The sequence below is a fragment of the Mycobacterium ulcerans subsp. shinshuense genome (genome assembly GCF_002355775.1).
GTDB classification, from domain to species: domain Bacteria; phylum Actinomycetota; class Actinomycetes; order Mycobacteriales; family Mycobacteriaceae; genus Mycobacterium; species Mycobacterium marinum.
Window position 1 is genome coordinate 4092782 of sequence record NZ_AP017624.1, and the last position, 230686, is coordinate 4323467.

At 64.8% G+C, this 230686-nt stretch carries 167 protein-coding genes, 6 tRNA genes, 2 rRNA genes and 25 pseudogenes (2 of these 200 cut by a window edge); 86 read left to right on the forward strand and 114 right to left on the reverse strand.

Annotated elements, in window-relative coordinates; translation table 11 throughout:
* From SHTP_RS30475 to SHTP_RS18365, 14 genes are all read right to left on the reverse strand, one after another.
* Nucleotides 1-602, reverse strand: partial view of a PE family protein gene (locus SHTP_RS30475; RefSeq protein ID WP_231991803.1) — the 5' portion only. The gene continues 994 nt to the left of window position 1, outside the view; the window shows 602 of its 1596 coding nt (coding positions 1-602); it begins with the start codon at nucleotides 600-602; its stop codon lies beyond the left edge, outside the window.
* Between the two features lie 443 nt (nucleotides 603-1045).
* On the reverse strand, nucleotides 1046-2152 hold the full coding sequence (proB, locus tag SHTP_RS18305; RefSeq protein WP_096371375.1) for a glutamate 5-kinase: 1107 nt from the start codon (nucleotides 2150-2152) through the stop codon (nucleotides 1046-1048).
* Entirely contained in the window at nucleotides 2152-3591 is a 1440-nt protein-coding gene (obgE, locus tag SHTP_RS18310; RefSeq protein WP_096371376.1) for a GTPase ObgE, read from the reverse strand. Before obgE ends, proB begins: the two co-directional genes overlap by 1 nt.
* A 103-nt stretch (nucleotides 3592-3694) precedes the next feature.
* Nucleotides 3695-3961, reverse strand: coding sequence for a 50S ribosomal protein L27 (gene rpmA, locus SHTP_RS18315; RefSeq protein WP_015356542.1), 267 nt, complete (start codon nucleotides 3959-3961; stop codon nucleotides 3695-3697).
* Between the two features lie 17 nt (nucleotides 3962-3978).
* Nucleotides 3979-4290 (reverse strand): 50S ribosomal protein L21, encoded by a 312-nt coding sequence (rplU, locus tag SHTP_RS18320; protein ID WP_011741441.1) that lies wholly within the window; start codon nucleotides 4288-4290, stop codon nucleotides 3979-3981.
* A gap of 272 nt (nucleotides 4291-4562) precedes the next feature.
* Nucleotides 4563-7610, reverse strand: a complete 3048-nt coding sequence (gene rne / locus SHTP_RS18325; protein WP_096371377.1) for a ribonuclease E — start codon at nucleotides 7608-7610, stop codon at nucleotides 4563-4565.
* Nucleotides 7611-7936: 326 nt separating this feature from the next.
* The gene (gene ndk, locus SHTP_RS18330; RefSeq protein WP_012395377.1) at nucleotides 7937-8347 is read right to left on the reverse strand and encodes a nucleoside-diphosphate kinase; all 411 of its coding nucleotides are present in this window, start codon (nucleotides 8345-8347) and stop codon (nucleotides 7937-7939) included.
* A gap of 63 nt (nucleotides 8348-8410) precedes the next feature.
* Complete coding sequence (locus SHTP_RS18335) at nucleotides 8411-8815, reverse strand: DUF4233 domain-containing protein (RefSeq protein WP_096371378.1); 405 nt, start codon at nucleotides 8813-8815, stop codon at nucleotides 8411-8413.
* Nucleotides 8812-10266: a bifunctional tetrahydrofolate synthase/dihydrofolate synthase gene (gene folC / locus SHTP_RS18340; protein ID WP_096371379.1), complete on the reverse strand. Its 1455-nt coding sequence runs from the start codon at nucleotides 10264-10266 to the stop codon at nucleotides 8812-8814. The genes SHTP_RS18335 and folC overlap by 4 nt, the downstream gene beginning before the upstream one ends.
* The gene (locus tag SHTP_RS18345; RefSeq protein ID WP_096371380.1) at nucleotides 10263-12923 is read right to left on the reverse strand and encodes a valine--tRNA ligase; all 2661 of its coding nucleotides are present in this window, start codon (nucleotides 12921-12923) and stop codon (nucleotides 10263-10265) included. Before SHTP_RS18345 ends, folC begins: the two co-directional genes overlap by 4 nt.
* Before the next feature lie 74 nt (nucleotides 12924-12997).
* Nucleotides 12998-13621 (reverse strand): LysM peptidoglycan-binding domain-containing protein, encoded by a 624-nt coding sequence (locus tag SHTP_RS18350; protein ID WP_096371381.1) that lies wholly within the window; start codon nucleotides 13619-13621, stop codon nucleotides 12998-13000.
* 83 nt (nucleotides 13622-13704) lie between these two features.
* Nucleotides 13705-14301, reverse strand: a complete 597-nt coding sequence (locus SHTP_RS18355; RefSeq protein ID WP_096371382.1) for a DUF937 domain-containing protein — start codon at nucleotides 14299-14301, stop codon at nucleotides 13705-13707.
* A 107-nt stretch (nucleotides 14302-14408) separates the two neighbouring features.
* On the reverse strand, nucleotides 14409-15665 hold the full coding sequence (locus SHTP_RS18360; protein ID WP_096371383.1) for a saccharopine dehydrogenase family protein: 1257 nt from the start codon (nucleotides 15663-15665) through the stop codon (nucleotides 14409-14411).
* A 166-nt stretch (nucleotides 15666-15831) separates the two neighbouring features.
* Nucleotides 15832-16314, reverse strand: coding sequence for a transglycosylase family protein (locus tag SHTP_RS18365; protein ID WP_420866674.1), 483 nt, complete (start codon nucleotides 16312-16314; stop codon nucleotides 15832-15834).
* A gap of 465 nt (nucleotides 16315-16779) precedes the next feature.
* Between SHTP_RS18365 and SHTP_RS27435 the strand changes: the two genes are divergently transcribed.
* Together SHTP_RS27435 and SHTP_RS27445 are read left to right on the forward strand one after the other, a co-directional pair.
* Nucleotides 16780-16941 (forward strand): hypothetical protein, encoded by a 162-nt coding sequence (locus tag SHTP_RS27435; RefSeq protein WP_157756288.1) that lies wholly within the window; start codon nucleotides 16780-16782, stop codon nucleotides 16939-16941.
* A gap of 123 nt (nucleotides 16942-17064) precedes the next feature.
* Complete coding sequence (locus SHTP_RS27445; RefSeq protein ID WP_420873024.1) at nucleotides 17065-18267, forward strand: ISAs1-like element IS2404/ISMul1 family transposase; 1203 nt, start codon at nucleotides 17065-17067, stop codon at nucleotides 18265-18267.
* Here SHTP_RS27445 and SHTP_RS28190 read toward each other — a convergent pair.
* Nucleotides 18264-18446 (reverse strand): hypothetical protein, encoded by a 183-nt coding sequence (locus tag SHTP_RS28190; RefSeq protein WP_197706995.1) that lies wholly within the window; start codon nucleotides 18444-18446, stop codon nucleotides 18264-18266. The genes SHTP_RS27445 and SHTP_RS28190 overlap by 4 nt on opposite strands.
* A gap of 157 nt (nucleotides 18447-18603) precedes the next feature.
* On the opposite strand from SHTP_RS28190, the pseudogene SHTP_RS18380 reads away from it, so the two are divergent.
* Nucleotides 18604-19444: pseudogene (locus SHTP_RS18380) on the forward strand (ISAs1 family transposase).
* Nucleotides 19445-19646: 202 nt separating this feature from the next.
* Here SHTP_RS18380 and mobA read toward each other — a convergent pair.
* From mobA to clpX, 5 genes are all read right to left on the reverse strand, one after another.
* Complete coding sequence (gene mobA / locus SHTP_RS18385; RefSeq protein WP_096371386.1) at nucleotides 19647-20252, reverse strand: molybdenum cofactor guanylyltransferase; 606 nt, start codon at nucleotides 20250-20252, stop codon at nucleotides 19647-19649.
* A gap of 1 nt (nucleotide 20253) precedes the next feature.
* Nucleotides 20254-21345 carry a 2-oxoacid:ferredoxin oxidoreductase subunit beta gene (locus SHTP_RS18390; RefSeq protein ID WP_096371387.1) on the reverse strand — a complete coding sequence of 364 codons (1092 nt, stop codon included), beginning with the start codon at nucleotides 21343-21345 and terminating at the stop codon, nucleotides 20254-20256.
* 48 nt (nucleotides 21346-21393) lie between these two features.
* Entirely contained in the window at nucleotides 21394-23355 is a 1962-nt protein-coding gene (locus SHTP_RS18395; protein WP_096371388.1) for a 2-oxoacid:acceptor oxidoreductase subunit alpha, read from the reverse strand.
* Between the two features lie 332 nt (nucleotides 23356-23687).
* On the reverse strand, nucleotides 23688-24917 hold the full coding sequence (locus tag SHTP_RS18400) for an MFS transporter (protein ID WP_096372542.1): 1230 nt from the start codon (nucleotides 24915-24917) through the stop codon (nucleotides 23688-23690).
* 78 nt (nucleotides 24918-24995) lie between these two features.
* The gene (gene clpX, locus SHTP_RS18405; protein ID WP_012395407.1) at nucleotides 24996-26276 is read right to left on the reverse strand and encodes an ATP-dependent Clp protease ATP-binding subunit ClpX; all 1281 of its coding nucleotides are present in this window, start codon (nucleotides 26274-26276) and stop codon (nucleotides 24996-24998) included.
* Nucleotides 26277-27002: 726 nt separating this feature from the next.
* On the opposite strand from clpX, the gene SHTP_RS18410 reads away from it, so the two are divergent.
* The gene (locus SHTP_RS18410; protein WP_096371389.1) at nucleotides 27003-28577 is read left to right on the forward strand and encodes an MFS transporter; all 1575 of its coding nucleotides are present in this window, start codon (nucleotides 27003-27005) and stop codon (nucleotides 28575-28577) included.
* A gap of 56 nt (nucleotides 28578-28633) precedes the next feature.
* Here SHTP_RS18410 and clpP2 read toward each other — a convergent pair whose 3' ends face one another.
* The 4 genes from clpP2 to SHTP_RS18430 form a co-directional block, all read right to left on the reverse strand.
* A complete protein-coding gene (gene clpP2, locus SHTP_RS18415) occupies nucleotides 28634-29269 on the reverse strand; it encodes an ATP-dependent CLP protease proteolytic subunit ClpP2 (RefSeq protein WP_096371390.1) in 636 nt (211 codons plus the stop codon).
* Nucleotides 29266-29853 (reverse strand): ATP-dependent CLP protease proteolytic subunit ClpP1, encoded by a 588-nt coding sequence (clpP1, locus tag SHTP_RS18420; RefSeq protein ID WP_036426435.1) that lies wholly within the window; start codon nucleotides 29851-29853, stop codon nucleotides 29266-29268. The genes clpP2 and clpP1 overlap by 4 nt, the downstream gene beginning before the upstream one ends.
* A gap of 130 nt (nucleotides 29854-29983) precedes the next feature.
* On the reverse strand, nucleotides 29984-31438 hold the full coding sequence (gene tig / locus SHTP_RS18425) for a trigger factor (protein ID WP_096371391.1): 1455 nt from the start codon (nucleotides 31436-31438) through the stop codon (nucleotides 29984-29986).
* Between the two features lie 36 nt (nucleotides 31439-31474).
* A tRNA-Pro gene (locus SHTP_RS18430) sits at nucleotides 31475-31551 on the reverse strand.
* A gap of 164 nt (nucleotides 31552-31715) precedes the next feature.
* Between SHTP_RS18430 and SHTP_RS18435 the strand changes: the two genes are divergently transcribed.
* Together SHTP_RS18435 and SHTP_RS18440 are read left to right on the forward strand one after the other, a co-directional pair.
* Nucleotides 31716-31789: transfer RNA gene (locus SHTP_RS18435), tRNA-Gly, on the forward strand.
* A gap of 30 nt (nucleotides 31790-31819) precedes the next feature.
* Nucleotides 31820-33004, forward strand: a complete 1185-nt coding sequence (locus SHTP_RS18440; protein ID WP_096371392.1) for a serine hydrolase domain-containing protein — start codon at nucleotides 31820-31822, stop codon at nucleotides 33002-33004.
* Nucleotides 33005-33070: 66 nt separating this feature from the next.
* Here the strand turns inward: SHTP_RS18440 and SHTP_RS30735 are convergent, their stop codons facing one another.
* The 6 genes from SHTP_RS30735 to SHTP_RS18470 all read right to left on the reverse strand — a co-directional run bounded on the left by SHTP_RS30735 (nucleotide 33071) and on the right by SHTP_RS18470 (nucleotide 38840).
* On the reverse strand, nucleotides 33071-33415 hold the full coding sequence (locus tag SHTP_RS30735) for an Mtp family mycobacterial-type pilin (protein ID WP_477505869.1): 345 nt from the start codon (nucleotides 33413-33415) through the stop codon (nucleotides 33071-33073).
* 127 nt (nucleotides 33416-33542) lie between these two features.
* Nucleotides 33543-34349: an Fpg/Nei family DNA glycosylase gene (locus tag SHTP_RS18450; RefSeq protein WP_096371394.1), complete on the reverse strand. Its 807-nt coding sequence runs from the start codon at nucleotides 34347-34349 to the stop codon at nucleotides 33543-33545.
* A gap of 8 nt (nucleotides 34350-34357) precedes the next feature.
* Nucleotides 34358-34837: a ribose-5-phosphate isomerase gene (locus SHTP_RS18455; protein WP_197706196.1), complete on the reverse strand. Its 480-nt coding sequence runs from the start codon at nucleotides 34835-34837 to the stop codon at nucleotides 34358-34360.
* Between the two features lie 85 nt (nucleotides 34838-34922).
* Nucleotides 34923-36293 (reverse strand): cation:dicarboxylate symporter family transporter, encoded by a 1371-nt coding sequence (locus tag SHTP_RS18460; protein WP_096371396.1) that lies wholly within the window; start codon nucleotides 36291-36293, stop codon nucleotides 34923-34925.
* Between the two features lie 131 nt (nucleotides 36294-36424).
* Nucleotides 36425-37048 carry an Rv2466c family mycothiol-dependent reductase gene (locus SHTP_RS18465; protein ID WP_096371397.1) on the reverse strand — a complete coding sequence of 208 codons (624 nt, stop codon included), beginning with the start codon at nucleotides 37046-37048 and terminating at the stop codon, nucleotides 36425-36427.
* 100 nt (nucleotides 37049-37148) lie between these two features.
* Complete coding sequence (locus tag SHTP_RS18470; protein ID WP_096371398.1) at nucleotides 37149-38840, reverse strand: PE family protein; 1692 nt, start codon at nucleotides 38838-38840, stop codon at nucleotides 37149-37151.
* A 275-nt stretch (nucleotides 38841-39115) separates the two neighbouring features.
* On the opposite strand from SHTP_RS18470, the gene pepN reads away from it, so the two are divergent.
* Nucleotides 39116-41695, forward strand: a complete 2580-nt coding sequence (pepN, locus tag SHTP_RS18475) for an aminopeptidase N (protein ID WP_096372543.1) — start codon at nucleotides 39116-39118, stop codon at nucleotides 41693-41695.
* A 94-nt stretch (nucleotides 41696-41789) separates the two neighbouring features.
* On the opposite strand, the gene SHTP_RS18480 is transcribed toward pepN, so the two are convergent.
* The 3 genes from SHTP_RS18480 to SHTP_RS18490 all read right to left on the reverse strand — a co-directional run bounded on the left by SHTP_RS18480 (nucleotide 41790) and on the right by SHTP_RS18490 (nucleotide 43220).
* Nucleotides 41790-42257 (reverse strand): DUF5130 domain-containing protein, encoded by a 468-nt coding sequence (locus SHTP_RS18480; protein WP_011741466.1) that lies wholly within the window; start codon nucleotides 42255-42257, stop codon nucleotides 41790-41792.
* Nucleotides 42244-42477 (reverse strand): aa3-type cytochrome oxidase subunit CtaJ, encoded by a 234-nt coding sequence (ctaJ, locus tag SHTP_RS18485; protein ID WP_011741467.1) that lies wholly within the window; start codon nucleotides 42475-42477, stop codon nucleotides 42244-42246. The genes SHTP_RS18480 and ctaJ overlap by 14 nt, the downstream gene beginning before the upstream one ends.
* A gap of 101 nt (nucleotides 42478-42578) precedes the next feature.
* Complete coding sequence (locus SHTP_RS18490; RefSeq protein WP_015356563.1) at nucleotides 42579-43220, reverse strand: HNH endonuclease; 642 nt, start codon at nucleotides 43218-43220, stop codon at nucleotides 42579-42581.
* A 153-nt stretch (nucleotides 43221-43373) separates the two neighbouring features.
* Between SHTP_RS18490 and SHTP_RS28045 the strand changes: the two are divergent.
* The 3 genes and pseudogenes from SHTP_RS28045 to SHTP_RS18500 all read left to right on the forward strand — a co-directional run.
* Nucleotides 43374-43676, forward strand: a pseudogene (locus tag SHTP_RS28045) (globin domain-containing protein); the annotation flags it as partial.
* A 48-nt stretch (nucleotides 43677-43724) separates the two neighbouring features.
* A complete protein-coding gene (locus SHTP_RS18495) occupies nucleotides 43725-45338 on the forward strand; it encodes a glycoside hydrolase family 13 protein (RefSeq protein ID WP_276527071.1) in 1614 nt (537 codons plus the stop codon).
* 236 nt (nucleotides 45339-45574) lie between these two features.
* Nucleotides 45575-47106, forward strand: a pseudogene (locus SHTP_RS18500) (phospholipase C).
* A gap of 27 nt (nucleotides 47107-47133) precedes the next feature.
* Here SHTP_RS18500 and SHTP_RS18505 read toward each other — a convergent pair.
* The 8 genes and pseudogenes from SHTP_RS18505 to SHTP_RS18540 form a co-directional block, all read right to left on the reverse strand.
* Nucleotides 47134-48873, reverse strand: a complete 1740-nt coding sequence (locus tag SHTP_RS18505; protein WP_096371400.1) for a GMC oxidoreductase — start codon at nucleotides 48871-48873, stop codon at nucleotides 47134-47136.
* A gap of 83 nt (nucleotides 48874-48956) precedes the next feature.
* Nucleotides 48957-50492 (reverse strand): annotated as a pseudogene (locus SHTP_RS18510) (MFS transporter).
* Nucleotides 50489-52498 (reverse strand): annotated as a pseudogene (locus SHTP_RS18515) (Rv1355c family protein); the annotation flags it as partial. The pseudogenes SHTP_RS18515 and SHTP_RS18510, both read right to left, overlap by 4 nt.
* Nucleotides 52499-52522: 24 nt before the next feature.
* A complete protein-coding gene (locus SHTP_RS18520) occupies nucleotides 52523-53185 on the reverse strand; it encodes a DUF8010 domain-containing protein (RefSeq protein WP_011741473.1) in 663 nt (220 codons plus the stop codon).
* Complete coding sequence (locus tag SHTP_RS18525; protein WP_012395428.1) at nucleotides 53182-53598, reverse strand: acyl-CoA thioesterase; 417 nt, start codon at nucleotides 53596-53598, stop codon at nucleotides 53182-53184. The genes SHTP_RS18520 and SHTP_RS18525 overlap by 4 nt, the downstream gene beginning before the upstream one ends.
* Nucleotides 53595-58433 carry an NAD-glutamate dehydrogenase gene (locus SHTP_RS18530; protein WP_096371402.1) on the reverse strand — a complete coding sequence of 1613 codons (4839 nt, stop codon included), beginning with the start codon at nucleotides 58431-58433 and terminating at the stop codon, nucleotides 53595-53597. The genes SHTP_RS18525 and SHTP_RS18530 overlap by 4 nt, the downstream gene beginning before the upstream one ends.
* A gap of 214 nt (nucleotides 58434-58647) precedes the next feature.
* Nucleotides 58648-60324, reverse strand: a complete 1677-nt coding sequence (gene ettA / locus SHTP_RS18535) for an energy-dependent translational throttle protein EttA (RefSeq protein ID WP_012395430.1) — start codon at nucleotides 60322-60324, stop codon at nucleotides 58648-58650.
* 67 nt (nucleotides 60325-60391) lie between these two features.
* The gene (locus SHTP_RS18540; RefSeq protein ID WP_012395431.1) at nucleotides 60392-60910 is read right to left on the reverse strand and encodes a single-stranded DNA-binding protein; all 519 of its coding nucleotides are present in this window, start codon (nucleotides 60908-60910) and stop codon (nucleotides 60392-60394) included.
* A gap of 316 nt (nucleotides 60911-61226) precedes the next feature.
* Between SHTP_RS18540 and SHTP_RS18545 the strand changes: the two genes are divergently transcribed.
* Both SHTP_RS18545 and SHTP_RS18550 read left to right on the forward strand, forming a co-directional pair.
* Complete coding sequence (locus tag SHTP_RS18545; protein ID WP_231991166.1) at nucleotides 61227-61445, forward strand: hypothetical protein; 219 nt, start codon at nucleotides 61227-61229, stop codon at nucleotides 61443-61445.
* A 78-nt stretch (nucleotides 61446-61523) separates the two neighbouring features.
* Nucleotides 61524-62453, forward strand: coding sequence for a sterol desaturase family protein (locus tag SHTP_RS18550; RefSeq protein ID WP_015356571.1), 930 nt, complete (start codon nucleotides 61524-61526; stop codon nucleotides 62451-62453).
* A gap of 57 nt (nucleotides 62454-62510) precedes the next feature.
* Here the strand turns inward: SHTP_RS18550 and SHTP_RS18555 are convergent.
* The 4 genes and pseudogenes from SHTP_RS18555 to lipQ all read right to left on the reverse strand — a co-directional run bounded on the left by SHTP_RS18555 (nucleotide 62511) and on the right by lipQ (nucleotide 69745).
* Nucleotides 62511-64877, reverse strand: a pseudogene (locus SHTP_RS18555) (glycerol-3-phosphate 1-O-acyltransferase).
* Complete coding sequence (locus SHTP_RS18560; protein ID WP_096371404.1) at nucleotides 64874-66799, reverse strand: HAD-IB family hydrolase/lysophospholipid acyltransferase family protein; 1926 nt, start codon at nucleotides 66797-66799, stop codon at nucleotides 64874-64876. The pseudogene SHTP_RS18555 and the gene SHTP_RS18560 overlap by 4 nt, the downstream one beginning before the upstream one ends.
* Nucleotides 66796-68259 carry a WS/DGAT/MGAT family O-acyltransferase gene (locus SHTP_RS18565; protein WP_096372544.1) on the reverse strand — a complete coding sequence of 488 codons (1464 nt, stop codon included), beginning with the start codon at nucleotides 68257-68259 and terminating at the stop codon, nucleotides 66796-66798. The genes SHTP_RS18560 and SHTP_RS18565 overlap by 4 nt, the downstream gene beginning before the upstream one ends.
* Before the next feature lie 232 nt (nucleotides 68260-68491).
* Nucleotides 68492-69745 (reverse strand): esterase LipQ, encoded by a 1254-nt coding sequence (lipQ, locus tag SHTP_RS18570; protein ID WP_096371405.1) that lies wholly within the window; start codon nucleotides 69743-69745, stop codon nucleotides 68492-68494.
* A 186-nt stretch (nucleotides 69746-69931) separates the two neighbouring features.
* On the opposite strand from lipQ, the gene SHTP_RS18575 reads away from it, so the two are divergent.
* From SHTP_RS18575 to SHTP_RS30480, 3 genes are all read left to right on the forward strand, one after another.
* Nucleotides 69932-70008, forward strand: a tRNA-Arg gene (locus SHTP_RS18575).
* 261 nt (nucleotides 70009-70269) lie between these two features.
* Nucleotides 70270-70806 (forward strand): cutinase family protein, encoded by a 537-nt coding sequence (locus SHTP_RS18580; RefSeq protein ID WP_420866611.1) that lies wholly within the window; start codon nucleotides 70270-70272, stop codon nucleotides 70804-70806.
* 10 nt (nucleotides 70807-70816) lie between these two features.
* Nucleotides 70817-70960: an alpha/beta hydrolase family protein gene (locus SHTP_RS30480; RefSeq protein ID WP_420866612.1), complete on the forward strand. Its 144-nt coding sequence runs from the start codon at nucleotides 70817-70819 to the stop codon at nucleotides 70958-70960.
* Nucleotides 70961-71605: 645 nt separating this feature from the next.
* Here the strand turns inward: SHTP_RS30480 and SHTP_RS18585 are convergent.
* Nucleotides 71606-73081: a cobyric acid synthase gene (locus tag SHTP_RS18585; RefSeq protein WP_096371406.1), complete on the reverse strand. Its 1476-nt coding sequence runs from the start codon at nucleotides 73079-73081 to the stop codon at nucleotides 71606-71608.
* 848 nt (nucleotides 73082-73929) lie between these two features.
* Nucleotides 73930-75132: an ISAs1-like element IS2404/ISMul1 family transposase gene (locus SHTP_RS18595; RefSeq protein ID WP_420872940.1), complete on the reverse strand. Its 1203-nt coding sequence runs from the start codon at nucleotides 75130-75132 to the stop codon at nucleotides 73930-73932.
* A gap of 148 nt (nucleotides 75133-75280) precedes the next feature.
* On the opposite strand from SHTP_RS18595, the gene SHTP_RS18600 reads away from it, so the two are divergent.
* Nucleotides 75281-75586 (forward strand): hypothetical protein, encoded by a 306-nt coding sequence (locus tag SHTP_RS18600; RefSeq protein ID WP_096371409.1) that lies wholly within the window; start codon nucleotides 75281-75283, stop codon nucleotides 75584-75586.
* Nucleotides 75587-75604: 18 nt separating this feature from the next.
* On the opposite strand, the gene mmaA2 is transcribed toward SHTP_RS18600, so the two are convergent.
* From mmaA2 to SHTP_RS18620, 4 genes are all read right to left on the reverse strand, one after another.
* Nucleotides 75605-76474, reverse strand: coding sequence for a cyclopropane mycolic acid synthase MmaA2 (mmaA2, locus tag SHTP_RS18605; protein WP_096371410.1), 870 nt, complete (start codon nucleotides 76472-76474; stop codon nucleotides 75605-75607).
* A 318-nt stretch (nucleotides 76475-76792) separates the two neighbouring features.
* Complete coding sequence (locus SHTP_RS18610) at nucleotides 76793-77962, reverse strand: dihydrolipoamide acetyltransferase family protein (RefSeq protein WP_096371411.1); 1170 nt, start codon at nucleotides 77960-77962, stop codon at nucleotides 76793-76795.
* On the reverse strand, nucleotides 77959-79005 hold the full coding sequence (gene bkdB / locus SHTP_RS18615; protein ID WP_096371412.1) for a 3-methyl-2-oxobutanoate dehydrogenase subunit beta: 1047 nt from the start codon (nucleotides 79003-79005) through the stop codon (nucleotides 77959-77961). Before bkdB ends, SHTP_RS18610 begins: the two co-directional genes overlap by 4 nt.
* Before the next feature lie 55 nt (nucleotides 79006-79060).
* Nucleotides 79061-80065 (reverse strand): thiamine pyrophosphate-dependent enzyme, encoded by a 1005-nt coding sequence (locus SHTP_RS18620; RefSeq protein WP_231991504.1) that lies wholly within the window; start codon nucleotides 80063-80065, stop codon nucleotides 79061-79063.
* Nucleotides 80066-80103: 38 nt separating this feature from the next.
* On the opposite strand from SHTP_RS18620, the gene SHTP_RS18625 reads away from it, so the two are divergent.
* A complete protein-coding gene (locus SHTP_RS18625) occupies nucleotides 80104-81306 on the forward strand; it encodes an ISAs1-like element IS2404/ISMul1 family transposase (protein WP_420873025.1) in 1203 nt (400 codons plus the stop codon).
* A 54-nt stretch (nucleotides 81307-81360) separates the two neighbouring features.
* Here the strand turns inward: SHTP_RS18625 and SHTP_RS18630 are convergent.
* The 9 genes and pseudogenes from SHTP_RS18630 to SHTP_RS18670 all read right to left on the reverse strand — a co-directional run.
* A pseudogene (locus SHTP_RS18630) lies at nucleotides 81361-81483 on the reverse strand (pyruvate dehydrogenase (acetyl-transferring) E1 component subunit alpha); the annotation flags it as partial.
* Nucleotides 81484-81823: 340 nt separating this feature from the next.
* Nucleotides 81824-82645: an HpcH/HpaI aldolase/citrate lyase family protein gene (locus SHTP_RS18635; protein ID WP_096371414.1), complete on the reverse strand. Its 822-nt coding sequence runs from the start codon at nucleotides 82643-82645 to the stop codon at nucleotides 81824-81826.
* A complete protein-coding gene (locus SHTP_RS18640; RefSeq protein ID WP_011741488.1) occupies nucleotides 82642-83148 on the reverse strand; it encodes a MaoC family dehydratase in 507 nt (168 codons plus the stop codon). Before SHTP_RS18640 ends, SHTP_RS18635 begins: the two co-directional genes overlap by 4 nt.
* A complete protein-coding gene (locus tag SHTP_RS18645) occupies nucleotides 83145-84311 on the reverse strand; it encodes an acyl-CoA dehydrogenase family protein (protein WP_096371415.1) in 1167 nt (388 codons plus the stop codon). Before SHTP_RS18645 ends, SHTP_RS18640 begins: the two co-directional genes overlap by 4 nt.
* Before the next feature lie 6 nt (nucleotides 84312-84317).
* Nucleotides 84318-86327 carry an acetyl-CoA carboxylase biotin carboxylase subunit gene (locus SHTP_RS18650; protein WP_096371416.1) on the reverse strand — a complete coding sequence of 670 codons (2010 nt, stop codon included), beginning with the start codon at nucleotides 86325-86327 and terminating at the stop codon, nucleotides 84318-84320.
* A gap of 3 nt (nucleotides 86328-86330) precedes the next feature.
* Entirely contained in the window at nucleotides 86331-87911 is a 1581-nt protein-coding gene (locus tag SHTP_RS18655; protein WP_096371417.1) for a carboxyl transferase domain-containing protein, read from the reverse strand.
* Nucleotides 87908-88555, reverse strand: a complete 648-nt coding sequence (locus tag SHTP_RS18660; RefSeq protein ID WP_096371418.1) for a CoA transferase subunit B — start codon at nucleotides 88553-88555, stop codon at nucleotides 87908-87910. Before SHTP_RS18660 ends, SHTP_RS18655 begins: the two co-directional genes overlap by 4 nt.
* A 49-nt stretch (nucleotides 88556-88604) precedes the next feature.
* Nucleotides 88605-89351 carry a CoA transferase subunit A gene (locus SHTP_RS18665; RefSeq protein WP_096371419.1) on the reverse strand — a complete coding sequence of 249 codons (747 nt, stop codon included), beginning with the start codon at nucleotides 89349-89351 and terminating at the stop codon, nucleotides 88605-88607.
* Between the two features lie 120 nt (nucleotides 89352-89471).
* Nucleotides 89472-91040 carry an AMP-binding protein gene (locus tag SHTP_RS18670; RefSeq protein ID WP_231991506.1) on the reverse strand — a complete coding sequence of 523 codons (1569 nt, stop codon included), beginning with the start codon at nucleotides 91038-91040 and terminating at the stop codon, nucleotides 89472-89474.
* 179 nt (nucleotides 91041-91219) lie between these two features.
* Here SHTP_RS18670 and SHTP_RS18675 point away from each other — a divergent pair, with 179 nt between their 5' ends.
* On the forward strand, nucleotides 91220-91855 hold the full coding sequence (locus tag SHTP_RS18675) for an SACE_7040 family transcriptional regulator (protein ID WP_096371421.1): 636 nt from the start codon (nucleotides 91220-91222) through the stop codon (nucleotides 91853-91855).
* Nucleotides 91856-92085: 230 nt separating this feature from the next.
* On the forward strand, nucleotides 92086-92877 hold the full coding sequence (locus tag SHTP_RS18680) for an MmpS family transport accessory protein (protein WP_012395454.1): 792 nt from the start codon (nucleotides 92086-92088) through the stop codon (nucleotides 92875-92877).
* On the opposite strand, the gene SHTP_RS18685 is transcribed toward SHTP_RS18680, so the two are convergent.
* Nucleotides 92874-94202: an MFS transporter gene (locus SHTP_RS18685; protein WP_096371422.1), complete on the reverse strand. Its 1329-nt coding sequence runs from the start codon at nucleotides 94200-94202 to the stop codon at nucleotides 92874-92876. The two genes, SHTP_RS18680 and SHTP_RS18685, sit on opposite strands and share 4 nt — an antisense overlap.
* A 95-nt stretch (nucleotides 94203-94297) precedes the next feature.
* Here SHTP_RS18685 and cmrA point away from each other — a divergent pair, with 95 nt between their 5' ends.
* On the forward strand, nucleotides 94298-95104 hold the full coding sequence (gene cmrA, locus SHTP_RS18690) for a mycolate reductase (protein WP_096371423.1): 807 nt from the start codon (nucleotides 94298-94300) through the stop codon (nucleotides 95102-95104).
* Nucleotides 95105-95107: 3 nt separating this feature from the next.
* Here the strand turns inward: cmrA and SHTP_RS18695 are convergent, their stop codons facing one another.
* On the reverse strand, nucleotides 95108-96715 hold the full coding sequence (locus tag SHTP_RS18695) for a helicase HerA-like domain-containing protein (protein ID WP_096371424.1): 1608 nt from the start codon (nucleotides 96713-96715) through the stop codon (nucleotides 95108-95110).
* A gap of 114 nt (nucleotides 96716-96829) precedes the next feature.
* On the opposite strand from SHTP_RS18695, the gene orn reads away from it, so the two are divergent.
* Together orn and SHTP_RS18705 are read left to right on the forward strand one after the other, a co-directional pair.
* Entirely contained in the window at nucleotides 96830-97477 is a 648-nt protein-coding gene (gene orn / locus SHTP_RS18700; RefSeq protein ID WP_096371425.1) for an oligoribonuclease, read from the forward strand.
* A gap of 49 nt (nucleotides 97478-97526) precedes the next feature.
* Nucleotides 97527-97602, forward strand: a tRNA-His gene (locus SHTP_RS18705).
* A gap of 60 nt (nucleotides 97603-97662) precedes the next feature.
* On the opposite strand, the gene SHTP_RS18710 is transcribed toward SHTP_RS18705, so the two are convergent.
* Nucleotides 97663-98364 (reverse strand): hypothetical protein, encoded by a 702-nt coding sequence (locus SHTP_RS18710; protein WP_086085613.1) that lies wholly within the window; start codon nucleotides 98362-98364, stop codon nucleotides 97663-97665.
* Nucleotides 98365-98496: 132 nt separating this feature from the next.
* The gene (locus SHTP_RS18715; RefSeq protein WP_096372545.1) at nucleotides 98497-99096 is read right to left on the reverse strand and encodes a TetR/AcrR family transcriptional regulator; all 600 of its coding nucleotides are present in this window, start codon (nucleotides 99094-99096) and stop codon (nucleotides 98497-98499) included.
* A 318-nt stretch (nucleotides 99097-99414) separates the two neighbouring features.
* On the opposite strand from SHTP_RS18715, the gene SHTP_RS18720 reads away from it, so the two are divergent.
* The 10 genes and pseudogenes from SHTP_RS18720 to SHTP_RS18765 all read left to right on the forward strand — a co-directional run bounded on the left by SHTP_RS18720 (nucleotide 99415) and on the right by SHTP_RS18765 (nucleotide 109886).
* Nucleotides 99415-100284 carry an MlaE family ABC transporter permease gene (locus SHTP_RS18720; protein ID WP_096371426.1) on the forward strand — a complete coding sequence of 290 codons (870 nt, stop codon included), beginning with the start codon at nucleotides 99415-99417 and terminating at the stop codon, nucleotides 100282-100284.
* A gap of 1 nt (nucleotide 100285) precedes the next feature.
* Entirely contained in the window at nucleotides 100286-101149 is an 864-nt protein-coding gene (locus tag SHTP_RS18725; protein WP_096371427.1) for an MlaE family ABC transporter permease, read from the forward strand.
* A 23-nt stretch (nucleotides 101150-101172) separates the two neighbouring features.
* Nucleotides 101173-102704 (forward strand): annotated as a pseudogene (locus tag SHTP_RS18730) (MlaD family protein).
* Nucleotides 102701-103756 carry an MCE family protein gene (locus tag SHTP_RS18735; RefSeq protein WP_096371428.1) on the forward strand — a complete coding sequence of 352 codons (1056 nt, stop codon included), beginning with the start codon at nucleotides 102701-102703 and terminating at the stop codon, nucleotides 103754-103756. Before SHTP_RS18730 ends, SHTP_RS18735 begins: the two are co-directional and overlap by 4 nt.
* Nucleotides 103749-104804 (forward strand): MCE family protein, encoded by a 1056-nt coding sequence (locus SHTP_RS18740; protein ID WP_096371429.1) that lies wholly within the window; start codon nucleotides 103749-103751, stop codon nucleotides 104802-104804. The genes SHTP_RS18735 and SHTP_RS18740 overlap by 8 nt, the downstream gene beginning before the upstream one ends.
* Nucleotides 104801-105916, forward strand: coding sequence for an MCE family protein (locus SHTP_RS18745; protein ID WP_096371430.1), 1116 nt, complete (start codon nucleotides 104801-104803; stop codon nucleotides 105914-105916). Before SHTP_RS18740 ends, SHTP_RS18745 begins: the two co-directional genes overlap by 4 nt.
* Nucleotides 105916-107121, forward strand: coding sequence for an MlaD family protein (locus SHTP_RS18750; protein ID WP_096371431.1), 1206 nt, complete (start codon nucleotides 105916-105918; stop codon nucleotides 107119-107121). Before SHTP_RS18745 ends, SHTP_RS18750 begins: the two co-directional genes overlap by 1 nt.
* Complete coding sequence (locus tag SHTP_RS18755) at nucleotides 107118-108368, forward strand: MlaD family protein (protein WP_015356604.1); 1251 nt, start codon at nucleotides 107118-107120, stop codon at nucleotides 108366-108368. Before SHTP_RS18750 ends, SHTP_RS18755 begins: the two co-directional genes overlap by 4 nt.
* A 27-nt stretch (nucleotides 108369-108395) precedes the next feature.
* Nucleotides 108396-109088 carry an Rv1363c family protein gene (locus SHTP_RS18760; protein ID WP_172900570.1) on the forward strand — a complete coding sequence of 231 codons (693 nt, stop codon included), beginning with the start codon at nucleotides 108396-108398 and terminating at the stop codon, nucleotides 109086-109088.
* 18 nt (nucleotides 109089-109106) lie between these two features.
* A complete protein-coding gene (locus SHTP_RS18765) occupies nucleotides 109107-109886 on the forward strand; it encodes a mannan-binding family protein (RefSeq protein ID WP_096371432.1) in 780 nt (259 codons plus the stop codon).
* A gap of 1 nt (nucleotide 109887) precedes the next feature.
* Here SHTP_RS18765 and SHTP_RS18770 read toward each other — a convergent pair whose 3' ends face one another.
* The gene (locus SHTP_RS18770) at nucleotides 109888-111087 is read right to left on the reverse strand and encodes a L,D-transpeptidase (protein ID WP_020786662.1); all 1200 of its coding nucleotides are present in this window, start codon (nucleotides 111085-111087) and stop codon (nucleotides 109888-109890) included.
* A gap of 205 nt (nucleotides 111088-111292) precedes the next feature.
* On the opposite strand from SHTP_RS18770, the gene SHTP_RS18775 reads away from it, so the two are divergent.
* A tRNA-Lys gene (locus SHTP_RS18775) sits at nucleotides 111293-111365 on the forward strand.
* A gap of 2 nt (nucleotides 111366-111367) precedes the next feature.
* Here the strand turns inward: SHTP_RS18775 and SHTP_RS18780 are convergent.
* Nucleotides 111368-111949, reverse strand: a complete 582-nt coding sequence (locus tag SHTP_RS18780; protein WP_015356608.1) for a TetR/AcrR family transcriptional regulator — start codon at nucleotides 111947-111949, stop codon at nucleotides 111368-111370.
* A 75-nt stretch (nucleotides 111950-112024) separates the two neighbouring features.
* Here SHTP_RS18780 and SHTP_RS18785 point away from each other — a divergent pair, with 75 nt between their 5' ends.
* Entirely contained in the window at nucleotides 112025-112909 is an 885-nt protein-coding gene (locus SHTP_RS18785) for a lysophospholipid acyltransferase family protein (RefSeq protein ID WP_096371433.1), read from the forward strand.
* A gap of 192 nt (nucleotides 112910-113101) precedes the next feature.
* Nucleotides 113102-114840, forward strand: a pseudogene (locus SHTP_RS18790) (DUF3556 domain-containing protein).
* Nucleotides 114841-114951: 111 nt separating this feature from the next.
* On the opposite strand, the gene SHTP_RS18795 reads toward SHTP_RS18790, so the two are convergent.
* Nucleotides 114952-115179, reverse strand: coding sequence for a DUF3618 domain-containing protein (locus SHTP_RS18795; protein ID WP_011741513.1), 228 nt, complete (start codon nucleotides 115177-115179; stop codon nucleotides 114952-114954).
* Between the two features lie 107 nt (nucleotides 115180-115286).
* On the opposite strand from SHTP_RS18795, the gene bcp reads away from it, so the two are divergent.
* On the forward strand, nucleotides 115287-115760 hold the full coding sequence (gene bcp, locus SHTP_RS18800; RefSeq protein WP_011741514.1) for a thioredoxin-dependent thiol peroxidase: 474 nt from the start codon (nucleotides 115287-115289) through the stop codon (nucleotides 115758-115760).
* Here bcp and SHTP_RS18805 read toward each other — a convergent pair whose 3' ends face one another.
* Nucleotides 115761-117086, reverse strand: a complete 1326-nt coding sequence (locus SHTP_RS18805; protein WP_096371434.1) for a dipeptidase — start codon at nucleotides 117084-117086, stop codon at nucleotides 115761-115763.
* A gap of 42 nt (nucleotides 117087-117128) precedes the next feature.
* On the opposite strand from SHTP_RS18805, the gene macS reads away from it, so the two are divergent.
* The 3 genes and pseudogenes from macS to SHTP_RS18820 all read left to right on the forward strand — a co-directional run bounded on the left by macS (nucleotide 117129) and on the right by SHTP_RS18820 (nucleotide 120893).
* On the forward strand, nucleotides 117129-118271 hold the full coding sequence (gene macS, locus SHTP_RS18810; protein ID WP_096371435.1) for a MacS family sensor histidine kinase: 1143 nt from the start codon (nucleotides 117129-117131) through the stop codon (nucleotides 118269-118271).
* The gene (locus tag SHTP_RS18815) at nucleotides 118268-118924 is read left to right on the forward strand and encodes a response regulator (RefSeq protein ID WP_096371436.1); all 657 of its coding nucleotides are present in this window, start codon (nucleotides 118268-118270) and stop codon (nucleotides 118922-118924) included. Before macS ends, SHTP_RS18815 begins: the two co-directional genes overlap by 4 nt.
* Nucleotides 118925-118985: 61 nt before the next feature.
* Nucleotides 118986-120893, forward strand: a pseudogene (locus SHTP_RS18820) (DUF2339 domain-containing protein).
* A gap of 73 nt (nucleotides 120894-120966) precedes the next feature.
* Here the strand turns inward: SHTP_RS18820 and acpS are convergent.
* The 3 genes from acpS to SHTP_RS18840 form a co-directional block, all read right to left on the reverse strand.
* Entirely contained in the window at nucleotides 120967-121359 is a 393-nt protein-coding gene (gene acpS / locus SHTP_RS18825) for a holo-ACP synthase AcpS (RefSeq protein WP_096371437.1), read from the reverse strand.
* 28 nt (nucleotides 121360-121387) lie between these two features.
* Nucleotides 121388-130600, reverse strand: coding sequence for a type I polyketide synthase (locus SHTP_RS18830; RefSeq protein WP_096371438.1), 9213 nt, complete (start codon nucleotides 130598-130600; stop codon nucleotides 121388-121390).
* A gap of 513 nt (nucleotides 130601-131113) precedes the next feature.
* Complete coding sequence (locus SHTP_RS18840) at nucleotides 131114-131836, reverse strand: DUF1906 domain-containing protein (protein ID WP_096371439.1); 723 nt, start codon at nucleotides 131834-131836, stop codon at nucleotides 131114-131116.
* 241 nt (nucleotides 131837-132077) lie between these two features.
* On the opposite strand from SHTP_RS18840, the gene SHTP_RS18845 reads away from it, so the two are divergent.
* Nucleotides 132078-133220: an SRPBCC family protein gene (locus tag SHTP_RS18845; protein WP_096371440.1), complete on the forward strand. Its 1143-nt coding sequence runs from the start codon at nucleotides 132078-132080 to the stop codon at nucleotides 133218-133220.
* 126 nt (nucleotides 133221-133346) lie between these two features.
* Nucleotides 133347-134837: an aldehyde dehydrogenase gene (locus SHTP_RS18850; protein WP_096371441.1), complete on the forward strand. Its 1491-nt coding sequence runs from the start codon at nucleotides 133347-133349 to the stop codon at nucleotides 134835-134837.
* On the opposite strand, the pseudogene SHTP_RS18855 reads toward SHTP_RS18850, so the two are convergent.
* From SHTP_RS18855 to SHTP_RS18875, 5 genes and pseudogenes are all read right to left on the reverse strand, one after another.
* A pseudogene (locus tag SHTP_RS18855) lies at nucleotides 134809-135099 on the reverse strand (hotdog family protein); the annotation flags it as partial. The gene SHTP_RS18850 and the pseudogene SHTP_RS18855 overlap by 29 nt on opposite strands.
* 22 nt (nucleotides 135100-135121) lie before the next feature.
* Nucleotides 135122-136324, reverse strand: coding sequence for an ISAs1-like element IS2404/ISMul1 family transposase (locus SHTP_RS18860; RefSeq protein WP_420873026.1), 1203 nt, complete (start codon nucleotides 136322-136324; stop codon nucleotides 135122-135124).
* Nucleotides 136325-136385: 61 nt separating this feature from the next.
* Nucleotides 136386-136631 (reverse strand): hotdog family protein, encoded by a 246-nt coding sequence (locus tag SHTP_RS18865; protein ID WP_096371443.1) that lies wholly within the window; start codon nucleotides 136629-136631, stop codon nucleotides 136386-136388.
* Nucleotides 136628-137101, reverse strand: a complete 474-nt coding sequence (locus SHTP_RS18870; protein WP_172900687.1) for an FAS1-like dehydratase domain-containing protein — start codon at nucleotides 137099-137101, stop codon at nucleotides 136628-136630. The genes SHTP_RS18865 and SHTP_RS18870 overlap by 4 nt, the downstream gene beginning before the upstream one ends.
* Nucleotides 137102-137169: 68 nt before the next feature.
* The gene (locus SHTP_RS18875; protein ID WP_096372547.1) at nucleotides 137170-137595 is read right to left on the reverse strand and encodes a nuclear transport factor 2 family protein; all 426 of its coding nucleotides are present in this window, start codon (nucleotides 137593-137595) and stop codon (nucleotides 137170-137172) included.
* A 727-nt stretch (nucleotides 137596-138322) separates the two neighbouring features.
* Here SHTP_RS18875 and SHTP_RS18880 point away from each other — a divergent pair.
* Together SHTP_RS18880 and SHTP_RS18885 are read left to right on the forward strand one after the other, a co-directional pair.
* Nucleotides 138323-139543, forward strand: a complete 1221-nt coding sequence (locus SHTP_RS18880; protein ID WP_231991167.1) for a cytochrome P450 — start codon at nucleotides 138323-138325, stop codon at nucleotides 139541-139543.
* 19 nt (nucleotides 139544-139562) lie between these two features.
* A pseudogene (locus tag SHTP_RS18885) lies at nucleotides 139563-141251 on the forward strand (MDR family MFS transporter).
* Nucleotides 141252-141737: 486 nt separating this feature from the next.
* Here the strand turns inward: SHTP_RS18885 and SHTP_RS18895 are convergent.
* The 3 genes from SHTP_RS18895 to SHTP_RS18905 form a co-directional block, all read right to left on the reverse strand.
* Complete coding sequence (locus SHTP_RS18895) at nucleotides 141738-142913, reverse strand: aromatic ring-hydroxylating oxygenase subunit alpha (protein ID WP_420866613.1); 1176 nt, start codon at nucleotides 142911-142913, stop codon at nucleotides 141738-141740.
* Between the two features lie 536 nt (nucleotides 142914-143449).
* Entirely contained in the window at nucleotides 143450-143641 is a 192-nt protein-coding gene (locus SHTP_RS18900) for a ferredoxin (RefSeq protein ID WP_011741528.1), read from the reverse strand.
* Nucleotides 143642-143658: 17 nt separating this feature from the next.
* Nucleotides 143659-146064, reverse strand: a complete 2406-nt coding sequence (locus tag SHTP_RS18905) for a CaiB/BaiF CoA-transferase family protein (RefSeq protein WP_096371445.1) — start codon at nucleotides 146062-146064, stop codon at nucleotides 143659-143661.
* Between the two features lie 97 nt (nucleotides 146065-146161).
* Here SHTP_RS18905 and SHTP_RS18910 point away from each other — a divergent pair, with 97 nt between their 5' ends.
* The 3 genes and pseudogenes from SHTP_RS18910 to SHTP_RS28195 form a co-directional block, all read left to right on the forward strand.
* Nucleotides 146162-146983 carry a FadR/GntR family transcriptional regulator gene (locus SHTP_RS18910; protein ID WP_096371446.1) on the forward strand — a complete coding sequence of 274 codons (822 nt, stop codon included), beginning with the start codon at nucleotides 146162-146164 and terminating at the stop codon, nucleotides 146981-146983.
* Between the two features lie 744 nt (nucleotides 146984-147727).
* A complete protein-coding gene (locus SHTP_RS18915) occupies nucleotides 147728-148993 on the forward strand; it encodes a cytochrome P450 (RefSeq protein WP_096371447.1) in 1266 nt (421 codons plus the stop codon).
* An 89-nt stretch (nucleotides 148994-149082) separates the two neighbouring features.
* Nucleotides 149083-149367 (forward strand): annotated as a pseudogene (locus tag SHTP_RS28195) (MFS transporter); the annotation flags it as partial.
* 16 nt (nucleotides 149368-149383) lie between these two features.
* Here the strand turns inward: SHTP_RS28195 and SHTP_RS18925 are convergent.
* Entirely contained in the window at nucleotides 149384-150586 is a 1203-nt protein-coding gene (locus SHTP_RS18925) for an ISAs1-like element IS2404/ISMul1 family transposase (RefSeq protein ID WP_420811895.1), read from the reverse strand.
* On the opposite strand from SHTP_RS18925, the gene SHTP_RS28200 reads away from it, so the two are divergent.
* The gene (locus tag SHTP_RS28200; protein ID WP_420872918.1) at nucleotides 150504-151490 is read left to right on the forward strand and encodes an MFS transporter; all 987 of its coding nucleotides are present in this window, start codon (nucleotides 150504-150506) and stop codon (nucleotides 151488-151490) included. The genes SHTP_RS18925 and SHTP_RS28200 overlap by 83 nt on opposite strands.
* Nucleotides 151491-151526: 36 nt before the next feature.
* A complete protein-coding gene (locus SHTP_RS28205) occupies nucleotides 151527-151958 on the forward strand; it encodes an MFS transporter (RefSeq protein ID WP_197706198.1) in 432 nt (143 codons plus the stop codon).
* Between the two features lie 122 nt (nucleotides 151959-152080).
* Here SHTP_RS28205 and SHTP_RS18935 read toward each other — a convergent pair.
* A pseudogene (locus SHTP_RS18935) lies at nucleotides 152081-152515 on the reverse strand (LLM class flavin-dependent oxidoreductase); the annotation flags it as partial.
* Between the two features lie 141 nt (nucleotides 152516-152656).
* Here SHTP_RS18935 and SHTP_RS18940 point away from each other — a divergent pair.
* Nucleotides 152657-153861 (forward strand): annotated as a pseudogene (locus tag SHTP_RS18940) (ISAs1-like element IS2404/ISMul1 family transposase).
* A 23-nt stretch (nucleotides 153862-153884) separates the two neighbouring features.
* Here SHTP_RS18940 and SHTP_RS18945 read toward each other — a convergent pair.
* Nucleotides 153885-154307, reverse strand: a pseudogene (locus SHTP_RS18945) (LLM class flavin-dependent oxidoreductase); the annotation flags it as partial.
* A gap of 83 nt (nucleotides 154308-154390) precedes the next feature.
* On the opposite strand from SHTP_RS18945, the gene SHTP_RS18950 reads away from it, so the two are divergent.
* From SHTP_RS18950 to SHTP_RS18975, 6 genes and pseudogenes are all read left to right on the forward strand, one after another.
* Nucleotides 154391-155446: an acyl-CoA dehydrogenase family protein gene (locus tag SHTP_RS18950; protein ID WP_172900571.1), complete on the forward strand. Its 1056-nt coding sequence runs from the start codon at nucleotides 154391-154393 to the stop codon at nucleotides 155444-155446.
* A pseudogene (locus SHTP_RS30740) lies at nucleotides 155443-156081 on the forward strand (acyl-CoA dehydrogenase family protein); the annotation flags it as partial. The gene SHTP_RS18950 and the pseudogene SHTP_RS30740, both read left to right, overlap by 4 nt.
* A gap of 60 nt (nucleotides 156082-156141) precedes the next feature.
* A pseudogene (locus SHTP_RS30745) lies at nucleotides 156142-156552 on the forward strand (acyl-CoA dehydrogenase family protein); the annotation flags it as partial.
* 3 nt (nucleotides 156553-156555) lie between these two features.
* Nucleotides 156556-157713: pseudogene (locus tag SHTP_RS18960) on the forward strand (acyl-CoA dehydrogenase family protein).
* A pseudogene (locus SHTP_RS18965) lies at nucleotides 157710-157925 on the forward strand (acyl-CoA dehydrogenase family protein); the annotation flags it as partial. The pseudogenes SHTP_RS18960 and SHTP_RS18965, both read left to right, overlap by 4 nt.
* Before the next feature lie 605 nt (nucleotides 157926-158530).
* The gene (locus SHTP_RS18975; RefSeq protein WP_036426419.1) at nucleotides 158531-159334 is read left to right on the forward strand and encodes a TetR/AcrR family transcriptional regulator; all 804 of its coding nucleotides are present in this window, start codon (nucleotides 158531-158533) and stop codon (nucleotides 159332-159334) included.
* Between the two features lie 12 nt (nucleotides 159335-159346).
* On the opposite strand, the gene SHTP_RS18980 is transcribed toward SHTP_RS18975, so the two are convergent.
* On the reverse strand, nucleotides 159347-160243 hold the full coding sequence (locus SHTP_RS18980) for an enoyl-CoA hydratase/isomerase family protein (RefSeq protein WP_096371448.1): 897 nt from the start codon (nucleotides 160241-160243) through the stop codon (nucleotides 159347-159349).
* The gene (locus SHTP_RS18985; RefSeq protein WP_096371449.1) at nucleotides 160240-160914 is read right to left on the reverse strand and encodes a hypothetical protein; all 675 of its coding nucleotides are present in this window, start codon (nucleotides 160912-160914) and stop codon (nucleotides 160240-160242) included. The genes SHTP_RS18980 and SHTP_RS18985 overlap by 4 nt, the downstream gene beginning before the upstream one ends.
* A gap of 119 nt (nucleotides 160915-161033) precedes the next feature.
* On the opposite strand from SHTP_RS18985, the gene SHTP_RS18990 reads away from it, so the two are divergent.
* From SHTP_RS18990 to SHTP_RS19015, 6 genes and pseudogenes are all read left to right on the forward strand, one after another.
* Nucleotides 161034-161852 carry an enoyl-CoA hydratase/isomerase family protein gene (locus tag SHTP_RS18990; RefSeq protein WP_096371450.1) on the forward strand — a complete coding sequence of 273 codons (819 nt, stop codon included), beginning with the start codon at nucleotides 161034-161036 and terminating at the stop codon, nucleotides 161850-161852.
* A gap of 2 nt (nucleotides 161853-161854) precedes the next feature.
* The gene (locus SHTP_RS18995) at nucleotides 161855-162667 is read left to right on the forward strand and encodes an enoyl-CoA hydratase/isomerase family protein (protein WP_096372550.1); all 813 of its coding nucleotides are present in this window, start codon (nucleotides 161855-161857) and stop codon (nucleotides 162665-162667) included.
* The gene (locus SHTP_RS19000) at nucleotides 162658-163473 is read left to right on the forward strand and encodes an enoyl-CoA hydratase/isomerase family protein (RefSeq protein ID WP_096371451.1); all 816 of its coding nucleotides are present in this window, start codon (nucleotides 162658-162660) and stop codon (nucleotides 163471-163473) included. The genes SHTP_RS18995 and SHTP_RS19000 overlap by 10 nt, the downstream gene beginning before the upstream one ends.
* Complete coding sequence (locus SHTP_RS19005; protein WP_096371452.1) at nucleotides 163473-164954, forward strand: class I adenylate-forming enzyme family protein; 1482 nt, start codon at nucleotides 163473-163475, stop codon at nucleotides 164952-164954. Before SHTP_RS19000 ends, SHTP_RS19005 begins: the two co-directional genes overlap by 1 nt.
* Nucleotides 164944-166542 carry a class I adenylate-forming enzyme family protein gene (locus SHTP_RS19010; RefSeq protein WP_096372551.1) on the forward strand — a complete coding sequence of 533 codons (1599 nt, stop codon included), beginning with the start codon at nucleotides 164944-164946 and terminating at the stop codon, nucleotides 166540-166542. The genes SHTP_RS19005 and SHTP_RS19010 overlap by 11 nt, the downstream gene beginning before the upstream one ends.
* A pseudogene (locus SHTP_RS19015) lies at nucleotides 166535-168061 on the forward strand (class I adenylate-forming enzyme family protein). The gene SHTP_RS19010 and the pseudogene SHTP_RS19015 overlap by 8 nt, the downstream one beginning before the upstream one ends.
* Before the next feature lie 316 nt (nucleotides 168062-168377).
* On the opposite strand, the gene SHTP_RS19020 reads toward SHTP_RS19015, so the two are convergent.
* The 6 genes and pseudogenes from SHTP_RS19020 to fabG all read right to left on the reverse strand — a co-directional run bounded on the left by SHTP_RS19020 (nucleotide 168378) and on the right by fabG (nucleotide 174058).
* Nucleotides 168378-168743, reverse strand: coding sequence for an Rv1352/Rv1906c domain-containing protein (locus tag SHTP_RS19020; RefSeq protein WP_015356655.1), 366 nt, complete (start codon nucleotides 168741-168743; stop codon nucleotides 168378-168380).
* A 200-nt stretch (nucleotides 168744-168943) separates the two neighbouring features.
* Nucleotides 168944-169657: a GntR family transcriptional regulator gene (locus SHTP_RS19025; protein WP_012395620.1), complete on the reverse strand. Its 714-nt coding sequence runs from the start codon at nucleotides 169655-169657 to the stop codon at nucleotides 168944-168946.
* A 13-nt stretch (nucleotides 169658-169670) separates the two neighbouring features.
* Nucleotides 169671-170864, reverse strand: coding sequence for an acyl-CoA dehydrogenase family protein (locus SHTP_RS19030; protein WP_096371453.1), 1194 nt, complete (start codon nucleotides 170862-170864; stop codon nucleotides 169671-169673).
* Nucleotides 170861-172089 (reverse strand): annotated as a pseudogene (locus tag SHTP_RS19035) (CoA transferase). The gene SHTP_RS19030 and the pseudogene SHTP_RS19035 overlap by 4 nt, the downstream one beginning before the upstream one ends.
* A gap of 2 nt (nucleotides 172090-172091) precedes the next feature.
* The gene (locus SHTP_RS19040) at nucleotides 172092-173315 is read right to left on the reverse strand and encodes an acetyl-CoA C-acetyltransferase (RefSeq protein WP_096371454.1); all 1224 of its coding nucleotides are present in this window, start codon (nucleotides 173313-173315) and stop codon (nucleotides 172092-172094) included.
* Nucleotides 173312-174058 (reverse strand): 3-oxoacyl-ACP reductase FabG, encoded by a 747-nt coding sequence (gene fabG, locus SHTP_RS19045; RefSeq protein WP_096372552.1) that lies wholly within the window; start codon nucleotides 174056-174058, stop codon nucleotides 173312-173314. The genes SHTP_RS19040 and fabG overlap by 4 nt, the downstream gene beginning before the upstream one ends.
* 118 nt (nucleotides 174059-174176) lie before the next feature.
* On the opposite strand from fabG, the gene SHTP_RS19050 reads away from it, so the two are divergent.
* On the forward strand, nucleotides 174177-175340 hold the full coding sequence (locus tag SHTP_RS19050) for an acyl-CoA dehydrogenase family protein (RefSeq protein WP_096371455.1): 1164 nt from the start codon (nucleotides 174177-174179) through the stop codon (nucleotides 175338-175340).
* A gap of 2 nt (nucleotides 175341-175342) precedes the next feature.
* On the opposite strand, the pseudogene SHTP_RS19055 reads toward SHTP_RS19050, so the two are convergent.
* The 4 genes and pseudogenes from SHTP_RS19055 to SHTP_RS19070 all read right to left on the reverse strand — a co-directional run bounded on the left by SHTP_RS19055 (nucleotide 175343) and on the right by SHTP_RS19070 (nucleotide 181412).
* Nucleotides 175343-176411 (reverse strand): annotated as a pseudogene (locus SHTP_RS19055) (phosphotransferase family protein).
* A 53-nt stretch (nucleotides 176412-176464) separates the two neighbouring features.
* Nucleotides 176465-178204, reverse strand: coding sequence for an ABC transporter ATP-binding protein (locus SHTP_RS19060; protein WP_096371456.1), 1740 nt, complete (start codon nucleotides 178202-178204; stop codon nucleotides 176465-176467).
* Complete coding sequence (locus SHTP_RS19065) at nucleotides 178201-180825, reverse strand: ABC transporter ATP-binding protein/permease (protein ID WP_096371457.1); 2625 nt, start codon at nucleotides 180823-180825, stop codon at nucleotides 178201-178203. Before SHTP_RS19065 ends, SHTP_RS19060 begins: the two co-directional genes overlap by 4 nt.
* Before the next feature lie 503 nt (nucleotides 180826-181328).
* Nucleotides 181329-181412: transfer RNA gene (locus SHTP_RS19070), tRNA-Leu, on the reverse strand.
* Nucleotides 181413-181561: 149 nt separating this feature from the next.
* On the opposite strand from SHTP_RS19070, the gene SHTP_RS19075 reads away from it, so the two are divergent.
* Together SHTP_RS19075 and SHTP_RS19080 are read left to right on the forward strand one after the other, a co-directional pair.
* Nucleotides 181562-181954, forward strand: a complete 393-nt coding sequence (locus tag SHTP_RS19075) for a hypothetical protein (protein WP_012395629.1) — start codon at nucleotides 181562-181564, stop codon at nucleotides 181952-181954.
* Nucleotides 181951-182313, forward strand: coding sequence for a DUF3817 domain-containing protein (locus SHTP_RS19080; protein WP_012395630.1), 363 nt, complete (start codon nucleotides 181951-181953; stop codon nucleotides 182311-182313). Before SHTP_RS19075 ends, SHTP_RS19080 begins: the two co-directional genes overlap by 4 nt.
* A 19-nt stretch (nucleotides 182314-182332) precedes the next feature.
* Here the strand turns inward: SHTP_RS19080 and rdgB are convergent, their stop codons facing one another.
* From rdgB to SHTP_RS19100, 4 genes are all read right to left on the reverse strand, one after another.
* On the reverse strand, nucleotides 182333-182947 hold the full coding sequence (rdgB, locus tag SHTP_RS19085; protein WP_011741582.1) for an RdgB/HAM1 family non-canonical purine NTP pyrophosphatase: 615 nt from the start codon (nucleotides 182945-182947) through the stop codon (nucleotides 182333-182335).
* Between the two features lie 152 nt (nucleotides 182948-183099).
* Nucleotides 183100-183624 (reverse strand): DUF4395 domain-containing protein, encoded by a 525-nt coding sequence (locus SHTP_RS19090; RefSeq protein ID WP_015356668.1) that lies wholly within the window; start codon nucleotides 183622-183624, stop codon nucleotides 183100-183102.
* A 295-nt stretch (nucleotides 183625-183919) separates the two neighbouring features.
* Nucleotides 183920-184699, reverse strand: coding sequence for a ribonuclease PH (rph, locus tag SHTP_RS19095; RefSeq protein ID WP_015356669.1), 780 nt, complete (start codon nucleotides 184697-184699; stop codon nucleotides 183920-183922).
* Nucleotides 184700-184800: 101 nt separating this feature from the next.
* Nucleotides 184801-185574, reverse strand: a complete 774-nt coding sequence (locus SHTP_RS19100) for a cyclic nucleotide-degrading phosphodiesterase (RefSeq protein WP_011741585.1) — start codon at nucleotides 185572-185574, stop codon at nucleotides 184801-184803.
* Between the two features lie 376 nt (nucleotides 185575-185950).
* Between SHTP_RS19100 and SHTP_RS19105 the strand changes: the two genes are divergently transcribed.
* Nucleotides 185951-186682: an Rv1363c family protein gene (locus tag SHTP_RS19105; protein ID WP_096371458.1), complete on the forward strand. Its 732-nt coding sequence runs from the start codon at nucleotides 185951-185953 to the stop codon at nucleotides 186680-186682.
* Nucleotides 186683-186948: 266 nt separating this feature from the next.
* On the opposite strand, the pseudogene SHTP_RS19110 reads toward SHTP_RS19105, so the two are convergent.
* Nucleotides 186949-189274 (reverse strand): annotated as a pseudogene (locus tag SHTP_RS19110) (transketolase-like TK C-terminal-containing protein).
* Nucleotides 189275-189412: 138 nt separating this feature from the next.
* On the opposite strand from SHTP_RS19110, the gene SHTP_RS19115 reads away from it, so the two are divergent.
* Together SHTP_RS19115 and SHTP_RS19125 are read left to right on the forward strand one after the other, a co-directional pair.
* Nucleotides 189413-189901, forward strand: coding sequence for an Lrp/AsnC family transcriptional regulator (locus SHTP_RS19115; RefSeq protein ID WP_096372553.1), 489 nt, complete (start codon nucleotides 189413-189415; stop codon nucleotides 189899-189901).
* 393 nt (nucleotides 189902-190294) lie between these two features.
* Nucleotides 190295-190768: a CAP domain-containing protein gene (locus SHTP_RS19125; RefSeq protein WP_036451040.1), complete on the forward strand. Its 474-nt coding sequence runs from the start codon at nucleotides 190295-190297 to the stop codon at nucleotides 190766-190768.
* A gap of 28 nt (nucleotides 190769-190796) precedes the next feature.
* Here the strand turns inward: SHTP_RS19125 and SHTP_RS19130 are convergent, their stop codons facing one another.
* Nucleotides 190797-191204 (reverse strand): hypothetical protein, encoded by a 408-nt coding sequence (locus SHTP_RS19130; protein ID WP_036450344.1) that lies wholly within the window; start codon nucleotides 191202-191204, stop codon nucleotides 190797-190799.
* A gap of 326 nt (nucleotides 191205-191530) precedes the next feature.
* On the opposite strand from SHTP_RS19130, the gene SHTP_RS19135 reads away from it, so the two are divergent.
* The 9 genes from SHTP_RS19135 (at nucleotide 191531) to SHTP_RS19175 (ending at nucleotide 201665) form a co-directional block, all read left to right on the forward strand.
* Nucleotides 191531-192298, forward strand: a complete 768-nt coding sequence (locus SHTP_RS19135; protein ID WP_012395639.1) for an MlaE family ABC transporter permease — start codon at nucleotides 191531-191533, stop codon at nucleotides 192296-192298.
* A gap of 32 nt (nucleotides 192299-192330) precedes the next feature.
* Nucleotides 192331-193149, forward strand: coding sequence for an ABC transporter permease (locus tag SHTP_RS19140; RefSeq protein WP_231991508.1), 819 nt, complete (start codon nucleotides 192331-192333; stop codon nucleotides 193147-193149).
* Nucleotides 193150-193153: 4 nt separating this feature from the next.
* The gene (locus SHTP_RS19145) at nucleotides 193154-194614 is read left to right on the forward strand and encodes an MCE family protein (protein ID WP_096371459.1); all 1461 of its coding nucleotides are present in this window, start codon (nucleotides 193154-193156) and stop codon (nucleotides 194612-194614) included.
* Nucleotides 194615-194693: 79 nt separating this feature from the next.
* The gene (locus SHTP_RS19150) at nucleotides 194694-195725 is read left to right on the forward strand and encodes a virulence factor Mce family protein (RefSeq protein WP_096371460.1); all 1032 of its coding nucleotides are present in this window, start codon (nucleotides 194694-194696) and stop codon (nucleotides 195723-195725) included.
* Nucleotides 195722-197038, forward strand: coding sequence for an MCE family protein (locus SHTP_RS19155; RefSeq protein ID WP_096372556.1), 1317 nt, complete (start codon nucleotides 195722-195724; stop codon nucleotides 197036-197038). Before SHTP_RS19150 ends, SHTP_RS19155 begins: the two co-directional genes overlap by 4 nt.
* Nucleotides 197035-198366, forward strand: coding sequence for a virulence factor Mce family protein (locus SHTP_RS19160; protein ID WP_096371461.1), 1332 nt, complete (start codon nucleotides 197035-197037; stop codon nucleotides 198364-198366). Before SHTP_RS19155 ends, SHTP_RS19160 begins: the two co-directional genes overlap by 4 nt.
* Nucleotides 198363-199508, forward strand: a complete 1146-nt coding sequence (locus SHTP_RS19165; protein ID WP_020788116.1) for a virulence factor Mce family protein — start codon at nucleotides 198363-198365, stop codon at nucleotides 199506-199508. Before SHTP_RS19160 ends, SHTP_RS19165 begins: the two co-directional genes overlap by 4 nt.
* A gap of 1 nt (nucleotide 199509) precedes the next feature.
* Entirely contained in the window at nucleotides 199510-200967 is a 1458-nt protein-coding gene (locus tag SHTP_RS19170; protein WP_096371462.1) for an MCE family protein, read from the forward strand.
* Nucleotides 200934-201665 carry an Rv1363c family protein gene (locus SHTP_RS19175; RefSeq protein WP_015356680.1) on the forward strand — a complete coding sequence of 244 codons (732 nt, stop codon included), beginning with the start codon at nucleotides 200934-200936 and terminating at the stop codon, nucleotides 201663-201665. Before SHTP_RS19170 ends, SHTP_RS19175 begins: the two co-directional genes overlap by 34 nt.
* A gap of 42 nt (nucleotides 201666-201707) precedes the next feature.
* Here the strand turns inward: SHTP_RS19175 and murI are convergent, their stop codons facing one another.
* The 7 genes from murI to clpS all read right to left on the reverse strand — a co-directional run bounded on the left by murI (nucleotide 201708) and on the right by clpS (nucleotide 206080).
* Entirely contained in the window at nucleotides 201708-202523 is an 816-nt protein-coding gene (gene murI / locus SHTP_RS19180) for a glutamate racemase (RefSeq protein WP_096371463.1), read from the reverse strand.
* Nucleotides 202520-203230, reverse strand: coding sequence for a rhomboid family intramembrane serine protease (locus tag SHTP_RS19185; RefSeq protein WP_085979921.1), 711 nt, complete (start codon nucleotides 203228-203230; stop codon nucleotides 202520-202522). The genes murI and SHTP_RS19185 overlap by 4 nt, the downstream gene beginning before the upstream one ends.
* 138 nt (nucleotides 203231-203368) lie before the next feature.
* Entirely contained in the window at nucleotides 203369-203641 is a 273-nt protein-coding gene (locus SHTP_RS19190) for a MoaD/ThiS family protein (protein WP_012395650.1), read from the reverse strand.
* A 21-nt stretch (nucleotides 203642-203662) separates the two neighbouring features.
* A complete protein-coding gene (locus SHTP_RS19195; protein WP_096371464.1) occupies nucleotides 203663-204124 on the reverse strand; it encodes a M67 family metallopeptidase in 462 nt (153 codons plus the stop codon).
* Nucleotides 204078-205166 carry a P1 family peptidase gene (locus SHTP_RS19200; RefSeq protein ID WP_096371465.1) on the reverse strand — a complete coding sequence of 363 codons (1089 nt, stop codon included), beginning with the start codon at nucleotides 205164-205166 and terminating at the stop codon, nucleotides 204078-204080. Before SHTP_RS19200 ends, SHTP_RS19195 begins: the two co-directional genes overlap by 47 nt.
* The gene (aosR, locus tag SHTP_RS19205; protein WP_096371466.1) at nucleotides 205163-205750 is read right to left on the reverse strand and encodes an oxidative stress transcriptional regulator AosR; all 588 of its coding nucleotides are present in this window, start codon (nucleotides 205748-205750) and stop codon (nucleotides 205163-205165) included. The genes SHTP_RS19200 and aosR overlap by 4 nt, the downstream gene beginning before the upstream one ends.
* A gap of 24 nt (nucleotides 205751-205774) precedes the next feature.
* Complete coding sequence (clpS, locus tag SHTP_RS19210) at nucleotides 205775-206080, reverse strand: ATP-dependent Clp protease adapter ClpS (RefSeq protein ID WP_012395653.1); 306 nt, start codon at nucleotides 206078-206080, stop codon at nucleotides 205775-205777.
* Nucleotides 206081-206109: 29 nt separating this feature from the next.
* Here clpS and SHTP_RS19215 point away from each other — a divergent pair, with 29 nt between their 5' ends.
* Nucleotides 206110-207462 (forward strand): nicotinate phosphoribosyltransferase, encoded by a 1353-nt coding sequence (locus SHTP_RS19215; protein ID WP_172900688.1) that lies wholly within the window; start codon nucleotides 206110-206112, stop codon nucleotides 207460-207462.
* A 35-nt stretch (nucleotides 207463-207497) separates the two neighbouring features.
* Nucleotides 207498-209519, forward strand: a complete 2022-nt coding sequence (locus tag SHTP_RS19220; RefSeq protein ID WP_096371468.1) for an ATP-dependent DNA helicase — start codon at nucleotides 207498-207500, stop codon at nucleotides 209517-209519.
* Here the strand turns inward: SHTP_RS19220 and SHTP_RS19225 are convergent.
* Complete coding sequence (locus SHTP_RS19225; protein ID WP_096371469.1) at nucleotides 209516-212107, reverse strand: glycosyltransferase family 1 protein; 2592 nt, start codon at nucleotides 212105-212107, stop codon at nucleotides 209516-209518. The genes SHTP_RS19220 and SHTP_RS19225 overlap by 4 nt on opposite strands.
* A 189-nt stretch (nucleotides 212108-212296) precedes the next feature.
* On the opposite strand from SHTP_RS19225, the gene SHTP_RS19230 reads away from it, so the two are divergent.
* The gene (locus tag SHTP_RS19230; RefSeq protein WP_096371470.1) at nucleotides 212297-214390 is read left to right on the forward strand and encodes an alpha-1,4-glucan--maltose-1-phosphate maltosyltransferase; all 2094 of its coding nucleotides are present in this window, start codon (nucleotides 212297-212299) and stop codon (nucleotides 214388-214390) included.
* Between the two features lie 6 nt (nucleotides 214391-214396).
* Nucleotides 214397-216592, forward strand: a complete 2196-nt coding sequence (gene glgB, locus SHTP_RS19235) for a 1,4-alpha-glucan branching protein GlgB (RefSeq protein ID WP_096371471.1) — start codon at nucleotides 214397-214399, stop codon at nucleotides 216590-216592.
* A 66-nt stretch (nucleotides 216593-216658) separates the two neighbouring features.
* Here the strand turns inward: glgB and SHTP_RS19240 are convergent, their stop codons facing one another.
* A complete protein-coding gene (locus tag SHTP_RS19240; RefSeq protein WP_096371472.1) occupies nucleotides 216659-217573 on the reverse strand; it encodes a tetratricopeptide repeat protein in 915 nt (304 codons plus the stop codon).
* A 177-nt stretch (nucleotides 217574-217750) separates the two neighbouring features.
* Nucleotides 217751-218932 carry an acetyl-CoA C-acetyltransferase gene (locus SHTP_RS19245; protein WP_015356688.1) on the reverse strand — a complete coding sequence of 394 codons (1182 nt, stop codon included), beginning with the start codon at nucleotides 218930-218932 and terminating at the stop codon, nucleotides 217751-217753.
* Between the two features lie 82 nt (nucleotides 218933-219014).
* On the opposite strand from SHTP_RS19245, the gene mce reads away from it, so the two are divergent.
* Nucleotides 219015-219482 (forward strand): methylmalonyl-CoA epimerase, encoded by a 468-nt coding sequence (gene mce, locus SHTP_RS19250; RefSeq protein WP_096371473.1) that lies wholly within the window; start codon nucleotides 219015-219017, stop codon nucleotides 219480-219482.
* On the opposite strand, the gene SHTP_RS19255 is transcribed toward mce, so the two are convergent.
* Complete coding sequence (locus SHTP_RS19255; RefSeq protein WP_081652186.1) at nucleotides 219479-219772, reverse strand: Rv1322 family protein; 294 nt, start codon at nucleotides 219770-219772, stop codon at nucleotides 219479-219481. The genes mce and SHTP_RS19255 overlap by 4 nt on opposite strands.
* 22 nt (nucleotides 219773-219794) lie before the next feature.
* Nucleotides 219795-220466, reverse strand: coding sequence for an endonuclease NucS (nucS, locus tag SHTP_RS19260; protein WP_096372557.1), 672 nt, complete (start codon nucleotides 220464-220466; stop codon nucleotides 219795-219797).
* A 45-nt stretch (nucleotides 220467-220511) separates the two neighbouring features.
* Here nucS and SHTP_RS19265 point away from each other — a divergent pair, with 45 nt between their 5' ends.
* The 5 genes and pseudogenes from SHTP_RS19265 (at nucleotide 220512) to SHTP_RS19285 (ending at nucleotide 227711) form a co-directional block, all read left to right on the forward strand.
* A complete protein-coding gene (locus SHTP_RS19265) occupies nucleotides 220512-222164 on the forward strand; it encodes an adenylate/guanylate cyclase domain-containing protein (protein ID WP_096371474.1) in 1653 nt (550 codons plus the stop codon).
* Between the two features lie 144 nt (nucleotides 222165-222308).
* A pseudogene (locus SHTP_RS19270) lies at nucleotides 222309-223876 on the forward strand (adenylate/guanylate cyclase domain-containing protein).
* Between the two features lie 130 nt (nucleotides 223877-224006).
* The gene (locus SHTP_RS19275; protein WP_096371475.1) at nucleotides 224007-225626 is read left to right on the forward strand and encodes an adenylate/guanylate cyclase domain-containing protein; all 1620 of its coding nucleotides are present in this window, start codon (nucleotides 224007-224009) and stop codon (nucleotides 225624-225626) included.
* A gap of 82 nt (nucleotides 225627-225708) precedes the next feature.
* A complete protein-coding gene (locus tag SHTP_RS19280) occupies nucleotides 225709-227196 on the forward strand; it encodes a DNA-3-methyladenine glycosylase 2 family protein (RefSeq protein WP_096371476.1) in 1488 nt (495 codons plus the stop codon).
* A complete protein-coding gene (locus SHTP_RS19285; RefSeq protein WP_096371477.1) occupies nucleotides 227193-227711 on the forward strand; it encodes a methylated-DNA--[protein]-cysteine S-methyltransferase in 519 nt (172 codons plus the stop codon). The genes SHTP_RS19280 and SHTP_RS19285 overlap by 4 nt, the downstream gene beginning before the upstream one ends.
* A 42-nt stretch (nucleotides 227712-227753) precedes the next feature.
* Here the strand turns inward: SHTP_RS19285 and rrf are convergent.
* Nucleotides 227754-227867, reverse strand: a 5S ribosomal RNA gene (gene rrf / locus SHTP_RS19290).
* Nucleotides 227868-227958: 91 nt separating this feature from the next.
* A 23S ribosomal RNA gene (locus SHTP_RS19295) occupies nucleotides 227959-230686 on the reverse strand (it continues 377 nt past the right edge of the window).

The window sequence follows — 230686 nt, forward strand, 5'->3', positions numbered from 1 at the left end:
CCGTTGCCGTACAGCCATCCGCCGGCGCCGCCGGCCCCACCGACACCGCCGGTACCGGAAGCCCCGGCCTGCCCCCCGGCCCCACCGGCACCGCCATGGCCGAACAACCCCGCCGACCCGCCGGCGCCACCGGATTGACCGACCGCGCCGGAGCCGCCGGCGCCGCCGTTACCCCACAGAATTCCGCCAGCCCCACCGGCTTGCCCGGTCCCCGCCACCCCATCGGCGCCATTGCCGATCAGCGGCCGCCCAAACCAGTTCTGGCTGGGTGCATTCACCAAACCCAGCACGTCTTGCTCCACGGCCTGCAACCACGAGACGCTGGCCGACTCGCTAGCCGCGTAGCTGTTGCTCCCCGCGGTCAACAGCGCGACAAAGCGCTCATTGAGGGCCGAGATCCGGGTGCTAATGGCCTGATATTCCTGGGCATGGGTGCCGAACAAGGCCGCGATCGCGACCGACACCTCATCGGCACCAGCGGCCAGCATCGTCGTCGTGGCGCCCGCCGCCGCTGCGTTGACCGCATCGATCAACGAACCAATGCGCGCCAAATCCGAAGCCGCCGTCGCCACTACCTCGGGCGCCACGCTCACGAATGACATCAAGACCTCCGTCATCTCCGACGAGGCCCCACGATAGCCGGACAGACCGAGCACCGCCGGTGCAGCGAAATCACCATAGAAAGTTGAAAACCTCACGGCCCCAAGCCCTCACACAAAAATCTCAGCGCAAGGCCTCTACCTGCGGACATAGGCCGATCACTCGGCGATAGTCGTCTCATCACTAAGAAGATTGGTCACAACGGCTCGGCGTCGCTTCCGAAGCGGAACCAACGATTCCCGCCGATTCGGCGAGCGAGCGGAGCGGCCATCGCCCGGGTTGAGTCGCTCGCAACGGACTTGCCGCTGGCGATCTGGCCGGAACCCGAATCCCGCGCCTTTCAAAGCCCTTGACGCCGAAACACCGTCGACATCAGCAACGGCCCGTCACGGAACCACTGGGGCGGTCGTCGAGCCTCCCGGCTCGGCGGCCGGCGCCACCTCGCTCACACCGCGACAAGGTCGTCGGCGTGGACCGCGGGCCGGCGCAGCTCACCGGGTAACTCTGAGGTGGACCGGCCCATCATGGCGGCCAACTCCGTCGCGTCATAGGCAACCACACCGCGGGCCACCATCGTCGCGTCGGGCCCACACAGATCAACGACATCGCCGCCAAAGAACTTGCCCGCCACTGCCGTGATGCCCGCCGGCAGCAACGAGCGCCGATGCCCGACGACGGCCCGCACAGCACCTTCGTCGAGGGTCAGCGATCCGGCGGACTCGGCCGCATAGCGTACCCAGAATCGGCGGGCCGACATGCGTTCGGACCGCGCGGCGAAGACGGTGCCCACCGACGCATCGGTGAGTGCGGCCGCCGCATCCGCCGCAGGAGCGAGCAACACCGGAACTCCGGCATCCGCGGCCAGCAGCGCCGACGACATTTTCGACGCCATGCCGCCGGTGCCCAGGTGGCTGCCTTGTCCGACGACTACTCCATCGAGGTCGGCCGGACCGGACACCTCGGGAATGAATCTGGCGTTCTGGAATTTTCGTGGATCGGCATCGTAGAGGCCGTCGATGTCGGACAGCAGCACCAAGGCGTCCGCACCTACTAGGTGCGCTACCAGCGCCGAAAGCCGATCGTTGTCGCCGAAGCGAATCTCGTTGGTAGCAACCGTATCGTTCTCGTTGACGATTCCCACCGCATGCAGTGCCCGCAGCCGGTCCAGTGTGCGCTGGGCATTGGTGTGCTGCACCCGCATCGCAATGTCGTGTGCCGTCAACAACACCTGCCCTACCGTGCGGCCGTAGCGGGCGAAGGCGGCACTCCAAGAGTTCACCAACGCCACCTGACCGACGCTGGCCGCCGCCTGCTTTGTCGCCAGGTCCTTTGGCCGACGTGATAGTCCGAGCGGTTCGATGCCGGCAGCGATCGCCCCCGAAGACACGATGACGACGTCGGTACCGGCCTTCATCCGCGACTCGATCGCGTCGGCCAGTTCAGCCAGCCTGCCGGCGTCGAACACCCCCGATGGCGTGGTCAGTGCCGTCGTCCCAACCTTGACCACGACACTGCGGGCGGTGCGAATGGCTTCGCGGTGCGGGCTGCCCATCAATCGTCATCGCGTTCACGACGTTGGCGGCGGGCAGCCTTGCGCTCGGCCGCACCGACGCGGTCGCTGCGTTCCAGTCGCACATCGGTACCCCGACCGGACATTGCGACGTGACCACCCGCGGGCGTTTGCGGCTCCCAGTCGAAAGTCATCTCACCGATGGTGACCGCGCACCCCGGCTTTGCCCCCAACCGCAGCAGCCCCTCCTCGACCCCCAGCCGCGCCAGGCGGTCGGCCAGGTAGCCGACGGCCTCGTCGTTGTCGAAGTTGGTCTGGCCGATCCAACGCTCGGGTCGAGCGCCGGTCACCACGAAGCCCCCGTGTCCGTCCGCCTGCACGTCGAAGCCGCTGTCATCGATCGGAACCGGGCGGATCACCGGCCGTCGCGGCGCGGCTTGCGGCCGAGCCGCGTTGTACTCCGAGACCATCTGCCACAGCCCGAAGATCAACGGCTGCAAGTTTTCCCGGGTGACCGTGGATACGAGAAATACCGGCCAGCCGCGTTGCGCGAGCTCGTCCTCAACGAACTCGGCAAGCACGCGGGCCTCGGGCACATCGATCTTGTTGAGCACCACCGCACGTGGCCGCTCGGCCAGGTCGTCGAGCACCGCACCGCCCTGCAGCGTGGGTTGGTAGGCCGCCAATTCGGCCTCCAGCGCGTCGATGTCGGAAATAGGGTCCCGGCCCGGTTCAGCGGTGGCGCAGTCCACGACATGTACCAGCACCGCGCAGCGCTCGATGTGCCGCAGAAATTCCAGCCCCAGCCCCCGGCCCTGTGAGGCGCCCGGAATCAGACCGGGAACGTCGGCGACGGTGAATGAGTGACCACCGGCAGCGACCACGCCAAGGTTGGGAACCAGGGTGGTGAAGGGATAGTCGGCGATCTTGGGCTTGGCCGCCGAGATGACCGACACCAGCGAGGATTTTCCGGCGGAGGGGAATCCAACCAGCCCCACATCGGCGACGGTCTTGAGTTCTAGGGTGAGGTCACGAGCCTGTCCCGGCTCACCAAGCAGGGCAAAGCCTGGCGCCTTGCGCGCCCGCGACGCCAGCGCTGCGTTGCCCAGCCCGCCGCGACCACCCGCGGCGGCTTCAAAGCGGGTGCCGGCTCCCACCAGGTCGGCAAGCAGCCGGCCGTTGTCGTCGAGTACGACGGTGCCGTCGGGAACTTTGACTTCCAAGTCTGCACCGGCGGCGCCGTCCCGGTTGCTGCCCATGCCCTGTTTGCCTGACGCCGCGGTGACGTGCGGGCGGAAATGGAAGTCGAGCAGGGTATGCACTTGTGGATCTACCACAAAGACGACGCTGCCGCCGCGCCCGCCGTTACCGCCGTCGGGACCACCGAGCGGCTTGAATTTCTCACGATGAACCGAGGCGCAGCCATTACCACCGGAACCCGCTCGGGTGTGAATGACGACCCGATCGACGAACCGAGGCATCGGGCTTCCTTACATATCCTTTCCCGGACGAAATCTACGTTTTGCAGACTTTGTGCGAGAACTCAGCTGCAAAACGTCGATCTCGACCTGGAGGCGGACGCGACTAGGCGTCCTGTGTGGCCGGCTCCACGATGTTGATTGTCTTGCGTCCACGCTTGATGCCGAACTCGACCGCACCGGCCGCCTTGGCGAACAACGTGTCATCACCGCCGCGTCCGACATTCACACCGGGGTGGAACTTGGTACCGCGCTGGCGAACCAGGATTTCGCCGGCCTTGACGACCTGGCCGCCGAACCGCTTGACCCCCAGCCGCTGTGCGGCGGAATCACGACCGTTGCGCGAGCTGGACGCGCCCTTTTTGTGTGCCATGTGTCTGGTCTCCGCTACTACTTGATGCCAGTGACTTTAAGGACCGTCAACTGCTGACGGTGACCCTGCCGCTTGTGGTAGCCGGTCTTGTTCTTGAACTTGTGGATCCGGATCTTGGGGCCCTTGACGTGCTCCAGCACCTCGCCGGTCACCGCGACCTTGGCAAGGGCGTCGGCATCGGAGGTGACGGCGGCACCGTCAACGACCAGGGCGACCGGCAGCGATACCTTCGCACCGGGCTCAGATTCGAGCTTCTCGACCTTGACCACGTCTCCCACGGCAACCTTGTACTGTTTGCCGCCGGTCTTGACGATTGCGTAGGTCGCCATCGTGGGTGCACCTCTACTCGTTGTTGTGCTTGCTTCTCGTGGGCACGCGCAAAGACTGCTTACGCGTGCTGGTCTGGTTTGGGGACTTCATCTGTCCCGCTGTCACCGGCCGAGACGTCAACGCTCGGCAAACGCCTGATGACAACTGTCCCAGGGTACGTGACCAGCGGCTACAGGGTCAAACTGGCTCCTGGCGTCCAGCGGGTTGGTGCGTTGAACCTGTCACCGGCCCTCCCATAGCCCTATCACCAGGTCTTTCACTCGCCCTGTCATCAGCCCAGATGGATGGGCGGACCGGCCGGCCGGCCGGCCGCACGCCGCCGGCGCGGGCGCTCGGCAATCGTGGTGACCTCGAAGGCTGCGGGACAGCCAGCAGCCGGCTCTGTGAGTTCGCTCTCACCATCCTCGTCGTCGCTATCCGAATCGTCGTCATCCAGCTCGTCATCCAGGTCGTCGTCGTCTTCGTCGAGGTCGTCGTCGTCGAGATCGTCCTCGTCGAGGTCGTCGTCGAGTTCGTCGTCGTCTTCGGTGTCTTCGTCCTCGTCGACGTCCTCGTCGGAGTCGTCGTCGGTGTCTTCGTCCTCATCGGCGTCAACGTCGGTGTCGTTGGTCTCGTCGGTGTCGTCGTCCTCGTCCGAGTCGTCCGAGTCGTCCGAGTCGTCATCAAAATCGTCGGTCTCGTCGGTCTCGTCGGTCTCGTCGGTCCCGTCGGTCTCTTCGGACTCTTCGGTCTCGCCGAGATCAAGGGCCACCTGAACCGCGGTTTGGTCGTCGACCGCGGCGGTCAACTCCTCGCCGGACTCCTCGACTTCCCCGTCACCGTGCTCGGCCTCCGATGACGAACTCGCGGCCATGGCTTTGAACATCGGGTGTTCGCCCGGGGCGTGGGTGGGAACCTTGGCCACGGCCTCCTTCTCGCTGGGCTCTTCGGCGCGGTTCTTCTTCGATCGGCGGTTCCGCCGACCACCCGAGTCAGCTTTACGTCCAGTCGTCGGCGCCGAATCCACCGGGTCGGCATGCAGTAGAATCCCACGGCCGCTGCAGTGCGGACAGGAGGTTGAGAAGGCTTCGATCAGCCCGGTCCCCAACCGCTTGCGAGTCAGTTGGACCAGACCCAGCGAAGTCACTTCCGACACCTGGTGACGGGACCGGTCGCGGGCCAACGCCTCGGTCAGCCGGCGCAGCACCAGGTCACGGTTGGACTCCAGCACCATATCGATGAAGTCGATCACCACGATGCCACCGATGTCGCGCAGCCGCAGCTGGCGCACGATCTCCTCGGCGGCCTCCAGGTTGTTCTTGGTCACCGTCTGCTCGAGGTTTCCGCCGGAACCGGTGAACTTGCCGGTATTGACGTCGACCACCGTCATCGCTTCGGTCCGGTCGATCACCAGAGTGCCGCCCGAGGGCAGCCACACCTTGCGATCCATTGCCTTGGCCAGGTGCTCGTCGATGCGATGCACCGCAAAGACATCCGGCCCGACCTGCCCCTCCGACCCGACGGCCGGTTCGTACTTGCTCAGCTTGGAAACCAAATCAGGGGCAACAGAGCTCACGTACTCGTTGATGGTGTCCCACGCGTCGTCCCCGGATACGACCAGCCCGGCGAAGTCTTCGTTGAACAGATCCCGGATGACCTTGACCAGCACGTCGGGCTCTTCGTAGAGCGCTACCGCGGCGCCCGCGGCATTCTGTTTGATCTCGACGGCCTTGGCCTCGATCTGGTTCCAGCGCTCCTGCAGCCGGGTGACGTCCGCACGGATGTCGTCCTCTTTGACACCCTCGGACGCGGTTCGAATGATCACGCCGGCGTCGGAGGGCACCACCTCACGCAGGATTTCCTTGAGCCGCTGACGTTCGGTGTCGGGCAGCTTGCGGCTGATCCCGGTCGATGACGCACCCGGCACGTACACCAGATAGCGGCCCGCCAGCGATACCTGTGTCGTCAGTCGGGCACCCTTGTGGCCGACCGGGTCCTTGCTGACCTGCACAACGATGTAGTCGCCTGGCTTGAGAGCCTGTTCGATCTTGCGGTCGGCCCCGCCGAGGCCCGCCGCGTCCCAGTTGACTTCACCGGCGTAGAGCACGCCGTTGCGGCCACGACCGATATCCACGAATGCCGCCTCCATCGAAGGCAGCACGTTCTGCACGATCCCCAGGTAGATGTTGCCCACCAGGGAGGCAGAAGCAGCCGAGGTCACAAAGTGCTCAACGACGATGCCGTCTTCAAGCACCGCGATCTGGGTGTAACGCGAGCCCGGGTGGGGCGGCTCGGTGCGAACCCGGTCGCGCACCACCATCACCCGCTCGACCGCCTCGCGACGAGCCAAGAACTCGGCCTCACTCAACACCGGTGGGCGGCGCCGTCCGGCGTCACGCCCGTCGCGGCGGCGCTGCCGCTTGGCTTCCAGCCGTGTCGAGCCGTCTATGCCCTTGATCTCGTTGCCACCGGAATCGTCACCGCTATCCGAGTTGCCCGACTTGCCGCCGGAGCGGGGGGCACGCTCGTGTACGACCGTGTTGGGCGGGTCATCCGGGGCCGGACCCTCGTCGCCGTCATCACCAGCACCCGACTTGCGGCGCCGGCGCCGGCGCCGACGCCGGCTGGCGTCGTCGGCCGAACCGTTGTCGTCGTCGCCGTTGTCCGACTCTTCGGAGTCAGCGCCGTCTTGCGCCTCGCTGTCGTCCGATGACGTGGAGTTGCCCCCCGCCTTCTGCGGGGCCTCGTCACCATCGTCGCCGGGTTGGTCCTGACCGTCGTTTGCGCCCTGCTCGCCGCGCCCGCGGCCGCGCCCGCGCCGACCCCGGCGGCGGCGCCGGTTGGCCGGCCGGTCGGCCTGCTCTTCGTCATCGTCACCTTCCTCGCCCGATTCGTCATCGGCATCGTCGCCAGCGACGGGCTCCGAAATCGGCTGGGGTGCGACAAACAGCGGCATGTAGTGCGGCCGCTCCACCCAGGTCTCGACGACCTGCACCGTCTCCTGGGTTTCCAGCATCAGGCGCGATTCGGGCTCGGCGGGTTCGCCGGGCGCATCGGGCACCTCAGCGGCCACGGCGTCAGGAGCTTGCTGGCCCTCCTCGGCCTGGCCCTCCTCGGCAGGTTGCTCGGCCAGCAGGTCGCGCACCCGGACCGCATCGACGCGGTCCACAATGGAATGGGCGCTGCGAATCCGCCCATCGAGCGCACTCAACGCATCCAGCACCCGACGGCTACTGGTTCCCAGCGTTCGCGCCAGTGAGTGAACTCTCAGGCGGTCCGGCAGGTCCTCACGCTGTGTCGGCTCGTTTTCCGGGTCTGAAGATGGGGCACCGTCTACCACGTATTCTCCTCAAGCCCCCGGGCGCGTCTAATCGACGCGGCCACGCGAGGGCTTCACTATGTGCCCGGGTCACTTCTCCCGGGCTTGTGATGGTCTCGCTCCGAGCAGCTCCGAACGAACCCACTCGGCGCCGTACTGAATGACGGCTTGACACGCCGCGCCGCATCACGGGAACGCGATCGTCGCGCTTGTCGAAGTCTTCATCCGGGTGTCCGACGCTGGTACAGCGACGTTCACCCGAAGTCAGTATCCCATACCACCGGAGCGAGTCACCCTCGCCTGAGCAACCCGGTCCAAAACCAGCCCGCAAGCCCCGCGTCGCGGAGCTAGGCGCTGGGAAACCAGAGTGCGATCTCGCGCTGCGCGGATTCGGCCGAATCCGAGCCGTGCACCAAGTTGAACTGGGTTTCCAGGCCGAAGTCACCCCGGATGGTGCCCGGCGTGGCCTTCTCGACCGGATCGGTACCACCGGCGAGTTGGCGAAACGCCGCGATGGCTCGCGGTCCCTCCACGATCGCCGCTACCACCGGCGCCGAGGTGATGAACTCCAGCAACGAGCCGAAGAACGGCTTGCCCTCATGTTCGGCGTAGTGCTGGCTGGCCAGCTCCTCGGTCACGTTCCTGAGCTCTAGCGCCGCGATAGCGAGGCCTTTGCGCTCGATGCGGCTGATGATCTCGCCCACCAGTTGGCGCTGCACACCGTCTGGCTTGATCAGTACGAGGGTCCGTTCGGTCACGGGGGCTAACAGTAGATGGCCCGATTCTGCGGCCTAAACCTGGATGCCCCTAGGCCGGTCAGATCAACGCAACGGCGGAGGCCCCTGGCGCTCTCGACGCCTGACCTCGGCACGGAAGTACGCCATCATGGCCCATACCGCGCCGAACACCACACCCAAAAACCCGACGGCCGGATACACGAAAACGCCGGCGATAGGCACCAGCTGAATGCCCAGGTTCGCCCAGATCGCCCACGGCCTGCGCTGCACGCCGGCCAGCAACACCAGCGTCACGGCAAGCCCAATGAGGTAACCCAGCGACGCCGGAGTCAGCCCGCCGCCGACCGCACCCACCACCGGGATGGCCAACAGCACCACGATCGCCTCGAGGATAAGTGTCGCTGCCATCACCGAGCCGAAACTCTTCCATGGGTCTGACTGTGGTGCCGGATCCCCGTGATTTGCCGGCTCTTGCGGCTGCCCGGTCATTGCGGATCACGACCGAACAAGGTGCGGGCGGCCCCGGCAGTGACCACCGAACCGGTAATGACGATCCCGGTTCCCGACAGTGAGCCCCCCTGCGCTTCCCAGTCGATCGCGGATTCATCGACCAGCGCGGTTGCCGCGTCGACGGCATCACGCAGGTTCTCTGCGGTGATCACCCGGTCGGGGCCGAAGTATTGCTCCGCCGCCAGGGCCAGTGACGCGACATCCAACGCCCGTGGCGAACCATTGTGGGTCACCACGATGGAGTCGAATGCGGGCTCGAGTGCGGCCAGAATGCCATTCACGTCCTTGTCTGCCATCACGGCGACCACCCCAACCAGGCTGCGGAAGTCGAACTCTGCGACCAGCGACTGCGCCAGCGCCGCCGCCCCGGCCGGATTGTGGGCGGCATCGATAAAGACCGTCGGTGAGCTGCGCAGGCGCTCCAACCTGCCGGGGCTGGTGACCGCGGCGAAACCAGCACGCACCGCGTCGACATCGAGCTGACGCTGGGCGCCGGCACCGAAGAACGCCTCCACTGCCGCCAGCGCCACCACCGCGTTATGCGCTTGATGTTCACCGTGCAGCGGCAGGTAGATGTCGGAGTAGACGCCACCGAGGCCCTGCAACTGAAGCAGCTGCCCGCCTACCGCCACCTGGCGGCCCAGCACGGCGAACTCGGAGTCCTCTCGCGCGACGGCGGCGTCGGCGCGAACCGCCTGGGCCAGCAGCACCTCCATGGCCTCAGGGAGCTGACGCCCGATGACAGCGACCGTGTCAGGGGAACCGTCGGCGGCTTTGTGGATGATGCCGGTCTTTTCACCGGCGATAGACGCGATGTCATCACCGAGGTAGTCGACGTGATCAATGCTGATCGGGGTGATCACCGCGACCGGCGCGTTGATCACGTTGGTGGCATCCCACCGCCCTCCCAGACCGACCTCGACCACCGCGACATCGACCGGCGCGTCCGCGAACGCGGCGAACGCCATCGCGGTGAGCACCTCGAATTTGCTCATTGCCGGCCCGCCTGCGGCCTGCGACTGTTGGTCGATCATTTGCACGAATGGCTCGATCTCGCGGTAGGTCTGGACGTATTGAGCCGGGGTGATCGGCTTTCCATCGATCGATATCCGTTCCACCGCCGACTGCAGATGTGGGCTGGTGGTCCTGCCGGTGCGTTGATGCAGCGCGGTGATTAGCGCGTCAACCATGCGCGCCACCGACGTCTTGCCGTTGGTGCCCCCGATGTGGATCGACGGGTAGCTCGGCTGTGGTGAACCAAGCAGGTCCATCAGCGCACTGATCCGCGTCAGGCTCGGCTCGATGCGGGTTTCCGGCCAGCGCTGGTCCAGCAGGTGCTCGACCTGCAGCAGAGACGCGAGTTCGTCCGGGGTCGGTTCGGCGTCACTCCCTTGAGCTAACCCTGTCCAGTCAGGTGGATCGAAACTCATTGCAGCGCTGCCAACCTGGTCGTGATCCGGTCGCTTTCCTCCTGCGCCAAACGTTGGCGATCGCGGATCTTGCCGACGACGGCCTCGGGCGCCTTGGCCAGGAAATCGGCGTTTGCCAATTTGGCCGCGGTCGATACCAATTCCTTTTCGGCTGCGGCCAAGTCCTTTTCGAGACGCCGCCTCTCGGCAGCCACGTCGATGGTGCCCGAGGTATCGAGCTCGACAACAACCGTGTGGTTCATGCTCGGGCCGAGCCGAACCTCCAGCGAGACCGACGGCGCAAAGCCTTCACCCGGCGCGGTAAGCCACGCCAGTGAGGTGACGGCAGCAACCTGAGCACCCAGATCGGATTCCTCGACACCGATCAGCCGAGCGGGCACCTTTTGCCGGTCGGCCAGCCCTTGGTCACTGCGGAAACGCCGGATCTCGGTGACCAGATTCTGCATATCACTGATCCGCTGCGCGGCAACCGGATCCAGGGTGATTCCGGAGGGCTGCGGCCAGTCGGCGATCACCAGCGATTCCTGCCCGGTCAGCGCCTGCCACAACGCCTCGGTGATGAACGGGATGCCGGGGTGCAACAACCGCAACAGTGTGTCCAGCCCCGCCGCCAGCACCGCGGTGGTAGCCGAAAGGCCCTCGGCGAGCTGGGTTTTGGCCAGCTCGACGTACCAGTCGCAGAATTCGTCCCACGCGAAGTGGTAGAGCGCCTCGCAGGCCCGGCTGAATTCGTAACTGTCGAAGGCCGAATCAACTTCGGCCCTAACCTCTTCGAGCCGCCCCAGGATCCAGCGGTCGGCATCGGTCAGCTCCCCCAGCGGGGGCAGCGGGGCCAGCGCGGCACCGTTGAGCAGCGCGTAACGGGTCGCGTTGAACAACTTGGTACCGAAGTTTCGTGACGCCCGGACAGCGTCCTCGCCCACTGCCAGGTCACTGCCGGGGCTCGCACCACGGGCCAGAGTGAAGCGCAATGCGTCGGCACCGAACGTGTCGATCCAATCCAGTGGGTCGATGACGTTGCCTTTGGACTTACTCATCTTCCGGCCGAACTCGTCGCGGATCAGGCCATGCAGAAAAACGTCGGTGAACGGCACCTGGGCGCCACGGCGGCCGTCCAGGGTGATCACCTCGTCTCCGCCGACGAAGGTGCCGAACATCATCATCCTGGCCACCCAGAAGAACAAGATGTCATATCCGGTGACCAAAACACTTGTGGGATAGAACTTTTCCAGCTCTGGAGTCAGTTCGGGCCAGCCCAGTGTGGAAAACGGCCACAGCGCCGAGGAGAACCAGGTGTCCAGGACATCGGAGTCCTGTTCCCACCCCTGCGGCGGCGTCTCGTCCGGACCGACGCACACCTTCTCCCCGTCGGGGCCGTACCAAATCGGAATGCGGTGACCCCACCACAATTGTCTCGAGATGCACCAGTCGTGCATGTCGTCGACCCAGGCGAACCAGCGTGGCTCCAGGCTTGCGGGGTGGATCACGGTGTCCCCATTGCGCACCGCATCACCCGCGGCCTTGGCCAGCGACTCCACCCGCACCCACCACTGCAACGAAAGCCGTGGCTCGATTGGCTCTCCACTGCGATCGGAATGCCCGACGCTGTGCAAGTAGGGACGTTTCTCCTCGACGACGCGCCCCTGGGCCGCGAGCGCCTCACGCACCGCGACCCGGGCTTCGAATCGGTCCATGCCGTCGAATTGCGTTCCGGTGTCCACGATCCGGCCCTTGGTATCCAGAATCGAAGGCATGGGCAATTGGTGGCGCATCCCGATCTCGAAGTCGTTCGGGTCGTGTGCCGGGGTGACTTTGACCGCACCCGTGCCGAATTCGGGATCCACGTGCCCATCGGCGACGATGATCAGCTGCCGGTCCACGAATGGGTGCGCCAAGGTGGTGCCGACCAGGTGGCGGTAGCGCTCATCGTCCGGGTGGACGGCGATCGCGGTATCGCCCAACATTGTTTCGACCCGGGTGGTGGCCACCACGATGTGGGGTTGGGAGTCCTCTAGTGAGCCGTACCGGAACGACACCAGCTCACCCTCCACCTCGAGGTAGTTCACCTCGAGGTCGGATATCGCCGTCTGCAGCACCGGCGACCAGTTGACCAACCGCTCGGCCTGATAGATCAGCCCGGCATCGTAGAGCCGCTTGAAGATCGTTCGCACCGCCCGCGACAGGCCCTCGTCCATGGTGAACCGGTCATGGCTCCAGTCCACCCCGTCACCGAGCCGGCGCATCTGGCCGCCGATCGCGCCGCCCGACTCGCGCTTCCAGTCCCAGACCTTGTCGACGAACAGCTCGCGACCGAAGTCTTCCTTGGTCTTACCGTCGGCCGCGAGCTGCTTTTCCACTACGGTCTGGGTCGCGATGCCGGCATGGTCCATTCCCGGCTGCCACAGCACCTCATAGCCCTGCATCCGCTTGCGGCGGGTCAGGGCATCCATCATGGTGTGTTCCAGCGCATGGCCCATGTGCAGGCTGCCGGTCACGTTGGGCGGCGGCAACACAATCGAGTACGGCGGTTTCGAGCTGGTCGGATCGGCGACGAAGTAGCCGGCATCCGCCCACTTCTGATAGATGTCGCCTTCCATCGCAGCTGGATCCCACGACTTGGGCAGCTGGTCGGCGGCAGAATCGGCGCTGGCGGTCACCGGTCAATTCTAGGAACCGCGCTCGGGCGGCCTGTAGGCACCCAAAACCTCAGGTGAACGCCGTTTAGCCGCGATCAGGGAATCGTGAGCACCTCGCCGGGGTGGATCAAGTCGGGATTGGCCACACCGCTGGCCTCGGCAATCACCTGATACTTGCTGCCGTCGCCGTAGAAGCGCTCCGCGATGGCCCACAGGGTGTCACCGGAGACCACGGTGTAGGTCCGCGGCGCGGGCTCGGCAGCAGGCTCCGGTGGCGCCGGTTCGGCGACCGCTGCCACGACGGCCTCCGGGGTGGTGTCGACGCGCTGAGCCGTATCCGAGGCAGTGGCTTCGGCCGCGGCGGTGGGCTCGGGCGGCGGCGGGGCGTCGGTCTCGGTATGCGTCGACCAGGCCGGTCCGTCAGCGGCATAGAGCACCAGATTGCGATCGTCTTGCAGCACCAGCCGGACGTTCTTCTTGCCTTTGGTGTCGGTGTGCCAGACCGGTTTGTCCGCCGTGTACACCACAAAGTTGCCGTCGCGCTGCACCTCGGCGCGCACCACCTGCTGGCCGTTGGTGGCGCTCGCCCACAGCGGGGTGCCGCGGGAGGCCAACACGAGATTGCCGTCGTCTTGCAAGGTCAGGGTGTAAGCCCCGTTCTTGGAAACCAGTGACTCCCCCGGCACCAGCTGCTGTCCTTCGGTCAGTGTGTCCGACATTGGCAATACCCCTCTCGTTACTTATCTTGAATCGGCTCGCGGTGGTCGAGCGAAACGGCACCTACGCCGGCCGCCGACTGGCGCTACTTCTTACCGCCCAGTAGGCCGCCCAGAATGTCACCCAGGGCGCCGCCTTTGCCTCCCAGCACACTGCCGAGAATGCTCCCCAGGGACTTGTCAACGGATCCGCCCCCGAGGATGCTGCCCAGCACCTCGCCTAGCCCTCCGCGGGAGGCTGACTCGGAGTTCTGCTGCGATCCTTCCCCCGAGCCTAGCTGATTTCCGATGTAGGCCAACACAATCGGGAGCACGATCGACAACAGCTGCTTGAGCAGATCGCGGTTGCCGGCGCCGCCCTTGGCCAACGCCGATGCGACTTGCTCGGCGTCGTTGCCACCGAAAAGTGTCGCAATCGTCTGATGTCCGTCGCCCCGGTCCGCCGCATCAAGGTTGTGATCCAGACCCCCGCCGGCGTCGAGCAGGCCCCGGGCCGCCTGACGGTTGGCGGCGGATTCGATCCTGCTGGCATGGTCGGGATCTTGCGAAGTCTGGTGCAGACCGCTGACCAGCACCGGCACCGGCACGTGAACCGCGCTGTCAACCTCGCCCTGGTCGACGCCTAGCCGACTGGCGATTTCCGAGGTAGGTATCCGAGCGTAAAGATCGTCGAGACCGGCCATCGATGCCACCTCTTTTGCGGCTCATTGGGTGCGCTGTGAACTTCTGTGGACCACTTTCGACACTAGACCGCCGCGCTCTTCACCGAAAGCCGTTGCGGCAGACCAGTTCAAGTTAACCGTTCGGTAGCCAGCGCGACACCCGCGGCCGGTAAGCGCGCTAGCAACGCGTCACCCATCGCGGCCGCCGGGGTGAGCACGCCATGCAGGCCCGAAAGCTGGTCACGATCGAAGGCCAGTGCCAGACCGCACTCCCCCAGCAACACCGACGTCGCTTTGTGCCCGGGATCACCGTCCTGCTCCATCCGTGCCACGTACCTGTCACCCGAGGTCGTCGTGGTGTAGGTCTCGATGCGGTAGTAGCCGCGCTCCCGAGTTGCGACGCTGGGGCCGGTGCCGGGTTTGGGAGCGATGCGCTCCACCAACCGTTGTGGCAGCAACCGGAAGTAGCGGCTGCCCAAGCCCGTCATCGCGTTGCCAACACCGCTGATCATGGCCGAGGCCACTGGCGCCACCGCCGACGAGCCCAGGCTCATGTGTTCGGTGTACTGGAACCGCTTGCCGTACGCCCAATCCAGCAGCGCGTTGCTGCGCCGCACGATGCGGGTGTTGGTGGGCGCCATCATGAATCCTGCCGTCCACAGCCCGGTCAGTTCTGGAGCGATTCGTCCACCACGACGCCAGGGCAGATCGGGCTGCGGTCCAAGTTCCGGCTCGGCGGCGCGGTCGGTGCTCAGCGTGTAGGGGTCGGTGAACTGGCGACGCAGATCGGGGTCGGCGGAGACGGCACGCAAAATTTCCAGCATCGACGCGACCGTGCCGCCCGATACCCCGCCGGCGAACGAACGGACGACGAAGTCGGTGCGACCCAGCTCACCGGCACCGTCGTCGCGGACGGCACGGTAGAGGGCGTACACGGTGAGGTCCGATGGAATCGAATCGAAGCCACAGGCGTGCACAATCCGGGCCCCGGTGTCGGCGGCGTGTTTGTGATACAGGTCGATGCTTTCGCGCACGAACGGCGGCTCGCCGGTCAGATCGGCATAGTCGGCGCCGGCAGCCGCGCACGCGGCCACCAGGGGCAGGCCATAGCGCATGTACGGCCCAACCGTGGTGACGACCACCCGGGTGCGGGCGGCCATCTCCTTGAGTGTCGCCGGTGCGCCGGCGTCGGCGCTGACCACGGGCCAGGACTGTGCGGCCTCTCCCAGCGTCTGACGGACCGCCAACAATCGGTCGGTCGACCGGCCGGCCAGCGCGATTCGCGCGTCGCCGCCGGCCCGGGCCAGGTATTGCGCGGTCAGCTTGCCGACGAAGCCGGTCGCTCCGTAGAGGATGATGTCGAATTCACGCGGCGTCTCGCTCACCGACCCGACGCTACCGCGCGGTCAGGGGTTAGTGAGCAGACGAGGGCCAGTGGCGCCCGGATTCACACCTGATAGGGCCGGGCTGGACCCGGTAAGACCCCAAACAAGGTGAGAGTGCCGGGCCCGAAGGCCCGACACTCTCATCAAAAGTCCAGCGTGGCGTCGGCTAGCCGCGTCGGCCGCAGACCGGCCACGCGCCGATGCCCTGGCTGCGCAGCACGTTCTCGGCCACTCGGATCTGCTCTTCACGGCTCGCACCGGCGGCCGATCCCGCGCCGCCGTTGGCCCGCCAGGTGCTCGCGGTGAACTGCAGGCCACCGGAGTAGCCGTTGCCGGTGTTGATGCCCCAGTTACCGCCGGATTCGCACTGTGCGATGGCGTCCCAGTTCACGGTGTAGACCTTGGGAGCGGGCGGCGGGGCAACGTCCGGCGCCGGCGGCTCGAAAGCGACTGGTTCCGGAGCTGGCGGAACATCCTCAGGGGCCGGCGGCGCGAAGGCGTCCGGGGCCGGCGGTGCATCGTCCGGAGCGGGACCGTCCGGCATGTCGACCGGCGCGATCATGGCCTCGGGCGCCGGCGGTGCGTCCTGCGGGGCCGGCGGTGCCTCCTCCGGAGCGGGGGCCTCCGGCATGTCGACCGGCGCGATCATGGCGTCCGGCGCCGGCGGCGGCAGGTCCGGGTCGGCATCGGCCAGCTCGGGGGCCGGCGGTGCGTCCTGCGGGGCGGGCGGCTCAAAGGCACCCGGGGCCGCAGGCACGTTGGGGTCAAAGCCCGTCGTGTCGGCACCGACCGCATTCGGGTCCAGGCCGTCGTCGGCGTTGGCGGTGGCGGCGGTGGGCACAGTCACGAGCGTCCCTGTGATCGCCGCGACGATGAGCGTCTTGCGGACGTTCTTCAAGATTGTTCCTTTCGCGGTGCGCGCGCCAAAGCCAGCCAGCCCACGAGACGTGGGTTGGTTGCGATGTCCAGTTAGGAATTGCTGCTTTGAGACGTGCCGTCTCGTTTCGGCACGACAGCGGAGGCCCTGATCTGCCCGGCGGGCCTTGCCCGACCGCACCGGCGGCTATACGCAGGGCTCCGGCGTTGTTGATTAGCAGGCTTGTGAGCTGGGTTGATGATCTTTGGTGCCGCGCTATTGGGGCCGGAGTGTAGGCACGGGCTATCTGGAGAACGATCGAGTTGGTTACTGTTCGTCGTTGGTCTGGAGTTGCCCGTGCCTACCGTTTCAGTATTGCCTGTGTCGTCGGTTCCAGAGGCAGGGCTCCGGCGTTGTTGATTAGCAGGCTTGTGAGCTGGGTTGATGATCTTTGGTGCCGCGCTATTGGGGCCGGAGTGTAGGCACGGGCTATCTGGAGAACGATCGAGTTGGTTACTGTTCGTCGTTGGTCTGGAGTTGCCCGTGCCTACCGTTTCAGTATTGCCTGTGTCGTCGGTTCCAGAGGTGTTCGACCGCTGGAGTCCTGGTGAGCGCAGCGAGCTCATCGGATCGGAGTTTCTCGATGTGTTGGCCTCGGTGCCAGACCCGAGGGACCCACGCGGTCGGAGGTATTCGCTGATGGCTTTGTTGGCGATCGCGGTTCTGGCCACTGCCGCGGGGATGCGCGGCTATGCTGGTTTTGCCACATGGGCGGCCACCGCTCCCGATGATGTGTTGGCCCAATTAGGGGTCCGGTTCCGGCGGCCCAGTGAGAATACCTTCCGCGCTGTTTTGTCTCGGCTAGACCCCGCCGACCTCAACGCCAGGATGGGCAGTTACTTCACTGCACACGTGGCCAGCAACGACCCCAGCGGATTGGTGCCGATCGCGTTGGACGGCAAGATGCTGCGTGGTGCTTTACGCGCCAAAGCGACAGCCACGCATCTCGTGTCGGTGTTCGCCCACCGTGCCCGATTGGTGCTCGGTCAACTCGCTGTCGCCGAGAAAAGCAATGAAATTCCCTGTGTACGTGCCCTGCTCACGCTGCTGCCGGGTAGCTTGCGGTGGCTGGTCACCGTGGATGCGATGCATACCCAGGTCGTCACCGCGAAGTTGATCTGCGCCACCTTGAAGTCGCACTACCTGATGATCGTCAAGTCCAACCAAGCCAAAATACTTGCGCGTATCACCGCGCTGCCCTGGGCCGAGGTGCCCGCAGCCGCTACCGACGACTCCCGCGGCCACGGCCGTGTCGAGACCCGCACCCTGCAAATCATCACCGCTGCACGAGGAATCGGCTTCCCCTACGCAAAACAAATCATCCGGATCACTCGTGAACGCTTGATCACCGCCACCGACCAGCGCAGCGTGGAGGTGGTCTATGCCATCTGCAGCCTGCCGTTCGAGCACGCCCGCCCTACCGCGATCATGACCTGGATGCGTCAACACTGGGGAATCGAGAACAGCCTGCACTGGATACGCGACGTCACCTTCGACGAAGACCGTCAAAGGGCACATACCGGAAACGGCGCACAGGTCCTAGCAACGCTACGCAACACCGCGATCAATCTGCACCGCCTCAACGGCGCCGACAACATCGCCGAAGCCTGCCGGATCACCGCTTTGACCGCCAACCGCCGCCTACACCTCCTCAATCCACAATTCCCCAGCTCACAAGCCTGCTAATCAACAACGCCGGAGCCCTGGGTTTGCGCCGGGTTTTCGTCGGCTTGGAAACCGGTTCTTATGATCAACTCCGCGCGTACCGCAAACAGATCATCAATCGCGGACAAGATGCCGCCGACACGATCAACGCACTGCAGCAGGTGGGCGTTGACGTAATACCGGGCACCATCATGTTTCATCCCACGGTGCAGCCCAGGGCTCCGGCGTTGTTGATTAGCAGGCTTGTGAGCTGGGTTGATGATCTTTGGTGCCGCGCTATTGGGGCCGGAGTGTAGGCACGGGCTATCTGGAGAACGATCGAGTTGGTTACTGTTCGTCGTTGGTCTGGAGTTGCCCGTGCCTACCGTTTCAGTATTGCCTGTGTCGTCGGTTCCAGAGGTGTTCGACCGCTGGAGTCCTGGTGAGCGCAGCGAGCTCATCGGATCGGAGTTTCTCGATGTGTTGGCCTCGGTGCCAGACCCGAGGGACCCACGCGGTCGGAGGTATTCGCTGATGGCTTTGTTGACGATCGCGGTTCTGGCCACCCCTGCTCACGCTGCTGCCGGGTAGCTTGCGGTGGCTGGTCACCGTGGATGCGATGCATACCCAGGTCGTCACCGCGAAGTTGATCTGCGCCACCTTGAAGTCGCACTACCTGATGATCGTCAAGTCCAACCAAGCCAAAATACTTGCGCGTATCACCGCGCTGCCCTGGGCCGAGGTGCCCGCAGCCGCTACCGACGACTCCCGCGGCCACGGCCGTGTCGAGACCCGCACCCTGCAAATCATCACCGCTGCACGAGGAATCGGCTTCCCCTACGCAAAACAAATCATCCGGATCACTCGTGAACGCTTGATCACCGCCACCGACCAGCGCAGCGTGGAGGTGGTCTATGCCATCTGCAGCCTGCCGTTCGAGCACGCCCGCCCTACCGCGATCATGACCTGGATGCGTCAACACTGGGGAATCGAGAACAGCCTGCACTGGATACGCGACGTCACCTTCGACGAAGACCGTCAAAGGGCACATACCGGAAACGGCGCACAGGTCCTAGCAACGCTACGCAACACCGCGATCAATCTGCACCGCCTCAACGGCGCCGACAACATCGCCGAAGCCTGCCGGATCACCGCTTTGACCGCCAACCGCCGCCTAGACCTCCTCAATCCACAATTCCCCAGCTCACAAGCCTGCTAATCAACAACGCCGGAGCCCTGGGGGGAAACCAATAACGGGATAGGCCGCGACAAATAACGATGCGAATTGACGAACACTAAAGAAGAGAAATATTCGGAGACCCATTCCAAATCGAACGGAAATGAAATCAGCGAGACAAATCTAGAAAAGCAGTCATAACCACCGGTGCACGCAGGCCACCCAGCGACCGATACGGCAAGGGTCAGTGTCCGGGCCGCACCGGTGCGGGCAGGTCCGCGGCAGTGTTGACATTGGCCAACGGCGCAGAGTCCGACATCACGATCCGTTGCGTATCCGAACTGTCGGCCAGAGCGCTCATCTTGCGCTCGCCCGCGGCGCCGAGCGCGTCGACCCGCTCGGCGAGATCGGTCCGGTATATCGCCGCCAGATAGTGGCTGCGGCCGTCCCACGGCAGCACCACCTCGGCGTCGGTCTCAATAGCGCTGCGCACCAGATCATCGATCAGATCCACCGTCAGCCCGGGCATGTCGACGGCACACACAAAGGCAAACCGAGCGCCGGCCTCCGCGGCCGCACGCAGGCCACGTCCGGTCGCCGGCAGCGGTCCCAACCCGCGCAATTCGTCGCGCAGCACAGGAACCTGCAGGGGCGGTAGTGGCTGCCCCTGGGCCGCCATCACAAAGACGGGCTCGCAGCGTTGCCCGACAATGCCGAGCACGTGCTCGACCATTGTCGTGCTGCCACCGGGCAGCACCAGTGTGGCTTTGTCACGTCCCATTCGCCGGGATTCTCCCCCGGCTAGGACGACCCCTGCCAACGACACGGCGTCCGACTCGCGTCCGGCCATTTCAGGAAACGGTCCAGGTGTCGCGGCCACGCAGCAGCGACTGCAGCGCCGCCGAATCCGAAGGCGTCGACTCCCGAGCGGCACTGATCTGGGAGCGAGCCGCGTCGTCGTAGGCCGGTCTGCTGATGCTTCGGAAGATACCCAACACCGTGTGTTCGAGGTTTTGATCGGACAGCCGCGACAGTGCGAAGGCGTAGGCCGCGTCATCGGCGTGGGCATCATGCACCACGATCTCGTCGACGGCGACGTCGGCGATCTTGGCCACGTCGAGGCCGAATCCGGATCGCACCACGCAGTATTCCCCGTTGGCGCCGAACAGGATTGGTTCGCCGTGGTGGACGTTGATGACCCGCTCTTCGGAACCCTCCTTGCGCAGCGCGTCGAAGGAGCCGTCGTTGAAAATCGGGCAATCCTGCAGGATCTCGACCAACGCAGCGCCACGATGCTCGGTGGCGGCGCGCAGCACGTCAGAAAGCCCCGCACGATCGGAGTCCAGCGCGCGGCCGACGAACGTGGCCTCGGCCCCCAACGCCAATGACACCGGGTTGAACGGGGTGTCCAGCGAACCCATCGGCGTCGACTTGGTCACTTTGCCGACCTCCGACGTCGGCGAGTACTGGCCCTTGGTCAGCCCGTAGATCCGATTATTGAACAGCAGGATCGTGATGTTGACATTGCGCCGCAGCGCGTGGATCAGGTGGTTGCCCCCGATCGAAAGGGCATCGCCGTCACCGGTGACCACCCAAACTGAGAGGTCTTCGCGGGCCAGCGCAAGACCGGTCGCAATTGCCGGAGCGCGCCCGTGGATCGAGTGGAAGCCATAGGTCTCGAGGTAGTACGGGAAGCGGCTAGAGCAGCCGATCCCGCTGATGAACACGATGTTCTCGCGACGCAACCCCAGCTCCGGCAGGAAATTGCGGATGGTGTTGAGAATGACGTAGTCGCCACAGCCGGGGCACCAGCGGACCTCCTGGTCGCTGGTGAAATCTTTGCCCTTCTGTGGCTGGTCGGTGGTGGGTACTCCGGTGTTCTTGGACAAAACAGGCGTTACACCCAGGTTTGTGCCAGCCAGATTGCCGATCACGCTAGTCATGAGCGCCGCTCCTCCTCATCGCCTCGCTCTGCGTCGTCGCGGCACGGGTCATGCGCCTACTCCCGCTTCAACCGTGGCCGCCGACAACTTGGCGACCATCATCTTGTCTTGCTCGAGTTCGCCCAGTCTGCCGGCCAGCGCGGCCCGGATGAGGCGCCCCACCTCGTCGGCCAGGAATGAGACACCCTTGACCTTGGTGATTGACTGCACGTCGACCAAATACTTCCCACGCAGCACCAACGCCAGCTGACCCAGGTTCATTTCCGGAGCCACCACCTGCGGGTAACGTCGCAACACCTCGCCCAGATTCGCCGGGAAGGGGTTGAGGTAGCGCAGATGAGCATGCGCCACTTTGGTCCCGCGCCGCCTCGCCCGCCGGCACGCTTCGCCGATGGGCCCGTAGGAACTGCCCCACCCGATGATCAGCAGCTCGGCATCACCGGTCGGATCGTCGACTTCGAGATCGGGAACACTGATCCCCTCGATCTTGGCCTGCCGCAACCGCACCATCAGGTCGTGGTTGGTCGGCTCATACGAGATGGCGCCCGTTCCATTGGCCGTCTCTAGTCCGCCGATACGGTGTTCCAGTCCGGGAGTGCCGGGCGCGGCAAACTGGCGCGCCAGGGTTTCCGGGTCGCGGGCGTAGGGCTGGAAGGGCTCGTCGGGCTTGGCGAAGGTGTGCTTGATCGGCGCCAGATCGGCGACGTTCGGGATGCGCCATGGTTCCGATCCGTTGGCGATCGCACCGTCGGACAACAGGATCACCGGCGTGTGATACGACACCGCAATCCGCACCGCCTCGAGAGCGGTCTCAAAGCAGTCGGCAGGCGACCGCGGCGCCAGCACCGCCAATGGCGACTCACCGTTGCGGCCGTATAGGGCCTGCAGCAGGTCAGCCTGCTCGGTCTTGGTGGGCAGACCGGTCGACGGCCCTCCCCGCTGCACATCGATGACGATCAGCGGCAGCTCGGTCATCACGCCGAGCCCGAGCGCCTCCGACTTGAGTGAAATGCCGGGTCCCGATGTGCTGGTGACGCCCAACGCGCCCCCATAAGCGGCGCCAAGTGCGGCACAGATGCCACCGATCTCATCTTCGGCCTGGAAGGTGGTCACGTTGAAGTTCTTGTGCTTGGACAGCTCGTGCAGGATGTCCGACGCCGGCGTGATGGGATAGCTGCCCAGCACCACGGGGAGGTCGGCCAGCTGCCCGGCCGCGACGATGCCGTAAGCCAGCGCGGTGTTCCCGGAGATCTGCCGGTAGTCGCCGGGCGGAAGCTTCGCCGGGGGTACTTCGTAGGTGGTGCCGAAAGCCTCGGTGGTTTCGCCGAAATTCCAGCCCGCCTTCAGGGCCAACACATTGGCTTCAGCGATCTCGGGCTTGCGGGCGAACTTCTCCCTGATGAACGTCTCGCTGGTCTGTATCGGCCGCCCATACATCCAGGACACCAGGCCCAGCGCGAACATGTTCTTGGCCCGCTGCCCGTCCTTCTTCGATGCGCCGATCGCTTCGACGGCTCCCAGCGTCAGCGTGGTCATCGGGACGGAGTGGACGACGTATTCCTCGAGCTCGTCAGACTCCAGCGGGTTCGTTACGTACCCCACCTTGGTCAGATTGCGCTTGGTGAACTCGTCCGAGTTGGCGATCACCATCCCGCCCAGCGGCAGGTCGCCGATATTGGCCTTCAGCGCGGCCGGATTCATCGCCACCAGCACGTCGGGCCGGTCACCGGCGGTCAGGATGTCGTAGTCGGCAATCTGAATCTGAAAAGACGAAACCCCGGGAAGCGTGCCTGCGGGGGCCCGGATCTCGGCGGGGTAGTTCGGCTGGGTCGCCAAGTCATTGCCGAAAAGCGCGGCCTCCGACGTGAATCGGTCGCCGGTCAGCTGCATGCCGTCGCCGGAGTCCCCGGCGAAACGGATAACCACATTCTCCAGGCGCTGCCGGTCAGGCCCGCCATGGGTCGCCGCGGTATGAGACTCTGGTCCGGCTTCGCTGCCGTTCGGATCCACGTCTCCGCCCTTCCGTCTAACTAGGGACAGGCACTCCGCGCCAAATCTCTAGATTACGCGTCGTCGGAGTGGCTCCCCGCCCTCACGATTTTGTGTCACTGGCAGTACCGATTATGGCACTTACATAAGGAGTGTATGGCAACCTCATGCCACCTCCCTAAGGGGACAATGACGCCGAAATGTCCCGTGTACAGGGGACATACATCGCAAACCCGACGTCAGAGGGGGCGATAACGGCGGCCGAAGAAAAGTGTGGTATTGGTCACTTCTTCCGCCCCGGCCGCGCCGAGCGTGGCGCACGACGCCAGCCCGCCGCGCACAGCCACCGCAACTCAACGCCCGGCAAGTCTTGCCGATGCCGTTTCCGGCATCGCAAGCAAGTACAAGATGAAGCCCGCGCCAGCGATCGCACCAAGGGACATGAAGGCCACGTTGTAGCCCGCAGTGACGACCACCCAGCCGGAAGCAAAGTTGGACAACGCCGCGCCGACCCCCACCGCCGTGGTGATGGCGCCAAGGCTGATGTTGAAGTGACCCGTTCCGTGGGTGAGGTCCTGGACGATAAGCGGAAACAGCGCTCCGAAGATGCCGGCGCCAATGCCGTCGAGCAACTGGACCCCAACCAGCCAGTACGAGTTGTCCGACAGCGTGTAGAGAAAGCCACGAGCGGTCAAGACGGCGAACGCCACCAGAAAGATCGGCTTTCGTCCCCAGGCATCGGCCCTGCTTCCGGTCACGTACGCCACGGGCACCATCACCACCTGGGCCGCCACGATGCACCACGACATCAACGCCGTGCCCTCGTCCCTGTTGTGCAGGGCCAGCACCTGGCCAACCAGCGGCAGCATGGCCGCGTTGGCGAAGTGGAAAGCGACAACGGCCGCCGCGAAGATCATCAATGTGCGGTTGTGCAGCAGCACCCCAAAGCCTGATGGCTGAGCATGCGGTTCCCCGGGCGCGTGATCCATACCGCGGGCGAGGTCATGATCGATCGCATCATGCGGAATACGCAGGGTTGCCACGACGCTCATCGCCGCCATGGTGGCAAGCACCCAGAACACCACCACCGGCCCGAAGAAGAAGGCCAACCCACCGGTGATGGCGGCGGCCGTGGCGTTGCCCGCGTGATTGAAGGATTCATTGCGCCCGATCCGCCTGGCGAACAGCTGCGGGCCGACGATGCCCAGCGTGATTGCAGCCAGCGCCGGAGCAAAGACCGAGCTGGCGATCCCGGTGAGCACCTGCAGCAACGAGATGGAGCGGAGTTCGGGAAACAGAGGCATCGCCAGCGCACTCGCGGTGACCGCCAAGGCGTCGGTGATGACCAACGCCCGCTTGGCCTTCGTCCGGTCCACGAACGCGCCCATCGGTGTCTGCGCCACGATGGCCGCGATGCCGCCGACAGCCATCACAAACCCGATCGAGGCTTGGTCCCAGTTGTTGGTCACCAACAGGTACACCGACAGGTACGGACCCAAGCCATCGCGGACGTCAGCCAGCGAGAAGTTCACCAGGTCCAGCGCATGGACCACTCGCCGCGGCAGCGCATCGTAGGCCGCCATCGAATCAGCGAAGCCGGCGTCACTCGACTCGGTCGATGACGCCGGCTTGCGACCGGAAGCGCCCGGCATCAGCGCCGGTTAAGCACTCTTGTCGCGGCGCTCACTACGTGACGGCTTGCGAGGCACGATCGTCGGCAACACGTTGTCTTGCACGGTCTCCTTGGTGACCACCACTTTGGCGACGTCGTCACGGCTCGGGATGTCATACATCACCGGCAGCAAGACTTCTTCCATGATGGCCCGCAGCCCGCGAGCGCCGGTGCCGCGGTGGATCGCCTGGTCGGCGATCGCTTCCAGCGCGTCATCGGTGAACTCCAGCTCCACACCATCCATTTCGAAGAGCCGGGTGTACTGCTTGACCAGTGCGTTCTTCGGTTCGGACAAGATCTTGACCAAGGACTCTTTGTCCAGGTTGGTGACGGAGGCAACGACCGGGAGCCGACCGATGAATTCGGGGATCAACCCGAACTTGATCAAGTCCTCGGGCATCACTTCGGCGAAGTGGTCGGTGGTGTCGATCTCGGCCTTGGAGCGCACTTCGGCGCCGAAGCCCAGACCGCGCTTGCCGACCCGCTCGTAAATGATCTTCTCCAGCCCGGCGAATGCACCCGCGACAATGAACAGCACGTTCGTGGTGTCGATCTGGATGAATTCCTGGTGCGGATGCTTGCGGCCGCCCTGCGGGGGCACCGAAGCCTGGGTGCCCTCCAGAATCTTCAACAGGGCCTGCTGAACACCCTCACCGGAGACATCGCGCGTGATGGAGGGATTCTCGCTCTTGCGAGCGATCTTGTCGACCTCGTCGATGTAGATGATGCCGGTCTCGGCGCGCTTCACGTCATAGTCGGCGGCCTGAATGAGTTTGAGCAAGATGTTCTCGACGTCTTCACCCACATAACCCGCCTCGGTCAGCGCGGTGGCGTCGGCGATCGCGAACGGCACGTTCAGCATTTTGGCCAGGGTCTGGGCCAGGTAGGTCTTACCGCATCCGGTAGGCCCGAGCATCAAGATGTTGGACTTGGTCAGCTCCACGGCCTCGCACCTGGAATCGCGAGACTTCTCGCCGGCCTGGATCCGCTTGTAGTGGTTGTAGACCGCGACGGCGAGCGTGCGCTTCGCGGTGTCTTGGCCGATGACGTAGCCCTCGAGGAATTCCCGGATCTCGACCGGCTTGGGCAGTTCGTCGAGTTTCACATCGTCGGCGTCAGCGAGTTCCTCTTCGATGATCTCGTTGCACAGATCGATGCACTCATCACAGATGTACACACCGGGGCCAGCTATGAGCTTCTTGACCTGTTTCTGACTCTTTCCGCAGAATGAGCACTTCAGCAAGTCGCCGCCGTCTCCTATGCGCGCCATTTTGGTGAGGGCCTACTTCCTGTTCGCCGTTCGTCTTGCCGTGCCGCGTGTACCCCCCCGACGCTACCCGCTTGCTCCGGCCCACCGCGACCGTTAACACCGAATAGCGTCCTTGGTATTCGCTGGGTTATTCGTGCCTTTCGTCTGAATGCAACATATAGCCCAACGGCTCCCACTACTCGCCGAGACGCGCTGTACGTTTCTCTGGCGTGTCGTGGTCGTTACGCCACCGAGGCCCGTCAGCTGGCGAAACTCATGGCTACCAAGCCCCCAGGCGACAACCCTACAGCGACGTTGCGCGGTTGGCTGATGTTTCTGCACTGATCGAGGTCGGCGGCTCGCGTCGGCGCCCAGTCCCGCCGGCGCCCACGGTTGAGCCCTGATCCCCCGTCACCGAGCCGGCGTTGGAAAAGCTGCGTAAAACGCAGTTGCTACTACGTCAGTTTCCCTAGTGTTGAGCATTGTGAGAGCGATGCTCGGCAACGCATGGTTTGGCAGCGCCGGCCGCCGACCGGCCTCGTGGTCCGCCCTGGGGTCCCGGCCTGCTCCCCGATCCGCGGGCCCGTCAAAGCCGTCAAACCCAGCCGACGAACTTCTAGCCGCATTCCCTGTCCACGCGAAAGGTCAAGGCGGGCTATGAGCAACCCAGGCGAAATCGGCGAACCCCCAACCACGTCAGGCAGCGCTGAGGTACCCGCCACTGCCCCCGCCACTGACAATGTCGTCATGACCCGACGCCAGCGGCTGACCGTGGCGGCAACGGGGCTGGGCATCTTCATGGTGTTCGTGGACGTCAATATCGTCAACGTCGCATTGCCCAGTATCCAAAGGGTGTTTCCCACCGGCGAGCAAGGTCTTCAGTGGGCAGTCGCCGGATACAGCCTGGGGATGGCGGCCATGTTGATGAGCTGCGCCTTGCTGGGCGACCGCTACGGCCGCAGGCGCGGATTCTTTGTCGGACTGGCCCTGTTCGTCGCAAGTTCGGTGGTTTGCGTGCTCCCGATCAATCTCGGCATGTTCACCGCGGCCCGAGTGATCCAGGGCCTGGGCGCATCGTTCATATCGGTGTTGTCACTTGCCCTGCTCAGCCACGCCTTTCCCGATCAGCGCATGAAGGCGCGGGCCATCGCGGACTGGATGGCCATTGGGATGGTCGGCGCCGCGTCGGCACCGGCGCTGGGCGGACTGATGGTGGAGACCCTTGGCTGGCGCAGCGTGTTCGCGGTCAACGTGCCGCTCGGCGCGATCGTGTTGGTGCTGACCCTGATCGGTGTCGACGAGTCCAGGGATCCTGACCCGACCGAGCTGGATTGGGTGGGACAGCTGACCTTCGTGCCCGGGATCGCGGTGCTGGCGTACACGATCATCGAGGCACCTCGGTTTCAGCAGCGGTCGGTCATCGTGCTGACCTCACTGCTGTTGATCATCGTCGCGTTGTTGTGGACTTTCATCCGGCATGAACGGCGCGCCCCGTTTCCGTTGATCGATCTCCAGTTGTTCACCGAGCCGGTGTACCGGTCTGTGCTGATCGTCTATTTCGTGGTGATGTCCTGCTTCTTTGGGACGCTGATGGTGATCACGCAGTTCTTCCAGAATGTGCGCGACCTGTCGCCGCTGCACGCGGGCCTGATGATGTTGCCGGTGCCCGCGGGATTTGGGATGGCGAGCCTGCTGGCGGGCGCGGCGGTCAACAAATGGGGCCCGCGGCTGCCGGTGGTGACGTGTCTGGCTGCCATGGTCACCGGGCTGGTGCTGTTCGTCACCGCGATGGGCCATGTGCCCGCGCTCGCCCTGATGGGACTGACCGTCTTCGGCGCGGGGGCCGGCGGCAGCGTCACACCGCTGCTACACCTTGGTATGACCAAGGTTGATGATCACCGCGCCGGCATGGCCGCCGGCCTGCTCAACCTGCAAAGGTCCATGGGCGGAATTTTTGGTGTCGCCTTCTTGGGCTCGATTCTGGCCGCATGGTTGGGCGCCACACTGCCGGACAGCATGGAAGATGACCTGCCCGATCCCGTCGTGCGCTCGATCGTTGTCGACACCATCGTGGACAGCGCCAATCCGCATGCGCACGCGGCCTTCATCGGGCCGCGACACCGCATCACGTCGGCGCAGGAAACCAATATCGTCAGCGCCGCCGATTCGGACTTCATGCAGGGCATCCGAATCGCGCTGGGATGCGCCTCGGTGTTACTGGCGGCCGCGTTCGTCCTGGGCTTGCGGCGCTTTGCCCGCCCCGACTCTGACGAGAGCCCCGACCCCGACGAGAGCCAACTCGCCGGGTCAGACCTCGACTAAGACAGCCGAGCGCGGTCGTACTGACCGTCGCCCGTCAACGAAATTCCGGCCGCGCCTCAGGCGTTCTGGGCCGAGAGCTTGCGGTACTCCAGAACCGTGTCGATGATCCCGTAGTCCTTTGCCTCTTTGGCGGTCAGGATCTTGTCCCGGTCGGTGTCCTTGCGAATCACCGAGGGATCCTTGCCGGTGTGGCGGGCCAGCGTGGACTCCATCAGGGTGCGCATCCGCTCGATCTCGGCGGCCTGGATCTCCAGGTCGGAGAACTGTCCCTGGATGACGCCCGACAACGACGGCTGGTGGATCAGCACTCGCGCATTGGGCAGCGCCATGCGCTTGCCCGGGGTTCCCGCGGCCAGCAACACGGCCGCGGCCGAAGCGGCCTGTCCCAGACATACCGTCTGGATGTCCGCCCGCACGTACTGCATGGTGTCGTAGATCGCCATCAGCGAGGTGAACCCGCCGCCCGGCGAATTGATGTACATGGTGATGTCACGGTCGGGGTCCAGCGACTCCAGCACCAGCAGCTGCGCCATGATGTCGTTCGCCGACGCGTCGTCGACCTGGACGCCGAGGAAGATGATGCGTTCCTCGAACAGCTTGTTGTACGGGTTGGATTCCTTGACCCCGAAGCTGGAGTGCTCGATGAACGACGGCAGGATGTACCGCGCCTGGGGCTGGACCTGAGGATTCACTGTGCTTCTCCGTTGACGTGGGCGGCGCGGGTGATGATGTGATCGACGAAACCGTATTCCAGAGCTTCGGGGGCGGTGAACCAGCGGTCGCGATCCGAATCCGCCTCGATACGCTCGATCGACTGGCCGGTGAATTCGGCGTTGAGCCGGAACATCTCCTTCTTGATGACGGCGAACTGCTCGGCCTGAATCGCGATGTCGGCCGCACTACCGGTCACCCCACCCAGCGGCTGGTGCATCAGGATGCGGGCGTGTGGCAACGCGTAACGCTTGCCCTTGGTGCCCGCCGCCAACAGGAACTCGCCCATCGAGGCGGCCATGCCCATCGCATACGTGGCGATGTCGCAGGGGGCCAGCACCATGGTGTCGTAGATCGCCATGCCGGCGCTGATCGATCCACCCGGCGAGTTGATGTAGAGGTTGATGTCCTTGCTGGCGTCTTCGGCGGCGAGCAACAGAATCTGCGCGCACAGCCGGTTGGCGACTTCATCGTTCACCTCCGACCCCAGGAAGATGATGCGCTCGGAGAGCAAGCGCTCATAGACCGAGTCCGTGAGATTGAGACCCTGCGAGTTCGAACGCATGTCAGTCACGACTGGGTTACCTGCTTTCTCGAGTTCTTCTGTGTCCGACCCTAACCAACCGCACCCACTGTGTGGCGCCCACGCACCCCTGAAGTCGGCGCGTTCGCTCACAGCGTCATGCCATGTGGCCTTAGCCGGCCCCCTGGGCCGCGTCGGCGCTGTCCGCGTCGGCGGGCTCTGCTGAATTTTCTGTATCCCCATCGGCGTCCACGCCGGCGTCTCCGTCGGCGTCGTCGTCCAACAAGTCCGTTACGTCGTTCTCCGGCGGCTTGCCGAAGAACTCACTGGTGTCGATCGTGTTGCCGTCGGTGTCGGTCACCGTCGCGGCCTGGGCCACGGCCTTGACCGCCAACTCGCGCCGAACGTCGGCGAACATCGACGGAAGCTGGTTGTTTTCCTGCAGGTAGGCAAACAGCTGTTGCGGTTCGATGCCGTACTGGCGCGACGTGAGGACCAGGCGTTCGGTCACGTCTTCCTGACCGACCTGGACCTTGAGGTCATCGGCCAGGGCGTCCAGCAACAATTGCCGCTTGACGTCCTTCTCCGAGGCGGTCCTGGCCTCAGCGTCGAACGCGTCACGCGAAGATCCTTGCTCAACGAGCAGTTCGTTGAACCTGGCCTCGTCGTTGTTGATGCCGCTGAGTGCGCTGTGCAGCACACCCTCGTACTGCGCCTGCACATACGACTCCGGCGTCGGCACGTCGACCCGCTCGAGCAGGGCGTCGATGGTGGCGTTGCGAATCTGCTCCGCCTGGCCGACCCGCTTGGCTTGCAGCACCTGCTCGCGAAGGCTTGCGCGCAGCTCGTCGATGGTGTCGAACTCACTGGCCAACTGCGCAAACTCGTCGTCGGGTTCGGGCAGTTCGCGCTCCTTGACCGACTTGACCGTGACGGTGACCTCGGCATCGCGGCCGGCGTGATCTCCGGCCGCCAGCTTGGCGGTGAATACCCGCGACTCGTCCACCGACAATCCGACCACCGCATCGTCGAGACCCGCGATAAGCCGGCCGGAGCCGACCTCGTGGGACAACCCTTCGGCGGCGGCGTTAGGCACGTCCTCGCCGTCGACAGCCGCCGACAAGTCGATCGAGATGAAGTCCCCCGTGGCCACCGGGCGCTCCACTCCGGTCAGCGTGCCGAACCGGGCACGCAACGACTCCAACTCGGCGTTGACCTCGTCGTCGGTGGCCTCGCTCGCATCCACCGAAACCGACAGCCCGGTCAGGTCCGGCAGCGCAATTTCCGGTCGAACGTCCACCTCAGCGGTAAAGGCCAGGTCCTGGCCATACTCCTTTTGAGTCACCTCGATGTCCGGTCGGCCCAGCGGCTGGATCTCGGACTCTGCCAACGCCTGGCCGTACCGGCTGGGCACGGCATCGTTGACGATCTGGTCCAACATCGCTTCCCGGCCAAAGCGAGCCTCGAGAAGCTTGACCGGCGCCCTCCCCGGCCGGAAGCCGGGCAGCCGCACCTGTTTGGCCAGCTCTTTGTAGGCCCGCTGGAAATCAGGCTCGAGTTCGGCGAAGGGCACCTCCACCTTGATGCGAACCCGGGTGGGGCTCAACTGCTCGACACTGCTCTTCACGGATCTGCTCCTTGGTGGTTGTTCGTGGCGGTGAGTTGGTCGGGGTGACAGGATTTGAACCTGCGGCCTTCCGCTCCCAAAGCGGATGCGCTACCAAGCTGCGCTACACCCCGGACTGACCTCGCGATCCTACGGCCCGGCGGCGGCGGGCCTGCAAGGACCTCCAGGGTCCGACAGGGTCCTCGAGGAAGTCGCGCCGCGTCCCAAGCGGTCACATGACTGCGTCGATTAGATTTGATCTCAGCCACCACGTAGAGTTTCGCTCGACTTGCTACATGCGGGCGTAGCTCAATGGTAGAGCCCTAGTCTTCCAAACTAGCTACGCGGGTTCGATTCCCGTCGCCCGCTCCAAGCACGGCCTATGCACCACAGAAAGGCGCCATGAGCGACGTCGATATTTACGGCTCATGTGCGCGGAAGTTCCAAAGAGTGCGTGCTGCCTTTGAACGGAACTTCACCCAGGGCATGGAGGTCGGAGCAGCCGTCGCGGTGTGGGTGGACGGTGATCTGGTCGTCAATCTCTGGGGCGGTTCCGCGGACGCCGCCGGTACCCGGCCGTGGCGGCAAGACACCCTGACCACCGTGTTGTCCGGCAGCAAGCCGCTCACGGCCACCTGTGTCCACCAGCTCGCCGACCGCGGTGAACTGGACTTACACGCTCCGGTCGCCCGCTATTGGCCCGAATTCGGGCAGGCGGGCAAGGAAGCCATCACCGTGGCCATGGTGCTCAGCCACCGCTCCGGTGTGATCGGCCCCAACGCGCGAATGAGCTGGCAACAAGTCACCGACTGGGATTTCGTGTGCGAGCAATTGGCCTTGGCCGAGCCGCGGTGGGAGCCGGGTAGCGCCCAGGGCTACCACATGACCACGTTCGGTTTCATCCTCGGCGAGGTATTCCGCCGGATCACCGGGCGCACGGTCGGGCAGTATCTGCGCACCGAGATCGCCGAACCGATCGGCGCCGACGTCCACATCGGCCTGTCCCCCTTCGACCAGAGCCGCTGCGCCGAGCGGGTCAACAAGCCGCACGCCCGAGACCTGCTGGCCGATGTGCAAGCCCCCAGCGACCCCACCAGCCTCGACGACCACCCCAAGGCGGGGCTGTCGATTGCGATGGGGTTTGCCCCCGATGACGAACTTGGCTCCAACGACCTGCACCTGTGGCGCCAGCTGGAGTTCCCCGGCACCAACGCGCAGGTCTCCGCGCTGGGATTGGCAACGTTCTACAACGCACTGGCGCAGGAGAAACTGCTGAGCCGCGAGCACATGGATCTGGTCCGGGTCTCGCAGGGCGGCTTCGACACCGACCTGGTGCTCGGGCCGCGGGTCGCCGATCACGGCTGGGGCTTGGGGTACATGCTCAACCAGCGCGCCGTAAACGGTCCCAACCAGAAAATCTTCGGCCATGGCGGCCTGGGCGGGTCGTTCGGTTTCGTCGACCTCGAACACCGGATCGGCTATGCGTACGTGATGAACCGCTTCGACGCCAGCAAGGCCAACGCCGACCCGCGCAGCGTCGCGTTGAGCAACGAGGTCTACGCGGCACTTGACGTTGCCGCGGACTAGCTCGCCGCGGCCAACCCGAACGAGCGCACCCTGCCGAACCGATGTCGGCAGGGTGCGGCCATCCGGCTAGGCGTCGTCAGGGATCAGTGCGGACCACCCGGCCCGCCCAGCCCCTCTCCCGGCCCCGGGACCACCCGGCCCGCCCGGTCCCTGCTGCCCAGGTGCGGGCGCTCCCGGCCCTCCCGGACCTGCGTGACCGGGCTGGGGGTTGGGTCCTGGCCCACGCCAGTTGTCGTGACAGTGACCCATGTCCCAGTTTTGCCCCCAGCCGGGATCCCAAAAGTCGCCCGGGCACCACTGCGTGGGGGCGCCGGGCTGCGCCGCAGCCTCGGATGCGACGCCTACTCCGGCCAGTCCCAGACCGAGGACCATTGCCAAGCCTGTTGCAGCTAAACGTGGGTAAGTTTTCATAGGCACCAGACTTACCCGGCCAACCTGTAGCCAATCTGAAGAATCGTGCCCAACCTGGGGCCGACAACCGAAGTGCCAGAACGCAAGTCAGGTGACGTCACGTTGCGCACCTAGATAGTGATCAAGATCACGCCTGACAGGAGGGGCACCAAAAGACGTTGCGGCCCTCGAGTACGACCGTACCGACCGTGGCCCCACACACCCGGCATGGATCTCCCGCGCGCCGGTACACGTAGGTGCGAGGCCGTCCCGCCGCGTACGACGGTGCCCCGTGGTCATGTTCGGGACGAACCACAACGATCTTGCCGCCGCGCAAACCGACTTTCATCAGTGCCACCAGATCGGTCCAGGCCGCGCTGAACTCCGCTTCGGTGATCCGCTGACCGCTGCGGTACGGGTCGATGCGGTGCCGAAACAACAACTCGCTGCGATAGACGTTGCCGACCCCCGCCATCACCTTCTGGCCCATCAGAAGTGCACCGATCGGCCTGCGCGACTTGGCGATCCGAGCCCACGCCCACGACGGGTCGGCATCCTTACGCAAGGGGTCAGGTCCCAGCCGGGCGAGCACATCGGCAACCTGGGCGTCGTCGATCACCTCACATACGGTGGGCCCGCGCAGGTCGGTGCCGTATTCGGCACCAACCATCCGCATCCGCACCTGCCCGACCGGGTCGGGAAGAAGCTCACCGGCAGAACGTACCCAACCGGTGAAAGCCCCGTAGAGACCCAGGTGCACGTGCACCACCGGACCGCCGGCATAGTGATGGAACAGATGGTTGCCCCATGCGCTGGCGGCGCGCAACACTCGGCCATCTACCGCGCCGGCCGAGTCCGCGAATTTGCCTTGCGGACTCGATACCACCACCGGCGCACCGGCGAACCGGCGCTGATTCAACCGCGCCAACCGGTGCAACGTATGCCCTTCGGGCACAGGTGCTCTCAGTCCTGAGCGCCGGGCACCGGCGGCGCTTGGTGGGTCCGCTCGTACTCGGACAAGATGTCGATTCGACGTTGATGCCGCTCGGCTTTGGACCACGGTGTGGACAGGAAGGCGTCGACGATAGCCAGCGCCTCGGCAACGGTGTGCATCCGACCGCCGATGCCGATGAGCTGCGCGTTGTTGTGCTCGCGCGCCAACGATGCGGTTTGCTCGCTCCAGGCCAGAGCGCAGCGGGCACCGGGGACCTTGTTGGCGGCAATCTGCTCACCATTGCCCGATCCGCCCAGCACGATGCCCAGGCTGCCCGAGTCTGCCACGGTGCGTTGCGCGGCGGCGATGCAAAACGCCGGGTAGTCGTCCTCGGCGTCATAGGTGAATGCACCGCAGTCGATCGGCTCGTGCCCAGTTGCTTTCAGGTGCTCGACGATCTGCTGTTTGAGCTCCAGGCCGGCGTGGTCGGCCCCCAGGTAGACGCGCATGCCCGACATCCTTCCCTGGCGGAAGTCAGCTATGCAAAGCGCGGCGTGTCGCGCCACGTTGGGCGAACCGGCGGGCTCGGCCCGCTCAAGACTCAGCGACGCCCGTCGGCGGCGCGTCGTCCCGATCGATCATGGTCCACTCGTCAAACGGATCGCGACCGTGCAGTACCGCGTCGACCTTTGCCCGGTCAATCGTCTTGGTCCACCAGCCCACCAGGATTGTCGCGACCACGTTGCCCGAAAAGTTCGTCAGCGAACGGGCCTCCTTCATGAAGGTGTCTGTCCCCGCGACCAGCGCGACACCACCGAGGAGCTCGGGACGATAGGCCTGCAAGCCGCTGGCCAACGCGGCCAGACCCGCACCACTCACGCCGGCGGCGCCCTTAGAGGCAAAGATCATGAACACCAGCAGCGAGATCTGCTCGCCCCGCGCCAACGGCCGTCCGAGTGCGTCGGCGATGAACAGCGACGCCATGGTCAGACACAGCGCGGTGCCATCGAGGTTGAACGAATACCCGACGGGCACCACCACCCCGACGGTCGCGGGTTCGACGCCCAGGTGCTTCATCTTGGCGACAAGTCGCGGCAACACCGCCTCTGACGACGACGTGGCGAAGATCAGCAGATACTCCCGGGCCAGGTAGCGAACCAGCCGGAAGATCGACACCCCAGAAACCACGTAGAGCAACACGCCCAGCACACCGAACACGAACACCGCACACGTCAGGTAGAAGCCAACCAACAGGATCAGCAGGTTGGCCACGGCACCCCAACCGGTGGCCCCGATGATGCTGGCGATCCAGCCGAATGCGCCGATGGGCGCCAGCCGCAGCAGCATGCCAAGCATCTTGAAAACCAGCTTCTGCAGGTACTCGACGCTACGCAGGATGGGCTCACCCGCAGCGCCCATGCCCTGGACCGCGAAGCCGACCAACAGCGCCACAAACAGTGCCTGCAGCACGTTGCCATTCGTCAGACCCGACAACAACGAGGTGGGGATGACCTGATCGAGCAGGCCGTGCATCCAGCCCGACGGCGGCGCCGCGTCGGCCACCTCGACGCCGCTGCCCATTGACTCGACGGACAGATGCAGACCGCGAACCGCCCCAATCAGGTTGCCGACGAAAAGGCCGATCCCCAGCGCCGCCGTTGACATCACCAAGAAGTAGAGGAACGCCAGTCCCCCGACCTTGCCGAGCAGCGCGGCCCGGTTCAGCGAACCGATGCCCAACACGATGGTGCAGAAGATCACCGGCGCAACCATCATGGTGATCAGGTTGACGAATGTCGTCCCGAGGACCGCGACGTGTGGGCCGATCGACGGCACAGCCAGCCCGGCGATCACCCCGAGGATCACCGCGCCGATGACCGCGAAATACAGCCAGCGGGTGCGGTCGGGACACTTCTTGCTCGCCCGTGGATCGGTAGCTGGGGGCTGATCCAGCGGGGTAGTCATCGACGACTACCTAGCAGGCCGCACAGTCATAATTCCGCACATCCGATCGGCCGGGAATCGACACTGGCCGGATTATAGATGCGCCTGACCGGCGATGTTCAGCACTTGGCCAAGCGGTTACGCACCCGCGTTCAGTCGAATTCGGGCGGCTCGGTGCGGGTCCGCTTGAGCTCGAAGAAGTGCGGGTAGGCGGCGAAAGTCACCGAGGCGTCCCATAGCTTGCCGGCTTGTTCGCCCCACGGAATCCTGGACAGCACCGGCCCAAAAAAGGCGACACCGTTTACGTGGATGGTCGGGGTGCCGACGTCATCGCCCACCGCGTCCATCCCGGCATGGTGGCTCTTGCGCAGCGCATCGTCATAGGCGTCGCTGGTGGCGGCCGCAGCCAGATCGGCGGGCAGACCAGCGTCGGCCAGCGACAGCTTGATCACCTCATCGAGGTCTTTGTTGCCCTCGTTGTGAATCCGGGTGCCCATCGCGGTGTAGAGCGAGGCCAGCGCACCGGCACCGTGCGCCTGCTCCGCCGCAATCGCTACCCGCACCGGTCCCCACGCCTTGGCCATGGCTTCGCGATATTGCTCGGGCAGACCTTCGCGATTCTCGTTCAGGATGGCAAGGCTCATCACCCGGAAGTTCACTTCGATGTCGCGGACCTTCTCCACCTCGAGGATCCAGCGCGAGGTGATCCAACACCACGGGCACAGCGGGTCGAACCAGAAGTCGGCAATAGATTTTTCGGCGGCCTGATCGGGCATGGCGTGCGGTCCTCTCGTCGGTGGCCAATTCAGCGCAACCGGGGCCACCCGCTGATTGTTCCCGGATCGCCCCACCGAGGGAGATGCATTTTCTCCCCGGTCAGCCGGCCTGGCCGGAGTGGCCCGAGTTGCCGGTCGCACCGGTCGCACCGTTGGCACCGGCCGCAGCACCCCCACCCTCACCGAACCCACCGGCGCCGCCCAAACCACCGGCCCCGCCGCTTCCGCCACCGCCGGCGGCACCGCCGAGCCCCGAACCACCGGAGTGACCGATCAGCCCGCCCGCGCCACCGGCGCCGCCATTTCCGCCGTTGCCGCCATCACCGCCGGCACCGCCATCACCGCCGACACCACCCTGCCCGGTGTGGAACGGGCCACCGCCGAACGCGCCGTCGCCAGCGGCTCCGCCGGCACCACCCCCGCCACCGACAGCGCCGGTTCCGCCGATACCGCCGCCACCACCGGCACCACCGATGCCGCCATCTCCGAACAGCAGTCCACCCTGACCGCCGACACCACCATTGCCGCCGTCGCCGGCAAGGCCGGCAGCAACGCCATCACCGCCGCGTCCGCCCATACCGCCGTTGCCGCCGGTCGCGGATTGCCCGGGAAAGACATTCGCGTTCACATCCGCGCTGCCCCCCGCGCCACCGATGCCACCCGCCGCGCCCGCCCCGCCGGCCCCGCCGGCCCCGCCGTGGGCACTGCCGGTGCCGAGCACGGTACCGGCGGAACCACCCGCTCCGCCGGCTCCGCCGATGGCTCCGGCGCCGCCGGCGCCACCAGCACCACCAGTGGCAACCGCCCCGGTCCCTGCGGTGGCGTCGCCGCCGGCACCGCCGCCGCCGCCCATCGCGCCGGAACCCCCGTCACCGCCGCCGCCACCAGCACCACCGGTGACATTGGGGGTACCCGTTGGTGATTGGGCCCAGGCGGCGCCGCCACGGCCACCCACGTCGCCGATCTCCCCGGCGGTAGTTCCGTCGGCGCCGGCGTGGCCGCCAGCAGCGGTGCCATCGATGACGTCATGACCCTGCTGGCCACTATCGGCGTAGCTGAATGGGGCGTCAGCCGGGACAGGATTGACGCCATCGGCCCCGGCCCCGCCTGCCCCGCCGATTCCGCCGTTGCCGCCGTGACCCCACAGCCCCGCACTGCCGCCGGCACCGCCGTTGCCACCTAGGCCCGCGGTGACACCAACGCCCCCCGCGCCGCCGTTGCCGCCATTGCCGAACAGCATCCCGCCCGCGCCACCGGTACCCCCTGCCGCACCGAACCCACCCGTGCCGCCGTTACCGCCATCACCGATGAGCCCGGCGCTACCGCCATTGCCGCCGGCCTGGCCGGCCACGCCGCCGGCCGCCCCGTCACCACCGCTACCGATGAGCCACCCACCATTTCCGCCGTTGGCGCCCGGGGTCGTCGCATCGGCGCCATTGCCGAACAATGGCCGCCCGGTAAGTGTCTGAACTGGAGAGGTCACCAGATTCGCGGCCTGCTGCAGCGAAGTGTTGGCCGCCTCAACTGCGGAATAGCCGCCCGCACCCGCAGTCAACGCCCGCACAATCTGGTCGTGAAGTGCCGCTGTGTGGGCACCGAAGGTCTGATAGGCCTCAGCCTGCGCCTCGAAGCACGCGGCTACGGCCGCCGAGATCTCATCGCCCCCCGCGGCAAGCACCGCCCTCGTCGTAGCCGCCGCGGCACCATTGGCCGCGCCGATCGTCGAACCGATATTCGCCAAATCCGCTGCCGTCGCCGCCACCATCTCCGGGTCCACCACCACAAAGGACATCGCTCAGTCTCCTATCAGCCACGGCACCGCTAGCACTTACCGACCATCAAAATTCGAGAGCATTGGCACCACACCCTAGCCGAGTCGGCACTACAATTTCTCGCAAATGCGTTGTGGGGGAACGTAATTCACCGGTGGATGATTATCGCGGGCAGGCGAATCGGGTTGGCCCCGCTTGCCCAGGGCACCACTGACCACAGCACCGGCCAGCCTTACCACGATCTTGCAGCGGGGCTGTCGTGTGCAGTGCCAGCGCAGCCGATATCTTGGACGCCGTGGCTCTTCCAAACCTCACCCGGGATCAAGCTGTCGAACGCGCCGCCCTGATCACGGTCGACAGTTACCAGGTCAACCTCGATGTGACCGGCGAGCGCACGTTCCGCTCGACCACCACCGTGATGTTCGACGCGCTGCCCGGCGCCGATACGGTGATCGACATCGCCGCCGAGGGCGTCCGCAGCGCCAGCCTCAACGGCCAAGAGCTGGATGTCTCTGGTTACGACGAATCCACCGGAATCCCCCTGCGCGGGCTGTCGCATCGCAATGTCGTCATCGTCGATGCCGACTGCAGGTACTCCAACACCGGCGAAGGCCTGCATCGTTTCGTCGACCCGGTTGACGGCGAGGCCTACCTGTACTCGCAGTTCGAGACCGCCGATGCCAAGCGCATGTTCGCCTGCTTCGATCAGCCCGATCTGAAGGCCACTTTCGAGATCCGGGTGACCGCGCCTCAACACTGGAAGGTGATATCCAACGCCGCCGCGGTCGAGGTCTCACAGAGCCAGTCGGCCGCCGTGCACAGCTTCGGGGTCACCCCCCGGATGAGCACCTATCTGGTGGCACTGATCGCTGGACCGTACGCAGTCTGGAACGACACCTACAGCGACGAACACGGCGACATTCCCCTGGGCATCTACTGCCGCGCGTCGCTGGCGCAGTACATGGACGCCGAGCGGTTGTTCACCCAAACCAAGCAGGGATTTGGCTTCTACCACAAGCACTTTGGCATTCCCTACGCGTTCGGCAAGTACGACCAGTTGTTCGTCCCGGAGTTCAATGCCGGTGCCATGGAGAACGCCGGCGCGGTGACTTTCCTCGAGGACTACGTGTTCCGCAGCAAGGTCACCCGGGCCTCCTACGAGCGGCGCGCCGAGACGGTGCTGCATGAGATGGCGCACATGTGGTTCGGCGACCTGGTCACCATGACCTGGTGGGACGACTTGTGGCTCAACGAATCCTTCGCGACTTTCGCTTCGGTGCTGTGCCAAAGCGAGGCCACGGAATTCACCGAGGCCTGGACAACCTTCGCCACGGTCGAGAAATCCTGGGCTTACCGGCAAGACCAGCTGCCCTCGACCCATCCGATCGCCGCGGACATTCCCGACCTGGCGGCGGTGGAGGTGAACTTCGATGGGATCACCTACGCTAAAGGCGCTTCGGTGCTCAAGCAGCTCGTCGCCTATGTCGGACTCGAGCACTTCCTGGCCGGGCTGCGGGACTACTTCCGTGCCCACGCATTCGGCAATGCGACATTCAGCGATCTGATCACCGCACTGGAAAAGGCATCCGGGCGCGACTTGTCCAATTGGGGTCAGCAGTGGCTCAAGACCACCGGTCTCAACACGCTGCGCCCGGACTTCGACGTCGATGCCGACGGCCGGTTTACCCGGTTTGTGGTGCAGCAAAGTGGCGCGGCGCCCGGTGCGGGCGAGACCCGGGTGCATCGGCTGGCGGTGGGCGTCTACGACGACGATGTCGCCGGCGGGTCGGGAAAGTTGGTGCGAGTCCATCGAGAAGAACTCGACGTCGCCGGGACGGAGTCGGAAGTCCCTGCCCTGGTTGGTGTGCCTCGCGGGAAACTCATCCTGGTCAACGATGACGACCTGACCTATTGCTCGCTGCGGCTCGACGGTGACTCGCTGCAAACGGCGTTGGGGCGCATCGCCGACATCGCCGAACCGTTGCCGCGCAGCCTGGTTTGGTCCGCGGCCTGGGAGATGACACGCGAGGCCGAGCTGCGTGCGCGTGACTTCGTGTCGCTGGTGTCAGGCGGCATTCACGCCGAGACGGAAGTCGGCGTGGCACAGCGACTGCTGCTGCAAGCCCAGACGGCGCTGGGTTCCTACGCCGAACCGGGTTGGGCCAGCGAAACGGGTTGGCCGCAGTTCGCCGATCGGCTGGTGGAATTGGCCCGCGCGGCCGATGCCGGGTCCGATCATCAGCTGGCCTTCATCAACGCGCTGTGCACGTCGGTGCTCTCGCCCCGCCATGTGGAGACGCTGGCGGCGCTGCTGGACAATGAACCGGCCGAGTTGGGATTGGCCGGCCTGGAAGTCGATACGGACCTGCGCTGGCGCATCGTCACCGCGCTGGCGACCGCCGGCGTCATCGACAGCGATGGACCGGAGTCACCCCGCATCGACGCCGAGGAAAAGCGCGACCCGACCGCCACCGGCAAGCGCAGCAGTGCGCACGCCCGTGCGGCGCGGCCGCAGTTCCCGGTCAAAGACCGCGCGTTCACCACGGTGGTCGAGGATGACACGCTGGCCAACGCCACCGGCCGAGCCATCATCGCGGGAATCGGCGCCCCCGGACAAGGTGAGCTGCTCAAGCCCTTCACCGCCCGCTATTTCGAGGTGATTCTCGGGGTATGGGAGCGCCGATCGAGCGAGGTCGCCCAATCGGTGGTAATCGGCTTGTACCCCTACTGGGACATCACCGAGGAAGGCGTTGCCGCCGCCAACCGTTTCCTGGCCGACCCCGAGCTAGCACCCGCGCTGCGGCGGCTGGTGTCCGAGGGCCAGGACGCGGTCAAGCGGTCGTTGCGAGCCCGACGGTTCGACGCCGCGCTCTAGCGCGGCCGTGTGCCCTCGCGAGGGTGCGCAACCGTACGCCGACACGCCGTGTTGGGCGTACAGCTGCGCACCCTCGCGGGCAGACGCGCGGCGACTAGGCCGGGGTGATTCCCGAGCTGAGCACGCGGATGGCGCTGACCAGCCCATCGATCAGGTTGCCCTGCTCGAACGCCGACGTGGCGGCGGCAACTCCCAACGGAGCCGCCGACTCGGCGCCGCGCCCCCGCAGGTTCGCGCCATAGACAACCTCGACGGCGCATTGGTCGGGTGAGACCGCAACCAGCACCGCGTCGTTGGGTGTCGGCACCTTGGCCAAGATCGCGCGCGCACGAGCGGCGGTGTCACTACCCAAATCGCCGAGGTACACCGCGAAACGCGCGTTGGACGCACGCGAGGCGTACTTCAGGGCGTCATCGACGGCCACGAGGTCGTCGATCGGGAACGGGTAGTGCACGGACAATTCCCCGGGTTCGGTCACCCTGGATATCCGTCCGCTGCTGGTGAATACCGAACCCCGCGGCAGGTCGGTGGGCTCGATCGTCGCTACGTCACCATGTGCCACTGGCGCCACCTCCAACTGAGAATTCCGAGGAACCATGCCCGCCGTGTCCGTGGGCGTCTCCGACAGCCTCATCGGTGGCGGCCCACAGGATCGGGGGATGCGTCCATTTCTCCGACAGTTCGTAGGTGGCCGGGTGCGGTCCCTTGCGGGTCAAGAAGATCGCTCCCAGGACAACCACCAAGAACAACGGTATTCCGACGAAAAAGAGATGGATCTCCATAACGCTCACGCCCCAAACCGTATCCCACCGAGGGTTCACCCGGCGCAGTTAGGACACGAATTTGATCACCGCGACAGTGTCGGCCAGTCGCGATGACAACGCTAGGCAGCGCCCTCGCCGAGGTATCGGGCCCAGGATGGGTCCAATTCCTTGATCGTCGAGAGCAGTCGCCAGTGCTGACCGGTCGGCGGCAGCGGCGTTCGGCGCAGTGACCAACCAAGTTCGGTGAGCAGCTTGTCACCCTTGCGGTGATTGCACGCTGAGCAGCACGCAACGCAGTTCTCCCACGAATGCTCACCCCCGCGACTGCGCGGCACGACGTGGTCGACGGTGTCGGCTTTCGCCCCGCAGTAGGCACAGCAGAAACGGTCACGGTGCATCAGCGCGGCACGGGTCATCGGAACCCGGGCACGGTAGGGCACCCGGACGTAGGTCCGCAGTTGGATTACCGAAGGAACCACGATGGTTTGGGTCGCCGAGTGGATGACCGGCCCTGCCGGGTCGTCGTGCACCACGTCAGCCTTGCCACAGATCACCATGACGATCGCGCGGCGCATCGGCAAGGCGGTGAGCGGTTCGTAGGTGGAGTTCAGCAGCAGCACCCGCCGGCGGCTCCAGATCGACGCGGTCTCGTGGCGGTTGGGCGGATGGGTATCGACACTGTGCAGACATGACGCGGTCCCAGTCATGCTGGCCGCGGCGCCGTGGTTGCGGTGGCCGCGGCGCTTCTTGCCCTGCGCCATAGATCCTCCGGGCAACAGTCCACCACGATTTGCCGCCGATCGCACGCCTTTTGCCACGTCGACGCCGTGTCACTTGGGTGAACAACAGGGTCTAACGGGTCGCCCGCAACAGCCAGCCAAGACAAATGGCCCACAATGGAAGGGATGGATCAGATGACCGAGCCCTTCTACGACGCTGTCGGGGGGGCCAAGACCTTCGAAACAATCGTGTCCCGCTTCTACGAGTTAGTCGCCGAGGACGAGATATTGCGCCCGCTGTATCCCGAAGAGGACCTATCGGGCGCGGAAGAACGCCTGCGGATGTTCCTCGAGCAGTATTGGGGCGGCCCGCGCACCTATTCTGAGCAGCGCGGACACCCCAGGATGAGGATGCGGCACATGCCTTTCCGGATCACGCCGATCGAGCGCGACGCCTGGCTGCGGTGCATGCACACAGCCGTCGCTGCCGTCGATTCGCAGACCCTGGACGACGATCATCGTCGCGAGTTGCTCGACTACCTGGAAATGGCCGCCCACTCAACTGGTCAACTCACCATTTTGATGGCGGCCGACGGCGACGAAGCGAAGCCGTGGTGGTCCACCGCGGTTTTCTACCAGGTCTATCCCCGATCGTTCGCGGACAGCAGCGGCGACGGTGTTGGTGACTTGGACGGGGTCGCGGCCCGGCTCGATCACCTGGCCCACCTCGGTGTCGACGGGATCTGGCTGAACCCCGTCACGGTGTCGCCGATGGCAGACCATGGCTATGACGTCTCCGATCCCCGCGACGTCGACCCACTGTTCGGCGGCATGGCCGCACTCGAGCGGCTCATCGCGGCGGCGCACCGGCGCGGCATCAAGATCATCATGGACGTGGTGCCCAACCACACCAGTTCGGCGCATCCCTGGTTTCAGGCCGCGCTTGCCGCAGGACCAGGCAGCATCGACCGAGATCGGTACTTCTTCCGCGACGGGCGCGGACCCGGCGGCGTGCGGCCGCCCAACAACTGGGAGTCAGTCTTCGGCGGACCGGCGTGGACCCGGGTGACCGATCCGAACGGCACGCCCGGCCAGTGGTATCTGCATCTGTTTGATACCGAACAACCAGATCTGAACTGGGACAACCCCGACGTCTTCGACGACTTCGAGAAAACGCTGCGCTTCTGGCTGGAACGCGGGGTGGACGGCTTCCGTATCGACGTTGCGCACGGCATGGCCAAACCACCCGGGCTTCCGGACACATCGGACGTCGCAGAGGTATTGCGCCACACCGACGACGATCCGCGCTTCAACCACCCGAATGTGCACGCGATTCACCGCGACATCCGGACGGTCATCGATGAGTACCCGGCCGCGGTGACCGTCGGCGAGGTGTGGGTACACGACAACGCTCGCTGGGCGCAGTATCTGCGACCCGATGAGCTGCATTTGGGTTTCAATTTCCGGCTGGCGCGAACCGACTTCGATGCGGCCGAGATTCACGCCGCGGTGCAGAACTCGCTGCAGGCCGCCGCGATGGCGAACGCCGCTCCCACCTGGACACTGGCCAATCACGATGTGGGCCGGGAGGTCACCCGCTACGGCGGCGGGACCACGGGGCTGCACCGGGCCCGGGCCATGGCGATGCTCATGCTCGCCCTGCCGGGCGCCGTGTTCCTCTACAACGGGGAGGAACTCGGGCTGCCGGATGTGGACCTGCCCGACGAGGTGTTGCAGGACCCGACCTGGGAACGTTCCGGACGTACCGAACGCGGCCGTGACCGGTGCCGGGTTCCGATGCCGTGGTCGGGTACGACTCCCCCGTTCGGGTTCTCCAGCTGCGCTGACACCTGGTTGCCGATGCCGCCCGAATGGGCGGCGCTGACCGTCGAAAAGCAGCTTGAGAATGCCGGTTCGACGTTGGCGTTTTTCCGGCGTGCGCTCGAATTACGCAGGAAGCGTAGGGAATTCGACGGAAACGAAATCCGGTGGCTGAGCGCCCCACGCGGCGCGTTGATATTTCGCCGCCCGGCTGGGTTGGTGTGCGCGCTCAACGCCGGCGACCGCCCGCTGACGCTCCCGGACCGCGAGCTGCTGCTGGCCAGCGCGCCACTAGTCGACGGCGCGTTGGCGCCCGATGCGGCGGCCTGGCTGGTGTAACGACGCGGCGGCCAAGCCCCGTTGGCTCCGAACAGCCAGGCGCCGTTGCCGCCGCTACGCCAGCATCATGGAACGCTCCCGGTCCCGCCGGTGCCGAACCGGATCGGCCGACAGCGAATCCGAACTTGCCTCCAACACGCCGGTCGACTTGGCGCAGCAAAGCATCGCCGGCGTATACCGTTCCTCCCACAAACGCACAGGGAAGGTAGGCGGTGAGCAAGAGCCCCGTCGATGCGATGTCGCGTCGCGAGTTTTTGGCCAAGGCCGCCGCCGCCAGCGGGGCCGGTGCCTTCATGTCCTTGGCCGGCCCGGTCATCGAAAAGGCCTACGCAGCGGGGCCATGTTCGGGTCACCTGAGCGACATCGAGCACATCGTGTTGTTCATGCAGGAGAACCGGTCGTTCGACCACTACTTCGGCAAGCTTTCGGGCACCAACGGATTCGACGCGGCTCACCGCTGTTCGCCCAGAAAGGCTGGAACCCCCAAACACAGTCCAACGATCCGGCCGGAACCACGATCCCCTACCGCTTCGACACCACGCGAGGCCCGCTCGTTGCCGGTGAGTGTGTCAACGACCCAGGACACGACTGGATCGCCATGCACAACGCCTGGAACAACGGCGGCAACGACAACTGGCTGCCGGCCCAAGCCGCGGTCAGTGCGCTGCAGGGCAACACCCCGGTGACGATGGGCTATTACCAGCGCGAAGACATCCCGATCCACTACCTGCTGGCCGATACGTTCACGATTTGCGACGGCTACTTTTGCTCGCTCATCGGAGGAACGTCGCCAAACCGGCTCTATTGGATGAGCGGCACTATCGATCCCGATGGCGCCAACGGGGGGCCGCTGCTGGTAGACCCCAACATCCAACCCCAGGGGCGGTTCAGTTGGCGCACCATGCCCGACAATCTCGAGGATGCCGGGGTCAGCTGGAAGATCTACCAGAACAAGCTGCTGGGGGCGCTGAACAATACGGTCATCGGCTATGACGGGATGCTCAATGATTTCAAGCAGGCCCAGAATCCGCGGACGAATCTAGCCCGTTACGGCATCGCGCCGACCTACCCCAGAGACTTCGTCTCCGATGTCCGCAACAACCGGCTGCCCAAGGTCTCCTGGGTGCTGCCGGGGTTCCTGTTGTCCGAGCACCCGGCGTTCCCGGTGAATGTGGGCGCCGTGGCGATTGTGGACGTGCTGCGGATCCTGCTTTCCAATCCGGCGGTGTGGGAAAAGACGGCGCTCATCGTCAGCTACGACGAAAACGGCGGATTCTTCGACCATGTCACGCCGACCACGGCTCCCCCGGGAACTCCCGGCGAGTGGATCACCGTGCCCAACATCGACGCGGTCACCGGCTCCGGTGGCATACGTGGACCGATCGGTTTGGGTTATCGCGTGCCATGCTTTGTCATCTCGCCCTACAGCCGGGGCCCGCTGATGGTCCACGACACGTTCGACCACACCTCTCAACTGAAGTTGATCGAGACGCGGTTTGGCGTTCCGGTCCCCAACATCAGCGCCTGGCGCAACGGCCTGGTCGGTGACATGACCTCGACGTTCAACTTCGCGGTCCCGCCGAATTCATCGCGCCCCAACCTCAGCCACCCCGCGATCAACGCCGTCCAGAAGCTGCCCCAGTGCGTGCCCAACTATGTCCTGGGCGCCGTGACGAAGACGGCGGTCCCCTACCGGGTGCCGTTCCCGCAGGTGATGCCCACGCAGGAGACCCAGCCGGCGCGCGGGATTCCCAACGGCCTCTGCTAGGCCCGCGCAGCCACCCAGACGGACGGCTCAGACGCGGTCGTCGAGTTCGGTAACGGGGTCATAGCCGGGCAGGCCAAGTTCGCGACGCATCAGTTCGGCGGTGCGTTCGGCGAACATCGAGATGGTCAGAAACGGGTTCACCCCGATGGCTCGCGGGATGACCGACGCGTCACACACGTAGAGCCCGTCGTAGGTGCCGCCATCGGGGTGATACACGTGCCCGGCGTGGTCGACTACGCCGGCGTCGACGTTGTCGGCGGTGGCACACCCACCCATCGGATGGGCGGTGATCAGGTGCTTGCCGAGGAAGCGCTTGTCCCATCGCGGATTCTTGATGTACGTCCCACCAATCGCCTCGACAGCGGGTTTCATGATCGCGTCGACGTCGCGGTAGACCGCTTCGGTCGGGGCCCCCGGCCAGTCGACCTTGACGGTGCCGTTCTTGCGTAGCACCAGTTCGCCGTCGGAGTTGTCGTGCACCATGATCAGGAATCCGAGCGAGTGGTTCATCGCGCCGTCGGTGTTGAAGGTGACGTCACGACGCCAGCGGTCAAGTTTGGTCGGCCGCAGGTCGCGATAGCTGGCCGCGGCCAGCCCCATCAGCCCCAAGCGGAAGCTGTCGACGAGCGCGCGGGGCAGCGACAAGTCCTCCACGGTGAACCGCTTACGCACGTCGGATTGGTCGGCGCCGAAACGCATCACCGCGGTGATGCTCGGCCCGCAAGTCAGCTCGGATCGCGGCGGCCCATCGGTGGTCGCCCAGGTTTGGGTATCGGTGCGCATGTCGGTGTTGTAGGCGATCGCGAAGTTATCGCCGTTGCCGCTGAAGTTCTTACCCAGCCGCCCAGACAGTTTCAGCCCGGCATCTCTCGAGCGCATCAGGATTCCGTTGCTGCCCAGCGCGCCGGCACAGACCACGACGTGACGGCCGGTGATGACGACATCGCCGTCTTGGCCCTTGCGCGAGCCTTGACCTTTGCGCCCGGTGCGCCCAGCGATCACCCGCCAGCGGCCGTCGTCCGCGGCTTCGATGCGCTCCGCTTCGATGCCGCAAAACATCTGGGCGCCATGGCGTGCGGCCATCGGCAGATAGTTGGTCATCAGGGTGTTCTTCGAACCGGTGTTGTCATCGGTGCCATCGCCACCGTGGTTGGGGCAGCGCCGCCGCTGTACGCCGTATCTGGTCACGCGGTCTTCGGCGCTGACCGTGATGTCCAGGATCTGCAGCTGGGCACCCGCGTTCTTGGCGATCTGGGTGAACGCTTCGACGCGACGCAGCGGCACGTTCTCCGCATAGGGCACGGCGCCGAGCATGCGGCGGGCTCGGCCGAAGTATTCGTCCAGGCCGCCAACACCCTCACGCTGCTGTTCCACCAACGCGCGGAACTCCCGCGGCCATGACGCCAGGAACACTTCCCGATCGGGGACGATCGCCACATTGAAGTTGATCAACGAGGTGCCGCCAAGTCCGCTGGCGTGGATCACGTCGATGGTCTTGAAGCGTTCGATCTCGATGAGGCCCAAGGGATTCGAGCGCGAGCGAAGTTCGCCAAGCGCGGCCTTCTCGGTTTCGGGGAAGGTTCCGGTGGGGTGCTCGGCGCCCCGTTCCAGCACCGCGATGTCGAGTTTGCCGCCCGCTGCCGCGTTGGCGGTTGCCAGCCGCGCCGCGGTGATCGCGCCTCCATAGCCGGAGCCGAGGATCACAACGTCGTACTCGCTACGCAACGCATCGGTGTTGCAAGCCAGAACTGCAGCGGTGTCGGCCATGACAAAAACCTAGCGTCAATTTCACCCCAGCAAAACGGGTCCTCCGCTGCGGCCGCCGACCGGATCGGGAACCGGTGGTCCGCTCAACCCGGTTGGTCCGCTGCTTCGTGACCGGTATCGGTCGATCCCGAGAAGCCCAGCATGAACAACCCGGCGGCCACGCCGCACAATGCCACGCACGCGGGCAGCAGCATCGACTGCGACATCGCGACCGAGAAGGGCTCACGCAGCAACCCGGGAAGTCGCACCGCTGTGCCGTCGCTGCCGCGCAGCGCAGGCGAGTTCCCTGGCGACGGCGGCATCTCGGCGGCGATCCGCGCTGTCATGAACGCCGCCATGCCTGAGGCGCCAAGCACGGCCCCCACCTGCCGAGCCGCTGTGTACACGCCGGCGCCCGTACCCGCCAACTGTGCCGGCAGGTCTCGCGAGCCAATGGCGGCCAGCGGCGCCCACACAAAGGGAATGGCCACGCCGAGCGCCGTGATGGGCAGCACCAGCCGCCAGATCGGCGTGCTCAAAGACATCTCGATCGATAGCCAGGTGAGCGCGACCGCCAGCATCGTGAACGCTGAGCTAACCACCAGCTTCGGGTGATACCTGTCGACGATCTTGCCGACCAGGGGCGACACCACCCCACTCATGACCACCATCGGGGCAATCAATGCCGCCGAGCGGATCGGCGACAACCCCACGGCCGACTGCACGAAGAACATCGCCGGCACCATCATCGCTGTCGTCGCAAACGCGACGGCCGCCACCCCGATGCTGGACAGACTGAAGTTGCGGTCGCTGAAGATCTTCAACGGGACCAGCGGGTCACCGCGATTGACCGACTGCCAATAGACGAACACCGCGATGACCCCGACGCCGCCGATCAGCATCATCGAGGTCCACGGCGCCCACCCCGCGTGCTGACCCTCTTGCAGCGCGAACACCACGAGAAAGACACCCAGCGCCGACAGTGCGGCCCCAAGCAGATCCAGCTGCGGGCGGTGTACCGGCAAGACCGGGAGCAGCAGGGCTGCCAGCACCAGCCCGGCGAGGCCGATAGGGACGTTGATGAAAAAGATCCACTACCAGCCCAGCGCCTGGACCAACACACCACCGGCCAACGGTCCCACCAAAGTTGCGACGCCACCGGTGGCTGTCCAGATGGCCAACGCCACACCACGGCGCTGCGGCTCGAATATCCGGCTGATGATCGACAACGTCTGCGGAAATAGCAGCGAGGCGCCCAGGCCCTGCACCGCACGGGCCGTGATCAGCATCCCGATGCTGCCAGACAACCCACACCACAACGATGCCCCCGTGAACACCGCAAGGCCGATGACATAGATGTTCTTGGGACCGAATCGATCACCAAGGCGCCCGGCCACCAGCAACGGCGCCGCGTACGTCAGTAGGTAGGCACTCGTCACCCAAATCACCAGGTAGTAACTGGTGTGCTGGTCGGCCATGATGCTCGGGTTGGCGAACATCACCACCGTGGAGTCCAGGACGATCATGAAGTAGCCGACCAACATCGCCCACAGCGCAGGCCACGGGTTCAATGATCGCGCCCGACGGGTGCCCCGAGCTATCCGCCTGGCGCGTCCGGCGACGAGGCTGGCCCCGATCATGCGTCCGCGCCGCTCCGAACCCCCTTGCGCCACTCTGCTAACGGCCGGCGCCGGCTGCGAACTGACGGGCTCGGTGCGGTGCAGAACCGCAACAAGATGGCCGGCGACTCACCCGTGTCGGCGTCGGCCAGTTCGGCGAACTCCAGCTGCAGTCGCTGTAGCTGGGCACCGTAGCTCGAAGACAGGCCATGCAGCTCTTGATCGTTGTGAGCGTAGAGAAACAGCGGCGTTGTCGGTCCTACCGCCAGCCCCTCCTGCTGTGCGCGGATCCACACGGCTTGAGAGGCCGATCCGCCACGTGCGTAATCGGCCAACGACCGGCCTTGCACGTACACCAGGGCCAGCGCCGAACTCGAAGAGAGCCGGGCGAAGCCGTCGAACCCTAAGGCCACTCCCCCATCCCACCGCGCGAGTTGGGCCGTGACCTCAGGGCGGCAGATCTGCTCGAGCATCATCAACCTGAACGCATCCAGCTCCAGACTGCGAACGTCGATGCCGCTGTTCGCGGCCGGGTCAGTTGGCCAGTGCAGCTCAGCAACCAATTCGGCATGCAGCTCCGGAGTGAGATAGCGGATGCGGTCACTGGCTCCGATAATCCTTGCCGCCCTGTCGATGTCGTCACGACTGCGCAAGACCTGCAGCCGCGCGCCCTCGCCGCGAGCGGCAAGTTCCAGCATCTCCACCGTCTCATCGGAGATCGGAGTGGGCGTCCCATAGTGCCGATTCGTCTGGCGCGCCAGCATCGGTTCGTAAAGTCGCGCCAGATCCGGGTCATCTCCGCTGCCCAGTCTTACCGTCGCGGTCAACGGAGACCGTTCGCTGACCGCACCGATCTCGACCGGCCCGAGAACACCATGGGCAGCGGCCGCGACCCGCGCGTTGAACACCGCCGCGCCGATTCCTACCGCGCTGCAGCGCAAACCGATGTCCACCAAAGACGTGTACTCGGGCGCGAGTTCGATGACAACACAGTCCCGATCGGCTCGGATGCGCCACGGTTGGGCGTTGCCGACCGACGGTGCACGATTGGCGGCCGCGGCGACCACGTCAACGACGTCGCCCAGCTGCGCGGCTTCGGCCAGTGGGTCGGCGTCGGCATCAGACTGCGCGGCGCAAGCCGGCCCGGCCGTCTGCCGGTCGGTGGCGTGGGCGGCGGGATCGTCGATACGGCTGAGCATCTCTTCGACGTCCATACGGATGCGGCCCGATGAAAACGGCTGTTGTAAGCCAATTTTGCGAACGGCCTCAGCAACGCTGGCCGCCCCGAGTTGGACCTCGCTGGCCAGCTGTGGCCAGCCGGACAGCGTCGAACCAACTTCGATGAACGCCGCGGCCTCTCGCGCCGTCACCTTCTCGGGAGAGGTAATGCGATAAAGGTGTGGAATCTTGTCCCAGTCCGACAATCCGCTCAGGGCTGCAGCGTCGATGTCGCCGAGCAGGCCGTGCAGGATCGGCCGCGTCGGTTCCAGGTCGTATCGCTCGACGTCTAACAGACCGCGATAATCAGTGGCCATGATGACCGGTATCCGCCGTGCGCGCGCAGCCTCACGGACCATGACTTTCGTGTCCAGCGAGTCGCATTCCTCGACCACGATGTGCAGCCCGTCAAGAAAAGCGTCGATCGTATCTGCGGTGATGCCGGCCGTGACGACGGACACCTTCAGGTAGGGATCCAACTCAGCTATCCGGCGCGCAGCAGCGGTCGCTTTGTTCACGCCGAGGTCGAGCACCGACAAAGGGACCCGATTGAGATTGGACAGCTCCAGGTGATCAAAGTCGGCGAGCCGCAGCTCACCGCAGAGCCCTTCGGCCGCGAGGGTGTACGCGAGGGTGTGTCCGACGCTCAAGCCGACTACCCCGATACGCAACTCGGCGAGCTGATCTTGTTCCTCCTCGGTGATCAGATGCCGGTTTCGGTCTAGCCGGACAGCGCGAAACGCGTGTGGCCCCAACACACCGACGACCGTTCGTCGCCACGGGTAATGAACCCAGGGCTCCGACCGCTTCCGGGCAAGCCGCGAGCCCGACTATCACCTCAACATCAAAGGCGGATGCCCGCGGCGCCGGTACACCGATCCGAATCGCGCATCCAGCCGCAACCACGTCGGCATTACCCGCACCCGAACCATCTCATCGGCATCAATCGCTTCTGCCGACTGCGGCAGGAAACCCATTGCCGTCAAGGCGAATACGCAGCGCATCGGCAGACCGACGGCGGCGTCATCGGAGCTGACCTGGATGACCTCTTGGTCCATCAGTGAGACCGGTGGACCGTGAGAGCTGCTGTGTTCCTTGACAAGTCGTGCACCACTCTGCGCCAGGTCCAGCACAACGCGCGCCGGCAGGTCTTCGAGGTGGACGAATCCGGACTCCGGCGGCAGCGCGCCCCGCCACGCCGAGTCCATCGGGTAGCCCGGATCCAGGTAGCCGGAACTGTCCGTCGCAGCAAGTCCGCGGGCCAGCGCGTCGGCGCCCACCGTTAAGTCATTGGGGCGCACTTTACCGACCACCACCCGGCTGGCCAGCACATCGAAACTGGTTGCCACCCAAGCCGTCAGCAATCCGGCGGATCGTGCCCGCAGTCGGATGATCGCGGCCGGGTCAAGCCGGATCGCATGCTCGACGAATGTGGACAGATCCGAACGATGAGCTGGGTCCGTCAACCACAGCCCGCGCTCGTCTGTCCCCGTCATTCCCGCAGCCACCGCTGCAGGTACTCCCGATGCTGTGCCGACAACCGCACCAGCCGCTGCTCTTCGATGTGCACCGCAGCGAGCTGCGATTCCGCGATGACGGCCGGCTTGGACTCCGGGGCCGCGCCGATCGAGCGGACTTCGTAGCCCAGCGTGAAGTCGACCGCCCGAAGCCGCTTCGTCCACATCGTCACCTGCAAAGGCGAATCCGCAAGCCGCAGCTGATCCTTGTAGGTGACCCGGACATCGGCGATCAGCAGGCCGATGGTGGTGATATCGGCGCCGAACGGCTCCCGGAGGAATGGGACCCGAGCCTCTTCGAGGATGGTGACCATGGTGGCGTGGTTGACGTGCTGGTACATGTCAATGTCCGACCAGCGCACCGGCACCGCAGCGACGTACCCGACGGTCATCCCGAGATCCCTCGTCCGCTGGTGCGGGTCATTCGGCGGACCTGGCGGGCGGCCACCGACAACGTCGCGAGATCCTTTTGGCCGCTATCCCGAATCTCGTTGAGTGTCCGGCGTGCCCGGTCCACCCGGGAGGCGCTGAGCTGCTCCCATTCCAGGATCTTCTGCTCACTGCTCTCATCGGGCTCACCCACGGCGATCACGTCGAAGCACAACGACCGCAGCGCGCCGTAGATGTCGTCGCGAATCGCCAAGCGGGCCAATGAATGCCAGCGATCCTTTCGCGGCAGCTCGGAGACGGCGGTGAGCAAACCGTCCGCACCCAGCCGATCCACCAGGGCAAAGTAGGTATCGGCGACTTCGGCCGCGTCGATATCGGCGATGTCGGCGATGTCGATGATGTCGAGCAGGCTGTAGCGATACAGGCCGACCGCAACGCGGTACGCCAGGTCCTCGGGTGCGCCCTGGGCGATGAACTCCTCGGAGGTCTTCTCGACGATAGCCTTATCGTCGCCGCGCAACCACTCCGACATCCGCGGGGTCAACGCTTTGACCTTCGCGGCGAACCGGTTGATCTCGGCGCCGACGGCGAGCGGCTGAGGGCGGTAGTTGAGCAGCCAGCGACTGGCACGGTCGATGAGCCGGCGGGTATCCAACGTCAACCGGTCGGACAGCGCCACCGGTAGCTCCTCCGCACGGATACGGCGCCAGATGTGACTCACGCCGAAGATGGCGTCGGTGGCCATGTAGGTGCGCACCGCGTCGATCGGTGAGACACCGACGTCTTCGGTGATCCGAAAGGCGTAGGTGATGCCGGCGGTGTCCACCAGGTCGTTGATCACCATGGTGGTGACGATCTCGCGACGTAGCTGGTGCGAGCGGATCTCGGGAGCAAACCTCTCGCGCAAGGGCTTCGGGAAATAGGAGGGCAACCTCGAGGCGAACACATCCTGATCGGGCAGCTCGGTGGTCAGCATCGTCTCTTTGAGCGCCAGCTTGACGTGCGCCATCAGGGTTGCCAACTCGGGCGAGGTGAGCCCGATGCCCGCTTCCGAACGTCGCGCAATCTCCTTTTCGGAGGGCAGCGCCTCCAATTCCCGGCTGACTCCGCGCTCGGCCACCAAGTACCTGATCTGGTCGGCGTGCACCGGCAGCAGGCTGACCGGGTTAGCGCGGCTGGTACCCATCAAGTCGTTCTGATCGGAATTGTCGGTGAGCACCAGCTGTGCCACCTCGTCGGTCATCGACTCGAGCAGTTGTTTGCGTTCGTCTGTTCTTACCTTGCCGGCGTTGACCAGCGAGTCGATCAGAATCTTGATGTTTACTTCGTGGTCGGAGCAGTCCACACCGGCGGAGTTGTCCAGCGCGTCGGTGTTGATCCGCCCGCCGGACAGATCGAATTCGACGCGACCCAGTGCCGTGACCCCGAGGTTGCCGCCTTCACCAATGACCTTGGCGCGCACCTGGTTCGCGTTGACCCGCACGGGATTGTTGGCACGGTCACCGACATCGGCATCCGACTCCGACTCAGCCTTGATATAGGTCCCTATGCCGCCGTTGAACAGCAGATCCACTGGGGCCTGCAGAATCGCCCGGATCAAGTTGGGCGGGGTCATCTCGGTGACGTCGCCGCCAATGCCAAGGGCATTGCGAACCTGGTCACTGACCGGGATGGACTTCTGCTCGCGGCTGTACACCCCCCCGCCCTCGCTGATCAATGACTTGTTGTAGTCATCCCAGCTGGATCGGGGCAGATCGAACATTCGCTGCCGTTCCTGCCACGAGGCAGCGGCATCCGGATTCGGGTCGAGGAAGACGTGGCGGTGATCGAAGGCGGCGATCAGCCTGATGTGCTTGCTCAACAGCATCCCATTGCCAAAGACGTCGCCGCTCATGTCGCCGACGCCCACGACGGTGAAGTCCTCGGTCTGGGTGTCGATCCCCATCTCTCGGAAGTGCCGCTTGACGGCTTCCCAGGCGCCCTTGGCGGTGATCCCCATGGCCTTGTGGTCGTAGCCCACCGACCCACCGGACGCGAACGCGTCACCCAACCAGAATCCGTAGGAGTTGGCGACCTCGTTGGCGATGTCGGAGAACGTGGCGGTGCCCTTGTCCGCGGCCACCACCAGATAGGCGTCGTCGCCGTCGCGCCGCAGCACCTCCGGCGGCGGGCTGACCACTCCGGTCGTGTGGTCGACGTTGTCGGTGACGTCGAGCAGCCCGGAGATGAACAGCTGATAGCAGGCAACGCCTTCGGCGCGAGTGGCCTCGCGGTCGGTGGCCGCGTCGCCGGTGCTCAACGGCGGCCGCTTGACGACGAATCCGCCTTTGGCTCCGACCGGCACGATGACGGCGTTCTTCACCGCCTGCGCCTTGACCAGACCGAGGATCTCGGTGCGGAAATCGTCGCGCCGGTCCGACCAGCGCAGCCCGCCTCGCGCTACCGGGCCGAACCTCAAATGCACGCCTTCGACCCGGGGTGAATAAACGAAGATCTCGTACTTGGGCCGCGGCAGCGGGAGCTCGTCGATCAGCTGGGCATCCAACTTGACTGACAAGACATCGCGGCTGCGGGCCGAACCTTCGCGTGAGACAAAGTAATTGGTCCGTAGGGTGGCCTGAACCAGCGACGCGAACGCCCGCAGAATCCGGTCGGTATCCAGACTCACCAGTGCGTCGATGTCAGCGGCAACGGCAGCAGCAGCGGCTTGCGCATCAGGACTTACCGGTGAGCCCGCCGGCCGTGGGTCGAACAGGGCCTCGAACAATAGGACCAGTGACCGCGCGGTGGAGGGGTGCTCGTTGAGAACTGATTCGATGTAGGACTGGCTGTAGGGGAAGCCCGCTTGCCGCAGGTATCTCGAATAGGCACACAGCAGGACCACCTGTTGCCACGTCAGCCCCGCCCGCATGACCAACTCGTTGAACCGGTCGATCTCGATCCTGCCCTGCCAGATCGCGGTGACCGCATCGGCGAATCGCTGTGCCGCCGCGGCCCGCTCGGCGGGAACCGTCGCCTTCGGGATGGTGGGATGCGGTGAGATCTTGAACTGATAGATCCAGACCGGCAACCCGTCCGGGCGGGTGACCGTGAACGGCCGCTCCTCGAGCACCACCACACCCATGCTCTGCAGCATCGGCAACAGCTGATTTAGCGAGGCAGTACAGCCCCCCAGGAACCAGGTGAGCTGGGCGACACCGTCCGCGGTGCGATCGGAGAAGACCAATTTGACCGAGTCATCAGCTAGCTCGTTGATGATCGCGATGTGGTCGATGGCGTCGGCCGGGGCGACCGCCTGCTTGTAGGCCTCCGGAAAGGCAGCCGCGTAATGCTCGGCGTCGGCGTGCCGCACCGAAGCATCGGAGGCAGCGCCGATCAGGCGGTCGGCCCAGGTGCGCGCGGCCTCGCTCAACAGCGCCTGAATCCGGCTTCGGTTGGCCTCCGAAACATCGATCGAACCCGTCGCCACGTCTTCGGGCAACCGAACCATGAAATGCATGAGCGCCCAGGGTGATTCACTGACTCTGGCAGTGAACTCCAGCCGGGTGCCGCCGAACTCGCGGACCAGGATGTCCTCGATCTGCAGCCGCACGGCCGTCGTGTAGCGATCGCGCGGCAAGTAGACCAAACACGAGACAAAGAACTGCAGCCGATCGACCCGCAGGAACAGCAGCGCTCGTCGCTGGGAGCCCAGATCCACCACCGCTTTGGCCATCGCCAGTAACTGTTCGGAGCTCAGGGTAAACAGCTCGGGACGAGGGACGGTCTGGATGACGTCCAGCAGAAGCTGGCCCGGGTGGCTCGGGTCGTTGCCGGCCAACTCCAGCGCGTCACGGACCCGATGCGAGATCCCCGGGATCTCCAAAACGTCGGCGTTCATGGCCGCCACTGTGAACAATCCAACAAAGCGATGCTCGACGATATTGCCGTCGCCGAGGCTCTCGCGTATCGCGATCGCGTACGGGTAAGCGCCGTAGCGCAGGTAACTGCCGACCCGCGCCTGCGCCAGGACCAGCAACTTGGTTTCGTCGGTAAGCCGGGGCCGCGTGCCGGTCCGCGCACGCAGCACGCCCAGGCCAGTCGAGCCGTCGCCGAGGACCATCCCGTCGTCCACCTCGCAGGGCTGATAGCCAAGCAAGAGGAAGTTTCCATTCCCCAGCCAACGCATCAACGCCGCCACCTCTTGGTGGTCCGGAGCCGCATAGTGGCCTTCGCGATCGCTGTCGACTGCGACCGCCAATTCGCTGAGGGTGGCAATCATTGCCGGCGCATCCTTGGCGACACGCTGAACATCAGCCAAGACCTTGGGCAGCAACTGTTCGACTTCGGCGAGGGCTTTGGCCTCGACCGTCGGCGAGAGTTGGACGTGTATCCAAGCCTCACCGACGTAGGGCGAGGCGTCCAGGGACTTCGGCTCGACGCGCTGCAGCTCACCGGTGGGGCCGCGGTGCACCTCGAAGACCGGGGTCATGATGGTGGTGTAGCCAACACCAAGCCGGTGCAGGAGCACCGTCACGGAATCCATCAGCATGCTGCCGTGCTCGGTGACCACTTGCAGCGCCGGCCCGAACCCGACCGGGTCGTCCGCCGGATACACGGCGACGCGACTCTCACCCATGGGGCGGTGCTGCCCGAGCCGATAGTGCGCACTCAGCATCGCCGGCGTCACCACGGAGGCAGCGGCTTCGGCGGCTCGTTGTGAAGCCTGCGAATCCTCCTCCCCCCGACGCTGGTAGCTGTCCAGGTAGGCCTGCGAGATCCAGTCAGGAATGTCGGCGGGTTGGGTGAACGCCGTCCACGCCCCGACATCCTGCTTGGCCCCGGGATCGATCGTCATGCCGACTGCTCCAAACTCACGACTGAAACCAGCGCGCTACTTGATCGGCCCCACTCCTCACCGGCCATAGGGGCCGCATCGTTGCGGGGCACCACTTGACTGCCCCACTCCTCAGCAGCCATAGCGGCCGCATCGTTGCGGGGCACCACTTGACTGCCCCACTCCTCAGCAGCCATAGCGGCCGCATCGTCGCGGGGCCTTCGCAGAGCTGACACTAGTCGCGCGTCAACCTTCTATGAGTAACCCGGTGCGGCCGCGCAGCCTCGACGCCAAGCCGCTCAACCTTATTTTCTTCGTAGGCTCCGAAGTTCCCCTCGAACCAGAACCACTTGGCCTCGCTGTCAGCGTCGCCTTCCCACGCCAGGATGTGCGTGCACGTGCGGTCGAGGAACCAGCGGTCGTGCGAGATCACCACGGCACAGCCCGGGAAGTTGACCAGCGCGTTCTCCAGCGAACTCAGTGTCTCGACATCCAGGTCGTTGGTCGGTTCGTCCAGCAGGATCAAGTTGCCGCCCTGCTTGAGCGTCAGCGCAAGGTTGAGCCTGTTGCGCTCGCCGCCCGACAACACACCCGCGGGTTTCTGCTGGTCTGGTCCCTTGAACCCAAAGGCCGACACGTAGGCGCGCGAGGGCACTTCAGACTGGCCCACTTCGATGTAGTCGAGCCCGTCCGAGACGACTTCCCACACGGTCTTCTTCGGATCAATGCCAGCGCGAGTCTGATCGACGTAGCTCAACTTGACCGTTTCGCCGACCTTGACCGTGCCGCTGTCCGGCTCCTCGAGCCCCACAATGGTTTTGAACAGGGTGGTCTTGCCCACTCCGTTAGGGCCGATAACGCCGACGATGCCGTTGCGGGGCAAGGTGAAGGACAGGTCCTTGATCAGGGTGCGCCCGCCGAAGCCCTTGTCGAGGTGTTCGACCTCGACCACCACGGAGCCCAACCGGGGTCCGACCGGTATCTGGATCTCCTCGAAGTCAAGCTTGCGAGTCTTCTCCGCCTCGGCGACCATCTCCTCGTAGCGCTGCAGACGCGCCTTGCTCTTGGCTTGGCGCGCCTTTGCCCCCGACCGAACCCAGGCCAGCTCTTCCTGCAGCCGCTTTTGCAGCTTCGCGTCCTTTCGGCCCTGCACCGCCAGCCGATCGGCCTTCTTCTCGAGATAGGTCGAGTAGTTACCTTCGTACGGGTAGGCGCGGCCGCGATCCAATTCCAGGATCCATTCGGCGACATTGTCGAGGAAGTAGCGGTCGTGAGTGACCGCCAGTACCGCACCGGCATAGCTGGCAAGGTGCTGTTCGAGCCACTGCACGCTTTCCGCGTCGAGGTGGTTGGTCGGCTCGTCGAGCAGCAGCAGATCCGGTTTCGACAGCAGCAGCTTGCACAGCGCAACCCGCCGGCGTTCACCACCGGATAAGTTGGCCACCGGCTCCTCGGGCGGCGGGCAGCGCAGCGCGTCCATGGCCTGCTCCAGCTGCGAGTCGATGTCCCACGCGTCGGCGTGGTCCAAATCCTCCTGCAGCCGGCCCATTTCTTCCATCAGCTCGTCGCTGTAGTCGGTGGCCATCAACTCGGCGACCTCGTTGAATCGGTCGAGCTTCACCTTGATGTCGCCCAGACCCTCTTCGACGTTGCCCCGAACCGTCTTTTCCTCGTTCAGCGGCGGCTCCTGCAAGAGGATGCCGACCGTGGCCCCGGTAGCCAAGAACGCGTCGCCGTTGTTCGGCTTGTCCAAACCGGCCATGATCCGCAAGACGCTCGATTTTCCGGCCCCGTTAGGGCCGACGACACCGATCTTGGCGCCCGGGTAGAAGCTCAACGTGACGTCGTCGAGGATCACCTTGTCGCCGTGCGCCTTGCGGACCTTCTTCATCGTGTAGATGAACTCAGCCATGCCGCGGTATTGCCTTTCTAGTCTTTGGAGTTACCCCGCCGACCATCCTAGGCACCACCGCGCAGCGCTAAGCCGACAGTGGCAGTGCATTGCGATCGGCGGCGTCCGCACCCGCCGCAACGTCCGCAGTGTCAGCAACGTCGCGGGCGCTGTGGTCGTCGTTGTCGGCGACGTCCTCGCATCGCGTTGTGGCCGCGGCCGCCGCTGCCTTTTCCGGGCTCGGACCCGTGTACCCGGGCTTCTCGATACGCACAATGACGCGCGAGAGATCTGGACCGACGGAGGTTGCCCGCAGCTCGAGCGAGGAGCGGCGGTTGCCATCGCGGTCCTCGTACTCGCTGGTGTAGACGTGGCCCACGACAATCACCGGTGCACCTTTGCCCAATGCCGCCCCCACCCCGGTAACCAGCCTGCCCCAGCAGTTCACGGTGATGAACAGCGAGTTGCCCGGCTCCCAGCCGCCGTCTGCGGTCCGCCGGCGCGAATTGCTGGCGACCCGGAACTTGATGAACTCCTGATCGCCGACCTTCCGGCGCTGCGGGTCATTGACGATGTGACCGACCACGGTAAGAGGCGTTTCAAACATCTGCACGATTCCCTTCGCTGGGTTGCTGTCGTTGGCTGTTTCGTGCCGCCCGCGGGTGGATCCGCGCGGTGCTGGCTGTCATTCACCTGCACCGCACCGACAGCCGCCCGAGGCGGGCGCGGTCCGTCCAATCCGCCTGTGGGCAAAGACGTGACTGTGGATCGAAGTCCCGAGCGTGGGGCCACGGCCGCAGACCTGAAACCAACTGTCACCAGAATCTGAAAACCACCCGTCTCAGCAGGTCAACGGCGATAGCATCCAAAGGTCGTCGCATTTGCCAGCCACGGCGACCGGACAGCAAACGGAGGCTGCCACGGTGAACGCAAAGTTGAAGGGCCAGAGGATGGGCGTACGGGTGGCCTGGGTGGTCGGCACGCTGGTGGCGGCCGCTTATGCGCTGCTGGCGGTGGGCTGCTCATCGGATCTGAAAGGAACACCGGCCCCGGAGGGCGACGACATGACCGAAGGATGCTCAGGTCAGCTGGTACACGTCCCGGCCCCGACGTTTGTGGCACCCACACACATCGGTCTCTGAATCGGCTTCTGACCGCTCAGGGACCACGGCCTTGCTCAACAACGCGGCCGGGTGGGGTCTCACGATGCTAGGTGAGCAATGGAACGCGCCGTCCCGATATTTCTGACCGGGTTCATGGTGCTGGTGGGGCTGGACTTCCTCAGCTACCGGCTCGGCAAACAGCGCAACCGGTCACGCCCCAGCGTGTCCGCTCGCGATACCGCAGCCAACCTGTCGGTCTACGCCTTGGCCCGACTGACTCGATCGGTAGGCAGCGTCACCGCAGTGCCGCTAGTCCTGATCGCCAGTTCGCTGACGCCGATCCACCTGCCGACCTCCCAGTGGTGGACCTGGGCGTGCGCACTGGTGCTGACCGACCTGGCCTACTACGGCAGGCACCGCATGACCCATCGGATTCGAGTGTTCTGGGCCGCGCATCATGTGCATCATTCGAGTCAGTACCTCAACCTGTCCACGGGGATGCGCACCCCCTGGCTGGTCCCCGGTTGGTTGTTCATATCAGCGGTCGTCTACGTGCCGCTGGCGCTGATCGGCTTCCCCGTCTGGATGATCTTCGCTTGCCACGCAATCGTGCTCTTCTATCAGTTCCCGATCCACACCGAGCGCATCAACCGACTGCCCAGACCGATCGAGTATCTGTTCAACACGCCTTCTCACCATCGTGTGCACCACGGCGCGAACAATCCGTACCTCAACAAGAACTACGGCGGCATTCTGATCGTGTGGGACCGACTGTTCGGTAGCTACGCCGAGGAAGACGAGCCGGTTCAGTACGGGTTGCAGCAGAACATCGCTACCCATAACCCGATCAAACTCAACTACCACGAATTCGCCGCAATGCTTAGCGACGTTGGGCGGGCAAAGACGTGGCGTGGCCGGGTCGGGTATCTGCTGCGCCCGCCCGGCTGGAGCGAAGTAGCCGAGACGCCTGCGCCCCGCTCACATGACAGCGATGATCACGCGGTTCCCGTCGATGGCCAGCACTGGGCGGCGGCAGGCAACGGCTAGCTGTTGCGGCGCCGGGCGGCGCCACTGGCGGCGTCGATCGCCGCACCGTCGCGGCGACTACTGAGCCTGTTGCTCGAGTCGCTCCTGACGGGCCTTGAGCTCACGAGCCACGAACCGGTTTCGCGCGATCTTCCCGACGTAGTCGAAATCACGCAGGATATTGCGCAATTCGGCCAGGAACGCGCTCCGACGCTCGGTCAGGTCTGGCGCGGGCTCGATCAGGTGCTGGTCGTCGACCACCTGACGTGCGGTTGCGAAGAGCAGTGTTGACACCGGCTCGCTGCTGCGGACCCGCGCCTGGGCCACGTATTGGCGCCCGAGGCCCAGCGCCAAGTCCGTCAGGTCCTTCTGTTTGATGTTCGCCGGAGCATCGCGCAGCACGTCGGCAACGATTGCGTAGGCCTCGAAGAACACCCGCAGCATGGCGTCCGAAATCAGCGGTCGCTTTGCATAAAGGATTGCGTCGATCTGATCGCCCCCGGCGGCGACCTGGCTTTCCCAGTCCTGGTGCCACGCCATCTCTTCGGCGATGTTGGCGCGAAATGCCGCCGAGTCGGCGAAGTAGAAGTCGAATTTCAGCAGATCCCGCAACCGCATCACCTGGTCCCAGAAGGCGGCCATGCGATCGCCTTCGGCGTGGCGGGCATGGGCCAGCGCAAGCTCCACGATCGAGGTTTCCAGGAAGGCGTGGATCACCGAATTCCGGTAGAAGGCCGCGGCGAGTTCGTCCTCGGGAGCGATGTACCAGACCGGTTCGCGGCCGCTGTCCACCCGGGTGACCGGGTGCGCGTTGGACAGGGCGTCCACGGCCGCCCGGACCCCCTCGCGCGAACGCAGCCGCAGCGCACTGGTCGACATCGGTGTCTGCTTGCGTTCGAGATAGTTAAGCGAATCCTGCAACGTGTGGTGCAACTGGCCAAGGGTTAGTGCGGTACCACGTGCGGTGAGCAGCAATGCACACACCAAACCGGTCGCGGTCATCGGCGTCGCTCGCAGAATCCGCCACGCGACCTCGAAGGACATCTTCTGCAGCGCAAGCCTTTTGGCCGCCAGATCATGGGTTATCGGACCATGCGGAACACCGAGGTACTGCCGCATGGAGACCGCTTCCGGGAAGCGCACATAGATCTTTCCGTAGTTGCGCTCGCCCTGTGCCTTGATGAAGTTGTAGAGCCAGCTGAAGCCCTCGGGTGTCTTCTCGGCGCCGCGCGCGTAGGCGGCGTATTCAGCGATCTCGTGCAGCTAGTCGAAACAGATCGAAACCCCTTGCAGCAGGATGTCGTCACTGCGCCCGTCGAGGTAGGCATCGGCGACATAGCTCATCAGGCCGAGCTTGGGTGGCAACATCTTTCCGGCGCGCGAGCGGGTGCCTTCGATGGACCAACTCAGGTTGAACCGCTTCTCGACGACATAGCCGACGTATTCCTTGAGCACGTACTTGTACAGCGAGTCGCCGGCGATATTGCGCCGGATGAAGATCATCCCCGCGCGCCGCATGAGCGGCCCCATCACGCCGAACGACAGGTTGACGCCGCCGAACATGTGCACCGGCGGCAGCCGGTTGTCCTGCATCGCCACCGGTACCACCGCCCCGTCGATGTAGGACCGGTGGGAGAACAGCAAGACAGCTGGATGGGCTTCCAGCGCGGTGCGCATGGCCGCGACCTGATATTCGTCGTAGTCGAATTCGGGATCGAATCCGCGGCTGATCAGCCTGCCCAGGACGGAAAAAACATCGACCGATGCCTGACTCCAGCCGGTGGCAAGTTCGTCGAGCATCTTGCCGGCTTCCTCGACAGTGGCGCCGGGGATCTTTTCCAGGCCGGCACGAAATCGTGCGGACGCCAACATCTCTGGCTTCACCAGCCGCGGCGATTTGTATTGCGGCCCAAGGATCCGGTACTCGACGCGGGCCAGCGCCAGGATCGCCCGGCGGGCAACGAAATGGGCAAAGTCGTGTTGGTCCTCGCCAACGGTGTTGTCACGCCACTGCTTGCGCAGCTCCGACACCGTGGCCGACTCCCCTGCCATCACCCTAGCACGCTGCGGGTCCGAACGCAGGATGCGGCGCTGCTGGCGGGGGTTGGGATGGTATGGATCGCGGCCCGGAAGAAGCCCGGCAACCTTTGCCAACCGGCTGCGATCCGCCGGCGGCTGCCAGAACACCTGGACCGGCACGATGGACCGATCTGCGCCGGCTTCGGAACCGGACTCGAGTTGCTCAACCAGCGCGGTCAGCGCGGCCGTCGGGGCATTTCGCGGCGGCAGCTTCAGGACGTCGAACTTTGCCCCTGGTGTGCGGGCCCGCTGCTCGCCCAGCCAATCCATGATCAGCTGCATTTCGACCGGCGAGCCCATCGAGGCCAGCACCAGCGTGTCTTCAGAGGTAAGGACTGCGCTGGTATCAGCGACCGGTTTGGTCACGGCCGTCCTTTGGGCCTAGAGCTCGATGACTCGGCCGCGTCGCTTCGGCCTGCGCCGAGTTGTTGCGCGTCGCCATCATGGGCAATGGGTTCGGGTGCGATCTCGGTCGGGTTCGACGCCTCGCCCACCGGCTTGGGTGCGGACAGCTCGGTGTCGGTGGCGGGCGTCGCAGCCTTTGCAGCCGCGCTCTCGGGCACCTTCTTCGCAGGCGCCTTCTTGGCGGGTGCTTTCTTTGCCGTCGCCTTCTTGGCAGGTGCCTTCTTGGCCGGCGCCTTCTTCGCAGGTGCCTTCTTGGCCGGTGTCTCCTTCTTGGCGGCAGCCTTCTTCGCGGGTGCTTTCTTGGCCGGTGTCTCCTTCGCGGACGCCTTGGCAAGCTGCGCCTTGGCTTTCTTGGCCGCCTTTTCCTCGGCGTAGAGATTGACCTCGGGCAGTTCGTCGACCGGCCAGTCCTTGAGTGTGTCCAGATAGAGCTGGCGCACCTCGGCGATGCGGTCCGGAAGGGTGTCCAGCGTCCAGTCATCGACCGGGATCGGCGGAAACACTGCTATGTCGACGGTTCCCGGATTGATCGTGGTGGAGTTGCGGGAGGCGACGATCTCCGCATTGCGGATCACAATCGGCACGATCGGGATGCCGGCCGCCATAGCGATGCGGAACGGCCCTTTCTTGAAGGGACCAACCTCGGTGGTGTCCAACCGGGTGCCTTCGGGGGCGATCACGATGGATAGCCCGTTCTTTGCGCGTTCCTCCACGGTATGCAGCGTCTCGACGGCTGAGGCCGGGTCATCGCGGTCAATGAACACACCGTCGAGGACCTTGCCCAGCGTGCCCATGATCGGGTCGTTCTGCAGCTCTTTTTTGCCCACCCCAACCCAGTTGTCCCGGACCAGGGCACCAGCAATCACCGGGTCGACCTGGTTGCGGTGGTTGAAGATGAAGACGGCTGGACGCTGCGCGGTCAGATTCTCCTTGCCGACGACATTGAGGTGCACACCGCTGGTCGCAAGCAACAGCTGGGAGAAGTTCGAGGTAAAGAAATTCACCCCACGGCGGCGATTACCCGTCAGCAGGCCGATTCCCACTGCCCCGGCAGCAACCGGGAACATGGTGCTGAAACCGGCAAGCGTTCGTATCTGCCGGCGCAGGCCCACCCCCCCGCGGCTGTTGAACTTCAGGATGGGCCAGCCACGGCGTTTGGCCACCGCGGCCATCTTGCCTTCCGGGTTGGTCGGCCGCGGATTACCGACCAGGTACATCAGTGCGACGTCTTCGTCGCCGTCGGCGTAGAAGTAGCTGTCTTTGAGGTCGATGTCGTGCTCGGCCGCAAAACGCTGCACGGCTGCGGCTTTGCCGGGACCCCATAGGATCGGCTTCACCACGCCACCGGTGAGCAGCCCGTCCTCATTGGTCTCGAACTTGTTGGTGAGCATGTTCACGATACCCAGGAAGCGGGCCACCGGATTGACCTGAATGGTCAGGGCCGACGAGCTGAGCACGACGGTATGACCGCGCGCCACGTGCGCCCGGACCAGCTCGCGCATCTCCGGATAGATCCGCGACTCGATGCGCTGGGCAAACAGCCGCTCGCCGATCTCCTCCAAGTCGACGAGCTGGCGTCCGCGCAACGCCGAGGAGGCCGTGTTGATGAGCTGTTCGAACTCGATTCGTCCCAACGTGTGGTTCAGGCCCGCCTGAACCATGCCGAGCAGCTCCCCCACCCCTATGTCGCGGCGCCGCAGCCGCTCCTGGGTGAGGATGACGGCCGTGAAACCGGCCACCAGTGTGCCGTCGAGGTCGAAAAACGCACCAACCTTTGGTCCCGCGGGGCTGGCCATGATCTCGGCGACGGAGCCGGGTAACCGTAGGTCCCCCGCCGCCTTGTCCTGCTCGCGCCCGTCACCTGGTTCTTCGGCGGCGCTCATGAATTGGACACCGATCGAGACTCCGATCCAGAGACAGTGGTGAAAGAGGCAGGAATCGAGCGCGGTGCGGGATCGCCGGCGAGCGCCAGGATCTCGTCGAAGCCCTCGACCAGGCAGCGGGCGAACAACTCGTCATGTCGGACCGAGGCCCGGTCGTAGCGCACGGTGATGGTGGCCCATCCGCCCCGGGAAATCAGCACCACCATCATCGCCACTCCCGGCAAGGGGCCAATCCCGTACTGGCGCAATATCTTTGCTCCAGCGACGAAGGTGTCCCCGGGGTAGACCGGCACGTTGCTGGCCTGCACGTCCGAGCCGATCACCGAACTGCTGATCCCCTCTAACACCGCCGTGGGTAGGACACTGAGCACTGGCGCCATGGACCCGACGACGTTCATCGCGGGCTCGTCGCGGCGCTGCGTCATCTGGGCTCGGATCTTTTTCATCCGCGCCACCGGATCGGCGGTGCCCACTGGCGCTGCCAGGTTGACGCCGGTGAACCGGTTGCCGCCGGCGCCGTCCGCATCGGCCCGCAGATTGACTGGGACCGCCATGGGCAGCGTGTTGATCGGCATCCCGAGGGCCTCGTGGTAGCGCCGCAGCGCGCCACACAGGCCCGCAAGATATGCGTCGTTGATCGAGCCGCCACCGGCCTTTGCGGCCTTGTGTAGCTCGGAGAGCCGAATGTCGATCGCCTCGGTGCGCGTGGTCAGGCTACGCCGGCGCAACAGCGGTGAGGGCTCAGCCGCGCGGTTCATCACCCGCACGCTCGACAGCGCATAGCCGACAATCCCCGAGACGGTGGCGGCCGAATCCAGCACCGCGCGTCCGGCCACCGAGACCGCCCCGGCTATCGCTCCCGCCACGCCGCCAACGAGGGCGATGGGCAGGTGGCCGATGCCCTCGCGCATCAAGTCATTGGGTGACAAGTCCTGGGGAATCGGTAGCGGCGGTGTGGGTCTGGGCGCCGGATCCCGTTCCAGGTCATAGATCTGGGCGAACATCTCCACACCGCCGACGCCGTCAGTGACCGCATGGCTGACATGCAGCAGAGTCGCAGCCTTGCCGTCGGCCAAACCCTCGACCAGGGTGGCCGTCCATAGCGGGCGCGAGATATCCAGTGGCGATTGCAGGATCACCTCGGCCAAATCGAAGACGTCGCGTAGCGTGCCGGGCTCAGACACACGCACCCGGCGCACATGGAAGTCCAGGTTGAAGTCCGGATCCACCACCCAGCGCGGCGCCGCGGTCGGCAGCGTGGGAACAACCACCTTCTGCCGCAGCCGCAACACGCGTCGCGAGGCATTCTCAAACCGGGTCCGGAACCGCTCCCAGTCCGGCGTGGTATCGAGAAGCTCTAGGGCCATGATCCCCGAACGCGTCCGCGGATTCGCCTCGCCCCGATGCATCAAATAATCGACGGGCCCCAGCTCATCGGACAACCCAACCGCCTCAGCCATGATCACGACCCGCTCGGCCAACTCGACGCGCCATCCTCGTCACCGCCAATCAAGCCTCCTGCTCAGTCCCCGCCAACCAAAGTGCCAACACAACGCTAGTCCGGTTGACGCGGCGGTGAAAGTGAGGATCCGCTCAGCACGACATGCGCCGCGGACAAGCCCGCAAGACGACGTGGCTGGCAATCGAGTCGGTAACTCGGCGGTTCTCGCGTTCTGGCCGGCGCCTGCCGATTCAGCTGGCCGAATTCGCTGAGAACGCCAACGAACCCAGTACCGAGCTGGTCCAACGCCCGTAGACGACCCCCAGGAAGTCGGAGACCGCACTGGCGGCCAGCCGGGAGCGGACGGTTGGGGTGATGTCGAACGCGTGATGTGCGTTGGCGAGCTCGGCATAGGCCACGGTGTCGGCTCCGGCGCCCCGCAACGCTGCGCAGAACGCCCGCGCCTGCCCGCTTGGGACAAGCTCATCGCGCTCACCGTGCAGCACGAAGAAGGGCGGCGCCTCCCGGTGCACGTAAGAAATCGGGGAAGCAGCGGTGAACGGCTCCGGGTCGTCGGCGTAGCGGCTCTTCATCACGAAGTGCTCCAGGAACGGCAGCATCAATTCATGCATGTTGTCGAAGTCGGTGAAGTCGTAAACGCCGTAATAGGGCGCGACCGCCTGAACCGTCGTGTCGGCGTGTTCGAAGCCAGGCTGAAAAGCCGGGTCGCACGGAGTCAGCGCCGCCAGGGAGGCCAGGTGCGCACCGGCTGAGCCGCCGGTCAGGGCGATGAAATCGGGGTTGCCGCCGTAGGCGGCGATGTTCTCCCGGACCCAGGCAATCGCCCTCTTGACGTCCACCACGTGTGCGGGGAACTTGCAGCGCGGACTCTTGCTGTAGTTGATGGAGACGCAAATCCAGCCCAGCTCCACCATTCGGCTCATCAGCGTGTAGGCCTGCGGACGCTTCCCGTTGACGCTCCACGCTCCCCCAGGCACCTGGATCAGCACCGGGGCCCGGCCTCCCGGCGCCAAGTCGGGGCGGCGCCAGACATCGAGCAGATGTTCACGACCACCCGGCCCGTAGGAGATGTCGGAGGTCTGCGCCGCGTAGCGGCGGCGGGGTCCCGACGGCAGCAGGCCGCCGCGCGTCGCACACGCCGAGCCATCACCGGAGGGGTGTGACACCAGGTCACGGAATTCCGATCCGAAGGACTCCTCGAGTGCCGCGGTGAGGGTCAGATCGGCCCGCTGGGCCGCCCACGCGGTGCCGTACCGGCCGATGGCCGGCGGAGAGACACGGGACAACGCGTGCCCGGTCAGCACGTGCGGCGGAAATTCCGCGGACACCCAACCGGCTACCCAGCCGAGGGCAAACGGAGAACCCCGAAGCAACAGAGCTCCGGAACGGGCAGCGTCGCGCGCGTCGGCCGCAAGCTGCGCTCCTTGGCGCAACGCTTCGGCACCTGCCCGCGAGCACCGCGAAGTCACACTGGCCATGCACATAACAAAGCCCACCCCTCGACGTCAGGCACACGCGTCGTTGCGGTAAACGGCCGATTACTAGCCGGTGTTGTACGTGTGTCGAGGCTCACACAATAACCGATTTCTGGCCCAGGCGAAGAATTTTGGGGCGCGTCGCGTCACCCAATCTGATCTTGAATCCGGCTTGGATAGACTGACCTGCGCATTGCCTCCGTAGCTCAGGTGGATAGAGCAAGGGCCTTCTAATCCCTAGGTCGCACGTTCGAGTCGTGCCGGGGGCACCAACCAAGGTGTGTGACGTCGGCTGATGCTCGACGTTTTACCTTCGGTCGATGCCTGACGGTGGCTTCGGGCCAGTGCCCTCGCGGCCGGCGATTGGGCGGGGCAACGGACCCCCGGCCGCCACCTGCGCCTCCTGGCGTCTCCGTGCAACACCGGACGCGTGAGCGCGATCGGTGGCCAGACCTGGTTTCCGCAGCGTTTCGCGGATGAGCGTCGCACAATTTGGGCGCTCCGTTTCGGCCGCGATGTGCCAGCATCAAAACGTGAACGCACGCCAATTCACTCGTTTGCTGGGTGTCGGGCTCGCGACAATCTGCGCGGCCCTGCTGAGTGCCCCCCTGATCATTGCCTCCGCGTCGGCCGCCGCCTGCCCCGATGCCGAAGTGACGTTCGCCCGCGGGACCGCCGAGCCACCCGGCGTCGGTGGGGTCGGACAGGCATTCATCGATTCCCTACGCTCCCAGCTTGGCGGCCGGTCCCTCGGGGTGTATGCCGTCAACTACCCCGCCACCGAAGATTGGCCCCCGTCCGCATCCGCGGGCGCCACCGATGCCAGCACTCACGTTGAGTCCATGGCGGCCAGCTGCCCCAATACCAAGCTGGTGCTCGGCGGATATTCCCAAGGCGCGATGGTGATAGACCTGATCACGATCGCGCGAGCCCCCGTTGCCGGCTTCATCCCCCAAACGCTATCGGCGGAGGTGGCTGATCACGTCGCCGCGGTCGCCGTCTTCGGGAATCCGACCGACAGATATTATTGGCGGGCCAATAAGCGAGATCAGCCCCTGGTATGGCCATAAAGCGATTGACTTGTGTGCGCCCAACGATCCGATTTGCACCCCCGGCGCCCTTGCGCTGCCTTCTCACGATGAGATGTTCTCCGCGGCACACCTGTCGTATGCGCAGTCCGGGATGCCCAGTCAGGCAGCGACTTTCGTGGTGAGCCAGCTCTAGCGCGCGAGTCGGGGGATCACTTGCCGGTGGGATCGGCACACCCGGCTAGATCATGGTGGCCACAGCGAACTCGGCGCCGACGCCGGCCAGGCGTGGCCGTGGAGCACACCGGAAAGCCAACGAGTACTCGGCTAACAATGCCGATTAAAGCAGCCGATCTCCGGCCCTCGAGGCAAAGTCAACTCTTCGGCGCAACCCGTCACCAAAAACGCGTACAAACTGATGAATACCGCTCCGAGCAGCCATTTAAGCAGCATTCGCAGGTTGCCTGTCGCCATCTTGACCTCATTGTTCAGCAATCCATTATCAGTGTCTTGTTCTGGGCTTTCGCACTTACAGCAAACGACAGATGCTACCGCCACCGCCCGGCACTTGGACCCGGTCAGCGTATACCAAGAGGAATGAAATAGGGCGGAATCCGACTTTTCTAATAACGGCCGCAACCAATGCATATCGGCGCGCCCGGATCGGCCCGAATTTAATGACGCGATCTAGAATTCAGCTCCAAAATAAAAACGCGATTGCCAATTGCCGGCGAAGCCAACGCCGGCGCCCACGAGCGCGGGGTGAGCGCGTCCGGCCCGGTCGGGTCGATGACTACCGCACGTTCGAGTTGTGTCGAGGGTCGTCGACCGCTCGGTGCGATCACGGCGCGCCGGGCGGGAGGAAGGGCAAGGCCGGCGCGCAACCGTGCCGAGCCAGGGCGAGCAGTGCATCGACGTCAAGGTGACGTTCGACCAGATCGCCGAGCAGGTCCAGGCGGCGCTCGCGTGCCGCCGAGAACGAAGTGCCCGACCCAGTGAGCCCGAGCGTCTCGCGCAGGAAGGCCTCGCGCAGGGCATCCCCTTCGAGCGAACCGTGCCACATCGTCCCGAATACTTGTCCGTCACGCGCGCCGCCGAGGAACTGCTGAGCGGCGTCACCGGCGGTAATCCTGCCGTGATGTATCTCATAGCCCGAAGCGGTCACTCCGAGTCCCTGCCCGCGCGGCAAGCGCAGCACCTTCTCGGCGCCGAACGTGGTCTCCACGTCGAGCAAGCCCAAACCGTCGGCCTCGGCTACCGGCCCTTCCACACCGTCTGGGTCGCGAATCACCCGCCCCAGCATCTGGAACCCGCCGCAGATGCCGAGCAGCGGCTTGCCCGCCGCCACATGCGCCATCAGCGCACGGTCCAGGCCCCTCGCTCGTAGCCACGCCAGATCGGCGATCGTTGCACGGGTACCCGGGACCACGATCAGGTCGGCATCGCCCAGCCCTCGGGGGTCGGAAGCAAACACGACATCCAGGTCGGGTTCCAGACCCAGTGCGTCGACATCGGTGAAGTTGCTGATCCGTGGGAGGCGCACGACGGCCACCCGATGGGCCCCCGCGCTCGCCGCGCGCCGGCCGGTCAGGTCGAGGGCGTCCTCTGAGTCCAGCCAGAGGTCAGCGTGCCACGGCAGCGTGCCGAACACCTGTCTGCCCGTGACCCGCTCGAGGTCACGCAGACCTGGTGCCAGCAAGTCGAGGTCGCCACGGAACTTGTTGACGACAAACCCCGCGACCAGCGCCTGGTCCTCGGCAGACAGCAGCGCGATGGTTCCGAAGAATGCCGCGAACACCCCTCCGCGGTCGATGTCGCCGACGACGATGGTCGGCAGTTCCGCGTGACGGGCAAGCCCCATGTTGACGTAGTCGCCCGCACGGAGGTTGATTTCGGCTGGGCTGCCGGCACCTTCGGCGACGACGACGTCGTAGCGGGCCGCCAGGTCGTCGAAGGCTCGGTGCGCCGTATCGGCGAGAACCTGCCGGCCCTCGAACCAGTTGGACGACGCCAGTTCGCCCCAGGATCTGCCCATCAACACCACGTGGCTGCGGTGGTCACTCCCCGGCTTGAGCAAGACCGGATTCATGGCCGCATCAGGTGTCGCGTTGGCCGCGAGCGCCTGCACCCATTGCGCGCGACCGATCTCCACACCCGCGCCACCCGGGCCTTGGCAGACCATCGAGTTGTTGGACATGTTCTGGGCCTTGAAGGGCGCCACCCTGACGCCGCGTCGGGCGAACGCACGACAAAGACCGGCGGTTAGGGTGCTCTTACCGGCGTCGCTGGTCGTACCGGCCACCAGCAAACCCGGCATCAGCCGTGCCTCGGTAGGTAGAGATCTATTGCCCAGCCCGCCTTCGCCTCGTGTTCGGGAAATCGTGGATCATCGACATTCGAAATCTGTTGCGATGCTGCTCCTTTAGGCGCTGACCGACACGGTGTCCGTATCCACACTAGAGCCTCGGCGGCGCCGCCATCAGGCGCCGGAGGGGATCTGGGGCCGGACCGGCTGGGCGTCCACCTTCCCGGGTCGGCGCCGGGAGCGCGGCGATGCCGGCAACAATCGCCATGACGATAGCCTGGTTGGTCGAAATAGATTGCGATCGTTGATCTTTGGTCGGCAGCCCGGCCACCGGTAACCATCCGGGGCGGCTCGTGGAGGTGCAGCGCCGGAGGTCGGCAACCCAGCCAGTGCCGAGTAAGACCGGCGCGGCAAATGGACTCGAGGGCTACCTCACCCAGCATCGACGCGAGACCAGCCACCGGAAGCCAGGGGCCATCCGAAGTGAATCCGTCAACGATCAGCCGACTCTGAACTCACGCGTCAGCACCAATTGGATGCCGCAGATCACCCGGCCAACCCAAGCCGACTTCGCCGATCGGCCGCGTCGGTAAGTGGCAATTATAGACATTCCCGAAGCCGGCGTTTCGGTGCTAGTTTTTGACCGGAACCTATCGGACAAGATTTTCGTTGGGAAGGTCGTGCACTTATGTATGCTGGGTCGCCGCGGCCCATCCGCAAGCTTTAACCAATGCTCGGAATCGGGCTGCATTCGTTCAACATTCCTGACGGAGTCAAAATGATGCTCAAGCTCAGTCGCCTTGGCGCTGCGATATTGGGTGGTGTCGCGGCGTTGATGTTCAGGGCTCCGGCGTTGTTGATTAGCAGGCTTGTGAGCTGGGGAATTGTGGATTGAGGAGGTCTAGGCGGCGGTTGGCGGTCAAAGCTGTGATCCGGCAGGCTTCGGCGATGTTGTCGGCGCCGTTGAGGCGGTGCAGATTGATCGCGGTGTTGCGTAGCGTTGCTAGGACCTGTGCGCCGTTTCCGGTATGTGCCCTTTGACGGTCTTCGTCGAAGGTGACGTCGCGTATCCAGTGCAGGCTGTTCTCGATTCCCCAGTGTTGACGCATCCAGGTCATGATCGCGGTAGGGCGGGCGTGCTCGAACGGCAGGCTGCAGATGGCATAGACCACCTCCACGCTGCGCTGGTCGGTGGCGGTGATCAAGCGTTCACGAGTGATCCGGATGATTTGTTTTGCGTAGGGGAAGCCGATTCCTCGTGCAGCGGTGATGATTTGCAGGGTGCGGGTCTCGACACGGCCGTGGCCGCGGGAGTCGTCGGTAGCGGCTGCGGGCACCTCGGCCCAGGGCAGCGCGGTGATACGCGCAAGTATTTTGGCTTGGTTGGACTTGACGATCATCAGGTAGTGCGACTTCAAGGTGGCGCAGATCAACTTCGCGGTGACGACCTGGGTATGCATCGCATCCACGGTGACCAGCCACCGCAAGCTACCCGGCAGCAGCGTGAGCAGGGCACGTACGCAGGGAATTTCATTGCTTTTCTCGGCGACAGCGAGTTGACCGAGCACCAATCGGGCACGGTGGGCGAACACCGACACGAGATGCGTGGCTGTCGCTTTGGCGCGTAAAGCACCACGCAGCATCTTGCCGTCCAACGCGATCGGCACCAATCCACTGGGGTCGCTGCTGGCCACGTGTGCAGTGAAGTAACTGCCCATCCTGGCGTTGAGGTCGGCGGGGTCTAGCCGAGACAAAACAGCGCGGAAGGTCTTCTCACTGGGCCGCCGGAACCGGACCCCTAATTGGGCCAACACATCATCGGGAGCGGTGGCCGCCCATGTGGCAAAACCAGCATAGCCGCGCATCCCCGCGGCAGTGGCCAGAACCGCGATCGCCAACAAAGCCATCAGCGAATACCTCCGACCGCGTGGGTCCCTCGGGTCTGGCACCGAGGCCAACACATCGAGAAACTCCGATCCGATGAGCCCGCTGCGCTCACCAGGACTCCAGCGGTCGAACACCTCTGGAACCGACGACACAGGCAATACTGAAACGGTAGGCACGGGCAACTCCAGACCAACGACGAACAGTAACCAACTCGATCGTTCTCCAGATAGCCCGTGCCTACACTCCGGCCCCAATAGCGCGGCACCAAAGATCATCAACCCAGCTCACAAGCCTGCTAATCAACAACGCCGGAGCCCTGCGTTGATGTTTTCTACCGCGGTCGCCACCGCTGATCCGCCCGACCCACACCAGCCGGACATGACCAAGGGCTACTGCCCTGGCGGTCGATGGGGTTGGGGCGAATTGGCCGTGTGTGACGGCGAGAAATACCCGGACGGGTCGTTCTGGCACCAGTGGATGAGGACCTACATGACCGGCCCGCAGTTCTACTACGACTGCGTCGGTGGCGACGAACCACTCCCCGGCCCGCCGCCCCCCGGTGGCTGCGACGGAGCTATTCCACCCGCGGATGCTCCGCCGCCCGCGGATGCTCCCCCACCCGCAAACTGATCGCGACGACCAGCCAGTTCACCTTGCTTTCTGCAAGGTGAACTGGTTGACGTCGATGTAGCCCTCCTGGAACAGCTTGGAGCAGCCGGTGAGGTACCTCATATAGCGCTCATAGACCTCGTCGGACTGAATCTTGATGGCCTCGTCCTTACGAACGTCCAAGGCCTCAGCCCACAGGTCGAGGGTTTTCGCATAATGCAGCTGCAACGAGTGGCGCCGAGTCAGGGTGAAACCGGGCTTGACCGACTGCTCCTCCACCATCTCGATGGTGGGCGGATGGCCGCCGGGGAAGATCTCGGTTTGGATGAACTTGAGGAAGCGGGCCAGCCACAGGGTGAGCGGCAGACCGTTCTCGACCATCTGCGGCATCGTCAGCCCCGTGATCGTGTGCAGCAGCATCACCCCGTCGCTGGGCAAGATGTTGTGGGCCAGGGTGAAGAAGTCGTCGTAGCGGTCGTGACCGAAGTGCTCGAACGCGCCGATCGAGACGATGCGGTCGACGGGCTCATCGAACTGCTCCCAGCCCTCCAGCAGCACCCGCCGGGTGCGTGCGGTGTCCAGCTGGTCGAACGATTTCTGCACGTGGGCGGCCTGGTTCTTGGACAGGGTCAGGCCGACGACGTTGACGTCGTATTTCTCGATCGCGCGGCGCATGGTGGCGCCCCAGCCGCAGCCGATATCGAGCAGTGTCATGCCGGGCTCCAAGCCCAGCTTGCCCAGCGCCAGGTCGATCTTGGCGATCTGCGCCTCTTCCAGCGTCATGTCATCGCGCTCGAAGTAGGCGCAGCTGTAGGTCTGGGTGGGATCCAGAAAAAGCCGGAAGAAATCGTCGGATAGGTCGTAATGCGCCTGTACGTCATCGAAACGCGGCGCTAGATGTTTGGCCATGAAACTGGAGCCCTTTCGGCCCGAAGACTGCCATTGTGTGCTGATGCGAAGCGCGACAATGCGCTCCTCAAGCCATGCTGGACACGAGCAATCCGCGACGGCGCGATACCACTACATGGCTTTGTCAGGAACCCACGTTACGGGCTCGTGAATCGGCAAGCCAAAAGCCCAGGCCATGGGGCTGGGCGGGTGTCGCAACGATGTTGGCGTGCGGTTTCGCGCCGGTACCAGGCTCCGGCTGCCGCCAGTGCGATCAACAGGGCACCGGAGGACAGAAGTGAGAAGAAAATCACCGGCCGCCGCCCGAGTGGATTGGCCCTACAGGTCCAACAGCGCGGTCTCCGGCGCCTCGATCAGACCGCGCAATTCACAGATGAACCGGGCGAGTTGGGCGCCATCGGCGACGCGGTGGTCGAACACGCAGGTCAATGACATCGTCGGCCGCACAACAACCTCGTCACCGCGGACCACCGGCCGCGGCTTGATTGACCCCACGCCCAGGATGGCGGCTTCGGGATGGTTGATCACCGGCACTCCGTCATCGACGCCCAGCGCCCCGTAGTTCGACACGGTGAACGTCGAAACGCGCAGCTGCCCGGGTGCAAGGGTGCCTTCGCGCGCACCGGTGATCAGCTCTGCCGCGCGGCAAACCAATTCACGCGTGGTCATGCGATGGGCATCGGCGATCACCGGCACCAACAGTCCGCGCTCGGTAGCTACACCGAAACCCAAGTGCACTCCCGGGTGCAGATGAACCTGCGGTCCTCCTGGCGAATCGACCCATGTCGAGTTGAGTATCTCGTTGTTCTTCAGAGCGATAACCAACATTCGCAGCGCCAGCGCGAACGGCGTCGCCGGCGTCACCGCCGCCCGGAACTGTTCGCTGAGCCTGAGCAGTTCGGTGCAGTCAACCTCGACGCTAGCTTTCGCAGCCGGGATTTCTTGGTGGGACAGGCTCATTTTCTCCGCCATGTGTGCCTGCACACCACGGACTTCCCGAACCCGCGCTGACGCTCCGGCGCCCTTCGCGGCGGCCAGTACATCGGCCCGGGTGATCACCGTGCTACCCCGCTGCAGCGAAGCGAGGTCAACCATGAGTTCCTTGGCCAGCTTGCGCACCGGCGGGGCCGCGCGCGGCCGGCCTGGGCGCCTGCTGGTGTCGATGGCCGCGTCGGCGCCGTAGCCCACCAGCGTCGGGACCGCGATCTCACCGTTCGTCGGGGCCGACAACTCCGGTGCCGTGTCGATGCGCACAAGTGCTGCGCCCACTTTGATGACATCGCCTTCGGCGCCACCGAGTTCAACGATGCGACCGGCGTAGGGGCTCGGGATCTCGACTTCGGCCTTGGCGGTCTCCACCGAACACAACACCTGATTGAGCTCGACATCATCACCAACCGCGACGGCCCAGCTCGTCACGGTGACTTCCTCGAGGCCCTCACCAAGGTCGGGCACCTGGAAGCACTTCAGTCGGTCGCCGGTGCTCATGGCTGCCCCAGCACCCGTTCGACACAATCCAGCAGCCGGTCGGGCCCGGGCAGCCACAGCCGCTCCAATCGTGCCGGCGGATACGGAGTGTCAAATCCGCAGGCGCGCAATACCGGAGCCTCCAGTTCGTAGAACAACTCCTCCTGTATCCGGGCGGCCAGCCCGGCGCCGTAGCCCAGGCTGCGCGGCCCCTCGTGCAGCACCACACACCGTCCGGTCCGGCGGATCGAGGCGGCGATGGTTTCGAAGTCCAAGGGGATCAGCGACCTGAGGTCGATGACTTCTAGACTCCAACCCTGTTGGTGCGCAGCGTCTTCAGCGGCCGACAGTGCGGTCGAGACCAGGTTTCCGAAGGTGATGACGGTCACGTCGGCCCCGGCCCGGCGAATCATCGCTTGACCGATCGCAGGTTCCGGCCGGCTGGTGTCGACGGGTCCGCGAACCTGGTACCGGCGCTTGGGCTCCAGATACATGACGGGATCTGGGCAGGCGATGGCGTGGCGCAACAGCCAGTAGGCATCGCCGGGGGTTGAGGGAACCACCACCTTCAAGCCCGCCGTGTGCGCCCAGTAGGACTCGGTGGAGTCCGAATGATGTTCCGCGGCGCCGATGCCGCCGAACGACGGGATCCGAACGGTTACCGCCATATTGACCTCGCCGCGGGTGCGGGTCCGGTACTTGGCCAGGTGACTGACCACTTGATCGAATGCCGGGTAGGAAAAGCCGTCGAACTGGATCTCGGGCACCGGCACGAAGCCACGCAGCGCCAGCCCCACCGCGATGCCGATCAAAGCCGACTCGGCTAACGGGGTGTCAAAGCATCTGTGCTCACCAAAGGTTTCGGCCAATCCCTCAGTCACCCGGAAGACGCCGCCCGCAATCCCAACATCCTCGCCGAAGACCAGCACGCGATCGTCAGCCGCCATCACGTCATGCAAGGCCTGGTTGAGCGCTTGCACCATGGTCAATGACTGCATGGTGCCCACCACCGGCGCGGCCGGAGCCGGGCCGGGACGGGCTGGCGGATCGGCGATCGGTGTCATGAACGGCTCCTCAGTCGATCCGGTCCAGTTCGGCCCGCAGCTGTTGACGTTGCGTTTACAGCCCGGGGGTGATCTCGGCGAATACGGTGGTGAACACGTCGTCGACGTCGAAGTCGGACGCGCCGAATACCGCTTCACGCAGTTCGGCGCGCAGCCGACCGGACCGTGCGGCAACGCGTTCTTCCAGACGCTGCGACCACAGCCCCTGGCCCTGCAAGTAGGAGCGGTAACGCGAGATCGGATCCAGCGCCAGCCAGTGATCCACCTCCTCCTGGCTTCGATATCGGCCCGGATCATCGGCCGTCGTGTGAGCGCCGACTCGGTAGGTCACCGCCTCGATCAGGGTTGGCCCGTCGCCGCGTCTGGCCCGGGCAGCGGCCTCGGCCGTCACGGCATAGCAGGCCAACACGTCATTGCCGTCCACTCGAATGCCTGGCATCCCATATCCAATTGCCTTGTGCGCAATCGAGGGTGCGGCCGTCTGCTTGGACACCGGAACTGAGATCGCCCACTGGTTGTTCTGCACGTAGAACACGCACCCGGCATCGAACACGGCCGCGAAGTTCAGCGCCTCGTGTACGTCTCCCTCACTGGTGGCGCCGTCGCCCAAAAACGCGACCGTCACCGAGTCCTCGCCCAAGCGCTGTGCGGCCATTGCCGCGCCGACGGCGTGTAGGGCCTGGGTACTTATCGGAACCGAGATCGGGGCACAGCATTTCTTGGTGAACTCCAGCCCGCCATGCCAGGTTCCGCGCCACGCCGCTCCGACGTGCCCCGGCGGAATGCCGCGCACCAGATAGGCGCCCAATTCGCGATATTGCGGGAACAACCAGTCCGTCTTGCGCAGACACGCTGTCGCGCCGACCTGCGCGGCCTCTTGACCACGGCAGGACGCGAACAGCGCCAATTCCCCCTGCCGCTTCAGATTGATGAACTCGGCGTCGAGCTCCCGGGTCAGGGCTCCGGCGTTGTTGATTAGCAGGCTTGTGAGCTGGGTTGATGATCTTTGGTGCCGCGCTATTGGGGCCGGAGTGTAGGCACGGGCTATCTGGAGAACGATCGAGTTGGTTACTGTTCGTCGTTGGTCTGGAGTTGCCCGTGCCTACCGTTTCAGTATTGCCTGTGTCGTCGGTTCCAGAGGTGTTCGACCGCTGGAGTCCTGGTGGGCGCAGCGAGCTCATCGGATCGGAGTTTCTCGATGTGTTGGCCTCGGTGCCAGACCCGAGGGGCCCACGCGGTCGGAGGTATTCGCTGATGGCTTTGTTGGCGATCGCGGTTCTGGCCACTGCCGCGGGGATGCGCGGCTATGCTGATTTTGCCACATGGGCGGCCACCGCTCCCGATGATGTGTTGGCCCAATTAGGGGTCCGGTTCCGGCGGCCCAGTGAGAATACCTTCCGCGCTGTTTTGTCTCGGCTAGACCCCGCCGACCTCAACGCCAGGATGGGCAGTTACTTCACTGCACACGTGGCCAGCAGCGACCCCAGCGGATTGGTGCCGATCGCGTTGGACGGCAAGATGCTGCGTGGTGCTTTACGCGCCAAAGCGACAGCCACGCATCTCGTGTCGGTGTTCGCCCACCGTGCCCGATTGGTGCTCGGTCAACTCGCTGTCGCCGAGAAAAGCAATGAAATTCCCTGTGTACGTGCCCTGCTCACGCTGCTGCCGGGTAGCTTGCGGTGGCTGGTCACCGTGGATGCGATGCATACCCAGGTCGTCACCGCGAAGTTGATCTGCGCCACCTTGAAGTCGCACTACCTGATGATCGTCAAGTCCAACCAAGCCAAAATACTTGCGCGTATCACCGCGCTGCCCTGGGCCGAGGTGCCCGCAGCCGCTACCGACGACTCCCGCGGCCACGGCCGTGTCGAGACCCGCACCCTGCAAATCATCACCGCTGCACGAGGAATCGGCTTCCCCTACGCAAAACAAATCATCCGGATCACTCGTGAACGCTTGATCACCGCCACCGACCAGCGCAGCGTGGAGGTGGTCTATGCCATCTGCAGCCTGCCGTTCGAGCACGCCCGCCCTACCGCGATCATGACCTGGATGCGTCAACACTGGGGAATCGAGAACAGCCTGCACTGGATACGCGACGTCACCTTCGACGAAGACCGTCAAAGGGCACATACCGGAAACGGCGCACAGGTCCTAGCAACGCTACGCAACACCGCGATCAATCTGCACCGCCTCAACGGCGCCGACAACATCGCCGAAGCCTGCCGGATCACCGCTTTGACCGCCAACCGCCGCCTAGACCTCCTCAATCCACAATTCCCCAGCTCACAAGCCTGCTAATCAACAACGCCGGAGCCCTGGCTCCCGGGTGACCACCATCATCTCGTAGAGTCAGCACAGCGTCTCTTCGGGAAGATCACGGCTGTAGCGGTGTTCGTCGGTGGGCTCGCCATCGGCGTTGACCAGCTGAACCGGCTCCAGGCCGACAGTCATCGGGATCCGAGGTCGATCTGCCATGCCACCTCCTCAGCTCGAAGCCAAGGTCACGCCGTCAGACGATGCCGTCCTGCCGATCGTCGATCACCGACCAACCGCGTTGCATCCTTTGCCAGCGTCAGCGGCGCGGCACCCACAGCAAAACCCGAGCGGGAACCGCCGCGAGCCCAGAGCACATCGCCAGAGCCCCGATAGGCTCTGCTCGCCGCGACACCGACGCGCCATCCATTATGCCCTCGAACACGAAGACGCCGCGGCGATTGCGAGATCCGCGCAGCCGTGTCGCCCCAGCGGCGATCGCCGAGTATCACTGGGCGGGCCGCCGCACCGTCGAACGCGATTGGGGTGAAATCAGCAACCGTCACGCGGGGACGGATTCCCCGGCCCGCCGCAGCAGCATTTCCGCGTGCCTGAGCACCGGGGAGTCGACCATCTGCCCTTCGAACGCGAACACGCCCCGCTCGGTGCGTGCTGCGACGAGCACACGCCGCGCCCAGGCCAGCTTCTCTTCGTCGGGGCGATACGCCTTGCGCACCACCTCGACCTGGCTGGGGTGGATGCACACCGTAACGTCGAAACCCACCGTTGCCGCATCGATCGCCTCGGCGTGCAGACCGTCGACATCGCCGATGTCCAGATGCACCGCGTCCAGCGCCAGCCGGCCAAACGCTGACGCCGCGAGCAGAATCGTCGAGCGCACGTGACGCGCCACATCGCGATAGGTGCCATCGCCGCGCCGGCCGGAGCTGCCGCCCAGGGTTGCGATCAGATCCTCGGCGCCCCACATCATGCCAACGGTGTTGTCGGCGGCCGCGATCTCCGCGGCGAAAAGCGCACCGCGCGCGGTCTCCACCAGCGCAATGACGTCGCGGGGCGCAAGTAGCGCCAACTGTGCGACCGACTCCGCCTTGGGCAGCATCACCGTCGTATAGGCAGTACCCGCCAAGGCCGCCAAGTCGCGGGCTTGTTCATCGGTATCGCCCGCGTTGATGCGCACGATGGTTCGCTCCGGATCCAGCGGGGTGTCCAGCAGCGCCTGGCGCGCGGCAGGTTTCTGCGCTTCGGCCACACCGTCCTCGAGGTCGAGGATCACCACGTCGGCGGCGGCTGCTGCCTTCGCGAAGCGTTCCGGGCGGTCCGCCGGGCAGAACAACCAGGCCGGACCAGCGGTACGCAGCTTCATTTCGCCTCCTCACTGGGCCTCTTCTGCACGAGCGTGGTCCGCACCGCCCGAGCAACGACATCGCCGTGCTGGTTGCGGCCGGTGTGTTCGAGGGTGACGATGCCTTCTCCGGGCCGGCTTTTCGACTCACGCTTGCCGGCACAGACCGTCTCGGCGTACAGGGTGTCGCCATGAAAGACCGGCTTGGGGAAAGACACCTCAGAGAAGCCGAGATTGGCCACAATGGTGCCCAGCGTCAGCTGGGCGACCGACAACCCCACCAGCGTTGACAGAGTGAACATCGAGTTCACCAGCCGCTCACCCCGGAAACCCGGCTGCTCGGCGGCCCAGGCCGCGTCCAGATGCAGCGACTGGGTGTTCATCGTCAGCGTGGTGAACAAGACGTTGTCCGCCTCGGTGACCGTACGGCCGGGCCGGTGCAGATATGTCGTACCGATCTCGAACTCTTCAAACCACAAGCCGCGCTGCACCACCGACTTGCCGGCGGGCTCTCGTTCGCTCACGACAGGCCCAGTGAACGGGCGATGAGCATCAACTGCACCTCGGTGGTGCCCTCGCCGATCTCAAGGATCTTGCTGTCGCGATAGTGACGGGCCACCGGGTACTCGTTCATGAAGCCGTAGCCGCCGTGGACCTGGGTCGCGTCGCGGGCATTGTCCATCGCAGCCTCCGAGGAGATCATCTTGGCGATCGCCGCCTCCTTCTTGAAGGGCTTGCCCGCCAACATCTTTGCGGCAGCCTCGTAGTACGCGGTGCGGGCCACGTGTGCCCGTGCTTCCATGCGCGCGATCTTGAAGCGGATCGCCTGATAGGAACCGATCGGCTGGCCGAAGGACTGACGCTCCTTGGCATACTTGACGCTTTCGTCGACACAGCCCTGAGCGACACCTGTCGCCAACGCGGCGATCGCGATTCGGCCCTCGTCGAGGATGGATAGGAAATTCGCGTAGCCCTTGCCACGGATTCCAAGCAGATTCTCTTCCGGCACGCGCGCGTCATCGAAGCTCAGCGGGTGGGTGTCCGACGCGTTCCAGCCGACCTTGTTGTAGACCGGTTCCACGATGAATCCCGGCGTGCCGCTGGGCACGATGATCGTCGAGATCTCCTTCTTGCCATCGGCGATGCTCCCCGTGACGGCGGTGATGGTGACCAATGAGGTGGTGTCGGTGCCTGAGTTGGTGATGAACTGCTTACTGCCGTTGACGACCCATTCGCCGCCGTCGAGGCGTGCGGTGGTGCGGGTGCTGCCGGCGTCCGAGCCCGCGCCAGGTTCGGTGAGCCCGAAACCGGCCAGCGCACGCCCGGCCAGCAGATCCGGCAACCACTTGCTCTTCTGTTCCTCGTTGCCGAACCGGTAGATCGGCATGGCGCCCAGACCCACACCCGCTTCCAGGGTGATCGCCACCGACTGGTCAACCTTGCCGAGCTCCTCGAGCGCCAGGGCTAGCGCGAAGTAGTCCCCGCCCATTCCCCCGTATTCTTCGGGGAACGGCAGGCCGAACAACCCCATCTCGCCCATCTTGGCCACGACTTCGTAGGGAAAGCTATGTTCCTCATCGTGTTTGGCCGATACCGGCGCAACCACCGACCGCGCGAAGTCGGCCACCGTGTCGCGCAGATCCTGATATTCCTTGGGTAATGTTCCTGCGGAGATCGCTGTCGTCATGATCTTTCAATCCTTGCTCTCGGCTGAATCCTTGCTCTGGGCTTGTTCGGTGTCGGGGATCAACCGAGCCAACACCTGCTCGACCTTGACCTGATCGCCGACGGCCACAAGCACCTCCACTCGGCCTGAAATCGGCGCGACCAGTGGGTGTTCCATCTTCATTGCCTCGATGATCACCACCACGTCGCCCTCGGACACCGCGGTGCCGGACTCGGCCTGCACCGCGATCACATTGCCGGGCATCGGGCTGACGACTTCGGCGGGGCGCTCCCCCGCCGCACGGTGGATCTTATGCTCCTCGGCCTCGCGAATGTGCCAGGTCCCGCGTACGTCGGCGATCCACAGGTGCCGCTCCGCCTCCGCCCATCGGTAGTCGCGACGCAGGCCATCCACCGTCACGCTCATCACACCGGGCGCGAGCTGCACACTCGCTAAAAGCATCTCGCCATCGCCGACCTGGACGTGGGCCCCCTCCGGCAGACCGAACACCGATACCGTCTCGGTCCGCAACGGGGTCTGCATCGCGGTGCGCACCGGTGCCGTTACCCCACCGACACGCCACCCACTGGGCGCGGCCCACAGACTGCCGGCGGCGCGGCGCGATAGCGCTTGTTGGACATACAGGCCGGCAGCGGCGAACACATCATCGGGTGCCGCCAACGGCACGAAATCGGCCAGGCGTTCGTCCAGCAACGCGGTGTCGAGGTCTCCCGCCCGCACCCGCTCGTCAGCCAGCAGAAAACGCAGGAACTCAACATTGGTCTGCACACCCAGGATCGCGGTGTGGGCCAGCGCCCGGTCGAGCCGCTCCAACGCCTGCTCACGGTTGGCTCCGTGCGCTATCACCTTGGAGAGCATCGGGTCGTAGTCGCTGCCCACCACGGTGTCGGCCAGCAGCGACGAGTCCACCCGGATACCTGTGCCGCTCGGTTCGGCCACCTGCAGCACCCGGTCACCGGTGGGCAGGAATCCCCGTGCGGGGTCCTCCGCGTACACCCGTGCCTCGATCGCGTGCCCATTTAGCTCGATGTCGTCTTGGGCAAACCCGAGCTTTTCACCGGCGGCCACCCGCAGCTGCCACTCGACCAGGTCTAGCCCGGTCACCGCCTCGGTGACCGGATGTTCCACCTGCAGTCGGGTGTTCATCTCCATGAAGAAGAACTCATCCGGGCGATCGCCCGACACGATGAATTCCACGGTGCCGGCTCCGACGTAGTCGACGCTGCGGGCGGTGTTACACGCCGCGGCTCCGATCCGCGCCCGGGTTGGGGCGTCCAGCAGTGGCGACGGCGCCTCCTCGATGACTTTCTGGTGGCGCCGTTGCAGGCTGCACTCGCGCTCGCCGAGGTGCACCACGTTGCCGTGCGTGTCGGCAAGCACCTGCACCTCGATGTGCCTGGGACGCAACACGAACCGCTCCAGAAACAGGGTGTCGTCACCGAACGCGGATGCCGCTTCCCGCCGCGCGCTGACCAGCGCCTCACACAGCCGCGCCGGCTCCTCCACCATGCGCATGCCCTTGCCACCGCCACCGGCCGAGGGCTTGACCAGCACCGGGTATCCGACCTCGTCGGCTGCGGCGATCAGGTCATCGTCGGTCAGTCCGGGTCGCGCGATGCCCGGCACCACCGGAACGTCGAAGGCGCTGACCGCGTTCTTGGCGGCGATCTTGTCGCCCATCACCTCGATCGCGCCCGCGGGTGGCCCCAGAAAGACCACCCCGGCGCGATCACAAGCCGCGGCGAATTCGGCGTTCTCGGAAAGAAACCCGTAGCCCGGGTGGATCGCCTGGGCCCCGGTGCGTACCGCCGCATCGATCACCTTGCCGATGTCGAGGTAACTCTCCCGCGCCGCGGCGGGACCCAGCCGCACCGCGGTGTCGGCCTCGATCACGTGCCGGGCCCGGGCGTCGGCGTCGCTGTACACGGCAACCGAGCGGATCCCCAGCCGCCGCAAGGTGCGGATCACTCGCACCGCGATCTCGCCGCGGTTGGCCACTAAGACGGTGTCAAACATGAGTCACATCCGGAAGACGCCGTAGGAGACCGATTCCACGGGTGCGTGAGCACACACCGACAGAGCAAGTCCGACAACGGTTCTCGTGTCGGCCGGGTCGATGATGCCGTCATCCCACAGGCGTGCGGTCGAATAATAAGGATTGCCCTGGTTCTCGTACTGCTCCCGGATGGGCGCCTTGAACTGCTCTTCCTCGTCGGACGACCAAGGCTTGCCGGACGCGGAAAGTTGCTCGCCACGCACGGTGGCCAGCACCGAGGCGGCCTGCTCACCGCCCATCACCGAAATCCGCGCGTTCGGCCACATCCACATGAAGCGCGGCGAGTACGCCCGCCCACACATCGAATAGTTACCCGCCCCATAGGATCCGCCGATCACCACGGTCAGCTTCGGCACCCGGGCGCAGGCCACGGCGGTGACCATCTTTGCGCCGTGTTTGGCGATGCCCCCCGCTTCATAGTCACGACCGACCATGAAGCCCGCGATATTCTGCAGGAACAGCAGGGGGGTCTTGCGTTTGTCGCACAGCTCGATGAAGTGCGCTCCCTTGACCGCAGATTCGCTGAACAGGACGCCATTGTTGGCAATGATGCCGACCGGATGTCCGTGGATGCGCGCGAACCCCGTCACCAGCGACTTGCCGTAATTGGCTTTGAACTCGCTGAATTCGCCGCCGTCGATCAGCCGCACGATGACGTCGTGCACGTCGTAGGGCACCCGCGGATCCGGGGGCACGACGTCATAGAGCTCGGTCTGAGCGTGCTTGGGTTCAACGGATGGGCCGATCTCCCATTGCGCGGGTTCCAGTGGGCCGAAGGTGGCCGCGATCGCACGCACGATCCGCAGCGCGTCTTCGTCATCGTCGGCCAGATGATCGGTGACACCGGATACCCGCGAGTGCAGGTCGCCGCCGCCGAGTTCCTCGGCCGTGACGATCTCGCCGGTGGCCGCCTTGACCAGAGGTGGGCCGCCCAGAAAGATCGTGCCCTGCTCGCGGACAATGACGGCTTCGCCGCTCATCGCCGGCACGTAGGCGCCGCCGGCCGTGCACGAACCAAGTACCGCGGCCACTTGCGGAATCCCCTTGGCGCTCATGGTCGCCTGGTTGTAGAAGATCCGTCCGAAGTGTTCGCGGTCCGGGAAGACCTCATCCTGGTGGGGCAGGAATGCCCCGCCGGAGTCGACCAGGTAGATGCACGGCAGCAGGTTCTGCAGTGCGACTTCCTGAGCACGCAGGTGCTTTTTCACCGTCATCGGGTAGTAGGTGCCGCCCTTGACCGTCGCGTCGTTGGCGACGATGACGCACTCCCGCCCGGAGACCCGGCCGATCCCGGTAATGATCCCCGCGCCCGGAGATTCGTCGCCGTACATGCCGTTCGCCGCCAGCGCGGCCAACTCCAGAAAAGGGCTGCCCGGGTCCAGCAAGCGGTACACCCGCTCGCGCGGCAACAGCTTGCCGCGACCGACATGGCGTTCGCGGGCACGTTCATTGCCCCCCAGGGCCGCAGCCGCAAGCTTGGTGTTCAATTCGGCGACCAGCCGGCGATGCTCGTCGGCAAATGATGGCGCGGCGATGGTTGTCACCGGGCGACCAGATCATCGAGGACAAGGGGCGGTCGGGTTTTCGCGACGACTTCCTCCGCCGAGACATCCGGTGCGGTCTCGATCAGGTGCAGGCCGTCGTGGCAAACGTCGATGACCGCGAGTTCGGTCACGATCCGGTTGACGCAACCCACCCCGGTCAGCGGCAACGTACATCTCTCCAGGATCTTCGGGCTGCCGTCCTTGGCGGCGTGCTCCATCATCACGATCACCTTGCGCGCGCCGTGCACCAAATCCATCGCCCCGCCCATTCCTTTGACCATCTTGCCCGGGATCATCCAGTTGGCCAGATCGCCACTGACCGAAACCTGCATGGCCCCAAGCACCGCGACGTCCAAGTGGCCGCCCCGGATGATTCCGAACGAGGTGGACGAGCCGAAGAACGCCGCACCGGGCAGCGTGGTCACCGTCTCTTTGCCCGCATTGATCAGATCGGCGTCGAGTTCCTCGCGAATGGGATAGGGGCCGACACCCAGGATTCCGTTCTCCGAGTGCAGGACAACGGTGACGCCCTCGGGAATGTGGTTGGGGATTAGCGTGGACATTCCGATACCGAGGTTGATGTACTGCCCGTCCTCGAATTCGGTGGCCACCCGTGCGGCCATGCCGTCTCTGCTCCAGCTCATCTGGCGCCGCTCCTCCTCATCGCTTCGCTCTGCATCGTCGCCAGCGGGTTCACGGCCGCACCGTCTCTTTCTCGATCCGCTTGATGGGATTGGGCACATGCACCACCCGCTGCACGAACACGCCCGGGGTGTGGACTGTGGCCGGGTCGATCTCGCCGGGCTCGACAAGATGCTCGACCTCAGCAATCGTGATCCGGCCCGCCGGAGCGCACTCGGGGTTGAAGTTCGCCGCAGAGTAGCGATACAGAAGATTGCCGTGCCGGTCCCCCTTCCACGCATGAACCAGCGCGAAGTCGGTGCGGATCCCGCGCTCGAGAACATAAGTAGCGCCATCGAATTCACGAGTCTCCTTGGGAGGCGACACCACCGCGACCGCGCCCGAGGCGTCGTAGCGCCAGGGCAGGCCGCCGACGGCTATCTGGGTACCAACACCGGCCGGTGTGTAGAAACCTGGGATGCCCATACCACCGGCGCGCAACCGCTCCGCCAACGTGCCCTGCGGGGTCAGTTCCACCTCGAGTTCGCCGGAAAGGAACTGACGCGCGAACTCCTTGTTCTCCCCCACATAGGAGGAAACGGTTCGGCGAATTCTCTTGTGCTGCAATAACACGCCCAGCCCGACGCCGTCGACACCGCAATTGTTCGACACCGTCTCGAGGTCAGTGACACCACTATCTACCAGCGCCGCGATCAACGCTTCCGGAATGCCGCACAGGCCGAATCCCCCGACCGCCAGCGACGCCCCATCGGTTATGTCTGCCACCGCCTCCGCGACGGTGGCCACTACCTTGTCCATTGCCGCAGAGTCTCCTCGCTATCGGCTCGGGCTGAGATTTTTTCAGTTAATCTTGATTAACCGAAGCTTGACAATACCACTGCCCCGCCCAGCACGTAAAGAGAGCGCGTACCCGCACGCTCAGTGCTGCCCACGGAGGTACTCGATCGCCTGTTGGCGCATTTCAACTTTGCGAACCTTGCCGGTCACAGTCATCGGGAACTCGTCGACGAGCCGCAAATATCGCGGGATCTTGAATTTGGCGATTTGGCCGGCGCAGTATTCGCGCAATAGGCCGGTGGTCAACTCTGGCGCCCCGGCACGCAGCTTGACCACCGCCATCAGCTCCTCGCCCATCCGCTCGTCGGGCACCCCGACAACGTGGGCGTCGACGATATCGGGATGAGAGTGGAGGAATTCCTCGATCTCACGCGGCGAAATGTTCTCCCCGCCTCGCACCACGATGTCCTTGATCCGGCCCGTGATCTGCACGTATCCGCATTCGTCCATCAGCGCCAGATCGCCGGTGTGCATCCAGCCCTCGGGGTCGATCACCTCCGCGGTCCGCTCCGGAGCCTTCCAGTACCCAGACATCACCGAGTAGCCCCGGGTACAGAACTCACCGGCGGTGCCGCGGGGCACGACCCGACCGGTCGCCGGGTCGACCACCTTGATCTCCAGGTGCGGACCCACCCGCCCCACCGTCGTGACGCGTCGCTGAAGGGAATCGTTGCTGCGAGTCTGGGTCGCCACCGGCGATGTCTCGGTCATGCCGTAACAGATGGAGATCCCGGCCATGTGCATCTGGTCGATCACTTTGCGCATCACCTCGACCGGGCAGGTCGAGCCCGCCATGATGCCGGTACGCAGGCTGCTCAGGTCATAAGTCGCGAAGTCCGCCAGTCCGAGCTCGGCAATGAACATCGTCGGGACGCCGTACAGGCTGGTGCACCGTTCGTCCTGCACGGCCCGCAAAGTCGCGGCCGGGTCGAACCCAGGTGCCGGAATCACCATGCAGGCGCCGTGGCTGGTAGCCGCCAGATTGCCCATCACCATGCCAAAGCAGTGGTAGAACGGCACCGGGATACAGATGCGATCCTCGGCGGTGTATTCGAGCAGTTCACCCACCAAATAGCCGTTGTTGAGGATATTTCGATGGCTCAGCGTGACACCTTTGGGAAAGCCCGTTGTGCCAGAGGTGTATTGGATGTTGATGGGATCGTCGGCGCTGAGTGTGGTGGCAATCTCCTGCAGCGCAACCAAATCGGCACCGGATCCGGCCAGCTTCGCCCAGCCATCGCCGTCTAAGAACACGACATCGTGCAGTTCGGGACACCCCGGCGCTACCTCCGCGAGGATCGCCGCGTAGTCCGACCCCTTGAAACCCGAAGCGGCGATCACCATCGCGACGCCGGATTGGCGCAATGCATACTCCAACTCGCGCGCCTGGTAGGCAGGATTGATCGTGACCAGGATGGCTCCGATTTCAGCGGTCGCGTATTGGACCAGCACCCACTCCCAGCGGTTTGGCGCCCAGATCCCGACCCGATCGCCACGGCCGATCCCCGCCCTCACCAAGCCCGTCGCCAATTGGCTCACGTCGGTTAGAAGCTGGGCGTAGCTCCACCGACGGCCCGAACGGACATCGACGAGGGCGTCGCGGCTTTCACACTGGGACGCGGTAACGGCGAAATTTGCGCCGATGGTCATCTCGAGTAGGGCGGGCGCGATGGGACCACGGTCATACGAGAGCTGATTTTGGTCTGCGGCAGCGGTGGTTGCCACGGCCCCTCCGTCTATTTGCATCACGCGGAGTTAATATCGACTAACTCGTGTTACGTTAGTGACGATTAACCGAAGTGTCCAGGACGAGTTGGACGGAGGCCGTCATGGCAGCGTCCGCCCCGGACGAGCAGACCGCGACCCCGAATCGTCGCAGCCAGCAAAAGTCCGATCGGCGTTTGCAGCTGTTATCGGCGGCCGAGCGACTGTTCGCCGAGCGCGGCTTTCTGGCCGTACGACTCGAAGACATCGGCGCCGCGGCCGGCATCAGCGGTCCTGCGATCTACCGGCACTTCCCCAACAAAGAGTCACTACTGATCGAGTTGCTAGTCGGAATCAGCTCCCGGCTTCTCGCCGGTGCCCGTCAGGTGACCACCAACAGCAATGACGCTGCCGCCGCTCTGGACGGTTTGATCGATTTCCATCTCGACTTCGCCTTGGGCGAACCGGACCTCATCCGGATCCAGGACCGCGACCTCGGGCACCTGCCCGCGGCGGCCGAACGCCAGGTGCGCAAAGCCCAGCGGCAGTACGTGGAGATCTGGGTGGGCGTGCTGCGCCAACTGGATCCCGGCCTGGCCGAAGCCGACGCCCGGCTGATGGCGCATGCCGCGTTCGGCTTGCTCAATTCCACGCCACACAGCATGAAATCAGCCGATACCAAGTCGGCGTGTGCACCCCATTCCCGCTCCGTGATGCGGGCGATGACTGTCGCCGCGCTAACGGTCGACGTGGGAGCCTAACGCCGGCCGCGCCGCGCAGCCACAATCGCCTTCACATCACGGGCAGCGCTGAGCGCGCGCTCGGCATCGGCACCTAAGCTCTTGGCGGAGTCGTGGTGAGCTAGGGAGACAATGCCGCAGCGCGCGCTCGCGGACATGGCGAGCGGGGCGGACCGGGGCAACCGGGTACAAAACCGGTCTGGCATCACGGCCACGTAAATCTTGGGTACCCTTCAATCCATGAGGTGGGGATGAACGATCCGCGTCGACCCCTGCGGTATGGTCCCCCGCAACCGGGGCCCGGGCCAGGCTGGCCGCAGGGTCCGGTAAACACGCCGCCCGCCGATCCGGCCTACGCCGACCAGGCGCCCTATGCGCCGACATACGGCGGTCACGTTCCGCAATGGGCTCCGGGTTCTTACGACGAGGCCAACCCCACTCAGCAATTGCCGCCACAGTATTGGCAACAGAACCCGGGTCAGCCGGGCGAGGTGCTGCGCGACGGACCGCCACCGCCGGAAGGCCCGAAGACACCGCGCTGGCTGTGGATCGCGGCTGGCGCGGCGGTGGTCCTGGTCATCGGTTTGGTCATCGCGCTGGTGATCGCGAACATCTCAGTCAAGAACCAGACCGCCCTCGAGCCGCTGCCACCGATCGCTGGGCCAAGCTCGACAATCGCGCCCCCCACGACGCGAACCTCACCCACGCCCAGCAGCAGCCCGGCGCCCACAACGACCAGCGGTTCGGCGACACCGACCACGACGCCTACCGCCGGTGCGATGCAGACCGTCGTGTACACCGTCACCGGCGAAGGCCGCGCGATCAGCGTCACCTACATGGACACCGGGGACGTCATACAGACCGAATTCAATGTCGCGCTGCCCTGGAGCAAAGAGGTGAGCCTGTCGCGGTCGGCGAACCATCCGGCGAGCGTCACCATCGTCAACATCGGCCACAACGTGACCTGCTCGGTGACGGTGAGCGGTGTTCAGGTCCGCCAGCGCACCGGGGTCGGCTTGACCATCTGCGACGCCTCGGGCTAGGTCGTCTCGGTCACGACGACACCGCCGTGCCGCGGAACACGCACCACCAGCATTCCCACCAGTCCCACCGCCAGCACCAGACAGATGCCGCCCAGTCCGGCTCGGACCGCGCTGAAGATGTCGACAAAGATTGAAAACAGCCACGGCCCGAGGAACGCCACGGCGCGGCCTGTCATCGTGTACAAGCCGAAGGCCACCCCCTCCTTGCCGTGCGGTGCCATGCGCAGCAACAGAGCGCGCGCCGACGACTGCGACGGTCCGATGAACAGACACAGCAGCAGCCCGCACACCCAAAAAGCCGTCGCTCCCGACAGCACCATCAAAACGATCGCACTGATCAAGATCGAGGCCAGGGATGCGACGATGACCGGCTTGGATCCGACCCGATGGTCAACAAACCCACCGACCACCGCCCCGACCGCGGCCATCACGCTTGCGGCCACACCAAACAGCAGTACATCGGCTTGAGTCAGCCCGTAGACGTTGGCGCCCAGTACCGCCCCGAAGGCGAACATCGCCGCCAGGCCGTCCCGGAAGATCGCGCTGGCGATCAGAAAGTAGACCAGATTGCGGTCGCGACGCCATTCCGAACTGATGTCGGCCCACAGCTTTCGGTAGGCGCCGAGCATTCTCGTCGCCGGCTGCGGCACCGTGCCGACATCGGGGAGTCGGTGGGCTACCAGCAGCAGCGGCGAGGCCAGCACGGCTAACCAAGCCGCCGCGAGCAGCATCGCGACCCGGATGTTGAAGCCGTCATGCGCCGGCAACTGCAGCAAGCCGCGGTGAGCGCCGCTGCCCGCCACGAAGCCCAGATAGATCAATATCAGCAACACAACGCTGCCGACGTATCCCGATGCCCAGCCGAAACCCGAGATCCGGCTGGCGGTCGTCGGCGTGGAGAGCTGACGCAGCATCGAGTTGTACGGAACGCTCGCCAGGTCACTGCACGCCGCGGTCGCGGCCAGCAATGCCAACCCGGCCCACAGGTATCCGGGACTGTCATGGATCAAAAACATCGCGCAGGTCAGCGCCACCGTGACGCTGGTCAGTACGCCCAGGGCCACCCGGCGGCGGTGCGGGGATTCCACCCATACGCCGACCAGCGGAGCCAGCAACGCGATGGTCAGGCCAGCGGCGGCCGCGGCTCGACCCAGCCAACTGGCCGGGTCACTGCCTCCGGGCATCCCCTCTCCCACCATGCTGGTCAGGTAGACAGAAAACACAAAGGTCGTCACGATCGCGTTCAAACCGGTCGACCCGCAGTCCCACAGCGCCCATGCCACCACCCGGGATCGCACAAACGTTCCGGTGGCCGGGTTGGTCATGCCCGGCACTCTATCTCGCGATTGGCCGCGACCTGCTGCGTCGGCTCCGCTGCGCTTGTGGTCGTTGTGAAAAGGCCACTGTCTACGATTGGCTCATGCCGATACCTGCGCCCAGTCCCGACGCACGTGCCGTTGTCACCGGAGCTTCGCAAAACATCGGCGAAGCGCTGGCCACCGAGTTGGCCGCGCGGGGGCACAACCTGATCGTCACCGCGCGCCGCGAATCGCTGCTGAACGAGCTCGCCGCCCGGCTGACCGACAAGTACCGCGTCACCGTCGAAGTCCGGCCGGCAGATCTCGCCGACCCACAGGAACGCACCAAGCTGACCGACGAACTCGCCGCGCGACCCATCTCGATCCTGTGCGCCAACGCCGGCACCGCGACGTTCGGTCCGGTCGCATCGCTGGACCCGGCGGGCGAAAAGGCGCAGGTGCAGCTCAATGCCGTCGCCGTGCACGACCTCACCTTGGCAGTGCTGCCGGGCATGATCGAGCGCAGGGCCGGCGGGATCTTGATTTCCGGTTCGGCGGCCGGCAACTCGCCGATCCCCTACAACGCGACCTATGCCGCCACCAAAGCCTTCGCAAACACCTTCAGCGAATCGCTGCGCGGTGAGCTGCGCGGCTCCGGAGTGCACGTCACCTTGCTGGCCCCGGGGCCGGTACGCACCGACCTGCCCGACGCCAGCGAAGCCTCGCTGGTCGAACGGCTGGTACCCGATTTCTTGTGGATCTCCACCGAACACACCGCCCAGGTTTCATTGGACGCCTTGGCCCGCAACAAGATGCGCGTCGTTCCCGGCCTGACCTCGAAGGCCATGTCGGTGGCCAGTCAGTACGCTCCCCGGGCCATCGTGGCATCCATCGTGGGCGGCTTCTACAAAAAGCTCGGGGGCGGCTAGGCGTTACTTGCGCCGACGCCGCCCGGTACCGAAGATGCTGCGGGTGAACTCTCGTGCGGCGGTGTTGATCGCGCTCTTCACGGTGGGATTCTTGAGCACTTCTTCCCACAACGGAGGTCCCTGCGGCTCGACGGGCGTCGGCATCGGCGGTAAGTCGAAGTCCTGCGGCCAGGGCAGCGGGTCGTATTTTCCTCGTGGGGGCTGAGGCGCCGTCGCGGGTGGCTCCGCCGCCTCGGTCGCCGGCGCGTACTTGGCGCTCAACATCTCGTGGGCCGATTCCCGGTCGATGGTCTGGCCGTAGACGGCCTGCAGTGGGCTGGCCTGGGCCACAGCGCGGATCGCCTCGGAGCCGATAGCACCCATCAGCGACCGCGGCGCGCGCATCCGGGTCCACGCCACCGGCGTCGGCACCCCCTTTTCGGAGAGCACCATGACGACGGCCTCGCCGATTCCCAGCGAGGTCAGCGCGGACTCCAGGTCATAGACATCGGTTTTCGGGTAGGTGCGTACGGTCTTGGTCAGTGCCTTGTGATCGTCGGGGGTGAATGCCCGCAACGCGTGCTGAATCCGGGCGCCGAGCTGGGACAGCACATCCTTGGGCAGGTCGGTCGGCAATTGGGTGCAAAAGAACACCCCTACGCCCTTGGAGCGAATCAGCTTGACGGTTTGCTCGACCTGCTCCAGGAAAGCTTTGGAGGCATCGCTGAACAGCAAGTGCGCCTCGTCGAAGAAGAACACCAGCTTCGGCTTGTCCAGATCCCCCACCTCGGGCAGATAGGTGAACAGGTCGGCCAGCACCCACATCAGGAAGGTGGAGAACAACACCGGGCGCAGCGACTGACTCCCCAGCTCGAGCAGGGAGATGATGCCCCGGCCCTGGCCGTCGACACGAAGCAGGTCATCGGGTCTGAGTTCCGGCTCGCCGAAGAAGCTGTCGGCGCCTTCGGCCTCCAGGTTGACCAACGCCCGAAGAATGACGCCGGCCGTCGTCGGAGATACCGCGCCAAGAGATTTCAGCTCGGCCTTGCCCTCATCACTGATCAGATGCGTGATGACCGCACGCAGGTCTTTGAGGTCCAGCAGCGGAAGTTCCCGCTGATCGGCCCAGTGAAAGATCAGTCCAAGCGTCGATTCCTGGGTGGCGTTAAGTCCCAACACCTTTGCCAGCAGGATCGGGCCGAAGCTGGAAATGGTGGCGCGCACCGGAACGCCCACCCCGCCGGCACCCAGCGACAGGAACTCCACCGGAAATGCGGTGGGCGTCCACGCATCCCCGGTCTCTTCGGCCCGCGCCGCCAGCTTGTCATCGGTCTGCCCGGCTCGAGACAGGCCGGACAGGTCTCCCTTCACGTCGGCCATCAGCACGGACACCCCAGCCGCGCTGAGTTGCTCGGCGATCAGCTGCAGCGTCTTGGTTTTTCCGGTACCGGTGGCCCCAGCTACCAGACCGTGCCGGTTGACAGTGGCCAGCGGAATGCGAATCTGTGCAGCTGGGTCCGCCTCGCCATCGATCACGACGCTGCCCAGCTGAAGCGCTTGACCGTCCACGTCGTAGCCGGCTGCGATCCGCTGCGCCGGCCCCACCTGCCCGTCGGGCCCATCGGTACTCATCGTTGCCGCGCCCCCTTTTCCCAGTGGTTCCGGCGTGCAGTTGGGGAAAGCATCACACTACTTTGCCGGGGGCAGGCGGGGTGCGAGCCGGGCGAGGGCCTTAGTCTGAGCGCTGTGCGTGAGGAATTGGTATGGATCGACTGTGAAATGACCGGACTGGATCTTGGGTCGGACAAGTTGATCGAGATCGCCGCACTGGTCACCGATGCCGACCTAAACATCCTGGGAGACGGCGTGGACGTAGTGATCCACGCCGACGACGCCGCGTTGTCCTCGATGGTCGACGTGGTCGCCGACATGCACTCGCGCTCCGGGCTGACCGAAGAGGTGCGGGCATCCACGGTCGACATGGCCACCGCCGAGGCGATGGTGCTCGACTACATCGGTGAACATGTGAAGCAACCCAAGACGGCGCCCCTGGCCGGGAACTCGATCGCCACCGACCGCTCGTTCATCGCCCGCGACATGCCGGCGCTGGACGCATTTCTGCACTACCGGATGATCGATGTCAGCTCCATCAAGGAACTGTGCCGGCGCTGGTATCCGCGTATCTACTTCGGACAACCGCCCAAAGGGCTGGCGCACCGGGCACTGGCCGACATTCACGAATCCATCCGGGAGCTGCAGTATTACCGGCGTACCGCATTCGTGCCCCAGCCCGGGCCCACTACCAGCGAAATCACCGCGGTGGTCGCCGATCTTCAGGGCGTGGACGACGCACCGGAGGCAACCGATTCGGCCCAGGAGCGTCCGAGCGGTTAGTATCGACGTCGCCGTTGGTTAGCCCCGGTCGGGGCGGGCGACGGCCATGGTGAGTGTAGTTCAGTTGGTAGAGCACCAGGTTGTGATCCTGGGGGTCGCGGGTTCGAGTCCCGTCACTCACCCCACTGGTCAGAGGGCGTTTCCCGCCCTCTGACCTTTTGCTTTGGATGGCCCTCGGGACGCCCTCATGACGCCGTTGGAGACCCGGAGCTGGTTTGGGTGTCTGCGCGCATCTCGTGGATTCGTTGCGATCTGGCCAAGATCAGGCCGCTGACCAGCAGCACCCACGCGGGAAACATCAGCGTCACCCACATGCTGACGTCACTGACGGTCAACAGGGCCGCGGCGGCCGCGTAACTGATTCCGGCCAGCCAGCGCGGCATCAAGCCGGTCCGCAGCCAGATCGTCGCCAGCGAGATCATGAACACCGCCGCCATCCGCAGCGCGTAGGTCTTGCTGGCAGTCAGCACCACCGCCTTGCCAAACCTGACCACCTCGGCATGCGCGGCCGGGTCGACGACATTGGCATTGCTGGCCACCAGCCCGGCCGACGCCGCCGTCATGACGAAGATCATCACCAAGAACAGCAAGCCGCTGCCCAGAAACACCGTCGCGAAAAACCGGTCCTCATAGCGGCCGAAGCCATCACGCACCACCCCGATGAACCACAAGAAGCTGATCCCCGCGAACGGCATCAGCATGGCAGCGGTCGCGATCCCGCCGTGCTCGTTGTTGAGCCAGCCCGCGGTATCCCCCTCACCCTCAGGCATTCTGGTGCGAATCAGGATGATGACGGCACCGAACAGCAGTGCAAAGACCACTCCAGCCAGCGCCGCGGCTCGGGGGGTCGTCAACGGGTGCAGTGATGCCTGCGGTGGTGGATGCACGGCCTCATCCTTTCAAAGCTGCACGCACTGGCGCGGGGGTTTGAGCCGCTCCCGCTTGGACGCACCCAAATATCGTGGCGCACCACGAAGTTGGGCTCCGCTTCGCGACTCGACGGGAGATGCCTGATCGCATTACCGGAATCCGGCGAGCGCGATCCGCAGCGCCTGGTCCATCTGGACGTGAAATATCGGGCTGGACGGCGGATCCGTGCTCAGCCAGCGATCGAATACGAATTTCACTGTGGCCAGGCTCGTGTGGACCAGCAATGCCGGTCGAATGTCGGTGCGCGCGTCGACTCCCATTCGGGAAGCGACGTGCTCGATGAAGCGGTGCTGGTCGTCTTCGCTCACCAAAGCCGACTTGCTCAACAGGTAGGGAGCGGTCGCGATCGCCCGGCGCCAGGTATCCAGTTTGAGATCACCGGCGTCCCTGGCGTAGCTGACGAACAACGCGATCAAGGCCTCGACCGCGGATTCATCCGCGGGCCAGCTGCGGTAGGAGCTGACGATCTCGGTGATGGCCTGCCGGACCGGATCGACCAGCAGTCCCTCCTTGGTGGGGGCGTGCCGAAAGTAGGTGCTGATGGAGACTCCAGCCGCCGCGGCAATGTCTTCGGTCGTCACCGCGTCGAATCCACGCTCGGCAAAGAGTCGGTGGGCGGTCTGGTGAATCAGAGAAAACAACTCGGCGCGCCGACAGTCTCGCAGCGAACGAATGTTTGCCAGGTTCATACCATCACCCTCGGACGCCATCCCGGAACAGCAAGGCGATTATGCCTTCCGCGCTGATGGTAGATCATCGCGGATGAACGTTTCTACACTATTGAAAGTGCCTATCGACTAGGCTAGCGTGTTACCGAATACCGTACTGAGCTGCAGAGTCGCGGAACCCGAGCGCGCCACCCCAGGCAAGACTCTCTCCATGGCGCCCGATAACTTCTGCTGGACGATGTAGGACAAAAGCGGTGGGGAGGGCGCCAATGGAGTCGGGCGCTAGCACGCGATGAGGCGCGGCCCGGGTTTGCTTACGACGCCGTTGGTTGCACCGCGATGACCACCCAACCCGAGCCCGCACTGCTCGGTTCACGCAATGACGACGGCGTTGCCGCCATCGGTGACTGGGCCGCCGGCTACGTTAGGCGCCACCCACTAGCCGCACTCACCACCGTCGGTGAACAGTTCGTCCTCGGGGTGCGCACCATCCAGTACTTCTTCGTCGATCTGGTCACCGGCCGCTTCCAGTGGCAAGAGTTCGTCCGCCAAGGCGCCTTCATGGCAGGGACCGCGGTGCTGCCGACGATCCTGGTTTCGCTGCCGATCAGCGTCACGTTGTCGATTCAGTTCGCGCTGCTCGCCGGCCAGGTCGGGGCCACCTCACTGGCCGGAGCCGCCAGCGGCCTGGCGGTCATCCGGCAAGGAGCCTCGCTGGTGGCGGCCGTCCTGATGGCGTCGGCTGTCGGATCGGCCATCGCCGCCGACCTAGGTTCGCGAACGATGCGCGAAGAGACCGACGCCATGGAAGTCATGGGCTTATCGGTGATCCGGCGCCTGGTGGTGCCGCGCTTTGCCGCCGCGATCATGATCGGTGTCGCGCTGACCGGTGTCGTGTGCTTCGTCGGCTTTTTCGCCAGCTACATGTTCAACGTGTACTTCCAGAACGGGGCACCGGGCAGCTTCGTGGCAACGTTCGCGTCTTTCGCGACGACCGACGACATGTTTCTGGCGCTGTTCAAGGCCGTCATCTTCGGCGCCATCGTGGCGGTCGTATCGGCCCAGAAGGGCCTGTCCACCAAGGGCGGGCCGACGGGCGTGGCGAACTCGGTGAACGCGGCGGTCGTCGAATCGATCCTGGTGCTGATGATCGTCAACGTCTCGATCAGCCAGTTGCACGTCATACTGGCTCCCCGGACGGGGCTGTGACATGACGGTTTCCGCCTACCGGCCGCTAGCGCCCATCACCGAGCAGGTGGTTCGGCTCTACCGCAGGACCACCAAGCCGATCATTCGGCTGGGCCACATGCTGGTCTTCTTCTTCCGGGCACTGGCCGGAGTGCCGATCGCGGTGCGCCAATACCGCGGCGAGTTTCTGCGGCTGTTGTCCAACATCACCTGGGGCAACGGCTCGATTGTGGTGGGGGGCGGTACCGCCGGGGTGGCGGTGGTGCTCGGCATGACCGTTGGCGCGCTGCTGGGCATCGAGGGTTACAACTTCCTCGATCTGCTTGGCCTGGGCCCCGCAACCGGCTTGATCTCATCGTTGGTCAACACCCGCGAGTTGGCTCCCCTGATGGCGTCACTGGCGTTTGCGATGCAAGCCGGCTGCCGGTTCACCGCACAGCTGAGTTCGATGCGCATCGCCGAAGAGATCGACGCGAGGGAATCGATTGCGATCCGCCCGATCCCGTTCTTGGTGACGACTCGCCTGGTTGCCTCGATCGTCGCGATGATCCCGCTCTATGCCGCTTGTCTGGCCATCGGCTACCTGACCACCCAAGTGGTGGTAGGCATCAGCAGCGGTGGCTCCACCGGCTCCTATTTGCACTACTTCTCGCTGATGCTGGCCGGTCAGGACATCTTCTATTCGTTGCTCAAGACCGTCATCTTCGTGTGGATCGCTTCCACTATCCAGTGCTACTACGGCTTCTACGCCAGCGGCGGCCCCGAGGGGGTCGGTGTTGCCGCGGGACATGGCATGCGGGCCAGCATCACCGTCGTGATCATGGTGAACATGCTGATCACCATGGCACTGTGGGGCGTCGACTCCGGGGCACGGTTCGGCGGCTAGGTAGATGGTCAGGTTGATGACAGATGCCCAATTCCATTGAGTCAGACGGGCGTGGCCCGTCGGATCGCCAGCTGATCGGCATCGGACTGGTGGTGTGCTGCTGGCGGCGGTGCTGACCATTGCGCTGCTGGTCAAATCGACCGGCCGGCTCAACGACTACGTGCGCGTAACCGCGGACCTGCGCAACGTGGGCGACGGCCTGCCCAAGAGATCTGACGTCAAGTACCACGGCGTGCTGGTCGGCATGGTGGACGGCGTGGCTCCGGCGGCCAACGGGCGGCCCAACTACGTCCACATCAATCTCAAACCCGAATACGCCGCATCGATTCCGGCGGCGGTAACCGCTCGCGTCGTTCCCAGTAGCGTTTTCGCCGTGTCGTCGGTGCAGCTGATCGACGCACCCGCACCGCGTGGTCGCCAACCTGCCATCCGGGCCGGGACGCACATCCCCGAAGACAGCCGGCTACCCACGGTACTTTTTCAAACCACCGTCAGTAAGCTGCGCGATCTGCTCGCTGCGGCCGGACGCGGTCGTGAGGATAACTCGCTGGGAATCCTCGCTGCGATCGCGGCCGCCACCGACCATCGCCGTGCGTCCTTACTCAGCGGTGGAGCTCAGCTCAATCGCCTTCTCGATCAACTCATTTCGATCGTCGCCACCGATTCAGAACCCTCAACGGTCGCCGCGCTCATCGACGCGACCCGCGGATTGCAGGCCAGCGCACCCGAACTCGTCGAGGCGTTGCACCAGGCCGTGGAGCCGATGAAGACGTTCGCCGAGACCCGTGCACAGCTCGCCGCCCTGCTCGCCGGCGCCGACCACACCATCGGGACCGCGCAGCAATCGTTGGGCAACCACATCGATCAGCTGATCCAGATCACCACCGACTTCACTCCGGTGCTGGGCGTGCTGGCGCAGCAGTCCGACAATTTTCTGCCCGCGGTCATCAAACTGGACAACCTGGCCACCAAGTTCATGGACGAAGTCTGGATGCCCGAGAACAACACCGGAAACATGCGGGTGAACCTGTCGTTCACGCCCAGCCACTCATACACGCGCGCGGACTGCCCGCGCTACGGCGAACTCAAGGGGCCCAGCTGCTTCACGGCGCCGCTGGTTCCGGTTCGGCCCGACCTACCGGAAGTGCTGCTGCCGCAGAACTATCAACCACCCAAAGATCTGGCACCGCCACCGGGGACCGCTGTCGGTCCAGACGGCAACCTGGTGGCCCTCGGCCCGCCGCTGATCAACCCGAGCCCCAATCTGACCGATCCCAATCCACCGTTGCCCGCATGGTTGACTCCATCACCGCGGGTGCCGGGGACCGGGGACCCTGACGATGCGCCACCCGCGCCACCCGCGCCACCAGGGGCCGCTGCGCCGTCGGCATTCGGCGGCAACGTCGGTCCCGTCGGCAGCCGCCAGGAGCGCGACGCACTCGCCCTGATCACTGGCCGGCCCGCCACCGTCGCCACCGAATTGCTGCTGGGACCACTCGCCCGTGGGACGGTTGTGTCGCTAGGTAATTCGGGTGCGGGTGGGGAGCCACGATGAAGTTTCGCGGTCCGCTCATCGGGCTTTCCCTATTCATGGTCGTTGCGGTGGCACTCACCTGGATGGTCTATGTCAGCCTGCGACGTGAAGTCGCCGGAAAGACCGTGGCGTATGCGGCGGTGTTCACCGACGTGTACGGGCTGCGTGAAGGCGACGACGTCCGCATGGCCGGCGTTCGGGTCGTCCGGGTCGAAAAGATCGACCTTGAAGGGAAACTGGCGAAGGTACGGTTCGTTGTACAAAACGAGCAACGACTCTTCGGCAACACGGTCGCCTCGGTGACCTACCAGAACATCGTCGGGCAACGTTACCTCGGGCTGTCGTTGGGCAAGAAGGGCAGTCCGGATCAGCTCGCGCCGGGCAGTGTCATCCCCGTGCAGCGCACCGAACCATCCTTCGACGTCACGGCGCTGCTCAACGGTTACGAGCCGCTGTTCAGCCTGTTGAACCCACGTGACGCCGACAACCTCACCAAGGGCATCATCGAGTCGCTGCAGGGCGACACCGCCTCGCTGGCCACATTGGTCAGCCAGACATCCACGCTCACCGAGACATTCGTCGGCCGCGACCAGGCGCTTGGCGATGTGATCACCAACCTGAACAAGGTGATCTACAACCTGGCTCAGCAGAACGACAACCTCGACGGCGTGACCACCGATACCTGGGAGGTGGTGTCTACCCTCGACCAGCGCCGTCCAGAGCTGGTTTCCTCAATCGGCTCCCTGGCCCGGGTACTAGAGCGACTATCCGCCTCCGCCAACGACGTATACCCGCAACTGCGTGAGTTCATCGACCGCCAGCCCGGCGCCACCCGCCATATTCTCAGCGTCGAGCCCCAGGTGGCATTCTTCGGCGACAACATTCCGCTGCTGTTGAAAGGACTAACCCGCGTAGGCAACCGGGGCGCCTACGGCAACGCATACGTATGCGACATCAACGCCTTCGGATTCTTCCCCGGCCTCAACGACGTCATGCCGATCATCGTCAACGCCGCGACCCCGGGGAACCAAGCCCGGCACACGCCGCGATGCCGGAGCATGGCTGATGGCTGATTCATCGCTGCGCCACAGGCTTTCCGCGTTGCAGAGGCGCCCGCTGGAGAGCTACAACAAGACCTGGCTGGGGTTTGCCGCCGTCGCGGTGGTCGCGGTGGTGATCGCGGCCATGCTGGTGGTGCATCTGGCCGGAGCCGGATATCGGCGCTACACGGCGGAGTTTCTTCAGGCGGCTGCGCTGCGAGCCGGTAACCCGATCGCCATCGCGAGCATCCCGGTCGGCACCGTCACCAGCATGAAGCTCGTCGGTGATCACGTCGAGGCGGGTCTGCGGATCCGCGATGACGTGGTGCTGGGCAAGGACTCCACGGCCACCATCAGAGTCACCACCATTCTCGGATCCCGCTATCTGGCCATCGAGCCCGACGGCGCGGCGTCGCTTCCCGACCACACCTTCGACTTGGCACACACCGCGGTTCCCTACGATCTGCAGGCCGCGTTGAAAGACGCGACAACAACTTTCGAGCAGGTCGACTCGGACCGATTCGCGCAGTCGCTTACCGTGCTGGGCAGGCAGCTCGACAAGCTACCGCCGGTGGTGCCGCAGGCGGTGGCCAACATCGACTCGCTGTCCTCGATCATCGCCACCCGCCGCGATCAATTGGGCCAGCTGCTCGAGAGCACCGAGCAGGTCACCAATACCTTGCGTCGGCAGCTTTCCACCATCGGCGGCCTGGTCAACCAGGGACAGGACCTGATGGGCCAGTTCGTCGCGCGGCGCGCCGTCTTCCACGCGATGATGCGATCCCTCGACGGCTTCGTCGGCACCTTGCGCCAGATCATCGGCGACCGCCCGGGCGTGGATGCGCTGCTGAAAGACATGCGTGAGTTCACCGGTCTGTTGGCACAACACGACGACCTGTTGAGCAATCTGCTGCAGATCAGCCCGATCTTCTTCCGCGAGGCGACCAACATCACCGGCGATGGCAACGCCGTCAACTTCAACGCACCCAATGGCCTGCTGCTGGTGGATTCATGGATGTGTGCGATCAGCGGCCGCGCCGAGCAGTTCGGGATGATTCCCTATTTCAAGGACTGCAAATGACAACCAGCAAGGTCAAGATCCTCGCCGTCGTCGCCGCCGTGCTGGCGGTGGTCGCGCTGGCCGGTGCCGGGTGGTGGCGGATGGGTGCCGATGATGACCCGATGACCGTGACAGCCCCGTTCGACAGCGCCTCGGGGCTGTATGAGGGCAACGTGGTGGCTGTCTTGGGTATGCCGGTCGGCCAGGTCACCAAGATCAGGCCCAAAGGCGGCTACGTCGAAGTCGAATTCATTATCGATCGCAAGGTCAAGATTCCCGCCGACGCCCAAGCCGTCACGGTGTCGACCTCCATCCTCACCGACCGGCAGATCGAGCTCACGCCGCCCTATCGGGGTGGCCCGGTGCTACAAAGCCACGACACCATCGGCTTGACCCGCACCAAGACTCCCGTCGAATTCAGTCGGGTGCTCAGCGTTCTCGACAAGGTGACCAAGTCGCTGCAAGGCGATGGTCACGGCAGTGGTCCCGTCGCCGATGTGCTGAGCGGGGGTACCGAGATCGTCGACGGGAACGGCGCCAAGATCAAGGGAGCCCTTGACGCCCTGTCGCGGGCGCTCCGGCTCAGCAGCGACGGCGGCGCCCAGACCCGCGAACAGATCACGACGATCATCAGAAACGTCAGCTCCTTGTTCGACGCCGCAGCAGCCAACGACGCAAAGCTCCGGGAGTTTGCCTCGACGATCCATCAGGTCAGCCAGATTCTGGCCGACGAGGATATCGGCGGCGGCAACACCGGCAAGCGGCTCGATCAACTGGTGCAGCGTGCCGGTGACCTGCTCGATGCCAACCGCGAGGCGATCCGACAGACCGTTCTCAACGGCAACACCACATTGCAGACGGTCAGCGACCAGCAGCGGGATCTAGCGGAAATACTTGATCTCGCGCCGCTGGTGGCCGACAACGGGTACAACGCCATCGACCGGGCCAACGGTGCCGTTCGAGCTCACTTCCTCACCGACAGAATGATATTCGACAGCCAGCTGACCAAAGAGGTCTGCAACATGATGGGCTTGAGGCAGCTGGGATGCAGCACTGGGACCCTGCAGGATTTCGGGCCCGACTTCGGCCTGACCTTCGTGCTGGACGGCATGGCCGCCATGGGGCAGAAGTGATGAGCGGGTTCGGGAAAGCCGCCGCCGCGATCGCGGTGACCACGCTGCTCAGCTCCGGATGTGCCGCTAACGGCCTTGATAGCCTTCCCCTTCCGGCTCCGACACTGGGCTCCGGGGGTTACACGCTGACCGCAGTGTTCGCCGACGCGCTCAACCTGCCGATGAACGCGAAGGTCAAGCTCGCCGGCGCCGACGTCGGACAGGTCGAGTCAATGGTCGCGCGCAACTACACGGCGGTGACGAGGCTGCGCATTACCGATGACGTTCGGCTGCCTCGGGGCAGCACGTCGGAGTTGCGGACCGCCACCCCGCTCGGTGACGTGTTCGTGGCGTTGCGCCCACCCGCGGGAGCCGGTACCGAGGCGGCGATGTTGAAGGACGGCGACACCATCGGGTTGGATTCCACGACGGCGGCCGCAACCGTGGAATCGGTGCTGAGCTCTGCGGCAATCCTGGTCAACGGCGGAGCAATACGCAATTTCACCAACATGATCAACGGCTTCGGCAACGCCACGGGCGACCAGGGCCAGGCATTCGGAAATCTCATTCGCAAGTCCAACCGGCTGCTGGCCACGCTGGACTCGCGGTCTGAGCAGATCTCGACTGGCCTGAGCGAATTAGCCAGCCTGGCGGAACAACTCAATGCCAAGAACCAGGCCGTCACCGAGTTGATGGCCGCCGCCGAGCCTGCCGCCGACGCCCTGGCCGCCAACACCGCGGAGCTGTCCAACCTGGTCGTCCAGGTCGGCGACACCGCCCGCCTGCTGGCCAGGTTCCCAGCATTGGGCGGAACCGACACCAGCGGCCGCAGCATGATCCGAGACCTCAACACGATTGCCGGGGCCGCCAACGACATCGCGGTCAGCCCCGACACCAGCTGGCTGGCCTTGAACCGGATGATCCCGCCGATGGTTAAATCCACTGCTCGGGGCGCACTTTCGGTGCGCGCCAGCGTGGACCGGCTGGTGCTCGGATCGATACCCGACATCGGCTTCCCCGGCGACGTCGGATTGCACGGACCGCACCGCTACAACTGGAACCAGTTCATCGGCTCGTTGAACTACACGCTGTGGCGGCGGCAGGAACGAGTGGTCGGGCGAGGACCGGGTTCGCCGCAGCTGCCGGTGATGCCCGACCCGGAGGTTCCGGGCGAAATCCAGATCGCTCCTCCCCTGTCCCCCCAACCGCCGGGACCCCCACCGTGATCACGCCGATCGCCAATGCCGTTGTCCGCGTGGTGCGGGCGGGACATCGTCAGCAGACGTGGCTGTCGGTGGCGGGGCTGGTTCTCACCCTCGTCGTCGCGGCCGCCTACTTGCTGGTCGGCGCGTTGCGGCTGACGCCGTTCGCCTCGAGCTACCGGGTTACCGTCTCGCTACCGGAATCCGGTGGCCTACTGCCCAATCAGGACGTCGCACTGCGTGGTGTGCGGATCGGACGAATCGAGTCGCTGCACCTCACCGAATCGGGTGTCGATGCCATCGCCAGCATCACATCGCAGGTAAAGATTCCGGCGTCCAGCACCGTTCATGTGTCGGCGCTGTCTCCGGCTGGTGAGCAGTTCCTCGATTTCGAACCCGAATCCGACACCGGGCCCTATCTAAGCGAGGGCGCAGTGATCGGAGTTGATCAGGCGAGGGTCCCGGTCAGCCTCGCGCAGTTGCTCGGTGATGCCAACGGATTGCTCGCGCAGATCGACCCGCACCAGGTCGAGCTGATCAAGAAGGAACTGAGCCTGAGCCAGGCGGGGCCGAAAAAGCTTGCCGCCATTGTTGATGGCGGCACGTTCCTGCTGTCGACGCTCGATTCGGTGTTGCCCGAAACCACCAGCATTATCAGGACCAGCCGGGTGGTGCTGAACCTGATAGCCGACAAGAATGCCGGGCTGGCCGCGACCGCCGTGACACTGGATCGGACCCTGGCCGGCGTGGCCAGAATGCAAGGCGGGTATCGGAGCCTCACCGAGCGGACACCGCACACCCTGGCGGCCATCGACCACTTGTTCGCCGATAACTCCGACACGATGGTGCAGTTACTGGGCAGCATGGCTACCGCCGCGCAGCTGCTCTACCTGCGGGTACCGGCGCTCAACGCGCTGTTCCCCGACTATCGAGGATCGGTGCTGGACGCTCTGGCAAGCGCTTTCCATGACCACGGCGTCTGGGCGACGGCCGAACTCTATCCGCGCTACACCTGCGACTACGGCACCCCGTCGTATCTGCCTTCGGCGGCCGACTATCCCGAACCGTTCATGTACACCTACTGCCGCGACGACGACCCCGCGGTCTCGATTCGAGGAGCCAAGAACGCGCCGCGCCCGGGCGGTGACGATACTGCCGGACCACCGCCCGGGGCAGATCTGGGCCGGCGAACCGATCCAACGCCGCGGGGCCGCTTCACCATTCCCACCCCCTACGGGGGGCCGGTGCTGCCGATCGAACCGCCTCACTGAGCACGACACCACGTCCAACGCAAGGAGATGATTTTGGTCGCTACCACGGAGAAAGACGACGAAACCCAGTCCGAGGAACCCGCTGCCTCGTCGGAGGACAACCAAGACACCGAAGACACCTCACAGACCCCAGACATCGAAGTCGACTCGGTTGAGCACGCCGAGGCCGAGTCGGCGGACGACGACGAGGACAACACGCTGCTGGCGGACAAGCGCGAAAAGGCGGCGCGCCCAAACCGCTCCTGGGCGCGGTATCTACGGCGCGGCGCAATGCCGCTGTTGCTCGCTGGTGCACTGGCGCTTTCGGCATTCCTGGGCTGGCAGCAATGGCAGCAGCACCAGGTGAAGCTGGCGGGCCAGCAGGCTCAACAAGCCGCCATCGCCTACGCCCAAGTGCTGACCAGCATTGATTCCAACAACGTCGACCAGAATTTCCGTCAAGTGCTCGACGAGGCGACCGGCGAGTTCAAGGACATGTATACGCAGTCCAGCGTTCAGCTGCGTCAGTTGCTGATCGACAACAAGGCCAGTGCCCATGGCGTCGTGGTGGATTCCGCAGTTGCCTCCGAAACCGTGAACAAGGTCGTCTTGCTGGTCTTTGTCGACCAAACCGTGACCAACATGGCGGTACCGGACCCGCGCATCGATCGCAGCCGGATCAAGATGACCATGGAAAAGGTCGACGGACGCTGGCTGGCCAGCAAAGTCCAGCTGCTCTAAACCGTTCGGAGCCAACCCATGCCGATCACACGATTGCTCACGACACTGACGCTGGTCGTAGCGGCAGCAACCTCGGGGTTCGTCAGCCCGCCAACGGCGCGGGCATCAGCTTCGTCGTTCTGCGGGGAGCTCGGTGGCGACTGGGACGGCCAGTACTGCCATACCTCGGTGGTCTCCGAACGCAAAGCGGTCCGCGATATCAAAGTGGCGGTGCCCGCTGACCTCATCGACGATGCGACGGCAGGTCCGGTGGTCCGCGACTATCTGCGCACCCTGGTCACCAACTGGAAATCTGTGGGCGCACAGATGGTCGCGGACAGCTTCGGCGAGGAGAACTACCAGGTGTTCCGGCACGGCAGCATGCTCAGCGCCGTGTTCCACGAGGATTACCACGCCGACGGCCCCAAGCCCAACAACGCCTATCGCACGTTCACCTTCGACACGGGGGGCGGGAGGCGAGTGCAGCTGGCGGACCTGACGACCTCGAATCCGCTTACCGCAATTCCCCCGCTGGGCCAGCCCTACATCCAGGCCGCACTCGATGCGGCCGCGCCACCGCACGACCCGGGAACCTACCCATTCGTCGCCGACCGGAGGACACCCGACAAGGTCTATTCCGGCGGCTACCGGGCTTGGGCACTAACCCCAGACGAGTTGGTTCTCTACCTGCCCGACTACCCGGTGGGTCATGACGAGCCGATCGACTTCACGCCCGGGGCCGCACAATGGTCCATGGACGGAGGAGCCGTCGTAGCGCACATCCCGCTCTCGGCGCTGGGTCCCGTACTGCGCGGCTGAGTTACGCGTTGGCGTTGCCGGCGCGCCACTGTTCCCAGGGAATGTTCCAGTCGCCAAGCCCCTCAGTGCCGGGCAGCGTGCCTCCCACGGTGTTGACGACCTCGACGATGTCGCCGGTCTTGATGTGGTCATAGAACCACTCCGCGTTGCTGGGGCTCACATTCAGACACCCGTGGCTGGTGTTCGTGTGGCCCTGGGCACCGACCGACCACGGCGCGGAGTGCACATAGACACCGCTATAGGACAGCTGCGTGGCCCAATTGACATCGGTGCGGTACCCATTGGGTGAGTTGACCGGCACGCCGTAGGTCGAAGAGTCCATGATGATGTGCTTGAACCGCGCGCCCACGATGTAGATGCCGTTGGCGGTCGGGGTGCTGTCCTTGCCCATCGAGGTCGGCATGGTCTTGACCACCTCGCCGTTGACCAGGATGGTCAGCATCTTCGTGTTGTCGTCGGCGGTCGCAATCACCTCATCGCCGATGGTGAAGTGCGTCTTGACGTTGTCCTCGCCGAACATGCCCTCACCCAGATCGACACCGTAGGTGTTCACCGCGACATCAACGCTGGTCCCCGACTTCCAGAAGTGCTCTGGGCGCCAACGCACCTCGCGGTTGTTGAGCCAGTAGAAGGCGCCCTCGACGGCCGGTTTGGTGGTGATCTTGATGGCCTTCTCGGCAGCCAGGCGGTTGGCGATGTTCTCGTCGAACCGGATCGCGACCGGCTCACCGACGCCGACAACCTCACCGTCGGCGGGACTCACGTACGGCATCGTCAGATGGGCCGGCGAACTGGTCTGGAACGTCATCTGGCGGGTCGCGGCACCGCCCAGGCCAAGCGCCTTGGCGTTGAGCGTATAGCGCCGGTTGTATCCGAGCGGCTCGTCAGTCGACCAGTGCAGTCCGTCGGAGCTGAGTTTCCCGCTGATGGACTTGCCGCTCTCGTTGACCATGGTGACCGCGGCCAACACACCGTCGGAGACGCTCACGGTGACCGGTGCGTCCACGGTGACCCCGACGGCCCCGTCGGTCACCGATGCGGTGAGCTTGGGCACCAACAGGTCGGCAAACGGGGTGCCCTTGTTCTCGATCACCTTGGTCGCGGTGGGGGTAGCACTGCTGCCGCCGCAGGCGACGGCCAGCACAGCAACCGGGATCAGGATCGCAGCCAGCCACGATCGACGTCTGCTCAAAGGCGCCATCAAGTGACCTTCCAGATACTCACGCTTACTTTGGTCACCGCTGACCTCGGATTGTTACTAGCATTGTACTGCCTCATCACCGCCAGCTCGGCGAATGAGGCTCCGTTCCTGCGGTCCAGTATCGCACTGCACCCCGTGTGATCCGGAGATTTCCCTCTGCGCCGGGATGCCTGTTATTGTCGCAACGCGGTCTTGCCAGACCGATGCGCCGTTAGCTCAGTTGGTAGAGCAGCTGACTCTTAATCAGCGGGTCCGGGGTTCGAAACCCTGACGGCGCACTTCACGAAATGCCCCTTGTGGGAGCCACGATGCGGCGAGCGGCCTCTACGGCCGCTGCCCGTCGCCCCTCGATAACCGCGCGATCAGTAGCGACGGCATCGGGATGAGGCGACTGCGCCCAGGCCAGACCCACCCCAAACAACAGGACGAGCAAGTCCATCGGATGCCAGTGCGGGTCGACGTGGCCGGCGGCTTGGGCCGCTTCGATCACACCGACGTCGCGCGCCTGGACCGATTCCACGCCCTCGACCTGCGGCGGGTCCAGGACCAAACCCTCTAGATTGGCCCAGGTAATCATGCGCAGGTGCTCGGGCCTGCGGCAGGCCAGGTCGTAGATGTCGCCGACGAACTCGGGGACCGCGTCGGGACGCAGCGTCACCGCGGCAAAGAACTCCTCCATGTCGGCGGCGACAACGCTGCGAAATAGCGCCTCCTTGTCCTGGAAGTGCGCGTAGAGCCGCTCCTTGCTCGCCTCGGCGGTCCGCGCGATGCGGTCGATCCGGGCACCGGCCAGGCCGTATTGCGCGAACTCGGACCGAGCGGCGGTCAGGATCGTCTCGCGAAGTTCAGCCGTGGTTCGCACAGCATGATCATATCCATACGAACTAGTTCGTTTGATAGCGTGGTAGTCCGAGCACGAATCCGAGCGGAGGAAGCCATGGGCGGACGCATCGATACCGAGGCAATAATGAGCCCGCCGCGCCGAGTGGAGTTCCTGCGCGGTGCGCTAGACCGGACCCAAGACGGGATTGCGCCGCTTATCGACCTGTTTCGGCCCCATGTAACCGGCCTGGAAACACTGCCCGCCAACGGACGATTCTTGTTGGTGGGCAAACACACTCAGTTTGTCGGCGGTGAGGTGCTGCTGGTTCCGCACTTCGTTCGTCGGGCAATCGGCAGCCGAGTGCGTCCACTGGCCGATCGCCGGTTCGGGCGGCGCCGCGGCATTGGTTACGACCTGATGACCGCCTACGGCGGCGTCGTCGGCGCGCCCGAAAGCGCACGAGAACTGATGCGGCACAACGAAACCATTCTGGTATTCCCCGGCGGAGGCCGCGAGATCGCGAAATTCAAGGGCGAGGAATACCACTTGAATTGGAATGGGCGCAACGGATTCGCCCGCATCGCGGCCGAAAACGACTATCCGATCGTTCCGGTCGGACTGGAAGGCGGTGACGATGTCTACAAGAGCATGGTCACCCGCGACAGCGCGCTCGGCCGGCTCAGCCAGGCCGTCAGCGTGAAGCTGACCGGCCGCTCCGACATGGCGATGCCGTTGATGCGCGGGATGGGACCAACCTTGATCCCCCGCCCCCAACGGATGTACCTGCGTTTTGGCGAGCCGATCGACACGACGCAGCCGGATGGGAGAGCGGCCCAGGAGTGGGTCGAGTCGGTGAAGAAAAGCACTCAGCACGCTCTGGAAACAATCCTGGCCGAGTTGCTGAGCATTCGCGCAGGCGACCCGTTCCGCGCGCTCAACCCGTTGTCCTGGGCGAGCGCGGCCAAAGCCGAAGCGACCAGCAGCGCGAGCCAAAATTAGGGTGCCGCCGCAACTTTGGCAGCGCCCAGCCCACACCCGCCAGGCCTGGCCGACGCGCGCTGTCCAGGGGCTATCAAGACGCCTTCGGTGGGCCGATCGGATCTGTTCGAACCCCCGCCTTTGGCGGTAGTTTTCTTCTGACACCGAAGTTGTGATCGGCGCCCCCAGACCAGGTTTGTCGAAGGAGCTGTAATGGGGTTCATCCAGCCAAACCTGCCCGTCGTCGACATGGCCGAGTGGAGCAAGGGCACCCGCGCGCAGCGGATCATTCCGATGGCCCGCCACATTGCAGAAAACGGCTTCGGCACCCCGCTGGTGATGCCCGTGATGTATGGCATCAAGATCGTGCTCTACATCCTGGGCGCGTGGCTGTTCGCCTTGTCCACAAGCGGTGTCGAGGGCTTCAGCAACGTCGGCGCGTGGTGGACGGAACCGATCGTGTTCGAGAAGGCCGTGCTCTACACGATGCTGTTCGAGGTGGTAGGTCTGGGCTGCTGCTTCGGCCCGATGGCCGGGCGCTAGTTCCCGCCGATGGGTTCGATCCTGTACTGGCTGCGGCCCGGAACCATCCGCCTGCCCCCTGGCCCAACCGGGTGCCACTGACCAAGGGCACCAACCGAACTCTGTTCGAGGTTTTGCTCTACGGCGCCCTACTCGCGCTGCTCGTCGTCGCGTTGGTGTCCGACGGCACCGGGCCAATTCCTGAGCTCAACACCATGATCGGCGTGCTTCCGCGGTGGCAGCCGGTCGCCATCCTCTCGGTGCTCGCGGTCCTCGGCCTGCGCGACAAGATCACCTTCCTGGCCGCGCGCGGTGAGGTGTATGCGCCACTGACACTGGTGTTCTTGTGCTCCGGCAGCGACATCGTCGTCGGAGCAAAGCTGGTCTTCATCGTCATCTGGCTGGGCGCAGCGACCTCGAAGCTCAACAAACACTTCCCGTTCGTGATCTCGACGATGCTGGCCAATAATCCGTTCATCCCCTCCGGGTTCCTCAAGAGGTCGTTGTTCAAGCGATACCCGGATGATCTACGGCCCAGCACGTTATCGGACTTCATCGCACATTTCTCGACCGCGGTGGAAGGGCTGGTACCGCTGGCGCTGTTCTTCTGCCACGGTGGCTGGCCGACGACCATTGCCGCGTTCGTGATGGTCATGTTCCACCTCAACATCCTGCTGGCCTTCCCGATGGGGGTGCCGCTGGAGTGGAACGTCTTCATGATTTTCGGGGTGCTGTGGCTGTTCGTCGCCCACGCACACCTCGGGCTCGCCGATTTGACCGGCCCGTGGCCCGTCGTCCTGTGCGCCCTGATCGCCGCCGTTGTCGTCATCGGAAATCTCTACCCGCGCATGGTCTCCTTCCTGCCCGGCATGCGTTACTACGCCGGCAACTGGGACACCACCCAGTGGTGCGTCAAGCCGTCGGCCGACGAAAAGATCCGAGTCGGTGCTCGCGCACTCGGCCCGATGTATCACCTGCAACTCGAGCGGCTCTACAACAGCAAAGCGCAGGCCCTGGTGCCGATACACCTGGCCTTCGCGTTTCGGGGGATGAACACCCATGGCCGCGCGCTCTACACGCTGGTGCATCGCGCACTGGCCGGGTACGACGAGGACGACTACAACGTGTGCGAGGGCGAGCAACTTTGCGCCATGGTGCTCGGATGGAACTTCGGCGACGAGCATCTACATAACGAGTGCCTCATCGAGGCCCTACAGCAGCGGTGCGGATTCGAGCCGGGTGAGGTTCGGGTGGTGATTCTCGACTCGCAGCCCATCCAAATCCAGCGCCAGCAGTACCGGCTCGTCGACGCCGCCACTGGCGAGTTCGAGCGCGGTTACGTCGATGTGGCTGACATGGCCGAGGCCCAGCCCTGGGTCGATGACCTGCCGATACACGTCGAAAGCGGCACCGCGGCCGGAATGACCTGAGGGCACTGCGGTGGTACCCAATCGCGTCGAGCGTGCCCCCAGGGCGCCGAGTGTGCGCTCAGGGTGGCGATCCGGCGGTTTCCACGCCCTGGACGCACATCCGAAGCCGTCTCAGCGGTTCCTGATCTTGCGGATCACCACGACCACGACGACAGACCCGATCCCGACCAACGTCACGGTCACGGCCGGTTTGGTGACGAACTCGATCACTTTGGCCTTCACGTCGTCGGCCAGGCGGCGGGGGTTGGCACGCTCAACCAGCGAGTCGACGGTGGTCGCCAGCTGGTCGCGGGCGACGTCGATGTCCTGCTTGATGGTGTCGGGATCGCGGTCCGCCACGTGTCTGTCCTCCAAGTCTCCCGCTATCCGGCCTATACACCTGCCCGCACTACCCTAGATCAGCCGGTGCGAGTCCTAACGCTCCGGTGAACAGAAAGGGACCTACGTTGAGCGAGACCACACGCCTGGCGCCAGGCGACAAAGCGCCTGCATTCAGCCTGCCCGACGCCAACGGCAACAAGGTGTCACTGTCCGACTACAAGGGACGCCAAGTGGTGGTGTACTTCTACCCGGCCGCTTCGACTCCCGGATGCACCAAACAGGCCTGCGATTTCCGCGACAACCTGAGCGAGTTGAACGAGGCCGGCCTCGACGTGGTCGGGATCTCGCCCGACAAGCCGGAGAAGCTGGCCAAGTTCCGCGATGCCGAGGGGCTCACGTTCCCGCTGCTATCCGATCCGGACCGCAAGGTGTTGGCCGCCTACGGCGCCTACGGCGAGAAGATGATGTACGGCAAGACCGTCACCGGCGTGATCCGTTCCACGTTCGTGGTCGACGAAAACGGCAAGATCGCCGTCGCCCAGTACAACGTGAAGGCGACCGGGCACGTCGCCAAACTCCGCCGCGACCTACAGGTGTGATCAGGCCAGGTTGGCCAGCAGCAGCGCCTCGGCCACCACGGCTCGCTCCAGCACCCCCAGATGCAGGCTCTCGTTGACGCTGTGCGCCTGCGTCCCGGGATCCTCCACCCCCGTGACGAGGATCTTCGCGTCAGGAAACGCCTCGGCGAACTCGGCGATGAACGGGATCGACCCACCCATACCCATGTCGATCGGGTCGGCACCCCACGCCTGGCGGAACGCCGTGCGTGCGGCGTCATAGACCGGACCGCTCGCGTCGATCGCGTAAGGCTGACCGATGTCGCCGCGCTCGACGCTTACCCGGGCTCCCCAGGGCGCATGCTTACGCAGGTGAGCTTCCACGGCATCGAGGTGCGCCGCGGCGTCCCCGCCGGGTGCGATCCGAATGCTGATCTTGGCGCGAGCCCGCGGAATCAACGTATTCGATGCTGCCGCAATGGAAGTGGTGTCGATACCGATCACGGTGATCGCCGGCTTCGCCCACAGCCGCTGGGGCACCGAACCTGACCCGATCTCGGTGACACCGTCGAGCAGACCCGAGTCCGCACGCACCCGCTCGGGCGGATAGTCAACGGCGGCGGCCGTGCTCTCGTGCAATCCGGCCACCGCTACGTTGCCGTCGTCATCGTGCAGGCTGGCCAGCAGCCGCACCAACACACTGAGCGCGTCGGGAACCACACCACCCCACAAACCGGAGTGCAGCCCGTGGTCGAGGGTGGCGACTTCCACGACACAGTCAGCCATGCCACGCAGCGACACCGTCAGCGCCGGCACATCGGTGCTCCAATTGTCCGAATCCGCGATGACGATCACGTCGGCCGCCAGCACGTCGCGGTGAGCGGCCAGCAATCGGCCCAACGACGGCGAACCGGACTCCTCCTCGCCCTCGACGAAGACGGTCACACCCACCGGCGGTTTGCCATCGTGCGCCCGAAAGGCCGCCAAATGCGTTGCGATTCCCGCCTTGTCATCGGCCGTGCCACGCCCGTAAAGACGACCGTCGCGTTCGGTCGGCTCGAACGGGGCCGAGGCCCACTGATCGGGGTCTCCCTCGGGTTGGACATCGTGGTGGGCATACAGCAGCACGGTCGGCGCGCCCGGCGGTGCCGGATGCTGCGCGATGACCGCCGGGGCACCGCCTTCGCTGACGATCTGGACGTCATCAAAACCTGCCTGTGCCAACAAATCAGCTACCGCTTGAGCACTGCGATGGACCTCGGCGCGTCGCCCCGGGTCGGCCCATACGGATTCGATCCGGACCAGCTTCTCGAGGTCCTGCCGCACCGACGGCAGCACCTCGCGCACACGCTCAACAAGATCAGTCATGACACTGAGGCTAACCAACGGGCTGGCTATGCTGAGCGCGTAATGGCGACACGCGGTCCCGACCCGACGGCGCCGCTCTGGCGGGCGGCGCAGCTATTCCGGCTGCTGAGCTGCGGCTACGCACTCGGCTTCCACATCGCGATCAACTCAAACCTGCAGCGGCCGCTGCTGGGCTGGGCGCTGTTCGCGGTGCTGATCGGCTGGAGCGCAGCCTGCGCGGTCGCCTACCTGCGCGGCTTCGGCCGGCGGCCGGCCTGGGTAATCACCGAGATCGCCGTCGTCGTCGTGCTGATGCTGTCCACCAAGATGGTGGCCTCGGCACAGTGGGCCCTGGACAACCAGACCTGGCCGACCACGCTTTGGGCCAGCAACGCCACCATCTCGGCGGCGCTGCAGTTCGGCCCGGCCGGCGGCATGTTGACCGGCATTGCGGTGACAGCCGCCAACGAGGCCGTCAAGGGCTACGTCAACGTCAACCTTGGGCGCACCGCGACCATCGTGATCGAACTGGCGGTCGGCCTGGCGGTCGGCATGGCCGCCCGCACCGCCCGGCGCGCCCACGCCGATCTGCAACGAGCGGCTCAGCTGTCGGCCGCCTTGCAGGAGCGGGAGCGGCTCTCCCGGCAGGTCCACGACGGCGTCATCCAGGTGCTGGCGCTGGTCTCTCGGCGCGGGCACGAAATCGGTGGCCCCACATCCGAGTTAGCCGAACTCGCCAGCGAGCAGGAACGCGCGCTGCGCCGATGGATAATCTCCACTGACACCGATCGTGACGGCAACACCCGCAGCGTCGACCTGTGCGCCCTGTTACGGCGCAGGGCGTCCGACCGGGTATCGATGAGCTTGCCGGGAACTCCGGTGACACTGACGCGGGAGGTCGCCACCGAGCTGGATGCGGCGGTGGGCAACGCCCTCGACAACGTGCGCCTGCATGCCGGGCCGAGCGCCCGCGCATTCGTGCTGCTCGAAGATCTCGGCGACTCGGTCACCGTCAGCGTCCGCGACGACGGCGTGGGCATTGCCCCGGGGCGACTCGACGAGGCCGCCGGCCAGGGGCATCTGGGCATCTCGAAGTCGATTGTGGGACGGCTGGCGGCCCTGGGTGGCACCGCAGAACTGAGCACGGACCAGGGCGAGGGCACCGAATGGGAGCTGCGGGTGCCACGCCGGGAAGGATCGTCATGAGTGAGCACGAATCGCCGACGGTGATGGTCGTCGACGACCATCCGATCTGGCGTGACGCGGTTGCCCGCGATCTCTCCGATGACGGCTTCGCAGTGGTCGCCACCGCCGACGGGGTGGCGACGGCGCAACGGCGGGCCGCAATCGTCAAGCCCGACGTGGTGGTGATGGACATGCGGCTGGCCGACGGCGATGGTGTGCAGGCAACCACGGAGGTGCTCAAGGTCTCGCCCGCGACCCGCGTGCTGGTGCTGTCGGCCTCCGACGAACGCGAGGACGTCCTGGAAGCCGTCAAGGCGGGGGCAACCGGATACCTGGTCAAGAGTGCGTCGAAGGCCGAACTCGCCGATGCGGTGCGCGCCACCGCGGCGGGGCGAGCCGTCTTCACCCCGAGCCTGGCTGGGCTGGTCTTGGGCGAGCATCGGCGTATCGCGCAAACCGCGGACTCGAGCCAGGATCGGCCCAGCCTGACCGAACGGGAGACCGAGATACTGCGCTACGTCGCAAAACGACTGTCCGCCAAGCAGATTGCTGAAAAGCTCTCGTTGAGCCACCGGACGGTGGAAAACCACGTCCAGGCGACGTTCCGCAAGCTGCGGGTCGCCAACCGGGTGGAGCTGACCCGCTACGCCATTGAGCACGGGCTGGACAAGTAGCCGCCCAGTTTGCGTAGTCCTACTCATCCATGCCGGGGCCAAGAACGGCAGAGTAATCGACATGACCGAATCGCAGCACGCTGTCATCAGTCGACTCTCCGCGGAATTCGACTCATTGGCTCGTCAGATGGCCCGCGTTTCCGGCGAACTCAGCCAGCTTGACCGCCTGATCTCCGATTCGGTCGGCGCGCCCCAACCCGCTGCGGCCGCGCCGCCGCAACCGCAACCGCAGCCTGTGGCTCCGTACTGGTACCCCTACTGGCAGCAGTGGGCGCCCGTGGCGCCAGCACCCGCCGCGGCGCCGCCACGCCAGTACGCTCCCCCACCTACCGCGCGCCCGGCCCCCCAAGGCCCACCGGCCCCGGCACCGGCCGCGGCCCCACCGGTCTCCGCACCGCGGCGCCCCGCCGAGAGCACCGAATCCGGCTGGATCGGCAAGCTGCTAGCGGTCGCGGGAGTGGCGGTGACGTTGACCGGCGTGGCGCTGCTGCTGGTCCTCGCCGCGCAAGCCGGGCTGCTGCGACCCGAGATCCGGGTCGCCGGTGGCACGGCGTTGTCAGTCGCGCTCGTCGGCGTGGCCGTCCGGCTGCGCGGCCGCCCCGGTGGACGCATCGGCGCGATCGCGTTGGCCGCCACCGGTATCGCAACCGCCTACCTGGACGTCATCGCGGCGACCACCATCTACCAGTGGGTGCCGGCGCCCGCCGGGCTGGTGCCGGCGCCCGCCGGGCTGGTGCCGGCGCCCGCCGGGCTGGTGCTGGCCGCGCTGGTCGGTGGGGCGGGACTTGCGCTGGCCCGCCGCTGGGATTCCGAGCACCTGGGGCTACTGGTGCTGGTGCCGTTGATCGGGCTGGCGCCCGTGCTCACCAGAGGTGCCGATCTCTTGCTGGTGAGCTTCATGCTGGCGCTGTCGGCCGCAGCGTTACCGGTGTAACTGGGCAAGGATTGGGTCTGGCTGCACGCCGCGCGCGTCGCGGCACCCACCGTGCCCCTGTTGATCGCCCTGGTGGCGGCCGACAAGCACGACAACACCTGGCTGCTGGGCGCAGCCTGCGGTGTCGCTGCGATCCTTGCCATCGTGAGCGGCCTGATCGTGTTGCCGGGCGGCAAGAACGCCGCCGCCCTGGCCGTGCTCACGGTGGTCGGGACCCTGCCCGTCTTGGCCGCCGCCGTCGCGGTCGATCGCGTGTTTGCCGCGCTGCTGGCCGGCACCCTGGCCGCGGCACTGTTGGCAATCGTTCTGGTAGGCAGTGAACTTCCCACCATCTTCAACCGGGTCTTGGCGGCATGGTCGGCAATCTCGGCGCTGGTCGCCGTTACCGTTGCCTTCGACGGCCACGTCGAGGGGCCGATCCTGCTCGCCCTTGCCATCGTCGTCGCGATCGCCGGTCGCCACGACCGCATGGCGCTCTGGGCCGCAGCGGGTTTCGGCATCGTCGGCCTCGGCCTGTACTACAGCTATGCGCCGCTGCATGCGCTGTTGACAGCGACGGTGATGCCGACCCCGATCGCGGTGTCCACCTTGGCCGCCAGCCTGCTCAGCATCGCATTTGTCGTTGCGATGAGCAGGGCGTGTGCCGGCATCGGAGGCCAGAATCGCGACATCCGCCGGATCCTGGCCGCCGTCGGCGGGGTGCTGGTGATCTATGCCGTCACCGCGTTTACGGTCACCGCCGGTGTCCTGATCGCCGGCACCGAGGCGGGCTTCCTGGCCGGCCACATGGCGGCCACCATCTGCTGGATCGCCGTAGCGGCGCCGCTGTTCGTCTACGCACTGCGAGTCGCAGACCGGGAACGCCGCACCGCCCCGATCAGCGCCGGCCTGGCGCTCACCGGGGCCGCCACCGCCAAGCTGTTCCTGTTCGATCTCGCCACGCTCGACGGCATCTTCCGGGTCGCGGCGTTCATCGTGGTCGGCCTGGTGCTGCTGGCGATGGGAACCGGATACGCGCGCAGCCTCGCGCGCTAGCACCCTGGCGAGCAGACGCGAAATCGCACGGGATCGGAGATTCCGATGCGATTTCGCGTCTGCTCGCCGGAGATCAACTGGTCTCGAGAATGGCCACGGCGGCCGCCGTATCCCCCTCGTGGGTCAACGACACATGGATCGTCACAGCGGCCAGGTGCTTGGCGATCTCCCCGGTGAGACGCACCCGCGGCCGTCCCCACATGTCGGTGACCACCTCGATGTCGCGGTGGATGTCTTCGGGCAGCACCGGCCGCTGCGCGAACCGTGATCCAGACCAGGCCTTGATCACCGCTTCCTTGGCGGCCCAACGGGCCGCCAAGTGCCGCGCCGCCGACGAACTCTTATCGGAGGCGTCGCGGCGCTCACCGGGGGTGAAGGTCGCAGCGAACGCCGTTCCCGGCTGATCGACCTGCTCGGCGAAATCAGGAATGGAGACGAGGTCGATCCCGACGCCGACGATGCCCATGGATCGCCACGTTAATCGATGACCAATCTCATCCGATGTAGGCCTCGCCGTCGCCGAGCCGAGCGGCCGGATTCAGCAGCATCGCTGCCTCTTGCGGCTTCTCGGCCGTGTCGTGGTCGAAACGGCGGTCCGGAGGCCGCTGATACATCGGCTCTCCACCGGCCATGGCCGACGCCAGCCTCCGCTGACCGGCCAGCAGCCGCGTATCGGCACGCCGCTGGTAGTCCGCGCGCTGCTCAGGAGCCAGCGAGGCGATGAACGCCTGTGGGTGCACCAACGCGACCAGACCGGACACGTGGCCGAACCCGAGGCTGGTCAGCATGCCGGCTTTGAGCGGGAACTTCCCGCCCAGCCGCAACGCGTCACGCACCCACACGAAGTGCGCTGCCCCGGCCAGTTCATCGTCCACACAGTCCAGACTCCGGTTGGGCGGAATGACACCGTCACGCAGAATCTGGCACAGCCCCATCATCTGGAAGACCGCCGCGCCACCCTTGGCGTGACCGGTCATGCTCTTTTGCGACACCACGAACAGTGGCGCACCCTCGGATCGGCCAAGTGAGTCGGCGAGCCGCTCGTGCAATTCCGTCTCGTTGGGATCGTTGGCCAGCGTCGACGTGTCGTGCTTGGAGATGATGGCGATGTCATCGGCACCCACGCCCAACTTGGCCAGCGCCCGCGCCAGCGCGGAGTCCCGGCCGCCGCGTCCGGCGCCCAATGCGCCCAGCCCCGGAGCCGGAATCGAGGTGTGCACACCGTCTCCGAAGGACTGTGCGAAGGCCACCACCGCGAGCACGGGCAGGCCCATCTTCAGAGCCAGGTCGCCACGGGCCAGCAGAATCGTGCCACCGCCCTGGGCTTCCACGAAGCCCAGCCGGCGCCGGTCATTGGGCCGGGAGAACTTCGAGTCGGCGATTCCGCGGCCGCGCATCATGGCGGTGTCGGCGGTGGCCGCCATGTCACCGAAGCCGATGATGCCTTCCAAGGTGAGGTCGTCGATACCGCCGGCCACCACCATCTCGGCCTTGCCCAAGCGGATCTTGTCGACGCCCTCCTCGACCGACACCGCGGCCGTCGCGCATGCGGCGACCGGGTGGATCATCGAGCCATAGCTACCGATGTAGGACTGAACCACGTGCGCAGCGACGATATTCGGCAGAATTTCCTGGAATATGTCGTTCGGCTTGCTCCGGCCCAACAGGTTTCCGTGGTACATCGTCTGCATCGACGTACCGCCACCCATCCCGGTGCCCATGGTGTTTGCGACCAAACTCGGGTGCACATAACGCATTACCTCGGTCGGGCTGAACCCGGCGCTCAGGAACGCGTCGACGGTGGCCACGATGTTCCAAACCGCTACGCGGTCAATCGAACTGGCCATGTCCTGACTGATGCCCCACACCGTCGGATCGAAGCCCGTCGGGAGCTGGGCGCCAACCACCCGCGACAGTGTCGTCTTGCGCGGCACTCGAATCTCGGTGCCGGCCTTACGGATGACCTGCCAGTCACCCGAATCGGGCACCGGCCGGATGACGGTGTGCTCGGGATCGAAGTCTGCGAAGGCACGCGCGTCGGCCTCCGAGCACACCACGAAGGAGAAGTCCTTGTCCAGGAACACCGACACCAGCAACGGCGACGAGTGGTCGGAGTCGATCGTGCCGTCGTCGACGAACTCCCGAATGCCGACGCGCTCCACCACCACATCGTGATAACGCTCGACCAACTCGGCTTCGTCGACCAGCTCACCGGTTCCGGTGTCATACCAGCCCGGTTGCGGGTCGTCTTCCCACCGGACCAGCCCGGTGGTCCAGGCCAACTCCAGCACACCGGCGGCGGAGAGCTCGTTCTCGACCTCCATCTCGAAACGCGTCCGTGAGGAGCCGTATGGACCGAGCTCGGCACCGCCGACGATCACCACCAGGTCGGACGGGTCCACGTCGAGGTCGTCCCAGTGCGGTGGCGGCGCCGGCGTGTATCCACGCGGCGGTGACGGCAGCGCGGGAATTGCCCCCTCAGTTGACTCTTCGTCATCTGCGGTCGCCTCGGTCGACATCTCCTCACGCACCTTGGCGGCTAGTTCGGCCATGTCGAGGTTGGCCTCCGCCAGCCCACCCGTGAGGTCCGCTTTGATCGGGGTACTGGCCGCCGCGACCTTGGACTCCACATCGCACAGGCCGAGCAGCATCGCCGCCATCTCGTCAGTGGAGTAGGTGGTGACGCCGGCCTCTTCGACAGCGCTGACAATGGCGTCGTTGTGACCCATCAGGCCGGTGCCGCGAGTCCATCCGATCAGCGCGTGCGCCAGGCTGACCCGGGCCGCCCACGAGGATTCGGCGTGCCAACGACTCACCACCGCGTCCAGCGCCGACTTGGCTTCGCCGTAGGCGCCGTCACCACCGAACATGCCGCGGTTGGGCGAGCCGGGCAACACCACGTGCAGTCGCGAGGCGATGTCGCGCTCGGCGCCGATCGTCGAGAGCCCGCCGATCAGCCGCTGCACTGCCCACAGCAGCACCTTCATCTCCATCTCGGAGCGCGAGCCGGCCTCCGACAGGTCGCCGACCACGCGCGGCGCCGCGAACGGGAACAGCAACGTCGGCGTCTGCGCGTCCTTGATGTGAATCGACTGCGGCCCAAGGCTTTCGGTTTGCTCGCTGCCGACCCATTCGACCAGGGCGTCGATGTCGGAGTAGGAGGCCATGTTGGCCGCCACCACCCACAGCGCCGCACCGTAGCGGGCATGGTCTCGGTACAGCGTGCGGTAGAACGCCAGCCGCTCGTCGTCGAGTTTGGACGTGGTGGCAATGACGGTGGCACCGCCATCGAGCAGTCGTGCCACCACCGATGCCGCGATCGAACCCTTCGAAGCGCCGGTCACCACCGCCACTTCGCTGCTGTCCGGACCCGGGTCCGGGTTCTCCGCACCGGCGGCGATTCGGCCGTACAGCGACGCGTGGATCTGCCGCCCCGCCGCCAGCGACTTGCCCTGCCACCAGGTGGCTTGGGTCGCGACGACGTGGCCGGCTCCCTCGAAGCGTTGCGATAGCCGCGCCCAGTCGGCGTCAATGTCACCTTCGTCGGTTAGCCACAGTTTGACCAGGTCTTCGCGGGCGCTGGCCCAGCGGTCGTCGAACACGACTGCTTTCTTCCCGTCGAACACCGGCGCCACCAAACGCGGCCAGTCCGAGCCCAATTCAGCGGTGACCAGTTCGATGAGGTCTGCGTCGGTCGCGGCCGGCAGCGCGGTGGCCGGGGCGTCGAGACCCAACTGGCCCAACACCAGACGAGCAGCCGAGGCGAGCACGCCGTCGCGACCGGTGATCTGATCGGTGAATTCGGCGAGCGCCGCCGCGTCGACGGTAGCGCCACCGCCACCGCCGGCCGACGGCAGCGCCACGGCGACACCACGGCGGGCGGCAACCGATGCAACCGCGGCGTCGACCACCTTGTCGACGGAAGCCGCATCGGCCAACGCGCCCTCGTGCAGGTTGCCCAGGGCGCCGCCGCGAACGCTGCTGCCCTCGCGGGTGCCTAGCGCCACCTCGACGGTGACGTGTTTTGCCCAGCCATCGCCAAGCTCCCAGGTCTTCTTGACCCGCTCCGCGATGGCACCCGGGCGCTTGCCCGAGGGTCCCAGCACCGTGCGAAGTTGATCGTTGATCGCATCCGAAAGCACTGGGCCGTAAGGCTTGTAGGTCCGTGCCAGCTTGGTGACCTGCGAGCGCAGCCCGGCCAGGTCGGCCTCGGCCGCGCCGTCGATGGCACCCAGATTCAATTCGGAGCCCAGATCCACCAGCAGCTGGTTACGCCGCGACGACGCGCCGTCGGTGATGGACTCGATGGAGTCCAGCTGCTCGATCTGGTCCAGGCGCATCTTGGCCGACAGCGCGATCAGCGCCAGAGTGGCATCGGCGGCGTCAAACCCGATGTCGTCGGGCCGCGGGCCACCCGAAGGTGCGGCCGGGGCGGCGGCCGGTGCCGCGGCAGCGGCCGCCTCGCCCGCCCCCGCCGCGGGCTCCTCTGCCTCGGGCTCCGGCTCCGGTTCGGGGTCGGTGTCGGTGGCGAACAGCACCGCGGCATCGCGCTCGGCATTGAGCACTTCCACTGTGCTGTGGGCGTATTCGGGCAGCTTGAGCGTGTTGGTAGCCAGACCCGCCACGGTCGGCGAGGTCTTCACGCCGATCTCGACGAACCGCTCCACGCCGAGCCCGCCGGCGGCCTCCTCGATGAAGAGCAGATCCTGGGTCTCAATCCAGCGCACCGGACTGGCGAACTGCCATGCCAGCAGCTCGATGAAGACGGTGCGCGCCAGCTCGCGCGGGCGCTCCCGAATCCAGGTGTCGTAGTCGGCCAGGATCTCGTCGAGCGGCTCGGCCGGCACCAGATCCCGGATCTCCTGGATAAAGTCACGGTCCAGGTTGAACAGCCGCGGCACCAGGTTGGGGATGTAGCGCCCGATGATCAGGTCCGGATCGGCGTCGCGCGGCATCACGCGGTCCAGCGAACGGCGGAACTCCGCGACACCAACCCGCAGCACCCGCGAGTGGAACGGAACGTCGATGCCGGGCACCAGGATGAACGAGCGTCGTCCGCCGCTGAGTTCACGACGCCGCTCCACTTCAGCCTCCAGCGCCTCTAGCCCGCGCACCGTGCCCGCGATCGCGTATTGCGACCCGCGCAGGTTGAAGTTCACGATCTCCAGGAACTCACCGGTGCTCTCGGCGATCCCGGCGACGAAGGCCGGAACGTCGTTGTCATCGAGGTCGATCTGCGACGGCCGGATGGCCGCCAGCCGGTAGTTGGACCGCCCCAGCTCGTCACGAGGCACGATGTCGTGCATCTTCGAGCCGCGGTGGAACACCATCTCCAACAGGGATTCTAGTTCGTAGATACCCGTCACGCAGGCCAGTGCGGTGTACTCACCCACCGAGTGTCCACAGGCGATCGCGCCCTCGACAAAGGCACCCTGCTCACGCATTTCGGCCACCTGCGCGGCCGCCACGGTGGCCATCGCAACCTGGGTGAACTGCGTCAGGTACAACACCCCGTCGGGGTGGTGGTAGTGCACACCGCTGGCGATGAGGCTGGTCGGATTGTCCCGAACCACGTGCAGCACCGAGAAACCCAGCGTGTCGCGGGTGAACCTGTCCGCGATGTCCCACACCTTGCGGGCCGCCTTGGAGCGTGCTCGGACCTCCATGCCCATGCCTTTGTGCTGAATACCCTGACCCGGGAATGCATAGACAGTCTTGGGCGCGGCCAGTCGTGCGGACGCCGACATCACCAGATCCGAACCGATGCGCGCTGACACTTCCAGAACCTCTGCGCCCTGGTCGATTCCAACGCGCTCGACACGGAAGTCCACATCGTCACCGGGGCGCACCATGCCCAGGAAACGCGCGGTCCACCCGACCAGGCGGGCCGGCGGGCGAGCTTTCCCGTCGGTGGCGGTCACGGTGTGCTGCGCTGCGGCCGACAACCACATGCCGTGCACGATGGGCGATTCCAGGCCGGCCAGCAACGCCGCGGAACGATCGGTGTGGACGGGATTGTGGTCGCCGGACACCACCGCAAACGGACGCATATCCACGGGCGCCGTGAGGGTGACGTCGCGGCGACGACGCCGCGGGGTGTCGGTGGCGTTCTCCGATACCGTGCCACCGGCCCGAACCGGGTCGCTGAGTTCAGCGGTTCCGGTACGGCCCAGGATCGCGAACCGCTCTTCGAGAGTGGCGATCGTCGCACCGTCGAGCCCGGCAACTGTCACCGAGACCGGCACCACACGACCCATGTCGGTGTCGGTGGCATTGGAAGCCGTTGCCGTAACGGTCAATTGGGCAGGAATCTTGGGCAAATCGCCGACCACGCGAGCCGCATGGTCGAGGTGGACCAGGCTGAGCAGCCCCTCCACCACCGGCACACCGCTGTCGGTCACCGCGGAACCGATCGCTGCGAAAACCGCCGGCCAGCACTGCCCGACCAGTGCGTCCGGAACGGTTGTGAGGCTAGGTGCCAGCGGCTCACCGAAAGTGGCCGTGACCCCGGTGTGGTCGGCCACCTTCTCGGGGTCCCAGTCGACGGTCACCGTCGCCGTTCCATCGGTTACCGAGGGCAATGACTCCGGCCCGTCCACACCGGCCGCGATCGCCAGCACCGAGCGCATCGCGGTGGTGGCGTCGTCGGTGGAGACCACCGGGATGCCGCCGTCAACGGTGTTGGCGGGCAGGGTGAACCGGATGTCGATCCAGGTGGCCGAAACCGGCACACTCAATACCACGTCGCTGCCCTGGACTTGCAGCCGAGCGCCAGTGGACGTGTGCGTGGCGCGGGGACTTTCGGGTCCGTCGTGGACCTGCCACTCGCTCGGGTCGGCGATCCGGTGGACCGGATTCGTCGCGGTACGCCCGGCCCACAACACGTCCGGGGCATCCAGCACAACGGCGAGCGGCCCGGTCACATCGGGACGGCCCAACCGGCGCGATGTGACCGCCTTCGCGTCACCGTCGCTACCGAGCACCTCATCGATGGCGGCCCGCTCGAAGCGGTCCAGCAGCTCACCGACCGGCTCGTCCATCCGGGTGATACCGGCGACCGCCGCGGGGCCGGGAATGATACACACCTGGTCAGCGTCGTAGCGGGCGTCATGGGCCTGCCACAGCGAGTCACTGCGCCACCAGCGCCGAACGTCCTTGTCGATGACGGGCACAAAGTTGACCGGCTTGCCAAGGGTCTTGCACAGCGTCACAAAGAACGGCACGTCCGCCGGGTGCAGCTGGACGGTCTCGGCGTCCGGGTAACGGGCCAGCAGCGCGGCGATGGTCTGCGTCGGATTCTCCAGCAGCGCCGGATCGGCGAATGCGGTCTCGATGGGACCAAAATCCTGTGGGTGCAAACGCGCTTCGGCGCGCTGCAGCATCTGCTGGAACCGGTCTCGCCAGGTGTCGGCCAGCCACGGGCTGCCCGGCGCGGCGGTGTCGGCAGTCGAATTGCCTTCGCCGATAGCCAGTTCGACGTAGCGCTGCAGCCACTGCAGATATGTCATGTCGGCGATGTCGCCGAAGTAAGGCTTGGCGGTCTTGGCCATCGCGGCGATGATCTCGTCGCGACGCTCGGCGACCGCATCCGCGTCTCCGGCCACCTCGTCGAGCAGCTGCCCGCAACGCGACGCGCTGTTGTCGATCTCGTGGATGTCCGCACCGAGCTGGCTACGGCTGGAAGCCATGCCGCCCTGAGCTTTTCCGGCGCCGATCCACTCACCGGTGCCCTGGGTTTCGACCAGCATCTTCTTGACCGACGGCGAGGTGGTGGCCTCCAGTGCGGCCATGGCGGCGGTGCCGACCAGGATCCCGTCGATCGGCATCAGCGGGAAGCCATAGGCCTGCGCCCAGCGCCCGGACAGGTACTCGGCCGCGCGCTCCGGGGTACCGATGCCACCGCCGACGCAGACGGTGATGTTGGCGCGCGACCGCAACTCCGAATAGGTCGCCAACAACAGGTCGTCGAGGTCTTCCCAGGAATGGTGGCCACCGGCGCGCCCACCTTCGACGTGCATGATCACCGGCTTGGTGGGCACCTCGGTGGCAATGCGGATCACCGAGCGGATCTGCTCGATGGTGCCGGGCTTGAACACCACGTGGCTGATTCCGATGTCTTTGAGTTCGTCGATCAGCTCGACGGCTTCTTCGAGGTCCGGGATGCCCGCGCTGATCACCACACCATCGATTGCCGCGCCGGACTGGCGCGCCTTTTGCACCAGCCGCTTGCCACCCAGCTGGAGCTTCCACAGGTAGGGATCGAGGAACAATGCATTGAACTGATAGGTGCGCCCCGGCTCGAGCAGACCGGACATCTCGTTGATGCGGTCGGCGAAGATCTCCTCGGTGACCTGCCCGCCGCCGGCCAGCTCGGCCCAGTGCCCAGCGTTGGCCGCCGCGGCGACGATCTTGGCGTCCACGGTGGTGGGCGTCATGCCCGCGAGCAGGATCGGCGACCGACCGGTCAGCCGAGTGAACTTCGTCGAGAGCTTCACCCTGCCGTCGGGGAGACGAACAGCGGTCGGGGCATAACTCGACCAGGCCCTGGCAACCTCGGGCGTGGCTCCGACGGTGAAGAGGTTGCGCTGGCCGCCGCGCGTTGCCGCGGGCACGATGCCGATGCCCAAGCCCCGGATCACCGGCGCGGTCAGCCGGGTCAGGATGTCACCGGGCCCCAGGTCCAGGATCCAGCGTGCGCCGGCCTCGTGGACCCGGTTGATGTCACTGACCCAGTCCACCGTGTCAACCAGGATCGCCTCGGCCAGCTGGCGGGCCAGGGCGACGTCGAGGCCAACCTTTTCGGCCCAGCCGCCCACAATGTCAATTCCGTCCGCCAGCCGCGGAGTGTGGAAGCCCACCTCGACCTTTACCGGATCGAACACGGGCGCGAAGACATCGCCGCCGCGGACCTTGCTCTTGCGCTCGGCTTCTTCTTTCTCCGATATCTGGCGGCAATACAGCTCGAAGCGAGACAACTGCTCGGGGGTGCCGGTGATGACGACCGAACGCCGACCGCTGCGAATGGACAGCACGGGCGGAAGCACGGTGCGCACGTCCTGGGCGAAGTCCTCCAGCAGCTGCTGGATGCGCTCGGGGTCGGCGTTGGTGACCGAAACCATCGGCGGGCGATCGCCGAGGACGGATATCCCACGTCGCCGCGCCACCAATGTTCCCGCCGCACCGATCAGCTGAGCCAGGGCCAACAGCTCCACGTCGCGCGCCCCACCGGCGTTGAGTGCCTCCACCGCCAGCACGCCCTGCGAGTGCCCCACCGACACCACCGGAGGGGTCGCAATCAGGTCCATACCCTGGCGTGCCAAGGCGCGGACGGCTGCGACCTGGGTAAGCAGCACGCCCGGCAACGACACCGCCGACGATGTCAGGTGCTTGTCGGACGGGACTGGATCCTCAGCGGCCAACGCACGTACCCACTGCAGCGGCTCGAAGCCGATCGGGCGGACCACAACCAGTTCCTTGGACACCGGCTCGAGCAGCAGCTCGACCTCGCCCACCAGGGCGGCCAGTTCTGATTCGATTCCGGGCGCCGAAACCAGTTCCTCGAGAGTCTCGAGCCACGCGCTGCCCTGTCCCCCGAATGCCACCGCGAACGGCTCACCCGCGGTCAGACGATCGACCAGAGCATGGGTGCTGTGCGGGCCAGTCTCGTCGCGGTCAGCTGACACCCGGTCGTGCTCGTGGATCGTCACGTTCAACATCTCCTGTTTGTGCGTCTGTATATCTCAGCTCGTTCGGCCGCCCGGACTCCCTGCGGGGGTTGCTCGATTCCGCGTCGAATCGCAGCCGAAAAATCCTGTGACCGGTGTGTTGTCGGCGGGCCGGCCCATGGATCGGGCGGCGCGACGGACTGCATCGGCCATATAAGAGTGTCATAAGGATCCGTCCACTCTTTTGACGCCAATAAGTTACTGGCGAGTTCTACGCACGGGTAACCGTGTCATGGGTAACACCGCGTTTAACCGACGGCACAGGCATGCCGAACAAACGTCCTGCATGCAGGTGGTTACGCCTGAGTAGCTATAACTGCGCTGATCAAGGCAGTATTGTTACCAAATCGTTATGTTAAAAGTTAGCGCCAAGGCCACCGTGCGACATCGTCTCAGCCGTTTCAGCGCGTGGGCATCGGCGCGGACGGCGCTGCCCAGCGAGCGAACAAGTGTTTGCTGGAGTGATGGCCACCCAAGGGGTGGCTAGGCCGAAGGTCAGGCCCACTGCCCAAACTGGGGCTTGAGGATCTCGTTGATGTCCACGCCGACTCCGCCAACTTTGCGCTTGTCGATCTCGACCTGGTGCAAATTGGCGGCCGGGTGCGTGTATCCCTTCGGCGAGCCCCAGTTGTGCTGCCAGAAGTAGGAGCCCAGGCCGTCGCGCACCGCCCAGTCGATCGTCTTCGAGTTGGCGTACACACCGGTGCGCTGATGGCCGATCACCGACTCCCAGGCCCGCAGATACGGAACTATCTGGTTCTTGTACTGCTCATAAGACGGGTTGTCGTCGACTGAGGCATAGATGGGGGCACTTGGCGGGCCGCCGGCCGCCGTGTGCAGCTCCACGCCCCGCCTGGCGTGCTGTACGCCCGCGGCAGCACCACCCAGCCAGTCCGAGGTGCTCCCCTTCCCGTACTGATAACAGGAGACGACCTTGAGCCCATTACCGACCAGATCGCGCGCCTCACCGATTTGGATCGGCTTACCGAGCATCCAGGCTCCGCCGGGCCGACGGTCGGAGACATACCGGATCGACCCGACCGCGCCGGCCGCCCTGATCTGACTGGCCGGAATGACGCCCGCGGCATAGTCCAGCAGGGTGCCCAGCGACGCCGCCGACACCGGCGCAGCGCGCAACGACGCGACAGCAGCCCCCAGGCCTACCAGCCCGGGCGTCGCCGCCGCGAATTTGAGCACCTGACGCCGCGAAACCGACACATGCCCCAGATTACTTCACAAGTAACACATGACACATTGGCCACAATCATCACATCTGCATCACATCGCCGCATCCTCGCCATCGCGAGCCCGCGGGGCCGATTCACACCAGCGCGCCCGACCGCACCAGCACCGGCGCCGCCGGGCATCGTTGGCACGGATTCGCTTTCACTATAAAGTTAGTAAAATTACTGCTACGGCTGCAGCTGGCTCGGTTGGCTCGACTGCAACGGGGGATCTGATGGATCGCGATCAGCTCATCGACCTCACCCGACGGGCGTTGAAACTCGCCCGAGACAAGACCACCGACCTCGCCCCGCATCAGCACGCCGTCGACGCGCGCGAGTACACGTCACTGGACAGACACGAGCGCGACCGAGCCATGGTGCTCGACAGCCCGCAGCTGGTCGGCTACTCATCCGAACTACCCGGTCCCGACACCTACTGCACCAAGACGATCATGGGCCGATCCATCCTGTTGACCCGGGCTGCCGATCGGGCGGTCCGGGCCTTCGACAACGTCTGCCTGCATCGACAGTCCCGGGTGGCGACGGGTTGCGGTACCGCACTGCGGTTTACCTGTCCCTATCACGGGTGGACCTATGACAATGGCGGACGCCTAGTCGGGCTGCCGGGCCGTGAAGGGTTCCCCGGGATCGCGGTGGGGTCCGACGGACTAACCGAACTTCCGGCCACCGAGTTCGCCGGGTTCCTCTGGGTGTCATTACATCCCGCCGCGAGGCTGGACGTCCCCGCACATCTGGGCCCCCTCGCCGGCGAGCTCCAGTCGTGGGGCATCGGTTGGTGGTCTCCATTGGGCGAGAAGGTGCTCGGTTCGCCCATCAACTGGAAACTTGCCGCCGATACCTTCGCGGAGAACTATCACTTCGCCACGGTGCATCGGCGGACCTTCGCCACCATTGCGCGCAGCAACTGCACCGTCTTCGACTCGTACGGACCGCACCACCGATTGATCTTCCCGCTCAACACAATCCTGGAACTGGAGAACGTCCCCGAGGGCCAGTGGGACCCGTTCCACCACATGGTGGTGATCTACGCCCTGTTCCCCAACGTCGTACTGTCGGTCACCATCGCCAACGGCGAGCTGTTCCGCATTTATCCGGGCGACCGGCCTGGCAGCTCTATTACGGTGCACCAGAACTCGACTCCGTTGGACCTCTCCGACGAATCCGTCGCCACCGGCGCTCAGGCCGTCTTCGATTACGCGCACGCAACCGTGCGCGATGAGGACTATCGGCTGGCCGAAACGCTGCAGACCAACCTCGAATCCGGGGCCCGGCAACGATTGGTGTTTGGGCGAAACGAGCCCGGGCTACAGCATCGCCACATCACCTGGGCACAGGCCCTCGAGACACCCGGCTGAGCCGCAGCCGTCCCCAGTACCGCGCGGGCCGCCATGACTGGCTTCCCCTGGCGGCCCGGAGCCGCTTTTTCGCTATGTTAGCATCAATAGCGAAATTACCGTCGCCTGCCCCGAGGTGGTGCCCCGATGACGGCCGATTCCACGCACCGTTCGTTTGACGAGCTGTTCATCGGTGAACGCTGGTGCAAACCCACCATCGCGGAGCCGATCACCGTGATTTCCCCACACTCGGAGGAGGCGATTGGGCGGGCCCCGGCGGCTGGCCCCGACGAAGTCGAGGCAGCCGTGGCCGCCGCCCGGCGCGCCTTCGACTACGGTCCGTGGCCACGGCTGGATCCGGGTGAGCGGATACGCAAAGTCGAAGAGTTGGCCGCGATCTACGCGAGCCACCTCGATGACATGGCTGACCTGATCACCGCGGAAATGGGCTCGCCGCACAGTTTCAGCAGGCTGGGCAAAGCGGCCGGAGCAGCGGGCCTGATGCAGCTGGCACTGGCGGCGGGCCGCAACTTCCCCTGGGTGGAGCGGCGCCAGGGAATACGCGGACAGGCGCACCTGCGTCGGGCCCCGGTCGGGGTAGTCGGGGCGATTGTGCCGTGGAACGTGCCGCAATTCCTCATCATGCCCAAGCTGATCCCCGCACTGATCGCCGGTTGCACCGTGATCATCAAGCCGGCTCCCGAAACCCCCTTGGACGCTTTGTGGTTAGCCGAGATGATCGAACAGATCGAGCTACCCGAGGGCGTCGTATCGGTGCTTCCCGGCGGACCGACGGTCGGCGAGGCACTGGTTCGCCATCCCGGGGTCGACAAGATCGCGTTCACCGGGTCCAGCGCCACGGGCCGTCGGATCGCCGCCCTGTGCGGCGAAGGACTCAAACCGGTGAGCTTGGAGCTGGGCGGAAAATCCGCGGCGATAATCCTCGACGACGCCGACGTCGACAAGACCGTCGCCGGGTTGAAAACAGCAGGATTGATGAACAACGGGCAGGCCTGCGTTGCTCAGACCCGCATCCTGGTGAGCGAACGCCGTCACGACGAAGTCGTCGACGCCCTGGCCGACATGATGTCGGCGCTGCAGGTCGGCGATCCCGCCGATGAGAAGACCGACGTCGGGCCCCTGGTCGCGCAGCGACAACAACGTCGGGTTCGTGACTACATTCGCTCCGGTCAGCAGGAAGGCGCACGCATCGTGCTCGGCGGCCAGGACAACCCACAGGACCGCGGCTCGTATGTGCGGCCCACCCTGTTCACCGACGCCACCAACGACATGCGCATCGCCCGGGAGGAGATATTCGGACCGGTCCTGACTGTCCTGACCTACCGGGATGAACAGGACGCGATCCGGATCGCCAACGACAGCGACTACGGCCTGGCCGGTTCGGTGTGGACCGCCGATACCGCGCACGGACTCGAAATCGCCGCGGCGGTGCGTACCGGCACCTATGGCATCAACATGTACACGCTGGACATCAGCGCACCATTCGGCGGGTTCAAGCAGTCGGGCATCGGGCGTGAGTTCGGACCCGAGGGGCTTGCCGAATACGTCGAGCTGCAGACGGTGCTGTGTAGCGGAAAAATGCCACCACTCAAGGGCTTTGAGGAACCTGCAGGGTGATCTCGACGGGACAGCACAGCGCGCCGTGCTGGTTTTGGACCTCGATCTGGATCTCTAGGAGGTACTGCGGCGGGTCAACGCTGGTGTCACGCCGTTTGGCCACCACCCTTGCGCGGCCCACCAACGTGTCACCGGCATAGATCGACCCGGTCAATCGCATCCGGCGACGTATTACTCGGCTGGCCGGCCCAGCCCAGTCCGTCGCGATCCGGTCGGCGAATCCGGCCAGGTGCATGGTGTTGACGAAAATCGTCGGGCCACCACCAGGGCTCCGGCGTTGTTGATTAGCAGGCTTGTGAGCTGGGGAATTGTGGATTGAGGAGGTCTAGGCGGCGGTTGGCGGTCAAAGCGGTGATCCGGCAGGCTTCGGCGATGTTGTCGGCGCCGTTGAGGCGGTGCAGATTGATCGCGGTGTTGCGTAGCGTTGCTAGGACCTGTGCGCCGTTTCCGGTATGTGCCCTTTGACGGTCTTCGTCGAAGGTGACGTCGCGTATCCAGTGCAGGCTGTTCTCGATTCCCCAGTGTTGACGCATCCAGGTCATGATCGCGGTAGGGCGGGCGTGCTCGAACGGCAGGCTGCAGATGGCATAGACCACCTCCACGCTGCGCTGGTCGGTGGCGGTGATCAAGCGTTCACGAGTGATCCGGATGATTTGTTTTGCGTAGGGGAAGCCGATTCCTCGTGCAGCGGTGATGATTTGCAGGGTGCGGGTCTCGACACGGCCGTGGCCGCGGGAGTCGTCGGTAGCGGCTGCGGGCACCTCGGCCCAGGGCAGCGCGGTGATACGCGCAAGTATTTTGGCTTGGTTGGACTTGACGATCATCAGGTAGTGCGACTTCAAGGTGGCGCAGATCAACTTCGCGGTGACGACCTGGGTATGCATCGCATCCACGGTGACCAGCCACCGCAAGCTACCCGGCAGCAGCGTGAGCAGGGCACGTACGCAGGGAATTTCATTGCTTTTCTCGGCGACAGCGAGTTGACCGAGCACCAATCGGGCACGGTGGGCGAACACCGACACGAGATGCTTGGCTGTCGCTTTGGCGCGTAAAGCACCACGCCGCATCTTGCCGTCCAACGCGATCGGCACCAATCCACTGGGGTCGCTGCTGGCCACGTGTGCAGTGAAGTAACTGCCCATCCTGGCGTTGAGGTCGGCGGGGTCTAGCCGAGACAAAACAGCGCGGAAGGTCTTCTCACTGGGCCGCCGGAACCGGACCCCTAATTGGGCCAACACATCATCGGGAGCGGTGGCCGCCCATGTGGCAAAATCAGCATAGCCGCGCATCCCCGCGGCAGTGGCCAGAACCGCGATCGCCAACAAAGCCATCAGCGAATACCTCCGACCGCGTGGGCCCCTCGGGTCTGGCACCGAGGCCAACACATCGAGAAACTCCGATCCGATGAGCTCGCTGCGCCCACCAGGACTCCAGCGGTCGAACACCTCTGGAACCGACGACACAGGCAATACTGAAACGGTAGGCACGGGCAACTCCAGACCAACGACGAACAGTAACCAACTCGATCGTTCTCCAGATAGCCCGTGCCTACACTCCGGCCCCAATAGCGCGGCACCAAAGATCATCAACCCAGCTCACAAGCCTGCTAATCAACAACGCCGGAGCCCTGGGGGTGCCCTGATCCCGGGCATAGCCCGGATCGAAGTGGCCGGGAAAGTAGTCCCATGTCGCCCCGGCGTTCTCCACCACACGCTGGTAGCTGATCTCATCAACGACCTCGGGCAGGTCGAACGGAACGCTGATCTCGTCCCAATGCAGCTCCGAACTTGTCATGACGATGGCCCGGGGGTGGAGCGAAACAAGGTATTCCGCGACCTGGCGACCACCACGGCGTCCTGGCGCCGGTAAGTCTCCAGGGTTTCGACGAAATGACCGACGCCAAGCCGCGTTCGCTTCTCCGGAGAAACCGACACCAGCTCCTCGACTACGCAGAGACGGTCCCCCTCGACGATGGGCTGCAGAAACTCGACATCGTTTGCCGCGTTGATAAATGCGGCTCCCGGCAACGGCACTCGCAGCGCCAACGACCCTGCCGAGTCCCGCTCCGCGGGCTGCCAGGGCGGAGTTGTCAGCCAGCCCATCAGCAGTGCCGGCGGAGCCAGCAGGCCTCCCCAGTGCGCCCGCGCATAGTCCTCATCCCAGTACGACCGGTTACCGTCGTGAACGAGGGCGGCGAACAGCTGGATACGCGCTCCGCTGACCGCGGTGGCCGCGGTTCGTGGCGGGCTCGCAGTGCCGACCATCTGCAGTGCGTCCTGGTAGGTGCCGAAGGCCAGTCGGTACCCCACCTGGCTACCGGGAGCCACGCCGTCTACATGATCAACGGATGACGGCTGGGCACCGAATCCCGCTCGAGCACACGGGAAGTGAAGTACCAGCCACCGCGCTCGTAGACCAATTTATCCCGGAAGATCCCGGTTGCCCGCAGGTTCGTGTCACCATGCAAAGCCGCGAAAAACACAGCAACACAGCACTGGACCGCGTTGACCCCGTCCACCTGAACCTCGTGGTCGAGACTGACCAGGCGTTGACCATCACCACCATCGAAGGCGGCCCGCAGGTCGGTGAATGACTCGCCATCACGGGTGTAGCTGGCCCCGGAATGACGGAAAGTAGCGATCCAGCCGTCACGGTCGCCATCGGAGTAGGCGCGGTTGTGCCGGGCGGTCAGATCCAGGATGGCAGCACGGCCCGTCGCGGCCTGCAGCAGTTGCTGTTCCTGATAGGACATGGTCATCTTGCTCTCCAGCCGCACTCGCGGGAAACAACAGCTCCAACTGACGTAACAGTAACCCAAATCACTGGCCGCGGCAGTGGCCGCAGCGACCCGACGGAATGCCGCTCCCCCACCAGAGGTAAGACTCAGCAACACCGTGGCAGGCCGCGCTACACCAGGCGGCATGACAAGCCCGGCAAAGCCCCGGTTCACCCCGCCCGGCCCGAGCGTAAATCCGAGTCCACAACCATCCATCATCAGATCCGGGCGCCCGGGATTCGCCTAGCCGGTCACCATCTATTCACATTCCAGGCATGACCATCGCCAAACGCGCGAGCGTATAGCAGTCAAATTATTTGACACGGTGAATGAGACATAAGCAGTGCACAGTGCACAGTCTTGTTTCACAAACAGTGCACTCTGCACAATGCACAACGGACAATTAACAACGTGTTCACAAGCGGGACTCCGGGGCTGAACAACCAGATCGTTGATGCTAAAGACGTTGTTGCAGTGGATAACTAAGTCACACCGGCCGAGGGACTACGCCAGCCCCTGAGGCGCGCCGCCGCACGTTGTCCGCCCCCTCTGGGAAATAATCGCAATTCCTTGCCAGCGGGTGGTTGCATGGAATAGATTCGCATATCAGCGACACTCATATTCTGAACGCCATTTCGCAGTCAGTTCTGGATCGACATATTCGTCCCAAGACCGACATATCCGTCTCAAGATCTGAAGGGGTGACATTTTGGCCTATCCTGAAACCAATACTGCAACGGACTACCCATTCACTCAGCCGGACGCGTTGTCGGCGCCTCGGGATCTCGGCAAACTCCGGCAGCGGTGCCCGGTCGCCGACGTGCGGTTTCCCAGCGGCGACCCGGCGGTTGTCGTCACCCGCTACGACGATGCCAAGCGAGTGCTGGACGACCCTCGAGTCAGCCGGAACATGTACCGCGCGGACGCCGCCAGGCTGTCGACCACCCAGCTCAACATGCTCGAGCTGGAGTTCGTCTCGACGCTGGTTGACCCGCCCAATCACACCCGGATCCGCCGGCTGTTCGCCAAGGCACTGCGCCGGGGGCGAATCGAAGAGTTGCGGCCGAGGATCGTCACGATCGTCGATGAGCTGCTGGACGCAATGCTGGCCGGGCCGATGCCCGCCGACGCCGTCGATGCCCTCGCCCGCCCACTGCCGCGGCAGATCATCGGCGAGATGTTCGGCGTTCCACCGGGCGAGGGCGACCGCGCCCAATACTGGGCGGAGCGGCTGTTCAGCCTCTCGCTCCACACGGCCGAGGAAATGGCCGCCGGCCAGCAGGAGTTCGCGGCGTTCATCTGCGAGCTGGCCGAGAAACGGCGGGCCGAGCCGACGGGCGACTTCTTCAGCAATCTAGTCGCGGTGTCCGACGTCGACGACGGGCAGCTCAGTCACCTCGAACTGGTCTACCTCGCACAGGCCCTCTTCACCGCCGGCATCGACTCCACCTGGGTGATGATCTCCCGGATGATCGGTCTACTGCTGCACAAGGGTTGCTATGGCCGGGTGGTTGCCGATCCCAAACTGATCGAGCCGACGGTCGAGGAGGTGTTGCGCTACCTGCCGCCGTCCAACCTCGGTGCTCTCCGTTATGCAGTCGAGGACATCGAACTCGACGACGCGGTGATCCCGAAGGGAACGACGATTGCGGTCAGTACTACTGCGACCAACCGCGACCCCCGTTTCTTCGACGACCCAGACGAGTTCCTGGTCGACCGGTCGGAGAATCGGCAAGTCAGTTTCGGCCACGGCCGGTTTCTGTGTCCGGGGGCCTGGCTGGCTCGTTGCGAGATGCAGTCGCTGCTTCGCGGTCTGGTCCACCCGGGTGCCGACACTCGAACTCGCGGCGGATGTAAACGACTTGAAGGTTCGTACCGGGATGATGAACGAGGGCATGCTGTCGCTGCCAGTGCGTTGGTGACACCCTGACGACGGCCGAGAGGCTGCCATGATGCGCCCGAGAGCCACCGTCGCCGCGGCCACGCCGACCACCGATCTCGCGGCCGGCAGGGCGCTGATCACCCCGAGGCGGCGCAACTTCATCTTCGTGGCGCTCGTGTTGGGAATACTGCTCTCGTCCCTGGATCAGACCATCGTCGCCATCGCGTTGCCAACCATCGTTGCCGACCTGGGAGAGGCGGGGCGCCAATCGTGAGTGGTCACCAGCTACCTGCTGGCCTCTACGATCGCCACCGCACTGGTCGGCAAGCTCGGCGATATGTTCGGACGCAAGAGGGTATTTCAAGTCGCCGTGCTGCTCTTTGTGGCGGGGTCGGTGTCGTGTGGGCTGACGCAGTCGATGACCATGCTGGTCGCATCCCGTGCCTTACAGGGCGTCGGCGGAGGCGCCATCACCGTCACCGCTATCGCCCTGATCGGTGAGGTGGTGCCACTTCCAGATCGGGGTCGGTATCAGGGGATCCTCGGCGCGGTAATCGGTATCGCGACGATCGGCGGCCCGTTGCTCGGGGGCTACTTCACCGACTGCCTGAGCTGGCGGTGGGCATTCTGGATCAACCTCCCGGTTTCCGCGGTGGTGATCTGCGTAGCGACGGCGGCGATCCCGGCACTGGCGGCGACAACCCGACCCGTAATCGACTATGCCGAAATCATGTTCATTGGCTTGAGCCTCGCCGCCTTGACCCTGGCTACCAGTTTGGGCGGGTCGGTCTACGCGTGGGGATCGGCGCCCATCATTGGTCTGTTCACGGCTGCCGGCGTGACTCTAGCCGTGTTCGTCTGGGTGGAAACCATCGCCGCGCAGCCCATTCTGCCAATTCGCCTGTTCGCCGCGCCGGTATTCAGCGTGTGCTGCGTGCTGGCGTTCGTCGTGGGGTTCGCGATGCTGGGCGCACTGATCTTCGTGCCAACATTCATGCAGTACGTCAACGGCGTTTCGGCAACCGCCTCGGGACTGCGCATCCTGCCGATGGTGATCGGCATGTTGATCACGTCCATCGGTAGCGGCAGCATGGTGGGGCGCACCGGCCGCTACAAGATCTTTCCAGTCCTGGGCACGGCGCTGATGACACTCGCGTTTCTTTTGATGTCTCGCATGGACGAATCGACCTCTGCGGCAGTGCAGTCGGTCTACCTGCTGATCCTAGGGTCCGCCATCGGGATGTCCTCGCAGGTGCTGGTAATCATCGTGCAGAACACGTCGGAATTCGAAGACCTGGGCGTTGCGACCTCTGGCGTTAGCCTGTTCCGAACCATCGGCGGCTCGTTCGGGGCCGCCATCTTCGGTTCCTTGTTCGTCAACTTCCTCAACTCGCGGCTGGCTTCGGCGCTGACGGCCACCGGCGCGGCCACCGAGGTGGCTAGTTCCCCCGAAGCGCTGCACCGACAATCCCCTGCCGTGGCGGCGCCGATCGTGCACGCCTACGCCGGATCACTAGCCCAGGTATTCCTTTGCGCGGCACCGGTCGCCGCCATTGGTTTCGTCTTGGCCTTATTCATGCGCGAAGTCCCGTTGCGCGATATCCACAACAGGGACCACGACGCACGCGTGCCGCCCGGCGATGGGTCGGGTCAGCAGAACAAGCTCGAGGGCGACTTGGACACCGGCGAATCCGTAGGCGCGCCGGGCAAGGAGCCGGATTTCGGTGTTGATCCCGCCATGGGGCCCGTTCGATAGTCCCAGCCCACCGTCACCTGCATGCCTTGGTGGCGCTTGTCGATACTACTGCGCGGCACACCAACTCATCGGCCGAGGATGTAGCCATTTTGTCGCGATCCCAGAATCCCCTAGCGCATGCGTGCCGTGCAGAAGGCGGGCAGCCCAGCCGGCGCCAGAACACCACCAGGTTATCGTCACGATGTACTGCCTGAGGCATTTCTTCTCGCGGTCCGGGGGGCCGATGTGAAACCCGTCCGGGTGCGGGGCAATGTGCAACCCGAAGCCGCTGTGCTGACGTAGGTACCCGCGCTCATCGCGTTGGGGTAGCCGGGCCGACAGACAATCTCACCGACCATGCCGGTAGGCAGTCCGGTGCCGTCGTCGTCGACGATCCGGACGTCGAAGTTCGGATTCGGCCGTGCCGCACGCCGGTCGCGCACCGCCGGGACCGTGAAGCGATCGACTCCGAGATCAGACGGACCGAAGGGCCCGCTCAGCTGCCGATCAGGCTTTCGACGCGGCTGGATCGGGCAGGCCGTCGGCGGTGTATCCGAAATCGGCGGGCGAGGTTTGCGCCCCCGGGTAGAAGCGGTGCGCCCAGCGACGAAGGGCGGCATAGTCGCGCGCCTCTTCGGGAGCCAGGTTCGGCTTCTCCAGGTATTTCATGTTCTCCCAGGTGAAGAAGTCTTGTTTGATGACTTCCTGCTGCAGCGCCAGGAACCTTGCGGCGCGACCGGTCGGTACGTCGCCGGCGTCGCCGGGTTCGCGGATGGAAGCCTGGGTGTAGAAGTAGTCGGTGTAGTCCTCGTCGACCGGTGTCTGTCCGGTGACTTGAACGGTGGCCACCAATTCGCTTGGAAAGCGCACAATGCCGAGGCCCAGTGAATAGTTGTCGTAGACGATCTTCGCATCAACCGGGCCATTCGGGGTCAGCCATGTCTTGGTCCGTCCGCCGCCGAAGTTCGCATTGACTGTCGCGTGCAGGTGATAGCCGGAGACCTCGAACGAGGCCGTGTTGGCGGGGCTGGCCGCCTTGTGCACGTATTGAACGTGGTAGGGGTCCGCGGCGTTCTCGATGATCATCTGCGGATGCACCTTGACCCGGTTGAGCATCCGGGTATGTGGGTGCAACGGGTAGTACTCATTTGTTTCCAGCTCGGGCAGCACTGGCGGCTGCCAGTAGGGCGGCCGGCCGTGGCGCTCCTGCCAGACCAGGATAAAGCCGTACCACTGGATGCTCGGGTAGCTGCGGATTCGTACGTTCTTCTTGCAGCCGATCTTGCTGTAGGGAATCAGCGCGTTGGTGCCGTCACCGCGCCACTGCCACCCGTGCCATGGGCAGACGATGTGTTCACCCTCGACGGTGCCGCCGACGCCCAGGTTCGCGCCTAGGTGCTGACAGTAGGCGTCCAGCGCATGCACCCGTCCCGACGCGGTGCGGAACAACACCAGCTCTTCACCAAAATAGTGCACTCGCTTGACTTCGCCGGCACCCAGCTCGGATGAGAACGCCACGATGAACCACCCCATCGGGAACCGGTACGGCGACAGCGCGATGCCGGAGGGACCGAATTCTTGTTCGGAGAGTTCTTCGGCCGAGTTTGAGGCCGAGTTCGAGGTGGAAGGCGCCACAAGGCCTCCGTTTCCCACGCGGCCAAGCGGCAACCGAGCCGCGCTCATGCTTCGTGGTCCGACGACTATGCCTATTTTTACTATTTTAGGCACCACACGTCAACGCGGGAGCGGACCGGGCAAGGCCGCTGTCCGAACAGGGTAGGCCCCGGCGCCGCGCGACGCGGCGGAGTCATTCACTCTCGCGCGTCCGGCTCTCGGTTCTCTACCACTGTGCAGCAATCCGTTTCGGAATCGGCTCAGCGCCACCTTGCCGGCCTACAGCCCCCGATGGCGCCCCCTTCTTTGGCAACCGCCCAAGAGGCACCGCAGTTGCAGACGTTGGTACCGTCAGCGCTTTTCGACTCCCGCTGAGCGGCAGCGACATGTGTCTGATGTGGCCGAGTTTGAAGGTACGGACGGCAAAGTCTGCACCTGCCCTACGGGGGCGCGAGGGCGATGAGATCAATCCATGCGGGGTTTCGCGTATCGAGTGCCGCCAAGCCCCCCCAGGGTGCGGAGTCATCCAACTCTGCGCTTCACCCAGCTCGGAGCACCTTCAATGACTGCGATGCGGCCGCTCCGGGCGCACGGTAGTTCGGACGTCAGTCGATGAGCCGCAGTGCGGCTTTCGGGCATTGGTCGACGGCAGCGTGCACATCGATCTGACGATCCGCAGGCACCGGGCCATCGGCGATCTGCACCACGTCAGCATCTCCGAGCGCAAAGATGTCCGGGGCGAGCGATTCACAGAATCCATTCGCCTCACACAAGGTCTCGTCAACGATCACTCGCATCGGCTACTCCTTTGCCATCAGACGCCCTTGGGACGGGTCCCGATTACCTCACCGGCCCTGAGTCGCTCCAGTTCGTGCTCGTTCAGCCCGCACCGATCCCGCAGGATCTCCTTGGTGTGCTGGCCCAATGTTGGCGGCGGGCGCCGTAACCATTCGCTCTGGCCGGCCAGCCGGGCGAACGGCGGCGTGGGATAGAGCATCGGGCCGGTGCGTGGGTGGAGCAGCCCCTCGAAGAACCCGCGGCCGCGCAGTTGCGGGTTTTCGGTCACCGACGAAGGCGACACGACGGGCGCGGCTGGAATACCGGCTGCGGCCAATAATTCCACTGTCGAGTCCCGCGGCTGGATGGCAAACCATTCCCGCAACATGCCGTCGACTTCGTCGGCGCGATCTCGCCGCCCGGCCGCGATAGATAAGCCCGCATCGCACCACGGCGGATCATCCATCAGGTCAACCAGTGCCCGCCATTGCCGGTCGTCGCACACGCTGACCGCGATCCAATGATCGTCGTCACCGGCACAGCGATAAATGTTCTGCAACGCCCCGCCTAGGCCACGATTACCCCTTCGGCCCAGGGTAGTCCCGAACATCTCGAACTCGATGGGCTGAACTGCGGTGGTGTTCAGTACCGCTTCGACCATCGGCAGTTCGACCTGTTGACCCAACCCGGTTCGGTCGGCAAAGCTCAGCGCGGCAAGCACTGCAAAAGCGGCATGGACACCGGCCAGCGGGTCGCAGGCTCCCCGCGGCGTTACCGGTGGCGCGTCGGACAATCCGGTCAACCAGGTCAGGCCCCCGATCTGTTCCATGGTGGGAGCGAACCCGACCCGTTCGCGCCACGGGCCGTCCAGTCCGAACGCCGGCATCCTGGCGACAACAAGTTTGGGATTGGCCTGCAGCAGCACGTCGGCGCTGAGACCAAAGTGGTCCATTACCCGCGGCGAGAAGTTCTCGATAACCAGATCGGCATCGGCGATCAACCTCAGGAACAGACCGCGACCTTCAACCGAGCCCAAATCCAGTGTTACCGAACGCTTGTTGGTGTTCATTGCATGGAACACCCAGCCGTATTCCCACCAGTCATCCACGTCGGTGCGCATGCCCCCCGAATAGCGAATGCCATCCGGACGCTGAATCGACTCGATCTTGACGACGTCGGCTCCGAACGCCGCCAGCAGGTGGGTGGCGGCGCGGCCGGCCCAGAAAGCGGTGAGATCGATGACGCGAACCCCCTCCAGCGGCAGGCCTTGGTCTACCGGCTTGGGCTTGGATTCGGCCGCGGACCAGCGGGGCTCGTCGTCGACGTCCGCACCGGGCGCAGCGGTGCGTCCAACCGGCGCCGGGGCGCAGCGCGACATCAACCACGGCGGGCGAGGCTGGTGAAAGCCCGCGGGATTTTCCACGAAGACCCCACGCGCGGTGATGTGGTCCATGTTGCGGATGGTGGCACCGTTGCCCAACGCCGCGATGGGTAGCCGGAAGAGCTGTCCCAGTTCGACGATCTCCTCGACGGTTCGTTCGGCCATCCAGGGACCGATCGATTCTCGGATCAGGTCCCGGTAATCCCATCGGCCGATCTGGAAGCACAACTGCGGAATATCTTCCAGTTCGGGGCATTCCACCATCGCGCAGAAGTCGAGCCACTGCTGACCGGTGACCATGGTGATGCCGACGTAACCGTCTTTGACGGGCACGATGGAGGGGACCTCGAGGGTGCGTCGAACCGACGGAACCTGCAGCAGCTGCGAATGCAGCCATTCGCTGCTCTGCATCAGCGCCATCGCCTCGAGCATCGACAAGTCAAGGTGCTCCCCCGGACCGCCACGTTCGACACGGCGACTTATAGCCAGCGCACCGAATGCGGCGAACGCGCCGCCCATGTACTCGCCCAGGTCTCCGCCGATCGAGATGGGCGGTCCAGCCGGATCACCGCGAAAGCCAGGCGAGCCCGCCCACGCCTGCAGGGTGAACTCGCTAGCGGCACGCTCAGCGAACGGACCGGCCCAGCCGAAGTCGGAGATCGTGACGATGATGGCCTGCGGCGAGTCAGCAAGCAATTGCACCGGATCGATGCCCAGCCCCCCGGCCTGCGAGCGCCCGGCGGTGACGATCAGAACGTCTGCTGCGGCCAGCTCGGCGCGGTAGCGCTGCGAATCCGGCGCCAGGGTCAGGCTCTGCTTGCCGGCGTTGAGATAGCAGTACAACGGTGCGGCTGGCGCACCTTCTGGCACCGGAGCACAGCTCGCCGAGTAGGTCCTTAGCGGATCACCTTGTGGCGGTTCAATTTTGCGCACATGGGCGCCCGCATCAACCAACAGCTTGCCACAATAGCTACCGGCCATGCGGTCACTGATCTCGAGTACGTGCAACTTGTCCAGCGGGGTTGGTCGGCCCTCAGACCCATGACTCACGCCGCCGAGCATAGTTCTATCTATGCCATCACTGCTAAGATAGCTAAGCAAATCGAGTTCGCGGAGCCAGCGGCCGTGCGCTCCCCCTGTTGCCTAGCGCGAGGACCGGATGACCGCCTTGGGTATTGGCCCTGACCCCCGACGCAGACTGTCAGCACCGAGAATTGCCGAAATAGTAGCCGACGAGTTGCGCCGGCAGATCATCGACGGCGAGCTTGCCGACGGCGACCTGCTGCCACGCCAGGAAGTGCTGGTCGAACAGTTCAACGTCAGTCTGGTTTCCCTGCGAGAAGCGCTGCGGATCTTGGAAACCGAGGGATTGGTTTCGGTTCGACGGGGCAATCGTGGCGGTGCGGTCGTGCACGCACCGGCCAAGACCAGCGCCGCTTACATGCTTGGGCTGCTCCTGCAGAGCGAGTCCGTGGCCGTGAGCGACCTCGGCGCGGCGTTGCAGGAACTCGAACCTGCCTGTGCCGCACTGGCGGCGCAGCGGCCCGACCGGGCCGACACGCTGGTGCCCGAACTCAAACGGGTCAACGAAGCCATGTCTGAGCACCTCGACGACGGCGCGATGTTCACCGAGATCGGCCGGCAGTTCCACGACCTCATCGTGCGCGGCTGCGGCAACCACACCATCACCGCGGTGGTCGGCAGCCTGGAGACGCTGTGGACCAGTCACGAACAGCAATGGGCGGACGAGAGCGCGGCCCGCGGCACCTACCCGTCACTGGCCAAACGCCGCGCGGTACTCAATACGCACATCAAGCTCACCGAGACGATCGCCGAAGGCGACGTGGACCGAGCCCGACGCATCGCCGGCCGGCACCTGGCCGACACCCAGACCTACGTCCTGTCGGGTCGCGCCGAACAACGCATCTACGCGCTTTCGCCCCAGGCATTGTCTCGCCCGCGTGATATGCGCCGTCCCTGAAATCCTGACGCCCTGCGAAGCCGCGTTGGCTACCGGTACCGAACCAACTCGTCCACGCTGCGGCAATCACGGCTTCAGGACTGGTGACCAAGCCCGCTCCTATCGCAACTGCGGTTGATGCGCCACGACGAACAGCGCCGACCAACCCCAAAAATGTCTGACCCTGCCTGGCCACCGCCCAAACACCATCGGGATGGCCAGGCATTACCAGGAGATCTACAGGAAACTCCCAGGGGCAGGGAAGCCACCCACACTTCTGCCAAACTGCGCGCTGCCGGCACCGACCACCCGCGCCACAACGGCACGATCGAGTGGTTGCGAAGCACATCAAGATCTGCCCAGATAGGACAACATCGGCCTCTTTGATTCTCGTGCCGCGGAGTGCATCTCGGAATCCGTCGCGGTGTCGCGGACACTCGAGGCTGGATTTGCCCCGTGACCATGATCGGCTTGCCATGACCGAGCCGGTCGGAGCGGGGAGCACGCGCCCCAGCTGACAATGCCTCGCGCGCGAAGCCGAGAAAAGTATTCGATGGGTTCACTTTTTGTCCTACATGTCGCATCATTGACGAAACCGGCAATTAATAGAAACAATTAACAACCATGGAAACAGTGTTAGCAGTTCATAGTTCTTCCGTGAGTTGACCGGCTCCCCCCTCCCAGTCGCTCGGAGCGCAGCCATGACCGAACTAGTTGCCGCCGCCGCAGTACCCCCCCGCCGTCAGGCTGCCCCCGGAGTTCCGAATGCCGAAGGCGCTGCAGGCCATTACCTACGTTGCACTACGCCGTTGGCTGCTGTTGCGATTGGCGCGCCGCTACGGAAAAGTATTCTCGGTCAACTTGCCGCTCTATGGCCATACCGTGGTCGTCGGTGACTCCCTACTCGCTAAGCAAGTCCTAGCCACCAGCCCGGAGGAGCTGGGCAGCATCGAGCCCAATCTCGGCCGGCCGTTCGGCCCGGGGTCGATTTTCTCCCTGGACGGTGAGGAGCATCGGCAGCGCCGGCGTCTACTGATGCCGCTGTTCCATGGCAACCTCATGAAGTCGTACGAGTCCATCATCGAAGACGAGACGCTTCGTGAAGTCGCCAATTGGCCCGAGGGCCAGTCGTTTCCCGCCATGCCCGCGATGGCTCAAATCACACTAGGTGCCATCTTGCGCGCCCTCTTCGGGCCCGAATGCGCCGAACTCGATGAACTACGGCGACTCGTTCCGCCATGGGGCACTCTCGGCTTGCGGATCGCATTGCTGCCCAGGCCTAGACGAGACTACGGCCGCTACAGTCCGTGGGCAAGGCTGGCGGAAATGCGCCACCAGTGTGAGATCGTCATCGAGAAACTGATTGAAGCGGCTCGGACCGGGCCCAATCTAGCCGAACGAACCGACGTGCTCGCGCTGATGCTGCGCAGCTGCTACGACGATGGTTCGGCCATGTCGCACAACGATATTGTCGATGAACTGTTGACAATGATGGCCGCAGGGCATGAAACCACTGCAGCTACGCTCACCTGGGCGTTCGAGCGGTTGGGCCGGCACCCCGATGTGCTGGCGGCCCTGGTTGAGGAGGCCGACCGGGGCGGTCGCGCCCTCCGGCAGGCGACGATCCTGGAAGTCCAGCGGACCAGGCCGGCGATCGATCGAGTAGTTCGACGCGTCTGCTCGCCCTATTACCGGCTCGGTCAATGGGTTCTGCCCCAAGGGTATTCGGTCCACCTTCATATCGAACAAGTTCAATCCGATCCCGAGGTATTTCCCGACCCGGAGCGCTTCGATCCGCATCGCCACATGGGGGGCAAGCCATCGTCGCTCGGATGGATCCCATTCGGTGGCGGGACTCGCCGCTGCATCGGGGCTGCCTTAGCCAATCTGGAGATCGACGTGGTGCTACGCACGGTATTGCAACACTTCACCATCGAACCCAATGCGGCACCTGACGAGCGCTGGCACAACCGCGGGATTGCATTTACGCCGAAGGACGGTGGGCAGATTGTCGTACACCGACGCCACTAGACCGCAGGCGACATCCGCTTGCTCTCAACAAGTTCCGAACCCTGCGGATCACCCCTAGACAGCTGCGGCCAAGAGAGGCGATTACTGCGATGGTTCAGTTATCCAACGCCGTGCGGCGCGCCAGATCAACAACATCGGCCCTCCTCGGAAGCCCGGCAGACACGCAGAAACCCTGGTATGCCCTCTGGGCATTGATGGTCGGCTGGTTCATGATCGGCTTCGACATCACCGTCGTCATGGTCGCCAACCCGAGCATCAAGGTTAGCCTCGACGCCGATTACAGCAAAGTGATCTGGGTAACCAGCGCATACTTGCTGGCGAGCACGGTGCCGCTACTAACGACCGGCCGGCTCGGTGATCGGTTCGACCCCAGGGCTCCGGCGTTGTTGATTAGCAGGCTTGTGAGCTGGGGAATTGTGGATTGAGGAGGTCTAGGCGGCGGTTGGCGGTCAAAGCGGTGATCCGGCAGGCTTCGGCGATGTTGTCGGCGCCGTTGAGGCGGTGCAGATTGATCGCGGTGTTGCGTAGCGTTGCTAGGACCTGTGCGCCGTTTCCGGTATGTGCCCTTTGACGGTCTTCGTCGAAGGTGACGTCGCGTATCCAGTGCAGGCTGTTCTCGATTCCCCAGTGTTGACGCATCCAGGTCATGATCGCGGTAGGGCGGGCGTGCTCGAACGGCAGGCTGCAGATGGCATAGACCACCTCCACGCTGCGCTGGTCGGTGGCGGTGATCAAGCGTTCACGAGTGATCCGGATGATTTGTTTTGCGTAGGGGAAGCCGATTCCTCGTGCAGCGGTGATGATTTGCAGGGTGCGGGTCTCGACACGGCCGTGGCCGCGGGAGTCGTCGGTAGCGGCTGCGGGCACCTCGGCCCAGGGCAGCGCGGTGATACGCGCAAGTATTTTGGCTTGGTTGGACTTGACGATCATCAGGTAGTGCGACTTCAAGGTGGCGCAGATCAACTTCGCGGTGACGACCTGGGTATGCATCGCATCCACGGTGACCAGCCACCGCAAGCTACCCGGCAGCAGCGTGAGCAGGGCACGTACGCAGGGAATTTCATTGCTTTTCTCGGCGACAGCGAGTTGACCGAGCACCAATCGGGCACGGTGGGCGAACACCGACACGAGATGCGTGGCTGTCGCTTTGGCGCGTAAAGCACCACGCAGCATCTTGCCGTCCAACGCGATCGGCACCAATCCACTGGGGTCGCTGCTGGCCACGTGTGCAGTGAAGTAACTGCCCATCCTGGCGTTGAGGTCGGCGGGGTCTAGCCGAGACAAAACAGCGCGGAAGGTCTTCTCACTGGGCCGCCGGAACCGGACCCCTAATTGGGCCAACACATCATCGGGAGCGGTGGCCGCCCATGTGGCAAAACCAGCATAGCCGCGCATCCCCGCGGCAGTGGCCAGAACCGCGATCGCCAACAAAGCCATCAGCGAATACCTCCGACCGCGTGGGCCCCTCGGGTCTGGCACCGAGGCCAACACATCGAGAAACTCCGATCCGATGAGCTCGCTGCGCTCACCAGGACTCCAGCGGTCGAACACCTCTGGAACCGACGACACAGGCAATACTGAAACGGTAGGCACGGGCAACTCCAGACCAACGACGAACAGTAACCAACTCGATCGTTCTCCAGATAGCCCGTGCCTACACTCCGGCCCCAATAGCGCGGCACCAAAGATCATCAACCCAGCTCACAAGCCTGCTAATCAACAACGCCGGAGCCCTGGGTTCGGCCCGAAGAAAATGTACTTGATCGGCCTCACGATATTCACCGTAGGCTCGTTGTGGTGTAGCTTGTCGCAAGGCGTGACAATGCTCATCGGCGCGCGAGTCGCGCAGGGCCTCGGTGCCTCACTGCTGGCCCCACAGCTACTGCTGACGATTACTCAGATATTCCCGCCACAGCGCCGGGGTATGGCGTTGGGCATCTCGAGTGCCATCGGTGGCCTCGCCCTTCTCGTGGGCCCGTTCGCCGGCGGTGCGCTGGTCAGCGGGCTAAGTTGGCAATGGATCTTTCTCATCAATGTCCCCATCGGAATTTGTGGGCTGATACTCGCGGCGTGGTTCATCCCGGCGGTGCCCACCCAGGCTCGCCAGTTCGACCTGCTCGGCCTCGGGTTGTCCGGAATCGGCATGTTCTTAGTCGTTTTCGCCCTCCAGCAGGGGCAATCCGCAAGTTGGGCACCCTGGATCTGGATCATGCTGCTTTCGGGCGTTGTGTTCATGGCGCTATTCGTTTATTGGCAAGCAATCAGCTCTGGTGAGCCATTGATTCCGCTACGAATCTTCGGCAATAGGGAGTTTGCCTGGTCCAGTCTCGGGATCGTCGTTTACGGCCTCTTGATCATGGCGCTGGGACTGCCGACAATCTTTTATGCGCAGATGGTCTGTGGACTATCCCCGATGGGAACGGCACTGCTGTGTTCACCCATGCCAATCGCGGCGTTTCTGGTTACGCCCATAGTTGGCAAGATCGTGGATAGATGAAATCAGCGGCCGGTGCTCGGGTGCGCCTTCGCCACGGTGGCAGTAGCGTTGGCGTGGCTGTCGTTCGAGATGGTCCCCGATACCTCGATATCGCATTTGATAATGCCGACGATCGTGCTGGGCCTCGGGCTCGCGTTCATAAGGCCAGCACTGACCGCTACCGCTACCCGCAAACTGGCGCCCCAGCTGGCCGGCGCCGGCTCGGGTGCGTACAACACAGCGGGAAGCCTCGGCCAGCTGCTGGGTAGTGCCTCGATGGCCGCATTCATCGCATCGCGGACCGCGGCCGAGATGCCGACCCCTTCCGATAGCGCGCAGCTACCCGCGCTCCGGGAAGCCGAGAAGACCGGTGTGCAACTGGTCGAGTCTTTGCGGGAGCCCTTCGCGGCCGTGATGTCGCAGTCAATGCTCCTGCTGGCGTTGATCGCGCTGATCGGCATGGCCACCGCATTCTTCATTGCCGACTGAACCCCGATTCACCGGTATCGATCAACGCCCCGGCCTCGACGTCCAGTTCGGCGCGCGCTGTGGATGGTTCCCCCTGCCGCCTGTCGGTGCCCTCAACAAAGCCCACCGGCCCCGGGTCACGGTCAACGGGGATCCGCAAACTCCTTGATGACAGATTCGCCGAACTCGGCCAACGTATCCGCAGCCGCGAAGTCGGCGAACCAAACGTAGAACCGTTGGACTCCCTGCGCGGCCAGGCCGGCAAAGTGTTCGATCATTTCTCCGGCGCCGCCGCAGACCAACCCCGTCCCAAGGTGAGCGAATCTGCGGGTGCTCACTTCACGCACGCTGGCCGAATCTTCACCGCTACGGACAAAGCCCACCATCTGTTGAACCGATATTCGGGCTGACCCAACCGACGAGGCCAACCGTGCCAATCGGTCGAGCTGGTTCGCCTGAAGATTCCACCAATCAGCGTACTGTGCAACGAGTCTCATCATTCGGGGCCCGCTCCCGCCCAACAGCAGCGGAATCGGGTACCAAGGCCGGGGGCGTTGAGCTTCATCGGTGTCCCCCCAGGGCTCCGGCGTTGTTGATTAGCAGGCTTGTGAGCTGGGTTGATGATCTTTGGTGCCGCGCTATTGGGGCCGGAATGTAGGCACGGGCTATCTGGAGAACGATCGAGTTGGTTACTGTTCGTCGTTGGTCTGGAGTTGCCCGTGCCTACCGTTTCAGTATTGCCTGTGTCGTCGGTTCCAGAGGTGTTCGACCGCTGGAGTCCTGGTGAGCGCAGCGAGCTCATCGGATCGGAGTTTCTCGATGTGTTGGCCTCGGTGCCAGACCCGAGGGGCCCACGCGGTCGGAGGTATTCGCTGATGGCTTTGTTGGCGATCGCGGTTCTGGCCACTGCCGCGGGGATGCGCGGCTATGCTGGTTTTGCCACATGGGCGGCCACCGCTCCCGATGATGTGTTGGCCCAATTAGGGGTCCGGTTCCGGCGGCCCAGTGAGAAGACCTTCCGCGCTGTTTTGTCTCGGCTAGACCCCGCCGACCTCAACGCCAGGATGGGCAGTTACTTCACTGCACACGTGGCCAGCAGCGACCCCAGTGGATTGGTGCCGATCGCGTTGGACGGCAAGATGCTGCGTGGTGCTTTACGCGCCAAAGCGACAGCCACGCATCTCGTGTCGGTGTTCGCCCACCGTGCCCGATTGGTGCTCGGTCAACTCGCTGTCGCCGAGAAAAGCAATGAAATTTCCCTGCGTACGTGCCCTGCGTCACGCTGCTGCCGGGTAGCTTGCGGTGGCTGGTCACCGTGGATGCGATGCATACCCAGGTCGTCACCGCGAAGTTGATCTGCGCCACCTTGAAGTCGCACTACCTGATGATCGTCAAGTCCAACCAAGCCAAAATACTTGCGCGTATCACCGCGCTGCCCTGGGCCGAGGTGCCCGCAGCCGCTACCGACGACTCCCGCGGCCACGGCCGTGTCGGGACCCGCACCCTGCAAATCATCACCGCTGCACGAGGAATCGGCTTCCCCTACGCAAAACAAATCATCCGGATCACTCGTGAACGCTTGATCACCGCCACCGACCAGCGCAGCGTGGAGGTGGTCTATGCCATCTGCAGCCTGCCGTTCGAGCACGCCCGCCCTACCGCGATCATGACCTGGATGCGTCAACACTGGGGAATCGAGAACAGCCTGCACTGGATACGCGACGTCACCTTCGACGAAGACCGTCAAAGGGCACATACCGGAAACGGCGCACAGGTCCTAGCAACGCTACGCAACACCGCGATCAATCTGCACCGCCTCAACGGCGCCGACAACATCGCCGAAGCCTGCCGGATCACCGCTTTGACCGCCAACCGCCGCCTAGACCTCCTCAATCCACAATTCCCCAGCTCACAAGCCTGCTAATCAACAACGCCGGAGCCCTGGGTGTCCCCCCAGTACCGCATGATCAGCCGAAGATCTCGTTCGAGCTGTCGCACCCGGTCCACCGGATTCTGCTGTCCAACCTCGAATCTGGTGAATTCAACCGGCCAGGATCCGGCACCCAGGCCCAGCTCGAAGCGGCCGCCCGACGCGGCCGATAGGGTGACGGCTTGCTTGGCGAGCACGGCCGGGTGTCGGAACGCGTCGCAGAGCACCAGGTGCCCGACCCGCAATCGCGACGTCTTGGCCGCCACCCAAGGGGCGATACTCATTGCTTCCCAGATGCTTTCATCGCGCTGCCCGGGAGCTTCGAGATGATCGATGAACGCCACCCCGTCAAACCCGGCATCTTCCGCGCACATCGCCCGCTGCACGAACTCCGACACCGCCAACCGCAGCTGCGGCAGGAACAAGAACCACTCGATCATGCATCCACCCGTGTGTGTCCTGGACCGTTCGCTCGATTGCGTCCGATCGCCTAGTTTACTATTTTTATTATGTTAGGGGTGTTATGGATGTGGGTCTGACCTCGGAGCAGCTGGAGCTGCGCCACAACGCTCGCGACATCCTGCGGGCCGCGTGCCCACCGGACGCCGCCCGGCAGGCGATGACCGATCCGCAATGCTGGCGTGCACCGTGGAAGACCTTGGTAGACCTCGGCTGGACCGAACTCGCGGCATCGGATTGCCGGGATGATTTCGGCTCGGTCGAACGGGCGCTGGTCCTTGAAGAATGTGGTCGCGCCATCGCCCCCATCCCGTTGTTGAGCAGCATAGGTATGGCCGCGGGCGTGTTGCGCGGTTGCGGCCCTGCCGCAAAGGACGTCCTCAGCGAGATCGCCGCGGGTGTCGTCGCCACTCTGGCCGTGCAGTCCCCCGGCCATCGGTTGGCTCGCCCACCCATGGTGCTGCAGCACGGACGGCTGCGCGGGCATGCGGTCGCGGTCCCCAATCTGGCGCGCGCCGCGCTGATCGTCACACTCGCCGCCACCGCCGACGGGCCGGTGGCCGCCGTGCTACGCCGCGGCGATGGCGTCACGACCAGGACAATGCAGTCATCCGACCCGGCCCAGCCCCTTGCCGACCTCGAGGTCGATGCCATCCCGGCGCTCATTGCGCCCGTTGCATCGATCGAATCCGTGGTCACCGCACCGCTACTGGCCGTTTCCGCCGACCTGGTAGGCGTGGCAGACGCCGTCCTGCAACATGCCGTCGAGCATGCGAAGTCGCGACATCAATTCGGAGTGCCGATCGGCGGGTTCCAGGGGATCAAGCACGCGCTGGCCGACAACTACGTCAGCGTGGAGCGCGCCCGCAGTCTTACCTACGCGGCAGCCTCGCATCCCGCGCCGGACTGGACCGCTGCCGCACTGGCCAAGGCCGCGGCGGCCGACGCGGCGGTTCGCTGCGCGACTACCGCGGTCCAGGTGTACGGCGCCATCGCTCAAACCTGGGAACACCACATCCACCTCTACGTCCGGCATGCGTGGCAGGGGGCCGCACAGTTGGGCGACAGTCGGGCGCTCTACCACGAGGTGGGACGCCGCTTTGTCGGAGGCCCGCAATGACGCCGGCTCCAGCGGTGCCAGTCGCCGAAGAATTCGCGAGCTGGCTCGCCGACTTCCTGCCAAGGGACTACTACCAGCGATACCCCCGGTGCCGCTGGGACGTTGCCCTGCGGCGGGACTATCAACGTGCCGCCTTCGAGGCGGGGTGGATCCAACCCACCTGGCCCCGCCGCCACGGCGGGCGTTCGCTGGGCTTGGCCGAAGCCATGGAGATCCGGATCGAAGCCGCGTTGCGATCGGCGCCCAAGCTGCCCAACATCGCCGGGCCAAACGTCGTTGCGCCGGGTCTTCATCAGTTCGGTACACCCAGCCAGATCGATCGCCTGATGGTGCCGCTGCTGCGCGGCGACCAATGGTGGGCATTGGGCATGTCCGAACCGGAAGCCGGGTCGGACTTCGCCGGTCTGCGCACCCGCGCCGAACTCGACGGCGCGCTGTTTCGGGTCAACGGCCACAAGATCTGGACCACCCAAGCTCACGAATCGCGTTGGTGCACGCTGTATGCGCGTACCGACCCGGATGCGCCGAAACACCGCGGCATCTCCTGCCTGATTCTTGACCTGCAGTCACCCGGGGTCCGTGTCGAACCCATTCGAATGGCATCGGTCTCCGATGAGATCTTCTGCGAGGTGTTCCTCGACGATGTCGAAGTGCCGTTCGACAACCTGCTGGGCCGTCTGCACGGTGGCTGGGATGTCGCATTGTCCTCACTGCACCATGAACGTCAGATGATCTGGATCATGAACTGGGTCGAAATCAAGCGCGGGCTGCAGGTGGCACGTAACACCCAGGACGACGACGTCTACAGCGAGCTGGGCTCGCTACTGGCCGACGCCGAAGCACTGCGTGCCACCGGATACCGCGCTCTGGACAACGAGCTCGCCGGGCGCCCCAGCCCGGAGGCCGACATCTTGAAACTGCTTGGTTCGGTTACGCTGCAGCGGTTTTGGGACCTTGCCGCCGTGGCCGCGGGGCCATCCTAGGCCGGCGACGCTGATCTGCTCCGCGAACGCCAGGACGCGCTGGCCGCCACCATCTACGGCGGAACATCTGAGATCCAGCGCAACATCATCGCCGAGCGACTACTCGGGCTGCCGAAGGGATGACCGATGGACTACGACCTCGGCGATGACGCCCGCCAACTGCGAGACCGACTGCGTAGGCTGATATCCGAGCACATCCCCGACGACTTCCTCGGTGCGTGCACCACCGAAACGCAAGATCTCGCGACCACCGAATCATTCTGAAAACTGTTGGCCGCCCAGGATCTGCTGGCACTGGCGTGGCCGGAGGAGCACGGTGGTGGTGGCGGTTCGATCTGGCAGCAGACCGTGTTGCGCGAGGAGATGTGGGCCCGCCATGAACCGCGCGGTCCGCAGTACATGGGAATCAACTGGGACGGCCCGGCGATCATGCGCTACGGAACCCCGGCGCAGAAGACACAGCACCTGTCCGCAATCGCGGCCGGCGAGGTGGTGTGGTGCCAAGGATTCTCCGAGCCTGAGGCGGGAACCGATCTTGCGTCGCTGCGCACCCGTGCGGTACCCGAAGCTCCTGGCGGCCCGGGGTGGCGTATCACTGGCCAGAAGGTCTGGACGTCATATGCGCAGATGGCGTCCTGGTGTGTGCTGGCGGCCTGCACTCATCCGGACGCGCCCAAACCCAAGCGCCTCACCCTGTTTCTGCTTCCCATGGACCGGCCGGGTTTCACGGTCCGGCCGATCCCCTCGATGCTGGGACCGCATCACCTCAACGAGATGTTCCTGGACGAGGTGCCGGCGTCGCCCAGCGACGTGTTGGGTGAGCCGGGTGACGGATGGCGAGTGATGCGCGAAGCGCTGGCATTTGAACGTGTCGGGATCGCCCGTTACGCCCGGTGCGAATCATTGCTGGATCGGATGCGCACCGAGCTCGGCGACGACTGGGCGCGATTACCCGAGTCGATTCGGGTCCGCTGGGTGCGGGCACTAGCGGACCTGCGCGTCGCGCGCCTGCTGGCCTACCGCGCGGTCGCGCTGCGCGACGATCCCACCTCGGGTGCCGCGGCAAGCGCCGCCCGCATCGTCACCACCACCTGCGATCAACAGGTCGCCGAGTTGCTGTTGGACGTGCTCGGACCGGCCGCGTTGGACAGCGGCGCCTCGGCCCCATTGCACGGGGCGATCGAGGACCATTGGCGTTACGCACAGGCAGCCACCGTCGCATCCGGCACCATTGAGGTGCAACGAATGCTCGTTGCACGTGATGTCTTGGGAGAACACCGGTGAATACCGAACTGCCGCAAGATGTTATCGACTTTGCCCGCGTCGCGGCCAAGCGCCTGGCGCGGGTGGGTGGGCCACCAGCGGCGCTAAGAGCCGAGACCGACGACGGCATCCGCCGCGCGGCCCGTGCCGCCCTCGACGACCTTGGCGCATTTGAACTGGACGTCCGATCCGGGCCCGATGACCTGCTGACCGCCGCCGTGCTCTGCCGGGCTCGCCACAAGAAATTCGGCCCTATCATCCCCGCGCAACACCGCGGGAAGGCGTCTCATTGGAGGCGACGCGGCCCTGCTGGGCGATAGTACATTCACCGGCGACCACGCGCTCGTTGCGTACAATGAGACTGCCGGCGCGCCCTACCAGCGACCGGATCGGGCCGTACTCGAGCCCACCGTCCCGGTGCCGCGGGGTCGGTAGCTGAGCGGGCAACCTTGCACTCGGGTCAGACTGGGTTGTCGACAGCCAAACCCACAATCCCCCGACTAGATCGGCACCGCCTTCGCCGCAGCGGTCGTTTGGTTACCTCCGGCACAGCGCACTGCGCCACCGCGCCCGCACTCGATCGTGTTCACCCGCGCGCCGCTGGATACCAAGGTGCCTACGATAGGCATTACAGTAATAAAGGTAAAGCCGCCCGAAGCAGTGCGGAGACGCTCCCACCTGGCATTACGGCATAGCTGTCGCCCTCAGCGATCGGCCCGCCCCCGGTAAGGTTGACGGTCAGGCTTGGCGACGACACGTCATCGTATACACAGGTCGGAGTGCAACTGCCGGTAGGTTCGTCCGGTGGTCGGCTTGGGATCGCACACGCAGGAGATTGATGGAGGTGCCGGTAGTGGCAAAGCGGGCAGCCGCCGACAAACGTCAACGACGCGAACGCGGTTCGATCAATCCCGATGACATCATCAGCGGCGCGTTCGAGCTTGCCGAGCAGGTATCGATCGACAACCTGAGCATGCCAATGCTGGGCAAACATCTTGGGGTCGGCGTTACCAGCATCTACTGGTACTTCCGCAAGAAGGACGACCTGCTCAATGCGATGACCGACCGCGCCTTGAGCAAGTACGTGTTCGCCACTCCCTACGTGGAGGCCAGCGACTGGCGCGAGACGTTACGCAACCACGCCCGTCTGATGCGCAAGACCTTCATGGGCAACCCAATACTGTGCGATCTGATTCTGATCAGGTCAGCCCTGAGTCCCAAGACCGCCCGACTGGGCGCGCAAGAGATGGAGCGGGCAATCGCGAATCTGGTGGAGGCGGGGCTATCCCCCGAGGACGCCTTCGACACCTATGCCGCGGTCTCGATACACGTGCGCGGATCAGTGGTGCTGCACCGGCTTTACGAGAAGACCCAGTCGGCCGACAGCGGCCCGCGGGCAATCGAAGACGCCATGAACATCGACCCGCTGACCACACCGCTGCTTGCGCAAGTCAGCGGAAAGGGACACCGGATCGCGACCCCCGATGAGGCCAACTTCGAATACGGCCTTGATTGCATTCTCGACCACGCCGGCAGGTTGATCGACGAACGGGCCAAAGCCGCCAAGTCGGCCCCGTCGCGGCCGCGCAAGGCGGCCAAGCCACCAGCGCCGCGAACCCGGGCAAAGGCCACGACGCGTTAGACCCTTCGGATATCAGGACTCGGGCTCGGGCACGTGAAAGTGCTCGTCACGCAGCCGGAATGCCTCCTTCGTTCCGTGCTCGGCCCGCGTTTTGACGAAATTGAAATCCCCCGGCGCGAACTGCAAGTTGGTGCCGAAGGCGTGGAAGAGATAGCTGGCGACTTCCTCACCCGCGTATGCCTGCGTCTGCTCAACCAGCCGAAAGGCCTCTTTGGCGATGACGATGCCGTCGGCGGGCATCTTTGCCGTCTTCTCTGCCCAGTACCGGGCTCGGGCCGCCACGGCGCCGCAATCGCAGGTGTCGGTGAAGATTCCAAGATGTTCGACGTCACCCGCTTCAATAATGTCACCGGTGAGCAGTACCCGGCGGGCCAACACCGGACCCAGCCGGTGAAAGAACATGTGCAGACTGCCCAGCGCAGGACCCAGGAATCGCGTTGCCGGCATACCGATTCGGGCGTTGCGCGCGATCACTGAGATGTCGGTCATCAGGGCCATCTCGAAACCTCCCCCCAGCGCATGGCCCGCGATCTCACCCACCGTGACCTTCGGAAAGCCCATGAGGTTGTGGTAGAAGCTGAATGACCTGCGGTCCACGGTAAGTCGGCGACGTTGGCTAGGGCGCCGCTGGGTTGGCGGATCCGCGGCCGGGGCGTCAGCCTCGCCGCACCACCCGTAGGCGTTGTTCATGTCAGCGCCGGCGCTAAAGACCCCGCCGGCGCCACGCAAGATGACGACGGTGAGATCGTCATCCGCGGCAACGCGGTCCAGGTAGCCGGCAATGGCATCACGCATCGCCGCGTCATATGCATTGCGCCTCGTGGGGTTGTTCAGCGTGATGGTCGCGATTCTCGTACCCGGTTCCGCCTCGAACTTCACACGGTCATCCGGGCCGTCTGCGGCGGTCATGAGCCAGACACCTTTCGCCGTCGCCCGAATTGATACGCCGCCAACTCTTCCGGTCGCGATGCCAATGTCTGGACTTCGCCGGTGCAGAGCAGTTGTTCATCGACCATCAGCCGCGCCTTCGAGGAGATGCCTTGGTCCGTCACCGATCTCGTGATGTCGAACCGCAGGTGGGTCAGTATTGGTGTAGGTCTGCGGAAGGTCAGTGCCAGGGAGCGGGTCTTGCCGGAAAGCCCACTGACGCAGTCGTGATGCTGGATGACGCAGTCGAAGAAGACACCAAGAAATCCGCCGTGCACCAGACCCGGCGGGCCCTCGTAGACCAACGGGAAATTGACCCCGCCGGCCGCGCGCTCGGGATCGAGTTGATCGAACTTGTATTCGGGAAAACACGGGTTGTAGGCGCCGATGTCAGTCGCGTGATTGAGGTAGACGCGGTTGCCGTCCGCATCCGGACCGATGCGCGCGGCATTGTCCGGGGCGGCCGCGGCCAGCTCACGTTCCCACTCGCAGCACTGCGCGAGCATGGCATCAACCGTGGGATGTGGGTGTTCCATCGCCAGCAACAGCGAGGTGAGGCGACGGATGACACCCGCGGCGGCGACGGTCTGGGCCAGCGGCGACTCGCCGAACCTGGCATCACCGGCAGCCGCCCGAGGTTCGCCTTGGGCCATGCGTCCCTCTTTCACCGGGATGTTCCGTCAGCAATGTTTCCTTGCTAACTTATACAGCGTAGCAATCGTATTGCCTACTGTATGGATAACGATATGGCGGAGAAAGGCCGGATTCGACGGTGAGTCTCGAGGCCGACTCGGCCGGGCCCGAGGGGTCGGTGACATCGCGCCGCGATGGCACCCTGCTGCGAATCACGCTCGATCGACCTTCACGGAGTAATTCGTTGACTCAGAACATGATCGAGATGTTGTTCGATACGCTGGGCGACGCCGCCACTGACGACTCGCTGCGTGCGATTCTGATCCGGGGTGCCGGTGCCGATTTCTGCGCCGGCGCCGATTGGGCCGCGGCCAGCACCGCCACCCAACGCCCTCGCACCGGCGACCTGCTAAGGCGAATTCCGCACGCCGCGCACTGCGTCATCGAACTCCTACACACCATCCACCTCCCGGTCGTGTGCGGTGTCCAAGGGTGGGCCGCCGGGCTGGGCGCCAACCTGGCGCTCGCCGCCGACTTCACCGTGGCCACCAGTGATGCCACGTTCTGGGAACCTTTCGTAGTCCGCGGGTTCAGCCCGGACTCGGGATCTACCTGGCTGCTGCCGCGCCTGGTTGGCTTGGCCCGGGCCCGGCGGATGCTGCTGCTTGGCGAGCAGGTGACCGCGCCCGAGGCAGCCGACTGGGGCTTGATCCACCAAGTCGTCGATGCGACGGACCTCGACAGCGCAGTCGACGAGCTGCTCACCCGACTGGCTCGCGGGCCGACTGTTGCGATCGGGCTTGCCAAGCAGGCCCTGAACCACGGCCAGCACGCAACCCTGACCGAGTCGATGACACATGAACTGTTCAACCTCGAACTAACTTGTCGGACCTCCGATTTCAAAGAGGGCTTGACCGTATTCCGGCAACATCGCACGCCGAAATTCGAGGGACGATGACCATGCCTGGCGACGCGTTCGACACCATCGGCTACGAGCTCGACGGACACACCGCCACCATCACGCTCAACCGACCTCACGCCCTCAACGCGCTGAGTCCGCACATGATCACCGAGTTGCGAGCCGCCTACTCCGAAGCCGAAGGTGACGACCGGGTGTGGCTGACCATCGTCACCGGCACGGGTCGCGCCTTCTGCACCGGGGCGGACGTGAAGGCCATTCCAGGCGACGGCAAGGTGATCTACGAGCGGCCCTACCTGGCAACCTACGAACAGTGGGAGGCGCCCCAAGAAGGTACGCCGCCATTTCGCAGCATGGCCAAACCCGTACTGACCGCAGTAAACGGCATCTGCTGCGGCGCCGGACTGGACTGGGTCACTACATCGGACATCGTCATCGCGTCGGAGACGGCAACGTTCTTCGACCCACACGTCAGCATCGGCCTGGTGGCCGGGCGTGAGCTGGTAAGGCTGGCCCGAGTGCTACCGCGATCGGTCGCGCTCAGGATGGTGCTGGTCGGCAAGCACGAGCGGATGGATGCAAGGCGCGCCATCGACCTCGGCTTGATCAGCGAGGTGGTCGAGTACGACCGGCTGCTCGAGCGGGCACACGAGATCGCCGACATGGTCAACCGCAATGCCCCGCTGGCCGTCCGGGGCACTCGCCTGGCCATCCTCAAAGGGATCGACCTGCCGCTACCCGAAGCCGAGATGCTCGCCGAGGCATTCCGCGAGCGGGTACTGCGGACCCGGGATGCGCTCGAAGGCCCCAGAGCCTTCGCGGAGAAGCGAGACCCGGATTGGCAATGCCAGTGACACCGCAGCGATCCGAGAAACCGGACTTCACAACCATCCTGGTCGACGTCAACACCACCGACCACGTCGCCACCATCACGTTGCATCGGCCCGACCAACTCAACGCGTTCAACCGCACCATGCGCGAAGAGATGGCAGCGGCCTGGCACCTGATCAAACACGACGAATCGGTGCACGCGGTGGTATTGCGGGCGGCCGGCAGCCGCGCGTTCAGTGCGGGTCTCGACATCAAGACTCCGTACGGACAACCCAAAAATATCTGGAACCATGAGGATCCCGGCGAGTTCCTGAGCCCGAAATGGCAGAAGATGTGGAAGCCCGTGGTGTGCGCCGTTCAGGGCATGTGCACCGCGGGCGCGTTCTACTTCATCAATGAGTCCGACGTCGTCATCTGCTCCACAGGGGCAACATTCTTCGACTCGCACGTCTCGGCCAGTCTGGTCTGCGCGCTGGAGCCGATTGGCTTGATGCGGCGGATCGGCCTGGGCGAAACGCTGCGAATCGCCCTGATGGGCAACGACGAACGGGTCGGCGCCGAAACCGCACTACGGATCGGTCTGGTATCCGAAGTGGTCGCGCCACAGCGGTTGTGGGAGCGGGCACACGAGATCGCGGCGACGATCGCCGCCAAGCCGCCCTCCGCGACGCAGGGCACCGTGAAAGCGATCTGGGAGTCTCTGGACAAGCCCTACCGCGCCGCGGTGGAGCAGGGGCTGATCTACACCCGACTGGGCAACCCACTGGGCAGGGCCGAACTGGCCGACCTACCGCCCCGTCCTGACGGCAGCGAACCGAAGACTCGTTGATGTCGAATCACCCCCTGAGTCAACGCATCGCCGTCACCCTGGACCTGCAACCAGACGCCCGCGCTGTCGAGTACGACCGCGCCTGGCTGTCCTTGGGACAACTCGGCGCTGCGACCCGGCGAGTGGCCGCACTCGCCGCCAAACAACCGAGCCCTGAAATCAGAATACTGTTGCGTAATCGTCCCGCACAGATGGCCGCGTTCCTCGGCGTCCTACTCGCCGGCGCCACCGTGGTCACCATCAACCCGTCACGCGGCGACGAACGCACCAGAGCCGACATCGCCGCTTTGGAGCTGCCGCTGATCGCCGGATCGGACGAGGACCTTGGGCTCCTGGTGACCAATACGACGGACAGCGCCACCGTGTCCCTATCGGATCTGTTCGACCACCCCGGCGAACCCGGCGACCACACCACCCGCGGCGCCGGTGCGGACGTCGCGGTGCGAATGTTGACCAGCGGCACAACCGGTCCGCCCAACCGGGTCGACCTGAGCTACGACATGCTCGCCCGCAGCGTCATGGGCCCAGCCCCGGATCGCGACCCGGCGCCCACCGAACCCCGACGCGGAGTTGCCATCGTGAACTCACCGCTGGTGCATATCGGCGGTGTCTACCGAGTGCTGCAGTGCATCGCGCAAGCCCGCCCCTTTGTGCTGCTGGACCGATTCGAGCTGAACGCCTGGGCCGCGGCGGTACGCAAACATCGGCCCCGCACCGTATCGCTGGTGCCTGCCGCGTTGCGGACGGTGCTGCACTCCGACCTCACCCGCGCCGACCTCGCCAGCGTCCGCACCGTCACCTGCGGCACCGCCCCCCTGGCCCCCGACGATGCCGATGCGTTCACCGAGAAGTACGGCATTCCCGTGCTGACTTCTTATGCGGCAACCGAGTTCGGCGGCGGCGAGGCCGGCTGGACCCTCGCAGATCACTCGCGATATTGGCACACCAAACGCGGTAGCGTCGGCCGGGCCAACCCGGGTACGCAACTTCGGATCGTCGATACCGAGGGCGCCCCGGTCGAGCGGGCTAGCCTGGGCCTACTCGAGGTCAAGCCAGCCCAGTTGGGCGTTTCGGCCCCGTGGGTGCGTACCACCGATGTCGCCCGAATCGACGCGGATGGCTTTGTCTGGATTGTCGGGCGAGCCGATCAGGCGATCATTCGTGGAGGTTTCAAGGTGCTGCCCGACGATGTGCGAGCGGCGTTGGAGAGCCATCCGGCGGTGGCAGCTGCCGCGGTAGTGGGCCGATCCGACCAGCGCCTCGGTCAAACTCCGGTTGCCATGGTCGAACTGCGCGGTTCCGCCGACATCGGCGGTGCCGAGCTGGTGGAGTATCTGCGAACGCGGTTGTCCGGCTACGAGATCCCAACCCAGATTTCGATCGTCGCCGAAATTCCGAGAACAGCGTCGGGCAAGCCTGACCTCGGCGCAATCCGGCATTACTTTGGTGCCGCCGGTTCCCGCACGGATCATGGCGGCTGACTCCCCGACGGTCGCGCAGATCCTGCGCCGCCAAGCCCGTTGTCGCCCAGATCACCCGTTCTTGGTGTGCGATAGCGACCGGATCAGCTACGCCCAGGCCGATCTGCGTTCGGCGGAGCTGGCCCGCGGGCTGATCGCCCTGGGCATCGGCAAGGCAGCACATGTCGGGTTGCTCTACCCGAACGGCTCCGACTTCGTCATCGGGATGCTCGCCGCGGCTCGAATCGGCGCGGTGGTCATCCCGATTTCCACCTTCGTCACGCCCCGGGAGCTGCACGAGCAGCTGGTCGACAGCGACACCCAGATCCTATTGAGCGCCGATACATTCCGCTCCCACGACTACGCGGGCCGATTGAGGCAACTACTTGGCGACACCGGCTTCGACGGAGAAGATCGGCTATTCTCCAGGGCAATCCCGCAGTTGCGGACGGCCTGGGTCAGCTATCGTCGCGGGGCGCCACGACGAACCCGCAGTATCGAGTGCGTCTACCGCCTCAGCCAGACCATCGACCCCACAATGCTGCGCGCACTGGAAGATGACGTCGACGGCTCTGATGTACTGGCGATCGTGTACACGTCGGGCACCACCAGTGCCCCCAAGGGAGTCGTGCACACCCACAGCGCGCTGTTGAGACATCAGCAGAATCTCAACGTCATTCGCGGACTGGGCACCGACGACAAGTTGTTCTGCAACTCGCCATTCTGCTGGATCGGCGGGTTCGCCTTTGGGCTGCTGGCCACACTGCTCGCCGGATCGACACTGGTGTGTTCCAACGCCGACGCCGCTACCACCCTTGACCTGCTCGAGCGGGAAAAGCCGACCATGACAAACGGTTTCGCTTCCACAGTCGCACGGCTAGCCAACCATCCTAGCTTTGGTAGCCGGGACCTTTCATCGATGCGCCGCGGCAATCTGTATCCGATCATGGCACCCGAAGCCAGACCGGTAGATCCCGAACTGCGGCACAACATGCTGGGGATGACCGAAGCCGGCAGCATCGTGCTGATCAGCGCCGACGAGTCAGACCAGCCCGAACCCCGGCGCGGGTCGTTCGGTAAACCCGCACCCGGGTTCGACACCATCATCATCGAGCCCGGCACCGGGGAAGTCGTCAACGTCGGCCAGGTTGGCGAACTGTGCATTCGTGGGCCCTTCGTCATGCAGGGCTACTACAAACGTAGCCGCGAGGAATGCTTCGATGCCGACGGCTGGTTCCATACCGGCGACTTGGTACGGGCCGACCAAGACGGATACATGTACTTCACCGGCCGTCTGAGCTCGCTGATCAAAACCGCGGGCGCAAACGTGTCGCCGGCCGAGGTCGAAAGGGCGATCGCCAAGCTGGGCATGGTGGCTCATGTCGTGAGCATCCCCGATCCCCAGCGCGGACAGGTGGTGGCCGCCGTGCTCGTCGTTGCAGACGGTGTCGGAGCGCTTGACGAGCTGGCGCTGCGCGAACGACTCGAGACGGAGTTGTCCGCCTACAAGATTCCGACCCGCCTCGCCACCTTGACCCCCAGCGAGATCCCGCTGCTGTCCAGCGGCAAGGTCGATACGCACCAACTGAAGAAGTGCTTCGATGCCTGACACCATCGACCACCTGGTGCGGTCGCAGGCCGCCCGGCACGGCGCCAAGCCCATGGTGTTCGATCAGGCAAGTCGACTAAGGTACCGCGAACTTGATTCTTCCACATCGGATTTGGCTGCGGCATTCATCCAAGCGGGTGCCGGCATGGGCACCCGCGTTGGCCTGATCATGCCCAACGGTGTGCGCTGGGTACAGATCGCGATAGCGCTGACCCGCATCGGTGCGGTGCTGGTTCCGTTGAGCACTTTGTTGCGCCCCCGCGAGTTGGCATCGCAACTTCGTTCGGCCGCGGTGCAGTTCCTGATCAGCGTGCTGGAGTTCCGTGGCCACCGATACCTCGACGCGGTCAAGTCGGTACCTAGAGCCGAACTTCCAGCTTTGCAACGGGTTTGGGCGGACGACCAAGTCAGCTCTTCCAATGCCGGTGCCCGGGCACTCCGGATGGTCGAGCCGATCGCCGAAACAGTCACCGCGGCGGACACCCTGGTGATCATGTTCACCTCGGGCAGCACCGGAGCCCCCAAAGGGGTCCTGCATTCCCATGGAAGCGCTTTGGGCGCGGTGCGATCGGGCCTGACCGCGCGCCGCATCACCTCGGCCACCCGGCTGTATCTGCCGATGCCGTTCTTCTGGGTGGGCGGGTTTGGTGGCGGAATCCTCTCTGCGCTGCTCGCGGGAGCCACCCTGGTGACCGAGGCGCGGCCGTTCCCCGAGAACACCTTGCGCCTGCTGGAGGCAGAGCGCGTCACGATGTTTCGTGGGTGGCCTGATCAGGCCGAGGCGCTCGCGCGGCACCCAAGCAGTGTCGACGTTGACCTTTCGGCTCTGCAGCCCGGCAGCCTACAGGCACTGCTACCACCCGAATGACGTGCCCAGCCCGGGGCACGGGCGAGGTTGTTCGGCATGACAGAAGCATTCGGACCGTATTGCGGCTACCGCGCCGACACCGATATGCCGCCGACCGCGTGGGGCAGCTGCGGCTAGCCTTTTCCCGGAATGGAAATCCGCATCGTGGACCCCGAGACCGGCACCCGAGTCCCCGCGGAAACGATAGGCCAGATCCAGATCCGGGGGCCGCACACGCTACGCGGCCTCTGCCGGCGCAGCCGCGAAGAGGTCTTCACCGCTGATGGTTACTACTGCAGCGCCGATCTCGGCCACCTCGACGCGAACGGCTACCTGTTCTACCACGGCAGGTCCGACGACATGTTCAAGGTCAGCGGTGCCACTGTCTACCCCGTGGAGGTCGAAACCGCCTTGCGGACAATCGACGGCGTCTCCAACGCCTTCGTCACCAACGTGGCTGGCGCCCAGGGCCAACGGGTGGCTGCAGCGGTGGTGTGCAACACCCCGGCACTCACCTCCGAGGACCTCAGAACGTCGGCGGGCCAGGTGCTGAGCGCCTTCAAGGTTCCGACGGTGTGGCTGCTCTTGGCCGACGACGCTGATATTCCACGCGGCCCGACCGGCAAGGTCGATCTCCAGCGGCTGCGCGACATGCTGGCCAACACCGCATGACGCCTGCGAGCTCCGGCCGACATCTAGGATCCCGGAAATGACGTCGGTCGATGTTGCCGTCGACATCGTGATCGACCGGGACGCACCGTAGTCGCCGAGCACTGCTGCAGTCCGGACAACGCCACCCAGTGGTATGCGAACATCAAAGCTGTGCGGTGGCAGATGCCAAAGCCACTCGAGTTGGACCCGGCCCACCGATTCGTGATGCACACGGCCCGGGGCCCGTTGCCGATGCAGACCACTTACGCCTGGACGGACGAGGCGATCTACGCAGGCGCAAAACGATTCTCCAACATTGACCGCAGCTCGGGTGGGGCTATCCGACCCGCATCCAGAGTTTGCAGTTCATCGTTTGAAAGGCCGCGACCGTTGGCGGGATCACCACCGACATCGGCCCCATGGAGGTATTGGTGTCGATGATGTCATCGGTGCTCGCCGCGGGTGTGCTGGGAGTCGACCACGAGCAGGTCGAAAGCTCCGATACCCGTCCGAAGACCAAGATGAGCGGATTGGCCGGCCCCTCGGTGCGGTAGGTGCCCGGCAGCATGTCGGTGCCGACGAGAAATACCCCATTCCCGGGTATCTGATCACCTGGATCGGCAACGGTCGGTGCGGCGAACACGCAGGCTGTCATACAAGCAACAATTCCGGCGGTTGCGCCAGACAAAGACGCTAGGGCCATGGTGTTCCTCTCCCGGTAGCGTTGCCCGCCCTATACGCAGCGTATTCCCCGACGCACTCGGGCAACAACAGATCGCACCAAACTGGGTGCGGATATTCGACCGGACCCAGCAAACACCACACCGGGGCAGCAACCGGCAGGCCTGGCGCGCGAAGGGTGACCCTCCCGTCCGGCCCACGGGGCCGAGCCAGCACCGGGCGCTAGCCCCCTCGGGCCCGCTCGGCCGCGGACCCGGACGGCGCCGACTCCGCAACCACTCCCCGGGCGATGAGATGGTCGATCAACGGAACTGCGCTGGAGGCGAGGTGTTCTGACATCGCGGTTCGGGCAGCCTTGTCATCGTGTTTCTTCAGCGCCACCAACACCCGCCGATGGTCTTTGACCGCCCGGGCGGGCCAGTGCTCGATGCCGGGGAACACCGATTCGGGTTGGTAGCGGGTGATCTGTGACATCAGTTGGGAGAGCCGCGGAGAATCCGCAGCAAGATTGATGGCGCGGTGGAACTCGTGGTTCAACCGGACCGTCCGCTCGTCGTCGTCAGCGGCGTAGGCTTCCTCAAGCTGCGCTTGTATCTGCTGCAGTTCAGCTAGCTGCGCGGCGCCGATGTTGATCGCGGCCCGCGCCGCCAGCTCGCCGCCAACGTGAGCCTGCACATATGCGACATCGGCAAGGTCGCGCTTGGTCAGCGGCAACACCACGAAGCCGCGATGCGGCTGTTGGGCAACCAGGCCTTCGGCGCGAAGTGCGAACAGCGCCTCACGCACCGGTGTGACACTGATCCCCAACTCGGCCGCTAACTGGTCCAGCCGTATGTATTTGCCCGCGGCGTAGTTGCCTTCGTATATCCTCTTGCGGACGTATCGCGCAACGTCGTCGGAAAGTTGTGGCCGCGCCGCGAATTCCGGATCAGTCATCGCCCTACTAGCCCTACTCTCGGTACTCGTGCAGTAGCCGCTTGCTGATGATGGACTTCTGAATTTCGCTGGTGCCCTCGCCGATGAGCAGGAATGGTGCATCACGCATCAGCCGCTCGATCTCGTACTCCTTTGAGTATCCGTAGCCGCCGTGGATGCGGAAGCTCTGCTGGGTGACTTCCGAACAATATTCGCTGGCAAGATATTTAGCCATTCCAGCCGCGACGTCATTGCGCTCACCGGAGTCCTTCAGCTGCGCCGCGTGGACCATCATCAGGTGTGCCGCCTCGACCTTGGTCGCCATCTCGGCCAACTGGAATGAAATGGCCTGGTGCTCGGCGATCGGCTTGCCGAAGGTGTGGCGTTGTTGCGCGTAGCGAACCGCCAGCTCGAAGGCGCGCAGGCCAACCCCGCAGGCTCGCGCCGATACGTTCACCCGGCCGACCTCGATTCCGTCCATCATCTGAAAGAAACCCTGTCCCGGGGTGCCACCGAGGATGTCGTCAGCGGTTGCCCGATAGCCATCGAATATGAGCTCGGTGGTATCGATGCCTTTGTAGCCCAGCTTGTCGATATTTCCCGGAATTGTCAGGCCCGGCAACACTTCCCCGAACCCGGTTGGCTTCTCGACCAGAAATGCGGTCAGGTTGCGGTGCGGCTGGGCAGCGCCTTCGTCGGTTCGCACCAGCACCGCTACCAATGTCGAACTGCCACCGTTGGTCAGCCACATCTTCTGCCCGTCAATGGTGTAGTTGCCGTCCGCGCCACGCGTGGCCCGGGTGCGGATCGCGGCAACATCGGAGCCCAGTTCGGGCTCTGACATCGAGAACGCACCGCGGGACTCCCCGGTGGCCATCCGCGGCAGAAAGCGTTGCCGCTGCTCCTCGGTGCCATGCTGGCGCAGCATGTAGGCCACAATGAAGTGGGTGTTGAGCACACCTGACACGCTCATCCAGCCACGGGCCAGCTCCTCCACGCACAACGCGTAGGTCAGCAGCGACTCGCCCAGCCCGCCGTACTGCTCCGGAATCATCAGGCCGAAAAGGCCGATGGAACGCATCTGCTCGACTATCTCGTGCGGATAGGCATCCTTGCGTTCCAGCTCGGACGCGTTGGGAATCACTTCCTTGTCGACGAATTGCCTTACCGTCGCGACAATCTCGGCCTGTAGTTCGGTTAGGCCCAGTGTCTGAGCGAGTTTGGTCACGCGTACTCCTTATCTTGCTGGCCGTCTGGACCGCCGATCGTCTTGGCGCTGGCCAAACGGGCGATATCTGCCGTCGTCAAACCCAGGTACTCGGTCAACACGTCGGCGGTGTGTTCTCCGAGCGCCGGGGCGGGCGCACCTGCGGGGTGACACCCGTCGAAAGCGGTCGGCAGGCCCGGAGCAAGGTAGTCCCCCACACCGGGCTGGCTCAGTTGAGAAAACAACGGGTTGGCAGTCACTTTCGGATCGGCTGCCACCTCCGCGAAAGTTCGGTACCGCTCGAAGAGCACAGTCGTGGCTGACAATGCCGCACCGATCTGCTCGGCCGTGTGATCGGCGAACCAGGCGGCGAACAGACCATTGAGCACGCTGCGGTATCGGTATCGATCGCCTTCGGCATCGAAGTCCACCCCCAGCGCCTCGGCCAGCGCCGTTACCGCCGGACCGGTGCCGGTCACGTCGACCAGATCGCGAAAGTGCCGACGGGTCAGCGTGATGACCATGAACGATGTCCCGTCGCGGCTGGCGAAGTCCTGGCCGTACTGGCCGTAGATGGAGTTACCCAGCCGCTCACGCTGGGTACCGTTGACCTGCGGCTCGGTCAGCAGGCCCAGGTTCCCCGCCGTGGCCAGCGCCACGTCCTCCAACGCCAAACTGATCTGAGCTCCCGCCCCGGTCTGGTCGCGGCGGCGCAGCGCGGCAACCACGGCGAGCGCGGCGTAGAGCCCACAACTAACGTCCCACGCGGGCAGCACATGGTTGATCGGGCCGGCATGGTCGGCCGGACCGGTGACGAGCGGGAATCCGGTCGCCGCGTTGACGGTGTAGTCCACCCCGGTACCGCCGTCTCGCCGTCCCAGCAACTGCAGATGGATGACGTCAGAACGCGTGGCGGCCAATACTTCGTGGCTGAGCCAGGGCAGGCTGGCATTGGTCACCACGACTCCGTCGCCTTCCAGGACGAGGCGCTGGACCAGCCGCTGTCCTGCTGCCGAGCGCAGATCGATGGTGGCCGAACGCTTGCCCTTGTCAGCCCGGTCCAGTAGATCGATGTGCCGCTGGCCGCCAGGGGCCAGCGGCGGATATCGGAGGCACCGCCGATCGGGTCGACGCGGATAACCTGCGCACCCAGCTGGCTCAGCGTCATGCCGCACAGCGGCGCCGCGACGAAGCTGGATACCTCTACAACGCTAATGCCGCTCAGCGGCAAGTCCGGCCCAGGCATGGCTACCCGACCCGCTCGAAGATCGCCGCCAGGCCCTGGCCGCCACCGATACACATCGTCTCCAGCCCGTAGCGCGCCTGACGGCGAGTGAGTTCACGAGCCAGGGTGGCCAGCATTCTGGCACCGGTCGCGCCCACCGAGTGGCCCAGCGAAATACCCGACCCGTGCACGTTGGTTCGGTCGCGGTCGGCGGCGCCGAAGTTCCATTCCCGCATCACCGCGAGCGCTTGGGCGGCAAACGCCTCGTTGAGTTCGATCAGATCGATGTCGGCCAAGCGCAGAGCCGCCTTGGCGAGCGCGGCCTCGGTGGCTGGTACCGGACCGATGCCCATGACGTCGGGCGCCACCCCGGCCAGGCCCCAGGACACCAAACGCACCAAAGGTCTCAGCCCGTACTCGTCGGCCTTCTCCGGTGTGGTCACCACGCACATCGATGCGGCGTCGTTTTGCCCGCTGGCATTGCCCGCCGTCACCGTCGCTTCGGGATCATCTTGGTGCAGAACGGGTTTGAGCCCGCTCAGGGCCTCCACCGAGGTGTCGGCGCATGGATGTTCGTCGGTGTCGATCATTTCCTCGCCTTGGCGGGTTCGCACCGGAACGGCAATGGTCTCCTCGGCGAAAATTCCATCCTTCTGGGCTGCGACCGCACGCTGATGCAATGTCACCGCCAGCTCGTCTTGCCCCAAACGCGAAATACCATACTGACGCCGTAGATTCTCGGCGGTCTCCAGCATCCCGCCCGGCGCCGGGTAGTGTCTTCCACCCGCGGTGACGCGGCCGCGAGCCAGTCTGTCGTGCACGCGTATTCCGCCGCGGGCACCGCCCCAGCGCATATCGGTGGAATAGAAAGTGACATTGCTCATGCTTTCGCAGCCTCCGGCAACGACGAGGTCGCTATCGCCGCTGCTGACTTGCTGGCAGGCCTGAATCACCGCTTGTAGCCCGGATCCGCAGCGCCGATCGACCTGCATACCGGGAACCGTCACCCGCAGGCCGGCATCCAGCGCCACCACCCGTCCGATGGCCGGGGCCTCGCTGCTGGGGTAGCAGTGCCCGAGGATCACATCCCCGACCGCAGCGGGCGCCAGGCCGGTGCGATCGAGCGGTCCGCGCAGCGCGACGACGCCCAGATCAACAGCGCTGTGTGACTTGAACATTCCGCCGTAGCGACCGATCGGTGTGCGGACGGGTTCGCAGATGACAGCCTGGCGCATAGCGGCACTCATATGAACCGTCCTCCCGTCACGTCCAGCACGGTGCCGGTCATATACGAGGACAGATCGCAGGCCAAAAACAAGGCAACACTAGCGATTTCGCTGGGTTCGCCGGCTCGCCCCATCGGCACTTCAGCCAACTTCTGGTCCCAGATACGTTGCGGCATGGCTTCTGTCATCGCCGACCGGATCAAGCCCGGAGCGATGGCATTGACCCGGACACCGACGTGGGCGAGTTCTTTGGCGGCCGCCTTGGTCATCCCGACGATCCCGGCTTTGGCGGCGGAGTAGTTGGTCTGGCCGACCATCCCCACCTTGCCCGACACCGACGACATATTGACGATTGCGCCGCGCTTGTTTTCACGCATGATGGCCGCGGCCAGCCGGATGCCGTTCCAGGTGCCCTTCAGGTGCACATCGATGACCTGATCGAACTGCTCCTCGGTCATTTTGCGCATCGTCGCGTCACGAGTGATGCCGGCGTTGTTGACCATGATGTCCAAGCCGCCGAACCGTTCCAGCGCGGCCTGCAGCAGCGTCTCGACCTCGTCGGCCTTGGTCACGTCACACCGCACCGCCACCGCGACCTCCCCGCCGCCCAGCTGCTTGGCCGCGGCCTCAGTCGCCTCGAGGTTCACATCACCAAGGACTACCCGAGCACCCTCGGAAACGAACCGCTCCGCGATCGCCAAGCCCAAGCCCTGGGCCCCACCGGTAACTACCGCGATCTGACCGTTCAGCAACGACACCGACATCACACTTCCCTACGTCTTCTGGCCCTCGGAGGGCTCGGTCAGTCAAATATCATATTTCATATATGATCTTGCCGTGACAGCGGTGCCCAGGCGCCCACCCCAGAAGGAGCATCCGCCCATGACCGCCCCCCAGGTATCCGACGAGGACTTTGCGCAGATCCTGGCCCAGACCCGCCACTTCGTTCGCTCGGTTGTGCTGCCGCGTGAGCAGCAGATCCTCGACGAGGACCGGGTTCCCGAAGACCTACGTGACCAGGCCAAACAGATGGGACTGTTCGGATACGCGATACCGCCGCAGTGGGGCGGTCTTGGGCTGAATCTGGTGCAGGACGTCGAGCTGGCCATGGAATTGGGCTACACCTCACTGGCAGTGCGGTCGATGTTCGGCACCAACAACGGCATCGCCGGGCAAGTGCTAGTCGGGTTCGGCACCGATGAGCAGAAGGCGCGCTGGTTGGAGCCCATCGCGTCCGGCGACGTCGTCGCCTCTTTTGCCCTGACCGAACCGGGAGCCGGATCCAGCCCCGCCGGCCTGCGCACCAAAGCCGTTCGCGACGGCGTTGATTGGCTGATTACGGGGCAAAAGCGTTTCATCACCAATGCGCCCGTCGCCGACCTGTTCGTGGTGTTCGCGCGCACTCGGCCCGCCAGCGACAATAGCCCGGGCATCGCCGTGTTCCTGGTGCCCGCGCAGAGCGCCGGTGTCGAGGTGGGCGCCAAGGACGCCAAGAAGGGCCAGGAAGGCGCGTGGACCGCTGACGTCAGCTTCACCGACGTCCGGGTTGACGACGCCGCGCTGGTCGGCGGCAGCGAGGACATCGGCTATCGAGCCGCAATGACCTCGTTGGCCCGCGGCCGGGTACACATAGCCGCGATCGCGGTGGGCGCCGCACAACGTGCGCTCGACGAGTCCGTGGCGTACGCATCCACCGCAACCCAGGGCGGTGTGACGATCGGCAGCTTTCAACTGGTCCAGGCGATGCTCGCCGACCAGCAGACCGGCGTGCTGGCGGGCCGCGCATTGGTGCGCGACGCCGCACGGATGTGGGTCTCCGGAGCGGATCGGCGGATCGCGCCGTCGGCGGCGAAACTATTCTGCACCGAAATGACCGGTAAGGTGGCCGATCTCGCGGTGCAGATTCACGGCGGCAGTGGATACATGCGCGGAGTTCCGGTCGAGCGCATCTACCGCGATGTCCGTCTGCTGCGGCTGTATGAGGGCACCAGCGAGATTCAGCAACTGATCATCGGGTCCAACCTGATCAAGGCCGCGAATCGATGACCTCAGCCGATCAGCTCTAGCGTCTCTAGATCCCGGATGGCCTGACAACCTCGCCCCAGCATGGTCAACACCATCTCGTCGCCACGCTCGGTGGCGGTGGCGAAAGCAAATCCGAGGGCCGAGATGAGGACCGTGTGCGGCATGCCCAGTCGGTAGTCGCGCCAGCATGTTTCCCAGTCATATCCGGTGACGCCGTAGCTCAACAGCTTTCGGTGGTAGTCATCGACCAGGCTTTCCTCGATGTCCGAACGCAGCTGGGAATTCAGGCTGGTTGCCGTGAAGTACCCAAGGTCTCGAGCCGGAAGGCCGATACCAAGGGTTTGCCAGTCGACCACGGCGACGCGGCGCAGGTCAGGGTCGAACAATAGATTGTCGAGCCGGTAGTCGCCGTGCAGCAGCGCAAACCGGTCCCGCTCGGCGAGCAACCACGGCGTCACCAGATTCATGGTCTCGGTGAAGGTTTCGCGGTCGGCGGCGCTGAGCCGATCACCGAGCTTGTCCAGGGTGATCTCCGCACTCATCCGCGCCACCTCACCAAGACCGTTGGCGAAAGGTTCATCCGGGAAAGGGAATGCGATCCCGGGCTGGTCCAGCCAAACCGGATCACACCAGCTCGGCCCTTGCAGCCCGGCCAGCGCAACGACGGCCAGCCGCGCCTCCCGTTCGCCGCAGCCCGTGAGCTGGTCGCCCTGCACCGCGGGCGCCTGATCCTCCAGCAGCAGCGCGAAATCCATTGCATCTTCTGTGATCTCGCAGTAAAAGCAGCCGGGGGGTCGGAACCCGGACCCGATTGGCAACCGAAGAATAGAACGCACATTCGCTGCGATAACCGACGACGACTCGGTCCCGCACGGTGTCATCCTGAGCCGGCAATTTGATCACAAAGGTGTCCGGCAGACCCGCCGGATCCGGGTCATAGGTGACGGTCAGCCGATAGGTGGCTCCGGTCTGCCCGGTGCCGATCGGGACCACATCGACTCCCGATACCCCGACCGGTGTGCCGCGTTCGCCAAGGACCGCCGGCAGCCACGGCGGGGTTACGTCGGTGGGGTGGCGAGGGATGGAAACCAAGGCGGCCACCTAGCAACTGTAAGCCATACGGCATCAGTTTCGGCCGACCTGATCTAGCCGGTGCGGATCCGCCATTCGGCGGCATCGTGCTGCTGTCGCCAGAACTCATGGAAGCGCCCCTGGGCGGCGAGCAGCTCATCGATCGATCCGTCCTCGACCACTCGACCATCCTCGACGAAGAGCACGCGGTCGGCATGACGAATGCTCGCCAGTCGGTGGGCGACGATCACCCGGGTGCGTGATTGCGGATCGGCCGTGAGTGCATCGACCACCGCGACCTCGTTCTCGGTGTCCAGCGCGCTGGTTGCTTCGTCGACCAGCAGCATCGGGGCGTCCTTGAGCAGGGCGCGCGCGATGCTGACCCGTTGGCGCTCACCGCCCGACAGCGCGGAACCGGCTTCGCCCACAACGGTGTCAGCGCCGTCCGGCAGCCTGTCGATCAGCTCGTCAACCCGAGCCAAGCGGATCGCCCGCCCCAATTGATCCTGGTCCGCACCCGGGTTTCCCGCCAGCACGTTCTCGCGGATCGAGCCATGAAACAGGTAGGGATGCTGGAACACCACGCTCGACAGCGTGCGACGGGTGTGCGCATCCAGCGTCGCGGCGTCGGCTCCGTCAATCAGGATGCGGCCTCCGGTCGGCTGGTGCAGACCCGCAATCAGCGCCAGGATCGTGCTCTTTCCCGATCCCGAGGGGCCCACGATCGCAGTCGTGGTACCCGGCTGCAAGCAAAAACTGACCCCGTCAAGCACCGGCTCGGTGGCGCCGTCGTAGCTGAATGCGACGTGGTCGAATTCGATCCGCGCCGCCGCAGGGCCGTCATCCAGCGTGGCGGTCCCGGCCGCCACGGCCGGCGCCGTCAACACCGACCGGATGCGATCGAGCATGGCGCGCACACTCTGCAGCGCGGGAGCGAGCTCGCTCACGGCGGTGAAGGGCTCCAGGTAACGGGCAATCACGACAATCAGGGCGATCGCCTCGGGAACCGTCAGCGTGCCGTCCACGGTCAGCGCCGCGGTCGCTCCGGCCAGCACGATGAGCGCCAGCTGGCTGGCGATGCTGAACAGCAGCTGGCCGGGAACCTGCATGGCGAACAACCGCATCAACGAGCCGTGCTGGCGCGCAAGCGCGGATCCGACCAGGCTGCGGGCAGGCTCGACACGACGCGCGGCACGTAGCGCCTGTTGGGTTCGGGCGAACTCGATGATGCGCTCAGTGAGCGCAATATTGGCTTCGTCGGCGACCTTGTCGGCACGTCGAGCAAATCGCCCCGACGCCCACAGTGCACCCAGCAGCAGGGGCACACCGGCAAGCGCGGCCAATCCCAGCTGCCAGGAAATGGGAAGCAGCGCCAGCCCGATGGCCAGTGGCAGCAGGACCGCCGAGACCAGCGGCGTCAGCAGGTAGACCACCAGTCCCACCAGTTCGGGCCCGCTGGCGGCGATCGCTTGGCGGGCGGTCGCCGTGTTGTCTGCGGTGAACCAGTCCAGTCGCACACCGGGCAGCCGGTCTGCCACACCGCGCTGGGAATGGTCGAGCACAGCGAACCCCAGCTCGAAACCGACGCGTGCGCCGATGGCATCGATCACCCACCCGGATACCGTCGCAGCGGTCAGCCAGCCCAGCCACACCAACGCCTGCCGTGGGGTGCTGCTGAACAGGGCACCAATGAGCGGAACCAGCAGCACCGTGCCGATCGCGCGGACCACAACCGAAAGCACCCCAACCGCGGCGCACAGGATCAACTTGCCGCGGCGGTCCGCCGGCACCAGCCCTATCCAGGTGCGGATCATCGTGCGCCCTCCTGGATCGCGGCCAGCTCCACCTGATTGCCACAACCGGTCTCCCACAACCGCCGGTAGCGCCCGTCGGCGGCGAGCAGTTCATCGTGGGTACCGCGCTCGGCGATCTGGCCACGATCGAGGACCACGATCTGGTCGGCTCCGGTGATGGTATGCAGTCGGTGCGCGATGACCAGCACGGTGCGATCCTTGGTCAGCCGATTAAGCGCCTGCTGCACCAGGTATTCCGATTCGGGATCCGCATACGCGGTGGCCTCGTCGAGGATGAGCACCGGTGTATCGGCCAGGATGGCGCGGGCGATGGTGAGACGCTGCCGTTCGCCGCCCGACAACGCGGCGCCGGCTCCCAGCACGGTGTCGTAGCCATCGCGCAACCGCAGCACGCGGTCATGGATCTGGGCCTGGCCGGCCGCGGCCTGGATCTGCGCGGCCGGTGCATCGGGAACGGCCAGCGCGATGTTCTCGGCAACAGTCCCGTGCACCAGCTGAGTCTCCTGCAGCACCAGCCCGACCCGCTCGTAGAGCTCATCGGCGCTCAGCGACCGAATATCCTGTCCCCCAACTCGTATCGAACCTTGCTCGACATCATGGAACCGAGCCAGCAGGGCGGCGAGGGTGGACTTGCCTGAGCCCGAAGGCCCGACGAGCGCGGTGACGGTGCCCGGACGCAGCTGCAGCGACACGTCCCGGATCACCGGCACTCCCGGCCGGTACCCGAAGCTGACCTTGTCGAACACCACCATCGCCGCCGAGTCGGCCTCGGCCAGCCCGGTGTGCTGTTCCAGTACCGGTTCATCGAGGGTGATTTGCAGCCGGCGAGCGGCCAGCACACCGGCGCTGATGCCGCCGATTCCGTAGGCGATGCCGAGTAGTCGGACACCGAACGTGGTGCCCAGCAATAAGAACGGCAGCAGATCTACCGGATCCATTCGGTGATTGATCACCAGCAGCGTGCCGGTGACGGCGATCAGCCACAGGAACGTCGAAGGCCGGGTCGCAAGGTCCATCATGGTCTTCTTGCCCACCAGCGGACGCTGCCAGGTGACCAGGAATTTGATGTACTCGTCGAGCTGGCGTTTGAAACTCGATGCCGCGGCGCCGCCAAAGACGCGAATCACCGGCTGGCCCTCCAGATAGGCCCCGGCCTCATCGTTCATCCGCTCGGCCCAGCGCTGCGAGGCAACCATGCGCGAGCCGGACTGGACCGCAAGCGATGACGTCATCACCAGATACATCAGCACCGGGATGAGCAGAACCAGGGCAACCCGCCAGTCGACGATGAACAGGTAGACGAGCACCGCCACCGGGGCAACCACCGCGTTGACCGCGTCCGGAATCGCGTGCGTAACCAGATAGTGCAGCGACAGCGTGTCGTCCTGCACCAGTTGCTTGATGGAACCTGAACCGCGCCCGGTGAACCAACCCAACGGCAGCCCAGACATCTTGCCCAGCAGCCGCGCGCGCAACCCGCGAGCAAAGCGGGCGTCAACCACGTGCAGCCACAGCGTGAGGGCGGCACCAAGCAACGTGCCAAGGCCCAGCAGCGAAACGGCGGCCAGCCCAACGTGCCAGAGCCGGGATTCTTGGGCCCCCGACAACAATATTCGGGCCAACTCAACCAGCAGCACGAACGGGGCCAGCTGCACCAGGGTGGCCACCACCTGCAGCACCCCGGACAGAATCAGGGCGAAACGTAGCGGCGCGAGCAACCGGCCCGCGGCCTGGGCACGCCAACTGCCGCGCGGCGTGGCCGCCACCGGCGATTGGGCTACCGACTCCGGGGTTTCGGCCTGCGCCAGCGCGACTTCGGGTTGGTCATCGAGGCAAGTCGAAGCACCGCCTGCGGCGGCGTCTGGCACGCCTTCACGGCAGGTGCCCATCTCGCGGCCGGCGGTCCAATACGCCTGGGCGTGAACCACGGACTTGGGGAATCCGAATGCGTCGCGCAGCCGCTTGCGAACGTGTTTGAGGGCGGTGGCCTCCGGCGTCGCCCACGCATACCAGTCCGACCAGTCCCTGGTCTCGATTGCTTCGGCCAACGATGTCTCGTCTCGGCGGCGAACCCAATGCACCCGCAATCGGGGATGTGCCGTGATGGGGATGCGCGTGTCGTTGTCGTCGTGTTGTTCGAGATACATCTCGATTGGTACGTCGTCGGGAACCGTTCCGATGATCCCGTTCATCCCCGGGATCGACGCCGAGTCTCCGATCAGCAAATAGCCGGCGGGTTGCTCCTTGGGTACGTCGAAGCGCGACGAGCTACCCATCAGCGACATCACTGCGATCGTGGCGCCGGGTTGCACGGTGCGGGCCCACTGCGATGCGGGGCCGGCCGGTTCGTGCAGCACCACGTCGACCGCGAAGCGGCCGGAAGCCGCATCGGCTTCGGAGAGGGTGTAAGCGCGCTGATACTCGGTGTTGGACCCCTTCGGGTCCGGGAACCAAAACCTCAGCCAGGCCGCGGGTTCGGCCTGAGCATCCTCGAAAAGCGTCGGCGAGACCATCCGGATCCGCAGGAAATGCGGTGCGATGTACACCGTTTCGACCACCGTTGCGGTGTGATCCCGAGCGCCGAAACCGCGCAACACTGCGCCTTGCAACCCGCGTGCCATCAGCGATCCTCTCTCGAGACGGTGCGCCCCACCGCGACTTTCCCGATCCGGCGACCCGGCACAGTCTTCGCTACCGGCCCGCGGATCAACGCGGCCGACGACGGCCGCACCAACTCCGTAGGTACCCGACGATGGGCAACGGTCCGTTGCAGCACGATCACCTCACGTGTCCGGACGGCGCCACGGACACCGGGATCGTCGCGTCGGCACCCGACCGCGATGGCCCGGGCGCGCGACCAACTCGAATGGTGTCGTCCATCGCGTTGAGCGGCGTTCCCCCGCCCATACGTGACGTCATGGTTTTCATCGAATGCGCACCCAGACCTAGGACCCCCACCGAATAAGGGTTGCCTTACTTTAAAGAATAAGGGATACCTTACCTTAGAGCCCCACGTCTTCGCGCTCGTCGGCCCACCCCTGGTCCGGACGTACAGAAGGAGATAGAACGGCCCCGGCCAGACGCGACCGGCACCACCGGGCGTCAGCCCGGGAAACCACAACGGTGCGGGCGGAGGGACTCGAACCCTCAAGCTCTTTCGAGCACCGGCACCTAAAGCCGGCATGTTTGCCAATTTCATCACGCCCGCGCGCCTAGCGATATTACCCAGTCAGCCATCACACGAGACGTCAGCGGTACCGAACGCACCGTGACATCGGGTGCGGACTCGACCGTCGGGCCGTTGATCGCGACGGGCGGCATCAGCTCCCTACCGGGCCCGCGCGGTACCATCAAGGGGTGTCCACCACCACCCCCCGCCGCCGCGCGCGCCGGCCCGCGCTGATCGCCCTGGTGATCATTGCGGCCAGCGGCTGCCTGGCGCTGGGCTGGTGGCAGTGGACCCGATTCGAGTCGACCTCGGGCAGCTTCCAAAATCTCGGCTACGCGCTGCAGTGGCCCATGTTCGCCTGGTTCTGCGTCTACGCCTACCGCAAGTTCGTGCGCTATGAGGAAACGCCCCCGCAGCCGCGCGACCCAGCAGCGGTAACGGAGATTCCCGCCGGACTGTTGCCGCAGCGAACCACGCCCGATCAGGCTGCGCCCGACGACCCCGCATTGCGCGAGTACAACGCCTACCTTGCCGCACTGGCCGAAGATGATGCCGAAAAGCAGAACAGGACTACCGCATGACCACACCCGAAACCCCCGAAGCACAGCAGACCACAACGACCTTTCCGGTCGAGAAGATCCGTAGCGCCCTCGTCGGCTATCGCATCATGGCGTGGACGACCGGGATCTGGCTGATCGCGCTGTGCTACGAGATCGTGGTGCGTTACGTCGTCAAGGTGGACAACCCGCCCACCTGGATCGGCGTAGTCCACGGCTGGGTGTACTTCGCTTACCTGCTGTTCACCGCAAACCTGGCGGTCAAGGTCCGGTGGCCGATCGGCAAGACGGTGGGTGTGCTGCTCTCCGGCACGATCCCGCTGTTGGGCATCATCGTCGAGCACTTTCAGACCAAGGACATCAAGACGCGCTTCGCCGTGTAAGCCCCCCGCGGCCCCCGGGTCAGGGTTGGGTTGTCACCAGGGCCCGCAGTGCGGGTAGCAACAGTGTCAACGCGCGCCCGCGATGGGAGACCGCGTCCTTTTCCGCCGGGCTCAGCTCGGCGGCGGTGCGGTTCGCGCCGTCGGCGATGAACACCGGGTCGTAACCGAACCCGCCGGCGCCGCGCGGCTCCTGCGCAACGGCACCGGGCCACTCGCCACGCACCACAACTTCGCCCGAGCCCGAGACCAGTGCGCACGCCGAGACGAACGCGGCGCCGCGGCGCTGCTCGGGTACGTCGCGCAACTGGGCCAGCAACAACGCCGTGTTGCCGGCGTCGTCCCCGTGGTTGCCAGACCACCGGGCGGAGAGCACGCCGGGCATCCCGTTGAGCGCGGCCACCGTCAAACCGGAGTCGTCGGCGACGCTGGGCAGACCGGTCGCAGAGAACGCTTCGCGCGCCTTGATCAGCGCATTTTCCTCGAATGTCGCGCCGGTTTCGGGCGCTTCATCAAACGGCGCGACGTCATTGAGGGACACCAGGGTCACCCCCGACAATCCGGCGGCATCGAGCACCCGGCGAAGTTCGGCCAGCTTCTTGGCGTTGCGACTGGCCACCAGCAGCTTGGTCACCACTCACTCCGAAACATGGTCATCTCCTCTGCAGAAACGATCTCGGCTCGCTCCCGTCTCGCGGGTGCCGGCTGCAGACGCGGAGGGTCATCGCATCCGCAGCGTCTGTTGGGTGCTGCCCAGCGCTGGCCGAGCGCGCGGCCAGGGTCGCGAACCTACGCGCGACTTTCCAAGTTTATTGCTGGACTTTCCTGGTTGATTTCCGGTCGTGTCGCGATTCCCCTGACGTAAGGGACCTCGCAATCCTCACAACCCCAAATCAACTTGTGCATGTAGCAGCCCACGCAAAATCCGAGCGTGGCCTCCGACCAGGTCAGGACAAAACAGATCGCGACAACAACCGCCATCGCCACGGGCGAGGCCCCCAACAGCCGCATGGCAAGACACGTCGCCGCCAAGGCGGCACCGAGCAACCACGCAAAGCGTTTTGGCCGCGTCGGTTTCCACACCGGGCGAGTACCCATCGTCAACGCCGTGCCCAGAATTCCGGTTGGGCTCAACGGTGTTAGTCCCGTGGCCGCCGCGGCCAACATGTCAAAAAGCACGAACGGACCAACGATGATCACCGGATCGGTTTCCGGCCGCAGCAAAAGCAACGCGATGGTGATTGCCGAGATGATGTTCAGCAAACCCGCCCGCGCGCGTCGCGACTTCGTTGATGCGTGGTTCCGCATGTCCATGCGTCATCTGCCCCATTGCCCACCACGGGGTATTGAGAAAGGCATGCTCGAGTGGGACTCGCCGACTAACCATTAATTGATCCTAGAAACGTGACGGAACATTGGTTTTGGCAAACTCAATTTGACGTCGCGAGTTTACCATAACGGCATGGCACGGAACGCTGACCAGCCACTTTGAGTCAACTAAAGTCAGCGAAAGCTAAGGCGAGCCAGCGGCAGCGACGTGCCCACGGCCGACCAATTTTCACCCCGAATCCACGCGGATTCGATGGCCCGGGAGGCCAGGTTGGCAGGCTCAGCTTCCGAACGCTTTCGACGGCGGCGGCCCTTCGGGCAATACACCCGGGTACGGCAGCGCCAAGGCATCACGCTGGGCGGCAAACAACGTGTCGCATGCCCCCAGCGCCATGTCCAGCAGCTTGTCCAAGGTCGACCGCGGGAACGTCGCACCCTCACCGGTGCCCTGCACTTCAACCAGCGTCCCGGTGTCGGTGGCAACGACATTCATGTCGACCTCGGCGCGGGAGTCTTCCTCGTAAGGCAGGTCCACCCGAACCCGGCCATCGACCACACCCACGCTGACCGCAGCGATGGCGCAGGACAACGGCCTCGGATCCGACAGCTTGCCGGCCGCCGCCAAGTAGTTCACCGCGTCTGCCAGTGCCACGTAGGCACCGGTGATGGCCGCGGTACGGGTGCCGCCGTCCGCCTGCAACACGTCACAGTCGACAGCGATGGTGTTCTCCCCCAGCGCCGCCAAGTCGATGCATGCCCGCAGCGACCGGCCGACCAGCCGGCTGATCTCCTGGGTGCGTCCGCCGACCCGCCCTTTCACCGATTCCCGGTCTGAGCGGGTGTGGGTTGCCGACGGCAGCATCGCGTATTCCGCGGTGAGCCACCCCAGCCCGGACCCCTTGCGCCAGCGCGGCACGCCTTCGGTGACGCTGGCCGTGCACATCACCTTGGTGCGACCGAATTCGATCAGTACCGAACCCGCGGGGTTTTCGGTGAACCCTCGGGTGATGACCACTGGGCGAAGCTCGTCGTCGCGGCGGCCGTCTTCTCGTTTGGACACGACGCCAACCCTAGCTCGACCGACAGAGACCAATCCGAGGGCGCCCGACACGCACGGGCGGCGCTGACGATCCGGGCCACCCGCGAGCCCGCCGCAGCAGTTCAGCCCAGGCTGACTTCGAAAGTCTCGTCGCACACCACCGCGTGCACGGGGCCATCAAATTCCGCTTTGGCCTCGCTGATCACGTCCTCACGCGACGTCCACGGCGGGATGTGGGTCAGCAACAGTTCGCGAACACCGGCGCGGGCCGCGGCTCTCCCGGCCTCAGTCCCGGACAGGTGCAAGTCCGGCGGGCGATCCGGCGAGTGCGTCCAGGACGCCTCGCACAAGAAAACGTCAACGCCGCGAGCCAGCTCGATGAGCTGATCACACATTCCGGTGTCACCGCTGTACGCCAGCGATGCGCCGGTGGAATCGGTGAAGCGCATGCCGTAGGACTCAGTGGGATGTGCGACCACCGTCGGGACCACTGTGACGCCGCCAAGGGTCACCGGTTCGCCGTCGACCCAATGGCGCACATCGAAGATGTCCGAGCAATCGTCGATCTCTCCGCCGAAGGGTGATGAAGCCGCGCCCAAACGAGACCAGGTGTCACTCGGGCCGTATAGCAACGCCTTACCTTTGGGGCGCGACGGGTGGTAACGCCGCCACACGAACAACCCCGGCATATCGAGGCAATGATCGGCGTGCAGATGCGACAAAAGCACATGCACGGATGCGGGATCCAGATGCCGCTGCAGCGCGCCCACCACTCCCCCACCGAAGTCGATGACGATCGGTGGAGTGTCCGGAGCCCTCAGCAGATAACCCGACGCCGCCGAGTCCGGACCTACGACACTTCCGGAACATCCGAGCACCGTTATTCGCACGGACACTACTGTGCCATGCCCGTTACCTCGATGAGAAAAACATCGCCGCATTCGTTGATCAGAATCTTCCCGAGAAGCCCTTCTGCACTTTCAGCTTGCCAACGCGGCGGCGTTTCGCTGCGCGGCTACCGGTCGCGTCGGCGTGACGATGTGGGACCTGACGGCGCGGACCGCTCGCGGTCAAAGCCGAGGTCTATCGCCGCGAAATTCCCTAAGCGGGCTTCGCGTGCCAAGGTAATGTGGCCGCACGCACCGGAAGGTAGGGACACTGTGCCGATGGAGTGGCCACCATTGACCTCAACAATGTCGAGGCCCGTGCCCAACGGACCCTCCACGCCCGGGCACGCCGACGCGTGCCGCTCGGCGAGAAGAAGTAGCCGCCGTGGCTAAGGGGTCTGCCGAAACATCGGGCGACGAAGTATTCGGCAAGCCGCTGCCCGCGGACGAACCCGGGGACGAAGCGCAATCAAACCCGGCCGGCGCTGACTCCGACTCCGACTCCGATGCAGAGCCCGACACCGAACCCGACTCGGAATCGGATGGCGAGCCCGACGCGGACGCCCCGGCCGAAACCGAGGACGCCTCCCAGCCAGAGGACTCGCGGCCACGACGCCGCCGACCCCACCCCAAGTCCAGTTGGGCCGCCGTGTTGGCCTGGGTCGTGCTGCCGAGCCTCGCGCTGCTGCTGGCAATCACCGCAGGTGTCCTCCGCTGGCAGTACGACACAATGCGTTACGCCCAGATCGCCGGGGTCCAAGCGCTGCAGGCCGCCCGGGAGGGCGCGGTGGCGATGTTGTCGTACAAGCCCGAGACAGTCGAAAAGGACCTGACCGCCGCCCAGGACCACCTCACCGGAACCTTCCGCGACTCCTACACCCAGCTGACCAAAGACGTGGTCATCCCCGGCGCCAAACAGCAACGGATTTCGGCGGTGGCTCGGGTGCCCGCGGCCGCCACCGTATCGGCGGATTGGAGCCATGCCGTGGTGCTTGTCTTCGTGGATCAGACCACGGTCATCGGCGACGACCCACCCACCGATATGGCATCGACGGTGCGAGTGAAACTCGACAAGGTCGGCGACCGTTGGCTGATCTCCGAATTCCAACCCATTTGAGATCTACGAGTGCGCTAGCGCATTTGAATATCGCAAGAGCGTGACGGCTCTGCTGGTGGCCAATGTGGGCATTGTGAGCAATGAGTGATCATCGCGATCCGCCCAGCAGCCGCCCCTGAGGTTGCCCGTCTGGGCCTTACCGCGTGCCCGCGCACCAATTTGACGGGGCCTCCGGTGACTGCCGGTATATCGGGCGAACCGAAACCATTCGAAGCCGCAATCGACGTCAGCAGCGCTCATTCATCGATGCGATCCCACGTTTGGTTTTAGGTAGCCACATCCAGGGCCGCTCGCACAATGCTGTCGGTGTCGATGCCGTGGTAGCGGTAGACGTCCTCGAGCGTCCCGGCCTGGCCGAATCCGGATACTCCCAACGCGGTCAAACGGACCTGCTGGATGTTGGTCAGGAAAGCAAGGGCGTGAGGGTGTCCGTCGAGGACGGTGACCATCGGTGTCGCACGGTCGGCGGGGAAGAGCTGATCCAGAATCCAGGTATCGGCGGATCTCCTGCCCTGACGCGCCTGCCACGCTTGAAACAGCAGGCCGGGGCTGGTGATGCAGAGCACGTCGGCCGGCACCCCGGCCCGATTGAGCCGGTCGGCCGCGGCAAGGGCCTCGGTGATCACCGCACCCATCGCCGCAATGGTCACTTTCGCGCCGTCTGGGCGCCGCAACGGATAGCCACCCGCAACCACCTGGCGGCGACGACGCTCGCGGGCGGCGGGGTCATCCGGTACGGCGGCCAGGGCCTGGTCCACAGGCCGAGTACAACCTCAGGTAGGCCGACGTTCCATCGGGTCTTCCGAGGCGGGCGAGGCTGGCCAGCAGGGTCCATTCGACATCGATCGCGAACGCTGGCTCATAGCTGATGCAGCCCGGTTGTTCGAGCCCGATTGATGGGGTCTTGATGGACTGGTGTGCACCGCCTTCGGCGGCCAGGCTGACCCCTGACGGAGTGCCGATGAGGATGGACTGGCCGCCCGCGTAGATCCCGAAAGACCATGGTTCGAGCGCCCTCTCGACGAATGGGTCGTAGAGCACCCCGATAGGGAAAAGCGTTTGTCCCCAACGACTCCACGTGGCGCCCAGTTCGCCGATCAGGCCAACCAGGTTCGTCTCTGCGATGCCGAGTTCCATATGTTGCCCGCTGGGACGTTCGTTCCAGTGCATCAGAGTCTGGGCATCATCGGCGAACCAGTTGTGTCGCTCGCTCGCCGACCACACCCCGACCTTGTTCACCCATCCAGCCAGGTTGGTCGTCGAGCTGACGTCAGGGCTGACCGTGACGACACGCTTCGCCGCGTCGGGTGCCTCGCGGATCAGGTCGAGCAGGACACGGCCGAGAGCGGCCTGGGTCGTTGCGGCGCCTTTGGGAGTACGACCGATGTCGCTCGGGACGGTTGGGGATTCGGCGGCCGGAATCGGGTCGCGCCGCAGCCGCTCTGCGGTCTCGGCGCAGAGCCGCCCCATCGGGCCCTCAGGCGCGAAGCGTTGCCAAGGGCTATTGGGGTTCATTCCCAGTCGTGCTGCCAGAGCGGCGTATTCGTCATGGCTGAGCAGGGCGGAATGGTTCTGTGGATGGCCCTCTGTGGGCAGGCCGAAACCCTTGACCGTGTAGGCGATGATGACCGTGGGTCGGGTGTCATCGATCTGTTGGTATGCCTCGATCAGGGCGGCCAGGTCGTGACCGCCCAAATTGCGGATCGCCGCCGTGAGCGTCGCGTCATCGATGTCGGCGATCAACGCGGCGATTTCGCCGGAAAGTGGACCGTCACCGGGGAGTCGCTGGCGGATCTGCTCGGCATCGCAGCGCAGCAGACGTTGGTATTCCGCGTTTTCCATCGCAACGATGCGCCGGCGCAGCGCTTCCCCTCCGGGACGGCTCAACAGGGACCGGAGAAGTCGGCCAAAGTTGACTGTTATGACCTGCCAGCCTGCCGCGTCGAACATTGTCTCGAGTCGGTACGCAGCGATGTTGGGCACCACTCGGTCCAAGGACTGGCGGTTGAGGTCGACGATCCAGACGACTTCGCCGAGTTCGGCGATCCCGGGATCCAGTATGGCCTCCCACACCGCACCCTCGTCGAGTTCGGCGTCGCCGACCAGAGAGTACTGCCGACCGTTGCCGCCGGCATCCAACTGGGCGTTGACGTAACGGCGCGCCACTGCCCCCCAGATCGGGGCGGTTGCCCCGATCCCGACTGACCCGGTCGAGTAGTCCACCGGATCCGGATCCTTGGACCGGCTCGGATAGGACTGCAGGCCACCGAACTCACGCAGCGTGGTCATGTGTTCTTCGTCCAGCGCGCCGAGCAGGTAATTGATGCTATGCAACACCGGTGAGGCGTGGGGCTTGACCGACACCCGATCCCCGGCCTGCAGTTGTTGAAACCACAGTGAAGTCATGATGGTCACCATTGACGCGCTCGAGGCCTGATGGCCGCCGACCTTCAATCCCGAGCTATCCGACCGCACCCGGTTCGCGTGATGGACCATCGACGTCGACAGCCACAGCACCCGCTCGGCGATGGCCTCGAGTGTGTCGACACTGACGATTCCACGACTGGTATCGACTGAGGTGGTCGAGTTCATGGTGCCCCGCCTAGGAGATTGGCTTGTGCAGATGAATCAGCAAGTGCAACGGTCTCATATGATTTCGGCAAGTAGATCGATGAAATCTGAGCAATATGCTCACATGGGATGTGTTACTTCGGCCTCAAGGAGGGCAATATGCCCAAGCGGGAACACCTCATCGATGACATCGATACGCAAATCCTGCACGCCCTTATCAAGGATCCGCGCGCGGCCGTAGTCGCGCTGGCGCACACTACGGGGTTGGCCCGCAACACGATTCACGCACGGTTGGCCAAGCTGGAAGCGGACGGCGTCCTTCAGTCTTTCGAGCGCCGCATCGATCCTGCCGCACTTGGCTATTCGCTGACCGCCTTCATCATGGTGACCGTCACGCAACGCAAACTGGGCGAGATCGGCAATGCACTCGAGGGTGTGCCCGAGGTTCTCGAAGTCCACGGGCTCAGCGGTGTCACCGACTTGCTGGTCCACATCGTCGCCCGCAACGCCGAGGACCTTTACCGCATCGCAGGTCAGATCCTTGACATCGACGGCGTCGAGAAGACCACAACGGGGCTGGTGATGAGGCGCCTGGTCGACTATCGGCTCAGCCCGTTGCTGGCTTCCGCCCAGTCGACCGGCAAGTGAACGTCGGCGACCAGAGCATCCGAAAGACGGCCTCGACTTGTTCGATGCTGTTGCACCGGACCAACCGAACGTCGGGCGCATCGGCCGCGCGTCATCACCGGCAATGGCCCGGCACGCATCGCCGCACATCTGCCGGCGCATGCTGCTGATTCGGGCTGAAACTGTGCAACACTTGCACCGCAAGCGCCATTCTTGCACCAATCAGACAATTGAACGAGAACTCCAATCATTGAGCTCAAACGGAACTGCCCTCATTTCGATACTTGGCGTGCGGTCCGCCGAGCTAGTCGGCGGACCGGAGGCTGGTGCGCCGATGAACTGCCCGCCGGTGGTGCCGTAGGCAGCGGGGCGACAGGAGGTCCTCGGATGGCAGGTGGACACCTGCGAAAGCAGATGCCGCTGCCGGTAATGATCGGCCTGGCGCTGCTGAGCGCGGCATTGTCGACGGCTCCGGCGGCGCACGCCGACAACAAGCGACTCAACGACGGTGTAGTGGCCAACGTCTACACCATCCAACACCAGGCCGGGTGCACCAGCGAGTTGCGAATTGATCCGCGCCTGCAATTGGCCGCGGAGTGGCATACCAACGATGTGCTGGGAAATCGTGCCCTAGACGGAGATATCGGATCGGATGGGTCGACACCGAGCGACCGGGCGGCGGCCGCCGGATTTCGCGGTGATGTCGCCGAAACGGTGGCAATCAACCCGGCCTTGGCAATCAGCGGTGTCGAGCTGATAAATCAGTGGTACAACAACCCCGACTACCTCGCGATCATGCGCGACTGCAAATACACCGCGATCGGGGTTTGGTCGGAGAACAGCCTGGACCGCACCGTGGTGGTGGCCGTCTACGGTTCACCCACGTGAGCGCCGCCAACCGGCGGGCCTGGCGGGCTCACAGCCCAACCGAGATCGGCCCCAGCTGCGTGCACACCTGTACCGGGGGGTTGCCCACCAGGGCGCAGCCGTTACCCGTCGCGATGTAAGTCAACCCCGCGCGCCACGGGCGAAAGTTCAACTCCGCCGCGGTCCAACCGGCTTCGGCGTGACATTGCGTGCCCACGCCGTCGGCCCGAATGCAGGCAGTCACCCGCACCGGCTGAGCGTCGCCCGAACAGCTGGTCGCGACGATGCTGGAGGTGACCGCGGCTACCCCGGACGCGAGGGTGGTACGCCGTGGCGGGTCCAGGCGGTACGAGCAGGACGCCGCCGGCCCGGGTGTGGCAGGCGTTCGTGGTGGCGTGGCCCAGCTCAACGCCGAAGGCGCGGCTGTGCCAATCAGAACCGCCAACAACCCGGTCATGGCCGATCGTTTGGGAAGCCAGGACCGCATGGCAGAAAGGCCGCTTTGCGGGCTGGCTCCCGATCGGGGTGTCGATGGCTGTGTGGGCATCGGATGCTCATTTCCTCGCCACGCGGATTGCATCGCTGGACTCGCGCTAACCGCGACACCTCGATCAAACCACACCAAAAACACCAAGATGAGGTCCAAAGGCCATCGCTTTCTGACGTTCACAAGTGTTAACGTCAGCCACATTTACATCGCTGCGGTGTTCTCGGAGGGACGGTGCTCACCGAAGAAAGACAGCAGTCAATACCTGTCGTCAGCGGGCAGGCGGGCACTCGCTGATGGTTGCTCCTGTTGCCGTGGCCAAGCCGCTGCGGGCGTTTGGCGGCTTCTACTCGATGGCGCTCGACACGTTCGTGGCGATGGTCCATCCTCCGTTTGCGTGGCGCGAATACATTGCGCAGGCCTGGTTTGTGGCGCGGGTGTCGCTGCTGCCGACGCTGATGTTGACCATCCCGTACACGGTGTTGTTGACCTTCATCGAGAACATCCTGTTGACCGAGATCGGTGCCGCGGACTTCTCCGGCACCGGGGCCGCGCTCGGCTCGGTGCGACAGATCGGACCGATTGTGACGGTCTTGGTGGTCGCCGGGGCCGGCGCTACCGCCATGTGCGCTGATCTGGGAGCCCGAACCATTCGCGAGGAGCTCGACGCACTTCGGGTGATGGGCGTCGACCCGATTCAAGCGCTGGTGGTGCCGCGGGTGTTGGCCGCAACCACTGTGTCGCTGGCGCTGTCGGCCAGCGTGATTCTGGTCGGACTGTCCGGCGCCTACTTTTTCTGCGTCTTCATCCAGCACGTCTCACCAGGCGCGTTCGCGGCCGGCCTGACCCTGATCATCGGCACCACCGACGTGGTGATCGCGCTGGTCAAGGCGGCCCTGTTCGGGCTATCGGCCGGTTTGATCGCCTGCTACAAGGGCATCTCCGTCGGCGGTGGGCCGGCCGGTGTCGGTAACGCTGTGAACGAGACCGTCGTATTTACATTCATGGCGTTGTTCGCAATCAACATCGTCGCTACTGCGGTGGCGATAAAGGTGACGCTGTGACGGCCGTGGCCGCCGGCAGCCGCTGGCGCGGCGTGCGGCACAAGCTCGACGGCTGGGTCGCGGGATGGAATCAGATCGGGACCCAAACCAAGTTCTTTGGCCGCACGCTGCACTCCATCCACTACATGCTGATCCACTACCGGGTCGAGTTGATCCGGCTCATCGCGCAGATGGGTCTGGGTGCGGGCGCTCTGATGGTCATCGGCGGGACGGTCGCGATCGTCGGCTTCCTCACGGTGACCACCGGGGCTTTGGTGGCGGTGCAGGGGTACAGCGATTTCTCCGAACTGGGCGTGGAGGCCCTGACCGGATTCGCTTCGGCCTTTTTCAACGTCCGGCTGATCGCGCCGGCAACCACCGCCATCGCGCTGTCGGCCACCATCGGCGCGGGCGCCACGGCACAGCTCGGCGCCATGCGGATCAACGACGAGATCGACGCGCTCGAAGTGATGGGTATCCGCACCATCGCCTTCCTGGCCGCCAGCCGGGTGGTCGCCGGACTGCTGGTGGTGATCCCGTTGTATTGCGTCGGGGTGCTGGCGTCGTTCTGGGCCGCGCGATTCGGCACGACCGTTCTCTACAGTCAGGCGACCGGTGTCTATGACCACTACTTCAGGACGTTCCTGAACCCCACCGACCTGGCCTGGTCGTTCGTGCAATGCATCGCCCTGTCGCTGGTGATCATGCTCGTGCACACCTATTACGGCTATACCGCAAGGGGCGGGCCCGCGGGGGTGGGCGAGGCCGTCGGGCGCGCGGTGCGCACGTCGCTGATCTTCTCGGCGTTCGTGCTGGTGATGATCTCGCTGGCGGTGTACGGGCAATCCGGCAATTTCAACTTGGCGGGATAGCACCATGGATGACCGCAAGGAAGGCCTGCACCCCGCGTGGCACACGCTGATCCTGGTGCTGCTCTTCGTTGCGGCGATGTGGGTGACCTACGCACTTTTCATGGGCTCGCTGCGGTCGGTCGTGCCGGTCACGTTGACCTCCGAGCGCTCCGGCCTGGTGATGGAGACCAACGCCAAGGTCAAATTGCGCGGCGTGCAGGTCGGGCGGGTCGCTTCGATTGTCGGCGGCGGAAAGGGCGCGACGCCGGTGGCCCTCACGCTCGAGATCGATTCCGACCAGATTCGCTACATCCCGGCGAATGTCCAGGCCGAGATTCGGGCCACCACCGTGTTCGGCGCCAAGTTCGTCGATTTGATCTACCCCGAAGACCCCAGCCCGCAACGGTTGAAGGCCGGCCAGGTGCTCATGTCGCGCAATGTGACCAGCGAGGCCAACACCGTGTTCCAGAACCTGGTGGCGGTGCTGGATCAGATCGACCCGGCCAAGCTCAATGCCGCGCTTTCCGCGCTTGCCGAGGGCCTACGCGGTCAAGGTCCACTCATCGGACAAGCGACCACCGATGCCAACCAGGTCCTGCTCGAGCTGAATCCGCGCTACGAAACCGTGACCGCCGACCTGCGGGCCGTCAAGGACTTCAACGACACCTTCAGCGCTGCGGCGCAGGACATTCTGGACACGCTCAACGCGCTGAGCACGACCAGCACCACCATCACCAGCCACTCCACCCAGTTGGACGCATTGCTGCTGGCCACCATCGGACTTTCCAACACCGGTATCAGCCTGCTGGCACCCAATCAGGCGAACCTGATCAAAGCCATCAACGCACTCGAGCCCACGACGAACCTGCTCTACAAGTACAGCCCGGAGTACACCTGTCTGTTGGAGGGCGCAAAGTACTTGCTGGACCACGGGGGCTACGAAGCACCCGGCGGCAATGGGCGGTCACTGGTACTCGATGCGGCCCTGGCGCTCGGTGATGACCCCTACCGTTTTCCGGACAACCTGCCCATCATCGGCGCCAAGGGCGGGCCTGGCGGCAAACCGGGCTGCGGCTCGTTGCCGATCGTCGACAACAACTGGCCGGTGCGCAACCTCGTCACCAACACCGGCTTTGGCACGGGAATGGACTGGCGCCCCAACCCCGGCATCGGATTCCCGGGCTGGGCCAACTACTTCCCGGTCACCCGCGGAACGCCCGAACCACCGAGCATCCGCAACCTCTTCGGTGGACCTGCGCCAGGACCGATCCCCTATCCGGGGGCCCCGCCCTACGGCGCGGAGCTGTACGCGCCAGACGGTACCCCGCTGTGGCCGGGGCTACCGCCGGCGCCGCCACCGGGCGCCCCCAGGGAATCGGGACCCACGCCGGGCTCCGAGCCCTTCGTGGTCCCCGCGTCCGCGCAGGCACAGCCCACCCCGCTGCCGCCGGCTCCACTGCCACAGGAGGTCGCTCCGTCACCATGAACACCTGGTACCGACCTCCCCTCAGCCGGCCCTCGACCGACCTTTCGGCCGACCGCTGGGCCAACGAAGGTGACCGCGCATGAGAGCCCGGCTCATCCGTGATGCGATCCGACTGGGCACCTTCTTGCTGGTCTGCTTCTTGGGCGTCATCGGCTTGTTCGCGGTCTTCGGGCAGCTGCGCTTCGGCGAGAAAACCAGCACCTACAAAGCCGAGTTCAGCAATGTGACCGGACTGGAGCAAAACGACTTCGTGCGCATCGCCGGTGTCGAGGTCGGACAAGTCAAAAAGGTTGCGATTCAGCCCGACACAACGGCGCTGGTCGAGTTCACGGCCGATAGTTCGGTGGTGCTGACCCAGGGCAGCCGGGCCGTGATCCGCTATGGCGACCTGATCGGTGGCCGATACCTGGCACTCGAGGAAGGCGCCGGCAGCCCCAAACAGCTCAAGCCCGGTGACACGATTCCCATGACACACACCTCGCCCGCCCTGGACTTGGATGCGTTGATTGGCGGGTTCCGTCCGCTGCTGAAGGCGCTGGATCCCGACCAGGTCAATGCCCTGTCCGGCCAGTTGATTCGGGCGCTGCAGGGCGAAGGCGCGACGATCAACTCGTTTCTTGCCCAGACCGCCGCGTTGACGACGACGCTGGCCGATCGCGATCAGCTGATCGGGGATGTCATCATCAATCTGAACGTCGTGTTGGGTTCGCTCGGCGACCAAAACAAGCAATTCGCCAAAGCGGTCGACGCACTCGCCGAACTCATGGAAGGCCTGCAGGCCCGCAAGGAAGACATCACCAAGGGCATGGCTTACACCAATGCCGCCGCCTCGAGCATCGCGGACCTGTTTTCGCAGGCACGCCCGCCACTGGCCAAGACCGTCCAGGAGACGGATCGCGCATCGGCAATTGTCTTGGCAGACCACGAATATTTCGACAATCTGATCAACACGCTGCCAGATGCCTATCAAGCGCTGTCGCGCCAAGGCATCTACGGTGACTTCTTCAGTTTCTATCTCTGCGATGTCGTGCTCAAGCTCAACGGCAGGGGTGGCCAGCCGGTGTACGTCAAGGTCGCCGGTCAGCCCACCGGGAGGTGCGCACCGCGGTGAAATCCTTCGCTGAACGCAACCAGATCGTCGTCGGTGCAGTGGGATTGGCGATCACCATCGGCATCGTGGTCGGATCGCTGCAGTACGACAAGCTGCCGTTCTTCCAATCCGGCAAGCAGTATTCCGCCTACTTCGCTGATGCGGGTGGGCTGACAACCGGCGTGCGCGTGCAAGTTTCGGGATTCCGGGTGGGTGAGGTCTCGTCCATCGAGTTGGACGGACCGCGGGTGCTGGTCAAGTTCACTGTCGACAAGCACATCCGCCTCGGCGACCATACCGAGGCGGCGATCAAGACGCGGGGCCTGCTGGGCACGAAGATGCTCGAGGTCATCTCCCGCGGGGACGGCCAGCTGCAGGGCACGATTCCGCTCGACCGCACCCGGTCGCCGTACCAACTACCCGACGCGCTGGGTGACCTGGCCACCACGATCAGCGGCCTGAACACCAACCAGCTATCGGACTCGCTGCGGGTACTGGCGGACACCTTTTCCGACACCCCGCCACAACTACGCGTCGCGATCGAGGGAGTGGCACGCTTCTCGCAGACCCTCGACGAGCGCGACGCGCAGCTGCGCGGTCTGCTCACCAACGCCAACAAGGCCACGACCGTGCTGGCCGAGCGCAGCAACCAAGTCGTCAGCCTGATCGCCAACACCAACGCGCTGCTGGCCGAGCTGACAACCCAACGCGCCGCCCTGGATCACATCTCCGGCAACATCGCCGCACTCGGTCAACAACTGCATGGGTTGATCGCGGAGAACGAGGCGACGATGCGACCCGCGCTCGACAAACTCAACGGCGTACTGACCATCCTGGACAACCGCAAGGAACGGCTGCAGAAGGCGATCAAGCTGCTCGACGACTACACGATGTCGCTGGGTGAATCGGTGTCCTCCGGTCCGTTCTTCAAAACCTACGTCGCCAACCTGGCGCCGGGACAATTCGTGCAGCCATTCATCGACGCGGCATTCTCCGACCTCGGCCTGGATCCCAATGTGCTGCTCCCGTCGCAACGCACCGACCCGCCGATCGGCCAGCCGGGCACACCGCCGCTGCCGTTGCCCTTCCCACGGACGGGCCAAGGCGGCGAACCACATCGGAAGCTTCCCGACGCGATCACCGGCAACCCCGATGACCCGCGGTATCCCTACCGCGGGCCGCTGCCCGCCCCACCCCCGGGCGGGCCACCACCGGGGCCGCCCGCGCCGGCGCCTCCCGAGTTGGCTTCCATCCCGCAGCCAACGCCGTCATCGGTATTGGTGCCCGCGCCGGGCGAGGTCTCAGCACCCCAGACCGCGGGGGCCGGACGATGATCCGGTGCACCAAGACCTGGCTGACCGTGCTGTTGGTCGGACTATTGGCCGCTGGAGTGGTGGTGCTGCTGCGAACCACCGAAGTGGTCAACCGCACCAATGTCGTCGCGTACTTCGAGAACAGCAACGGCGTCTTCACCGGGGATGAAGTTCGCATCCTTGGTGTGCCCGTCGGCAAGATCACCTCGATCGAACCGCAGCCCGAGTCGGTCAAGGTCTCATTCTGGTACGACAGCAAGTACATAGTGCCGGCGGACGCGAAAGCCGCGATCCTGTCGCCGACCCTGGTGACCTCACGGGCGATTCAGCTCACCCCCGCCTACACCGGCGGGCCCGCGATGTCCGACAACGCGGTCATTCCACGGCAGCGCACCGCCGTTCCGGTCGAGTGGGACGACGTCCGTGCGCAATTGGCGAAGCTGACCAAGGAGTTGCAGCCGACCGAGCCCGGCGGCGTCAGCCCCCTGGGGTCGGTGATCAATACCGCGGCAGACAACCTCCGCGGCGAGGGCGCCAACATCCGCGACACGGTGATCAAGTTGTCTCAGGCCTTTTCTGCCCTCGGCGACCACAGCACGGACATCTTCTCGACCGTGAAGAATCTCGCGATTCTGGTGTCGGCGCTGCAGGACAGCACCAACTTGATGCGCCAGCTGAACCAGAACCTGGCGACGGTGACCAGCCTGCTGGCCAACGACCCGAACGAGGTCGCCAACGCCGTGCGCAACCTCGGCGACACGGTCGGTGAGGTGCAGCGATTTGTGGCCGACAATCGCGAAGCGCTGGGCACCACATCGGACAAGCTGGCGGGGGTCAGCCAGGCTTTGAACGATAGCCTCGACGACGTCAAACAGTTCCTGCACGTGGCGCCCAACACCTTGCAGAACTATGTGAACATCTGGCAGCCGGCCCAGGGCGCGGTGAGTGCCGTGCCGATGCTCAACAACTTCGCCAATCCGATTTCCTTCCTGTGCGGCGCCATTCAGGCCGCATCGCGACTGGGCTATGAACAGTCCGCGAAGCTATGCGTGCAATACCTGGCACCGATAATCAAGAACCGTCAGTACAACTTCCTGCCCTTTGGCCAGAACCTCTTCGTCGGCGCCAGTGCGCGACCCAATGAGCTGACCTACAGCGAAGACTGGCTACGCCCGGATTACATTCCACCGCAAGCCATTCCGCCGCAGCAAGCACCGCCGGCCGCGGCGCCTCCGGCGCAAGCACCGCCGCCCGCCGTGGGCCTCCCGCTGCCGGCCGAAGCGCCCGCCACACCCGACCCGGCTGCCGGCCTTCGCGGGATCATGGTGCCCCAAGGGGTGGGCTCATGATGCGGGCCGGGTGGACCACGCGGATACGCATCGCGGCGGGAATCGCCGCCCTAGCGGTAGCCGTATCGGGCTGCAGTGGCTGGCGCGGCCTGAACTCGCTTCCGCTGCCAGGTGTTCAGGGCGGCGGACCCGGCTCGTTCACCATCCAGGCTCAGATGCCCGACGTCGACAACATCGAGCCGAATTCGCGCGTCCGGGTGGGTGACGTCAATGTCGGTACCGTCACCAAGATCGAGCGCCAGGGCTGGCATGCGCTGGTCACGATGAAACTCAACGGCAATGTCGAGCTGCCGGCAAATGCCACCGCCACACTCGGTCAGACCAGCTTGCTGGGGTCGCTGCATATCGAGCTGGCACCGCCCACCGACGTGCCGCCTGAGGGCAACCTACGCGAGGGCTCGTTGATCCCGTTGTCCTCATCGAAGGCATATCCGAGCACCGAACAGGCACTCGCCGCAACGGCGATGCTGCTCAATGGCGGCGGGATCGGGGACATCTACGACATCACCGAAGCCCTGAGCACCGCCTTCACCGGACGCGAGAACGACTTGCGCAGCCTGATCGAGCAGCTCGACGAGGCCATCGGACACCTCGACGACCAAAAAGGCGACATCATCGCCGCTGCCGAGAGCCTGAACAACCTGATGGCTCAGCTCGCCGCACAAAGGCCGGTACTGGACAAGGCGTTGCGGACGATTCCGGATGCACTCGCCGTGCTCAAGAACGAGCGCGAGAACCTGGCCGATGCACTCACCCAGCTGGGCAGGTTCAGCGCGCTGGCCGCCGACTCGGTCAACCAGACCAAGGACGCGCTTGTGCAAGAGCTCAAAGATCTTGGGCCGACGCTGGAGTCACTGGCCAACGCGGGTCCGGCGCTAACGCGCGCGCTGAGCTTCCTACCCACCTACCCATTTCCCAAGGAGACGCTGACCAACTGGATGCGCGGCGACTACGCCAACCTGACCCTCATCATCGATATGACGTTGAGCCGTATCGACGCCGGATTCTTCACCGGAACGCGATGGGAAGGCGACTTGACCGAGCTCGAGCTGCAGTGGGGCCGCACCATCGGGCAGATGCCCAGCCCCTACACCGTGGGTAACCCGTTGATCGTTCCGTACCGATGGGACCAGGGGCCGTGACATGCGTCTGACTCGGCAGATCTTCATCCAGATGGCGATCTTCGCCATCGTGGCCACCACCGCGCTGTTGATCATGGTCTTCGGGTACATGCGAGTGCCGGCCATGGTCGGCATCGGGCAGTACCGCGTGACCGTCGAGCTGCCCGAGGCAGGCGGCCTCTACCCGCGCAGCAACGTCACCTATCGCGGCGTCGAGGTCGGCACCGTCAAGAGCGTCCACTTGACCAACACGGGTGTGGCCGCGGTCCTGTCACTGAACTCCGATGTCAAGATTCCCGCCGATGTGGAGGCCGAGGTGCACAGCGTGTCCTCGGTCGGCGAGCAGTACGTTCAGCTGCTTCCGCGTAGCGGCCAAGGTCCGTCGTTGAAGGACGGCGACGTGATCCCGAGTAGCCGCACCCGCGTTCCAACCGATATCAACACGATCCTGGACGAAACCAACCGCGGCCTGCAGGCGATCCCCCGCGAGAACCTGAAGACGGTTGTCGACGAGGCGGCCGTCGCCGTCGGCGGACTGGGGCCCGAGCTTCGGCGGTTGATCACCGGGAGCAGCAAGCTGGCCATCGACGCCCGCGCGAACCTGGACGAGCTGACCCTGTTGATCGACCAGTCCAAGCCGGTGTTGGACACCCAGACCGACACCGCGGGCGCCATCCGCTCGTGGGCGTCGAATCTGGCCAGCATCACCGACCAGCTGCAGCGCCAGGACTCGTCGTTCGCCGGGTTGCTGGATCAGGGTCCCGGGGCAGCCGATGAGGTGCGCGCGCTGTTCAACCGACTACGCCCCACACTGCCGATCGTGCTGGCCAACCTGGTCAGCGTCGGTGAGGTGGCCGTCGCCTACCACCCGAGTCTCGAGCAACTGCTGGTGCTGTTTCCTCAGGGAACTGCCGTAACGCAGGCCGTCGGCGTTGCCAAGCGCAACACCATCCAGGACTACAAGGGCGACTATCTGGTCTTCAACCTGAACCTGAACCTGCCGCCGCCGTGCACCACCGGCTTCCTGCCGGCCCAGCAGCAGCGGGTACCCACCTTCGAGGACTACCCGAACCGTGCGCCGGGTGACCTGTACTGCCGAGTGCCACAGGATGCGCCCTTCAACGTCCGCGGCGCACGAAATCTGCCTTGCGTGACCGTGCCAGGAAAGCGCGCGCCGACGGCGAAGCTGTGCGAGAGCAACGAGGTCTACGTGCCGCTCAACGACGGCTACAACTGGAAGGGGGATCCGAACTCCACGCTGTCCGGGCAACCGATTCCGCAACTGCCCCCGGAGCCGCCGCTCGAACAGAGCGCCCCACCGGGTCCGGCACCGCCAGCCCCGATTGCCGCCGCCGAGTACGACCCGGCAACCGGCACCTATATGGGCCCCGACGGACACCTGTACACGCAAGCTAATCTGGGCCAGACCGTCCCAGAGGAGCAAACATGGCAGACGATGTTGCTGCCCCCGAAGAAGTGAGTGATTCCACGACTCTCGAGGAGCAACCGGAGCCTGCCGAGGTCGTTGAGCCCGAAGGCGAATCCGGCCAAGCAGGCGTGCCCGAGGCCCAGCCGCGCGACGAAGACCAAGACGAGACCGCGGACGAGACCCAGGAAGACGCCGACGCGGATCCCGAGGCGGGCGAAGACGACGCGCAAGCCAGCGACGGCGAGCAGGAGTCGCCCAAGCCAGCGCCCTCAAAGGTGCGGCTGGCGATCGTGGTGGGGCTGGCCGCGGTGGTGGCCATGGCGGCGTTGGCGAGTTGGTTCGGGTTCCACGCCTACCAATCGCATCAGGCCGACCAACAGCGCAAGCTCTATGTTCAGGTCGCCAGACAGGGCGCGATCAACCTCACCACCATCGACTGGGAGCATGTCGACGCCGATATCGAGCGCATCCTCAACTCGGCCACCGGCACTTTCTACGACGACTTCCAACGCCGATCCAAGCCGTTCATCCAGGTCGTTCAGCATTTCCAGTCGAAATCCGTGGGAACGATCACCGCCGCCGCACTGGAGTCGGAGTCCGACGACGCGGCACAGGTCCTGGTGGCGGTGAGCGTCAAGACGACGACGGCCGCAGCGCCCGAACAACGGCCTCGTGCGTGGCGCATGCGCATCACCGTGCAGCAGGTCGGCGACGAGGCCAAGGTAGCCAACGTGGAGTTCGTGCCGTAACCCGCTCAACGGGTGCGGCTCCGTCAGGGTGATGCCGCGAAGCTAGTGCATGCCCGAGGGGCGAACCGGCTGCACCCCGGTTAGCGCCGGCCCGAGGAAGCGCGCCGCAAACGCCATGAACGCCTCCGGATCGCCGGTGGCTTCGAACAATCGAGTGGCCGGCGGCGCATCGTGCGGGCGCAGTATGTCCCGCTCGGTCAGCACCCGCAGGACCTCCTTGGCGGTCTCCTCGGCGCTGGAGACCAGCGTGACGTTGTCCCCCATCACCAGTTGTATCAACCCGGACAGCAACGGATAGTGCGTGCAGCCGAGTACCAGGGTGTCGACCCCGGAACGCTGTAGCGGCTCCAGATAGCCCTCCGCCAATCCCAGCACCTGACGACCGCTCGTCACGCCCCGCTCGACGAAATCGACGAACCGTGGGCAAGCCACCGCCGTGATCTCGGTGTCGCGCGCGGCGGCAAACGCATCCTGGTAGGCGTGCGAGGTGATGGTCGCGCGGGTGCCGATCACCCCGATGCGACCGTTGCGGGTGGTGGCCACTGCACGGCGTACCGCCGGCAGGATCACTTCGACGACGGGCACGTCGTATCGCTCCCGGGCATCGCGCAGACACGCTGCCGATGCCGTGTTACAGGCAATCACCAGCGCCTTGACCCCCCGGCCGACCAGGTCGTCACCTATGGCCAGGGCATGTGCGCGAACCTCGGGGATGGTCAGCGGACCGTACGGGCCGTTGCCGGTATCGCCCACGTAGACGATGTCTTCGTCGGGCAGTTGGTCGATGATGGCCCGTGCGACCGTCAGTCCGCCGACACCGGAATCAAAGATTCCGACGGGCGCCAGCGGCGAGCTCATGTCTTCGGGCTTGACGGCCGTTCACCGGCCTTTTTCAGCTCCCGAGCCTTGCGTTCCGGAGCGGACAAGAAATACGCCGCCACGACGCCGGCGAGCGCACCGCACAGATGGCCCTGCCAGGAGACGCCACCGCACACTCCTAGCCGCGGCAACGCACCGAGCAGGATGCCGCCGTAGAAGAACAACACCGCCAGACCGATGATGATGTCCCACACCTTGCGGACGAACAATCCGAAGACCAACAGAAAAGCCAGCCAGCCGAAGATCAGACCCGAGGCACCGATGTGATCGGTGGGCCCGCAGCTGCTGCCGACGTTGCCGATCAGCCAAGTGCCAAACCCGCCGAGGATCCACACGATCGCGGTGGCCCAGACGAACCGGGCCAACCCGGCCAGCGTCATCAGAAAACCCAGCACCAGCAGCGGAACCGTGTTGGCCATCAGGTGCGCCCAGTTGGCGTGCAGCAGCGGCGCGAAGATGATCCCCCAGAGGCCATCGGTTTGCAGCGGTCTGATGCCGTTGAGGTCCAGGGAATGCCGAGTCAGCTGGTCGATCAATTCAACGAGATACAGCAGTGCGACAAAGGTCAGAATTGTCGCTCCGCCGGTCACCCAGCGCGGCCGCTCCTCGGGCTGCGTCGCTGGCGTGCGCGGATGTCTAGCCATACGCGCCGCTCCTCCTCGTCGCTTAGTGCCCTTGCAGAGCATTCCGGCCTCATCCAGGCTACCTGCGTAGACCCAGGTGGACAGATACTCCCACCCACCGTCGGAGCGCCGCCTGCAGCACCGCGCCGGTGGCGATGCCCGCCAAACAGCAGCGAGTCGTATCGCACCGTGGTCTGCGATTCATCCACCTGCCACGGCCGGCAGGATGGTGACCGTGTCACCGTCGGCGATCGCGGTGTCCAAGCCGCCGGAGAACCGCACGTCCTCGTCATTGACGTAGATGTTCACGAACCGGTGCAACTTGCCGTTGTCGATCAGCCGCTCAGCGATACCCGAGTAGTTCGCTTCGAGGTCGTCGATGACCGCCCCCAGGGTGTCACCGCTGGCCGTGACGCGCTTTTGGCCACCGGTCTGCGGTCGCAGGATGGTCGGGATGGACACGGTGACGCTCATGGCGGCCTCTCCAGGGACAGTTCAATACCGCTCGACGACATTGACGGGTTCTTCGGTCACAGCACCAGCGATGATCCGATAGCTGCGCAACTCATCGCGGTCGGGATCGCGCGTGCAGACCAGAACATAATCCGCCGCCGGCTCGGCGGCCAGATCGATATCAGTGCGGCTCGGGTAGGCGTCGGTGGCCGTGTGCGAGTGGTAGATCACAACCGGCACCTCGCCGGCGCCTTCCATCTCTTGCCACACCGCAAGCTGTTCGCCCGAGTCGAAACGGTAGAAGGTCGGCGAGCGCTCGGCGTTGGTCATCGGAATGTGCCGGTGGGGACGGTCGGATCCCTGCGGCCCGGCCAGCACTCCGCACGCCTCGTCGGGATGATCGCGGCGCGCATGGGCGAGGATCGCATCGACCAGGTCGGCACGGACCACCAACACCTCAGCGGCTTTCTGTTCCCGATGTTTGCAACGCTCCGGGCAACACATCGCGGTAGCTCGGTATTCCGGCAACGGACTCCGCGGCAATCACACCGACCAGCACCGCCTGGGCCAGGCAATCAGCCGCGGCGGCCCCCACCGCGGTGAGAAGCCCGGTCTCGGGAGACAACGCGGCGGGAATGGCGGGATCAGGGGGTACCTGCACCGCGCCGGTGGCCAGCGCGAAAACGGTGTCCCCGTCCAACGGTGTGTGCGCGGGACGAATCGTGCGGGCCAACCCGTCCTGGGCGGCGAGCGCCACCCGCTGGCAACCCGCCGGACTCAGCGCGGCATCCGTGGCGACCACCGCAATGGTGGTGTTCAGCGGCCGATCTTGGGGCGCGTCTTGCGGATCCAGCGGAGAAGGCAGCCGGGCGAGCTCATCGAGCTGATCGGCCGGTGGCCGGGTGAGACCGAACTCGCCGGAAAGTTCCGCCATCCACGGCAGGCCGGTGGCCGGATCCACGACATTGCCGACGGAGTTCACCACCACCACGGCACCGACTGTCACACCGGAGGGCAGCTTGACCGACGCGGTCCCCACGCCACCCTTGAGGACGCCGGCGCGCGCCCCCACGCCCGCGCCAACTGTCCCGACCGCCAGCGACGCAGTGGCGCCCGGGTCCTGATCGCTGACCGCCGCGTCACAGGCCAAGTAGCCGAATTCGGCGGTGGGACGCTGCCCCCACCCGCCGACGGGCAGATCGAAAATTACTGCGCCCGGAACGATCGGCACCACACCGGTGCCCATCGCCACACCGCGCTGATGTTCCTCCAGCCAGCGCATGACACCGTCAGCGGCCGCCAGACCGTAGGCGCTGCCACCTGCCAATAGCACCGCGTCCACGAAGCGCACGCTGTTGACCGGGTCCAGTAAATCGGTCTCACGGGTTCCGGGCGCGCCACCGCGACAGTCGACCGCACCAACAGTTCCGGGCGGCGCCAGCACCACCGTGACACCCGATGCCCAACCGGCGCCGAGGGACGCGTCCGGATCCAGCCTTTGGTAATGCCCGACGCGGATGCCCCCGATGTCGGTGATGGAGCTCATCCAGCCGACTTCCCCATCAGGACCAGCACCAGATATTCCTGCAAAACGGTCAGCCACTGATAGACGTCGTAGTGGGCGGCCAGCGGATGGTCGGCGGGCAAGCGCTCGGGTCCGCGGGGGCCAACATCAAGCAGGACTCCCAGCGTCAGGCGCAGGTCGTTGACCGCGGCGACCCAGGCGTTGGCGCCGTCTTCCGTCAGCTCGAAGCGCCCCCCCTTCTCCGGAACCGTGTCCAATAGCTGCTGCGCGGTAGCGCGTTTGGCGTCGATGATGTCGGGCTCATGCAAGCTGCGCAACGCGGCATTGAGTGTCTCGGAGCTGTCGAGGGCCATTGGGTCGGTCTCGCCGGGTTTGTAGAAATCCGGCAGCAGCCGGCGCAGCGTCGGATCGCCCGGGCGCTGCGCATGGCCGGTCCGGATGCCGGTGATCTCCTCGAGTTCATCCGACGGCGCGGTGGATTCACGCTCATCCAACAAGCCGATCATCGCGCCGACCAAGTTTTTGAGCAGGGTCGCTTCGTGCGGAGCCAAGGACGACCGAAACCGGGAACCGTTGCGGGTTTCAACGCGCTTCCATTTGCGCACAGTGGATCCGGATACCCTCGAATCTCACCGGTCCTGCTGCATCGTCGCCCACAAACCGGCGGCGTGCAGTTTGGACACGTCGACTTCCATGGCCTCTCGGCTACCCGCTGACACCACAGCCCTACCTTCGTTGTGCACCTGCAACATCAATTTGGTGGCATGCGGTTCGCTGTAACCGAACAACTTTTGGAACACATAGGTCACATAGGTCATCAGGTTGACCGGATCGTCCCACACGATTGTCACCCACGGGCTAGCCGTGGCGTCTCGCGACGCAGACTCCTGCTGCCCGACCGAGCCGGGCTTAGCAGGGGCTGAGGCAACAACCATAGCCCTAGGATAGCGAGCCCCTCCCGTGGATACCGACTCCCCAACCGAACCGATACGGTGGCGGTGTGAACCACTCGGTCCTGGCTGGGCTGCTGACCGACAAGTACGAGATGACCATGCTGGCGGCCGCGCTGCGCGACGGCACCGCCGAGCGCCGGACGTCCTGGAAGGTCTTCGCCCGTCGGCTGCCCGCCGGCCGCAGATACGGGGTGGTGGCCGGGACCGGCCGCCTCCTGGAACTCTTGCCCCGGTTCGGCTTCGACGACCAAGCATGCGAGTTGCTGGCCCAATTCCTGGATCCAGACACCGTGGCTTACCTGCGCGACTTCCGGTTCAGCGGCGACATCGACGGCTATGCCGAAGGCGAGCTTTACTTCCCCGGGTCCCCCGTGCTCTCGGTACACGGCAGCTTCGCCGAATGCGTGCTGCTGGAGACTCTGGTGCTGTCGATCTTGAATCACGACTCAGCGATCGCCTCGGCCGCGGCCCGGATGGTCAGTGCCGCCGGCGATCGCCCCTTGATCGAAATGGGTTCGCGACGCACCCACGAGTGCGCCGCGGTCGCTGCCGCCCGAGCCGCATACATTGCCGGGTGCACCGGCTCCTCCAATCTGGAAGCCCGGCAACTCTACGGCGTCCCCGCCGAGGGCACCGCCGCGCACGCGTTCACCATGGTGCATATCAACCAGGACCGCACACCGGCCTTGGCCGAGCTGGCCGCGTTCCGGGCCCAGATCGACGCGCTCGGGCCGGACACCACGCTGCTCGTCGATACCTATGACGTGACGACCGGGGTGGCCAACGCCGTGGCCGCCGCGGGTACGGCTCTGGGCGCGGTCCGCATCGACTCCGGCGAGCTGGGTGTACTCGCCCGGCAGGCGCGCCAGCAACTCGACGCCTTGGGGGCCACCGAAACCCAAATCATGGTCTCGGGCGATCTGGACGAGTTCTCCATCGCCGCGCTGCGCGCGGAGCCGGTCGATCGCTACGGCGTCGGCACCTCGCTGGTCACCGGCTCGGGCGCACCAACGGCGAGCATGGTTTACAAACTTGTTGAGGTCGAAGGCATTCCGGTGCAGAAGCGCAGCAGCCAGAAGGAATCCCGCGGTGGTCGCAAGGAGGCGCTGCGGCTGGCGCGACCGACGGGAACCGTCACCGAGGAGATCGTGCACCCGGCCGGTCGACCGCCGGCCACCACGGGGCTACACCGGGTGTTGACGACACCGCTGGTTCGCAACGGAAAGCCGATGGTCACCACCGATCCAGATACTCTCGCCGCAGCCCGAAAGCTGGTGGCGTCTGGGCTACGCAGCTTGCCTTGGGAGGGACTGAAATTGGCACCCGGCGAACCCGCCATCCCGACCCAGACCATCTCGGCCTGAGAGCCGGCTTGACCACGAGGGAGCAACCACGTCCCGTGCCCGAGTCTGCGTCCGTTCCCGAGCTGCTGGCGATTGCCGTGGCCGCAGTGGGTGGCAGCGAACGTCCCGGCCAGGTGGAGATGGCCGACGCTGTTGCGCGGTCATTCCAGTCCGGCGAGCACTTGGTTGTTCAGGCCGGCACCGGCACCGGCAAATCGCTGGCGTACCTGATTCCGGCGGTTGTGCGCGCGCTCGACGACAACGCACCCGTGGTGGTGTCTACCGCAACAATTGCGCTGCAGCGCCAGCTCGTCGATCGCGACCTACCCCGGCTGGCCGACGCACTCGCCGATGCACTCCCCCGCCAACCGCGGTTCGCGCTGCTCAAGGGGCGACGAAACTATCTATGTCTGAATAAGATCCACAGCGATGGCTCGACCGGCGATCCGGAAGCCGACGATCAGCCGCAAGAGGAACTCTTCAACCCGATGGCCGCCACCGCACTGGGCCGCGACGTGGCACGACTGACCGAATGGGCGTCCACCACCGACACCGGTGACCGCGACGACCTCAAGCCTGGGGTCGCTGAACGGTCCTGGTCCCAGGTCAGCGTCTCGGCGCGGGAATGCATCGGCGTGGCCCGCTGTCCCTACGGATCCGAGTGTTTCTCGGAACGTGCGCGCAGCCGCGCCGGTGGCGCCGACATCGTCGTCACCAACCACGCGTTGCTGGCCATCGATGCTGTCGCGGAATCGACAGTGCTGCCGGAACATTCGCTACTGGTCGTCGACGAGGCGCACGAGTTGACCGACCGGGTGACCTCGGTGGCCACCGCGGAACTGGCCTCAGCCGCCCTCAGCGCGGCGACGCGGCGCATCGCGCGTCTGGTGAGTCCGGAACTGACCCAGCGGTTGGATGCGGCATCGACCACCTTCGCCTCGGCCATTCACGACGGGACGCCCGGCCGCATCGACCACCTCGACGATGAGTTGGCGACCTACCTGACCGCGCTGCGCGATGCCGCCGCCGCGGCCCGCTCGGCGATCTCCGGCACCAGCGACGCCGCGGCCGCATCAGCGCGCGCCGAATCCGCCGCGGCGTTGGCCGACATCTCCGATACCGCGTCACGAATCCTGACCTCATTCACGCCGCCCATCTCCGACCGCACCGATGTGGTCTGGCTCGAACACGAGGAAAACCGGGGTTCGCCGCGGGCCGTACTGCGGGTAGCACCGCTGTCGGTGGCCGGGCTGCTGGCCGCCACGGTGTTCTCCCGATCGACGACGGTGTTGACCTCGGCAACGCTGACGGTGGGCGGAAGCTTCGATGCCATCGCCACGGCCTGGGGCCTGACCGAACCTAGGACCGACCCCAAAAGCGAAGCGGCCGAACAACGCACGCCGTGGCGTGGCCTCGACGTCGGATCACCGTTTCACCACGCCAAGTCGGGAATCCTCTATGTGGCCGCCCACCTCCCGCCGCCCGGCCGGGAGGGAGCGGCTGCGGCCGAGCAGCTGACCGAAATCGCCGAGCTCATCACCGCGGCCGGTGGGCGCACCCTGGGCCTGTTCTCCTCGATGCGGGCGGCCCGCGCCGCAGCGGAAGCCATGCGGGAGCGGCTCTCGACACCGGTGCTGTGCCAGGGCGACGACAGCACCTCCGCACTTGTCGAGCAGTTCGCCGACGACGCCGCCACCTCGTTGTTCGGCACGTTGTCGCTGTGGCAGGGCGTCGACGTGCCCGGACCATCGTTGTCCCTGGTGCTGATCGACCGCATCCCATTTCCGCGCCCGGACGACCCGTTGCTCAGTGCCCGGCAACGGGCGGTGGCGGCCCGGGGCGGCAATGGTTTCATGGCCGTCGCGGCCAACCACGCGGCGCTGCTGCTGGCGCAGGGGGCGGGACGGCTGTTACGCCGCGTCACCGACCGGGGCGTGGTCGCAGTTCTGGACTCGCGGATGGCGACCGCCCGGTATGGGAGCTATCTGCGCGACTCGCTACCCCCGTTCTGGCAGACCACCAATGGCACCCAGGTTCGCCAGGCACTGCAGCGATTGGCCGAACTCGACGAGACCTAGCGGGTAGCGAGGGTGACCAGCCCGAGTTCGTTGCTGGCGGCCAGCATCGGATGGCGCGGAAGCACGCGCACCGTGTATCCCAGCGCACCCGCCATCGGCAGCGGGGTCGTCGTTGAGAAGACCTGGTTGCCCGCGTCGGCGTGACCGGCATAAGACATCTCGACGGTGACCGGGTCAACCAGAACATCGCCGGCGTCGACTCTGCCCAGCACCGCTTGCACCGTCACTTCATCGGGCGCCAGCCCGGCCAGTTGCACGATCGCGGTAAGAGTCAGCTTCGATCCCAGCAATGGGGTGTCGGGCAGCCCCGCGCTGTCGACGTCGGTGATCTCGATGCTGGGCCAGGCCGCTTCCACACGTCGGCGGTAGGCGGCCAACTCGCGGGCCGCCTGGTACTCGGTGCCGTCCTCGGCGGTGGCGATGGTCTTGCGCCGCGATTGTGCCGCTGGTGCGTAATACCGCTCCGTGTAGTCGCGCACCATCCGCGACGCCAGCACCTTCGGGCCAAGTGTCTGCAAGGTGTGGCGCACCATCTCGATCCAGCGCGGCGGCACCCCCCGTTCGTCGCGCTCGTAGAACTTTGGCGCCACCGAATGCTCCAGCAGGTCGTAGAGTGCGCTGGCCTCCAGGTCGTCGCGTCGTTCCGGATCGGCCACCCCATCCGCAGACGGTATTTCCCAACCATTTTCGCCGTCGTACCATTCGTCCCACCAGCCGTCGCGAATGGACAGATTCAGCCCACCGTTGAGCGCACTCTTCATTCCTGAAGTGCCACAGGCTTCCAGCGGTCGCAGCGGATTGTTCAGCCAAATGTCGCAACCCCAGTACAGGAATCGGGCCATCGACATGTCGTAGTTGGGCAGGAAAGCGATGCGGTGCCGCACCTCTGGCCGGTCGGCAAAACGCACCACTTGCTGGATCAGCGCCTTGCCGCCGTCATCGGCCGGATGCGATTTTCCGGCAACAATCAGCTGTATCGGCCGTTGCGGATCCAGCAAGAGCTTTTCCAACCGATCCGAATCACGCAACATCAACGTCAGACGCTTATACGTCGGGACTCGGCGGGCAAAACCTACGGTCAACACATCAGGATCGAATGCCGTTGGTATCCAACCCAGTTCGGCCTCGGATGCACCTCGCTCCAGCCAGGACTGCCGCAGCCGCGCCCGCACGTCCTCCACCAGCAACGATCGCAGTTGGGAACGGATCCACCACAGATGGCCGGGGTCCACCTGATTCAGTCGTAGCCACACGGCGGGCATGCTGAACGAGTCCGAGCCGGCCAGTTCGCGACCGAGTTCCAGCCACTGGGGGGCCGCCCAGGTGCGCGCGTGCACACCGTTGGTGATCGATCCCATCGGCACGTCGTCATGATCGAATCCCGGCCACAACTCGTTGAACATGGCCCGGCTCACCCTGCCGTGCAACAGCGAGACGCCATTGGCGCGCTGCGCTAGGCGCAGGCCCATGTGGGCCATGTTGAACTTGGTGGGATCGTCTTCTGCGCCCAGGGCAAGGATGCGCTCGGTGGGCACCCCGGGCAGCAACGTGGGCTCGTCATCGGCGAAATAGCGCTGCACCATCTCCACCGGGAACCGGTCGATACCGGCGGGTACGGGCGTGTGCGTGGTGAACACCGTGCTGGAGCGCACCACCGTCAACGCGGTGTCGAAGTCCAGTCCCGCGTCGGTGATCAGCTCACGGATCCGCTCGGCGCCGAGGAATCCGGCGTGCCCCTCGTTCATGTGGAACACCTCGGGGGCGGGCAGGCCCTGGATTGCGGTGAATGCCCGAATGGCCCGAATCCCGCCGATGCCGGCCAGGATCTCCTGCTTGATGCGGTGTTCCTGATCGCCACCGTAGAGCCGGTCGGTGACGCTGCGTAGGTCGTGTTCGTTTTCTGGAACATCGGAGTCGAGCAGCAGCAGCGGAACCCGACCGACCTGCGCCACCCAGATCCGGGCCCGCAGCCGAACCGAATCCGGCAACGTCAGCTCGACCAGCACTGGGTCGCCGTTGGCGTTGGTGAGCAGGCGCAACGGCAGGCCTTGCGGGTCCAGCGATGGATAGGTTTCCTGCTGCCAGCCGTCTGCGGTCAGCGACTGCCGAAAGTAGCCGGAACGGTAATACAGACCGACCGCGATCAGCGGCAACCCCAGATCGGAGGCGGCCTTGAGGTGGTCACCAGCCAGAATCCCCAGTCCGCCAGAGTAGTTGGGCAACACCTCGGCGACGCCGAATTCCATCGAGAAGTAGGCGATGCCGGTGGGCATCGCAACGCCGTCGGCCTCCTGCTGCTGGTACCACAGCGGACGGTTGAGGTAGTCGTTGAGATCGGCGGCAAGCGCGTCGAGTCGCCCCAGGAACTCTTCGTCGAGCGCCAGTTCATCGAGCCGCGCGGGCTTGACCGCGCCCAGCACCGCCACCGGGTCGTGGCCACAGCTGGTCCACAGCGCCGGATCGATGCTCGCGAACAGGTCTTGCGTCGGCTTTTCCCACGACCACCGCAGGTTCGTCGAAAGCTGGTAGAGCGCGGCCAGACGGTCGGACAGATGCGTGCGGACGGTAAAGCGGCGAAGGGCTTTCACGCGAATAAACATTACTGAGGATTTCTAGGTGCGCACGGCTAGAGATCGACTGCTTGGGCCCCTCCGGTGTGGCCTGACACTAGGGTGGGTATGGGGCGCTAGGAGACGAGCAGACAGCGACACACGAAGAAACCCCGGCGACATCTGCTGGTAATCGTCCGGGGTGGTGAGCCAGGAACGGAGTGATCGGTGCCCGGTCGTGTCGAGATCGATAACGTCCAGCCCGTCGTCTCATGTGGCACATACCCCGCCAAAGCGGTGATCGGTGAGGTGATTCCGGTTAGCGCGTCGGTATGGCGGGAAGGTCACGAGGCGGTGGCCGCGACGCTGGTGGTGCGCTATTTGGGAGCGCGCTATCCGCAAGTCGCGGATGTACGAAGGATCCAGGCGGCTGCGGCTGCGGCCGCGGAAGCGGAGCTGAGCACCAGGCCGGCCGAACAGCAGCGGGTCAAGCCATTGCTGTTTCCGATGACCATGGGCGAAGAGCCCTTCGTCTTCCACGGTCAGTTCACCCCCGACAGCGTCGGGCTGTGGACGTTTCGCGTCGACGGCTGGGGTGACCCGATTCACAGCTGGCGGCACGGGCTGGTGGCCAAACTCGACGCCCGGCAGGGCGAGAGCGAGCTGTCCAACGACCTGCTGGTCGGCGCGGCGCTGCTGGAGCGCGCCGCGACCGGGGTGCCGCGCGCACAACGCTGGCCGCTGATGGAGGCCGCGGCAGCATTGCAGGCCCCGGGCGATCCGGTGACTCGCTCGGCCCTGGCGCTGACGCCCGAGATCGACGAAGTGCTCGAGCTGTATCCGCTGCGGGATCTGGTCACCCGCGGCGAACAGCTCGGAGTCTGGGTCGATCGGCCCGTGGCGCGCTTCGGGGCCTGGTATGAGATGTTCCCCCGCTCGACCGGTGGTTGGGACGACGAGGGCAAGCCGGTGCACGGGACCTTCGCCACCGCGACGGCACAACTCCCCCGCATCGCGGGCATGGGATTCGACGTGGTCTACCTTCCGCCGATTCACCCGATCGGCAAGGTGCACCGCAAGGGCCCCAACAACAACCCCACCGCCGTACCCGGGGATGTCGGATCTCCGTGGGCGATCGGCAGCGACGAGGGTGGTCACGACGCGGTCCATCCGGACCTGGGCACCATCGACGACTTTGATGAGTTCGTGGCAACGGCGCGCGATCTGGGCATGGAGGTCGCCCTGGATCTCGCGCTGCAGTGCGCTCCGGATCACCCATGGGCGCGTGAACACCGCAACTGGTTCACGGAGTTGCCGGACGGCACCATCGCCTACGCGGAGAATCCGCCGAAGAAGTACCAGGACATCTATCCGCTCAACTTCGACAACGACCCTGCCGGGCTCTACGCCGAAGTCTTGCGGGTGGTGCAATATTGGATCGACCATGGGGTCAAGTTCTTTCGAGTTGACAACCCGCACACCAAGCCGCCCAATTTCTGGGCTTGGCTGATCGGCCAGATCAAGGCCGTCGACCCCGACGTCCTGTTCCTGTCCGAGGCGTTCACGCCGCCGGCCCGTCAGTACGGACTGGCCAAGCTCGGCTTCACCCAGTCCTACAGCTATTTCACCTGGCGGACCGCCAAGTGGGAGCTCACCGAATTCGGCAACGACATAGCCAAGCTCGCCGACTTCCGACGGCCCAACCTCTTCGTCAACACCCCCGACATCCTGCACGCCGTGCTGCAGCACCATGGCCCAGGCATGTTCGCCATCCGCGCGGTGCTGGCCGCCACCATGGGTCCCGCTTGGGGCGTGTACTCGGGCTATGAGTTGTTCGAGCACCGCGCCGTGCGCGAGGGCAGCGAGGAGTACCTGGACTCGGAGAAGTATGAACTGCGTCCTCGTGACTTCGCGGGTGCTCTCGCCGAGGGCAGATCACTGGAACCGTTCATCACACAGCTCAACGCGATTCGGCGACTGCATCCGGCACTGCAGCAGTTGCGCACGATCTACTTCCACCATGTCGACAATGACGCGTTGCTGGCCTACAGCAAGTTCGACCCGGCCACCGGCGACTGCGTTCTGGTGGTCGTGACGCTGAATGCCTTCACGCCCGAGGTGGCCACACTGTCGTTGGACATGCACGCATTGGGCATGGAGCCCTACGACCGGTTCTGGGTACGTGACGAAGTAACCGGCGAGGAATATCAGTGGGGGCAAACCAATTACATTCGCATCGATCCGGGCCGAGCGGTTGCCCACATCATCAACATGCCACTTATACCGGAACAATCTCGAATCACATTGCTACGCAGGAGGTGAGGGGCAGTGAGCAGAACCGACCAACTCGCCGGGACGCACCTGGCGCCCGAACCCAACGACTTGGCGCGCCTAGTCGCCGGTTCACACCACAATCCGCATGGCGTCCTGGGCGCCCACGAGTACGGCGACCACACTGTCATCCGTGCGTTTCGGCCGCACGCGGCAGAAGTGATCGCCATAGTCGGTGACGACCGGTTTCCGATGCAGCACATCGAGTCTGGCTTGTTCGCCGTCGCGCTGCCCTTTGTCGACCTCATCGACTACCGACTGCAAATCAGCTATGAGAACTCGGAGCCGTTCACGGTTGCCGACGCGTACCGCTTCCTGCCCACCCTGGGCGAGGTGGACCTGCACCTGTTCGCCGAGGGCCGCCATGAGCGACTCTGGGAGGCGCTCGGCGCCCACCCCCGCTCGTTCACCACAGCCGACGGCGTGGTCCACGGGGTGTCCTTCGCGGTGTGGGCTCCCAACGCCGAGGGGGTCAGCCTGATCGGCGACTTCAACGGATGGAGCGGCAGTGAGGCTCCCATGCGGGTGTTGGGTTCCTCGGGGGTGTGGGAATTATTCTGGCCCGACTTCCCCGCCGACGGGCTCTACAAGTTCCGGGTACACGGAGCCGACGGTGTGGTCTCGGAGCGGGCCGACCCGTTCGCCTTCGGCACCGAAGTACCGCCCCAGACGGCATCGCGGGTAACCGTAAGCGACTACAGCTGGGGCGACGGCGACTGGATGACCGAGCGTGCACAACGCAATCCGGTATTCGAGCCGATGAGCACCTACGAGGTCCACCTAGGTTCGTGGCGACCCGGCCTCAGCTATCGCCAGCTCGCCACGGAGCTGACGGATTACGTTGTGGCACATAAGTTCACTCACGTAGAGCTACTCCCCGTTGCAGAGCATCCGTTCGCCGGGTCGTGGGGATACCAGGTCACGTCCTACTACGCGCCGACATCCAGGTTCGGCACCCCCGACGATTTCCGAGCCTTGGTCGATGCACTGCACCAAGCGGGCATCGGGGTCATCGTGGACTGGGTGCCCGCGCACTTCCCCAAGGATGCATGGGCCCTAGGGCGGTTCGACGGGACACCACTCTACGAACACTCGGACCCCAAAAGGGGTGAGCAACTAGACTGGGGAACTTACGTTTTCGATTTCGGCCGGCCTGAGGTGCGCAACTTCCTGGTGGCCAACGCGTTGTACTGGATCGAGCAGTTCCACATCGATGGCCTGCGGGTGGACGCGGTGGCGTCGATGCTGTATCTGGACTACTCCCGCCCGCAGGACGGCTGGACACCGAACATCTACGAAGGGCGAGAGAACCTGGAGGCGGTGCAGTTCCTGCAGGAAATGAATGCCACAGCGCACAAGGCAGCGCCGGGCATCGTCACCATTGCCGAGGAGTCCACCTCGTGGCCCGGGGTGACTCGACCAACCAGCATTGGCGGCCTGGGCTTCTCGATGAAATGGAACATGGGCTGGATGCACGACACGCTCGACTACGTCAGCCGCGATCCCATCTATCGCAGCTACCACCATCACGAGATGACGTTCTCGATGCTGTACGCGTTCAGCGAGAACTACGTGCTGCCGCTGAGTCACGATGAGGTGGTCCACGGCAAAGGCACGTTATGGGGCCGGATGCCGGGTAGCAATCACACCAAGGCCGCCGGCTTGCGGAGCCTGCTCGCCTACCAATGGGCCCACCCCGGCAAGCAACTGCTGTTCATGGGACAGGAGTTCGGTCAGCGCGCCGAGTGGTCCGAGCAGCGCGGCCTGGACTGGTTCCAACTCGACGAGAATGGCTTCTCTAATGGCGTTTTGCGCTTGGTCCGCGACATCAACGAGATCTACTGCGACCATTGCGCATTGTGGAGTCAGGACACCACCCCCGAGGGCTATTCCTGGATCGACGCCAACGACTCGGCGAACAATGTCTTGAGCTTCCTGCGGCATGGCAGCGACGGCTCGGTGATGGCCTGCATATTCAACTTCGCGGGTTCAGAACACAGCGACTATCGCCTCAGCCTGCCGATCGCCGGTCGTTGGCGTGAGGTGCTCAATACCGACGCAACGATCTACAACGGCTCAGGAGTCGATAATTTCGGCGGCGTTGATGCCACCGCGGAGCCATGGCACGGCCGTCCGGCATCCGCGGTGCTGGTGCTGCCGCCCTCGTCGGCGCTGTGGCTGGAACCCGCCTAGCCGCGATCGACGCCGGCGCCACCGCCACCCGCCCGGCATCAGCGGGGCGGTTGATGCTGCCGGCCGTCAGTAGAGCGCACTGGCCAGGCTGCGCCGGCCCGCGATCACCTCGGGGTCGGCAGGGTCAAAGAGCTCGAACAGCTCGATCAGCCGAGTGCGCACCCTGGTGCGTTCGTCACCGGAGGTGCGTCGTACCAACGCAACCAGACGTTCGAATGCCCCGGTGACGTCCTGACTGAGGACTTGCACGTCGGCGGCCGCAAACGCCGCATCGACATCATCCGGAGCGGCGTCGGCAACAAGGACGGCATCGGGCCGCTGAGCGGTTGCCCGCGAAAGGAAGTCGATCTGACGAATGGCCGCCTTCGCTTCGACGCTGTTTGGATTGGCGTCCAGCACCGCCTGATACGACCCTCTTGCGGCGTCGAAGTCGCCTTCCTCGAGTTCCGCGCGGGCCTGGGCCACAGTTGGATCGACTTCCTCGGCATCCTCCGAACCCGCTACACCGCTTAGCTTTCCGTCGGTCGCCGACAGCAGAGAATCCATCCAGAGGCGCAGTTGCTCGGCAGGCTGGGGCCCCTGAAAGCTCGAAATCGGCTGCGCCGCAGCCAAAGCCACCACCGTTGGCACCGCTTGCACACCGAATATCTGAGCGACTCGAGGCACCACGTCGACGTTGACCGTGGCAAGCCGCCACTTGCCCATATCGGCGGCGGCAAGGCCGGACAGCGTGTCCACCAGTTCGACGCACACATCGCTGCGCGGTGACCACAGCACCACCACAACGGGCACTTCGTCGGACCGGCCAATCACCTCGTCTTCGAAGTTGGCCTCGGTGACCTCAACCACACCAGGCTGATCCGCGGGCGCCTTGCCGGAAGCGCCGCCTGCCGCGGTGTCTTGTTGGGCTCGTTGCTTGAGACCGGAAAGATCGACCGCACCTGCCAAGGCCGGCCCGATCGGAGGTCGGGGACGCGTCACGTGATCAAGTCTGTCACGCCGCGTCGGCTACCGATCCACCCGGTCGCGGCGGTCTCACGACTGGCCAATTGAGTGCCCTGAATACGCCCACGGCGCCTGGGTCGCGGAATTATGACCAATCTCACACCACCCCTTGCCGGCTCGCATCCAGCAACCTCGGCGAGCCCTCGGGAGGGCCTATCCGGCGCGCAGAATCAGGGCGTCGCCCTGCCCTCCGCCGCCACACAGCGCGGCGACCCCGTAGCCCGAACCGCGCCGTGCCAGCTCCAGCGCAACGTGCAGCGTGATGCGGGCCCCCGACATACCGATCGGGTGCCCGAAGGCGATCGCACCACCGTTGACGTTGACGATCTCCGGATCGAGTCCAAGTTCCTTGGTCGAGGCCAAGGCAACGGCGGCGAATGCCTCGTTGATCTCCACCACATCGAGCTGGTCGGCCGTGATGCCCTCTTTGTCCAGGGCCTTCTTGATCGCGTTCGCCGGCTGCGACTGCAGCGTCGAGTCCGGGCCCGCCGCCACGCCGTGCGCACCGATCTCGACCAGCCAAGTCAGCCCCAATTCCTGGGCCTTTTCCTTGCTCATCACCACGACCGCGGCCGCACCGTCGGAAATCTGCGATGATGAGCCTGCGGTGACGGTGCCGTCCTTGCGAAACGCCGGCTTGAGGCCCGCCAGGGAATCGGCGGTGGTGTTGGCCCGGATTCCTTCGTCTTCGCTGAACTGCAGCGGATCGCCCTTGCGCTGAGGCACACTCACCGGCACCACTTCATCGGCGAAGACGCCATCTTTCCAGGCAGCTGCCGCTTTTTGATGCGACGCGGCCGAGTATTCGTCTTGCTGGCGCCGGGTGAAACCGTCCACGTCGTTGCGTTGCTCGGTGAGAGCGCCCATGGGCTGATCGGTGAAGGCGTCGTGCAGTCCGTCGTAGGCCATGTGGTCCAGCACGGTGACATCGCCGTATTTGTAGCCGGGCCTGCTATCCATCAGCAGATGAGGCGCCTTGGTCATGGATTCCTGACCACCGGCGACCACCACTTCGAACTCCCCGGCCCGAATGAGCTGGTCAGCCAGCGCGATGGCGTCGATGCCGGACAGACACATCTTGTTGATCGTCAGCGCGGGTACGTCCCAGCCGATGCCCGCCGCGACCGCGGCCTGCCGCGCGGGCATCTGTCCCGCGCCCGCCGTGAGCACCTGGCCCATGATCACGTACTCGACCAGTGAGGCCGGCACATTCCCCTTCTCCAAGGCTGCCTTGATGGCGATCGCGCCCAGGTCGCTCGCGCTGAAATCCTTCAGCGAACCCATCAACCGACCGATCGGTGTCCGGGCCCCAGCAACGATCACCGACGTCGTCATGACTACCTCCTAAGCGCAACGGAACGGCCGATCCGGCCAACCCGAAGAAGCAGATTCTCCGCTATGAGGTTACCGTTGTGTTATGACGACCGATCAAGTTGACGCCCGTCAGATTCTGGAAACCTCACTGGTGACCGGGCTCGATCACGTCGGCATCGCCGTCGCCGATCTAGATGCGGCCATCGAGTGGTACCACGACCACTTGGGGCTGATTCTAGTCCACGAGGAAGTCAACGACGACCAGGGAATCCGTGAGGCGATGCTGGCGGTGCCCAGCGCCCCCGAGACGTCCCAAATCCAGTTGATGGCGCCGATCGACGAGTCGTCAGTGATCGCGAAGTTCCTGCAGAAGCGGGGTCCGGGCATCCAGCAGTTCGCCTGCCGGGTACGCAATCTCGAGAAACTGAGCGAGCAGCTGCGGGCTCAGGGCATCCGTTTGGTCTACGAGACCCCTCGACGGGGCACCGCGGATTCGCGGATCAACTTCATCCACCCGAAGGACGCGGGTGGCGTCCTCATCGAACTGGTGGAGCCGGCCCGCAGGGTCTAAGACCACTTACGCGTCGGACTGCGAGTTGCGCGGCTTGCCCAGCACGACGTGTGCCAGTGCCTCCGGTCGTCCGCCGCTCCCGGTAGCTCAATCGGCCATACCACCACATGTGCAGTGCCCGAACGGATTTCGTGGTCGCACCCCGGACACCGATAGGTCTTGACGGCGCGGGCCGCCGCAATTGGGCGCACTTCGTAGTCGTAGCCGTCCGGCCCTGCCTCCACCCGGCGCAACATCGGTGAGAAGGACATCGGCCGCTGCCGGCGTGGGGATCCGCGGCGCCGAGCCATCCGGCCAGTCTAATCGCGGCGCTCAGAACAGCCGGTACTCGTCACTGTCCATCCCACGCATCTTGTCGTAATCCAATGTCACACAACGGATACCCCGGTCGGTGGCCAGAGTGCGGGCCTGTGGCTTGATCTGTTGAGCCGCGAACACGCCTTTCACCGGTGCCAGCACGCTGTCACGGTTGAGCAACTCGAGATAGCGGGTGAGCTGCTCCACACCGTCGATTTCACCGCGGCGCTTGATCTCCACCGCAACCGCTCCTCCGCTTTCATCGCGGCACAACAGGTCCACCGGCCCGATCGCGGTCATGTACTCCCGCCGGACCAGCGTGTACCCCTCCCCCAGCAGCTGAACATGCTCGGCGAGCAGCACCTGCAGGTGGGCCTCCACACCGTCCTTCACCAATCCGGGATCGACCCCCAGCTCGTGGCTGGAGTCGTGCTCGATTTCTTCGACGGAGATGCGCAGCTGTTCGCCACCTTTGTTGGTCACCACCCACACCGGTGAGTCGCCGCCGGGCTCTTCGGTCAACCAGCAGGGCGGACTCATCCAGTTCAACGGCTTATAGGCACGGTCGTCGGCATGCACGCTGACCGAACCATCGGCCTTGAACAACAGCAACCTGCGCGCGGACGGCAGATGTGCGGTGAGGCAGCCAACGTAGTCGACGGTGCATTGAGCAATGACTAGACGCACCCGAATCACCTTAGAGCGTGCCCGACAAATTAGGCTGACGCCACCATGCCGTCGACGAAGACCGCCGAGACGGGCAGCAAGAAAGGCGCCAAGAGTGGCGCCAAGAAGGGCGTTGCGCAGCGCCTGGGGCGGGTGCTCGAAAAGGTGACCCGTCAAAGCGGGCGGCTGCCGGAGACACCGGCGTACGGCTCATGGCTGCTCGGTCGGGTCTCGGAGAGCCAACAACGCCGACCGATACGCATCCAAACGATCCTGACGGTCATGGTCGTGGTCGCGAATCTGCTCGGGATCGCGGTGTCCATCCTGCTGGTGACCGGCGCAATCCCATCACCGAGCGTTTTCACCGAAGCACCGTGGTGGATCACGTTCGTGGTGGTGCCGTCCTACATCGTGGTTGCGCTGGCGCTGGGAACGTATTGGATCACCCGACGGACGGTGCTTGCCCTGCGATGGGCGATCGAGGAACGCCAGCCGACGCCGGAGGACGAGCGCAACACATTCCTGGCCGCGTGGCGAGTGGCCGTCGTCGACCTGATTCTGTGGGGATCCGGAGCGGTCCTGCTGACGACTCTGTATGGCATGGCCAACACCATGTTCATCCCACGGTTTCTGTTCGCCGTGACATTCTGCGGGGTGCTGGTCGCCACCGGCAGCTATCTGCTCACCGAGTTTGCCTTGCGTCCGGTCGCGGCTCAGGCGTTGGCGGCGGGGCCGCCGCCACGGCGATTGTCCTCGGGCATCATGGGCCGAACCATGATGGTGTGGCTGCTTGGTTCGGGAGTTCCGGTGGTCGGCATCGCCCTGGTAGCCATCTTCCAGATTGCGTTGCGCAACCTGTCGGAGACCCAGTTCGCGGTCGGGGTACTCATCGTGTCGATGGCAACGCTGATCTTCGGTTTCATCCTGATGTGGATCATGTCGTGGCTGACCGCGACACCGGTGCGCGTGGTCCGCGCGGCCCTCAATCGGGTGGCCAACGGCGACCTGCGGGGAGACCTGGTGGTCTTCGACGGGACAGAGCTCGGCGAGCTACAACGCAGTTTCAACACGATGGTCGACGGCCTGCGCGAGCGTGAACGAGTGCGCGACCTGTTTGGCCGCCACGTCGGGCGCGAGGTGGCGATCGCCGCCGAACGGGAACGGCCCAAACTCGGCGGCGAAGAACGCCACGTCGCCGTGGTCTTCATCGACATCGTCGGCTCCACCAAATTGGTCACCAGCCAGCCGCCGGCCGATGTCGTCGCGCTGCTCAACCGGTTTTTCGCCGTGGTCGTCGACGAGGTGGATCGCCATCGCGGGCTGGTCAACAAATTCGAGGGCGACGCATCGCTGGCGATCTTCGGAGCGCCCAACCACCTCGAGCGACCCGAGGATCAGGCCCTGGCCGCGGCGCGAACCATCGCCGCACGGCTGGCCAGCGAAATACCCGAATGCCAGGCGGGCATCGGCGTGGCGGCAGGACAGGTGGTGGCCGGCAACGTCGGTTCCAAGGAGCGCTTCGAGTACACGGTGATCGGCGAACCCGTCAACGAGGCCGCCCGCCTGTGCGAGCTCGCCAAAGACCACCCGGGCCGGTTGCTGGCGTCAGGGGCCGCACTCGACGGCGCCAGCCACGACGAACGTGCGCGCTGGTCTGTCGGCAAGACCGTGACACTACGCGGCCACGACCAACCCACCCGCCTGGCCGCACCCATCTGAAACCCATGGCGCTGGCATCCCACGCCACTTCCCGACAGGGATCCCATCAGCTCGAATGTGCTGACTGGCCAGCGGAACGCGACACACGGCGTCGGGATCATCTTCGGCCGGATACCTCGCTCAAGGAATTAGGCTGGCGCCACCATGGTGTCCACAACAGCAGTGGGGCAGCGCTTACGCCGAGTATTCGTGCAGATAATCGACCAAGGTGACCAACTAACCGAGCCGCCCGCTTACGGCTCCTGGTTACTGGGGCAGGTGTTGGAAAGACCAGCGTCATCGTATTCGCGAATTTGGTCGGAATTGGCGTCGTCCTGTTGATAGCGATCGTCGCCATTCCGGCACCGAACGTGTTCACCGACGCACCGTGGTGGGTCACGTTCGTGGTGGCGCCAGCCTACATCGTGGTTGCGCTGGTGCTGGGGACGTATTGGATTACCCGACGAACCGTTCAGACGCTGCGCTGGGCGCTCGAGGAACGTCCGCCCAGCCACGCTGATGCGCGCAGCACTTTCCGAGTGCCGCGGCAAGTCGCGCTCGCCACCGCCACCTTGTGGGGCGTCGGGGCGGTGGCGTCGACGATCCTCTACGACCTGGCCAACCCGTTGTTCATCCCGCGCTTTCTCTTCACGGTGAGCATTTGCGGGGTTCTCGTCGCCACCGGCGCCTATCTGCTCACCGAGTTCGCACTGCGTCCGGTCGCGGCGCAGGCGCTGGAGGCGGCCCCACCGCCGCAACGCTTCGCACCGGGAATCATGGGCCGAACGATGATGGTGTGGCTGCTCGGATCGGGCGGGCCTCTCGTCGGCATCAACCTGATGGCGATCTCCGAGTTGGTGAAGGGGAGCCTGACCAAGGTCCAGTTCGCTATCGGTGTAGTCATCGTGTCGATGGCAACGCTGATCTTCGGTTTCATCCTGATGTGGATCATGTCGTGGCTGACCACTACACCGGTGCGCGTGGTCCGTGCGGCCCTCAATCGGGTGGCCAACGGCGACCTGCAGCGGGATCTGGTGGTCTTCGACGGGACAGAGCTCGGCGAGCTGCAACGCGGTTTCAACACGATGGTCGACGGCCTGCGCGAGCGTGAACGAGTGCGCGACCTGTTTGGCCGCCACGTCGGGCGCGAGGTGGCGATCGCCGCCGAACGGGAACGGCCCAAACTCGGCGGCGAAGAACGCCACGTCGCCGTGGTTTTCATCGATATCGTCCGCTCCACCAAGTTGGTCACCAGCCAGCCGCCGGCCGATGTCGTCGCGCTGCTCAACCGGTTTTTCGCCGTGGTCGTCGACGAGGTGGATCGCCATCGCGGGCTGGTCAACAAGTTCGCCGGTGACGCATCGCTGGCGATCTTCGGAGCGCCCAACCACCTCGAGCGACCCGAGGATCAGGCCCTGGCCGCGGCGCGAACCATCGCCGCACGGCTGGCCAGCGAAGTACCCGAATGCCAGGCGGGCATCGGCGTGGCGGCAGGACAGGTGGTGGCCGGCAACGTCGGTTCCAAGGAGCGCTTCGAGTACACGGTGATCGGCGAACCCGTCAACGAGGCCGCCCGCCTGTGCGAGCTCGCCAAAGACCACCCGGGCCGGTTGCTGGCGTCAGGGGCCGCACTCGACGGCGCCAGCCACGACGAACGTGCGCGCTGGTCTGTCGGCAAGACCGTGACACTACGCGGCCACGACCAACCCACCCGCCTGGCCGCACCCATCTGAAACCTGGCCGCGCTGGGAGTCCAGTTCCATACGACCACCCCGACTCCCTGTCCACACCGAGACGGACCCGGCGATGTGGCGAATAAATTCCGGCCTCAAACAGCCGTCAAGGAACTAGGCTTGCGCCACCATGGTCGCCACAAACACGGTAGTCCAGCGCTTGCGTCGAGCGTTGGAGAAGATTACCCAGCAGAGCGACCAGCTAACAGAAAACTATGCGTACGGCTCCCGGCTGCTCGGACAGTTGACGGAGACTCCACAACGCCGGCGAGTCCGCATCCAACTCATGCTGACCTCATCCATCATGGCCGCGAACCTGGTCGCGATAGGTGTCGCGTTGCTGCTGGTGTTCGTGGCCATCCCAGAGCCCAACGTCATTACCGAGGCGCCGAGATGGCTCACCTTCGGCGTCGGAGCCGGATATGACGTGACGGCATTTGTGGTCGGAAGCTTCTGGATTACCTCCAACACCGTTCGGGCCCTGCGTTGGTACATCGAGGGCCGCCCGCCCAACCGCGCCGAGAGTCGTGAAACCTTCCTGGTTCCGTCCCGAATCGCGGCTGTCCACCTGTTCTTGTGGGGACTGGGGACGTTGTTGTTCACCACCCTCTACGGCCTGATCGACATCCGCTTTATCCCGAAATATCTCTTCTCGGTCAGCTTTTGCGGAATCTTGGTGGCCACCGGCAGCTACCTACTCACCGAGTTCGCCTTGCGGCCGCTGACCGCTCAAGCTCTTGAAACAGGCCCCCCACCCCGACGGATCGTCTCGGGCATCATGGGGCGAACCATCCTGATCTGGCTGCTCGGTTCGGGCGTGCCGGTCGTGGGCATCGCTTTACTGGCGGTGTTCGAAATCGCGTTGTTGCACCTCAGCGAGGTGGAATTCGCCGTGGGCGTATTGATTGCGTCCAGTGCAACCCTGGTCTTCGGGTTGTTGCTGATCGCGATCTCGGCGTGGCTGACGGCTACCCCGGTACGGGTCGTGCGCGCCGCACTCAAGCGCGTCGAACGAGGGGACCTACGGGGAGATGTTGTGGTCTTCGATGGCAGCGAACTCGGCGAGCTGCAGAGCGGCTTCAACTCCATGGTCGAGGGGCTGCGTGAGCGCGAACGCGTCCGCGACCTTTTCGGCCGCCACGTCGGACGCGAAGTTGCCGCGGCCGCGGAACGAAAGCCGCCGCAGCTGGGCGGCGAAGAGCGTTATGTTGCGGTTGTTTTCGTCGATATCATCGGCTCGACACAACTGGTGAGCAACCGGCCGGCCACAGACGTGGTGCAGTTGCTCAACCGATTTTTCGCGGTGATCGTCGATGAGGTGGAGCGTCACCGCGGCCTGGTCAACAAATTCGAAGGTGACGCCTCCCTGGCTATCTTCGGTGCGCCAAATCCACTCGAGTGCCCCGAAGTCGCGGCATTGAGCGCCGCACGGGCCATCGCCGGGCGACTCTGCACCGAGGCGCCGGAGTGCCGGGCGGGCATCGGCGTGGCCGCAGGACAAGTGGTCGCCGGCAATGTCGGCGCCAATGAGCGGTTCGAATACACCGTGATCGGTGGACCGGTGAACGAGGCGGCCCAGCTGTGTGAACTGGCCAAATCGTATTCCGCCCGCCTAGTGGCATCCTCGGAAACGGTAGCCGGCGCGACCGAAACCGAACGTGCCCATTGGAATTTGGCGGAGACGGTGACACTTCGCGGCCGCGACCGGCCGACCCGCCTGGCCATCCCCGCCAGCAGCCCACGCCCATAGCCGTCGCCGGAGACCGCTGTCAGCTCACTTTGATGTCGTTTTTCCGCCAGTCATGACGCTGCGCAGGTGTAATCCTCTAAGGGTGCACGAAGACTTCGAACGCTGCTATCGGGCTGTCCAATCCAAGGACGCCCGGTTTGACGACTGGTTCGTGACCGCGGTGCTGACCACCCGGATCTACTGCCGGCCGAGTTGCCCCGTTCGCCCACCGTTCGCCCGCAACGTGCGGTTTCTTCCAACAGCCGCGGCAGCTCAACGTGAGGGCTTCCGGGCCTGCAAACGTTGCCGCCCTGACGCGTCACCGGTTTCGCCGGAATGGAACATGCGCGGCGACATCGTCGCCAGGGCGATGCGGTTGGTTGCCGACGGCACCGTGGACCGCGAAGGTGTCACCGGGCTTGCCGCGCGTCTGGGCTACACCACACGCCAGCTGGAACGCCTGCTGCAGGCTGAGGTCGGCGCCGGCCCCCTCCCGCTGGCCCGCGCCCAACGGATGCAGACCGCACGGGTGCTGATCGAGACCACCGATCTGCCCTTCGGCGACGTGGCGTTTGCGGCCGGGTTCTCCAGTATCCGGCAGTTCAATGACACCATCCGCCTGGTTTGCGACAGCACACCAACGGCGTTGCGTCGACACGCTGCCGCGCGGTTCGGCGCACCCGCCACCTCGCCGGGAACGGTATCCCTGCGCCTGCCGGTGCGAACCCCCTTTGCCTACCAGGGTGTCTTCGGCCACCTCGCCGCCGGGGCCGTGCCGGGTTGTGAGGAGGTCCGTGATGGTGCCTATCGACGCACGCTGCGACTGTCGTCCGGCAATGGCATCGTCACGCTGACACCCGCGCCCGACCACGTCCGGTGTCTACTGGTGCTCGACGATTTCCGCGACCTCGCGGCCGCCACGGCCAGATGGCGGCGCCTGCTCGATCTTGGTGCCGACCCGGAGGCTGTTGTAGAGGCCCTCAGTGGCGACCCCGCTCTGAGCCCGGTAGTGGCCACGGCACCTGGGCAGCGCATACCCCGCACCGTGGACGAGGCAGAACTCGCCGTGCGCGCCGTGCTCGCACAACAGGTGTCGACCAAGGCTGCGCGTACCCACGCGGCCCGCCTGGTCACCGCCTACGGCCGACCCATCCACGATCAAGGCGGTACCTTGACTCATACCTTCCCGTCGGTGCAGGACCTGGCCGAAATCGACCCAATCCATCTGGCCGTCCCCAAGACCCGACAGCGCACCTTGAGCATGATGGTCGACGCCATCGCCGACCGAAGGGTGAACCTGGACGCCGGATGCGACTGGACTCGGGCGCGAGAGCAGCTGCTCGATATTCCCGGAGTCGGCCCGTGGACCGCGGAAGTCATTGCCATGCGCGGGCTGGGCGACCCGGACGCGTTTCCGGTCGCAGACCTTGGCGTCCGGCTGGCCGCGAAACAGTTGGGCCTGCCCCAGCGTCAACCGGATCTACTGGACCGCAGTGCGCGCTGGCGTCCCTGGCGTTCGTATGCAACCCAACACCTTTGGACCACACTCGAGCATTCGGTAAACGATTGGCCACCACGGGAGGTTGCATGACTCACTACCGCATCATTGATAGCCCAATAGGACCGCTGACCCTGGCCGGGCATGACGGCGTGTTGACCAATCTGCGGATGGTCGACCAGACCTACGAACCTAGCCGCGGCGGGTGGGAAGTTGATGATGAGGCGTTCGCCGATGCGGTGAGCCAGCTCGACGCCTATTTCGCTGGTGAGCGTTTCGACTTCGATCTGGCGTTAGACCTGCGTGGGACCGAGTTCCAGCGACGCGTCTGGCAGGCACTGCTGACAATTCCCTACGGCGAAACCCGTTCGTATGGCGAAATTGCGGAGCGGATTGGTGCGCGGGGTGCGGCTCGTGCGGTTGGGCTGGCCAATGGCCGTAATCCGGTAGCGGTGATTGTTCCGTGCCATCGTGTGATTGGTGCCAGTGGGGGGCTTACTGGCTATGGGGGTGGCCTTGATCGGAAGCAGGCGTTGTTGGAGTTGGAGAGGGCGTGTGTACCGGCGGATCTGACTGTGCGGGCGGATCTGACGTTATTCGATTGTTGACATGCAAAAACACCCCCAGAGTATGGGGGTGTTTTTGTGTATGTTCGGCGGTGTCCTACTTTTCCACCCGAGCTGGGCAGTATCATCGGCGTTGACAGGCTTAGCTTCCGGGTTCGGAATGGGACCGGGCGTTTCCCTGTCGCTGTGGCCGCCGTAACTCTATTTAAATTTGTGCTGATGGGGGGTGTGGTGTTCTTCGACAGTAATTGTCTAAGAACATGGATATGTGGTTGCGAGGCGTTTTTGTGTTGGTAAGTTTTCGGCCGGTTAGTGCCAGTTCCCTTCACACATTACTGTGCTTCCAGGTCTGACCTATCGAACCCGTGGTCTGCGGGGGGCCTTATCCCACCAAGTGGGTGAGAAACCTGATCTTGGAGAAGGTTTCCCGCTTAGATGCTTTCAGCGGTTATCCTTTCCGAACGTGGCTATCCAGCGGTGCCCCTGGTGGGACAACTGGTGTACCAGAGGTTCGTCCGTCCCGGTCCTCTCGTACTAGGGACAGGTTTCCTCAAGTTTCTGACGCGCGCGGCGGATAGAGACCGAACTGTCTCACGACGTTCTAAACCCAGCTCGCGTGCCGCTTTAATGGGCGAACAGCCCAACCCTTGGGACCTGCTCCAGCCCCAGGATGCGACGAGCCGACATCGAGGTGCCAAACCATCCCGTCGATATGGACTCTCGGGGAAGATCAGCCTGTTATCCCCGGGGTACCTTTTATCCGTTGAGCGACACCCCTTCCACTCAGAGGTGCCGGATCACTAGTCCCGACTTTCGTCCCTGCTTGACTTGTAGGTCTCGCAGTCAAGCTCCCTTGTGCACTTACACTCGTCACCTGATTGCCGTCCAGGTTGAGGGAACCTTTGGGCGCCTCCGTTACATTTTAGGAGGCAACCGCCCCAGTTAAACTACCCGCCAGGCACTGTCCGTGAACCCGGTTCAGGGTTCGACGTTAGGTGTCCAATACGATCAGAGTGGTATTTCAACAATGACTCCGCCCCAACTGGCGTTGGAGTTTCACAGTCTCCCACCTATCCTACACAAACCGAACCGAACACCAATACCAAGTTGTAGTGAAGGTCCCGGGGTCTTTTCGTCCTGCCGCGCGTAACGAGCATCTTTACTCGTAGTGCAATTTCGCCGAGTCTATGGTTGAGACAGTTGGGAAGTCGTTACGCCATTCGTGCAGGTCGGAACTTACCCGACAAGGAATTTCGCTACCTTAGGATGGTTATAGTTACCACCGCCGTTTACTGGGGCTTAAATTCTCCGCTTCACCCTTACGAATTAACGGGTCCTCTTAACCTTCCAGCACCGGGCAGGCGTCAGTCCGTATACATCGTCTTGCGACTTCGCACGGACCTGTGTTTTTAGTAAACAGTCGCTCCCCACTGGTTTCTGCGACCGAATCCCGCTCCCACCGCAAGGGTGTTCACGGTATTCCGGTCCCCCTTCTCCCGAAGTTACGGGGGCATTTTGCCGAGTTCCTTAACCATAGTTATCTCGTACGCCTTGGTATTCTCTACCGGACCACCTGTGTTGGTTTGGGGTACGGGCCGTGTGTGTGCTCGCTAGAGGCTTTTCTTGGCAGCAGAGGATGACCGAATTCGCCTCAATCGGCTATGCATCACCTCTCAGGATTAATGAGCGACGGATTTGCCTATCGCTCTCCCTACGGGCTTGCCCCAGTATTACCACTGACTGGTACGGCTGCCTTCCTGCGTCACCCCGTCGCTTGACTACTACCAACGAAGGTTCCACGCAGCCCCGGAACTCCACGCCCCCGAAGAGGAATGATCGATCCGGTTTTGGGTGGTTAGTACCGCTGATTCATCACGGGCGCGCACACACGGGTACGGGAATATCAACCCGTTGTCCATCGACTACGCCTGTCGGCCTCGCCTTAGGTCCCGACTCACCCTGGGCGGACTGGCCTGGCCCAGGAACCCTTGGTCTTTCGGCGGGCAAGGTTCTCACTTGCCTTATCGCTACTCATGCCTGCATTCTCACTCCCCCATCCTCCACCACCGGTTACCCGGCAGCTTCGCTGAATGAGGGACGCTCCCCTACCCAACCTTGCGGTTGTCGCGGCTTCGGCGGTGTGCTTGAGCCCCGCTACATTATCGGCGCACAATCACTTGACCAGTGAGCTATTACGCACTCTTTCAAGGGTGGCTGCTTCTAAGCCAACCTCCTGGTTGTCTCTGCGACTGCACATCCTTTTCCACTTAGCACACGCTTTGGGGCCTTAGCCGGCGATCTGGGCTGTTTCCCTCTCGACGCACGGAGCTTATCCCCCGCCGTCTCACTGCCACGCTTCACACCACGGCATTCGGAGTTTGGCTGACGTCAGTAACCTAGTAGGGCCCATCGGCCATCCAGTAGCTCTACCTCCGTGGTGAAACACGCAACGCTGCACCTAAATGCATTTCGGGGAGAACCAGCTATCACGGAGTTTGATTGGCCTTTCACCCCTACCCACAGCTCATCCCCTCAGTCTTCAACCTAAGTGGGTTCGGGCCTCCACGCGGTCTTACCCGCGCTTCACCCTGGCCATGGGTAGATCACTCCGCTTCGGGTCCAGAACATGCCACTACACCCCTTACGGGGATACGCCCTATTCAGACTCGCTTTCGCTGCGGCTACCCCACTCGGGTTAACCTCGCGACATGTCCCTGACTCGCAGGCTCATTCTTCAAAAGGCACGCCATCACCCCACGAGGAGGCTCTGACGGATTGTAGGCGCACGGTTTCAGGTACTCTTTCACTCCCCTCCCGGGGTACTTTTCACCATTCCCTCACGGTACTAATCCGCTATCGGTCATCGAGTAGTATTTAGGCTTACCGGGTGGTCCCGGCAGATTCACAGCAGATTCCACGGGCCCGCTGCTACTCGGGAGTTGATACTAGGCAGGTGCCGGGTTTTCACGTACCGGGCTCTCACCGTCTACGGCAGACCATCCCAGGCCATTTCCGTT

What these genes read in the sequence shown, in the direction of transcription:
- SHTP_RS18540 (WP_012395431.1), bottom strand. Translation starts at nt 60,910, where the DNA reads ATGTTTGAAACGCCTCTTACCGTGGTCGGTCACATCGTCAATGACCCG.
- SHTP_RS18980 (WP_096371448.1), bottom strand. Translation starts at nt 160,243, where the DNA reads ATGACCGCCGCAGACGGCCCGGATGACCGTGTGAAGTTCGAGGCGGAA.
- SHTP_RS18495 (WP_276527071.1), top strand. Translation starts at nt 43,725, where the DNA reads ATGGCCGCCCACTCAACTGGTCAACTCACCATTTTGATGGCGGCCGAC.
- SHTP_RS18525 (WP_012395428.1), bottom strand. Translation starts at nt 53,598, where the DNA reads ATGACCGTCGGGTACGTCGCTGCGGTGCCGGTGCGCTGGTCGGACATT.
- SHTP_RS28190 (WP_197706995.1), bottom strand. Translation starts at nt 18,446, where the DNA reads ATGAAACATGATGGTGCCCGGTATTACGTCAACGCCCACCTGCTGCAG.
- SHTP_RS19160 (WP_096371461.1), top strand. Translation starts at nt 197,035, where the DNA reads ATGATCCGGTGCACCAAGACCTGGCTGACCGTGCTGTTGGTCGGACTA.
- SHTP_RS18490 (WP_015356563.1), bottom strand. Translation starts at nt 43,220, where the DNA reads ATGGCGCAGGGCAAGAAGCGCCGCGGCCACCGCAACCACGGCGCCGCG.
- SHTP_RS18815 (WP_096371436.1), top strand. Translation starts at nt 118,268, where the DNA reads ATGAGTGAGCACGAATCGCCGACGGTGATGGTCGTCGACGACCATCCG.
- SHTP_RS18560 (WP_096371404.1), bottom strand. Translation starts at nt 66,799, where the DNA reads ATGAGCGCCGCCGAAGAACCAGGTGACGGGCGCGAGCAGGACAAGGCG.
- SHTP_RS18465 (WP_096371397.1), bottom strand. Translation starts at nt 37,048, where the DNA reads ATGCCCGATCAGGCCGCCGAAAAATCTATTGCCGACTTCTGGTTCGAC.
- SHTP_RS18460 (WP_096371396.1), bottom strand. Translation starts at nt 36,293, where the DNA reads ATGACTACCCCGCTGGATCAGCCCCCAGCTACCGATCCACGGGCGAGC.
- SHTP_RS18660 (WP_096371418.1), bottom strand. Translation starts at nt 88,555, where the DNA reads ATGAGCTGGAGCAGAGACGGCATGGCCGCACGGGTGGCCACCGAATTC.
- SHTP_RS18695 (WP_096371424.1), bottom strand. Translation starts at nt 96,715, where the DNA reads ATGAGTACCGATGGGCCCGACGGGCAGGTGGGGCCGGCGCAGCGGATC.
- SHTP_RS18720 (WP_096371426.1), top strand. Translation starts at nt 99,415, where the DNA reads ATGACCACCCAACCCGAGCCCGCACTGCTCGGTTCACGCAATGACGAC.
- acpS (WP_096371437.1), bottom strand. Translation starts at nt 121,359, where the DNA reads ATGGGCATCGTCGGCGTCGGGATCGACCTCGTCTCCATTCCTGATTTC.
- SHTP_RS19020 (WP_015356655.1), bottom strand. Translation starts at nt 168,743, where the DNA reads ATGGCCCTAGCGTCTTTGTCTGGCGCAACCGCCGGAATTGTTGCTTGT.
- SHTP_RS18390 (WP_096371387.1), bottom strand. Translation starts at nt 21,345, where the DNA reads ATGACTAGCGTGATCGGCAATCTGGCTGGCACAAACCTGGGTGTAACG.
- SHTP_RS19165 (WP_020788116.1), top strand. Translation starts at nt 198,363, where the DNA reads ATGATGCGGGCCGGGTGGACCACGCGGATACGCATCGCGGCGGGAATC.
- SHTP_RS18765 (WP_096371432.1), top strand. Translation starts at nt 109,107, where the DNA reads ATGCCGATCACACGATTGCTCACGACACTGACGCTGGTCGTAGCGGCA.
- SHTP_RS19285 (WP_096371477.1), top strand. Translation starts at nt 227,193, where the DNA reads ATGACTCACTACCGCATCATTGATAGCCCAATAGGACCGCTGACCCTG.
- SHTP_RS18470 (WP_096371398.1), bottom strand. Translation starts at nt 38,840, where the DNA reads ATGTCCTTTGTGGTGGTGGACCCGGAGATGGTGGCGGCGACGGCAGCG.
- fabG (WP_096372552.1), bottom strand. Translation starts at nt 174,058, where the DNA reads ATGTCGGTGTCGTTGCTGAACGGTCAGATCGCGGTAGTTACCGGTGGG.
- SHTP_RS18740 (WP_096371429.1), top strand. Translation starts at nt 103,749, where the DNA reads ATGGCTGATTCATCGCTGCGCCACAGGCTTTCCGCGTTGCAGAGGCGC.
- SHTP_RS18725 (WP_096371427.1), top strand. Translation starts at nt 100,286, where the DNA reads ATGACGGTTTCCGCCTACCGGCCGCTAGCGCCCATCACCGAGCAGGTG.
- SHTP_RS18665 (WP_096371419.1), bottom strand. Translation starts at nt 89,351, where the DNA reads ATGGACAAGGTAGTGGCCACCGTCGCGGAGGCGGTGGCAGACATAACC.
- SHTP_RS18645 (WP_096371415.1), bottom strand. Translation starts at nt 84,311, where the DNA reads ATGACGACAGCGATCTCCGCAGGAACATTACCCAAGGAATATCAGGAT.
- SHTP_RS18350 (WP_096371381.1), bottom strand. Translation starts at nt 13,621, where the DNA reads ATGTCGGACACACTGACCGAAGGACAGCAGCTGGTGCCGGGGGAGTCA.
- SHTP_RS18905 (WP_096371445.1), bottom strand. Translation starts at nt 146,064, where the DNA reads ATGCTCGGCGGCGTGAGTCATGGGTCTGAGGGCCGACCAACCCCGCTG.
- SHTP_RS18865 (WP_096371443.1), bottom strand. Translation starts at nt 136,631, where the DNA reads ATGACAAGTTCGGAGCTGCATTGGGACGAGATCAGCGTTCCGTTCGAC.
- SHTP_RS18805 (WP_096371434.1), bottom strand. Translation starts at nt 117,086, where the DNA reads ATGACTGATCTTGTTGAGCGTGTGCGCGAGGTGCTGCCGTCGGTGCGG.
- ettA (WP_012395430.1), bottom strand. Translation starts at nt 60,324, where the DNA reads ATGGCTGAGTTCATCTACACGATGAAGAAGGTCCGCAAGGCGCACGGC.
- SHTP_RS19275 (WP_096371475.1), top strand. Translation starts at nt 224,007, where the DNA reads ATGGTCGCCACAAACACGGTAGTCCAGCGCTTGCGTCGAGCGTTGGAG.
- SHTP_RS18875 (WP_096372547.1), bottom strand. Translation starts at nt 137,595, where the DNA reads ATGACCATGTCCTATCAGGAACAGCAACTGCTGCAGGCCGCGACGGGC.
- ctaJ (WP_011741467.1), bottom strand. Translation starts at nt 42,477, where the DNA reads ATGGAGATCCATCTCTTTTTCGTCGGAATACCGTTGTTCTTGGTGGTT.
- SHTP_RS18670 (WP_231991506.1), bottom strand. Translation starts at nt 91,040, where the DNA reads ATGACCATCGGCGCAAATTTCGCCGTTACCGCGTCCCAGTGTGAAAGC.
- SHTP_RS19185 (WP_085979921.1), bottom strand. Translation starts at nt 203,230, where the DNA reads ATGCTCTGCAAGGGCACTAAGCGACGAGGAGGAGCGGCGCGTATGGCT.
- proB (WP_096371375.1), bottom strand. Translation starts at nt 2,152, where the DNA reads ATGGGCAGCCCGCACCGCGAAGCCATTCGCACCGCCCGCAGTGTCGTG.
- SHTP_RS18915 (WP_096371447.1), top strand. Translation starts at nt 147,728, where the DNA reads ATGCCGAAGGCGCTGCAGGCCATTACCTACGTTGCACTACGCCGTTGG.
- SHTP_RS19010 (WP_096372551.1), top strand. Translation starts at nt 164,944, where the DNA reads ATGGCGGCTGACTCCCCGACGGTCGCGCAGATCCTGCGCCGCCAAGCC.
- SHTP_RS19170 (WP_096371462.1), top strand. Translation starts at nt 199,510, where the DNA reads ATGCGTCTGACTCGGCAGATCTTCATCCAGATGGCGATCTTCGCCATC.
- SHTP_RS19135 (WP_012395639.1), top strand. Translation starts at nt 191,531, where the DNA reads ATGGTTGCTCCTGTTGCCGTGGCCAAGCCGCTGCGGGCGTTTGGCGGC.
- SHTP_RS19125 (WP_036451040.1), top strand. Translation starts at nt 190,295, where the DNA reads ATGCCGCTGCCGGTAATGATCGGCCTGGCGCTGCTGAGCGCGGCATTG.
- murI (WP_096371463.1), bottom strand. Translation starts at nt 202,523, where the DNA reads ATGAGCTCGCCGCTGGCGCCCGTCGGAATCTTTGATTCCGGTGTCGGC.
- SHTP_RS18685 (WP_096371422.1), bottom strand. Translation starts at nt 94,202, where the DNA reads ATGACCAACCCGGCCACCGGAACGTTTGTGCGATCCCGGGTGGTGGCA.
- rpmA (WP_015356542.1), bottom strand. Translation starts at nt 3,961, where the DNA reads ATGGCACACAAAAAGGGCGCGTCCAGCTCGCGCAACGGTCGTGATTCC.
- SHTP_RS19255 (WP_081652186.1), bottom strand. Translation starts at nt 219,772, where the DNA reads ATGGCTCGGCGCCGCGGATCCCCACGCCGGCAGCGGCCGATGTCCTTC.
- SHTP_RS19000 (WP_096371451.1), top strand. Translation starts at nt 162,658, where the DNA reads ATGCCAGTGACACCGCAGCGATCCGAGAAACCGGACTTCACAACCATC.
- SHTP_RS19025 (WP_012395620.1), bottom strand. Translation starts at nt 169,657, where the DNA reads ATGACTGATCCGGAATTCGCGGCGCGGCCACAACTTTCCGACGACGTT.
- macS (WP_096371435.1), top strand. Translation starts at nt 117,129, where the DNA reads ATGGCGACACGCGGTCCCGACCCGACGGCGCCGCTCTGGCGGGCGGCG.
- SHTP_RS18550 (WP_015356571.1), top strand. Translation starts at nt 61,524, where the DNA reads ATGGAACGCGCCGTCCCGATATTTCTGACCGGGTTCATGGTGCTGGTG.
- bkdB (WP_096371412.1), bottom strand. Translation starts at nt 79,005, where the DNA reads ATGACACCGATCGCCGATCCGCCAGCCCGTCCCGGCCCGGCTCCGGCC.
- SHTP_RS18530 (WP_096371402.1), bottom strand. Translation starts at nt 58,433, where the DNA reads ATGACGATCGATCCCGGGGCCAAGCAGGATGTCGGGGCGTGGACGGCG.
- SHTP_RS19040 (WP_096371454.1), bottom strand. Translation starts at nt 173,315, where the DNA reads ATGAGTGCCGCTATGCGCCAGGCTGTCATCTGCGAACCCGTCCGCACA.
- SHTP_RS18950 (WP_172900571.1), top strand. Translation starts at nt 154,391, where the DNA reads ATGGATGTGGGTCTGACCTCGGAGCAGCTGGAGCTGCGCCACAACGCT.
- clpP1 (WP_036426435.1), bottom strand. Translation starts at nt 29,853, where the DNA reads ATGCGTTCGAACTCGCAGGGTCTCAATCTCACGGACTCGGTCTATGAG.
- SHTP_RS18680 (WP_012395454.1), top strand. Translation starts at nt 92,086, where the DNA reads ATGAACGATCCGCGTCGACCCCTGCGGTATGGTCCCCCGCAACCGGGG.
- SHTP_RS18600 (WP_096371409.1), top strand. Translation starts at nt 75,281, where the DNA reads ATGTTTTCTACCGCGGTCGCCACCGCTGATCCGCCCGACCCACACCAG.
- SHTP_RS19245 (WP_015356688.1), bottom strand. Translation starts at nt 218,932, where the DNA reads ATGACGACGTCGGTGATCGTTGCTGGGGCCCGGACACCGATCGGTCGG.
- SHTP_RS18845 (WP_096371440.1), top strand. Translation starts at nt 132,078, where the DNA reads ATGGATCGCGATCAGCTCATCGACCTCACCCGACGGGCGTTGAAACTC.
- SHTP_RS18715 (WP_096372545.1), bottom strand. Translation starts at nt 99,096, where the DNA reads ATGAACCTGGCAAACATTCGTTCGCTGCGAGACTGTCGGCGCGCCGAG.
- SHTP_RS19060 (WP_096371456.1), bottom strand. Translation starts at nt 178,204, where the DNA reads ATGATCCGCACCTGGATAGGGCTGGTGCCGGCGGACCGCCGCGGCAAG.
- SHTP_RS18505 (WP_096371400.1), bottom strand. Translation starts at nt 48,873, where the DNA reads ATGGCCGACACCGCTGCAGTTCTGGCTTGCAACACCGATGCGTTGCGT.
- SHTP_RS18520 (WP_011741473.1), bottom strand. Translation starts at nt 53,185, where the DNA reads ATGACGGGGACAGACGAGCGCGGGCTGTGGTTGACGGACCCAGCTCAT.
- SHTP_RS18850 (WP_096371441.1), top strand. Translation starts at nt 133,347, where the DNA reads ATGACGGCCGATTCCACGCACCGTTCGTTTGACGAGCTGTTCATCGGT.
- SHTP_RS19080 (WP_012395630.1), top strand. Translation starts at nt 181,951, where the DNA reads ATGACCACACCCGAAACCCCCGAAGCACAGCAGACCACAACGACCTTT.
- SHTP_RS18610 (WP_096371411.1), bottom strand. Translation starts at nt 77,962, where the DNA reads ATGAGCACCGGCGACCGACTGAAGTGCTTCCAGGTGCCCGACCTTGGT.
- SHTP_RS18455 (WP_197706196.1), bottom strand. Translation starts at nt 34,837, where the DNA reads ATGCGCGTCTACCTGGGGGCCGACCACGCCGGCCTGGAGCTCAAACAG.
- SHTP_RS18985 (WP_096371449.1), bottom strand. Translation starts at nt 160,914, where the DNA reads ATGGCCCAAGGCGAACCTCGGGCGGCTGCCGGTGATGCCAGGTTCGGC.
- SHTP_RS19195 (WP_096371464.1), bottom strand. Translation starts at nt 204,124, where the DNA reads ATGTGTTGCCCGGAGCGTTGCAAACATCGGGAACAGAAAGCCGCTGAG.
- SHTP_RS18735 (WP_096371428.1), top strand. Translation starts at nt 102,701, where the DNA reads ATGAAGTTTCGCGGTCCGCTCATCGGGCTTTCCCTATTCATGGTCGTT.
- SHTP_RS18760 (WP_172900570.1), top strand. Translation starts at nt 108,396, where the DNA reads ATGATTTTGGTCGCTACCACGGAGAAAGACGACGAAACCCAGTCCGAG.
- SHTP_RS18410 (WP_096371389.1), top strand. Translation starts at nt 27,003, where the DNA reads ATGACCCGACGCCAGCGGCTGACCGTGGCGGCAACGGGGCTGGGCATC.
- SHTP_RS18585 (WP_096371406.1), bottom strand. Translation starts at nt 73,081, where the DNA reads ATGCCGGGTTTGCTGGTGGCCGGTACGACCAGCGACGCCGGTAAGAGC.
- SHTP_RS19115 (WP_096372553.1), top strand. Translation starts at nt 189,413, where the DNA reads ATGCCCAAGCGGGAACACCTCATCGATGACATCGATACGCAAATCCTG.
- SHTP_RS18365 (WP_420866674.1), bottom strand. Translation starts at nt 16,314, where the DNA reads ATGATCGCGCCGGTCGACATGCCGGAGGCCCCCGCTCCGGAGGAGGCA.
- SHTP_RS18785 (WP_096371433.1), top strand. Translation starts at nt 112,025, where the DNA reads ATGGGCGGACGCATCGATACCGAGGCAATAATGAGCCCGCCGCGCCGA.
- SHTP_RS18900 (WP_011741528.1), bottom strand. Translation starts at nt 143,641, where the DNA reads ATGCGAGTGATCGTTGACGAGACCTTGTGTGAGGCGAATGGATTCTGT.
- lipQ (WP_096371405.1), bottom strand. Translation starts at nt 69,745, where the DNA reads ATGTGCATGGCCAGTGTGACTTCGCGGTGCTCGCGGGCAGGTGCCGAA.
- SHTP_RS18995 (WP_096372550.1), top strand. Translation starts at nt 161,855, where the DNA reads ATGCCTGGCGACGCGTTCGACACCATCGGCTACGAGCTCGACGGACAC.
- SHTP_RS18635 (WP_096371414.1), bottom strand. Translation starts at nt 82,645, where the DNA reads ATGAAGCTGCGTACCGCTGGTCCGGCCTGGTTGTTCTGCCCGGCGGAC.
- SHTP_RS18870 (WP_172900687.1), bottom strand. Translation starts at nt 137,101, where the DNA reads ATGGTCGGCACTGCGAGCCCGCCACGAACCGCGGCCACCGCGGTCAGC.
- cmrA (WP_096371423.1), top strand. Translation starts at nt 94,298, where the DNA reads ATGCCGATACCTGCGCCCAGTCCCGACGCACGTGCCGTTGTCACCGGA.
- SHTP_RS19190 (WP_012395650.1), bottom strand. Translation starts at nt 203,641, where the DNA reads ATGAGCGTCACCGTGTCCATCCCGACCATCCTGCGACCGCAGACCGGT.
- SHTP_RS19090 (WP_015356668.1), bottom strand. Translation starts at nt 183,624, where the DNA reads ATGGACATGCGGAACCACGCATCAACGAAGTCGCGACGCGCGCGGGCG.
- SHTP_RS18355 (WP_096371382.1), bottom strand. Translation starts at nt 14,301, where the DNA reads ATGGCCGGTCTCGACGATCTTTACGCTCGGATACCTACCTCGGAAATC.
- rplU (WP_011741441.1), bottom strand. Translation starts at nt 4,290, where the DNA reads ATGGCGACCTACGCAATCGTCAAGACCGGCGGCAAACAGTACAAGGTT.
- SHTP_RS18440 (WP_096371392.1), top strand. Translation starts at nt 31,820, where the DNA reads ATGAGCGACGTCGATATTTACGGCTCATGTGCGCGGAAGTTCCAAAGA.
- mmaA2 (WP_096371410.1), bottom strand. Translation starts at nt 76,474, where the DNA reads ATGGCCAAACATCTAGCGCCGCGTTTCGATGACGTACAGGCGCATTAC.
- clpS (WP_012395653.1), bottom strand. Translation starts at nt 206,080, where the DNA reads ATGGTTGTTGCCTCAGCCCCTGCTAAGCCCGGCTCGGTCGGGCAGCAG.
- SHTP_RS18565 (WP_096372544.1), bottom strand. Translation starts at nt 68,259, where the DNA reads ATGGCTGAGGCGGTTGGGTTGTCCGATGAGCTGGGGCCCGTCGATTAT.
- SHTP_RS19130 (WP_036450344.1), bottom strand. Translation starts at nt 191,204, where the DNA reads ATGACCGGGTTGTTGGCGGTTCTGATTGGCACAGCCGCGCCTTCGGCG.
- SHTP_RS19005 (WP_096371452.1), top strand. Translation starts at nt 163,473, where the DNA reads ATGTCGAATCACCCCCTGAGTCAACGCATCGCCGTCACCCTGGACCTG.
- SHTP_RS18650 (WP_096371416.1), bottom strand. Translation starts at nt 86,327, where the DNA reads ATGTTTGACACCGTCTTAGTGGCCAACCGCGGCGAGATCGCGGTGCGA.
- SHTP_RS18675 (WP_096371421.1), top strand. Translation starts at nt 91,220, where the DNA reads ATGGCAGCGTCCGCCCCGGACGAGCAGACCGCGACCCCGAATCGTCGC.
- SHTP_RS30735 (WP_477505869.1), bottom strand. Translation starts at nt 33,415, where the DNA reads ATGAAAACTTACCCACGTTTAGCTGCAACAGGCTTGGCAATGGTCCTC.
- SHTP_RS19050 (WP_096371455.1), top strand. Translation starts at nt 174,177, where the DNA reads ATGACCGCCCCCCAGGTATCCGACGAGGACTTTGCGCAGATCCTGGCC.
- SHTP_RS19150 (WP_096371460.1), top strand. Translation starts at nt 194,694, where the DNA reads ATGAGAGCCCGGCTCATCCGTGATGCGATCCGACTGGGCACCTTCTTG.
- SHTP_RS28200 (WP_420872918.1), top strand. Translation starts at nt 150,504, where the DNA reads ATGAGCTCGCTGCGCTCACCAGGACTCCAGCGGTCGAACACCTCTGGA.
- SHTP_RS18400 (WP_096372542.1), bottom strand. Translation starts at nt 24,917, where the DNA reads ATGGCGGCCTACGATGCGCTGCCGCGGCGAGTGGTCCATGCGCTGGAC.
- SHTP_RS19200 (WP_096371465.1), bottom strand. Translation starts at nt 205,166, where the DNA reads ATGAGCTCCATCACCGACATCGGGGGCATCCGCGTCGGGCATTACCAA.
- folC (WP_096371379.1), bottom strand. Translation starts at nt 10,266, where the DNA reads ATGAGTTTCGATCCACCTGACTGGACAGGGTTAGCTCAAGGGAGTGAC.
- SHTP_RS19265 (WP_096371474.1), top strand. Translation starts at nt 220,512, where the DNA reads ATGCCGTCGACGAAGACCGCCGAGACGGGCAGCAAGAAAGGCGCCAAG.
- SHTP_RS19145 (WP_096371459.1), top strand. Translation starts at nt 193,154, where the DNA reads ATGGATGACCGCAAGGAAGGCCTGCACCCCGCGTGGCACACGCTGATC.
- obgE (WP_096371376.1), bottom strand. Translation starts at nt 3,591, where the DNA reads ATGCCTCGGTTCGTCGATCGGGTCGTCATTCACACCCGAGCGGGTTCC.
- SHTP_RS18750 (WP_096371431.1), top strand. Translation starts at nt 105,916, where the DNA reads ATGAGCGGGTTCGGGAAAGCCGCCGCCGCGATCGCGGTGACCACGCTG.
- SHTP_RS18895 (WP_420866613.1), bottom strand. Translation starts at nt 142,913, where the DNA reads ATGAGCGCGGCTCGGTTGCCGCTTGGCCGCGTGGGAAACGGAGGCCTT.
- clpX (WP_012395407.1), bottom strand. Translation starts at nt 26,276, where the DNA reads ATGGCGCGCATAGGAGACGGCGGCGACTTGCTGAAGTGCTCATTCTGC.
- SHTP_RS18770 (WP_020786662.1), bottom strand. Translation starts at nt 111,087, where the DNA reads ATGGCGCCTTTGAGCAGACGTCGATCGTGGCTGGCTGCGATCCTGATC.
- mobA (WP_096371386.1), bottom strand. Translation starts at nt 20,252, where the DNA reads ATGGCCGGACGCGAGTCGGACGCCGTGTCGTTGGCAGGGGTCGTCCTA.
- SHTP_RS18335 (WP_096371378.1), bottom strand. Translation starts at nt 8,815, where the DNA reads ATGACCGGGCAGCCGCAAGAGCCGGCAAATCACGGGGATCCGGCACCA.
- SHTP_RS18975 (WP_036426419.1), top strand. Translation starts at nt 158,531, where the DNA reads ATGGAGGTGCCGGTAGTGGCAAAGCGGGCAGCCGCCGACAAACGTCAA.
- SHTP_RS19065 (WP_096371457.1), bottom strand. Translation starts at nt 180,825, where the DNA reads ATGGCACGCGGGTTGCAAGGCGCAGTGTTGCGCGGTTTCGGCGCTCGG.
- SHTP_RS27435 (WP_157756288.1), top strand. Translation starts at nt 16,780, where the DNA reads ATGATCTTTGGTGCCGCGCTATTGGGGCCGGAGTGTAGGCACGGGCTA.
- SHTP_RS18745 (WP_096371430.1), top strand. Translation starts at nt 104,801, where the DNA reads ATGACAACCAGCAAGGTCAAGATCCTCGCCGTCGTCGCCGCCGTGCTG.
- SHTP_RS19175 (WP_015356680.1), top strand. Translation starts at nt 200,934, where the DNA reads ATGGCAGACGATGTTGCTGCCCCCGAAGAAGTGAGTGATTCCACGACT.
- SHTP_RS18910 (WP_096371446.1), top strand. Translation starts at nt 146,162, where the DNA reads ATGACCGCCTTGGGTATTGGCCCTGACCCCCGACGCAGACTGTCAGCA.
- mce (WP_096371473.1), top strand. Translation starts at nt 219,015, where the DNA reads ATGACGACCGATCAAGTTGACGCCCGTCAGATTCTGGAAACCTCACTG.